The 173,874-nt window shown below is 58.7% G+C and carries 168 protein-coding genes and 5 pseudogenes (1 of these 173 only partly in view); 101 read left to right on the top strand and 72 right to left on the bottom strand.

Annotation, left to right across the window (positions count from 1 at the left end):
- From repC to CCGE525_RS34135, 4 genes are all read right to left on the bottom strand, one after another.
- On the bottom strand, positions 1-1,332 hold the full coding sequence (gene repC / locus CCGE525_RS34155) for a plasmid replication protein RepC (RefSeq protein WP_120708560.1): 1,332 nt from the start codon (positions 1,330-1,332) through the stop codon (positions 1-3).
- Between the two features lie 389 nt (positions 1,333-1,721).
- A complete protein-coding gene (repB, locus tag CCGE525_RS34145; RefSeq protein WP_120708558.1) occupies positions 1,722-2,753 on the bottom strand; it encodes a plasmid partitioning protein RepB in 1,032 nt (343 codons plus the stop codon).
- Complete coding sequence (gene repA / locus CCGE525_RS34140; protein WP_120708557.1) at positions 2,750-3,973, bottom strand: plasmid partitioning protein RepA; 1,224 nt, start codon at positions 3,971-3,973, stop codon at positions 2,750-2,752. Before repA ends, repB begins: the two co-directional genes overlap by 4 nt.
- A gap of 353 nt (positions 3,974-4,326) precedes the next feature.
- On the bottom strand, positions 4,327-4,689 hold the full coding sequence (locus CCGE525_RS34135) for a DUF488 domain-containing protein (RefSeq protein WP_120708556.1): 363 nt from the start codon (positions 4,687-4,689) through the stop codon (positions 4,327-4,329).
- Between the two features lie 233 nt (positions 4,690-4,922).
- Here CCGE525_RS34135 and ltnD point away from each other — a divergent pair, with 233 nt between their 5' ends.
- The gene (gene ltnD, locus CCGE525_RS34130) at positions 4,923-5,861 is read left to right on the top strand and encodes an L-threonate dehydrogenase (RefSeq protein WP_120708555.1); all 939 of its coding nucleotides are present in this window, start codon (positions 4,923-4,925) and stop codon (positions 5,859-5,861) included.
- 67 nt (positions 5,862-5,928) lie between these two features.
- Here the strand turns inward: ltnD and CCGE525_RS34125 are convergent, their stop codons facing one another.
- Positions 5,929-6,399, bottom strand: a complete 471-nt coding sequence (locus CCGE525_RS34125; protein ID WP_120708554.1) for a MarR family winged helix-turn-helix transcriptional regulator — start codon at positions 6,397-6,399, stop codon at positions 5,929-5,931.
- A gap of 151 nt (positions 6,400-6,550) precedes the next feature.
- Here CCGE525_RS34125 and CCGE525_RS34120 point away from each other — a divergent pair, with 151 nt between their 5' ends.
- From CCGE525_RS34120 to CCGE525_RS34110, 3 genes are all read left to right on the top strand, one after another.
- Positions 6,551-6,838 (top strand): hypothetical protein, encoded by a 288-nt coding sequence (locus CCGE525_RS34120; RefSeq protein WP_120708553.1) that lies wholly within the window; start codon positions 6,551-6,553, stop codon positions 6,836-6,838.
- 68 nt (positions 6,839-6,906) lie between these two features.
- On the top strand, positions 6,907-7,344 hold the full coding sequence (locus tag CCGE525_RS34115) for a hypothetical protein (protein ID WP_162950388.1): 438 nt from the start codon (positions 6,907-6,909) through the stop codon (positions 7,342-7,344).
- 123 nt (positions 7,345-7,467) lie between these two features.
- Positions 7,468-8,694 carry an SLC13 family permease gene (locus tag CCGE525_RS34110; RefSeq protein WP_120708551.1) on the top strand — a complete coding sequence of 409 codons (1,227 nt, stop codon included), beginning with the start codon at positions 7,468-7,470 and terminating at the stop codon, positions 8,692-8,694.
- A 163-nt stretch (positions 8,695-8,857) separates the two neighbouring features.
- On the opposite strand, the gene CCGE525_RS34105 is transcribed toward CCGE525_RS34110, so the two are convergent.
- Entirely contained in the window at positions 8,858-9,853 is a 996-nt protein-coding gene (locus CCGE525_RS34105) for a Tim44 domain-containing protein (RefSeq protein WP_120708550.1), read from the bottom strand.
- Positions 9,854-10,036: 183 nt separating this feature from the next.
- Positions 10,037-10,819 carry a GGDEF domain-containing protein gene (locus tag CCGE525_RS34100; RefSeq protein ID WP_162950387.1) on the bottom strand — a complete coding sequence of 261 codons (783 nt, stop codon included), beginning with the start codon at positions 10,817-10,819 and terminating at the stop codon, positions 10,037-10,039.
- A gap of 679 nt (positions 10,820-11,498) precedes the next feature.
- Between CCGE525_RS34100 and CCGE525_RS34095 the strand changes: the two genes are divergently transcribed.
- Together CCGE525_RS34095 and CCGE525_RS34090 are read left to right on the top strand one after the other, a co-directional pair.
- A complete protein-coding gene (locus CCGE525_RS34095; protein WP_120708548.1) occupies positions 11,499-12,824 on the top strand; it encodes an epoxide hydrolase family protein in 1,326 nt (441 codons plus the stop codon).
- Between the two features lie 177 nt (positions 12,825-13,001).
- On the top strand, positions 13,002-14,282 hold the full coding sequence (locus tag CCGE525_RS34090) for an IS4 family transposase (protein WP_245472257.1): 1,281 nt from the start codon (positions 13,002-13,004) through the stop codon (positions 14,280-14,282).
- A gap of 58 nt (positions 14,283-14,340) precedes the next feature.
- Here CCGE525_RS34090 and CCGE525_RS38580 read toward each other — a convergent pair whose 3' ends face one another.
- The gene (locus CCGE525_RS38580) at positions 14,341-14,553 is read right to left on the bottom strand and encodes a hypothetical protein (protein ID WP_162950386.1); all 213 of its coding nucleotides are present in this window, start codon (positions 14,551-14,553) and stop codon (positions 14,341-14,343) included.
- Between CCGE525_RS38580 and CCGE525_RS39940 the strand changes: the two are divergent.
- A pseudogene (locus tag CCGE525_RS39940) lies at positions 14,464-14,646 on the top strand (hypothetical protein); the annotation flags it as partial. The gene CCGE525_RS38580 and the pseudogene CCGE525_RS39940 overlap by 90 nt on opposite strands.
- Positions 14,647-14,742: 96 nt before the next feature.
- On the opposite strand, the gene CCGE525_RS34080 reads toward CCGE525_RS39940, so the two are convergent.
- The 6 genes and pseudogenes from CCGE525_RS34080 to CCGE525_RS34055 form a co-directional block, all read right to left on the bottom strand.
- The gene (locus tag CCGE525_RS34080; protein WP_120708547.1) at positions 14,743-15,159 is read right to left on the bottom strand and encodes a curlin; all 417 of its coding nucleotides are present in this window, start codon (positions 15,157-15,159) and stop codon (positions 14,743-14,745) included.
- 261 nt (positions 15,160-15,420) lie between these two features.
- Positions 15,421-15,825: a curli-like amyloid fiber formation chaperone CsgH gene (csgH, locus tag CCGE525_RS34075; RefSeq protein WP_120708546.1), complete on the bottom strand. Its 405-nt coding sequence runs from the start codon at positions 15,823-15,825 to the stop codon at positions 15,421-15,423.
- Positions 15,826-15,893: 68 nt separating this feature from the next.
- Positions 15,894-16,331 carry a curlin gene (locus tag CCGE525_RS34070; protein ID WP_120708545.1) on the bottom strand — a complete coding sequence of 146 codons (438 nt, stop codon included), beginning with the start codon at positions 16,329-16,331 and terminating at the stop codon, positions 15,894-15,896.
- Between the two features lie 142 nt (positions 16,332-16,473).
- Positions 16,474-16,773 (bottom strand): annotated as a pseudogene (locus tag CCGE525_RS34065) (hypothetical protein); the annotation flags it as partial.
- Positions 16,774-16,807: 34 nt separating this feature from the next.
- Complete coding sequence (locus CCGE525_RS34060) at positions 16,808-17,044, bottom strand: hypothetical protein (protein ID WP_120708544.1); 237 nt, start codon at positions 17,042-17,044, stop codon at positions 16,808-16,810.
- 162 nt (positions 17,045-17,206) lie between these two features.
- The gene (locus CCGE525_RS34055) at positions 17,207-17,977 is read right to left on the bottom strand and encodes a 2-keto-4-pentenoate hydratase (RefSeq protein ID WP_120708543.1); all 771 of its coding nucleotides are present in this window, start codon (positions 17,975-17,977) and stop codon (positions 17,207-17,209) included.
- Positions 17,978-18,191: 214 nt separating this feature from the next.
- On the opposite strand from CCGE525_RS34055, the gene CCGE525_RS34050 reads away from it, so the two are divergent.
- Complete coding sequence (locus CCGE525_RS34050) at positions 18,192-19,022, top strand: DUF4118 domain-containing protein (protein ID WP_120708542.1); 831 nt, start codon at positions 18,192-18,194, stop codon at positions 19,020-19,022.
- 42 nt (positions 19,023-19,064) lie between these two features.
- On the opposite strand, the gene CCGE525_RS34045 is transcribed toward CCGE525_RS34050, so the two are convergent.
- The 4 genes from CCGE525_RS34045 to CCGE525_RS34030 form a co-directional block, all read right to left on the bottom strand.
- Positions 19,065-19,340 carry a metal-sensing transcriptional repressor gene (locus CCGE525_RS34045; RefSeq protein WP_120708541.1) on the bottom strand — a complete coding sequence of 92 codons (276 nt, stop codon included), beginning with the start codon at positions 19,338-19,340 and terminating at the stop codon, positions 19,065-19,067.
- A 162-nt stretch (positions 19,341-19,502) separates the two neighbouring features.
- A complete protein-coding gene (locus tag CCGE525_RS34040) occupies positions 19,503-20,864 on the bottom strand; it encodes a cation diffusion facilitator family transporter (protein WP_120708540.1) in 1,362 nt (453 codons plus the stop codon).
- A 187-nt stretch (positions 20,865-21,051) separates the two neighbouring features.
- Complete coding sequence (locus CCGE525_RS34035; protein WP_120708539.1) at positions 21,052-22,392, bottom strand: ATP-binding protein; 1,341 nt, start codon at positions 22,390-22,392, stop codon at positions 21,052-21,054.
- Positions 22,389-23,246, bottom strand: a complete 858-nt coding sequence (locus tag CCGE525_RS34030; RefSeq protein ID WP_245472256.1) for a response regulator transcription factor — start codon at positions 23,244-23,246, stop codon at positions 22,389-22,391. The genes CCGE525_RS34035 and CCGE525_RS34030 overlap by 4 nt, the downstream gene beginning before the upstream one ends.
- Positions 23,247-23,462: 216 nt before the next feature.
- Here CCGE525_RS34030 and CCGE525_RS34025 point away from each other — a divergent pair, with 216 nt between their 5' ends.
- Both CCGE525_RS34025 and CCGE525_RS34020 read left to right on the top strand, forming a co-directional pair.
- Positions 23,463-24,386 carry a glycosyltransferase family 25 protein gene (locus CCGE525_RS34025; protein ID WP_425375926.1) on the top strand — a complete coding sequence of 308 codons (924 nt, stop codon included), beginning with the start codon at positions 23,463-23,465 and terminating at the stop codon, positions 24,384-24,386.
- Positions 24,383-25,123, top strand: a complete 741-nt coding sequence (locus CCGE525_RS34020) for a glycosyltransferase family 25 protein (RefSeq protein ID WP_120708536.1) — start codon at positions 24,383-24,385, stop codon at positions 25,121-25,123. The genes CCGE525_RS34025 and CCGE525_RS34020 overlap by 4 nt, the downstream gene beginning before the upstream one ends.
- Before the next feature lie 117 nt (positions 25,124-25,240).
- On the opposite strand, the gene CCGE525_RS34015 is transcribed toward CCGE525_RS34020, so the two are convergent.
- From CCGE525_RS34015 to CCGE525_RS34000, 4 genes are all read right to left on the bottom strand, one after another.
- Positions 25,241-25,789 (bottom strand): HdeD family acid-resistance protein, encoded by a 549-nt coding sequence (locus tag CCGE525_RS34015; protein ID WP_120708535.1) that lies wholly within the window; start codon positions 25,787-25,789, stop codon positions 25,241-25,243.
- 45 nt (positions 25,790-25,834) lie between these two features.
- Positions 25,835-27,091, bottom strand: coding sequence for an arginine deiminase (locus CCGE525_RS34010; RefSeq protein WP_120708534.1), 1,257 nt, complete (start codon positions 27,089-27,091; stop codon positions 25,835-25,837).
- 13 nt (positions 27,092-27,104) lie between these two features.
- A complete protein-coding gene (locus CCGE525_RS34005; RefSeq protein WP_120708533.1) occupies positions 27,105-28,538 on the bottom strand; it encodes a basic amino acid/polyamine antiporter in 1,434 nt (477 codons plus the stop codon).
- A 154-nt stretch (positions 28,539-28,692) separates the two neighbouring features.
- Positions 28,693-30,120, bottom strand: coding sequence for a basic amino acid/polyamine antiporter (locus CCGE525_RS34000; RefSeq protein WP_120708790.1), 1,428 nt, complete (start codon positions 30,118-30,120; stop codon positions 28,693-28,695).
- Between the two features lie 339 nt (positions 30,121-30,459).
- Here CCGE525_RS34000 and CCGE525_RS33995 point away from each other — a divergent pair, with 339 nt between their 5' ends.
- A complete protein-coding gene (locus tag CCGE525_RS33995; RefSeq protein WP_120708532.1) occupies positions 30,460-30,801 on the top strand; it encodes a YXWGXW repeat-containing protein in 342 nt (113 codons plus the stop codon).
- 256 nt (positions 30,802-31,057) lie between these two features.
- Positions 31,058-32,098, top strand: coding sequence for an AI-2E family transporter (locus tag CCGE525_RS33990; RefSeq protein WP_120708531.1), 1,041 nt, complete (start codon positions 31,058-31,060; stop codon positions 32,096-32,098).
- A 16-nt stretch (positions 32,099-32,114) separates the two neighbouring features.
- On the opposite strand, the gene CCGE525_RS33985 is transcribed toward CCGE525_RS33990, so the two are convergent.
- On the bottom strand, positions 32,115-33,860 hold the full coding sequence (locus CCGE525_RS33985) for a metallophosphoesterase family protein (RefSeq protein WP_120708530.1): 1,746 nt from the start codon (positions 33,858-33,860) through the stop codon (positions 32,115-32,117).
- 172 nt (positions 33,861-34,032) lie between these two features.
- Positions 34,033-34,551 carry a DUF1269 domain-containing protein gene (locus CCGE525_RS33980; protein ID WP_120708529.1) on the bottom strand — a complete coding sequence of 173 codons (519 nt, stop codon included), beginning with the start codon at positions 34,549-34,551 and terminating at the stop codon, positions 34,033-34,035.
- 604 nt (positions 34,552-35,155) lie between these two features.
- Here CCGE525_RS33980 and CCGE525_RS33975 point away from each other — a divergent pair.
- Entirely contained in the window at positions 35,156-35,929 is a 774-nt protein-coding gene (locus CCGE525_RS33975) for an SDR family oxidoreductase (RefSeq protein WP_245472255.1), read from the top strand.
- A 253-nt stretch (positions 35,930-36,182) separates the two neighbouring features.
- Positions 36,183-37,250, top strand: a complete 1,068-nt coding sequence (locus CCGE525_RS33970) for a helix-turn-helix transcriptional regulator (RefSeq protein WP_120708528.1) — start codon at positions 36,183-36,185, stop codon at positions 37,248-37,250.
- Positions 37,251-37,332: 82 nt separating this feature from the next.
- Here the strand turns inward: CCGE525_RS33970 and CCGE525_RS33965 are convergent, their stop codons facing one another.
- Positions 37,333-38,484: a helix-turn-helix transcriptional regulator gene (locus CCGE525_RS33965; protein ID WP_245472254.1), complete on the bottom strand. Its 1,152-nt coding sequence runs from the start codon at positions 38,482-38,484 to the stop codon at positions 37,333-37,335.
- Between the two features lie 616 nt (positions 38,485-39,100).
- Between CCGE525_RS33965 and CCGE525_RS39280 the strand changes: the two genes are divergently transcribed.
- On the top strand, positions 39,101-39,772 hold the full coding sequence (locus tag CCGE525_RS39280) for a helix-turn-helix domain-containing protein (RefSeq protein ID WP_245472253.1): 672 nt from the start codon (positions 39,101-39,103) through the stop codon (positions 39,770-39,772).
- 89 nt (positions 39,773-39,861) lie between these two features.
- Here CCGE525_RS39280 and CCGE525_RS33955 read toward each other — a convergent pair.
- Positions 39,862-40,310 (bottom strand): annotated as a pseudogene (locus CCGE525_RS33955) (molybdopterin cofactor-binding domain-containing protein); the annotation flags it as partial.
- 381 nt (positions 40,311-40,691) lie between these two features.
- Here CCGE525_RS33955 and CCGE525_RS33950 point away from each other — a divergent pair.
- Positions 40,692-41,954 (top strand): glycoside hydrolase family 5 protein, encoded by a 1,263-nt coding sequence (locus CCGE525_RS33950; protein WP_120708787.1) that lies wholly within the window; start codon positions 40,692-40,694, stop codon positions 41,952-41,954.
- An 82-nt stretch (positions 41,955-42,036) separates the two neighbouring features.
- Here the strand turns inward: CCGE525_RS33950 and CCGE525_RS33945 are convergent, their stop codons facing one another.
- Positions 42,037-43,830, bottom strand: a complete 1,794-nt coding sequence (locus tag CCGE525_RS33945) for a methyl-accepting chemotaxis protein (RefSeq protein ID WP_120708526.1) — start codon at positions 43,828-43,830, stop codon at positions 42,037-42,039.
- Positions 43,831-44,367: 537 nt separating this feature from the next.
- On the opposite strand from CCGE525_RS33945, the gene CCGE525_RS33940 reads away from it, so the two are divergent.
- On the top strand, positions 44,368-46,083 hold the full coding sequence (locus CCGE525_RS33940; protein WP_120708786.1) for a GMC oxidoreductase: 1,716 nt from the start codon (positions 44,368-44,370) through the stop codon (positions 46,081-46,083).
- 17 nt (positions 46,084-46,100) lie between these two features.
- Here CCGE525_RS33940 and CCGE525_RS33935 read toward each other — a convergent pair whose 3' ends face one another.
- Positions 46,101-46,805, bottom strand: coding sequence for a cyclic nucleotide-binding domain-containing protein (locus CCGE525_RS33935; protein ID WP_120708525.1), 705 nt, complete (start codon positions 46,803-46,805; stop codon positions 46,101-46,103).
- A 245-nt stretch (positions 46,806-47,050) separates the two neighbouring features.
- Here CCGE525_RS33935 and CCGE525_RS33930 point away from each other — a divergent pair, with 245 nt between their 5' ends.
- Genes CCGE525_RS33930 through mog form a run of 11 tightly spaced genes read left to right on the top strand, consistent with a single transcriptional unit; the run spans position 47,051 to position 60,660 of the window.
- Complete coding sequence (locus tag CCGE525_RS33930; protein WP_245472252.1) at positions 47,051-49,801, top strand: nitrate/nitrite transporter; 2,751 nt, start codon at positions 47,051-47,053, stop codon at positions 49,799-49,801.
- A 15-nt stretch (positions 49,802-49,816) separates the two neighbouring features.
- A complete protein-coding gene (locus tag CCGE525_RS33925) occupies positions 49,817-53,563 on the top strand; it encodes a nitrate reductase subunit alpha (protein WP_120708523.1) in 3,747 nt (1,248 codons plus the stop codon).
- Positions 53,560-55,086, top strand: a complete 1,527-nt coding sequence (gene narH / locus CCGE525_RS33920; protein ID WP_120708522.1) for a nitrate reductase subunit beta — start codon at positions 53,560-53,562, stop codon at positions 55,084-55,086. The genes CCGE525_RS33925 and narH overlap by 4 nt, the downstream gene beginning before the upstream one ends.
- Positions 55,086-55,796 (top strand): nitrate reductase molybdenum cofactor assembly chaperone, encoded by a 711-nt coding sequence (gene narJ / locus CCGE525_RS33915; protein ID WP_120708785.1) that lies wholly within the window; start codon positions 55,086-55,088, stop codon positions 55,794-55,796. The genes narH and narJ overlap by 1 nt, the downstream gene beginning before the upstream one ends.
- 13 nt (positions 55,797-55,809) lie before the next feature.
- Complete coding sequence (gene narI, locus CCGE525_RS33910) at positions 55,810-56,541, top strand: respiratory nitrate reductase subunit gamma (RefSeq protein ID WP_120708521.1); 732 nt, start codon at positions 55,810-55,812, stop codon at positions 56,539-56,541.
- Positions 56,542-56,546: 5 nt separating this feature from the next.
- The gene (locus tag CCGE525_RS33905; RefSeq protein WP_120708520.1) at positions 56,547-57,443 is read left to right on the top strand and encodes a peptidylprolyl isomerase; all 897 of its coding nucleotides are present in this window, start codon (positions 56,547-56,549) and stop codon (positions 57,441-57,443) included.
- Between the two features lie 9 nt (positions 57,444-57,452).
- Complete coding sequence (locus tag CCGE525_RS33900; protein ID WP_120708519.1) at positions 57,453-57,737, top strand: hypothetical protein; 285 nt, start codon at positions 57,453-57,455, stop codon at positions 57,735-57,737.
- Between the two features lie 44 nt (positions 57,738-57,781).
- On the top strand, positions 57,782-58,987 hold the full coding sequence (locus CCGE525_RS33895; RefSeq protein ID WP_162950385.1) for a molybdopterin molybdotransferase MoeA: 1,206 nt from the start codon (positions 57,782-57,784) through the stop codon (positions 58,985-58,987).
- Positions 58,988-59,043: 56 nt separating this feature from the next.
- Positions 59,044-59,613 (top strand): DUF2478 domain-containing protein, encoded by a 570-nt coding sequence (locus CCGE525_RS33890; RefSeq protein WP_120708517.1) that lies wholly within the window; start codon positions 59,044-59,046, stop codon positions 59,611-59,613.
- Between the two features lie 10 nt (positions 59,614-59,623).
- The gene (locus CCGE525_RS33885; protein WP_120708784.1) at positions 59,624-60,097 is read left to right on the top strand and encodes a hypothetical protein; all 474 of its coding nucleotides are present in this window, start codon (positions 59,624-59,626) and stop codon (positions 60,095-60,097) included.
- 41 nt (positions 60,098-60,138) lie between these two features.
- Complete coding sequence (gene mog, locus CCGE525_RS33880) at positions 60,139-60,660, top strand: molybdopterin adenylyltransferase (protein WP_120708516.1); 522 nt, start codon at positions 60,139-60,141, stop codon at positions 60,658-60,660.
- Positions 60,661-60,698: 38 nt separating this feature from the next.
- Here mog and CCGE525_RS33875 read toward each other — a convergent pair whose 3' ends face one another.
- The 5 genes from CCGE525_RS33875 to CCGE525_RS33855 all read right to left on the bottom strand — a co-directional run bounded on the left by CCGE525_RS33875 (position 60,699) and on the right by CCGE525_RS33855 (position 64,750).
- Complete coding sequence (locus CCGE525_RS33875; RefSeq protein WP_120708515.1) at positions 60,699-61,913, bottom strand: NnrS family protein; 1,215 nt, start codon at positions 61,911-61,913, stop codon at positions 60,699-60,701.
- 218 nt (positions 61,914-62,131) lie between these two features.
- Positions 62,132-62,923 carry a sulfite exporter TauE/SafE family protein gene (locus tag CCGE525_RS33870; protein ID WP_120708514.1) on the bottom strand — a complete coding sequence of 264 codons (792 nt, stop codon included), beginning with the start codon at positions 62,921-62,923 and terminating at the stop codon, positions 62,132-62,134.
- A 14-nt stretch (positions 62,924-62,937) separates the two neighbouring features.
- Complete coding sequence (locus CCGE525_RS33865; protein ID WP_120708513.1) at positions 62,938-63,378, bottom strand: YeeE/YedE family protein; 441 nt, start codon at positions 63,376-63,378, stop codon at positions 62,938-62,940.
- The gene (locus tag CCGE525_RS33860; protein WP_414131490.1) at positions 63,375-63,815 is read right to left on the bottom strand and encodes a YeeE/YedE family protein; all 441 of its coding nucleotides are present in this window, start codon (positions 63,813-63,815) and stop codon (positions 63,375-63,377) included. The genes CCGE525_RS33865 and CCGE525_RS33860 overlap by 4 nt, the downstream gene beginning before the upstream one ends.
- Positions 63,812-64,750, bottom strand: a complete 939-nt coding sequence (locus CCGE525_RS33855) for an MBL fold metallo-hydrolase (RefSeq protein WP_120708512.1) — start codon at positions 64,748-64,750, stop codon at positions 63,812-63,814. The genes CCGE525_RS33860 and CCGE525_RS33855 overlap by 4 nt, the downstream gene beginning before the upstream one ends.
- Before the next feature lie 127 nt (positions 64,751-64,877).
- Between CCGE525_RS33855 and CCGE525_RS33850 the strand changes: the two genes are divergently transcribed.
- From CCGE525_RS33850 to tnpA, 7 genes are all read left to right on the top strand, one after another.
- On the top strand, positions 64,878-65,525 hold the full coding sequence (locus CCGE525_RS33850) for a peroxiredoxin (protein WP_120708511.1): 648 nt from the start codon (positions 64,878-64,880) through the stop codon (positions 65,523-65,525).
- A complete protein-coding gene (locus CCGE525_RS33845) occupies positions 65,522-65,929 on the top strand; it encodes an ArsR/SmtB family transcription factor (RefSeq protein ID WP_120708510.1) in 408 nt (135 codons plus the stop codon). The genes CCGE525_RS33850 and CCGE525_RS33845 overlap by 4 nt, the downstream gene beginning before the upstream one ends.
- 161 nt (positions 65,930-66,090) lie before the next feature.
- Entirely contained in the window at positions 66,091-67,131 is a 1,041-nt protein-coding gene (locus CCGE525_RS33840; protein ID WP_120708509.1) for a patatin-like phospholipase family protein, read from the top strand.
- Between the two features lie 3 nt (positions 67,132-67,134).
- On the top strand, positions 67,135-68,589 hold the full coding sequence (locus CCGE525_RS33835; protein WP_120708508.1) for a GntP family permease: 1,455 nt from the start codon (positions 67,135-67,137) through the stop codon (positions 68,587-68,589).
- Positions 68,590-68,827: 238 nt separating this feature from the next.
- On the top strand, positions 68,828-69,340 hold the full coding sequence (locus CCGE525_RS33830) for a universal stress protein (RefSeq protein ID WP_120708507.1): 513 nt from the start codon (positions 68,828-68,830) through the stop codon (positions 69,338-69,340).
- An 850-nt stretch (positions 69,341-70,190) separates the two neighbouring features.
- Complete coding sequence (locus tag CCGE525_RS33825) at positions 70,191-71,867, top strand: FAD-dependent oxidoreductase (protein ID WP_120708506.1); 1,677 nt, start codon at positions 70,191-70,193, stop codon at positions 71,865-71,867.
- 197 nt (positions 71,868-72,064) lie between these two features.
- A complete protein-coding gene (gene tnpA / locus CCGE525_RS33820) occupies positions 72,065-72,499 on the top strand; it encodes an IS200/IS605 family transposase (RefSeq protein ID WP_120663694.1) in 435 nt (144 codons plus the stop codon).
- Positions 72,500-73,083: 584 nt separating this feature from the next.
- On the opposite strand, the pseudogene CCGE525_RS39275 reads toward tnpA, so the two are convergent.
- Positions 73,084-74,029 (bottom strand): annotated as a pseudogene (locus tag CCGE525_RS39275) (alpha/beta fold hydrolase); the annotation flags it as partial.
- Between the two features lie 195 nt (positions 74,030-74,224).
- On the opposite strand from CCGE525_RS39275, the gene CCGE525_RS33810 reads away from it, so the two are divergent.
- Complete coding sequence (locus CCGE525_RS33810) at positions 74,225-74,920, top strand: Crp/Fnr family transcriptional regulator (protein WP_120708782.1); 696 nt, start codon at positions 74,225-74,227, stop codon at positions 74,918-74,920.
- A gap of 75 nt (positions 74,921-74,995) precedes the next feature.
- On the opposite strand, the gene CCGE525_RS33805 is transcribed toward CCGE525_RS33810, so the two are convergent.
- The 4 genes from CCGE525_RS33805 to ubiT all read right to left on the bottom strand — a co-directional run bounded on the left by CCGE525_RS33805 (position 74,996) and on the right by ubiT (position 77,917).
- A complete protein-coding gene (locus tag CCGE525_RS33805) occupies positions 74,996-75,271 on the bottom strand; it encodes a hypothetical protein (RefSeq protein WP_120708505.1) in 276 nt (91 codons plus the stop codon).
- A gap of 231 nt (positions 75,272-75,502) precedes the next feature.
- A complete protein-coding gene (gene ubiV / locus CCGE525_RS33800) occupies positions 75,503-76,441 on the bottom strand; it encodes a ubiquinone anaerobic biosynthesis protein UbiV (protein WP_425375910.1) in 939 nt (312 codons plus the stop codon).
- A 1-nt stretch (position 76,442) separates the two neighbouring features.
- Entirely contained in the window at positions 76,443-77,420 is a 978-nt protein-coding gene (gene ubiU / locus CCGE525_RS33795) for a ubiquinone anaerobic biosynthesis protein UbiU (protein WP_120708504.1), read from the bottom strand.
- Positions 77,411-77,917, bottom strand: a complete 507-nt coding sequence (gene ubiT, locus CCGE525_RS33790) for a ubiquinone anaerobic biosynthesis accessory factor UbiT (protein WP_120708503.1) — start codon at positions 77,915-77,917, stop codon at positions 77,411-77,413. The genes ubiU and ubiT overlap by 10 nt, the downstream gene beginning before the upstream one ends.
- A gap of 103 nt (positions 77,918-78,020) precedes the next feature.
- On the opposite strand from ubiT, the gene CCGE525_RS33785 reads away from it, so the two are divergent.
- Positions 78,021-79,526, top strand: a complete 1,506-nt coding sequence (locus tag CCGE525_RS33785) for a UbiD family decarboxylase (protein ID WP_120708780.1) — start codon at positions 78,021-78,023, stop codon at positions 79,524-79,526.
- 39 nt (positions 79,527-79,565) lie between these two features.
- Here the strand turns inward: CCGE525_RS33785 and CCGE525_RS33780 are convergent, their stop codons facing one another.
- The 3 genes from CCGE525_RS33780 to CCGE525_RS33770 form a co-directional block, all read right to left on the bottom strand.
- Positions 79,566-80,243: an NnrU family protein gene (locus CCGE525_RS33780; protein ID WP_120708502.1), complete on the bottom strand. Its 678-nt coding sequence runs from the start codon at positions 80,241-80,243 to the stop codon at positions 79,566-79,568.
- Between the two features lie 159 nt (positions 80,244-80,402).
- A complete protein-coding gene (locus CCGE525_RS33775; RefSeq protein WP_120708779.1) occupies positions 80,403-80,927 on the bottom strand; it encodes a DUF2249 domain-containing protein in 525 nt (174 codons plus the stop codon).
- 144 nt (positions 80,928-81,071) lie between these two features.
- Positions 81,072-81,356 carry a DUF2249 domain-containing protein gene (locus tag CCGE525_RS33770; protein ID WP_120708501.1) on the bottom strand — a complete coding sequence of 95 codons (285 nt, stop codon included), beginning with the start codon at positions 81,354-81,356 and terminating at the stop codon, positions 81,072-81,074.
- A gap of 219 nt (positions 81,357-81,575) precedes the next feature.
- On the opposite strand from CCGE525_RS33770, the gene hemN reads away from it, so the two are divergent.
- Positions 81,576-82,928 carry an oxygen-independent coproporphyrinogen III oxidase gene (gene hemN / locus CCGE525_RS33765; RefSeq protein WP_120708500.1) on the top strand — a complete coding sequence of 451 codons (1,353 nt, stop codon included), beginning with the start codon at positions 81,576-81,578 and terminating at the stop codon, positions 82,926-82,928.
- A gap of 166 nt (positions 82,929-83,094) precedes the next feature.
- Here hemN and CCGE525_RS33760 read toward each other — a convergent pair whose 3' ends face one another.
- Entirely contained in the window at positions 83,095-83,538 is a 444-nt protein-coding gene (locus CCGE525_RS33760; RefSeq protein WP_120708499.1) for a pseudoazurin, read from the bottom strand.
- Positions 83,539-83,649: 111 nt separating this feature from the next.
- On the opposite strand from CCGE525_RS33760, the gene CCGE525_RS33755 reads away from it, so the two are divergent.
- From CCGE525_RS33755 to ccoS, 10 genes and pseudogenes are all read left to right on the top strand, one after another.
- Entirely contained in the window at positions 83,650-83,805 is a 156-nt protein-coding gene (locus tag CCGE525_RS33755; RefSeq protein WP_162950384.1) for a hypothetical protein, read from the top strand.
- A gap of 123 nt (positions 83,806-83,928) precedes the next feature.
- Positions 83,929-85,545 (top strand): cytochrome-c oxidase, cbb3-type subunit I, encoded by a 1,617-nt coding sequence (gene ccoN / locus CCGE525_RS33750; protein WP_120708497.1) that lies wholly within the window; start codon positions 83,929-83,931, stop codon positions 85,543-85,545.
- Between the two features lie 10 nt (positions 85,546-85,555).
- The gene (ccoO, locus tag CCGE525_RS33745) at positions 85,556-86,287 is read left to right on the top strand and encodes a cytochrome-c oxidase, cbb3-type subunit II (protein ID WP_120708496.1); all 732 of its coding nucleotides are present in this window, start codon (positions 85,556-85,558) and stop codon (positions 86,285-86,287) included.
- Between the two features lie 8 nt (positions 86,288-86,295).
- A complete protein-coding gene (locus CCGE525_RS33740) occupies positions 86,296-86,448 on the top strand; it encodes a cbb3-type cytochrome c oxidase subunit 3 (protein WP_120708495.1) in 153 nt (50 codons plus the stop codon).
- A gap of 1 nt (position 86,449) precedes the next feature.
- Positions 86,450-87,313 carry a cytochrome-c oxidase, cbb3-type subunit III gene (ccoP, locus tag CCGE525_RS33735; protein ID WP_120708494.1) on the top strand — a complete coding sequence of 288 codons (864 nt, stop codon included), beginning with the start codon at positions 86,450-86,452 and terminating at the stop codon, positions 87,311-87,313.
- Between the two features lie 10 nt (positions 87,314-87,323).
- A complete protein-coding gene (locus CCGE525_RS33730) occupies positions 87,324-87,509 on the top strand; it encodes a hypothetical protein (RefSeq protein ID WP_120708493.1) in 186 nt (61 codons plus the stop codon).
- A gap of 177 nt (positions 87,510-87,686) precedes the next feature.
- On the top strand, positions 87,687-89,264 hold the full coding sequence (gene ccoG / locus CCGE525_RS33725; protein WP_120708492.1) for a cytochrome c oxidase accessory protein CcoG: 1,578 nt from the start codon (positions 87,687-87,689) through the stop codon (positions 89,262-89,264).
- The gene (locus CCGE525_RS33720; protein WP_120708491.1) at positions 89,261-89,758 is read left to right on the top strand and encodes a FixH family protein; all 498 of its coding nucleotides are present in this window, start codon (positions 89,261-89,263) and stop codon (positions 89,756-89,758) included. The genes ccoG and CCGE525_RS33720 overlap by 4 nt, the downstream gene beginning before the upstream one ends.
- On the top strand, positions 89,755-92,040 hold the full coding sequence (locus tag CCGE525_RS33715) for a cation-translocating P-type ATPase (protein ID WP_120708490.1): 2,286 nt from the start codon (positions 89,755-89,757) through the stop codon (positions 92,038-92,040). The genes CCGE525_RS33720 and CCGE525_RS33715 overlap by 4 nt, the downstream gene beginning before the upstream one ends.
- A pseudogene (gene ccoS, locus CCGE525_RS33710) lies at positions 92,037-92,189 on the top strand (cbb3-type cytochrome oxidase assembly protein CcoS); the annotation flags it as partial. The gene CCGE525_RS33715 and the pseudogene ccoS, both read left to right, overlap by 4 nt.
- A 25-nt stretch (positions 92,190-92,214) precedes the next feature.
- Here ccoS and CCGE525_RS33705 read toward each other — a convergent pair.
- Positions 92,215-92,796 (bottom strand): Crp/Fnr family transcriptional regulator, encoded by a 582-nt coding sequence (locus CCGE525_RS33705; protein WP_162950383.1) that lies wholly within the window; start codon positions 92,794-92,796, stop codon positions 92,215-92,217.
- A 16-nt stretch (positions 92,797-92,812) separates the two neighbouring features.
- Here CCGE525_RS33705 and CCGE525_RS33700 point away from each other — a divergent pair, with 16 nt between their 5' ends.
- Positions 92,813-93,700 (top strand): tyrosine-type recombinase/integrase, encoded by an 888-nt coding sequence (locus CCGE525_RS33700; RefSeq protein ID WP_120703950.1) that lies wholly within the window; start codon positions 92,813-92,815, stop codon positions 93,698-93,700.
- 10 nt (positions 93,701-93,710) lie between these two features.
- Positions 93,711-94,904, top strand: coding sequence for an IS91 family transposase (locus tag CCGE525_RS33695; RefSeq protein ID WP_120703951.1), 1,194 nt, complete (start codon positions 93,711-93,713; stop codon positions 94,902-94,904).
- A gap of 310 nt (positions 94,905-95,214) precedes the next feature.
- Here CCGE525_RS33695 and CCGE525_RS33685 read toward each other — a convergent pair whose 3' ends face one another.
- Both CCGE525_RS33685 and CCGE525_RS33680 read right to left on the bottom strand, forming a co-directional pair.
- The gene (locus CCGE525_RS33685; RefSeq protein WP_120708487.1) at positions 95,215-95,445 is read right to left on the bottom strand and encodes a cyclic nucleotide-binding domain-containing protein; all 231 of its coding nucleotides are present in this window, start codon (positions 95,443-95,445) and stop codon (positions 95,215-95,217) included.
- Positions 95,446-95,594: 149 nt separating this feature from the next.
- The gene (locus tag CCGE525_RS33680; RefSeq protein ID WP_120708486.1) at positions 95,595-96,254 is read right to left on the bottom strand and encodes a CBS domain-containing protein; all 660 of its coding nucleotides are present in this window, start codon (positions 96,252-96,254) and stop codon (positions 95,595-95,597) included.
- 315 nt (positions 96,255-96,569) lie between these two features.
- Here CCGE525_RS33680 and CCGE525_RS33675 point away from each other — a divergent pair, with 315 nt between their 5' ends.
- Both CCGE525_RS33675 and CCGE525_RS33670 read left to right on the top strand, forming a co-directional pair.
- On the top strand, positions 96,570-97,403 hold the full coding sequence (locus CCGE525_RS33675) for a universal stress protein (RefSeq protein ID WP_120708485.1): 834 nt from the start codon (positions 96,570-96,572) through the stop codon (positions 97,401-97,403).
- Positions 97,404-97,497: 94 nt separating this feature from the next.
- The gene (locus CCGE525_RS33670) at positions 97,498-97,914 is read left to right on the top strand and encodes a hypothetical protein (RefSeq protein ID WP_162950382.1); all 417 of its coding nucleotides are present in this window, start codon (positions 97,498-97,500) and stop codon (positions 97,912-97,914) included.
- 25 nt (positions 97,915-97,939) lie between these two features.
- On the opposite strand, the gene CCGE525_RS33665 is transcribed toward CCGE525_RS33670, so the two are convergent.
- Positions 97,940-98,665, bottom strand: coding sequence for a response regulator (locus CCGE525_RS33665; RefSeq protein ID WP_120708778.1), 726 nt, complete (start codon positions 98,663-98,665; stop codon positions 97,940-97,942).
- A 146-nt stretch (positions 98,666-98,811) separates the two neighbouring features.
- Between CCGE525_RS33665 and CCGE525_RS33660 the strand changes: the two genes are divergently transcribed.
- Complete coding sequence (locus CCGE525_RS33660) at positions 98,812-99,567, top strand: Crp/Fnr family transcriptional regulator (protein WP_120708483.1); 756 nt, start codon at positions 98,812-98,814, stop codon at positions 99,565-99,567.
- A gap of 21 nt (positions 99,568-99,588) precedes the next feature.
- On the top strand, positions 99,589-101,511 hold the full coding sequence (locus tag CCGE525_RS33655) for a hybrid sensor histidine kinase/response regulator (RefSeq protein ID WP_120708482.1): 1,923 nt from the start codon (positions 99,589-99,591) through the stop codon (positions 101,509-101,511).
- A 42-nt stretch (positions 101,512-101,553) separates the two neighbouring features.
- Here the strand turns inward: CCGE525_RS33655 and CCGE525_RS33650 are convergent, their stop codons facing one another.
- Together CCGE525_RS33650 and CCGE525_RS33645 are read right to left on the bottom strand one after the other, a co-directional pair.
- Complete coding sequence (locus tag CCGE525_RS33650; RefSeq protein WP_120708481.1) at positions 101,554-101,871, bottom strand: ATPase inhibitor subunit zeta; 318 nt, start codon at positions 101,869-101,871, stop codon at positions 101,554-101,556.
- A gap of 165 nt (positions 101,872-102,036) precedes the next feature.
- Positions 102,037-102,858, bottom strand: a complete 822-nt coding sequence (locus CCGE525_RS33645) for a 3'(2'),5'-bisphosphate nucleotidase CysQ family protein (RefSeq protein WP_245472345.1) — start codon at positions 102,856-102,858, stop codon at positions 102,037-102,039.
- Positions 102,859-103,073: 215 nt separating this feature from the next.
- On the opposite strand from CCGE525_RS33645, the gene CCGE525_RS33640 reads away from it, so the two are divergent.
- The 4 genes from CCGE525_RS33640 to CCGE525_RS33625 all read left to right on the top strand — a co-directional run bounded on the left by CCGE525_RS33640 (position 103,074) and on the right by CCGE525_RS33625 (position 107,531).
- Positions 103,074-104,600, top strand: a complete 1,527-nt coding sequence (locus tag CCGE525_RS33640; protein WP_120708479.1) for a bifunctional aminoglycoside phosphotransferase/ATP-binding protein — start codon at positions 103,074-103,076, stop codon at positions 104,598-104,600.
- Positions 104,601-105,074: 474 nt separating this feature from the next.
- Positions 105,075-105,503: a universal stress protein gene (locus CCGE525_RS33630; protein WP_120708478.1), complete on the top strand. Its 429-nt coding sequence runs from the start codon at positions 105,075-105,077 to the stop codon at positions 105,501-105,503.
- Positions 105,500-105,670 carry a hypothetical protein gene (locus CCGE525_RS38575; protein WP_162950381.1) on the top strand — a complete coding sequence of 57 codons (171 nt, stop codon included), beginning with the start codon at positions 105,500-105,502 and terminating at the stop codon, positions 105,668-105,670. The genes CCGE525_RS33630 and CCGE525_RS38575 overlap by 4 nt, the downstream gene beginning before the upstream one ends.
- Positions 105,663-107,531 carry a heavy metal translocating P-type ATPase gene (locus CCGE525_RS33625; RefSeq protein WP_120708477.1) on the top strand — a complete coding sequence of 623 codons (1,869 nt, stop codon included), beginning with the start codon at positions 105,663-105,665 and terminating at the stop codon, positions 107,529-107,531. Before CCGE525_RS38575 ends, CCGE525_RS33625 begins: the two co-directional genes overlap by 8 nt.
- Position 107,532: 1 nt before the next feature.
- On the opposite strand, the gene CCGE525_RS33620 is transcribed toward CCGE525_RS33625, so the two are convergent.
- Positions 107,533-108,354, bottom strand: a complete 822-nt coding sequence (locus CCGE525_RS33620) for a universal stress protein (RefSeq protein ID WP_120708476.1) — start codon at positions 108,352-108,354, stop codon at positions 107,533-107,535.
- Here CCGE525_RS33620 and CCGE525_RS33615 point away from each other — a divergent pair.
- Positions 108,353-108,538, top strand: coding sequence for a hypothetical protein (locus tag CCGE525_RS33615; protein WP_120708475.1), 186 nt, complete (start codon positions 108,353-108,355; stop codon positions 108,536-108,538). The two genes, CCGE525_RS33620 and CCGE525_RS33615, sit on opposite strands and share 2 nt — an antisense overlap.
- Before the next feature lie 93 nt (positions 108,539-108,631).
- On the top strand, positions 108,632-109,138 hold the full coding sequence (locus CCGE525_RS33610; protein ID WP_120708474.1) for an Hsp20/alpha crystallin family protein: 507 nt from the start codon (positions 108,632-108,634) through the stop codon (positions 109,136-109,138).
- Between the two features lie 89 nt (positions 109,139-109,227).
- Here CCGE525_RS33610 and CCGE525_RS33605 read toward each other — a convergent pair whose 3' ends face one another.
- The gene (locus CCGE525_RS33605; protein WP_120708776.1) at positions 109,228-110,061 is read right to left on the bottom strand and encodes a universal stress protein; all 834 of its coding nucleotides are present in this window, start codon (positions 110,059-110,061) and stop codon (positions 109,228-109,230) included.
- A 207-nt stretch (positions 110,062-110,268) separates the two neighbouring features.
- Between CCGE525_RS33605 and CCGE525_RS33600 the strand changes: the two genes are divergently transcribed.
- Together CCGE525_RS33600 and CCGE525_RS33595 are read left to right on the top strand one after the other, a co-directional pair.
- The gene (locus CCGE525_RS33600; RefSeq protein WP_245472250.1) at positions 110,269-110,712 is read left to right on the top strand and encodes a hypothetical protein; all 444 of its coding nucleotides are present in this window, start codon (positions 110,269-110,271) and stop codon (positions 110,710-110,712) included.
- A 179-nt stretch (positions 110,713-110,891) separates the two neighbouring features.
- Complete coding sequence (locus tag CCGE525_RS33595) at positions 110,892-111,392, top strand: cytochrome b (RefSeq protein ID WP_120708473.1); 501 nt, start codon at positions 110,892-110,894, stop codon at positions 111,390-111,392.
- A gap of 129 nt (positions 111,393-111,521) precedes the next feature.
- Here the strand turns inward: CCGE525_RS33595 and CCGE525_RS33590 are convergent, their stop codons facing one another.
- From CCGE525_RS33590 to CCGE525_RS33570, 5 genes are all read right to left on the bottom strand, one after another.
- Entirely contained in the window at positions 111,522-111,890 is a 369-nt protein-coding gene (locus CCGE525_RS33590) for a DUF3775 domain-containing protein (RefSeq protein ID WP_120708774.1), read from the bottom strand.
- A 110-nt stretch (positions 111,891-112,000) separates the two neighbouring features.
- Complete coding sequence (locus CCGE525_RS39270; protein WP_245472249.1) at positions 112,001-112,717, bottom strand: host attachment protein; 717 nt, start codon at positions 112,715-112,717, stop codon at positions 112,001-112,003.
- A gap of 263 nt (positions 112,718-112,980) precedes the next feature.
- A complete protein-coding gene (gene atpA / locus CCGE525_RS33580) occupies positions 112,981-114,513 on the bottom strand; it encodes a F0F1 ATP synthase subunit alpha (RefSeq protein WP_120708471.1) in 1,533 nt (510 codons plus the stop codon).
- An 87-nt stretch (positions 114,514-114,600) separates the two neighbouring features.
- Positions 114,601-115,170, bottom strand: coding sequence for a TetR/AcrR family transcriptional regulator (locus CCGE525_RS33575; RefSeq protein ID WP_162950380.1), 570 nt, complete (start codon positions 115,168-115,170; stop codon positions 114,601-114,603).
- Between the two features lie 314 nt (positions 115,171-115,484).
- Positions 115,485-115,973 (bottom strand): NUDIX hydrolase, encoded by a 489-nt coding sequence (locus CCGE525_RS33570; protein WP_120708469.1) that lies wholly within the window; start codon positions 115,971-115,973, stop codon positions 115,485-115,487.
- A 323-nt stretch (positions 115,974-116,296) separates the two neighbouring features.
- Here CCGE525_RS33570 and CCGE525_RS33565 point away from each other — a divergent pair, with 323 nt between their 5' ends.
- The 16 genes from CCGE525_RS33565 (at position 116,297) to CCGE525_RS33490 (ending at position 133,560) form a co-directional block, all read left to right on the top strand.
- Positions 116,297-117,367 (top strand): IS110 family RNA-guided transposase, encoded by a 1,071-nt coding sequence (locus CCGE525_RS33565; protein WP_120705994.1) that lies wholly within the window; start codon positions 116,297-116,299, stop codon positions 117,365-117,367.
- Positions 117,368-117,646: 279 nt separating this feature from the next.
- A complete protein-coding gene (locus tag CCGE525_RS33560; protein ID WP_120708468.1) occupies positions 117,647-118,690 on the top strand; it encodes a zinc-dependent alcohol dehydrogenase family protein in 1,044 nt (347 codons plus the stop codon).
- Between the two features lie 281 nt (positions 118,691-118,971).
- Positions 118,972-120,006 carry an HlyD family secretion protein gene (locus CCGE525_RS33555; RefSeq protein WP_120708467.1) on the top strand — a complete coding sequence of 345 codons (1,035 nt, stop codon included), beginning with the start codon at positions 118,972-118,974 and terminating at the stop codon, positions 120,004-120,006.
- The gene (gene rbbA, locus CCGE525_RS33550; protein ID WP_120708466.1) at positions 120,003-122,720 is read left to right on the top strand and encodes a ribosome-associated ATPase/putative transporter RbbA; all 2,718 of its coding nucleotides are present in this window, start codon (positions 120,003-120,005) and stop codon (positions 122,718-122,720) included. Before CCGE525_RS33555 ends, rbbA begins: the two co-directional genes overlap by 4 nt.
- 1 nt (position 122,721) lies before the next feature.
- Positions 122,722-123,843, top strand: coding sequence for an ABC transporter permease (locus CCGE525_RS33545; RefSeq protein WP_120708465.1), 1,122 nt, complete (start codon positions 122,722-122,724; stop codon positions 123,841-123,843).
- Positions 123,844-123,909: 66 nt separating this feature from the next.
- Positions 123,910-125,175 (top strand): MgtC/SapB family protein, encoded by a 1,266-nt coding sequence (locus tag CCGE525_RS33540; RefSeq protein WP_120708464.1) that lies wholly within the window; start codon positions 123,910-123,912, stop codon positions 125,173-125,175.
- Positions 125,176-125,387: 212 nt separating this feature from the next.
- Positions 125,388-126,878 carry a succinyl-CoA:acetate CoA-transferase ScpC gene (gene scpC, locus CCGE525_RS33535; RefSeq protein ID WP_120708463.1) on the top strand — a complete coding sequence of 497 codons (1,491 nt, stop codon included), beginning with the start codon at positions 125,388-125,390 and terminating at the stop codon, positions 126,876-126,878.
- A 74-nt stretch (positions 126,879-126,952) separates the two neighbouring features.
- Positions 126,953-128,443 carry a F0F1 ATP synthase subunit beta gene (gene atpD / locus CCGE525_RS33530; protein WP_162950379.1) on the top strand — a complete coding sequence of 497 codons (1,491 nt, stop codon included), beginning with the start codon at positions 126,953-126,955 and terminating at the stop codon, positions 128,441-128,443.
- On the top strand, positions 128,440-128,892 hold the full coding sequence (locus CCGE525_RS33525; protein ID WP_120708461.1) for a F0F1 ATP synthase subunit epsilon: 453 nt from the start codon (positions 128,440-128,442) through the stop codon (positions 128,890-128,892). Before atpD ends, CCGE525_RS33525 begins: the two co-directional genes overlap by 4 nt.
- Positions 128,889-129,179: an AtpZ/AtpI family protein gene (locus tag CCGE525_RS33520; RefSeq protein ID WP_120708460.1), complete on the top strand. Its 291-nt coding sequence runs from the start codon at positions 128,889-128,891 to the stop codon at positions 129,177-129,179. The genes CCGE525_RS33525 and CCGE525_RS33520 overlap by 4 nt, the downstream gene beginning before the upstream one ends.
- Complete coding sequence (locus tag CCGE525_RS33515; protein ID WP_162950378.1) at positions 129,176-129,472, top strand: ATP synthase subunit I; 297 nt, start codon at positions 129,176-129,178, stop codon at positions 129,470-129,472. Before CCGE525_RS33520 ends, CCGE525_RS33515 begins: the two co-directional genes overlap by 4 nt.
- Entirely contained in the window at positions 129,469-130,173 is a 705-nt protein-coding gene (locus CCGE525_RS33510; protein WP_120708458.1) for a F0F1 ATP synthase subunit A, read from the top strand. Before CCGE525_RS33515 ends, CCGE525_RS33510 begins: the two co-directional genes overlap by 4 nt.
- Positions 130,170-130,415: a F0F1 ATP synthase subunit C gene (locus CCGE525_RS33505; RefSeq protein WP_120708457.1), complete on the top strand. Its 246-nt coding sequence runs from the start codon at positions 130,170-130,172 to the stop codon at positions 130,413-130,415. Before CCGE525_RS33510 ends, CCGE525_RS33505 begins: the two co-directional genes overlap by 4 nt.
- A 10-nt stretch (positions 130,416-130,425) precedes the next feature.
- Positions 130,426-131,166, top strand: a complete 741-nt coding sequence (locus CCGE525_RS33500) for a F0F1 ATP synthase subunit delta (protein WP_120708456.1) — start codon at positions 130,426-130,428, stop codon at positions 131,164-131,166.
- Positions 131,147-132,694 carry a F0F1 ATP synthase subunit alpha gene (locus CCGE525_RS33495; RefSeq protein ID WP_120708455.1) on the top strand — a complete coding sequence of 516 codons (1,548 nt, stop codon included), beginning with the start codon at positions 131,147-131,149 and terminating at the stop codon, positions 132,692-132,694. The genes CCGE525_RS33500 and CCGE525_RS33495 overlap by 20 nt, the downstream gene beginning before the upstream one ends.
- Positions 132,691-133,560, top strand: a complete 870-nt coding sequence (locus CCGE525_RS33490; protein WP_120708454.1) for a F0F1 ATP synthase subunit gamma — start codon at positions 132,691-132,693, stop codon at positions 133,558-133,560. The genes CCGE525_RS33495 and CCGE525_RS33490 overlap by 4 nt, the downstream gene beginning before the upstream one ends.
- A 49-nt stretch (positions 133,561-133,609) precedes the next feature.
- Here the strand turns inward: CCGE525_RS33490 and CCGE525_RS33485 are convergent, their stop codons facing one another.
- The 3 genes from CCGE525_RS33485 to CCGE525_RS33480 all read right to left on the bottom strand — a co-directional run bounded on the left by CCGE525_RS33485 (position 133,610) and on the right by CCGE525_RS33480 (position 135,784).
- On the bottom strand, positions 133,610-134,560 hold the full coding sequence (locus tag CCGE525_RS33485; RefSeq protein WP_425375925.1) for an ABC transporter transmembrane domain-containing protein: 951 nt from the start codon (positions 134,558-134,560) through the stop codon (positions 133,610-133,612).
- Positions 134,561-134,714: 154 nt separating this feature from the next.
- The gene (locus CCGE525_RS39635; protein ID WP_281024670.1) at positions 134,715-134,837 is read right to left on the bottom strand and encodes a hypothetical protein; all 123 of its coding nucleotides are present in this window, start codon (positions 134,835-134,837) and stop codon (positions 134,715-134,717) included.
- A gap of 224 nt (positions 134,838-135,061) precedes the next feature.
- Positions 135,062-135,784, bottom strand: a complete 723-nt coding sequence (locus tag CCGE525_RS33480; RefSeq protein WP_120708453.1) for a CBS domain-containing protein — start codon at positions 135,782-135,784, stop codon at positions 135,062-135,064.
- 327 nt (positions 135,785-136,111) lie between these two features.
- On the opposite strand from CCGE525_RS33480, the gene CCGE525_RS33475 reads away from it, so the two are divergent.
- Positions 136,112-137,104 (top strand): zinc-dependent alcohol dehydrogenase family protein, encoded by a 993-nt coding sequence (locus CCGE525_RS33475; RefSeq protein WP_120708772.1) that lies wholly within the window; start codon positions 136,112-136,114, stop codon positions 137,102-137,104.
- An 84-nt stretch (positions 137,105-137,188) separates the two neighbouring features.
- Here CCGE525_RS33475 and CCGE525_RS33470 read toward each other — a convergent pair whose 3' ends face one another.
- The 3 genes from CCGE525_RS33470 to CCGE525_RS33455 form a co-directional block, all read right to left on the bottom strand.
- Positions 137,189-137,401 (bottom strand): hypothetical protein, encoded by a 213-nt coding sequence (locus CCGE525_RS33470; RefSeq protein ID WP_120708452.1) that lies wholly within the window; start codon positions 137,399-137,401, stop codon positions 137,189-137,191.
- Between the two features lie 177 nt (positions 137,402-137,578).
- Positions 137,579-138,301, bottom strand: a complete 723-nt coding sequence (locus CCGE525_RS33465) for a Crp/Fnr family transcriptional regulator (RefSeq protein ID WP_245472248.1) — start codon at positions 138,299-138,301, stop codon at positions 137,579-137,581.
- 422 nt (positions 138,302-138,723) lie between these two features.
- The gene (locus tag CCGE525_RS33455) at positions 138,724-139,314 is read right to left on the bottom strand and encodes a TetR/AcrR family transcriptional regulator (RefSeq protein WP_120708449.1); all 591 of its coding nucleotides are present in this window, start codon (positions 139,312-139,314) and stop codon (positions 138,724-138,726) included.
- Between the two features lie 153 nt (positions 139,315-139,467).
- On the opposite strand from CCGE525_RS33455, the gene CCGE525_RS33450 reads away from it, so the two are divergent.
- Together CCGE525_RS33450 and CCGE525_RS33445 are read left to right on the top strand one after the other, a co-directional pair.
- Complete coding sequence (locus CCGE525_RS33450; protein WP_245472247.1) at positions 139,468-139,818, top strand: DoxX family protein; 351 nt, start codon at positions 139,468-139,470, stop codon at positions 139,816-139,818.
- Positions 139,819-140,006: 188 nt separating this feature from the next.
- Positions 140,007-140,585: a flavodoxin family protein gene (locus tag CCGE525_RS33445; protein WP_120708447.1), complete on the top strand. Its 579-nt coding sequence runs from the start codon at positions 140,007-140,009 to the stop codon at positions 140,583-140,585.
- A gap of 94 nt (positions 140,586-140,679) precedes the next feature.
- Here CCGE525_RS33445 and fhuB read toward each other — a convergent pair whose 3' ends face one another.
- Genes fhuB through CCGE525_RS33430 form a run of 3 tightly spaced genes read right to left on the bottom strand, consistent with a single transcriptional unit; the run spans position 140,680 to position 144,354 of the window.
- Positions 140,680-142,650: a Fe(3+)-hydroxamate ABC transporter permease FhuB gene (gene fhuB, locus CCGE525_RS33440; RefSeq protein WP_120708446.1), complete on the bottom strand. Its 1,971-nt coding sequence runs from the start codon at positions 142,648-142,650 to the stop codon at positions 140,680-140,682.
- Complete coding sequence (locus CCGE525_RS33435) at positions 142,647-143,522, bottom strand: iron-siderophore ABC transporter substrate-binding protein (RefSeq protein WP_245472246.1); 876 nt, start codon at positions 143,520-143,522, stop codon at positions 142,647-142,649. The genes fhuB and CCGE525_RS33435 overlap by 4 nt, the downstream gene beginning before the upstream one ends.
- Positions 143,523-143,541: 19 nt before the next feature.
- Positions 143,542-144,354 (bottom strand): ABC transporter ATP-binding protein, encoded by an 813-nt coding sequence (locus CCGE525_RS33430; RefSeq protein WP_120708444.1) that lies wholly within the window; start codon positions 144,352-144,354, stop codon positions 143,542-143,544.
- Between the two features lie 300 nt (positions 144,355-144,654).
- Between CCGE525_RS33430 and CCGE525_RS33425 the strand changes: the two genes are divergently transcribed.
- From CCGE525_RS33425 to yghU, 3 genes are all read left to right on the top strand, one after another.
- Entirely contained in the window at positions 144,655-146,814 is a 2,160-nt protein-coding gene (locus tag CCGE525_RS33425; protein ID WP_120708443.1) for a TonB-dependent siderophore receptor, read from the top strand.
- 2 nt (positions 146,815-146,816) lie between these two features.
- Positions 146,817-147,623: a siderophore-iron reductase FhuF gene (gene fhuF / locus CCGE525_RS33420; protein WP_162950377.1), complete on the top strand. Its 807-nt coding sequence runs from the start codon at positions 146,817-146,819 to the stop codon at positions 147,621-147,623.
- A 166-nt stretch (positions 147,624-147,789) separates the two neighbouring features.
- Positions 147,790-148,665 carry a glutathione-dependent disulfide-bond oxidoreductase gene (gene yghU, locus CCGE525_RS33415; RefSeq protein ID WP_120708441.1) on the top strand — a complete coding sequence of 292 codons (876 nt, stop codon included), beginning with the start codon at positions 147,790-147,792 and terminating at the stop codon, positions 148,663-148,665.
- Positions 148,666-148,718: 53 nt separating this feature from the next.
- On the opposite strand, the gene CCGE525_RS33410 is transcribed toward yghU, so the two are convergent.
- On the bottom strand, positions 148,719-149,048 hold the full coding sequence (locus CCGE525_RS33410) for a DUF6665 family protein (protein WP_120708440.1): 330 nt from the start codon (positions 149,046-149,048) through the stop codon (positions 148,719-148,721).
- A gap of 489 nt (positions 149,049-149,537) precedes the next feature.
- Between CCGE525_RS33410 and CCGE525_RS33405 the strand changes: the two genes are divergently transcribed.
- The gene (locus CCGE525_RS33405; RefSeq protein ID WP_120708771.1) at positions 149,538-149,684 is read left to right on the top strand and encodes a DUF1127 domain-containing protein; all 147 of its coding nucleotides are present in this window, start codon (positions 149,538-149,540) and stop codon (positions 149,682-149,684) included.
- A 422-nt stretch (positions 149,685-150,106) separates the two neighbouring features.
- Here CCGE525_RS33405 and CCGE525_RS33400 read toward each other — a convergent pair whose 3' ends face one another.
- The 6 genes from CCGE525_RS33400 to CCGE525_RS33375 all read right to left on the bottom strand — a co-directional run bounded on the left by CCGE525_RS33400 (position 150,107) and on the right by CCGE525_RS33375 (position 155,671).
- On the bottom strand, positions 150,107-150,856 hold the full coding sequence (locus tag CCGE525_RS33400) for a tyrosine-protein phosphatase (protein WP_120708439.1): 750 nt from the start codon (positions 150,854-150,856) through the stop codon (positions 150,107-150,109).
- Positions 150,856-151,710 (bottom strand): carbohydrate ABC transporter permease, encoded by an 855-nt coding sequence (locus CCGE525_RS33395; protein WP_205587499.1) that lies wholly within the window; start codon positions 151,708-151,710, stop codon positions 150,856-150,858. Before CCGE525_RS33395 ends, CCGE525_RS33400 begins: the two co-directional genes overlap by 1 nt.
- Positions 151,700-152,647 carry a carbohydrate ABC transporter permease gene (locus CCGE525_RS33390; RefSeq protein ID WP_120708438.1) on the bottom strand — a complete coding sequence of 316 codons (948 nt, stop codon included), beginning with the start codon at positions 152,645-152,647 and terminating at the stop codon, positions 151,700-151,702. The genes CCGE525_RS33395 and CCGE525_RS33390 overlap by 11 nt, the downstream gene beginning before the upstream one ends.
- 58 nt (positions 152,648-152,705) lie before the next feature.
- Entirely contained in the window at positions 152,706-154,004 is a 1,299-nt protein-coding gene (locus CCGE525_RS33385; RefSeq protein WP_120708437.1) for an ABC transporter substrate-binding protein, read from the bottom strand.
- A gap of 20 nt (positions 154,005-154,024) precedes the next feature.
- Complete coding sequence (locus tag CCGE525_RS33380; RefSeq protein WP_120708436.1) at positions 154,025-154,864, bottom strand: metallophosphoesterase family protein; 840 nt, start codon at positions 154,862-154,864, stop codon at positions 154,025-154,027.
- 204 nt (positions 154,865-155,068) lie between these two features.
- Entirely contained in the window at positions 155,069-155,671 is a 603-nt protein-coding gene (locus CCGE525_RS33375; protein ID WP_245472245.1) for a TetR family transcriptional regulator, read from the bottom strand.
- A 312-nt stretch (positions 155,672-155,983) separates the two neighbouring features.
- Here CCGE525_RS33375 and CCGE525_RS33370 point away from each other — a divergent pair, with 312 nt between their 5' ends.
- The 15 genes from CCGE525_RS33370 (at position 155,984) to CCGE525_RS33300 (ending at position 172,580) form a co-directional block, all read left to right on the top strand.
- The gene (locus tag CCGE525_RS33370) at positions 155,984-156,976 is read left to right on the top strand and encodes an LLM class flavin-dependent oxidoreductase (protein WP_120708434.1); all 993 of its coding nucleotides are present in this window, start codon (positions 155,984-155,986) and stop codon (positions 156,974-156,976) included.
- Between the two features lie 23 nt (positions 156,977-156,999).
- The gene (locus CCGE525_RS33365; RefSeq protein WP_120708433.1) at positions 157,000-158,349 is read left to right on the top strand and encodes an LLM class flavin-dependent oxidoreductase; all 1,350 of its coding nucleotides are present in this window, start codon (positions 157,000-157,002) and stop codon (positions 158,347-158,349) included.
- An 18-nt stretch (positions 158,350-158,367) separates the two neighbouring features.
- Positions 158,368-159,558, top strand: coding sequence for a M20 aminoacylase family protein (locus CCGE525_RS33360; protein ID WP_120708432.1), 1,191 nt, complete (start codon positions 158,368-158,370; stop codon positions 159,556-159,558).
- 22 nt (positions 159,559-159,580) lie between these two features.
- Complete coding sequence (locus CCGE525_RS33355) at positions 159,581-160,105, top strand: GNAT family N-acetyltransferase (protein WP_120708431.1); 525 nt, start codon at positions 159,581-159,583, stop codon at positions 160,103-160,105.
- 39 nt (positions 160,106-160,144) lie between these two features.
- Positions 160,145-161,923 carry an amino acid ABC transporter permease/ATP-binding protein gene (locus CCGE525_RS39630; RefSeq protein ID WP_120708430.1) on the top strand — a complete coding sequence of 593 codons (1,779 nt, stop codon included), beginning with the start codon at positions 160,145-160,147 and terminating at the stop codon, positions 161,921-161,923.
- A gap of 76 nt (positions 161,924-161,999) precedes the next feature.
- On the top strand, positions 162,000-162,944 hold the full coding sequence (locus CCGE525_RS33345) for an ABC transporter substrate-binding protein (protein ID WP_120708429.1): 945 nt from the start codon (positions 162,000-162,002) through the stop codon (positions 162,942-162,944).
- An 81-nt stretch (positions 162,945-163,025) separates the two neighbouring features.
- Positions 163,026-163,967 carry an ABC transporter substrate-binding protein gene (locus CCGE525_RS33340; protein WP_120708428.1) on the top strand — a complete coding sequence of 314 codons (942 nt, stop codon included), beginning with the start codon at positions 163,026-163,028 and terminating at the stop codon, positions 163,965-163,967.
- Positions 163,968-163,997: 30 nt separating this feature from the next.
- The gene (locus CCGE525_RS33335; RefSeq protein ID WP_120708427.1) at positions 163,998-165,047 is read left to right on the top strand and encodes an LLM class flavin-dependent oxidoreductase; all 1,050 of its coding nucleotides are present in this window, start codon (positions 163,998-164,000) and stop codon (positions 165,045-165,047) included.
- Positions 165,048-165,131: 84 nt separating this feature from the next.
- On the top strand, positions 165,132-166,322 hold the full coding sequence (locus CCGE525_RS33330) for a cystathionine beta-lyase (protein ID WP_120708426.1): 1,191 nt from the start codon (positions 165,132-165,134) through the stop codon (positions 166,320-166,322).
- A gap of 467 nt (positions 166,323-166,789) precedes the next feature.
- Entirely contained in the window at positions 166,790-167,530 is a 741-nt protein-coding gene (locus CCGE525_RS33325) for a FadR/GntR family transcriptional regulator (protein WP_120708425.1), read from the top strand.
- 71 nt (positions 167,531-167,601) lie between these two features.
- A complete protein-coding gene (kdgD, locus tag CCGE525_RS33320; protein WP_120708424.1) occupies positions 167,602-168,507 on the top strand; it encodes a 5-dehydro-4-deoxyglucarate dehydratase in 906 nt (301 codons plus the stop codon).
- A 4-nt stretch (positions 168,508-168,511) separates the two neighbouring features.
- Positions 168,512-169,396, top strand: coding sequence for an amidohydrolase family protein (locus CCGE525_RS33315; RefSeq protein ID WP_120708423.1), 885 nt, complete (start codon positions 168,512-168,514; stop codon positions 169,394-169,396).
- Between the two features lie 226 nt (positions 169,397-169,622).
- Positions 169,623-170,600, top strand: a complete 978-nt coding sequence (locus CCGE525_RS33310; protein ID WP_120708422.1) for a TRAP transporter substrate-binding protein — start codon at positions 169,623-169,625, stop codon at positions 170,598-170,600.
- Between the two features lie 130 nt (positions 170,601-170,730).
- Positions 170,731-171,309 carry a TRAP transporter small permease gene (locus CCGE525_RS33305; protein ID WP_120708421.1) on the top strand — a complete coding sequence of 193 codons (579 nt, stop codon included), beginning with the start codon at positions 170,731-170,733 and terminating at the stop codon, positions 171,307-171,309.
- Positions 171,300-172,580: a TRAP transporter large permease gene (locus CCGE525_RS33300; protein WP_120708420.1), complete on the top strand. Its 1,281-nt coding sequence runs from the start codon at positions 171,300-171,302 to the stop codon at positions 172,578-172,580. Before CCGE525_RS33305 ends, CCGE525_RS33300 begins: the two co-directional genes overlap by 10 nt.
- A 39-nt stretch (positions 172,581-172,619) precedes the next feature.
- Here CCGE525_RS33300 and CCGE525_RS33295 read toward each other — a convergent pair whose 3' ends face one another.
- Entirely contained in the window at positions 172,620-173,294 is a 675-nt protein-coding gene (locus tag CCGE525_RS33295; RefSeq protein WP_162950376.1) for a helix-turn-helix transcriptional regulator, read from the bottom strand.
- Positions 173,295-173,425: 131 nt separating this feature from the next.
- Here CCGE525_RS33295 and CCGE525_RS33290 point away from each other — a divergent pair, with 131 nt between their 5' ends.
- A protein-coding gene (locus CCGE525_RS33290; RefSeq protein ID WP_120708418.1) for an aminotransferase class I/II-fold pyridoxal phosphate-dependent enzyme crosses the window boundary here: on the top strand, positions 173,426-173,874 show its beginning. Its footprint extends 688 nt past the window's final position; 449 of the gene's 1,137 nt are visible here — the first part of the coding sequence; the start codon lies at positions 173,426-173,428; its stop codon lies off the right edge, out of view.

Here is a 173,874-nt window from a genome sequence, read left to right as displayed (position 1 = left end):
TTATGCCGCATGTCGCTCCGGTAGCCCGCGTGACCGCGCCAAAGCCATCAGCATCGGGCCAACCGCAAACTCGCCGCGGTGTGCCCTTCGCGTCAGATTGCGGAGATAACCTCCTGCCGATTTGATGTGTTGCGCTCTTTGCAGCATGCAGGCCATGACAGTCGCAGCATTTTCAGGGCCCATCACCTCGCACGCCTCTTGGTAAACCGACGGACTGATGGCCAACATGGAACGAATGACGATTGCCGCCGTCATGAAGTCACGCCAGCTTTCAATTTTGCCACCGGAACCGTACGACAGGATGTCGGGGCAGGCTTGGATGACCAGACCGAGCGGAAATGACTTCAGCGGCGCAAGTTTCGACGCTTGGAGGGGCGAAACTGGCAGTTGTTCGTGTTCGGATAGCACTGATCGAGCTGTATCGCTTGTGCTTGCGGTAACGTGTGATGAATGTTCACCGATGTGGCATTCAGCATTGGTGAGGCCCTGTGTCAGATCCCGAATTGAATTCGCGCTAGCGCCTGGTTCAGATTCAAAAATGTTTTTAAGATTTGTATTCTGTATATGGCGCTCAGTTTGGGATTCATTGGCGCTTTGTTTTTGTGTTTCTAGTCGTCTTTCCAATCGGATAAGCACTTCACTGCGCAGCATCTCAAGCTCCTCGAGAATTGCATTTAAATCGCTGATATGTGGGCTGCGCGGTATGGTTCCCGTAATCGACTGGAAGGTTGATTGGATCATCAGCCAATCACCGGGAGCTTGTTCTTCTAGCGCGATCTCGATCAGCTTCGCGATGTCTCGACGGCAGATGGAGAGACGTTCTTTGGTGATACGCAGGCGGTCGCGATCGGCAGCGAGTCGGGCGGCATGAGCGAAGATCTCATCGGCACGTGCAATGAGAGCTGCCACGCTGAAGCCGAAGGCCTCGTCGATTTCTCCTTTCCGATCCCGCCGGGCATATCGTTTTCCGTTTGGGCTGTCTTTTCGAATGAGCAGTCCTGCACTCACCAATGCGGCGAGGTGGCGCCTTAGCGTCGCGGGAGCAATTCCATGTGCCCGCAGCGATAATTGTGCATTGGAGGGAAAGACCACCAGGCCGTTTTCCTGCGACAAGGCATTCTCCGGGTAAAAGCTGAGCAGTGCGTTCAATACGGCAAGCGCCCGGTCGGAAATTCCAAATACGGTTCTGGCTTCGCAGAGCGCACGAAACAGTTTCCACTTGTCTATGGACTTTCCTGGCTCGATGTCGCTGGCGTCGTATTGATTCACCAACATGCCAAGCGTCATCGGCCGCCGCCCAAAAGGCGTCGTTACGAAATTCGTGTTGTGCATATCTTCGCCTCTGATCTCAGGCAAAGCGAATACGGCCACCGAAACGATTTCGATGCATTGACAACTGATTCGGGGGGAGCTATTGATATCTTCGCTACAAGAATGCAAAGGCTCTCGAATGGTTCGCCGTTTGGGGGCCTTTTCTTTTTGCCGTCGCTTACCTTTCTCTCTTCGTTTCAACCATGGTTTCTCGGTGAGATCACCGAGTTATTCCGCTTGTCAGCGGACACCAAACGGATCGAAGGTCGCGGCAAAAGAGCAATGATATCTTCGCTACAAGAATACAAAGGCTCTCGAATGGTTCGCCGTGGGGGCTTCTTCCGTTGATACGTCTATTCCAAAAATCCACGCAAAGCGCGGGGATGAAAACCCTGTCAGCTGACAGGGTTTTAAGGATCATCCTGTCCGTCGGTCGCGTCGAACTTCGCGATAAGTGCCGGCATTTCACCTTCGAGGAAGGTCGCAAACCGCGCACCGCGCTTAGATTCTGCCACCAGTCGCAGCTCTTTCTTCGAAATTTGGAGCCTTGCCAGGGATTCACCGCGCCGATCGAGAAGATCCCGACCGGGCAGACGCGCCGCCGCAGGGATCTTCAGCACACCCATAGCTTGACTGAACCGCTCATTGGACATCAGTTGCGAAACCCTGTCAGTTGACAGGGTTTTTCTGATATCGGCCAGTGCATCGGGTTTCGCTTTTAACGATCCGCCGAATTCGACCCAACGCGGGCGCCCGACTTTTGGTGCACGACCGATCGCCTGGATGACATCGATGGGAACGACCCGATAGACCGCGCGCATACGCGCAAGCTCGGCGTCGTCGACCCCAAGGGCGGCATAAATGTCTCTCGGCCGGATGCCGGCTTCGTCCATGCGCCATGCAAAAAGCGCTCGCTCGATCCAGCTCAAATCTTGACGTGCGGCATTCTCGATACCCTGCACAACAACAAGGTCCCGATCCGACATCTCCAAAATCAACGCCTTTACCGGGCGCTGAAGCTCACGTGCGGCACGCAGACGGCGATGCCCGTAGATCACCTGATATCGACCCGTCAGCGTTGGATGAAGGCGGACCTGTATCGGGATTTTTTGCCCTTCTTCTTCGATGCTCTTCTTGAACTCCGCAAAGGACGCGTCGTTGTCGTCAGGAAGCCGGTCGGGGAAAGGTGACGGGTCGATCAAACCGGCATCGATCTCCGTCGAGCCACCCGATCCCGCTTCCAGCATGGCAAGAAGGCGGTCCCGCTCGCCCCTAAGGTCGCTGATGGCCTTGTGAGTGGCACCAATTACGCCAGCGCCCACGCGCGCGGGCACTGGGGACGGCGCCGGTTGCTCAGGGTTCTTTTTGGTATCGGCATTGATGTCGGCTGCGAGCAGGCCAAAGCTTGCTGCGAGCGATGACCTTTTTGGGGGCTTCGTCATCCACGCCCCCAGCTGCTTTTTATCAAGTCGAGGATTGCATCATTTACCGCATCCATCGCATCACGGGCTCGGCGATGCGTGTCGCGGCCGACCTGGCCCATCTCCAATTCGTAAAGACTGCGCTTGGCGAGGCCGGCGGCCTCGATTGCAGTACTTTCGACGGCCGTCGGCAATATAACGTCATCGCCGAAAAGATGGCGAAGCATGGCCACGACCTGAGACTGCGGCTGGTCATTCGGATCATGACGGGTGATGAGGTAGCGGAAAAAATCCTGCCTCAACACGGCGCCGCTCTCGCTCAGAACCTGAATAAGATCCCCCATCATCAAGAGGAATTGGCTCATCGAGGATACATCCAGCATTGCCGGGTGAACGGTCACGATCATCCCCGTCGAGGCATGAATGGCGCTAAGCGTGAGAAAGCCGAGGGAAGGAGGAGTGTCCAGAATCACCACGTCGTAACGATCCTTGACCTCGTCCAGGGCAAGCTTCAGGCGCTCAAAAAACATCCCTTCGCGGCTGCCCAGTCTTTGAGCGAGGATACGAGGCGTCTCGTGCTCGTATTCCATAACCTCTAGATTGCCCGGAATAAGATCGATGCCATCGAAATAGGTTTGATGGATGATCTCTTGCATCGGTCGACGTTCGTCGTCATACCGTAAGGCGGCGTAGATAGTCTCGTTGGCTTGCACATCGAGCTCAGGTTGGAAACCGAACATCGCCGAAAGCGAGGCCTGTGGATCGAGATCGATCGCGAGAACACGGTACCCGTGGAGCGCGAGATATTGTGCAAGATGGACGCTGGTCGTCGTCTTGGCGCTGCCGCCCTTGAAGTTTGCAACCGCGAGCACCTGGAGATGTTCTTTGTCCTGCCGATAGGGAAGAAACCGCAACGCGTCCGAAGGCTTCTGCTCGGCAAACATGAGGCGCAGTTCATTAATCTGCTGCAGCGTATAGGCGCGATGATTGTTTTCAAGCCGGCTGGGGACTGGTCCGCGGCCCTCATTGGACAACAGCTTTAGGGTCGAATCGGGAATGGAGGTCAATTTGGAGACTTCATTCGTCATGAAGTGCCGTAGACTCTTTTTTGCCCTTGGCGGATACATGCGCGTCCGAAGCGCCTGGAGCTGGTTCGAAAGCATACCGGCGTGCCGGACGATTTTGGCCGCAGCATCCTCGGAAAAGGTATCTTCCTGCTCGATTTGTCTTGTTAGCGCCATCTGTCCCTCTTGGCGGTCTACAGTCGTTCTATCGACCACCGCCCGCTAACAAAGGACATGATTCTGTGTTTACGTCCAGCAAAATAAGGTTTGCACCGTCTTAACGCCATCCCTGGATAGAAAGAAGAACAACAATTTTCCTCATGTTTTCCGCAACTTAGCTACATTGCTGCCTGAAACGGATGCCTACATTAGAGCTCCAGCGTAGATAGAAGCGGTTGCATTCAAGCGGCAGAATTGTCCTTCGAGCCGTCAATAACATAATGAGTCGCGACTCGCTTTTTTGTGACGACAGCGGTGCATAACGCCAATCTCTTGACTATCCCGCGTCGCGCCCAAGAAATCGCTGGGGGCTATGAGCCGTGGGCTTCCAAGGTCTTGAGAAACTCCAAAAGCACGACTGCGTGGTTGTGCACCGGATCCTTTGCGCCGTACACCAGCGTCACGGGTCCATCTAAATGGAGCAGCGTCTGAACGGCCGGGTTCGATGCCAGCTCTTGCCGGTATCTTTCCCGAAAGTCCGCGAACCGTTCCGGCCTATGACCAAACCACTTCCTGAGTTCCGGGGATGGGGCCACATCCTTGATCCAGTCAGCGAGCTTCGCTTCGTTCTTGGATAGACCGCGTGGCCATAGCCGATCAACGAGCACTCTTCGCCCGTCTTCGTTTGCGGGTTCCTCATATACTCGTTTCAACTTCAAGTGTGTGGGAGCCATTCAAAAGCCCTGACCATCTCGGAACATGCTACCGGCCATGTAAGCCAAGCGTTTACAGCGGTAATCGGCGTTGAGTATATCCGACTGTCGCAAAAAGTGGACTGTTGTCGATGCAGCAAGGCCCCTCGCGCGACAATATTACCCTCGCCTCGTTCCGGGCAGATCGGTAACGTCGAGAGACTGAGCCGCGTTTAGTGCAGGTTCCGAAGTACCGCCAGTGAGGAGAATGATCGATGGCAGCCCATACAGACAATACTGACCGCCAGCCCAAAATAGCCGTGATAGGCCTCGGCTCCATGGGCATCGGCATGGCGCTGTCGCTTCGAAGGGCCGGGCTGGACGTGATCGGTTTCGATGTCTCCCCGGCATCGATGGATCGATTTCTAAGGGAGGGCGGTCGATGCGGCCAAACCCCGGCCGAGGCTGCCGAAGGAGCAGACATTGTCGTTTCCGTGGTCGTCAATGCTGCGCAAACCGAGGCGGTGCTTTTCGGTGAGGACGGTGTCGCTGCGGCAATGTCTCCCGCCGGCGTCTTCATATCCTCGGCGACAATGGATCCTGCCATCGCAAGGAAGCTGGCTGAACGGTTGGAAAAGGACGCCCGGCACTATCTCGATGCGCCTATATCGGGGGGGGCCGCAAGGGCAGGGACCGGCGAACTGACCGTCATGGCATCGGGTTCGAGCACAGCTTTCGAAAAGGCGCGGCCAGCTCTCGATGCCATGGCGTCGAAAGTCTACGAACTCGGGCCGACAGCTGGCACGGGGGCCGCATTCAAGATGATCAACCAGCTTCTAGCAGGAGTTCACATCGCTGCTGCCTGCGAAGCGATCAGCCTTGCGGCCAAGCAGGGCCTCGATCTGAATATGGTCTATGAGGTCATCACGGCATCGGCAGGCAATTCATGGATGTTTGAAAACCGCATTCCGCATGTGCTGTCGGGCGATTACAGCCCGCTCAGTGCCATCGAGATCTTCGTCAAGGATCTGGGGATCGTCCAGGATATGGCGCGAGCCGAACGATATCCGGCACCGATTGCGGCTGCGGCGCTGCAAATGTATCTGGCCGCCGCCGGTGCCGGCATGGGGCGGGATGACGATGCCTCCCTCGCCCGCGTCTATGCGCAACTTTCCGGGGCGACTCTGCCCGCAAAGCATGATGGCAAACCCTGACGCCTTTGGAGGTTTTGCCGGAATTCAATCGGCTTGGCGGGCCGAAACGGAACGCAAGAACGGGGCGTCAGCCCAACTTTGCCAGATGACGGAGCCTTTTCAGAGATTCGATGAGCAGTCGCTCGTTTGCCAGCATCCCTCGCAAGTGCGTTCTTGCCAAACGCTCGACCAATGCATCTCCTTGAGGAGTGAGGCCGACGAGCACGCTTCGTTTATCCTCGGATGAGGGAATCCGTAGTGCCAGTCCCGCCGTCGCGAGCCTGTCCACGAGCTGTACGGCGCCGTGATGCTGAATAAGCATTTGATCGGCCAGATCACGCAGCATGATCTGGCTCCCGGGCGCAACCTTGATGACCAATAACGCCTGGTATTGCTGAGACGTCACGCCTGCCTCAGAAACGGCCGCCTCGCTGAATGAGAGAAACCGCCGCATGACAAGGCGCATACCCGCGAGACCTTCGTAGACGCCAGGATCGAGCACCTCATCGGTCGACGGGTCATGTTTGTTCGGGCGCTTGAGCCGCTTTCCGGAAGGCATTCCAAAATTTCCTTTATTTATATCACGTCATGATATACTTTTTAATCATATCCGCCAGGGGAGGAGCGATGGCGGGCTCCGATGCCGGATGCCGGCAACCCCTGCGCTTGCAAAGCATATCTTAAATCCCATCGGTTGAAAGGGTCCGCGCATGGACGACCTCAATGCCAATATCGACGGATCAATCGTCTTGGATCGCGACGTGCGCTTCTTTGGGTCGGTTGCCGGCACGTTGACGGTTCCCGCCGGTCGCCGGTTCGAACTGCACGGAAGTGTTGGTAAGGATCTCATTGTCGAGAAAGGCGCAGCCGCAATCGTTGCCGGAATAGTTCACGGCACGCTCATCAATAAAGGCGGAGACGTCTTGTTGACCGGGGTTGCGGAGCGCTTAGAGGATCGTGATCCCGCCAGGCCCACAAGGAGGGAAGCTGTTTCCTAGACGTTTCTACCAGCTGACATCTTGCGATACACCTGCTTGTCGATTGTCACCGTTAGAGTTTGCAGAAAATGCGGAAGAACATCGGTAATGCGGGCAGCAACCGGCTCCCCATCGTATGGCGATGGGGGATAACAGTTATTTTAAGTCGATTGTATGAGATGATAAATGCGGCCAGTTTTCTTGGGCCGCTTGCCTGTCCCTTGCTGAAGTCTCCCAATCGCATGAATGCACTCAGAAATGCACTTCTCATATTTCCTATCCTGACGGTTTCGGCCTATGCTGAAACGCCGCGAGCAATTCCCGTTGCAGATCATGCGGCCGACCGCGCTGAGGTCGTGGAGAAAGTCCTGGCGAAGACAAAAGGCCGGCTCCTATCGTTTCATCCAGGCAAGAAAAAATGTACCGTCGTCATTCTCTTGCGAAAAGAAGGCAGGCGCCCGGAGAAGGTCGTCCTGCAAATCGATCGCGACCTGACTGCCGATGATGCGGAACAGCTCCTCAAATGATCCGTCGAAATATGCATGCGGAGCATCGTTGCCGGAATAAGAATTGTTCCTGACAACGCCCTGATGCTAAGCGTCTGAAACACAGACTGCCGCCCGCCTTGTTCCTCGGAGCCGTTTTTTTCAATGACTTATGTCGTTTCCATTCTATTTGGGCTTACCTATCTCGGGATGGCGCTGGGGCGTGTCCCCGGACTTCGGATCGATCGGGCCGGCATCGCACTGATCGTTGCCGTCGTGCTCGTTGCGGCTGGTGCGGTTCCGCGTGGCGCAATGAGCGAGGCCATTCACTTTCCGACGCTGCTGCTGCTCGGCGGGCTGATGATCCTGTCTGCGAGAGTTGGCGCCAGTGGCTTCTACGGCGAGATCGCCACGTGGATTGCGCGCCAGGCCGGACGGCCGCGCCTGCTGCTGGCTTTGACGATTGCCATTGGCGGCATCCTCTCCGCCTTTCTCGTCAATGACATCGTCGTCTTCGCAATGACCCCGCCACTCTGCGCTGGCCTTGCTGCCCGCGATCTTGATCCTCGCCCCTTCCTGCTCGGGCTCGCCGCGGCAAGCAATGCCGGCTCGGCGGCGACCTTGATCGGAAATCCCCAAAATATCCTCATTGGACAGGCAGGTGCGCTTAGTTTCTGGGGCTATTTCGCAGATGCGGCTATCCCGTCGCTTGCCGGGCTAGTTATCAGTTACGGATGCGTGGCTTACGTTTGGCGGGCAAGCCTCAAAGCGCCATCAACGGACGCTCCGTCCGAGGCAGTCTCCTTCGACCGTCTTCAGGTGGGCATAAGCGGTGCGGCGCTTGTTCTGTTGCTCGTCTTGTTTGCCTCCCCTCTGCCACGCGAGATCTCGGCTCTTCTCGTCGCCGCGTCACTGATTGTCAGCCGCACGCTCCCGAGCAGGCAGCTTCTCGATGAAATCGACGTGCCTTTGCTCATTCTGTTTGCGGCGCTGTTCGTCATCAACGATGCGTTTGCCCGAACCGGGATTCCGGAAGAGGCCGTGCGCACGCTGGCGAGCTATAACCTGCTACCTGATCGCATCTCTTCTCTGGTGCCGATCTCGCTGCTCCTCAGCAATACGATTGGCAATGTTCCCGCAGTTGTGATGATCCTGAAGGTCTGGCACGGAATTCCGGAAGGGATCTTGGTGGGACTTGCCCTCCTTTCCACACTTGCCGGCAACCTGCTCCTTGTCGGAAGCCTCGCCAACCTGATCGTCGCCGAACGGGCGGCTGTCCAAGGCGTACGGCTGACGTTTCGCGATCACGCCAAGGCCGGACTGCCTATGACGATCCTTTCCATGCTCGTCGCCGGCCTCTGGCTTTGGATCGGTGGCTATATGGCACTGTAGCCATCTGGAAGAGGCGGATAGGCGTCGGCACCGAGCTGGGTGGACGAGGGGCCTCGATTTCCGTGAGCGCCAGTCTTGAAGTCGCCCGCCGATAGCGGACGTACCAGCCCCTATTGTGGACAGCCGGGCAGGCTAGCAGTACACATCAAACGACAAGGCGGGATCAAGCGTGGTGAAGCTCCGTTCCCTGGATGGCAGAAAGCTTCCAGTCCGAGCCCGGCTTGCGCACGAAGGTCCAGATCTCGGTCGTTTCCGAGGCATTGCGATCGTCGCCGTCGACCAGCCGGCCGGTTGCGCGATCGACCAGCGCGTCGACGCTCGAATAGCGCATTGCCAGGGTGGCGTATTCGGCATTGTCCTCCCGCCAGGCCTCGGCGATGTCGCCCTGCAGCAAGCGAACATTGGTGACGCTGTTGCGGACGCCTTTGGTCGCGTTCTCGCCAAGCTCCTCGGCCAGATAGGACATCGCCTCGGGCGTCGTCAGCCGGCGCAGGGTGCCGTAATCCTCGGAACCATAAGCCGACTGGATTTCCGTCAGAAGCTGTTCGAAACGGTCGAGATCGGCTTGCGATAGCCCGATCTCGTCATTGGCCTGGCGCGTTCTTGGTGCCGCGGCGGCCGTTCCGCCACCGATTGTCGGAATGGAAAAAGAGGGACGCTGCGAAGCATTCATATTGTACGACGCGTTCGGTCCGGGTGCCGCGTAGGGGGTTCGTTGGCGGTTCGCAAAAAACTGTATGGCAAAGCGGATAGCCAAGAAGATCAGAACGACCTGCAGCAGCATGCCGAGGAAACCGAAGCCGCCGCCGAATCCGTGACCGATCAACATGCCCAGGATGCCGCCGGCGATCAGTCCGCCGATCATCGACCCGCCGAAACCGCCGAACAGGCCGGGACGCGGCTGCGCATTGATCGGCGGCTGCGTGGCGGTTTGGGGCTGCTGCGTTCGAGGCGCCATCGTCCGATCGATCGGCGCGGCTTGCGTCGGAGCTGTCCGCGTTGTGGCGGGAGCGTCGAAGGTTCGCGTTCCACGGCTGCCGAAGCCGCCGAAACTGCCGGCGCGACGCGCGTTGGCATCGTCAAAGCTCGTAAGGCACGAGGCCGTGGCAAGCACGACGATGGCTGCGATCTGAGCGAAACGCGGTACTGCACTGAACATTGGTTTTTCTGTCCTTGGGCAGAAAGATGATTTGCAAGGTATATAGGGACGCTATTTTGCGATTATAAGTCGGCGGGAAAGTGTCCGGCTGGAAGAGACAAGCCGGACCCTCAATTTGCGAGGAAGTTTGAAGCGTGCACTAGTGATATCTCGGTAGATCACCCGGGCTTCAATTTCCTATAGTCATGCGGCGATCGAGAACTTGCTAACCGTGTTTCGACCAGCGCGTTTAGATGTGTACAGAGCCTGATCCGCCTGGTTCAGCAACGTCACCAGGTTGGCCCGAGCGTTCGGTGCTGTTGAGATGCCAATGCTTAGCGTCGGCTCTATGTGATCATGGCGCAATTGTGCAGCTTCTTGGAACCGCGTTCTGATCCGCTCCGCCACGAGAAAAGCGGCCTCAAGATCTGCCTCCCGCAGAAGAACGACGAATTCATCTCCGCCCTGTCGAGAGATCAAGTCCGTCTTTCGGATCTCCGACCGAATGATCTCCGTCACAAGGCACAGGAGTGCGTCGCCCGCATCGTGGCCTTCGCTATCGTTGACTGCCTTGAATCGGTCCACGTCGATCAAGAGGACGCAGGCCGACAGCGAATTGGCTCTGGCAGCGTTTTGTGTGTGACGTTCCGTCATCTCCAAAAGGCCCGCCCGGTTCAGCGCGCCAGTCAGGGGATCGTGCAAGGCCAGCCGCTCCCAGTTTTGTTGGCGGCGTTCGCTGCCAACAAGCAGCATCGTCATCGGGCGCAGGCAAACCACGGTGACGGCAATGATGGCCAGGAAAATGTGGTCGGAAGGATTGGCGTTCAAAGCGCCGAAAAAAGCCAGGTATGTTCTTGCGAGGAAGACGAAGCCGGTTGTCGCGAAAACCGCCGCCAGCGCCCAGGCGGTCTTAAGGTGCTCCTTTCTCGCGATATGCACGCCGACATACGCCACGAAAAATTCACAAGCTGCAAACACCAGGGACATTATCCCGACCCGAACGCCATACCCGCTTTCAGCGTCTCCAAGCAGAAGCGCTCCGAAAAGTGCAGACAAGACAAGGCACGGCCAAACGAAAAACGGGGTTTGTCGTTCTGCGAGTGCCCGGGCGCTAATCACCGAAGTCAGGAAACCCGCGATAGTCAGACCGTTAGCGCAGGTTATGGTTACGAATTTCGGAGCCCACTCAAGCGAGGCGTTTGCGGCGAAACCAGAACCAAGCAGTAGATTGCTGACGCTGCACCACAAGACCCAAGCATCTCGCCTACGGACGAAAGCCTTCCCTAAAAGCAAGGCCCCAAGACACAAGCAGATGCAAGCGACGGTGAAATACAACGTACGAAGGTCAAGCATGATATCCTCAAAACGCTTCGTATGTATCATACCGAGACACGCTTAAGGTTCTGTGATCATCGACAGGTTCGACGCCCGCTATTGTCGATGGTGAGATCGCCGACACCGGCTTTCCCGTTCCGGATCAGGTTTCGGCTCCTCGTCCAGTCATTGGATAGTGATCGCAGGGGAATTGAATTCGCCTCATGGTGGGAGTGCCTCCGGTCGGATACATTTCATTACAAGAGGACCGTTTCCGGACACATCCCCGATACTTCCGATTCCTACCTGTTTGGTCGTGCCAACCTTCCTCGTCCATCAGGAGAATATCGATATGCCAGTAGCAAGATCCTCCCTCTATGTCCGCCTGCTTGCCACCTCCGCGGTGCTTGTGAGCATGGGCTTGCCCATTGCTGCGCGGGCCGAAACCGTCCAGCCCGCCGCCGCTACGACGCAGTCGCAGGACGCGCCTGGGCAAGCCGTTGATACGTCGATACGCCCGTTTCAATTCCATGCCTCTGACGAGGCGCTTGCGGACCTCCGCCGCCGGATCGCTGCGACGAAATGGCCAAGCCGGGAACTGGTGAAGGATGCGACCCAGGGCGTCCAATTGGAAACCATGAAGAAGCTCGCTGACTATTGGGCGAACGACTATGACTGGCGCCGAGTGGAAACGAAGCTGAATGCGTTGCCGCAGTTTGTGACGAATATTGACGGGGTCGACATCCATTTCATACATGTCCGTTCCAAGAACAAGAATGCCTTGCCGATCATCATCACCCACGGCTGGCCCGGTTCCATCATCGAGCAGATGAAGGTCATCGATCCGCTGACCAATCCGACTGCCCATGGCGGTGCCGCGGCGGATGCCTTTGATGTCGTGATCCCCTCATTGCCGGGATACGGTTTTTCCGGAAAGCCCACCGAGCTCGGCTGGGATCCTGCCCGTATCGCTCGGGCCTGGACCATTCTTATGAAGCGGCTTGGCTATACGCGGTTTGTCGCCCAAGGAGGCGATTGGGGCGACGCAGTCACCGAGCAGATGGCGGTGCAGGCTCCGCCGGAACTCCTCGGGATTCATACAAACATGCCCGGCGCCGTTCCCGACGACATTCAAAAGGCCCTGGATGCCCATGAGGCGGTGCCCGCCGGACTTTCGGCTGACGAGAAACGCGCCTACGACCAGCTCGATTTCTTCTACAGCCATGGGCTTGCCTATGCTCAGGAGATGCAGGCCCGGCCGCAGACTTTATATGGCATCGAGGACTCGCCGATTGGCCTTGCATCCTGGATGCTCGATCACGACGCACGCAGCTATGAACTGATCGCGCGTGTTTTCGACGATAAGAGTGAAGGCCTGACCAAGGATGATGTTCTCGACAACATCACGTTGTACTGGCTCACGAACACTGCGGTATCTTCCGCGCGCCTCTACTGGGAGAACAAATTCGCCTTTTTCGCTCCGAAGGGAATTAAGATCCCGGTCGCCGTCAGCGCGTTTCCCGATGAGCTTTATCAGGCTCCGAAGAGCTGGGTCGAGAAAGCATTTCCAAATCTGCTTTACTATAGCAGGCCGGAAAAAGGCGGGCACTTCGCCGCCTGGGAACAGCCTGAAACGCTGACAAACGATCTTCGTCAAGCCTTCAGGCCGCTGCGCTGACCGAAACGTCATTGGCAAAGCAAGACAAGCACCCCTCCCCTTGATGGGCTATGGCATTCACACATTTAGAATTGCCTATGGAGTGGAGTTCTGATTCTTCTGCAAAAAGCAGGAGAATTAAGCGATGGGTGATTTGAGCCTGGGACGGTTTGGCGACCGTCGCTTGGAAAAAGGGGGGTGTTCTTGCTGGAGCGCCTTGTTGAGACGGCTGGCCAGGGGATGCGGGTGCGCAAGCTCGGCGGCAATCGGGCTGGAGAGATCCGCTTGAGCCGGTTTTTGCGCAATGATGCGGTTGATCCGCAGGCGATGATCGATGCGGCGGCGTTGCGCACGGCCAGCCGTTGCGCGGATCGGCATATCTTGGCCATTCAGGATACGACGGTGGTGCGCTCCGGCGGCGGTGGCGGTCTTTACCTGCATGCGATGATCGGGGTCGATGCGGATGATGGCGCGATCATCGGCGCGATCCATGGGCAGTTTTTAAGCCGCGACAAAGGCAAGCGCGGCACGCAGCGCGCGCGTCCGATCGAGGAGAAGGAAAGCTATCGCTGGCTGGAGGGCGCCGACCGCGCCGCGCAGGTTTGCGCGGCCGCGCGCCACATCACCGTCATCGCCGACCGCGAAAGCGATATCTACGAGGCCTTCACCCGACGGCCCGCCAATGTCGATCTCGTCATCCGGATGGCTTGGGATCGCAGCTTCGGTAAGGACCAGCCGTCGCTGTTGGCCATGGCGGACGCCTTGCCGGTTGCGGCAAGCCTGGCCTTCACGCTGCCGGCCAAGCCGGGCCGCAAAGAGCGCGACGCGCAGTTGGCGATCCGCTTCAGTGCGGTGACATTGCCGCGCCCGAAGAATGGCATCTACAACAACGTCCCGGATGGTGTGCGCCTCTTTCTGGTGGATGTGCGCGAGGGCGCACCGCCGCCGGGCGAGACGCCGATCCATTGGCGGCTGCTGACAACCTACGAGGTGTCGGATGCAGGCCAGGCGGCGGCGGTCATCGCCCTTTATCGCCGCCGCTGGGCAATCGAGCAATTGTTCCGCACCCTGAAGACGCAGGGCTTTGATATCGAAGCCCTGCGCATCGAGGACGAGGTGCCGCTGAGCAATCTAGTGATGGCCGCCTTCGTCGCGGCCGTGATTGTGCAGCAACTGGTGCATTCGCGCGACGGCGCTCCTCCGGGCGGCGCCTTGCGCCCCATCGAAGACGCCTTCGAGCCGAGCGACCGGCCGCTTCTGGAAGCCTTCAGCGCCAAGCTGGAGGGCACGACCGCCAGACAGAAGAACCCTCATCCCAAAGGCTCGCTGGCCTATGCCGCCTGGGTCTGCGCCCGCCTCGGCGGTTGGACCGGCTACTACGGCAAGCCGGGCCCAATCGTCATGCTCGACGGCTGGCAACAGTTCCAAGCAGCCAAGCGCGGCGTATCCCTTCTCCTCTCCGCTTGCGACTATGTGTGAATCTAATAGCCTTGATGGGGGAGGGACCTCACATCGAGGTCGCGCCTCAATGAGGTCGTCAGGCTATCAGGCCGTTGAAAACCGGATCGATATGCGCTTTCAGATAAGTGGTCTTCTCCAGAATTCTTCGATCATCAAAGATAAGCTTGAAGACCAGAAAGGCGATCGCAGAAGCCACGACCGCAACTCGGTCATCCTCGTGGTCCAGATAGAACACCTTCGAAGCGAGGGCGTGCCGCCATGGCAGACTGTTATCGACGCAACCGAGCATCGAATGCGTCCAATCGTACTGACGGCGGCTGCGGCAACACTAGCACTCATCCCGATCGATGCCGAATCGGAGAAATGGCAACTCGCCCACGCTCCCGCACATGCTTAGGATCTGGGTGACCGTTTGCGGTCGCCCACTCTCAGCGCCTGACGATCGGAGGCGGATCGGATTGGAAGCGATAGTTGACATTTACCAGCCAAACAGCAGTGCCGCACCGCTTTGCCCATCGCCGCGCTGCACGACCTGCGTGTCAGTGTTCCTTCCGAATTGGAAGATGCCATAGGAGTTGTCGTTGCCGCTCTGCTGCAAGGTAGCGGAATGACCGACACCCTCCTGGCGAACGATACCGAGATTGTCCCGGCCATTCTGTCCGATGCCGGCAAGATTGTTTCGCCCGAGTTGGCGAATGTGGGCCCCATTGCGCCATCCGTTGTACAACGAATAGGCCCGCAAACCGAAGTCCATTGCTTCGGCATCTTGTGCGGTCTGCGGCGAAAGGTAAAATCTGATCGAGCCGCCAGCCATGGCAGGGCTTGCGAGCGTCGAAACGCCAAGCGATGCAGCAATGGTGGCAATTCCTAGAGCGTTGACGAACTTGCGGGTCATGGTTGCCTCTCCTTGTCCGGCCTTCACCAGCCGATGCCCGACCTTGACACAACCAAGCTGAACCCGATCGGAAGATGCCGTTCAGCCGCCATTCAACTGTCCGGAGAAGGGCTCGGGCCGCTTGGGTGGCCTTGTGCTCGATTGTCGCGAGCACGCAGCCTCGATCCGTCCAGCGTTTCACGGAATCGCTGGACGCTTCCATTTTGCTGTTTTGGCGCGATTTCGAACGGAGAGCCGCTCAGCACTTCCCTGGGATTGCTCCTAGAACGTGCCTGACACCTGCTTGGTGCAGCTGACGCTGGTTCCGGCCACCGTTACCTTGAGCTTCACATTGTAGGAAGCACCGCTGGCGCCGACGCTCATCCGGCCAAGCGAAGTCGAGCGACCGGCCGTCGCTGAAAATTCGCCACCCTGCCGGATGTTGGAGGCGCCTCCGTCACCTCCGCCGGACACGGTGACACTATAGGTGCCACTCACACCCTTGTCGGAATACACGACGGGTTCCAGGAACACGGTATCGCCTTGAATTTTATCCTGAATTTCGCAACGAACTGGCCCAGCGTCCGGGCTGTCCATATTGAAAACGGTGTTACTTGCGCCGGCGGCGACCAATCCGGCGAGCGTGATCGCTGCTGCGAGGGGAATACCTCTATGCGAGCTAACCATGGATCGTCTCCTTGTCATAGCGAGGGACGAGGCCGGGAGCCACGAGTCCCGGCCCAGTCACGCAAAGGTTAGGGGCATGTCTGGACGAAAGCGGCGACATTGCCGCTACCGCCTTGATTGACATCGGCAGTGCAACCGTGTCCGACCTGGACACCGGCCGCGATGTTGCCATTGCCGTCCTGCGTCAGAATAGCGGTGTGGTTCGAGCCGAATTGTCCGATACCAGCCACGTTGCGGCTACCGTACTGATATGTGGCGCCGTAGTTGTTGGTGCCTTCCTGGCCAACGGCCGACAGGTTGCGGTGGCCGTATTGTTGTCCGATGGCGGTGTTGTAGCGGCCGTCCTGGTAAAAGTGAACACGGTTCCTGTAGCCGTTCTGCGCGCCACCGGCAGAGTTCTGCCAGCCGTATTGTTCGATGCGCACGTCGTTTGCCATTGCGGGGGTGATGACAATGGCGCCGACGGCAGCGGCGAAAAGGGCGCTGATAATGGACTTGCGGATCATTTCGACCTCTCCTTCAGTGCGGATGTGACCGCGGTTGAACGGCTCCTTTGTAGGCTAGCCATCCAGAACGGATGCTGAAGGCGGTGTTCATCGGAAATTCACAGCCGTATCGTGCGCGCCGGCATATATGGCATCCGGCTTTCTAGGCGATCTGCGGGGCCGGGCGGCAAGATTTTTTGATATGGAGAAGTCGGGCGGCCGAGCCGGCGCTTTCCTTCAGGAACCGCGAGAGGCGCTTCAGTCCCTCGCGAAGGATTTCTTCGCCGCTTGCGTAGCCGATGCGCAGATATCCTTCCATGTCCATGACGCCCGTGCGCTCAAGGAGGCGGATACAGAATTCTTCAGACGAGATCGGCAAGTCGTACTTCAGAAGCGCCGTCGTTCCCGACTTCGGCTTGATCCACGATGTCAACGGCTCGGCGTCCACCCAGTCGGACTGGATAGGCCCCGCTCCCTCAAAGCTTGGGATCTAACAGCTAGGCCTCTTCGTAGATCAGGTCCGGTGCGACAATCCACTCGCCACGACGCAACGATATCACGTCGAGCCGCCCCCGACGATCCCGCACGGCCATTCCGACGAAATGGTAGCGGCTGCCGTTCCTGTCGATTACTGAACCGCGTATCGGGTTGCCGCGAACGTGACCCACGACCGGCCCGACGCCCCTGGTGCCGTTGAGGACGAAGTATTCATGCGGAATGCTGCGGCTGACCATTATGCGCGAACCTCGCGGTGGACGACCAGATTTGCAGGCCCTTTTGTCTCGGTTTCCACCTTTGCGGCTGAACGCTTCGGTCGCAGTGGCCTTTTCTTCTTGATCTCGACCACGAATGGCTTCCGTTGCGGCTGCATTTTATATCCTTTCGAATTCCGTATTTCAGATGAAGACACACTCGACCTGGCCAAGCTGGCCGAAGTCGACTGCCAGGTGCTGACCTGCCGAGACCTGATGAATTGTCGTGCAGGAACCGGTCGCGACGACGTCGTTGGGTTCAAGCTGACGGCCGTTCGCTGCAAGTTGCCTCGCGAGCCAGACAACGGCGTTCATGGGATTGCCCATGATCGATGCCGACTTCCCGGAAAAGACAGTCTGCTTGAACAAAAACGTCGTGACGTCGATCTCCGAGAGCTCGGCAGGTGAAACGCCCGGGACGTGATTGCCGCAGATCGTGGCAACATGCAGGCCGAAGTCTGCGATCGCAGCATTGTTACCCGTGAAAGCCTGGCGGGTCCTGCGACCGATAATTCCGATCGCCGGTCGGCAGTCCAGGATGGCGTCGTCCGCAGTTTCGATATCGATGGGCTCGCCGGCATCGGGATAGGCCCGGAGCATCGTGAACGCGAACTCGCACTGGACGCCCATCGTACCTGGGGGAAGCCGGAACTCCTGTACGCCGCAGAGAAGAGACAGAGGAGGTATCTCGGAATACACCGGTTTCGTCAGACCCAGCGCCCGGCGAGACGCGTCGCTCGTACCGATGATCGCAAAGCCCTTTCGCTCGAAACCCAGAACATCCTGCGCGGTCGCCTGGATGTCGTATGCCTCCCTTTCCGAACCGATCAGGTTCAGGGGAAGATCGCAGAGATCGTCATGGCGTCGGCTCCTGGCAAGGATGCCGGCGGTGGCGTCCTTAAGTTCGAAATACATCGCATGCTCCAATTCGCAAAATTGGCTGTGCAAGCGAAATTGGGCAGAAGCGCATTAGCATTCCATTCGAATGCGTGCTCGCAGAAATCAAAATCTCATAGTGATGCAGGCTCCGAACACCGCACATTTATGCGGCGTTTATAAATCTCGCCTTGTTTCCCTATGGAATTCAAATCCGCGCCGGGCCATTTCCATCTATTAGGAGGATTTGCTCATGTCCTTGGATAGAGATATCGACCAGCGCAAAGGTGGCGTCGCGGCAAATCCCACTGTTGGCCGCGACCTGAGTCTGTCAAACTTGCCATCAGTCGTCCAATATCTTGCTTCCCTGATCATGGCGGCACTGGTCACGGCGGTTGCCGCCGGCTTTGATCGCTACGAGACAATTCCCAACCTGTCACTCATCTATGTCCTGCCAGTCGTCATCAGCAGCGTGGCATTCGGCCTCGGCCCGGCATTGTTTTCCGCACTTCTCGGAGCCCTCGCATACAACTTCTTCTTCACCGAGCCCCGTTTGTCCCTTGCGGTAGCGGACACATCGAACATCTGGGCTATTGCGCTGCTCTTCATCGTCGGCTGCATAATCAGCACCATTGTGTGGACGAAACGGCGCGACAAGGAGGAACTTGATCGCGTTCATCTATACCAGGACAAACTGCAGACTTACGCGCGACAGATGATTGCCGCGACCTCGGCAGAGGAAGCAACAAGCCTTACTCGTTCCGTCCTGGCGTCTATCTTTCAGGCGCCGGTCGCCGTCATTTTTGCCCGGAACGACGACCTCGAGGTCGACAGCGGAACAAGGTTAGCTCAAGCGGAAATCGATGCGGCAAAAACGGCATCAGCGTCGAATGCGGTCGTAGCCGGCGGCGTTTATCCCTTTGACAAATCTCGATTCGATTTCTGGCCAGCTCGAACGACATCCGACCGGACAATTGTCATTGGCGTTGCATTCGATCCAGAGCGTCGTCCGGCCAATCCGGATGCGACCGTTGAGATCGTCGCCCTGATGCTTGCTGCAACGATCGACCGCCGCGAGGCGTGAGCCAGCGTCTCCAGGTCCGCCGCGTGGACTGCCCTCATCCGCTCAGAGATATTTCGTGATCGCCTTGAATTCGTCGATTGACTGCCGCTGGTCTCTGGGAAGCGCGCCGACCGTCTCCTCCAGGCAGTGGTCAAGATGGTCCTGGATCAGAGTACGCTTCGCGTTGATAATCGCCTTCTCGACGGCGGAGAGCTGTTGCGCGATGTCGAGGCATGGCTTGCCGCCCTCGATCATGGCGATGACGCTCTTCAGATGCCCTTCGGCTCGCTTGAGCCGCTTGACGATTTCCGGATGGGTCGCGTGCGTGTATTCTGTCATACCGCCTGTATCCTGCAGGAGGGGATTGGTGTCAACGGACGGCACCTTGGTGAGCCGAGGGTCGGGCGCTATTGCTGCGAATGTCGGAATTTCGTCCGACAGATCAGGAACTCGCGTTCGTCCGTTTTGAACTCCAAATCCGCTAAATCAGTCATGCGGCGCTCAATGGTGGTGCCCTTCCGGCTCTTCCATCCGGAAGGGAAGCTCGTCCTGGCGCTCGCCCGCGATGAGCTTGAGCACTGCGTCGAATTCATGCGGTTCAGCCGGTGCCTCGGCGCTTTGAAGGACATGATGGTCATTCGTCGACGAGGCGAGCGGAAGCGTCTCGATGACACCGCCCGGACGTCTGATCTCGACAATCGCCTGCAGGCCGTGCGCATGCGAGGAGATGGTGAGACGCATCCGTTCGCCGTCGGGCGTGTCGACGATTTCGAGGAGGCCCGTCGCGAGCGGTGACTCGACCCGGAACGGATCAGGCGCATGGTGGTGTCCATGATGATCATGTTCCGACGCGGCAGGCGATGCTCCGGCGGTGTCGAGCTGAATCGCGGCGGAACCGAGGGCCGGCAAGTGAGCCTGCAGTTCCCTTCTCAAGATCAGTAGGATTCCATTCGCCTCTTCAACCGACTTCGTACCGTCGACGGCGACCGTCACGTCCGTATGCAATTTGTGGCCCAGCCAGCGGGCCTTGACATCAGTCACACGCTGGATGCCGGAGACGTGTTCAGCGGCATGCCGTACTTCGTCGGCGACGCCCGGCTCGACGCCGTCGAGGCTGCGCGTGATGACGGCGCGGGCCGACTGCCAGACGATGCCGAAGATGGCGATGGTGATCAGCAGGCCGATGATCGGGTCGGCGAGCGGAAAGCCGAGCCAGACGCCTGCCGCACCGACAACAACCGCGAGACTTGTCAGACCGTCGGTCCTGGCATGATAACCGTCGGCGATCAGCGCGGCACTGTTCATCTCGCGGCCGACCCGGATACGGAAGACCGCGACCACTTCGTTGCCGATGAAGCCGATGATACCGGCCGCCGTCACCCATCCGAGCTGGGCAATCGGCTGCGGGTGGATCAGCCGATCGATAGCCTCGTATCCGGCTACGATGGCGCTGAACAGAATGATGAAGACGATCAACATGCCGGCAAAGTCCTCGACGCGGCCGAGACCGTAGTTGAACCTCGCAGTCGGCGGACGCCGGACCAAGGCGAAAGCGATCCAGAGCGGTATGGCCGTGGTGGCATCAGCGATATTGTGGATGGTGTCGGCCAGAAGCGCCACGGAGTCGGAGACAAAGACGACGATCAATTGCAGGATCGCCGTGATCGCGAGGATAACAAACGACCACTTGATCGCCCAGATGCCGCGCTCCGACGTCGTAATACTCGGATCGACGACACCGTGGGTGTGGCCGTGCCCTCCCGTCTCCGAATGGGAATGACCATGAGCGCCATGGCTGTGACCGTGACCGTGATGATGGTCGTGCGCGCCAAAACCGAACCATTCCTTGATCGTCGTGAACATATATCCTCGTCGCCTTTTTCGTGCGCTCACAAACAGATGTCGCGCGGATGGGAAGCCGGACTTTCCTATCCTCCTGGAGGGGATACGGTCAAGTACGCGCGGCAGGTCAACGAATGAAATCGATTGTTCCGGGACTGCGAATCTTCGAAACTATATCTCCGGCATGAACTCATGCCGGGGACACTGCTCAGATGCGTGACACAAGGATTGGGCGGTCAAACGCCATGGTTGCGACCGCTCCGCCAGTGGGAAGATTCGCTAATAGCAGCCGTCCATTATGCGCAGCCATGGTTTCGGCGACGATGGCAAGACCGAGGCCCAATCCGTCCTTGCGATCTGTCTCACCCAAAAGTTCGCTACCCCCGTTCAGGCGCCTTTGTGGGAACCCGGGACCCTGGTCCATGACTTTGATTCCACCGCTGAAGACGATGATGGTGATGACTCCGTTTTCGGGACTGTGATGCAGTGCGTTTTCGACGAGGTTGCGAAGGGCTCGAAAGATGAAATCCCTGGCACCGCTGACAAGGACTGGACTAGTTTCTGTCTTCAGCTCGATATTGCGGCCGGTCTCCACGACTGTGGGGGCGAGATAACGGGCGACATCTGCGGCGACCGCTCCCAGATCGACGACGTCAGTCGCTTCGTAATGAAGTGTCCTGACACGCACCTGGTCGACAAGTTGCGTTATGACGCGCTCAACGTCTTCAAAATCCTTCTCGACTACCCGTGCGATATGGTCCTGCGAAAGGGATAGGCGGGCTTTGGCAATGGCCAGCGGTGTGCGCAATTCATGCGCCAATTGTCCAGAGAACTGCTCCAACGATAGAAAGCCGCTCTGTAGCCGGTCGAGGGCCGCGTTTACCGATCGGATCAATGCAAGGACGTCGTTCGGCATGCCGCTTTCCGTCAGTCGTGTCGCAATGCTCGATGGGCCGATATGTGCGGCCTCCTGCGCTGCGACGCGCAACGGCCTCAACGCAAGGCCCAAGACAACAATGTTTGTTGCCAACAGTATCAGAACGAACGGAATCCAGATCCAGGCGATATCCGTGACAAATTCCTCAAGGACACTGTCGAAGAGGACGTGCTCTTTCGGGAAGGCCACCTGTATGACGCCCGCCAAGTCGCCCTGGGCAATTGGCAGGGAAACTCCAAACAGCGTCTTCTGTCCCTCATGGGCTGGAAGCTGAAAATACTTGGTATGATCACCGGCGTAGGGGATCAATGGTTCCTGGAGACCGGAAGAAACGATGATTCCGCCGCTCTTGCTCACCACTGCATATTGGCCTCGCAACTGGTGAATACGTGCCTTGAGCGCCTGCGCATAGGGGCTCGAAAGCTGCGGGTCCATGGCCAGTTCGTGGCGCAGATTCTCGGCAAAGGTTGACAGCGTCTCCTCGCGAAATGCTTCATTCGAGGCTTTGAAGCGGAAGTACAGGAACATCGCACTTGCACAGATCGCCACGAAGGCAACAATCGACATTGCCAGGATCAACCGCTGCAGAAGTGTGAGGCGCGGTCGTTTCAAGGGCGCTTTTCCATAAGCATATAGCCAATGCCGCGCATGTTGTGGATGTAGAGGACCGATCCCGCCGCTTGAAGCTTCTTGCGTAATCGATGCAGCAGAACTTCGATGGCATTGGAGCTCAGCTCGTCGTCGAAACCATAGATTGCTTCTTCGACCTCCGCTTTCGACAGGACATGATTGGGGCGGCGCAAGAAAAGATGCAGCGCGGCAAATTCGCGGCGGCTGAGAGATAGTGGCGTCTCGCCGACGGAGGCCGAATACTGACTTGGATCAAACGTGACGTCGCCGAGCTCCAAGATAGTGCCGTGACGTGGTTCGCCGCGACGCATGATCGCGCGCAGACGAGAAATCAGCACCCCCATCACAAATGGCTTGCAAAGATAGTCGTCGGCACCGCTGTCGAGCGCATCGATAATCGAACTCGAGGCATCGCGTGCGGTCAGGATCAAAAGTGGTGTCGACGGAGCAATCTTTCGCAACGGTTCGATCAGCGTCAGGCCGTCACGATCGGGCAAACCGAGATCCAATATGATGGAATCATATTCGACCGTCGCGACGGCTTCTTCGGCATCGTGTGCGTTAGAGACATGATCGACAGTGAAGCCATGGGCGCGCATCGCGTCATGCGTCACCGCGGCGAGCTTGCCATTGTCTTCGACCAATAACACGCGCATGGAACGTCCTATTTTTCTTGCAGCGCCGAAAGTTGAGTTGCGCGCGACACCACCAACCAAGATGAGCGGTTTACCGGATTTTATTGTCCTGAACCAGAAGTCGGACAGTCTTATGTCCGCAGGAACATAATGTTGCTCGCAGGCGTAGCTGCACGCAGGTGCAGGGCTGGCGCGGTTCAAAGGGAGACCTCGCGCAGCATCTGGCCAACACCGAGGGCGATAACTGGCTTGAAGTGCATGGAATGATCCGTGTTGCTCGGCATCCAGCATTGGTGGTGCAGAGATTGGACCAATGCGGCCAACCTGTCTGTTTGCTGTCCATCCCCGAGCGAAGGCACTGAATGAAGGCAGATTTCATCTTTTCGCCAGGATTTTGTAAGTGTGCCGTAAGCCGAGCTGAACATGTTCGCTCCCGATGTGGCGGTGACTCCGCCACTTTGGAGTGGATGTGGCATGATAAATGCGAAGCCTGGCGAAGCGTCGCTTAAGATTTATTTGATCAATCTGGATCGCGCGGCCGATCGGTTGGTTACCATGCAACAGAAGCTTGCATGCATCGGGCTGGCCGCCGAGCGGGTGCCGGCCGTAGAGGGTGCCTCAATCGAGTTTCCAATACCGGATTTCGATGAATTCGCCTTTCGCTTCAAACATGGCCGTCGGCGCAATCCCGCGGAAGTCGGCTGTTATCTGAGCCATATCGAGTGTGCGAGGCGCCTTCTTGCTTCGAGCGGCGAGTTTGCTCTTATTCTGGAGGATGATCTCGAGTTTCCGGATGATCTCGCGGAGCTCTTGGATGAGGCCCTCAAGCAGAACGAAAAATGGGATATCCTGCGCCTTTCGACGGTTAGCGCTGGCCGCAAATTCCGCTACTCCCGACTGACTGAAAGCCGCAGCCTGGCGGTCGCGTTGACTCGGGAAAAAGGTTCTGGCGCCTACATCATCAATCGCCGAGCGGCAGAGTGGTTTGTCCGGAAGCTCACGCCGATGCAGTTGCCTTTCGACTTGGCGTTCGATCTTGAGTTTTTCGCCGGCTTGAAGTCCGCTTTTGTCGTTCCTCTTCCCATAGATCAGCAATTGGGCCTGCCTTCGCAGATCCAAGGGAAACGTGGAGATTACCACAGATCAAAACTCCATTACGTGACGGTCATGCCATTCAGGATCTTCGTCGAGACCAGCCGGCTGTTTTTCCGGCTTGCGCGGCTGCTCGGTCTTCTCGCGATGGGGCGTGTGGCTGCGGTCATGCGCGGAAGCGGCAGGGCCGAAAAAAGTGTAATGCCTTTGCTTAACCGCACGGCCAAACAGGTCGGCGACCCACAATGAAGCTGGGCGTCTACATCATCAATCTCGACAGGTCGGCCGATCGATGGGCCGCCGTGCGCACCAAAGCAGAGGAATACCGCATAGACGTCATCAGGGTGGCCGCCACCGACGGGCACGAGCTGTCGCCAGAAGATTTTCGGGACGTGGATTGGAAAGGCTTCGCCCGGCATGGAGGGCGAACAATCCTCCCGGGCGAATATGGTTGCTATCGCAGCCACATCAAATGCCTCTCCGCCTTTCTTGAGAGCGATTTCGATGCGGCTCTCGTCATGGAGGACGACATCGAGATCACGGTCGATCTGACGAAAAGGACGATCGCCATTCTTGAGGCCACTCCGAATGCGGACGTCGTCAAACTCTTCAATCACCGAAGTCGCGGGTTTCTCAGCGTCGCAAAAAGCGCATTCGGCGACGAAATAGGCCGGTGTCTGCATGGACCGCAAGGTTCGGCCGCCTGTTACGTCATCACCAGGCGCGGCGCAGGCAAGGTTTTGCCGTTCCTGCGCGCCATGAGATTTCCCTTCGATGTCGCGCTCGAAAGAGGGTGGCATCACGGCTCGAAAGTGTTTAGCGTCAGGCGCAATATCGTGAGCCTGATGAGCCATAGCAGCAACAGCCAGATCGGGAATCGGGCGGACTATAGCCAGGTCAAATTCTTCGGCCCGAAACGCCTGCCCACCCACCTTTTGCGCGCCGCCGAATATTGCCGGCGCATTCGCTATGCGCTGGCGATCTGAAGGAGCTGGCGCTCGGGATTTCAGCTGTATTACCTCGTGCGTAGCAGCGTTCGGACAGAGTTTGCGCCATTGCCTTGCTCTCGGATCGTCGCGACCGACGAGAGCATATATGCGGCCTTAATGCGCTCTGCGCGACGATGCGGCCATTGCAATGTAGGCTCCTCCTGCCACGAGAAGGGAAATTCCCGTAATCGTCCCTGGAGTATAAATGCCGCTGAACGGCATTTTAAGCGCCAGCAAGGCGCCCGCGACAAGGGCAATGAGACCGGAAATTGCGAGCCAGCCCCAACCAGTATGGGGTCGCAGCCGCAATGCCAGCAGGATTTGCGCGATCCCCTGAACGATGAAAACCAGCGCGATCAGCAGGGTAAGGGCGATCGCTCCTGCGAGCGGGTTGAGGTAGATCAGGACGCCGCCGACGAGCTGAACAAAGCCGACCAGGAGTCCCCAGACGAAACCGGCCCAGGCCGTTACACGGAAGGCCTGGACGATCTGCAGGATGCCGACGACCGCCAGGACGAGCCCCAGGACAAGACCGGCGGCAATGCTCGATATTGCGGGTAGCATGATCGCGAGAATGCCGCCGACAACGAGCGCTATGCCGAGGCAGAGAAACCAGACCCATCGGGTCTGGTCGGTTCCGGCCCAGTGGTTCGCGTTTGCCATGATGGCACCTCCGGTTCTCGTTCACAGCCGCCTTCGCGTTGCGTCTCAGTAGTCGACCGGATCACGGGTGATCGGACACGTCATGCAATGGCCGCCTCCGCGCCCACGCCCGAGTTCAGCGCCGACGATGGTGATCACCTCGATGCCCTCTTTGCGCAGCAATGTGTTCACATAGGTATTGCGGTCATAGGCATAGACGACGCCCGGCGAGGCACAGACCAGGTTCGCGCCGCTGTCCCATTGCGTGCGCTCGCGTGTGTAGTCATTGCCGCCGGTTTCGACGACGCGCATCTTCTTCAGCCCGAGCGCGTCGCGCACGGTGTCGACGAAGCTGCCCTTATCCCGGTGGAACTCGAGGCCGCCCTTGCCGTCCGGGCGGTAGGAGAAAGCCTCGATGCTGTCGACAATATCCGGATAGAGCAAAACGCAGTCGCGGTCGGCGAAAGTGAATACCGTATCGAGATGCATGGCGGCGCGCAGTTTCGGCATAGCCGCCACGATGACACGCTCGGCCGCGCCCTTCTCGAAGAGCGCCGCAGCGACCTGACTGATGGCCTGGCGAGAGGTGCGTTCGCTCATGCCGATCAACACGTTACCCTTGCCGATCGGCATGACGTCCCCACCTTCAAATGTGGCGAGGCCCCAATCCTTGGTAGGATCGCCCCACCAGACATTCACTTTTCCCGCAAAGTCCGGATGGAACTTGTAGATGGAGGTCGTAAGGATGGTCTCCTCGTGGCGCGCCGGCCAGTAGAGTGCATTGAGCGTCACTCCACCATAGATCCAGCATGTGGTGTCGCGCGTGTAGAGCGTGTTCGGAAGCGGCGGCAGTAGATATTCATTGACACCAGCCGCATCGCGGATCAGCGCCAGTTGTTCGCCACCGATATTTTCCGGGAATTCGTAGGTCGATAACCCGCCGATCAGTGTTTCGGCCAGTTCGCGATCCGACAGCCCTTCGAGATAGGAGCGAACCTCGTTGATAAGACCGAGACCGATCTGGTTCGGCACGACCTGGTTGTCGAGAATCCACTTCTTGGCTTCGGGAACCGCTAGCGTTTGCGTAAGGAGATTATGCATTTCCAGGACTTCGACGCCGCGGTCGCGCATCTTGGTCATGAAATCGAAGTGGTCGCGTTTGGCATTGTCGACCCAGAGGACATCGTCGAAGAGAAGGGCGTCGCAATTGGTCGGTGTCAGACGCTGATGGGCGCGGCCGGGCGCGCAGACCATAACCTTGCGCAGTTGGCCGACCTCCGAATGAACCCCGAAAGCCTGTTGGGTGGAGCTTGCAGAAGACATCCTTACCTCCTCTTCAGATTGTCAGGTAGCCGGTGGACAATCCGGCGATGGCGGCAATGCAGCCAATGACTGCAGCGGCGAAGATCACCCAGTCGGCGGTCGTGTTGAATATCTGCTTGCCTTGCTCGCGGCGGGCCCAGAAGTAGAGTATCGTGCCGGGAGCGTAGAGAAGAGCCGACAGAAGAACGAACTTCAATCCGCCGGCGATGATCATGAAGATCGTATAGATCACGGCGATGCCGGCGATGATGAGGTCGCGTCGACGCTCCTGCGGCCTCACCTCATAGGTCTCCCCGCGCCGCGCGACGAGATAGCCGTATGCCGCGACGAACAGATAGGGGATCAGCGACATGGCGCTGGTCAGGTTCAACATCAGCGCGAATGCGTCCCGAGACCAATAGGTGCTGATCACAAAAAGCTGAACGATGACGTTTGTCAGCCAAAGCGCTGCAGCCGGAACCTTGTTCTGGTTCTCGGTGCCGAAGAGACGTGGCATGTCATCTGTGCGTGCGGCAACGTAGAGGACTTCCGCACACACCAGCGACCAGGCGAGATAGGCGCCCAAAACCGAAATGATGACCCCGGCGCTGATGAAGACTGCTCCCCATGGCCCGACGACGGCTGCCAGCACACCCGCCATTGAAGGCTGAGTCATGCCTGCGATTTCCGGGCGTTGCAGGGCGGCGTAGGGCAACAGCGTCACCAACACCATAAGCGCGGTAACGCCGACGAATCCGATAATTGTTGCCGTACCCACATCGGCACGGGTCTGCGCATAGCGTGAATAATTGCTCGCGCCCTCGATACCGATGAAAACGAAGACCGTCGCCAACATTGTCGCCCGGATTTGCTCCAGAAGCGAAGCTGCCGGCATCCCTTCACCACCCCAGAAATTGGCGCGAAACAGATCCAGCTTAAAGGCGACGGCAAGCAGCACGATGAAGGTAAGAATCGGGACGACCTTGGCGACTGTAACGACGGTGTTGATGAAGGCGGCCTGCTGTACGCCCCTGAGGATCATGAAGTGGAACAGCCAGATACCGATCGAAGCAACGACGATTGCGACGAGTGTGTTGCCATCACCGAAGACCGGGAAGAATCGGCCAAGCGTCGACTTGATCAAAACCCAGTAGGAGACGTTACCAATGCAGCTGCCGATCCAGTAGCCGAAGGCCGACAGGAAACCGGGATAGTCGCCGAAACCGGCTTTCGCATAGGCATAGACGCCGGCGTCGAGATCCGGCTTGCGTTCCGCTAGCGCCTGGAAGATGCGCGCGAGCATGTACATGCCGCCGCCGGCTATGCACCAGGCGATGATCGCGCCAAACGGACCGGTCGCGGCCCCGAAGGTACGGGGGAGCGAGAAGATACCCGCACCCACCATGGAGCCGACAACCATCGCTGTCAGCGCGAATAACGAAAACTTTTGCGTGGAGCCCGAAGCCATACGACACCAATCCGATTACTCGTAGGTTGCGTCTCGGGATTTTATGCCCCAATTTTGCCACCGGCGAATGAGCTGAAAGTCTCACCTTTGTGCCGGGCGTCCCTTTTTCTCGGAACGGGAAACGTTGCCGTTCCAAGTGTCTGCCAGCAACGGCTCAGATGGTGATGCGACCGGTAACGATCGCGTAGATCGCGACGACGGCGCCGATGGCTGCTACCGCGAACATGATCAGCTCGATCATGCTAAAGACGGCTTTGCGTTGCTCGAGGCGCGTCATGATGAACAGAATGCTGCCAGGAGCATAGATGGCGGCGGACAGCAGAAGATGCCCGGCTCCAGCCGCATAAATCAGCCAGATCGTATAAACGAGCGCAATGCCCGATCGCACGAGATCATCGCGATGACCGGCCGGGTCGCGATCGTAGGTTTCGCCTGTCCAGGCGAGCTTGACGCCGTAGGCTGCCACAAGGAGATAGGGGATGAGTATCATCGAACTTGTCAACTCGAGTGCAAGCCGGAAGGCATATTGGGTAAACAGCGTCAGGATCAGAAATATCTGGACGACGATATTGGTAAGCCACAGCGCATTGGAGGGAACACCGTTCCTGTTCTCGTGGGAGAGAAATCGGGGCATCGTGTCGTATTTGGAGGCTGAAAAAAGGATTTCGGCGGCGAGAAGAACCCAGGATAAGTAAGCGCCCGCCACAGAAATGATCAAGCCCGCACTGACGAACAGGGCGCCCCAGGGACCAACGACGGCCTCGAGAACGCCGGCCATCGACGGATTTCTAAGCTGAGCGAGATCCGCTTTCTGCATCACTCCGTACGACAACATCGTGACAAGAACGAGCAGGCAGAGCACTCCGAGGAATCCCAAGAGCGTCGCGATGCCGACGTCGGAGCGATTGCGGGCGTAGCGCGAATAGACGCTTGCCCCTTCGATGCCGACGAACACGAAGACCGTGACGAGCATTGTCGCGCGGACCTGAGCCGCCACGTCCCCTAACGTCGCTCCGCCACCCCAGAAATTGGCGCTGAAGACATCGGCCTTGAAACCGAAGAACACCAGAACGATGAACAGGAGTATGGGAATGATCTTGGCGAAGGTGACGATCGTGTTAAGTGCGGCTGCCTCCCTTATTCCGCGCAGGATGAGAGAGTGAACAATCCACAGCAGGACCGACGAGGTCGCGATCGCAGTGACGGTGTTGCCATCTCCGAAGATCGGGAAGAACAGACCGAGCGTCGACTTGATCAGCACGAAATAGGATACGTTGCCGAGAAGAGCCGCCGACCAGTAGCCTAGCGCCGACAGGAAGCCGAGATAATCGCCGAAGCCGGCCTTGGCGTAGGCGTAGATACCAGCATCGAGATCCGGCTTGCGTCGGGAGAGCGACTGGAACACGAAGGCCAGCATGAGCATGCCGACGCCGGCGATTGACCAGGCGATGACGGCTCCAAATGGTCCCGTCGCTCGACCGAAGGCTTGCGGCAGCGAGAAAATCCCTGCGCCAACCATCGAGCCGACGCACATGGCCATCAGCGTCCACAACGAGAATTTCTGTTCAGAAGCGGAAATCATGGACTGATGACTCGAAGCCTGACGATTGGAAATGCCGGGATGCTGACCCCATGTCGACATTCTAACCTTTTCCATGTGGCGCTGTGATCGGCAAGGAATCCTAAAGCTGTGCTTCGGGTCCCAATCCTTGCTAGGCGGCGGGCGTTCAGGCCCTTACGTGCTTGGTCATGGACGCCCTTTGCTTGATTCCCGCCATTCTGAAGGTTGTAGCAGTCTCGGAGCAATTGAGCCGTTCTGCATAAGGATGAGATTCTCTGCCCATCACGAACGGATCATCGTCGGCTAAGCTATATCCGTTCCTTCGGCAAAAGCTTGCCGGCAGCCAATAGGTGGGAAGCTATGTTTTCACGACGTTTCTTACTTAAGGCACTTCTGACTGGTGCCACCATCGCGCCATTAGTGGCGATCCTCCCCGTAGATGAAGCAGACGCCCAGCGATCCCAGAGACCGGAGAATCGGCCGAACCGTCCACCCCCACGCCCTCGCCATGAGCGAAGGCCGCCGCCACGGCGTGGTCAGGTCTGGGTACCAGGATACTGGGAATGGAGCGTCCGCAGGCGCGACTATGTGTGGGTGCCCGGCCGTTGGATTCCCGAGAGACGTGGCTTCCACTATCGGCAGCCGCGCTGGACCCATCGCAACGGCGAGTGGATGTTCATCCATGGCCAATGGGTGCGCTGACAGCACAGTCGTTCAAGTGAAGGGGTGAACGATGTTCTCCTGTACGTCGGGTGATATACCCGACGTACATACCGGCTGCCTCTGCCATCGCCCGGAGATCCAGTCCTTGACCCAACGAATCGATGGACGGGAGGATATACAAGGACCAGATCAACACGTAGGATCATGCCTTCAGCCGTCGTGAGACTTCGGTTTGATATCCATAATAGTTCCGACAGAGTCGACGATATCGTTTCTTACGTTCCGATGGCTATTCATGGTTAAAGATCGAACCATTCTCGTTCTCCTCGGTATAATCGCCGTAATAGCGGCCTTAACCACTCTCCATCTTTCGGCTGTCATATTTGCCCCGGTCGCTTGCGCCTTATTCATCATTGCCATCGTGTGGCCGATGCAAAGGACGCTTCAGTCCTTTCTGCCGAAGCTCCTTGCCCTGGCGCTCGTGGTCGGCGCCATCGTCATCGCGTTTGTTCTCTTCGCTTCCGTGGCTGCCTGGGGCTTCGGGCGTATCGCACGATCATTAATATCGGACGCCCCACGATTCCAGATGCTTTACGACCAGGCCGTCGCCTGGCTGGAGGAGCATGGTGTCGTCGTCGCCGGTATTTGGGGAGAGCATTTCAACATGCGTTGGGCCATGGGAATGCTGCAGGGGCTGACAGCACGTCTCAACACCCTGATTTCTTTCTGGCTCGTGGTACTCGTCTACGTGCTGCTCGGACTTCTCGAAATTGCACCGCTCAGCCGAAGGATTCGGACGGTGTTGGGCCCAGAAACGGCGCGCATCTTGATCGACGGCTGCAGCCTGACCGCCGCCAAGTTTCGCCGCTACATGCTGATCAGGACGATGATGAGCATCGTGACGGGCGCAATGATCTGGGTATTGGCGCTTGCGTTCGGCCTTCAATTCGCGGCCGAGTGGGGCGTCATCGCCTTCACGCTGAACTACATACCGTTCATCGGGTCTTTCATCGCCACGTTGTTGCCGACGCTCTATGCATTGGCCCAATTCGAATCCCTGCAAGCCGCGCTGATTGTCTTTGCATGCCTCAATGTCATCCAATTCGTGATCGGCAGCTATATCGAGCCAAGGGTGGCCGGAAACGCACTGGCTGTTTCATCGTTCGTGGTGCTGTTTTCTGTTTTCCTGTGGACGTTTCTCTGGGGGCTGTTCGGTGCTTTCATCGGAGTTCCGATCACGATCGCCATACTGACATTTTGCGAGCAATCGCCTGCGACACAGTGGCTGGCGGATTTGCAGAGCGCGAAGGATGATGGGACGGAAAAGCAGGGGTAGAACAGGTCGAGCCGCGCTAAGCGGAAAGAACGGAGCCTGGGACATCCACGCGTTCCGGCGGAAGCATAACCAATGCGCCGTCACGGTCGATCCCAAGCGTGTGGATATGAAAATGGGTGACGTCCTCGCCGGTGTTCCCCATGACGGGGGACGGAGCCGAGATGATTTTAAGCTTCCCGCAGTGTCCTATCCAGTCGATATGGCGATGACCATGCATGACGATGATGCTGTCGTTCAACTGCTGCAGTTGCCGCACAAACCAGGATCCATTGATCAAGGCAGTACCGATCCGTTCCGAAAACTTCTTGGAAAGGGTCGGATATTCGACCAGATGATGGTGCAGAGCCACGATCCAGGAAGCGCGCGGAAACCGTTGCACAGCTGCCTTGATCGCCCTCGACTGTTCGGACGATATCAATCCGAGAGCATTCGTGAAGGAGAAATGCGTTTGAGCGGTGGAATCCAGCAGGATGATCCCGAGACCATCCTCTCCGTCCGGCGGCAGGATCATTGGGAAGATCTCTGTCCAGACGGTGGCAAGGCTTGCAGCCAGCCGAAAGCCGCCGCTGTCAGCGAATGTTGCGATATCGGCGCCATATGGCGCCAGTGCGTGGGCGAGTGTCGCACCGAATTCCCAGGTCGAGTGATCCACCACATGAACCTTGTTGGCCTGCACAGCGGCCATCCCGGAAAGCGCTCGCATCTCCCGAAGCCGCCGGGCAGGACTGATCGGAAGGTCAAGCCGGGCGGGATTGGCTCGGTCCACGACATTGATATCGTGATTGCCGGGAAGAAGAAGCACTCGTTGGGCCAACTCCGGGTAAGGTGACAGCGCCGTCGAAAATTCTGCCCATTCGGGTGATCGACCGGCATCGGTTATATCGCCGGTGATCAGGATATGATCCAATCGATTTTCGCTATCGATCGCTGAGAGCTTCGTAAAAAGCTCAGCCAGTCGGTCGTTGCCACGCGGGCCTGATCGTCCGCTCTCGATGCGAAAGCCATATCGCTCTCCGACGACATGGATGTCAGACAGATGTGCGACCCGCCATTTTCGTGTCAGCTCCGATGGATGGCTGAAGTCCGTGATGCCCTGTGGCTGGTCCATCGTGGCGTCGGCAAGACCCCAGACCAGTGCTGCCCCTGCGCAATAGATACAGAGGATGATCACAGCGTTGGTAAGGGTGGGAACGACAAGTGAAAGAGGCGCCGTCAAGTCGGAGAGCTGGCCAGTCCAACGTGAATAAGGCCAGGCAACGGCAATCACCGCCAGGGAGGACAGACATAGAAGCAGGCCCGCAACGGCTGCGCTCACACCGCGCAGGCGGGCGCGACGTTTCTCGTTCAGCCGCCTCTCGAACATCGCTTCCAGAAAATGCCGCACTCCTTCGCGATACAACGCGTAACCCGGTTGTATCGCCAATGAATTCAGTGACCAGAAGCCCTGTTCCGCAGCCCGTTGGAGTGGTCTTCCGCCAAGCCAGCCTATCACCGCAACGATCACGAGAATGACGAATGGCCAAACGCCGCGGTAAGAACTTGCAAGGCGGCGCGAGAATTGTGCCAGCCAGGCCGTCCCGACAAGCGGCGCCAACCCGAGCAGCAAGGCCGGGACGGCGATTAGGACGAACCAGACCAGAATGAGCTTAGGAAGGCTGATTTCCGCAAGAAGGCTACCGGCCAGGGACAGAAGCGAGCGCCGCTTGGTGCTGGAGGCGTCCGCTTCCACATCGCCCATTCTCGGATCGATCAGCGTGGTCATCAAATAATGCCTGTCTGAACCGGTTACACCACGGAAAAGATCGGTGATCTCCCTTTCCTCGCTCAGAATGCATTATCGCTGCGCAAGAAGGAACCTGTGCGTCGAGCTCTCGAACGACGCACAGGATACATCCCGCATCCCTTTCGGCAGCTCATTCGGGTGTCGCGCGAAACTACTTTTGTGCGGCGTCCGCTTCAGCCGCCTTGGAAGCACTCTCAAGAGCGTTGCGAAGGGTCTGCTCCTTGGTTTCGTCGAGCGACGTCTTGAGCACGTGGCCGCCGAATCCCTGGATTTCTTTCAATACCTTGTCGGACGTGATCGACTGGACCAGCAGAAACAGGGCGCCGTTTCCTGGATGCAGGCTGGCGGCAAGATCCTTCATGAAGGCGTCGTTTATGCCGACGTCGGTCAAGGCGCCGCCAATGGCGCCCGAAGCAGCGCCGACAGCTACGCCGAGGATCGGGTTGAGGAACAGCACGCCTATGAGCAGGCCCCAGAAGCTGCCGGAGATCGCGCCGGTTGCCGTCGTGTTCATGAGCTGGTTGAGCTTGATCTTTCCAGACTCCGTCTTGGTGGCGATGACAGCGTCGCCAAGCTTGATCAAATATTCCTTCTGCAGCTCAAGGAGCCGCTGCCGGACTTCCTCGGCTTTGGATTCCGTGGGGTAAACAATGACGATGAGATCTGACATGTGAGCTCCCTCAACGACGCTAAGTTGGATCATGGTCATTGTATGTTTTCGGCTTTGCGAAGAAATCAGCTCAGAATCCCGCAACTGTGCGCATCGTCTCTTTCTGAAGCGGCAATCGGAGGCCGTTCGCTTCACCACTCACTGGCGGTCGTGTGCTGGCCTCTGTCGCGGTGATGCGTGCAATGCATCCGGATGGTGGGGATTTCGCGGTTTGCGGCACATTGGAAGGCACGTGCCGTGTTCGGCGTGTTTGATCCTCGGAGGAAGCGGCGATGCGGCCACCTTCTGAAGGGAAGCGACGGGGAAACGGCTCCGGCAAGGCAATATATGGGATTCTGTGATCAGAATTGAGATTTCACGCCATGTTAAGCCCCGCTCATCCAAGCTACAAAATTGGTGCTGGGATATTCCGAATTGTGTGGGCAGACAGGCAACGGTTGCATCGGCCTGTTTTCAAATCCGCTTCCACATCAAGAAGTTGGAGGGGATGTCAGCCGAAATCTTGCACAGTCTTTCGGCAGCTCGCTTTAGGACGTATGGCGCTGTAGCCCTCTCGGAACCGGAAGGAAGATCTTCTGCGGGTTTCAGGGAAGGAGATGTCATCTTGAAAGGGCGGGTGGCAGTCGTAACGGGTTCGACGAGCGGTATCGGCCTCGGAATTGCGTGCAAGCTAGCCGCAGGCGGCGCCGATCTCGTGATCAATGGGCCTGGAGACGTCCCGGCGAATGAAGCACTCTGCCGTGAAATCGCCAAAGTCTATGGCATTCGGGTGGCGTTCGGTGCAGCAGATCTCTCGAACGCGGAGGAGGCCATCGAGCTCATCGGCAATGCAACCGATGTCATGGGGCGTGTCGACATACTGGTCAACAATGCGGGCATTCAGCCGGCTGATTCCGCACTAACGTCTGCCGCCCAGCAATGGGACGCGACAATCGCAGTCAATCTGACGGCCGTCTGGCTGACAATACGGGCAGTTCTTCCACAGATGCTCGAGCGAGGCTGGGGAAGGATCATTAACGTAGCCCCCATGTGGGCCGATGCCGGAAACAAAAGCGCGGCCCAGGCGTCGAAATACGGCGTGATCGGTTTGACGAAGGATGTAGCGGTCGATCTCGTGGCCTGCGGTGTTACCTGCAATGTGATTTGTCCCGGCTGGGTGCCAATCCCGCCCGTCAACACGACCGGCAGCGATGCCGCACCTCGCAATGGCCGTCGTCCCAAGACTCGCCGGAGAACTCCTGTCGGAGAGCTGCAACTATCATATGAGCTGAAGGCGCCGGACCAGCTCGGTTCACTCGCCGCGTTTCTCTGTTCCGATGCCGCGGCTCAGGTGAACGGTGTGACGCTGCCCGTAGACGGAGGCTGGTTGGGGCAATGATTTTCGACTCTGCATGAGCAAACCTGCAACGCCATGGCCACGGCCATCGGCCAAGAGCAGCGGAACAATATGGAGAGTCCTCGACGTAAGGAAAGCTCCGGCTAAATGGCCAGGCTGCGCGCTCATTCCTATGACGCCGATCTTCACCCGACTATATCTAATTTTCACGAGCATGTTCAACGTGTAGCGACAATCAATAATCTTGCAGACGGAAGACGAGGGATGGGGCCCACGAATCATCGGGAGCGTTCATATGATCAATATGTCTCAGCTCTTGCATGCCATCGACGTTGCAGGTGTCGGCGACACACTGACCTCTTCGATCGACTTCACGACACTGGAATATCCGCCGCACGAGCAGTTCGATGCCTTTCGGTCCATGAGGGAAGGGGTCGAAGACGGTCGGCTTATCCGAAGCAAAGGGCTCACTTTTCCGGCACGGCAGGTGGTTTGGGGTCTCGGGAAGATGGTTTTCGCCTATACCCGACTTCCCGGCGACGGCTATATTTATGGATGGCAGCATCTGAGGAAGCCGATATTCGACCATTGGTACATCTTGCTACCCCTCCAGTCCTCCAGGTCCGGCGGTTGCGAGGAAATTCCGGCCGCTATGCCGACTTTGCACTGTCTTGCAAAGCCGTTTGAAACGCAGACAGCGGCATCGGGCAGTTTGGCCCTTTACGTGCCTCGGGATTTATTCATGCCGGGTTCGACGCCCGACCATATGGCAAACGTCCAGCTCGGTGGTGGGCTAGGCTCGTTGCTGGCGGATTACATGCTGCTCCTGCGCAGGTCGTTGCACGAGGTTCGATTGACAGAGACTTCTTATATCGTCGATGCCACTCGCGCACTCCTCGCTGCATGTGTGGCTCCATCCCGCGAGGGCATGGCAAAGGCACAAAATCCGATCGAGCGGACGATCATGGAACGGGCGCGACAGTTGATCGCGCGCAAGCTCCTGGATGCGGATTTGACCGTCGATAACCTTTGCAAGGATCTCGGCCTTTCCAGGGCACGTCTCTATCGGCTATTCGAAGCGGACGGTGGCATCCATGCCTACATTCGCCGGGAGCGGTTGCTTCAAACGCGCAAAGCACTTTCCAATCATGACGACCGACGGCCAATCTGTCAGATCGCCGAGCAATGGGGTTTTATCGATCCCTCCGCCTTCACTCGGGCCTTCAGACACGAGTTCGGCATCTCGCCACGAGATGTCCGCTCGGAAGCCGTTCGCGACAGTCCAGATGTCTTCGCCGAGACCGGCACCCGGCTGCCCTTGCACGGGCAGAGCCTTGGTAACATGCTATCCTTCGCCGGATAGACGACTTCCAGGCGCACAAGCTGTGTCACGAGCAATCACGAACGAAATTCGCGGGGGCGATGGAAACAGGCCTTGCCGCCGGTTACTTGTCGTCACGACCTTCCATAAGGGAGGGGGCATGGCCGTAATGCATATGGTAGGCCCGCGAAAAGCTTGAATAGCCTTCGTAGCCTACGCGCCGCGCGATCTCGCTGATCGACAGCTGCCCAGCGCTTAGCAGGTCCTTGGCCTGTTCCATTCTGACCATCTGCGCATATGCATGGGGCGTGGCACCGAATAGCTCGCGAAAGCCTATCGTCAGCTCATTGTGATTAAGTCCCACGCGAAGCGCCATCTGCTTGATTGTGGGTTGGTTGCAGATCTCTCTCCTGTAGATTGCCGCCGCGGTTTTGATCGCCTGGGCCTTGCTCTGCGCGGAGCGCAAGCGAGTTCCCGTCTGCAGGGAAAGGGCGTTGAGCTGTGCGACGACGTCACAGATTATCTCGAGGGTCTTCGCCTTTAGATAGATCGTCTTCAACGGGTCTTCGTACTTGCACGAAATGATCTGATCTGTGGTGGTGATGATGGAGGGTGTTGGCGGCAGCCTCAGAGCATCCACCATTCCCGTATCGGTCAGGAAGATTGGTTTGTACAGGGCTGGAATGTTGTCAGGCTTCAGGCCGAAATGATCGAGGAAATGTTGTCTGTCGCAAGCGATCATAATACCGCGGAATTTCGCCCCGACCGTGGTTTCCGAAACGGAGCGCGGGCAATTGGTGATCTGTATCTGTGTCGGGTTGACACGTTCGACGTGATCACCAACCAAGCGATGATAGGTGCCCTTGATGGTTATCTGAATGCAGATGAGGCCCCCGCGTGCCATCGCGACGCTATGGGATTGAAGGACTTCGAAATTCTGCACGTACAGGAAGATGAAATCGTCGATCCGACGATAATAGCCGTGTTCCCTGGTGCGGAAAATACCTTCGGTGGGGCCTAATGCATCGCTAATTCGCACGAACTCGCTATGGCGAAGTTCGCTTTGGATGCCCCTCAGATCGAGTTCCAGGGATTTATGCTCCAAGGATCTGTGCATGGCGACTAACCGTAATACACGCCTACAATAAGTAGGTGTTGATGTTGATGTCAGGTCCGAGCCTAAGCCCAACTCGCGGGCAAGCCTGCAAAAGCAAAAGCGGTATTTTTCAAGGGGGAAAATAATTCGCAATCGCTTAAATAACAAGTCTGAAATCATTGGTAGAGGTCGACGTTGACAACAATCGATGATGGACTACCTTGTCATTGTGGTTGCGTCGTTTTGGCATAAAATGCGCCGCATGGTTTTCCAGCTGAGCAGTGAAAGACCGGCAGAAATCCGTTTGCCACGCAGGCATTTCAAAGGGGTTCCTGACCAGAACAGGACTGTGGACGTGTGAGCAACTTCGTAGGCCTTAGCGCTTTGGAGTACGTCGATGACCAGTATGTCTCCGTTGAAAATCGATGATCGGAAACTGCTTCGAGATGACAGGCTGTTGTGTTTTATAGATTTCACGACGGCCGCTTTCCCTCCAAGAGATCAGTTCGAAGTTTTTCGCGCCGCTCATGAAGGCGTTTGGGATCTTTCTCTCGCCAAGAGCGAGGATGCGTCTTTTCCCGCACGTCAGATGGTTTGGGACCTCGGCAAGCTGGTTTTCACACGGACCAAGCTGCCGGGACACGGATATGCTCACCACTGGCGGCATATAAGAAAAACCAGGCTCGATCACTGGTACGTCGTAATGCCGTTCCAACCGTCCAGGCCCGGCGACGGCCATGCGAAAGGCAGGGCTTTTCCTGGTCTGCACTGCCTGTCAAAGCCTTTCGAAGCGCAGATGGAGGCGGATGGAGTCCTTACATTGTTCATGCCGCGCGATCTGTTCGCCTCGTCGCTCGAGCTCGACGACAGGCGGAACGCGGAGGCTCCTGGCCGGCTCGGGTCGCTGCTGGGAGACTACTTGCTTCTTCTCAATCGATCTTTGCCCGAGTTGCGGACAACGGAGCTCCCCTATATCGTCGAGGCGACCCGTTGCCTCATGGCCATGTGCCTGGCGCCGTCGCGCGACCGCGTTGCGGAGGCCAAAGGTCCGATCAATTCGATATTGATCGAGCGGGCGCGGCGGTTGATCGACCTCAGGCTTGCAGAAGCCGATCTAGGCCCGGATATGCTCTGCATCGAACTCGGTGTGTCGAGATCCCGACTATACAGACTGTTTGAGCCGCTTGGCGGCATATCCGCCCATATCAGACGCCAGCGTCTGCTTCGTACGCGGGACGCCTTGTCCGACAGTTCCGATATGCGTTCAATCGCGTCCATAGCGGAGCAGTGGGGTTTCTTCGACGCCTCGGCTTACAGCCGCACCTTTCGGCACGAGTTCGGCGTAACCCCCAAGGAAGCACGAGAGGCCGGATGGAATGGCTGCGGTTATCTCGTCGGACAATCCAGGCCGCAGGAATCCAATCACCTCTCAAGTCTCGAATACCTGTTGCGCGGTCTTTCTGCCTGACCCCACGTTATCAAGGCCGGACATTGGCTTCCAGACCGAACCCGCCACATTGCCGTTGCGGAGATCCGATCCGGAAGGCCACCTCGCGGCTATGCGCTCAGGATATCTTCGATCCGGATCGGCAGGGTCCGAACACGCTTGCCCGTTGCATGGAACACCGCATTCGCGATCGCCGGAGCGGTACCCACAAGTGCAATCTCGCCCAGACCTTTCACGCCGAGCGGGTTCACGTGTGGGTCGATTTCCTCAATGAAGTGCGCCTCCAGATCCGGGATATCGAGGTTCACGGCATTAGATAGTCGGCCATATGAGCATTGACCGGACGACCGTCTCGGGGGCCGAGTGCGGTCCGCTCCATGAGCACCATGCCCATGCCGCCGATCATGCCGCCGGTACATTGGCTGCGGGCGAGAAGAGGATTGATCACGCGGCCGATACCATATGCGCCAACGATGCGGCGGACGGCGATCGTCCCGACATTGGGATCGATGGCGACTTCCGCAAAGACAGCACCGAAGGAATGCATCGAATACTGCTCTGCCTGTAATCTCTGCCAGCTGCAGAAAGCGGGTAGAAAGAGTGCGAGGCTCCTCCAGTCCCACGAATCGACCGATGCTTCGCCCAAACTCATTCGCCATCATCTCGCCCCGCAATGTGAAAAACTGTCATGAGAATAGCGTTCCATAAGGTGAATTAAAGTGATCTTTTATAACTACAAGCTGCATAAGCAGAAGCGGTGACGTGATGAGATTCGAAAGGAGAGCCCTCCCAAGAGTCCCAAATCGGTCTGCCCGGCGGTCGTGTCGGTGCCTGGATACCTTGTCGACGGTAGGCGTCGGGTAGACAGGATCGCAATCAGGCGCATGGCCTTGCTTTGGCCCTGTCCGGCGCCAAACTCGTGAAAACACTGGATGCGCCGATGTCACACCGTCTGCTTGCCCTTGCCACGCTGTTGGCCGTGTCTTTAGGCTTCCTTTCGCCCGGAGCCCACGCACAGGGATTCGTTCATGCCGATCACCAGCGGATCGTCGACGGTGACGGCAAGCCTGTGATCCTGCGTGGCATGGGACTGGGCGGATGGATGGTCCAGGAAGGCTATATGCTGGACCTGCGCAATCTGGGCGCCCAGCATGTCATCCGCAGCCGCATTTCAGAGATCATCGGTGTGCGGAAGACCGAGCAGTTCTATCGGTCGTGGCGCGACAATGCCGTCACGAAAGCCGATATCGACGCCATGGCCGGTTGGGGCTTCAACAGCGTGCGTCTGCCGATGCATTGGAAGCTGTTCATCAAAGACATGCCACCTAAGGGTGGCCCCGGTAAAATCGTCTGGAATGAGGAAGGGTTTCGGCGCGTTGATGCGTTAATCACCTGGCTGAAGGCCAATCGCATGGTTCTGATCCTCGATTTGCACGCCGCGCCCGGCGGTCAGGGCAATGATCTTGCGATTTCCGACCGCGATCCCCGAAAGCCGTCCCTATGGGATAGCAGTGACAATCAGGCGAAGATGATCGCGCTGTGGACCGAAATCGCGCGGCGCTACAAGGATGAACCGACCATTGCCGGTTATGATCTGCTCAATGAACCAAACTGGGGTTTTCAGAACAAGGCCGATACCCACGGCTGCCTCGAAACCGGCAACAAGCCGCTGCGGGACCTTTACGAACGCACCATCCGGGCGATACGCGCCGTCGATACCAATCATATGCTGATCATCGAAGGCAATTGCTGGGGCAGCAACTATGCCGGCCTGCTACCCGTCGCCGACCGCAACATGACACTGAGTTATCACAAATACTGGACCGACACGACGCAGGAGACGATCGAGCCGTTCCTGAAGCTGCGTGCGCAATACGACATGCCGCTGTGGAACGGCGAGACCGGAGAGAACTCCAACGACTGGTATGCCCGCGCCATCGAACTGGCAGAGAAGAACGATATTGGCTGGTCCATGTGGCCGCTGAAGAAGATCGGTATCAACAGTCCGCTCGAAATTCCTACCAACAGGAAGTACCGCAGTCTTGCCAGCTACTTACGTGGTGAAGGCAAGAAGCCAAGGGCCGGCGAGGCCTTCGCCGGGCTGATACGGCTGGCGGCCGACAGCCGGTTTGCCAAGAATATCCGGCACGCGGATGTGATCGATGCACTGTTCCGCGCGCCGCATAGCCTTCGGAAGCCATAGGATCGCTCGAAAGAGCGGTACTATCGAAGCGGTCGGCTACGACATGGGCAGGGTTGGCGTCGCTTATGCGCTCCTGCCAAGGTCAAAACGCCTTCCAATGCTCTTCAACCGCAGTGGAGGCCCCCGTTTCACCAAATGCTTCTGCGACTTGAGCAGTAAGCGTACGCGCAGGGGACGGCACAGCTCGGTGCTTCTCGTGCGCGATAGCGGGACCGCTCCGTGTGGCGGCGGTACCAACCTGGAACTGTCCAATCAGAGAAAACAACTCTGCGGCCTCCTTTGCCAGACTATGGCTTGCGGCAGTCGACTCTTCGACCATCGCGGCATTTTGTTGCGTGCCCTGGTCCATCACATTGACAGCCGTGTTGATCTCCTTCAGCCCCGTCGCCTGCTCCTTGGCGGCTTCAACGATTGCTGACACATTGATGTCGATCTCGTGTACCTGCTTAACAATTTGCTCCAAAGCCTGCCCTGTCTGACCGACAAGCTGCACGCCCGTTTTCACCTGCTCACCGGACGTATTGATAAGTGCTTTGATTTCCTTGGCTGCCTTTGCAGATCGCTGCGCCAATTCCCGCACCTCTTGGGCAACAACCGCGAAGCCCTTTCCGGCCTCTCCGGCTCGCGCGGCCTCAACACCGGCGTTTAGCGCCAAAAGGTTGGTCTGGAATGCAATGTCATCGATCACGCCAATGATGTTGGAGATCTCCTTCGACGATCCCTCGATCTGTCCCATTGCTTCAATCGCCTTGCGGACGATCTGCCCGGACTGTTCAGCGTTTCCGCGTGCATCGGCCACCAGCTTGCCGGCATGATCGGCGCGCCGGCTGGAATTGGCAACGGTAGTGGTTATCTCCTCAAGCGCGGCGGCGGTTTCCTCAATAGAAGCTGCCTGCTGTTCAGTCCGCTTTGACAAATCGCCTGCGGCCGAACTGATTTGTTTTGAACCTGCAGAGATCGCTTCGGCGTTCGCACCGACGGCTTGTATCGCGAGACGCAATTTCGCGACGGCTTCGTTGAGATCGGCTCGAACCTGATCGAGAGACGGTATGAACGGCGCCGGCAATTGCAAGGTTAGATCGCCATCGGCCAGCTTGCCGAGCGCCCTCGCCAGTGTTTCGACGTTTTCCACGCGACCGGTGACATCAGTTGCAAACTTGACGACCTTGAACACTCTGCCGTTCATGTCGAAAATCGGGTTGTAGGACGCTTGTATGAAGACTCGCCGGCCGCCCTTTCCAATTCGAGTGAATTCCTCGGCAATAAATTCCCCCGCTCGAAGGCGCTCCCAAAATTTTTGGTATTCAGCACTTTGCGTGTAGGATTTTTCACAGAACATCGAGTGATGACGGCCTTCGATTTCCTTGGGCTCGTAGCCTAATGCCGATAGAAAATTCGCGTTCGCGGTCAGAATGTCTCCGCTCGGAGTGAACTCGATGACCGCTTGCGCCCGTGACAGAGCATCCAGCTTGCCCAAAGCTTCCGCGCTACGAAGCTTCTGCTCGGTGATATCCGTTGCGAATTTGACTACTTTGTAAGGCTTGCCTCGGCGGAACACAGGATTGTAGGTCCCTTCGATCCAGACTTCTTTTCCGCCTTTTCCCAGACGCTTATATTGACGCTGGTCGAACTCGCCGCGCCCGAGCTTGGCCCAGAACTCTCGGTAGCCAACCGAACCGGCTTCTGCCGGATCGACAAACATGCGGTGATGCTGACCAACAATTTCAGCAAGATTATATCCGAGAGCATGGCAGAAGTTTTCGTTCGCCGTGATGATCCGACCGTCGAGTTCGAATTCAATAATAGCCTGAGACTTATTTAGTGCGTCGAGAATATGGCTGGCGTCCGAGCCGAGTCCAAGAGAAATCATTTTCATTTTTTCCTCGATAGAAGCTGAACATGATTATATTGGATTTGTTATTTCCATGCGTATCATGGTGACGATATTGAAGTCATAATTTCTTATTTTCTTGAAATTATGACTTCAAATATATTTATAGATTATGAATGAGATATTTGTTGTAAGCCTATAGACGTCAGTCTTTTCCGCTAAATTGTCCTTTTATGGCCAGATTTGACTTCATGGTCTCGTCGATTTGAGGACGTTAAGCATATTGTACTTTCGTCATCCTACAGACGGCGAAGGCACTAACGCTGTGGAAGAAGCGGAGGCCAGGATAGCCAGCCTGACGTTACGGATTCTTGTTCCCGAGAGAAGATCCAGCTTCCGATTGGCAGGTTTTCATCGCCGCGCAAGATAGTCTTTAGTGTTAGGTCCCGACGCATTACGACATCGAATCTATACCGGTATTAACGCTTCCGACTTTTTGGTTACTTGTCGAAAATTTCATAGAAGCTAGTCTGCTCGTTGCTGGCATCGGAATATCTGTTTGCGTTGACGGAAATGACCCTGATGAAAATCGAGCGACTGTCCAACTATGACGACAATTCGATCATTGCGGCGGACCTTGTCATCGTAGGGGGCGGCCCCGCGGGGCTGACAATCGCAGCGCAATGCGCTGGGACGGGCAGAAAGGTGCTCGTTGTCGAGAGTGGCCTTGAACGCGAAAGTCCCGAACATTCGGCACTCAATGAGGTCGAGAACGTTGGCCAGCCGATGTCGGAAGCGCAGTACCGCAAGCGGGTCGCATTTCACAGCCCTCAAGCCGGTTTCTGGTCTCAGGAGGTGCAGCCCTTCGGTGTTCGCTGCCGGGCGCTCGGCGGGTCGACACATGCCTGGGCCGGGAAATCGGCACCTTTTGGTGCCATTGACTTCAAGCTTCGCTCCTGGGTCCCCAACTCGGGCTGGCCAGTCGAACGCGAACAGATCGATTCTTATCTCTTGCGCGCAATGGATGTGCTGAACCTTAGCCCTAAGGAGCCGCTAGGTCGTTTTGAAGAGGAGGGACTTCATTCCTTCTATTGGCAGTTCGCCCGCTCGCGCGTGGATCGGCTCGACGTCATGCGCTTCGGGAACGAATTTATGGCGCGACGGCCGGACAACACTCATATCCTTCTGGATGCGTCCGTGACGCATGTCGGCCTGAGCCCGGACGGATCGCGTTTCTCACATCTCAACGTCGCAAGCATGGAAGGCAAGCGCGCTCGGGTCGAGGCCAGATTATGCGTGTTGGCTGCAAGCGGGATTGAAAATGCCAGGCTGCTACTGGCATCTAACGATGTGTATTCGAACGGAATTGGCAACCATCACGATGTCGTCGGGCGATATCTCATGGATCATGCCGGAGCTCGCATCGGCAGCATTCCGGCCGAGCAAGTGGCCATGCTTGCCAAGCTGTTTGGCTTCTTCGGCGTGCATCATAATGGCCGCGCGCACATGTTCATGCATGGCTTGGCGCTGACCCCGGAGATGCAGGAGCGTGAGGAGCTACTGAACGCCGCTATCTACTTCGTCACGGCGCGGGCGCCGGACGATCCCTGGAGCGCGTTAAAACAGCTATTGCGCAGGCGCAGCACAAATGTCGGACGCGACCTGCTTTCGGTCGTGGCAGGCTCCGGACTTATTGCGAAGGGAATCGGAATGAAGGTCCTTTCCGACAACCGGACGCCCAAGGTCTTTAAGGATCTTGTGATCAACACGGCGATCCGGCTGTCTCCGAATGTGGTCGCCAATGAATTCCAGGATCAGGGTGTGCCGCACAAGCTGATCGGTTTGGGGATCGATGCGATCTCGGAGCAAATTCCGAACCCGGACAGCAGGATCAGTCTCAGCTCCCGAAAGGACCGGTTCGGCGTTCCGCTCGCCAAAGTCGATTGGCGGATCAACGATGTCGAACGCCGGACGCTGCTCAGGATCGCCGAACTCTCACGCGCAGCCCTTGTCAGCGCTGGCCTGCCTGCCCCCACGCTTGAAAACTGGGCGCTGGAACGGAGGCCACAGGATCTCGTCATCATCGACATGGCACATACGCTTGGCACGACGCGAATGTCAGCCGACGCGAAGACAGGCGTTGTCGACCAGAATTGCAGGGTCCACGGCTTGCCCAACCTCTATGTTGCCGGTGGATCGGTGTTCCCAACCAGCGGCCATGCAAATCCGACATTGATGATCCTGGCCTTTGCCATAAGGCTGGCCGATCATTTGAATTCGCAGCTGGCGAGGAACTGAGCCTAGTCGGAAGTCATTCAGAATATATTCTCAGGATCATCGATCAAGGGGTCTGGTTTCGCAAAAGCAAGAAGTGCTTCAGGCTGTTCGATTTCAACACGTGCGCCGTGCACTTTCACGCCGTAAGATCGCAGCGTGAGAAAAGCGCGCGATAAGTTTTCCGGCGTCATCCCCAGGTACGAAGCAAGGACACGTTTTTCCACGGGAATTTCCACCAGACTGTGGCGCCCTCGCTCCCTTTGCATGCGCAGGAGCCAGTTTGCCAGCCGCTCGGCGCCGCTCCGCATTTTTTGGCTCTTAAGATCCTTGACGGTTCGGCGATAGCTTGCCGCGAGTTCCATGACGATTGCACGCATGAAAGCCTGATCTGTCTCCATGGCGAGGCGCACTTTTTCTGCGGGAATCATCAGAATGCTGGATGGCTCCAAGGTTCTGGCGGACTGAAGATAGACCTGATCGTTGAGGACGGCGGCGAGGATGAAAGTGCCGACCGGAGGGATGATTTCCAAAGTCGTCTCTCGCATGTCCGTTGCTGCATACATTTCGACCAGCCCCTCCACGACCACATGGAGGAAATCCGCCGGCTCGTTTTCGCGAATAAGGGACACGCCTCGCGGGAATCGTTGAAGAAAACTCGTTTCGATTAACTCCCGGAACGTGTTATGATGCAGTTCCCTGAACAGTTGCAGCTGCCGAACCTTGGCGGCATTTTCTGGTCGCATCGCGTGTCTCCTTTGGGCGGCCTGTCTGCTTATAGTGCGTGATTGATATTTATCAAGCGACAAGTATAAAATAGTCAATCAATAAGCCTATATTAAACAACTTCTTTGGGCCGCTCACGATTAACTTGAGCGTTATTTGTGCTTTTGGTTGTGTTTGATCCAAATCAAAGTGCCTCAGTGTTTTAATCGCTATTTTTTCTCGGGACTGAAGAAAGATCATTCATCGTCACGAACGGAATATGCCCATGCCTGCTATCCAGAAGTTCGACAGCAGAGATCAACGTACGGCCCTTGGCGCGAGCACTGTCGCCTTCACCGTATGTTTTGCCGCTTGGACCATCTTTGCCATTATCGGCATTCGAATCCGGGAGGAACTCGGTCTTACCGAAACCGAATTCGGACTTCTGGTCGGGACACCGATCCTCATGGGGTCTCTGATCCGCGTCTTGCTTGGCATCTGGACTGACCGCTACGGAGGTCGCGTGGTGTTCGTGGCAACCATGCTTGCCGCGGCCGCGGCGACCTTCATCCTGACCTATGCGCATACCTATCCGCAGATGCTTCTGGCGGCGCTCGGCGTCGGTATCGCCGGTGGCTCGTTTGCCGTCGGCGTTGCTTACGTGTCGCGATGGTTCCCTCCGGAGAGGCAAGGCGTTGCGCTCGGCATCTTCGGCGCCGGCAATGTCGGGTCCGCGGTGACGAAATTGCTTGCGCCGCTGGTACTCGTTGCCTGGGGCTGGCAGGCCGTGGCCGAGATATGGGCTGCGGCACTCGTCGTCATGGCGGTCATCTTCTGGTTCACCACCAAGGATGATCCGGTTCTGGTCGAACGCCGCAGAACAGGGGTCAAGCCTCAAAGTGCCTGGTTGGAACTCGAACCTTTGAAGAACATTCAGGTTTGGCGTTTCTCGCTGTATTATTTCTTCGTCTTTGGTGCGTTCGTTGCGTTAGCGCTCTGGCTGCCGCAATATCTTGTCGGTGTCTATGGGCTGGACATCCGCACTGCCGGCGTGATCGCCGCTTGCTTCTCCATTCCTGCCAGCCTTTTCCGCGCCTATGGTGGCCATCTGTCCGATGTCTATGGCGCGCGACGCGTGCTTTATTGGACCTTCCTCGTCTCCGTCATCGCGACCTTCATCCTCGCCTATCCGCCGGCCGACTATGCCGTCCGCACCGTGGCTGGTCCGATTACCTTCCACATCGAGATGGGTCTTGTCGGCTTCACAGTGACGGTCTTCATCCTCGGCTTCTTCATGGCACTCGGAAAAGCTGCCGTGTACAAGCACATCCCTGTCTACTATCCGAATCATGTCGGCGCCGTCGGAGGACTGGTCGGCATGATCGGCGGCCTTGGCGGCTTCGTGCTGCCGATCCTCTTCGGTGTTCTGCTCGATCTCACCGGCTTGTGGACGAGCTGCTTCATGGCGCTCTTCCTTCTGGTCTCGGTTGCTCTTTTGTGGATGCACTTCGCCATTCGCCAAATGGAGCGCGGCGTTACAGGAAAGGCGCTCGAGGAGCTGCCTCCCTTCCCGGAAATGCAGGGCATGCCTCAGCCCGAGAAGGTCATCTCCGCTGACGAGACCGTGCTGACGGACTGGCGTCCGGAGGATCCATCCTTCTGGGCAACCAAAGGCCGCCGCATCGCACGCCGCAATCTGTGGCTTTCGATCCCGGCGCTGCTCCTTTCCTTTGCCATTTGGCAGGTCTGGTCGGTGGTGGTGGCAAAGCTGCCGCTCGTCGGCTTCACCTTTACGACGGATCAGCTCTTCTGGCTCGCCGCCCTGCCAGGTATCTCCGGCGCAACCTTCCGGATATTCTACTCCTTCATGGTGCCGATTTTCGGCGGACGCCTGTGGACCACGCTGACCACCTGGTCGCTGATCATCCCCGCGCTCGGCATCGGCTATGCGGTGCAGCACCCGGATACGCCCTATATCGTCTTCCTTCTTCTTGCCCTGCTTTGCGGTTTCGGCGGTGGTAACTTCGCCTCGTCGATGTCCAATATTTCCTTCTTCTTTCCGAGGTCGGAAAAGGGCAATGCACTGGCCCTCAATGCCGGTCTCGGCAATCTCGGCGTGAGTGTGGTCCAGTTCGTCGTCCCGCTCGTCATCACCGCCGGCATCTTCGGCTGGTTCGGTGGCGATCCGGTCATGACGAAAGGACCGGCCGGCGAAGCACCGCTCTGGCTACAGAATGCCGGCTTCTTCTTCGTCCCCTTCATCGCGATCTCGGCTTTCGCCTCCTGGTTCGGGATGAACGACATCGCTTCGGCCAAGGCTTCCTTCGCCGAGCAGGCGGTCATCTTCCAGCGCCGGCACAACTGGATCATGTGCTGGCTCTATACTGGGACCTTTGGCTCTTTCATCGGTTATTCGGCCGGCTTCCCGCTGCTTACCAAAACCCTGTTTCCCGATATCCACGCGCTTCAATTCGCCTTCCTTGGCCCGCTCGTTGGGGCACTCTCCCGCTCCGCAACGGGCTGGCTCGCCGATCGCTACGGCGGCGCACGCGTCACCTTCTGGGTTTTCGTTCTGATGATGGTCGGCGCCGGCGGTGTCCTCTGGTTCATTGCGACGAAAGACCAACCGGGCGCCTTCTGGGGCTTCTTCATCTCCTTCCTCGTGCTCTTCTTCGCGACAGGTGTGGGCAACGCGTCGACCTTCCAGATGATCCCGGCAATCATGGGAAGAGAAATGATCCGGCTGATGCCCGATGCCGCTCCTGAGGCCCGTCGCCTGCAGGCAGAGAAGGAATCGGCGGCGATTACTGGCTTCACTTCGGCAATCGCTGCCTTTGGCGCCTTTTTCATCCCGATGGGCTACGGCCTCTCGATCAAGTTCACCGGTGGGGCCGAAGCCGCCCTCTGGGCTTTCCTCATCTTCTATGTGAGCTGCCTTGTTCTCACCTGGGTTGCCTATACCCGCAAGGGCGGCCTGCTTCACGACATCGAGCGCGGCAAGCGCAACACCGCTGGCAAAGCGGCCGCTGCCGAATAAGACCAGGAGAAATACATGTCCCATTTCCTCGACCGGCTGACCTTCTTTCGGAAGAATGTCGATCAATTCTCAAACGGTCATGGCATCGTCACCAGCGAAGATCGCTCGTGGGAGGATGGCTACCGCAAGCGCTGGCAGCACGACAAGATCGTCCGCTCGACCCATGGGGTAAACTGCACGGGCTCCTGTTCGTGGAAGATCTACGTCAAGGGAGGCATCGTCACCTGGGAGACCCAGCAGACGGACTATCCGCGCACCCGGCCTGATCTGCCGAACCATGAACCGCGCGGCTGTTCGCGCGGCGCCTCCTACAGCTGGTATCTCTATTCCGGCGCACGCGTGAAATATCCGATGATCCGCGGGCGGCTGTTGAAGCTCTGGCGCAAGGCGAGGGCGTCCATGTCGCCGGTCGCCGCCTGGGCGTCGATCGTCGAGGATGCGGAAAAGCGCAAGTCCTATATCTCCATTCGCGGCCATGGCGGCTTCGTGCGCGCCACATGGGATGAGGTGAACGAGATCATCGCAGCGGCCAACGCCTATACGATCAAGGCGCATGGCCCTGACCGCATCATCGGCTTCTCGCCGATCCCGGCCATGTCGATGGTCTCCTATGCGGCAGGTTCGCGCTATCTCTCGCTGCTCGGCGGCGTGTGCATGTCGTTCTACGACTGGTACTGCGACCTGCCACCGGCAAGCCCCCAGACCTGGGGCGAGCAGACGGACGTGCCGGAGAGCGCCGACTGGTACAATGCCGGCTTCCTCATCCTCTGGGGTTCCAACGTGCCGCAGACACGCACGCCGGATGCGCATTTCTATACGGAGGTCCGCTACAAGGGCACCAAGAGCGCCGTCGTCAGCCCCGACTATGCCGAGGCAACGAAATTCGCCGACATCTGGCTCAATCCCAAGCAGGGGACGGACGCTGCGCTGGCGCTCGCCATGGGCCATGTCATTCTGCGGGAATATTATCTCGACCGCACGGTTCCCTATTTCGACGATTATACCCGTCGCTACACCGATATGCCATTCCTGGTGCGGCTTGCCGAACAAAATGGCAGGCTGGTTCCTGAACGCCAGTTGCGCGCCTCCGAGCTCGAGGGAGGGCTGGGCGAGACCAACAATCCGGATTGGAAGGCGGTCGCGATCGACGAAAAGACCGGCGAACTGGTCGCTCCCCTCGGCTCCGTCGGTTATCGCTGGGGCGAGCAGGCCAAATGGAATCTCGAACAAAAGGACGGGCGCGGGCGCGATATACGTCTCAAGCTATCACTCGCGGGCGAGGATGCCGCGACGATAGAACAGGTGGATTTTCCTTATTTCGGCGGCCGTGCAACCGAGCATTTCGTTGCGACGGAGCATGGCGAAATCCTGACTCGCAATGTCCCCGTGCGCACGCTCAAGGACGCTAATGGCAAGCCGGTCAAGGTTGCCACCGTCTACGACCTCATGATGGCAAACTATGGCCTCGATCGCGGCTTCGGCGGTGCGAATGTCGCCCGCGACTATGATGCGGACGTACCCTTCACACCCGCCTGGGCGGAACGTATTACCGGCGTCAAGCGTGACGCGATCATCACCGTCGCGCGCGAGTTTGCCACCAATGCCGAAAAGACCAATGGCCGGTCGATGATCATCATCGGTGCGGGCATGAACCATTGGTACAACATGGACATGAACTATCGTGGCGTGATCAACCTCCTCGTCTTCTGCGGGGCGATCGGTCAATCGGGCGGCGGTTGGTCCCACTATGTCGGTCAGGAGAAGCTGAGACCGCAGACCGGCTGGACGCCGCTCGCCTTCGCGCTCGATTGGGCACGTCCGCCACGTCACATGAACTCGACCTCCTTCTTCTATGCACATACGGATCAGTGGCGTTACGAGACGCTGACGGCCTCCGAAATTCTGTCCCCGACGGCTCCGGAAGGGGACTGGAACCAGAGCTTCATCGACTACAACGTTCGCGCCGAACGCATGGGTTGGCTGCCGTCCGCGCCGCAGTTGAAAGTAAATTCGCTTTCGATCGCCAAAAAGGCGAAGGAGGCGGGCCTCGAACCAAAAGACTATGTGGCGAAAGGGCTAAAATCCGGCGAGCTTGAGCTTGCCTGCCACGATCCGGACGATCCGGCCAACTGGCCGCGCAACATGTTTGTCTGGCGTTCCAACCTGCTCGGCTCTTCGGGCAAGGGGCACGAGTATTTCCTGAAGCACCTGCTGGGCACCGAGAACGGCGTGATGGGCAAGGATCTCGGCGAGGAAGGCGCAGTGCGCAACAAGGAGGTCGTCTGGCACGACGAGGCGCCGCGCGGCAAGCTCGATCTGCTGGTCACGCTCGACTTCCGCATGTCGACCACCTGCGTCTATTCCGACATCGTGCTCCCGACCGCCACCTGGTACGAGAAAAACGACCTCAACACCTCAGACATGCATCCCTTCATCCATCCGCTGTCTGCCGCTGTGGATCCGGCCTGGGAAGCCCGCTCCGACTGGGAAATATACAAGGGCATCGCAAAGGCCTTCTCGCGTGTCGCACCGGAGGTCCTCGGCGTCGAGCAGGATGTCGTCCTGACGCCGATCCAGCACGACAGCCCTGGCGAAATGGCACAGGCTTTCGACGTGAAGGACTGGAAGCGCGGCGAGATCGAGCCGATTGCCGGCCGCACCATGCCATCGGTCGCTGTCATCGAGCGCGACTATCCCAATATCCATGCCCGGTTCACGGCGCTCGGGCCGCTCATGACCTCTGTCGGCAACGGCGGCAAGGGCATCAGCTGGAAGACCGAGCATGAGGTCCAGGCACTGGGAGCGCTCAACGGCGTGCGTGAGCATGGCGCTGCAAAAGGCCTTCCGAAGATAGAAACCGACATCGATGCGGCCGAAGTCATCCTGATGCTCGCGCCAGAAACCAATGGTGAAGTGGCGGTGAAGGCCTGGGATGCCCTCTCGAAGGCGACAGGTCGAGAACACGCCCATCTTGCCGTGCCGAAAGAAGACGAGAAAATCCGTTATCGCGACATCCAGGCGCAGCCGCGCAAGATCATCTCTTCGCCCACTTGGTCGGGCATCGAGAGCGAGAAGGTCTGCTACAACGCCGGCTATACGAATGTCCATGAACTGATCCCCTGGCGTACACTCACCGGCCGTCAGCAGCTTTACCAGGATCATCTCTGGATGCGCGCCTTCGGCGAGGGGTTCGTCACCTGGAAACCACCGGTCGACCTGAAGACGATTGCCGTTGTCAAGGATCGGCGCCCGAATGGCAACAAGGAGATCGTTCTCAATTTCCTGACGCCGCACCAGAAATGGGGCATCCATTCCACCTATACGGACAACCTGCTGATGTTGACGCTGAACCGCGGCGGCCCGGTCGTCTGGATATCCGAAGTGGATGCCAAGTCGGCTGGTATCGTCGACAACGACTGGGTGGAAGTTTTCAACGCCAATGGCGCGTTGACCGCCCGAGCCGTGGTGTCCCAGCGCATCAAGCAGGGGATGATGCTGATGTACCATGCCCAGGAAAAGATCATAAACACTCCGGGCTCCGAGATGACAGGCAACCGCGGCGGCATCCATAATTCGGTGACGCGCACGGTCCTGAAGCCCACGCACATGATCGGCGGCTACGCCCAGCTCGCCTACGGTTTCAACTATTACGGAACGGTGGGCTCCAACCGCGACGAGTTCATCGTCGTCCGCAAGATGTCCAAGATCGATTGGCTTGAGGAGCCGCTCTCAACCAATGCGCCGAAGGAGGCCGCAGAATGAAGATTCGTGCCCAGATCGCAATGGTGTTGAACCTCGACAAATGCATCGGCTGTCACACCTGTTCCGTCACTTGCAAGAACGTGTGGACCAACCGCGAAGGCGTCGAATATGCCTGGTTCAACAATGTCGAGACGAAGCCCGGCGTCGGCTATCCCCGCGAATGGGAGAACCAGACCAAATGGAACGGCGGCTGGCGGCGCAAGCGGAACGGCAAAATCGAGCCGAAGATCGGCGCGAAGTGGCGCATCCTGGCCAATATCTTCGCCAATCCGGATCTCCCGGAAATCGACGATTATTACGAGCCCTTTACCTTCGACTACGAGCATCTGCACACGGCGAAGGAGTCGAAAGCCTTCCCGACCGCCCGGCCTCGATCGTTGGTGTCCGGTGAACGCATGGAGAAGATCGAATGGGGTCCGAACTGGGAGGAGATTCTCGGCGGCGAATTCGAAAAACGCTCGAAGGACGTCAATTTCGAAGGCATCGAGAAGGAAATCTACGGCCAGTTCGAAAACACCTTCATGATGTATCTGCCGCGGCTGTGCGAGCACTGCCTCAATCCGGCCTGCGCCGCCGTCTGCCCATCCGGTGCCATCTACAAGCGCGAGGAGGACGGCATCGTTCTGATCGACCAGGACAAGTGCCGCGGCTGGCGCATGTGCGTCTCCGGCTGCCCCTACAAGAAGATCTATTACAATTGGTCGTCCGGCAAATCGGAGAAATGCATCTTCTGCTATCCTCGTATCGAGGCCGGCCAGCCGACCGTCTGCTCCGAGACTTGCGTCGGGCGCATCCGTTATCTCGGCGTCCTGCTCTATGACGCCGACCGTATCGAGGCGGCGGCAAGTGTGCCCGATGAGAAAGACCTCTATCAGGCGCAGCTCGATCTCTTCCTCGATCCAAAGGATCCGAAAGTGATCGCACAGGCCCGCGCCGACGGCGTGCCGGAAGCCTGGATCGAGGCGGCCCTCACGTCGCCGATCTGGAAGATGGCGATGGATTGGAAGGTCGCGTTTCCGCTGCACCCGGAATACCGCACCCTGCCGATGGTCTGGTACGTGCCGCCGCTTTCGCCGATCCAGTCGGCCGCAGCCGCCGGCAGGATGGGACTGGACGGCGACATGCCGGATGTCCGCTCCCTGCGTATCCCGCTGCAATACCTTGCTAATCTGCTGACTGCAGGCAATGAGGATCCGGTCGCGCTGGCGCTTGAGCGCATGCTCGCCATGCGGGGTTACATGCGCGCCAAGTCCATCGACGGTCGTATCGATGAGCGCATTGCCGAAAAGGTCGGACTGACCGGCGCCGACATCGAGGACATGTACCGGATCATGGCGATTGCGAACTACGAGGATCGCTTTGTCATTCCGACCGCGCACCGCGAATGGAGCGAAGACGCCTACGATCTTCGCGGCTCCTGCGGTTTCTCGTTCGGCAATGGCTGCTCCGGCGGAGAGAGCGAGACCAATCTCTTCGGCGGGAAGCAGCCGAAGAAAGCCTCAAACCCGATGGAGATCGCATGATGCCCGAGAGACAGGAAAATCTCACTTTCCGGGCGCTGTCCGCGCTCCTGACCTATCCGACGGAAGAGCTTTGCAGCGCCGTGGCGGAGATCGAGAAGGTAATCACCTCGGAGGGGCTCGTGCCGGCCTCTGCCGCGAAGGCACTTCGGCCGCTCCTCGACGATCTTGCCTCGCTCGATCTTTTCGAGTTGCAGGAGCGTTATGTCGAGCTTTTCGACAGAACGCGGCGCCTTTCACTGCACCTCTTCGAGCATGTGCACGGCGAAAGCCGCGATCGCGGCCAGGCCATGGTCGATCTCGCCTCGCTTTATGAGAAGGGCGGGTTGGAACTTTCCGCCAACGAACTGCCGGATTACCTACCGCTGTTCCTCGAATATCTGTCGACCAGGCCACGGGATGAGGCGCTGCATCTCCTCGGCGAGACCGTGCATATCCTTGGAGCGCTTGAAGAACGCCTGGCACACCGGAATTCTCCATACGCAGCAGTTCTGACCGCGATCCGTGTCATGGCAGGCGTATCTCTCGAGGCCTCTGACGGACAGGAAATGGCCGAAGCACCCTTTGGCGATCTCGCCGCGCTTGACGCGGAATGGGAAGAGACAGCCGTGAATTTCGGCCCCGGAAGCAGTGGCATGGATGGCTGTTCCAACGAACGGCTTCAAACCCGTCTGCGCGCGGCACGCCGCGACGCGCGTACCAATGCCGGTTGAAGGAGGAACAACGATGTCAGAGACCATCAATTCCGCATTGTTCGGCTGGTATCCGTATTTTTGCCTCACTATCTTCCTGCTCGGGAGCCTCATTCGTTTCGACCGCGAGCAATACACCTGGAAAACAGGCTCCTCCCAGTTGCTTCGCCGCAGCCAGCTGCGCTGGGGATCGAACCTTTTTCATATCGGCATATTGGTGATCTTCATCGGCCATGCCGGCGGATTGCTGACGCCGATTGCCGTCTTCGATTGGCTCGGTATCCCGCATAGCTTCAAGCAGGGGCTCGCAATCGTCGTCGGCGGTCTCGCCGGCATTGCCTGCTTCATCGGAATATCCCTCCTTGCCCATCGTCGTTTCTTCGATCCGCGCATCCGCGCCACCTCGAGCTTCGGCGACATGGCGATCCTGCTTATTCTCTGGCTGCAGCTCACGCTCGGCCTGTCCACCATCTTCGTCTCCCTCAACCACATGGATGGCCACGAGATGGTGAAGTTCATGAACTGGGCGCAGGGCATTCTGACGTTGCAGCCGTCTGCTGCCGCTTACGTCGCGGACGCGCATCCGATCTTCAAGATGCATCTGGTTCTCGGCATGACGATCTTTCTGCTGTTTCCCTTCACACGGCTGGTCCATGTCTGGAGCGCACCGATTTGGTATCTCGGGCGACCAGGCTATCAGGTCGTGCGCAGCCGCTACACGCGCGAGCAGCATCCCGCCCGTTCCTACAAGCATCCGGCAGAGTGAAGAATATGGTTTCGATCATCATCGACCGCACGGCAGAGCGTGCCAATGAAGACCATGATCACCGGCATGAACATGCCCCGGTTCGGGCTGCATCGTCCGAGCCTGTCACCATGCCGCCGGTGAGCGTCAACGGCGTTCCGATTTCCCGCAAGGATATCGCCGCCGAGACGCAAAATTTTCCCGCCGTCAATCCAGGCGCGGCCTGGCACGCGGCAACGCGGGCGCTCGTCGTCCGTCAGTTGCTCCTGCAGGAAGCGCAACGCCTCGCCGTGACCGCCAACCCGCAAAAAGATACGGACGGGCGGGTGGAAACCGACGAAGATGCACTCCTGCGCGAACTCGTCGAACGCGAGGTGCATATCCCCGAGGCGGACGAAGAGATGCTGCGTCGCTTCTACGGGAACAACCGCAAGCGCTTTGTGACACCACCGCTCTTCGAGGCGGATCACATCCTGATTACCGCAAATAGGCAGGATGCCGCGGCATTTGCGGAAGCCCGAGATAGGGCCGTATCGCTTGCTGCCGTACTGGCGCAGGAACCGGAGCGCTTTGCAGCCCTTGCCAGGGACTGTTCCGACTGCCCGTCGAGGGAAGTCGGCGGCAGCCTCGGGCAGATCAGCCCGGGGGAAACCACTCCGGAATTCGAGGCTGCGCTCGCCGCTCTCACCCCCGGTGAAATATCCGCTCCGGTCGAAACCCGTTACGGTGTCCATCTCATCCGGCTGGTGCGGAAGATCGAAGGCGCGCTCCTGCCGTTCGAGGCGGTCAAGAACCGGATCGCCGACTATCTCGAAGACCATGTCCGCCGACAGGCGACAGCACAATATATCGCGCTGTTGATCGGTCGTGCCGAGATCCGGGGCATCGCTCTCGAGGGTGCCGCCACTCCTTTGGTGCAGTGAGGGTAAGACATGCTGGGATCTCTCATCGCCTCGCTCGACAACCCGCAAACAGCGGCTGCTGTCATCGGAGCAGTCGGAATGGAAGGCTTGGCGGAGCGGGTCGAAAAGGCGGCCGCCGCTGAAGCCATGGAACCGGCCGCCTATCTTGCCGCGGTCGTCCGGTCGTTCATGGAGACCGCCTCCGACGATCACTTCGTTCAACTGATCGGCATCATGAACCGCGCCGAGGATCCCAGCCTTGCCGCCGTGCGCGCCATCCTCCACAAGGTTCTGCCGGAAACGAGCGAGGCTTGACGATGCCTGCTGTCCTTCCCGACTGCTTCCACTCCGAAAGGGTGATGGTATCGTTCGAAGCGGCGCGCCAGGCCGCCATGGCGCTCGCCTGGCCGCGCAACCTGCAAGAGGACCTGCCGTTGGCCCTCGCGCGGGGACGCATCCTGGCTGCGCCGATCGAAGCGCCTCGTTCCCTCCCAGCATTCGATCAGGCCGCCATGGATGGATATGCCGTCTGCATCGCCGGCAAAGGCGGCGTGCCTTCCGTTCTTCCGGTGATCGGCTGCTCGAAGGCCGGCGATCCGCCGGGCGTACTCGCTCCGGGTGCCGCCCAACGCATCATGACGGGTGCCGCCCTTCCGAGCGGTGCCGATACCGTCGTGATGCAAGAGCATGTGACGCGCAGAGGCGATCTCGTGCAGCTTGGGCTGGATCTGAAGCCAGGCGTTCACATTCGAAGGGCCGGCGAGGACGTAGCGCAGGGAAGCGTCGTCCTCGGCCAGGGCCGTGTTATCGGCTGGAAGGAAATCGCGCTTCTCGGCGCCCTTGGGATCGACACCGTTGCTGTCGTCCGGCCTCTCAGGATTACGATTCTGACGACTGGCTCGGAACTTCATGCTGCCGGCGAACCGCTCCCGCCGGGTGCGATTTACGATTCCAACGGTCCCATGCTCGCCACCCTGCTGTCGGGGCCGAACGTAGATGTCGTATCGCTGACGGTTCCTGACGATCCGACGGCGATCACACGCGCACTCCAAGAGATCAAGGAAACGGCTGATATCGTGATCACGACAGCCGGGATGTCGGTCGGAGAGGGGGATCATGTGCGCGATGCCGTCGCGCGGGCCGGGGGAGAGCTGGATGTCGTGAAGGTGGCGATGAAGCCCGGCAAGCCCCTGGCGTTCGGCAAGCTCGGCGACGCATGTTTCGTCGGGCTTCCGGGCAATCCGCAAGCGGCAGCCTTCTCGGCACTCGCTTTCGTGCGCCCCATGACGAGGGCCCTGCTCGGTCAGGAGCCCGCTAACCGCATGACGGCGGAGATGGCCTTTACCTTCACCCACAAGCCGGATCGCACGGAATTACTCCCGGTTCGGCTGGTCGTCGAGCGAGGGCGTTTGACCGCCCATCGCTGCGGACCCGACGGCTCTCACCGAATAATGACGATGGCATGCGCCGATGCCATCGTCATTGTACCCAATGCTCAGACCGCTGTGGAAGCGGGGGCCGTCCTTGAGGTGCTTCCATTTGATCAATCGCATTTCGATGCGTGAACGCAATGGTGTTGTGCCTGCCAATCTGGCGCTGATTTCTATTTGAAGGAGACCGCATGCAAATCGCTCATCCAACCTTCCCGATCACCGCGATCGTCTATTCGAAGGGGTCGGAGTTCGAAGCCTTTCTGCAGGACGTTACCGCGACGATGGCTGATCAAGGCATGCGGCTGGCCGGGCTTGTTCAGTACAGTCAGGCGAAGCCGGGCCGCACGAAATGCGATATGTATCTCCGCGACCTCGTGACGGGCGAGGTCCGCGCGATATCCGATGATCGCGGCCCTCACGCCCGCGGCTGTGTCCTGAATACCGACCGGCTGCTGAGTGCGTGTGAGGCTGCGCAGGCCGGTTTATCTGAGCGGACCGACCTGCTGGTCCTCTGCAAGTTCGGTAAGACCGAGGTGGAAGGCGGCGGGTTCAGATCGCTGATCGCAAAGGCACTGGAACTTTCAGTTCCAGTCCTCATCGGGGTTCCTGCAATCAATCTCGCGTCATTTCGCGATTTCGCAGCCGGGTTTGTACAGGAAATCGAGCTGGCGGATATCGCGTCCGATCGGCTGGCGGCTGCTGAGTATCTGCATTCCATCTATCGGCCGGCGGACGATGCGCTGAAGGTGGTTGCGTGAAGGGTCGATGATGGATGACATCGTGGTGGCCCGCGCGCTGCACGTCCTCGCCGTGATCCATTGGATCGGCGGGCTGAGCTTCGTGACGTTGGTCGTGTTACCGGTGGCTAGATCGCGCCGGATAGCGGAAGAAGCGCTGATGCTGTTCGAAAGTATCGAGCGGCATTTTTCGCTACAGGTTCGCATCTCGGTCCCGCTCGCGGGCGCAACGGGTCTCTGGATGACCTACAGGATGGAGCTCTGGGATCGGTTCGCCGATCCGGGTTTCTGGTGGATGTCGGCGATGTTCGGCGTATGGCTCATCTTCATGCTCATGCTGTTTGTGATCGAACCGCTGCTGCACTTGAAATTCGCAAAGAGAGCGCGGCTGGACCCAAGGGCAACCATCCGCCGTCTCAGCCGTTTGCACGAATTTCTGCTGCTGCTCACGGCCGTCACTGCGTTCGGCGCCGTTGCCGGATCTCATGGCTTGTTTTTCTTCTGACGCCGCATGCCGGCATTTATCCGTACCGGGAGGCTGATCGAATGGTTCGCATTGGAATTCTCACAATATCCGATCGCGCGAGCCGCGGCGAATATGCCGATCTCGCGGGGCCGGCGATCCGACAATGGTTAGAGCGGTCCATTATCTCTCCCTGGACAGCTGTTCCGAGGATCATCCCCGATGGTTTTGAAAGCGTCCGCAGCGCGCTGATCGACTTCTGCGATCAGGACCGTGTCGATCTCGTGCTGACGACCGGCGGTACCGGGCCGGCGGCGCGCGACGAAACACCCGAAGCGATGCAGGCTGTGATCCTCAAGGAACTGCCGGGCTTCGGCGAGGCCATGCGACGGGCGAGCTTCGAGACCGTGCCGACGGCAATCCTCTCGCGCCAGTCGGCCGGCACGCGCGGCAAGACCTTGATTGTCAATCTGCCGGGCAAGCCGTCGTCGATCGATCTTTGCCTTGGCACCGTGTTTCCCGCGATCCCCTATTGCCTTGACTTGATCGGCGCCGGACGTATCGAGACCGATCCGGCCATTGTCGGCACTTATCGTCCATTGTGAAATCGACGTCAGGCCGCCGGCGCCTACACCTTGCTTGCCTACGAACGGCGGCGGGCAAGCACCAACATCGGCGCATATTCGAAACAGAAAAGGCCGAATGACGCCATCCACAGAAGACCGGCTATTGCGTAAATTGGGATGGCAAAGATCGGCAGGACCTCGGCAACCGGGCGCACGAGCGCGGCCATGATAAGCAGGGCGTAGGAAGCACTGGTCAACCGCGATGCGGTTAGTGCGCGTCCGGTGTGCCCGCGGCTCGCCCTTGTCATGACCGCGAGCATCATGCAGGCGATGGCTCCGATCGCCAGGACATGCAGCACGGAATATTCGTTGAGAATGCCTGCTGCTCCGAGAGCGATCGACACGAAGCCCAAAGGAACGAAACCATAGGCGACATGCAGGACGAGCAGCAGTTTTTCCTTCCGCACCGTCCAACCGCGCCACCGAACCAGACGAACGGCATGGAGCAGGGCCGCTGTGGCAGCGGGCAGGATGGTGACAGAGCTGTCAGGATGGACAACCCAAAAGGCCAGTGCCACGACGCCACAAAGAATGGCTGTCGTATCGAACCGATTGTAGGGCACCGGGAAATCGACCCTTCCAAATCGGTTCAGCCAGTTTCGGGTGAAGCTCGGGAGGATTCGTCCGCCGACGACGGTGACCAAAGCCACGTAGGCGCTGACGGCGAGCCGAACAGCGACGCTGTTGTCAGAGACGCCACCGATCACCGAAACGTGGAAGGCGATGTTGGCGATCGATAGAGCGAGCAGGCCGGCGATCACCTTCAGATCTTTCCATTTGCGTCCGGCGATAACCTCGCTGGCGCAGATGAATAATAGTGCCGGCAGGAACAGGCTCTCCAGCACGGCTGACGGGACAAGACCGGCGACATCGGGAAAGAGAAGAGCGACTCTTCCTACGCACCAAAGGGAAAAGAGCAGGACAAGCGGCCAGCCCGAGACCGGCAGGCGTCCTGTCCAGTTCGGCACGGCGGTGAGCAGGAAACCTGCGAAGACCGCCGAGGAGAAGCCGAACAGCATCTCGTGCGCATGCCAATATACAGCTCCATAACTGCCTCCTACCGTGGGCCCCGCCATCCCCATCAATGTCAGCATCCAAAGCGCCATGGCGGCAATGGCCCAAAGGCCAGCCCCAAGGAAGAAAGGCCTGAATCCATAAGAGAAGATCACAGGTCCGGTACTTGCGATCCCTCTCGGGACCGCCCGGCTTACCTTCTGTTCAATTTCGCTCATTTCGTCGCTCCGCAGTCCTGCTGTCGACGATCTTTTTACGGCATGGAGGGGCTTCCCTCTTTGTCGGGACGCAAGCAGCGAGAGGGTACCGTCAAGTTAGCGAGTTCGTATCGACAGGGGCGAGGGGGCGATTTTCAGGTGGCTTTGAGACAGGCCGCTTCACGCCATGTCCGCATGGCGGCTTGAATTTCACGAGTATGAAAGCAAGGTGCTCGCAGTCAGGTGTAAAGCATCTGTCCGCCGCTCCGATAAAGCATATAAGCAGCAACGACGAAGATAAGAGTGGCAAAGAGACTGTTCAGCACACCCTTGCGCGCGGAAAGATGCTTGGCCAGAAAGGCACCGAGCAGACCGCCCAGGATGCCGCCGCCTATGAAGATCGCGGCCAGGAGCCAGTCGACATATCCGGAGATGGCGTAGTTTACAGCGGTGGTCAGTCCGAAGGCCGTTACGGCAACGAGGGAAGAGCCGATCGCGTAGAGGATCGGCATACCCGTCGAGGCGATCAGTCCAGGGACGATGAGGAAACCGCCACCTATGCCGAAAAATCCGGAGAAGACGCCCGTCAGACCGCCGAAGCCGGCGACCTTCCGAACGTTCCCTCGCGAACATTGAGCGCCTGGATCGCCTTCCGCTCCACGCTTGCGGAACATCAGGGCCCCGACGACGAGCATCAAAAGCGCGAACAGGATGAGCAGCTTCTGTCCATCGACCATCTTGCCGATGCTCGATCCAATGAAGGCGCCGACAATGCCCGCGACGCTATAGACGCCGGCGCAGCGCCATTTGACATTGCCGAGCCTTGCATGACCGACGAGATTAGCGAAGGCATTGGCGGCAACCGCGAAGGCACTCGTGCCGATCGCCAGGTGAGCGCTGGGGACGCCGACGACGTAGACCATCAGGGGTACAGCCAGGATCGATCCGCCGCCGCCGAACAGGCCGAGCGTGAAGCCGACCAGTCCGCCGGAGAAGGCCCCGAGACCATATTGTATCGGATCGAGGATCATCAGACTTCTCTTCCTCAGCGGGCCTGAAGCGGCGCGTTTCGCCGGGACGTGGCGACGCGGTGCGCGAACATGCCTACGAGCATGGCCGCGGCGAACAGGATCGCCTCCCAGCGGCCGGTGACGAGCGATGCGACAGCCGGACCGGGACACAGTCCGACCAGCCCCCAACCGAGACCGAACAGAACCGCGCCAGAGACGAGCTTACCGTCGATCGTGCGGCTAGCCGGAACATGGAATTCAGCATCGAATGCCGGTCGAGTGCAGCGCCGCTTGATCGCGTAGGCGATGGACGATGGGATCAACGCTCCGCCCATGACAAAGGCAAGCGACGGGTCCCAGGCGCCTGCGACGTCGAGGAAGGCCAACACGCGTCCGGGATTGACCATATCAGACACGACCAGTCCGACGCCGAACAGGATTCCGCAGAAGATCGAAACAAGAATGCGCTGCGTCATGACAGGCCTCCGATCACATGGCGCGTAACGAAGACTGTGGCTGCTGCGACGGCCATGAAGGTGATCGTCGCGACGATCGAGCGGGGCGAAAGCCTTGCCAATCCGCAGACGCCGTGGCCGCTGGTGCAGCCGGAGCCAAGCCGTGTGCCGAAGCCCACCAGCAGACCGCCGATGACGAGAAGCAACGGCGAGGATGCGATTGCCAGCTCGGCGTGCCGGATATAGGCGAACGCGATCGCGGCGCCGCCGAGTATCCCGCCCAGAAACCCGACGCCAAGCGCGCTGATGCCGGCGCCCGTCCATCCAAAGGCCGAGGCGGTCAATCCAGATATGCCCGCGATGCGGCCGTTGAGCAGCAGGTAAAGGGCGGCCGAAAGGCCGATCAGAAGGCCGCCAGACAGCGGCCAGATGAAGTTGAGTTCGGGCAGGTTGGTCATAGGGCGTTCACCGGAATCTTCAGGTACTGGACACCATTGTCCTCAGCGGGAGGCAGCTTGCCCCCACGCATGTTGACCTGCACCGAGGGCAGTATCAGCCTCGGCATCGCCAGCGTGGCGTCCCGATCCCGGCGCATTTTTACGAACTCTTCCTCGGTCACGCCGTCATGCACATGGATATTGCCTGTGCGTTCGGCACCTACGGTCGTCTCCCAGGCGTAATCCTCCCGGCCCGGCGCCTTGTAGTCATGGCACATGAACATGCGTGCCGCGTCCGGAAGCTGGGTCAGGCGTTTAATGGATCGATAGAGCGTTCTCGCGTCGCCGCCCGGAAAGTCGCAGCGCGCGGTACCATAATCCGGCATGAACAATGTGTCGCCGGGGAAGACGGCATCGCCGACGACATACGCCAGGCAGGCAGGCGTATGTCCGGGCACATGAAGGACAACCGCATCCAGATTGCCGATCTTGAAGCGGTCGCCGTCCCTGAAGAGCTGGTCGAACTGACTGCCGTCCCTCTGGAACTCCGTACCTGCGTTGAAGATTTTGCCGAAGACTTCCTGCACGCGAATGATCTCGCGGCCGATCGCAAGCTGGCCGCCGAGCTCGGCCTGCAGGAATGGCGCCGCGGAAAGGTGGTCGGCATGGGCATGCGTCTCGAGCAGCCATTGCACTTCGAGATTTTCGGATTTCACGTAATCAATAAGTGCGCGAGCCGAGACGTTCATCGTGCGTCCGGACGCAGGATCGTAATCCAGGACGCTGTCGACGATGGCGCAGACCCTGGAGCTGGGATCGCGGACGACATGGCTGACCGTGAAGGTCGCAGGGTCAAAGAATGATTGGATTACAGGGCGTTGCGTCGGATTTTCGAGCGCGTTGCGGACGATTTCCGAAGCATGCGAAAGATGCGCATCGGTGATGGAGTCGGACATGGTTTCCTCCTGTCGATGCACTCAAAATACATATTTACATTAAATATGCAAGTGTGTATTTTCGATAATCATGAAACTGAGCGTCCGCTATAGCCATGCAGCGGATGTTCGACGGGAAGGATTGCCAATGGAAGCAGTGAATTCGAATAGGGATGAAATGCCGCAAGCCCTGCGGATCAACGACAAGGCGCCCGGCTTTACCGCCCGTTCCACGGCCGGCGAGATATCTCTGTTGGCTTACCGGGAGCGTTGGCTTTTATTTTTCTCCCACCCGGCCGATTTCACTTCTGTCTGCACCAGTGAATTCATTGCCCTTGCCCAAGCCCAGGAGAAATTCGCCAAGCTGAATTGCAACCTGTTAGGACTATCGGTCGACAGTCTCTATTCGCATGTCGCCTGGCTGCGTGACATCGAACGCAGCTTCGGCGTGAAGGTGAGGTTCCCGGTTATCGAGGATTCTGCGATGGTTATCGCCAGGGCATACGGGATGCTCGACAGCTCCTCGCAGAACAGCGGCACGGTCCGCGCCACCTATGTTATCGATCCGGAGGGCATGATCCGTGCCATCGTCTGGTATCCGATGAATGTCGGCCGCTCGGTGGATGAACTTCTGCGCCTTGTCGAGGCCCTGCAGACATCAGACCGGGAGTGTGCGCTGACGCCGGAAGGCTGGCGGCCAGGTCAAGCGCTGGTCGAGCCTGCGGCATCCTCTATGGACGACGCCGAGCAGGTGGCCGAAGGCCAGACTTGGTACTATCGGGAGCGTCTCGCATGACCGGCCTGTCCCCTTTTTCCGACGTGATGCAGGATAAGGCCGCGGAAGCCGCCGAATTCATGCGGCTGTTCAGCACGCCGAGCCGGCTGCTGCTCCTCTGTCATATTGCGCAAAAGGAACGCTCAGTCGGCGAGATACAGGACGAACTGGGCTTCAAACAGCCGGCGCTCTCCCAGCAATTGGGTGAACTCCGTCAAGCCGGTGTCGTCCAGACACGCCGCGAATCCCGGCAGATCTACTACTCGATTGCCGATGACCGCGTCGCCGTCGTCATGGAGATGCTGATGCAAATGTTTTGCGGAGAGGTTCCGGCTACCCTCGCTGAAGCTCCTAAGGGTAGGGGCGTCGGGGCCGTTTCATTGGGCGAGATGGCACGCTGGGCGCGGCTCGATAAAACAGATTGAAACTTCAATCCGGGAGGTGGGCGCTGGCCACATTCTCGGGCGGAGATGAGAACAACTTATCGCAGATCACAAAAGCGATGTCTTATGAAAGCAAAAGGTGATTAGCGTATAAATCTGCGATAGTGTTTGTGCGCCGCACAATCTACAAATAGGCAAGGCCGATGGTGGCAGCTGCGAAGGCAATGCAACGGAAGCCACTCCGCGTCGACCTAGCCCTTCAGGGCGGCGGCGCCCACGGTGCTTTTTCCTGGGGTGTCCTCGATCGCCTTTTGGAGGAGCCATGGCTGGAGATCGAGGGGATTTCAGGCACCTCGGCGGGAGCCATGAACGCGGCAGTCATGGCGCACGGCTATGTTGCCGACGGCGCCGCAGGCGCTCGCGAGGCGCTGGAGGCATTCTGGCGCAAGGTATCCGAGGCGGCGCGCTTCAGTCCCTTTCAACGCGGTCCCCTCGACTTCCTGCTCGGTCGCTGGACGCTCGACAACTCGCCCGTTTTTGTGGCGATGGACATGATGGCGCGTGTGTTCTCGCCCTACGATCTCAATCCTGCTGGCGCCAATCCGCTTCGCGCCATATTGGCGGAAACCGTCGATTTCGAGCGGCTCGCGGCCAGTCCGATCAAGCTGTTCGTGACGGCAACGAATGTCCGCACCGGCCGCGGCCGCGTTTTCCGCAACGGCGAGCTGACCCCGGATGTGCTGCTAGCTTCTGCATGCCTGCCGACGCTGTTTCAAGCCGTCGAGATCGATGGTGAAGCCTATTGGGACGGCGGTTACGCTGGCAACCCGACGATCACGCCACTGGCCCGCGAATGCACTTCGCAGGACACCATCCTCGTGCAAATCAATCCGGTTGAAAGGCCGGGCACACCTCGATCCGCGCGCGAGATCCTCAATCGTCTTAATGAAGTCTCTTTCAACGCAGTCCTTCTGAAGGAACTGAAGATGATCGCTCTGCTCCGGAAGGTCGCGCAGTTGGATGACGATGAGGGCGCGCGCTGGGCGTCGATGCGCATCCACCGGGTCGCAAGCGACGCCATGACCGACCTCGGCTACTCGTCAAAACTCAATGCGGAATGGGAGTTTTTGACCATGCTGCACAAGGAGGGGCGCAGGTCCGCCGATGCGTTTCTAGCCGCACATGGCGACGATCTTGGCCGTCGCTCGTCGCTTGATCTCGATGTCTTGCTGGAAGGGGTCTGACAAGTGGGGCTTCTCGGCATACTGATAGGGCTCGGGCTGCTAGTTTGGCTCGCCTTCCGGGGCTGGAGCGTGCTGTTGCTGGCGCCGCTTGGCGCCCTCGTCGCGGCGCTGTTTGCTGGCGAACCGGTGCTGGCGCACTGGACGCTGACCTTCATGAACAGTGCTGCACATTTCTTTGCTCAGTTCTTTCCGCTGTTCCTGCTCGGCGCACTCTTCGGCAAGCTGATGGAGGACAGCGGCTCAATAACCGCCATCGCCGATTTCATGATGCGGCGGCTCGGAAAGAACCACGCAATCCTCGCCGTCGTCATCGCCGGTGCACTGATCACCTATGGCGGCGTTAGCCTCTTTGTCGCCTTCTTCGTCCTCGCGCCGATGGCGCAGGAACTGTTCCGGTCGGCCGGCATTCCGCGGCGGCTGATGCCTGCGGCGATCGTGCTTGGAACATCGACTTTCACTATGTCGGCATTTCCGGGAACGCCATCGATACAGAATGCCATCCCAATGCCCTTCTTCGGTACGACGCCGTTTGCTGCGCCAGGACTCGGCATCATCGCTTCGGCGATCATGCTTTGCTTCGGCCTATGGTGGCTTCGTCGCATCGAGGCGACTACGCGCAAGTCCGGCGAAGGGTTCGGGGAGGGCGTGCCCGCGACATCAGACGATCTCGCTTCCGACGACCGGATGCGCGAACGCGCCTCGGTCGGCAGGGAATTCGACCCTGCCGAAATCGCTCGTGGCAAACGTGCTCAAGCTAAGCCACCCATCCTGGTCGCGTTGTTGCCGCTCGCCGTCGTTATCCTCGTCAATCTCAGCATGACGTTGTTAATCCTACCGTCGCTCGATCTTGGGTTTCTTTCGGAAGATCGATGGGGCGGAATTTCCCGCTCCGCAGTGAGCGGTGTATGGGCCGTCGCTACGGCGCTGGCAGCCGCTGTCGTGACCGTCGTCGTGCTGAATTTCCGCCGATTGCCGGCGTTGCGCGCGACGATGGATGCTGGTGCCAACGCATCCGTCCTTCCGGCGGTCTCCGTCGCCAGCCTGGTAGGCTTTGGGGCGGTCGTCGCGGCAATGCCGGCCTTTGCCATTGTACGCGACTGGGTGCTCGGTATCGGTGGAGGACCGCTTGTCTCGATTGCAGTGGCCACCAATATCCTGGCAGCTCTCACCGGCTCCGCCTCCGGCGGTCTCACGATCGCCCTCGACGCGCTTGGCAGCACCTACCTGATGCGCGCACAGGCAACAGGTCTCGACCCGGCGCTGTTGCACCGTGTCGCGGTCATTGGGGCAGGCACACTGGATAGCCTGCCTCACAACGGGGCAGTCGTGACCCTGCTTGCCGTTTGCGGGTCAACCCACGGAGAAAGCTATCGCGATATCGTTGTTGTCGGAATTATCGGCGCGATCCTGGCACTCATCGCAGTCATTGTTTTGGGAACCATGCTCGGATCATTCTGATACTTCCTCCGAAAGAGAAGCTTGCGCTCGGGTGGCGTTGGATTCAACGCTCAGCATGCGCTAACATTAGACACGGGCGATATCTTGGGTGCAGACCACGTCAGTCATACGGTTGGCGTCGGATCGGAAATATCGGTCAGCGTTGATCCGCCTCAATGCGGTTTGCACAGGAAGGCGTCACTCTAAGGGAGTCTGTACGGCTATTGTCCGCATTGAAACCGGCTCGGGAGGAGATGACATGTACAAGAAGATCCTAATTGCCACGGATGGGTCCGACCATGCACATAAGGCCGCCGAAATTGGAGCCGTTCTTGCAGCGGCATATGAGGCCGAGGTCCACTTAGTGCACGTGTTACTTTCCGGTGAAATCGACGAAAATCTGCGACGCATGGTGGAAACAGAGCATCTTGATGATTTATACTCAAAGGCGTCAGCCGGACTTGTGCCCGGCCTTCCAGCCACATTTTCGTCAAGGGATTCTGCAGGCAACTTTCGCATCTTGCAGGCGCTCGGCAGCGAAATTCTCAACAGGGCCAGCACCGACGTCAAGACGCGCGGTGTGAGGCAAGTTTCGACACATCTCATGGAGGGTGATGCCGCCGAACAGATCGCAAAAGTGATCGAGGAGGTGCATCCCGACCTCGTCGTCTGTGGAGCAAGGGGCCTTTCAAGCCTGTCGCAACTGGTGCTCGGCAGCGTATCCACCAAGGTTGCCCAGCTTAGCTCCGTCACCTGTGTGACGGTGCGGTAAGTTGCTTGCGTATTTCGGACTTCAGGTCGTAACCGCGGCGTAGTTCAAGAGTGAATCGACGAGGATATCGGTCGTTAAGTGGAGGTGTCTGTCCATCAATGTCACAGCCAGATTAGCATCGCGAGCGATGACGGCATCGAAATCGGGTATCCGAGAGCTTGCCGGTGAAGGAATGACAATGATCCTGCCGATACACGAAATACAATTTTAACGAGAAACATCCAACCTGGCGGTATTCCTGGAACAGGGCCCTTTTTGGAACAGGGCTCCCCGGAGCAAATTTTCGGCGCCACCCCAGCAGGAGCGCGCGGGTCTTCCTCAAGCAAGTCTTCGGAACAGCGCGAATATAGTCAATACGCTATCTATTGTGAAAATCAATGTAATGCAGAAGCAATCCTCGTTTTGATGAGATGCGCACCTTTTGCGACTCGATGCTGCGGCAAGTCTTTGGAGATATTCACGTTGCCAAAGAGATATTCTCTGTCGAGTGCAGTATTGTTTGCAGCTCCCGTAGGAGCGTTCACGAAAACGGAACCAACAATCGAGGCCGCGATGTTGGGACGATCAAATTGAACAGGATGTTTTCTTTAATGGCAAAGCCCATCTTGGGTTGCGTAAAGGATCTCCCTTGTTTCGGTGGAACGATGAACGGGATAGTAGAGCCCGCAAACTGCTCCTAATCCTTTCGGTAGAGGCGACGAGCAAATTTCATTCTACTTTAAGTGAAATTGTTCTGCGGATGGTGAGGCATTAGCGTGCTGCGCCAAGATCAATCCGCAATGCCGTCGGGGGAAGGACGGTGATTGCGGCCGCTGCCAGAAGGACATTAGCGCGAAAACAGGGGGCGAAGATGTTTGCGGGTCCAGAGGTGTTTCAACAGGGTTTTGACGTGTGTGTCGTCGGCGCAGGTCCGGTCGGCATTGCCGTTGCGCTGGAATTGAGCAGACGCGGCATGCGAGCGCTGCTTATCGAAGCTGGGCCTAAACAATCGAAACGACCCGAACGAAACGAAACTGGGTTCGACATAGGCGAGGATCTCCATCACGCTGCGGATCAGGTTACTTCGGCCACCGGACTTGGCGGCACCTCCGAACGATGGGGTGGGCAATGCGTTGAGCTGGATGACATAGATTTCGAAGCAAGAGATTATGTCACAGATTCCGGTTGGCCTATTTCTCACGACAAGATTTCGCCTTTCTATCAGCGGGCGCGAGCTCTTCTGAGCAGTAATGTCGCCAGCGAGCGATTGGAGCCGGAATCGGAGACTGATTTTCCAATATCCCGGGAAAGCTGGACACGAATACGCAACACAGCCAGAGCCAACAGGGCTGAGCTTGCTTCTTCGGAGAACCTCTTCGTCGCCTTGGACGCGAGGGTCAAAGCTCTGGCGTTCGACCCCGTGGAAGGACGGCTAAATTCCATCTCGGTTGCGTGCCGCGGTGGTGCGTACAAGGTCCGCGCCGACCACTATGTGCTGGCCTGTGGCGGCAGGGGTAATACCCGGCTGTTGCTGAACCTCCAGGTCGCGTTTCCGCAATTGTTCGGAGGAAGCGACGGGCCGCTCGGGCGCTTTTACATGGGGCACATCGCCGGGCAGATCGCGCAGATCGAATTCGCCACCAAGGAGTATGCCGAGCGGTATCTTTTTAAGCGCACATCCACCGGAACCTTCGTCTGTAATCGGTTTCAACCCGGCCCGAAGCTGCAACGGGCACTCGAACTGCCGAATATCGCTTTTTGGCCGACGAACCGAAGGGCCGCTTTCGGTGAAGCCGACGCGGCGCTCTCGCTGCTATATCTCTGGAACAGTCGGAAAGCCGTCGTCCACAAGGCGACATGGAGCGAAGCCGATCGATCCCGTTACCACAATGTGCTGCGTAATATACTGCGTAATCCCCTTGGCACGACCTTTTCCGCGTTGGATCTGCTTCGCCAAAAATATGGCGCAGCCGAACCGTATCTCGTGCTGCGCAGGCCCGACATGAGGTACGGCCTTCGCTATCATGGGGAGCAAATTCCAAGCAGCTCAAACCGCGCCTACCTCAAGCCCGAGCAAGATGCGGACGGCCAGTTCAAGCTGGAGGTCTCATTCCGATATTTGCCTCAGGATATTGGCGGCACGCTTCAGGCGCACCTCGCCCTCGATCGGTGGCTCAAGGAGCGCAAAATAGGCAAGCTGGTATTCGACACAGCACCCGAAAATCTTGAAGAGCATATCGATTCGCAAGCCAAGGACGGCTACCATCAGATCGGGTTGACCAAGATGGGCGTGGACCGCAAGCACGCCGTCGTCAATCACAACTGTCGCGTCATCGACATCGCTAACCTCTATATTGCGGGCAGCTCCGTTTTCCCTACGTCCGGACAAGCCAACCCCACGCTTCCCGCCGTTGCATTCGCCGTTAGGCTCGCCGAACATCTTGTCACTGAGATTCGCCGTCAAAGCACGCCAGCGGCTTTTTCGATGAGCAGCCGTTTGGAGCCCCAGATGGCATCGCCTCTAAGTGTCCCGCGAAGCATTTGCTGATACTTTGTCATTTTACTACCGCTACGCGCGAGTTTGGCGGTTTGACCACTTTGGAAGGCGCGCCCCTGCGGCGCGCCTTTTTATACCCATAAATAAACCTCCACCTATGGTGGAGGACTGGACGAGTTCTACACGGTAGTTGAGAGACCTCCTGCTTGAACCGCTGGCGCGGCCCAGACTTCGAACAAGGAGGTTCTATGGATGAGCAAACGCTCTCGCATGCGACGTGGGACTGCAAGTATCACGTTGTTTTTGGCAGCAAATACCGAACGAAAAGACTCTACGGGGACGTACGGCGTGAGTTGGGAGAACTCTTACGTCGGCTGGCACAGCAGAAAGGCTGCCAGATCGAAGAGGGTCATTTGATGCCCGACCATGTGCATATGTTGATATCGATCCCGCCGAAATACTCGGTTGCGCATATTGTCGGCTTTTTGAAGGGCAAGACAGCCCTTTACGTTGCCAACAAATATGCGCGCAAGCGCCGCTACAAGGGTTATCACTTTTGGGCGCGCGGGTATTTCGTATCGACGACGGGCTACAACGAGCAGGTCGTCAGACAATATATCCGTAATCAGGAAAAGGCCGACAAAGCTTCCGACTTTGCCGACCTCTTCAATCGTAGCTACTAAGCGCTAACAAAACCGCTTCTAGCGGTTCAAGCGCAGCGTTTCAAACCTCCACCTTTGGTGGAGGTTATGACTGTTGTACGGCAAGGCTGTCGTTGGCGGAGTGAACGGATCAGCCCTCCCTGACTTGCACATCATTTGAACGACGTGATCACGCGGCCCTATTTCTTCGAAGGATCGTCCGCCGCGCTCACATATTGGGTGTCGGAGGGACCCTGGCCGGTGATGTAGACAACCGATGGCACATCCCCCGTGAACGCAAAGTGGGCCACGCCGGCCGGTTCGGTGTAAAAGCCGCCAGGCCCAAGCGTGGTCGTCTCCTTCTCGGCGGCTTTCTCGCCATAACCAAAATGCCACTCGCCGGAAACGACCAATACCGTGCGATTGTCGCGATGAGTATGCGCGGCGATGCGCGCATGTGCCGGGACGCGGATTTCGATCGTGTAAGGGCCAGGCGCGTTGGGATCTCCAGAGAGAACCGTGGTCTGCACGCCATTTCGTCCTGATGTGCCGGCCCCGCCCTGCTTTTTAGCCAGCGCATCAACTTGCCCCAAGGTAAGGCGTGTCTCCGGCAGCGCCTTGGAAGCCGCCTTGCTCTGTAGGAATGCACGAATGGCCGCGATGGTAGGTGCCGGCTGCTCTTCTATGAGCCAGTGGCCCGAATTGGCAATTACGACCTGGTGCACATCGTCAGCGGCGAACCGCATAATGAATGCCATGGTATCCCCGAACGAATGATCGCCGCCAATTGCCAGAACCGGCATCTGCAGGCGCCCATTCGCAAGGAATGCGCGGTTGTCGATCGCGTCCTGATCAAAAGCGGCAAATTGCGAAAAGCCCGCATGCATGCGACCAGGTTTTGCATAGAGTTCAGCGTAGTGGTTGCGTGCGTCCTCCGAAAAATGCGCAGGGTCGGCTGAAAAATCGTTCCAGAAACGGTCGAGATAGATCCGCTCGCGGCCGGCCACGAGACGTTCCATGTCAGGACCACCGAAGTGGAAATGCCAGAGTATCGGGGTCTTCAAAATCTCGTCCCATGGGCCGACCCCAGGTACCGGCGCATCCATCATGACCAGACGCGTCGTGCGGTCAGGATGGGATTCAGCAAACGCGAAGGCGACCATATTGCCGATGTCGTGGCCAACCACGTCTGCCTGCCGGACATGCAGCGCTTCCACAACGCCAGCGACGTCCTCAGCCTCGTTCTTCTTGGTGAAACCTTCCGTTGCAACAGCCGACAGACCCATGCCTCGCAGGTCAGGTGCTATGACAGTGTGATCTTGCATCAACTCTGCTGCCAGCGGTGCCCACATGTCACCAGTTTCGCCATATCCATGCAAGAGAACAACCGCGGGGACCGGAGCCGCCGATACGGACATGGATCGTTGTGCCGTTGGCGGCGACTTCTTCGGTGCGAAATGTTGTCGGGTAAGCGAGGGCTTGCCGACATCGGAGAACTTTGGCGGGGGCGAATTGTCGTCGGCTACGATGGCGGTATTTGAGATCAACCGGATGCGGCAGTCGGCGCGTCATTTTGGATAGTGACGGGAGTATCTCAGAGGGATATAGCCTCAGATGAAATCTGCCGTGTTGCTGGAAGATTGCCCTTCGATGAAAAGCTCAATTGGCATCCTGCAGGGGCAGCAAAGCTGGCGGCTAGACGGCTCCTTTCTCGATTGGGCAGGCAGCGATAGAAGGCAGATGACGAGCGAGACGAAAGGGACCTTTGTGAAAATTGATCGGACTGTCGTCAGGTCGCTGGCCTTGTTCGACAAGATGACCGACGCCGATCTCGATCGGCTGTTGAGCCATGCGACGTCGCGACGTATCCCTCTGGGCGAAGCCGTGTTCGAACAGGGTCAGGAAGCCACAAGCTTTTTCCTTCTTCTGCACGGGCGGCTGAAAGTCACTCAGGTCACCGAGGACGGACAGCAGATCATCGTGCGCATCGTGCATCCCGGCGATCTGTTCGGTTTTGCGAAAGCGCTCCGCCGTTCGGACTATCCTGGAACGGCCATTGCCGCCGCCGAAAGCGTCGCCCTGTCCTGGCCGACGGAGATCTGGCCGGATTTTGTCGAGCAGAATCCGCGTCTTGCAGTCACCACCATGCAGACGATCGGCCAGAGGCTCGACGAGGCGCATACACGTATCCGGGAAATGTCCACTGAGGAGGTCGAACGTCGCGTCGCCCACGTCGTCTGGCGGCTTTGCCAGCAGGCCGGCAAGCGCGAGCCAAACGGCATTCGCATCGACTTTCAGATTTCACGCCAGGATATCGCCGAGATGACCGGAACCACGCTCTTTACAGTCTCCCGGATATTAAGCGCCTGGGAAGCAAGGGGACTGGTTGAAGGCGGCCGGCAAAAGCTTCTTGTCCGCGATCCGGAAGGCCTTTCGCTCCTTGCGGAAGGCGGTAAGGAGTAAGGGCTGCGGGCGCTGAGCAATAGTATCCATTGGATACTGGCTCAGCCCCATGATGTCATCCGGCACCAGCGCGGATCAATGCAGCTGTTTCCACTTTGCGATGTCATCCGAGGTGATCCAGACGCGACCGTCAGGTTTCACTTCGCCGCGGTCGTATTTGTCGCTGGCGATGTTGCTGAAGATCTGGATGTGCTGCTGTAGCCGGCTTTCATCGCAGCGGGGCGGAGACGCTACATCAAGAAGGGCCTGCTTCGTCACGAGAACGAATTGGTTCAACATGCCCGTGTCCATGATCAGCATGGCGTCGTTGCCGGACGACCTCAGCATTCCGCTAATTAATCTCAATGGCATTTGATCCTCCTGTCGACCCAGGGATGAGAGCTCGCTTTTATCCCTGCGAGGAATGGGGTGACGGTTTGACAGCTCTCAAGGATCATCATGCCGATCGTGGGAGATGATGACTTTGAGCCAAGTCAATCAAGCGCACGGAAATGAGGGCATGCTTGAGCGGACAGCGAGCCGCGATGTCTGCACTGCCCAAATGCCGATCGTCCCTGCGGATTGCGGTTTCGGTCAGATCCGTCATTGGGCGGAGCCCATCTCAGCGTTGCGGTTTCGGCCGATCCACGCCGCACCGGCTTGCTGGTGATGAAAGCCGTTCGAAAGCGGGACGTCAGGGTAAATTCGACGCAACGCCTCTGCCGCTTCGTCTCCTCCGATCTGTCCCGAGATCAAGCTCCGGAAAAGGCGCGCAACCGAAACCATGTCGCAAGTTTGTGGCGAAAGCCGCAGCGAATTTACACCAAGCGCCGCGAGCTGGTCGCGATCCGGCAGGATTGCCTGACATGTGAATGACATCGTTTGGACGCCATTCAAGGTGAGAAACGGCTTCTTGGCCAGGGTGCTGACCACCAGGCCGTCCGGGTCCTGGCCGCAGACGAATTGGCAATTGTCCTTTATCTTTCCCTTGGATCTTGCATGCGCGCACCGCGCCGACATCGCGAGCGGCAGTCGACCGAAGGCGAATAGTTCGTATTGGATATCCCTGCATTCCCGTGTGATGACCTGTACGGACGTAGCGGGCAGTTCCGGCGGCAGGCAGATCGTCGTCGCACCGTTTTTGGCAAGGAACTTGGCGGTTGATGCGTTGTAAACATTCACGAGTGGTCCGACCGCATGGGGTCGGCCGCGTAAAAGATGGAGGGCCGACAGGTCATTGGCTTCGACCATATGACTTGTGCTGCTCGCGACTTCCTTCTGGTACTGCAACTCCCGTTCCAGGGTCACCAGAGCCAGCGTCGACAATTGTACGAGTTTCCCCGACGCTTCGAGCCTTTCGATGACCTCTCCAATAGCTGCCTCTGTAAAGTGCAACCTTTTGGAACAGACGGTTTCACCCAGAACAACGACGTCCAGGGGCGCTTCGTCGGCGATGCGGAAGTAAAAGTCCCGCCAGCGCTCTTCCTCCCAAAGATAAGGCACGGGTCCGAGGGTCAGTCCTATTGCGGCGTTTGGCATCATCTCATCTCCACCGCTTCTCGTAGGCGCCGTGCGTGGTTTGCTGGCCCTCGCTGAGAACGCGCAACCGGGCGAGAAGGCGGAGACGTTCGGCCGGAGTCGCTTCCATGGCCGCTCTCAGGGTGGCAACCACTTCTGCGACATAGGCCTTTCCGCGCTGGCGCCCTTCGATCTTCAACGCCGAAACACCCGCGGCTTTTAGAACCTCCAACTGATCCATAACTTCGAGCGAGACAGGATCCTCGAAGGCATATCCCTCGGTGTCGCCGACGGCGAAACGGCCTTTGCAAAGTGTTGGATATCCAGTCGCCTCGCCGGCACTGAACCGGTTGATGGTAAACCCGCCAAGTTCAGACAACAGGTCCGTCCCCTCTTGACGATAGGTCACATGGCTGGCGGGAGAGCATACTCCATTCATGTTCGGGGATTTGCCCGTCGCATAGGATGAAAGTGAGCATCGGCCTTCGGCCATGACGCAAAGTCCTCCGAACACGAAAATTTCCACCTCGCAATTGATCTTCGGGGTAAGCCTGGCGATATCGGCGATCGTCAGCGTTCGCGGAAGCACGACGCGAGCCGCTCGAAATGTTTCCACCAGGAATGAAATTGCATCCGCATTGGAAGCGGATGCCTGCACCGAAACATGCAGCCGCTGTTCGGGATGCTTCTCGGCCGTATAGGCCATCAGACCGAAATCGGCGAGGATCAGCGCGTCGGCGCCAAGTCTCACGGCATCGTCGGTGGCAGTATGCCATAATTCCTCGCGACCAGCTGTCATGAAGGTATTCAGCGCGACGAAAGTTCGGACGTTTTTGGAGCGCGCATATCGGATTGCCTGGCTCAATTCCTCGCGTGTGAAATTCAGACCAGGAAAGTTGCGCGCATTGGTTTCGTCGCGAAATCCGCAATAGACAGCGTCGGCACCAGCGTCGACTGCCTCACGGAAAGCGGCAGGCGTGCCTGCGGGGCATATCAATTCCACGCCAGGCCCTCCGCGGTGAGAGCGTGCCTGCGCAGAAACACAATCGCTACTTTTACGGCAGATTGCAGTGGGCCGGCAGTGCTGGCGAGATCCTCCGCAAGATCGATATTATTGTCGTCGAGCGCGTTTCGGAGAGCCAGCACCGCCTCCATGTTCCCGGTAACCGTGAGTCTCCGTGAGAAAAAGAGCGCGTCGCCATCCACACGACCTTCGACAAGCGCGAGCAAGAGGAAGAACGGTCCCTCGATCGTGGCGTCGGCAGCCATGCGGGTGCCGCGCCTGAAGGTTTGGATCGCCTTTTTTGCTGGGCATATAAGAAAGGCGAACGGCAGATCGTTGGGTATGAAGGCAAAGCGGCTTGTTTCGAAACAACCCAGTCGATCGAAGAGAGCCGGGTGTTTGGTGAGAACTTGATCGAAAAGCAACGTCGCCACCCGCTGAGCGAGCGGCAGTGGAACAACCCTAATAGCTCCGGGTAGTTTTGGCTGGATGAGCATCTGTGCCTCGTTTGTCGTGAGGCACCATCGTAGGATGCGCGGAGTTCCCATTGTTTGCTTTGCAGCAAAGACAGACGCCTATTTTTTCCCGATTGCATCGCCGATGAAATCGGACAAACAGCGACAGCCCACATTTTTTGATCTCCAGAGTTTTATGCATGAACTCGAGCGTCGGCGGCTTCTCCTGCGGGTAAGAGAGCCCGTTTCACTCGTGCATGAAGTTGCGGCCCTGCATCAAAAAACCATCAAAGAACAAGGTCCGGCATTGCTGTTCGAAGCGCCGGTGAATGCTGAAGGCAAGACCCTTGACATGCCGGTGCTCGTCAATCTTTTCGGGACACGGGAAAGGATCGAACTCGGATTGGGTATCAATCCGGGCGAACTTCCTCTGCTCGCGTCGACGCTGGCGGAACTTCATCGTCCAGCCCCTCCGCGGTCGTTGCGCGAGGCTTGGAGCAAACTTCCTCTCATGAGGGCGGCGATGTCGGCACGTCCGAAACAGTGCGCAAAATCCCCAGCGCAGGCTATCGTCTTTCGCGGACGCGACGTGGATCTCTCGAAGCTGCCAATTCAATGGTGCTGGCCCGCAGAACCCGCTCCGTTGGTCACCTGGCCGCTGGTCATCACAAGGAGCCCGGACGATCCTTCTGATATCAACGTGGGGATCTACCGCATGCAGGTCCGCGATAATCAATCGCTCATCGTTCGCTGGCTTGCACACAGGGGAGGGGCAAAGCATCACCGCGAATGGCAAAGAAAGGGTCTGGACATGCCGATTGTCATTGCGATCGGCGCCGACCCTGCCACGTTGCTTGCCGGCGTGATGCCGCTGCCTGAGGGCGTGAGCGAACTAAATTTCGCCGGCTTGCTGCGATCGGCCAGGACGGAGATATCGCCTGCGGTGACGGTTCCCATGCCGGTGCCGGCGAATGCGGAAATCATACTTGAGGGCATGGTCTCAGCCGAAATGACACATCCCGAGGGACCTTACGGAGACCACACAGGCTACTACAACGCAGTCGAGCCATTTCCCGTCGTCCATCTGTCCGCCATCACGACACGCCGATCGCCCGTCTATCTGTCGACTTACACGGGTCGACCTCCGGACGAGCCTTCGTGCTTGGGCGAAGCGATGGCGGAGCTCTTCGTGCCGATTGTGAAAAAGCAGTTTCCGGAAATATGTGATCTATGGCTGCCGCCCGAGGCGTGTTCGTACAGAACGATCATCGTCTCGATCGAAAAAAGATATCCCGGCCAGGCCAAGCGAGTCATGATGGGGCTTTGGTCGATGTTGCCCCAGTTCAACTATACCAAGCTGATAATCGTGGTAGATCCGGACATCGATGTGCGCAATTGGCAGGATATCGCTTGGGCCATGTCGACGAGGTTCGATGCCGGTCGCGATCTCCTGATCATCGAAGATACCCCGATAGATTATTTGGACTTCGCTTCGCCGAAGTCGGGGCTCGGGGCCAAGATGGGATGCGATGCCACCAACAAGATCGGTTCCGAGACGGATCGTGAATGGGGAAGGCCTCTGTCGATGTCTGCGGAAGCTTCGGCTCGCACGGACGCGATATGGGAAAGGATAAAGCATGACCTTCGCTGACAGATCATTTCGTGGTCGGGCGAAGGCAGCTGACTTGCTTTACATCAAAGTGGCGATGGGGTCGGCGCCGAAAAGGAAGCTGTGTCCTCCCAGAAGCAGCCAGCCGGTAATGATCGCGGCTGCGACGGCGCCGAACAGGATGGGCATATCGATGCCAAGTCCATGTCCGCGCAAGAGGCCGGCGAAGGGAAAGACGGATGTGGAAGCGGCTACGTCAGTCCAAGACGTTCCCAGCCGATTTCGCGCCCGCTTTTCCGCCAGAGGGATGCTGCCGAGTGAAAAAAGCGCAAATCCGCCAAAGAGGAAAAGTGCGCGCAGGTCCCCATTCGCCACGAGATGACCGACGGCCCAAAAAGCAAAGCCCCAGAGGACAGGATGACGTGTGACGAGAACGATGGCCCCTCGCTGACCTGAGGTCCGCAGCGACACCGACAAAGGATTGCAACTCAGCAGTCCGGCAATCACGAGGAATATTCCGATAGGGGCCAAGAAAATCGTTATCGCGGCATGCCAAGGCTGGAAATCCCAAAGTGGAATATAGTCCAAAGCCAAGGCTGCACGAAATACCCAGATCAGCACCGCGGTCGACACCGTCGAATAGAGAATGAAATAGGCAGACCGCCCTGTCCGCCGGATGATCGCAGAGCGAATGGCCGGGATCGCCGGAACTGAGTGCAGCCCCAGAAAAAGCGCGAACGCAAGCGCGAACTCATTCACTTGAAATTCTCCAAATTTGCAGGCTGGTTCTATTCCATTTGGTCAGCCGTCTTCATTGCGCAATCTCAAAATGGCCTATCAAAATTCGGATGCCGATATCCCTGCCGCGCCTGTCGTTCCTCGTGATGCATTGTCACAGCGGTTCAGAAACGACGAATTTCATGCCGAGACCCCGGAAGGGTTCACGCGAACCATGATGCGGTAGACCGTTCCCGTGGAGTCGAAGTTGCCGACCCATTCATGGCCGCGAGCTTTCACCTCGTTCAGGAGGGAAATCGGCTCGCGGCTCAAGAGCGCAAATAGTACTTCGCCGGCTTTCATTGTCTGCAGGCGCGCAAGGATACGTTCCATCGGCTTCGGTGGTGCAAGGCCGGTCAGATCCAGATTCCATATCGGTTCGGGCCATAGGTCCGTTTCCAAAGTCGGCTCGCCTGTTTGTCCCCCTTCTGAGGCAGCTGACTCCGGTGCGAAGATGATTTCCCAATCGTCCTCCGCGATTTTCCTACTCACGTGGGAATAGCCGCGCTGCCTGAGCTGGTGGATCAGGGGCGTCGGTTCGAATATCGCGAGCAGCCGAAGACCTTCTCCCGGTTCGAGCGATGCGACCGTTTCCATTATCAGGTTGAAGGGCGCACCGCCGTTCTTGAGGAGCGGGCGGACGTCAAGTTCACGAAGTGGCATGATCATCGCTACCTCTCCAAATTCGGTCTGGCGACAAAAAAGCGCCGTTGGCGAATATGTTCTGATTTCGCTGCAGCGGCAAAATGCGACGTCGTCCATCGTGACAAGGTCGCGCCGGAAGCGATCATCATCGTTTATCCTGCGTGCTCAGTGGCCGCCGCAGCTGCAATCGCAACCCGCCTCAAGACGAGAAATCTCGACCCGCCAGATCTGGGGACCCTGCTCGAGATAGTCCCAGGAGAATTTTCCGGGATAGCCCGACTCCAATTGATAGTGCAGCGGGCGGGGATCGTGGTCGCTGGTGATGCGTAGGAGGCCGCCGGGGGCAAGGGCGTGGAGGGTACTGAAGATGAGATGGTGTCTCTCGGTGGGCGCGATGGTGCGCACGTCAATGAGAGGAATTTCCGCCTCGATGAGCGCTGCTTCGGTCATGAAATTTTGTCCTTCGGCCGCGCAATTCAGAGAGCCTGGCGGCTGCGGCCGCGGCCCACCAGATAAGCAAGCATAGTCTCGGGGCGGCCGGGTGACTTTGATTGCCAGCAAATAACCTCCATGCTCGTGCCGGTTTCAGCCGGCCGTCATTGATTTAGAGCAAGGACAGATCTCACTCCTGGCGCCAATGGTCCTTCAACCCCTTTGAAGGAACCAATCATGTCCAGTCATTTGGTCGCGAAATACGGCGAAGCCCGGTTGCCGCGCTACACAAGTTACCCCACGGCGCCTGCGTTCTCTTCGGCGATAGGGCCGGATGCTTATGCGCAAGCATTGGCGAACCTCGAACAAGATCAGCCGGTTTCGCTTTATCTTCATATTCCGTACTGTCGTTCCATGTGCTGGTATTGCGGTTGTCACACGACCATCTCGCGGCAGGATCGCCCGGTCCTCGAATATCTCGATGTTTTGCATCAGGAGATCGAGTTGGTCGCATTCGCTGCGCACAAGCCGATCATGGTCAAGAATGTGCACTTCGGCGGCGGGACGCCGACAATCGTCAGGCCGGACGAGTTTCGGGTTCTGATCAAGAAGCTCAGAGGCGCGTTCGATTTCCAATATGATTGCAGCGTTGCGATCGAGATCGATCCCCGCACGCTGTCGGAGGAAATGGTGGCAGCGCTCGGCGAAAGCGGCGTTGATCGCGCGAGCCTCGGCGTCCAGAGCTTCGACCCGGTGGTCCAAGCGGCCATCAACCGCAAGCAATCCGTCGAACAGACGAGTACAGCCGTATCGTTGTTGCGGGCCTCAGGCGTTTCCAGCATCAATTTCGACCTGATCTACGGACTACCGCATCAGACAGTCCAATCGTGCATCGATACGGTGAATGCCTCGATTGAGATGCGCCCCGAGCGATTTGCGGTCTTTGGATATGCGCATATCCCGGCCTTCAAGAAACATCAGCGGTTGATCGACGACGCGACGCTTCCGGGCGCCGACGAGAGAAACGCGCAGGCGGAAGCGATCGCTTCCGCACTCGTTGCGGCGGGCTATGTCCGGATAGGCCTCGACCATTTCGCTCTGCCTGGCGACACACTTTCGATCGCCGGTTCCAGGGGGGAGGTGCGACGAAATTTCCAGGGATATACGACGGACACCTGCGAGACGTTGATTGGGCTCGGAGCTTCGGCCATAGGCAAGTTGCCGATGGGATATGTCCAGAACGAGGTCGCAATCGGTACTTATGCCGATCGCGTGTCGTCCGGCGTTCTCGCGACCGGGAAGGGGTATCGCCTTACGGATGAAGACCGGCTTCGCGCCCGCATCATCGAACGCCTCATGTGCGATTTCTCGGCCGACCTAAATAGCATCACTGAAAATTCCGGCTTTGACGTCGACTATTTGCTGGCAGGCAATGACAGGCTTAGAGATCTCACTGCCGACGGCGTGATTGCGATCAATGACGGCAAGCTTACCGTGCGCCAGGAATCGCGTTTCATGATCAGAGCCGTTGCCGCGGCCTTCGACGCCTATTTCGGCATGTCAGGGCGAACACATAGCAAGGCGGCCTGACCCTAATGGAAAGGGCCTGACCAGGCCCCACTTCGGACATGTCCCGGGTAGGAAGTGAGAGCGCTCAACCACTCATCGCATCGGCGACCACAAGATGTCTCCGACATAAAGAAGGTGACCGGGCCTTCGGCCAAGTCACCCCGGGTCACCACTCGTTATTATCGCATTATTGGGTGACCTGTGCGAGGTCTGCGTCGAGACGCTTTCGCGCCAGGTTTGGAATCTTGGCGGTCTTGATGGCTTCGAGATTTGCCGGATGGTCTCCAACCTGGATCAGCGCAACCATGCCCATGCCAGCGTGTGGCGTGCATTTCACGACATAGGCGCCGGGCACATCGAACTTGACCTGATACTGCTCGCTTGCTTTGGACTTGAATTCCGGTGCGCCGGCAGGGATCAGTTCCTTGAACGTTTCGACATTGTGGGTCTTGTCGGTCGGAATGAAGGTGATCGTATCGCCGGGTGCGATCTTGACGAAGCCCGGTTCGAACACCATTGCGCCATCGGCACCCTTGTTGAGCATCTGAATCTGGTGATCTGCTGCCATGAGCGGCATTGCCGAAGCCATCAAAGCTGCGGTCGCAGCGATCAGACCGGTTTTGAAACGCATTCTCTTGTCTCCTGCTAGCGCTGGCCTGATTGGCCACAGGGGTGGTGGTACGTCGAAGCCGAACATTCTTCTTTGACGCTTATCAAATTGCCGACGGACGGAGTGACTCCGTTGCCGCAGTTGCGCGTCGCAGTTTCGAAGTACCGGCGGAGCCTCGACAAAGAGCAGCAAGGCGAGAATGACAAGACGGCCTTCTCCAAGGAAAGGCTGGAGGTCAGCCATATGCCTGAGCATGCGGAAAAGACAGGCCGTGACATCGCCGTTTGATGCCCAATGCCTCGCTCGTTGACATAGATCAAAGATTGACGGCCGCGGGCATGACAACTGTCGTCCAATAGGCGGGAAAGGCGGTCATCGCGACGTAGCCGTCTGCGCTGCGGGGACGATCACATGGATTATACCTTAGAAATCATGGTGCTGGCGGTTGGCGCGTTTTTCGCGCTTTTGGGGGCCGCTCTCGCCCACGACCAACTATTTGCCGCCCACATGTGGGTGTTATTTTTCTGTCTGCTCGCGGGAACGGTCCTGCTTTTGCGCAGGGTCGATTTTTCTCCGCGGCGTGCCGTCAAGGCTACAGAGACCTCGGCCTACTCCGACGGGGTCATCCGCTATGGACTGATTGCGACGGTCTTTTGGGGTGTCGTCGGCTTCCTTGTGGGTCTTGTAATTGCTCTCCAGCTGGCCTTCCCCGATCTGAACATCGCGCCCTATCTGAACTTTGGTCGTCTTCGTCCTGTCCACACGTCCGCCGTCATCTTTGCATTTGGCGGCAACGCGCTGATCATGACGTCCTTTTATGTGGTCCAGCGTACCTGCCGTGCTCGCCTGTTCGGCGGTAAGCTGGCTTGGTTCGTTTTCTGGGGCTACCAGCTCTTCATCGTGATGGCGGCCACCGGCTATATACTGGGCATCACCCAGGCGCGGGAATACGCGGAGCCGGAATGGTATGTCGATGTGTGGCTCACGATTGTCTGGGTCGCTTATCTTGCGGTGTTCCTCGGAACAATCCTGAAGCGGAAAGAGCCGCATATCTATGTGGCGAACTGGTTCTACCTCGGCTTCATTGTCACGATCGCCATGCTGCATGTCGTCAATAACCTGGCGGTGCCGGTCTCGTTCCTCGGCTCCAAGAGCTATTCTCTCTTTTCGGGCGTGCAGGATGCTCTCACTCAATGGTGGTACGGCCACAACGCCGTCGGCTTTTTCCTGACCGCAGGCTTCCTCGGCATGATGTACTACTTCGTGCCGAAACAGGCCAACCGGCCGATCTATTCCTACCGGCTGTCGATCATTCATTTCTGGGCCTTGATCTTCCTGTACATCTGGGCCGGTCCGCACCATCTGCACTATACGGCTCTACCCGACTGGGCGCAGACGCTCGGAATGGTTTTCTCGATCATGCTCTGGATGCCCTCCTGGGGCGGCATGATCAACGGACTCATGACGCTATCGGGCGCCTGGGACAAGATCCGCACCGACCCCATCATCCGCATGATGATAGTCGCCATCGCCTTCTACGGCATGTCGACATTCGAGGGGCCGATGATGTCCGTGAAGACCGTCAACTCCCTCAGCCACTACACCGAGTGGACAATCGGCCATGTTCATTCCGGCGCCCTCGGCTGGGTCGGCATGATTACTTTCGGTGCAATCTACTATCTGACGCCGAAGCTCTGGGGCCGTGAGCGGCTCTACAGCCTGCGCATGGTCAACTGGCATTTCTGGCTCGCCACCCTTGGCATCGTCATCTATGCGGCCGTCCTTTGGGTCGCCGGTATCCAGCAGGGCCTTATGTGGCGCGAATATAACGGCCAGGGCTTCTTGGTTTATTCGTTCGCGGAAACGGTTGCAGCAATGTTCCCCTACTACCTGCTGCGCGCAGTCGGTGGCGGCCTTTACCTGGCCGGCGGTGTGGTCATGGCCTTCAATGTCGCGATGACGATCCGTGGCCATCAGCGTGACGAAGCCGCGATCCCGGGAACGATCACGCTTCAAGCTGCACAGTGAGGAGAAGAAGATGTCGATCCTGGAAAAACACCAAATCCTCGAAAAGAACGCGACCCTTCTTCTGGTCGGATCCCTCCTGGTCGTCAGCATTGGCGGTATCGTCGAGATAGCTCCGCTTTTCTATCTCCAGAACACGATCGAGAAGGTGGAGGGCATGCGACCCTACACACCACTCGAGCTCGCTGGGCGAAACATCTACATCCGTGAAGGATGCTATCTGTGCCACAGCCAGATGATCCGCCCCTTCCGCGATGAAGTTGAACGCTACGGCCACTACTCGCTTGCGGCTGAATCGATGTTCGACCATCCGTTCCAATGGGGTTCGAAACGCACGGGACCGGATCTGGCCAGGGTGGGCGGCCGCTATTCGAATGAATGGCACGTGCAGCATCTGTCCAATCCGCGCGCGGTGGTCCCGGAATCGATTATGCCGACCTATGCCTTCCTCAAGGACAGGGATGTCACGGTCAAGGACATCGGCATGGATCTGAAGGCCAACGAGGACGTCGGCGTGCCCTATACGGCCGACATGCTGGCAAATGCCGAGGCCGACATGCGCGCGCAGGCCGACCCGAACGCCAACACAACCGCTCTGCTCGCACGCTACCCGAAAGCGAAGGTGGGTGACTTCGACGGCGATCCCACAAGGCTGACGGAGATGGATGCCCTGGTCTCATACCTCCAGATGCTCGGCACTCTGGTGGACTTTTCGACTTACGACGACGCAACCGGCTATCGATGAGGCTCACCATGGAAGTTTACAACGCAATGCGTCACTTCGCCGATAGTTGGGGTCTTCTGGCGATGGCCCTGTTCTTCATCGGCGCAATCTTCTTCACCCTCCGTCCCGGCAGCAAGAAGATAGCCGACGAAGCCGCGAACATTCCGCTGAAGGATGAATGAGATGTCGGAGAAACATATAGACGAGATCAGCGGCGTCGAGACGACTGGTCACGAGTGGGATGGAATCCGAGAGCTCAACAATCCCATGCCGCGTTGGTGGGTCTGGACATTTTGCGCCACCATCCTTTGGGCAGTGGGCTATGCAATCCTTTATCCGTCGATACCGATGATCAAGGACACGACAAAGGGCCTTCTCGGCTTTTCCAGCCGCGCGGAGCTGCAGCAGCAAGTTCAAGTCGCGAAAGCAGCTCAAACGCAGTTCGAGCAGCAGATCGCCGCAAAGACCGTATCCGAAATTGACGCAGATCCGTCCCTGCGTGAATTCGCCATCGCAGGTGGTGCGTCTGCCTTCAAGGTCAACTGTGCCCCTTGTCACGGTTCGGGCGCGACGGGCGGGCCGGGCTTTCCGAATCTGAACGATGACGATTGGCTCTGGGGCGGCGATCTGACTTCGATCCAGAAAACGATCTCCCACGGCATCCGCTTCGACGGCGATACCGATACGCACGTGTCGGAGATGCCGGCATTTGCCGAGATATTGCAGCCCGCGCAGATTCGGGCGGTTGCGGCTTATGTCTGGGGTCTGACCAACAAGCCGTCCGATCCGGCGCTCGCCGAGGCAGGACGTCAGGTTTTCGCCGACAACTGCGCTGCGTGTCATGGGCAGGACGCAAAGGGCAACATCGACATGGGCGCACCGAACCTTGCCGATGCGATCTGGCTCAAAGGCAGCGGCGAAGACGCAATTGTCCGCCAGGTCACGGCCCCCAAACATGGTGTCATGCCGGCGTGGTCGGCCCGCCTCGGCCAGTCAACCGTGAAAGAGCTGACGGTGTTCGTTCACTCGCTCGGCGGCGGAAAGTGAGGAACATTCCATGTCTACCCACAACAACAACCCGCTCCTCGGACTTTACGGCACACCGCGAGCGGTCGTCCACAAGAGGACATCCGTTCGGGCAAAGCCGCTGGGCTCCCCGGAAGAGCAAGATAATCCGGAAAAGCTGGGGCTTTCGATGATCAGTTTGACGTCGCTCAAAGATCACAACGAGTCAAATCACTAGAAAGACTGGCAGGAGGATGTCCCCTGCGTGGCCTTTCACGCAGATCCTCCGAGCCACGCCTTGAGGGAGGCGTGGCTTTTTTTCGTATGGTCGAAAACGAAATCTATTCTTGATCCACGTCAACGACGGCCGTGCGACGAGATGCGAAACGGTGGTTCATGAAGCCGGATTGAAGCAATGAACCTCTATACAGCACCCGATCCCCACTCAGAAAACGTTGTCGAACGGCTGGATGCCCAGCCAGTCAACGCAAGAGGCAAGCAGCAGCCCCTTTATGCCGCGCGCAAGAAGGTTTTCCCGAAGCGAGCCGTAGGCCGCTTCAGACGGTTCAAATGGATCGTCATGCTGGTAACGCTTGCCATCTACTATCTGGCTCCCTGGATCCATTGGGACCGGGGGCCATACGCCCCTGACCAGGCGATCCTGATCGATCTCAACACCAGGCGCTTCTTTTTCTTTTTCATCGAAATATGGCCACAGGAATTTTACTACGTCGCAGGCCTTCTGGTGATGGCAGGCTTCGGCCTGTTCCTGGTCACCTCGGCCGTCGGACGCGCGTGGTGCGGGTATGCCTGTCCGCAGACTGTCTGGGTGGATCTGTTCCTCGTCGTCGAACGAGCGATCGAAGGGGACCGCAATGCGCGAATGAAACTCGACGCAGGCCCTTGGACGCGAAACAAGATCGGCAAACGGGTCGTCAAGCATGCTCTATGGATCGCCATCGGAGCGATGACGGGCGGCGCGTGGATCTTTTATTTCGCCGACGCACCGACGCTTGCGGTGGACTTATTCCGCGGTCAGGCACCAATGGTGGCTTACGCGACCGTCGCCACCCTGACCGCGACGACTTACGTGCTCGGCGGCCTCATGAGAGAGCAGGTCTGCACCTACATGTGTCCGTGGCCGCGCATTCAGGGCGCAATGCTGGACGAGAATTCCCTGGTCGTCACCTACAACGACTGGCGTGGGGAGCCCCGTTCCCGCCACGCGAAGAAAGCGCAAGCGGCCGGCCAGCCGATAGGCGACTGCGTGGATTGCAACGCCTGCGTCGCCGTCTGTCCCATGGGGATCGACATTCGCGACGGGCAGCAGATGGAATGCATCACCTGCGCCCTCTGCATTGATGCCTGCGATGGTGTGATGGACAAGCTCGACAAGCCAAGGGGTCTCATCGCCTATGCCACACTCAGCGAATATGCCGGCAATATGAAGCTTGCGACGACCGGCGAAACCACGGGGGTCCAACCGAACCTCGTCCGAAATGCCGACGGCACCTTCGTAGCGGGCATACGTCACTTCAACTGGCGGGTGATCTTCAGGCCGCGCGTTGTCTTCTATGCCGCCATATGGGTGGCCATCGGAGTGGCGATGCTCGTCCATCTGGCAATGCGTGAGCGGCTCGAGCTGAACGTCCTTCACGACCGCAATCCGCAATATGTGCTCGAATCCGACGGGTCGATCCGCAACGGATATACCTTGCGCGTGCTCAACATGGTTCCGATGCCAAGGGCAATCGAAGTTCGTCTTGAAGGACTGGAAGGGGCCACCATGAAAATCCCCGCCATATCGAACAGCGAAGGCCGAACCTTCGTCATCACCGCCGAACCGGACGCTGCGACCACCCTGAAGGTGTTCGTAACCCACCGTCGCGATGCCGCCTCGCCAAACGAATTCCTGTTTGCCGTCGAGGACGACAAACACGTCGATCACGCGACCTATAAGGCAGCGTTCAATGCACCGGAGGCCTCGAAATGAGCAACGAGCGAATTGAATCGAACCGAGGGTTCACTGGCCGTCACATGCTCCTGGCGCTGATCACCTTTTTCGGCATCGTCATTGCCGTCAACGTGACCATGGCGGTCTTCGCCTCGACGAGCTGGAGCGGACTTGTCGCGCAGGATACCTATGTCGCGAGCCAGGAATTCAACGCCAGGGCCGCCGCCATGCGTGCCATGGCGGCGAGCGGAATCGCCGGCAAACTTTCGATAGATGGTGACACCGTTCATTATGCGATCGCCAATCGCGACGGCTCGGCCGCATCGGTCGATCAAGTCACTCTGCTCTTCAAAAGGCCCGTCGGCGATAGCGAGGATTTTCAGCTTGCCCTGTCGAAGATCAAAGACGGCGAGTTCGAAGCGACACATCATGTTCAATCCGGCGACTGGATCATCGAGGCCATATCGCGACGAAACGGGACCGTCGTGATGCATGAGGCGGTACGTATCGACACTGCGGAGTTCGGCGAATGACCTGCTGCACGATGGACGCGGAAAGCGTCATGACGATGAGCAACGAGGTCGGCGCTGCAGAGATCGCTCTGGCCAGTCATCGAGTGGGCGATGGGCTCCGGCAGCTCGACCTGAGCGTTCCGGATGTTCATTGTGGGGCATGCATTTCGTCCATTGAGCGAGCACTGCTCACGCTCCCCTATGTCAGAACCGCGCGCGTCAATCTCACCGCGCGGCGTGTCAGTTGCACCTATGCGGAAAAGACCGAAGGCAAAGAGACCGACCCGACCGGAATTCTGTCCGCGATAAAAGCGGCGGGGTACCGGGCACATCTTTTCACGGCTCCGAGCCTCCCGGACGACGGTCTTCGCAATCAGTTGCTTCTCGCTGTCGGCGTGTCGGGATTCGCCGCAGCCAATATCATGCTTCTTTCGGTGTCTATCTGGTCAGGGGCCGACGCAGCAACCCGCGATCTCTTCCATTGGATTTCCGCTATGATCGCGGCTCCGGCCCTGGTCTACGCCGGGCGCTTCTTCTTCACCTCCGCCTGGAACGCGTTGAAGCAAGGCCGGACCAACATGGATGTGCCGATCTCGCTGGCGATCAGCCTCTCCTATGCCATGTCTCTCTGGGAGACGATCCATCATGGAGAGCATGCCTGGTTCGACGCATCGGTGTCCCTGCTCTTCTTCCTGCTGATTGGGCGGACCTTGGATCACGTGATGCGGGAGAAGGCGCGCGCGGCCGTCAACGGCCTCGCCAGGCTCGCGCCGCGCGGCGCTTTCTTGATCATGCCGGACGGAATGCAGCGGTATGCGGCGCTTGAAGAGATCGCCGTCGGAGACCGCATCCTGGTGGCCGCCGGGAACTGCATCCCGGTGGACGGTGTTGTCGAGATGGGGGCAAGCGAGATCGATCTTTCGATCGTCACCGGTGAAAGCCTGCCGGTGGCTGTCGAAATCGGGGAAGAGGTCCGCTCCGGCGCGGTAAATCTTCTATCATCCCTGACTATACGCGCGACCCACACGGCACAGAATTCGCTGCTCTCTGAGATCATCACCTTGATGGAAGCGGCCGAAGGCGGGAGGGCAAGATACCGACGGATCGCTGACCGTGCGGCGAGCCTTTATTCTCCGGCTGTCCATCTATTGGCATTCGTGTCGTTTCTCGCGTGGGGAATCCTTGGTGGGGACTGGAAGCAGGCGATGCTCGTCGCTGTTGCCGTGCTCGTTATCACGTGTCCCTGCGCGCTTGGACTAGCGGTCCCGGTGGTGCAGGTCGTGGCGGCAGGGCGCCTTTTTCGTCGCGGCATCATGGTGAAGGATGGCTCTGCCTTGGAACGTCTGGCGGAGGTCGATATCGTCGCGTTCGACAAGACCGGCACGCTCACCCTTGGCCGGCCACGCCTCGTGCGGACTTCGAACGCCAGTCGGGAGGCTCTGGACATAGCGGGTGCCATGGCCGCACATTCACGTCATCCCCTGTCACAAGCCTTGTTCGAGGCAGTGAACGTTGACGGGGTGCGCATCGCTAGCGTCGCTGAAGTGCCCGGCGCCGGATTGCAAGCGGAAACCCCGGAGGGCGTGTATTGCCTTGGCAATATGCAGTTCGCTTGCCCAGGCCTGTCGAGGACCGACGAATACGACGGGTCGCTGTCCGAGGTCGTGCTCTCCAAAGACCACATCGAACTGGCTCGATTCTACTTTGAAGACAGCTTGCGCCCGCGAGCTATTGAAGCAATAGTTCAACTCAAAGCCGCCGGTATCGAGAGTTGCGTATTCTCCGGCGATCGAAGCGCAGTTGTGGAGGCGACCGCGCGCTCACTCAGTGTCGACAAGTGGTTCGCTCGATTGGCTCCCAAACAGAAGGTTGAGGCCTGCGCTAGCCTGAGCAGCCAAGGTCACCGGGTCATGATGGTCGGAGACGGCATCAATGATGCGCCGGCGCTGGCGGCAGCGCATGTTTCCATGGCGCCTGCAACCGCTTCCGACGTCGGTCGACAGGCAGCCGACCTGGTTTTCCTGCACGAAAGCCTGGACGCGGTTCCGGACGCGATTGCCGTCGCGCGACGCGCGGCCACGCTCATCCGCCAGAATTTCGCGCTGGCAATCGGATATAACGTGATTGCCGTTCCCATCGCCATCGCGGGTTACGCGACGCCGCTGATTGCCGCCATTGCCATGTCCACCTCTTCATTGATCGTGGTGACCAACGCATTGAGGCTCAATCGTTCGCCTGCGAAAGCAGACGGAAAGCTGCGTGGCTCAGATTTCGTGGCCACTGCGGAAGTTGTTGCCCGATGAATATGTTGCTGTATCTGATCCCGATCGCTCTTTTCATGGGAACACTTGGCTTGGGGGCATTCTTATGGTCCCTGAAGAGCGGGCAGTTCGATGATCTTGAGGGAGCCTCCTGGCGCATTTTGGCGGATGACGACACGCCGCGATCGGATCAGTCGGCTGCCGGTGCAGTCTCCGTCAAACCCGACGAAGTGCCGTGACGTCGTCGACGCGGATGGTTTTTCCGTGGACCGATACGCCCGCGCACCTAAGCGTGGCGAAGGCGCGCGAGAGCGCCTCCGGCGCAAGGCCGAGCTTTCCAGCCAAAAGCCGCTTCTGAAACGGGAGTTCAATGATCTGGCTCGTCGCCTGCAGCGTGCATCTGCTGAGCAGATAATTTGCGAGACGCTGTGATGCTGTCTGCGAGCGATCGCCGGCAATGCAATCCATGGCAGAAAGGAAATGTTCTGCCATCAATTGCATCACCGCGCGTTCGATGGTCCGGTCTGCGTCCGCAAGGCGCCTGACGTCCTCGAGATCGAAGCGGGCGACGACGGCGTCTCCGGCCGCCTGCGCACTATATCCATATAGCTTTCCTCCAGCGAGCATGCACTCGGCAAAGATGTCGTTCGGCTCGCAGACTGTTAGGTCTGTTTGTGTTCCAAGGACGAAGCCGCTCGCGCGGCATTGGCGCCCGTGGTGACGGTGCAGCAACGATCTGAACGCCGTGCATTTTGTGGGTTTGCCGTCCTGGCTGAGGATTGGGGTCTTCTCAATCACCAGACAGGAGGTTCCCATGACGGAGGAGAAGACGACCCCGCTGCGCGAACGGATGATCGAAGACATGCGCATCCGCGGGATGGGCGACAAAGTCCGGCAAGCCCATATTCGGGCGATCAAGGATTTCGCCGGGTTTCTGAAGCGATCTCCGGATACCGCGACACCCGACGACCTGCGCGCCTACCAATTGCACATGACCAATGCGGGCGTCACGCCGCCGACCTTCAACGCCCGCATCGTCGCGCTGAGGTTCTTTTTCGGCATCACCTGCGACCGCGAAGAGATGAAGCGGCATATGCAGTTCCGTCGGCAACCGCAGAAGTTGCCCGTTGTCTTGAGCGTTGAGGAGGTTTCCGACCTGCTTGTGGCGGCCCAGGGGCCGGGCCTGAAGTATCGAGCGGCGCTCAGCATCTCCTATGGCGCCGGACTGCGGGCCTCCGAAGTCTGCAACCTCAAGATCAGCGACATCGACAGCGATCGGATGCTGATCCATGTCGAACAGGGCAAGGGACAGAAGGACCGCAAGGTGATGCTGTCGCCCCTGCTGCTGGAACTCTTGCGCGACTATTGGCGCGAGTCACGGCCGCAGGGCTGGCTTTTTCCTGGCAAACCGAAGATCAACCCGATCTCGCCGCGGCAGCTCAACCGCGCCTTCACCGCCGCCAAAAAACTGGCCGGGATCGCCAAGCCAGCGACGCTGCACACCCTGCGGCACAGTTTTGCCACCCACCTGCTGGAAGCGAACACGGATGTGCGGGTGATCCAGGTCCTTCTGGGACACGCCAAGCTGACGACCACCGCCCGTTATATGCATGTCGCCACGAAGACGATCCGCGACACGATCAGCCCGTTCGAGACCCTGAAGAAGCTGCAGGACCAAACGCTCCGACGCGAACTGGAGTAGCGCCCGTCCGGTGATCCGGCCAAAACTGGAGATCGCCGACATCTTCCGTGCCTATGGCCCGGCGTGGCGGCGGGCCAATGCCGGGCATGTTAGCCTGACCCAGCTCAAGGTCATGGCGGCGATCGAGGCCTGCCGAACCGAGGCGCTCGGCGGGCATGTGGCAGCCTGTGCCAAATGCGGCCACCATCACATCGCCTACAATTCCTGCAAGAATCGGCACTGCCCGAAGTGCCAGGGACCCGCGGCGCGGGACTGGATGGCCGCCCGTGCCGAAGACCTGCTGCCGGTCGAGTATTTCCATGTTGTCTTCACCATCCCCGCCGAGATCGCGCAGATCGCCTATTGGAATAAGAAGACGGTCTATGATCTTCTATTCCGGGCATCGGCGGAGACGTTGACCACCATCGCCGCCGATCCCCGGCACCTTGGCGCAAACATCGGCATGACCAGCGTGCTGCACACCTGGGGGTCGGCGCTGACCCATCACCCGCATGTGCACATCGTCGTGCCCGGCGGTGGACTGTCGCCGGATGGCACGCGCTGGATTGGCTGTCGCCCGGGGTTCCTTCTGCCCATAAAGGTTCTGTCTCGTCTGTTTCGGCGGCTGTTTCTCGAAGGACTGATGGCACTCAGTCAATCCGGGGTGCTCTGCTTCTTCGGCGATCTAGCCCGGCTTGCAGAGGCGGATGCCTTCGCTGCCTGGCTTGCCCCCTTCCGCAAATCCGACTGGGTCGTCTACACCAAGCCCCCATTCGGCGGCCCCGAGGCCGTGCTGGCCTATCTCAGCCGCTACACGCACCGCGTGGCGATCTCGAACAGCCGCCTGATCAGCGCGAATGCCGAGGCGGTCACCTTCCGCTGGAAGGACTACCGCATCAAGACCGGTGACCGTCACAAGGTCATGCGGCTGGCCACCGACGAGTTCATCCGCCGCTTCCTAATCCACGTGCTGCCCGACGGATTCCACCGCATCCGCCACTACGGCCTGCTGGCCGGAGCAGGCCGCAAGGCCAATGTCGCAAAGATAAGGAAACTGCTCGGGACGGAAGCGCCATCACAGGACGACACGCCAAGCGCCGAGAGCATCCCGCTCACCCTGAGGCAGCCATGCCCAGATTGCGGCGGCCCGATGCGCATCGTCGAGATATTCCGCCGTGGCCAGCGACCCAAATCCCGTGCGCCACCCCGAAAGGACGCCGCATGACGAAACGCCTGTCACATCAGCCAAGGCCGGCCCGGATCTGCGATGCATTCCGGGGTGGCGCCGATTTGCGCCAGGCAACGCCGCACACTGCAAAACCGCCGATGCGAGGCCTACGAAAGAGGAGCACCCCAACCCCGATCGCGTCATTGCAAGCCTTCGGGGCAACCCGCTTGCACCCGACGCTCCCACCGATAGCCACCTCAGAAAACCGCAGCCGCACGCTTTCCCCATAGGCGCTCCACCCAGCCCCCGCAGGCCTCCTCCTTGGAAGGTTTTTCAACGCGGGCCGACACACGCCCAGCCGCCACCGTCACACCGCGGCCCGCATCGAAAAACCTTCACCAAACTCGTCCATCTTCAGCAGCCTGACGTAGCCATCGACGACGCTGAAGAATGCCTTGGCTTCCTCGGCCTCACGCAGAATGAATTCGCCCGCTTTAAATTGAAGGATCTCGCATTTTTCGTAGAGGCGCTCCGCGGCGCTTTTTCCGAGGCCGGCAAAAAGCTTCGAGCGTGCCAGCGATTTGAATTCGACGGACATGGGCTTACCTGCAAACGGAAAGGGCCAGTCCTACGCGGTTTCGCAGCCCCCGTATTTGATTTTGGTCAAGCTATGCGGGTCTCGACCGAAAGCGTCCGTTTTCCTGCGCGATAATTGCTACGGTGGCAGTCACCCCGACCGGCAAACGCTTATGCATGGCCACCGGTGACATGCATCCGATCGATAAACCCACCGATTCCGCGGATGTCTTCCACGAGGACCTTGATTGCCTTGCGTTCCAGTTCGGACCGAACCCCGCCGGTGATTGCTACCTGGGAATTTTCGACCGCGATATCGATCTTGTCACAGTCCAAACCGAGATCGGATCGCAACCGGGTCTTGATGGCCAGTCGAACCGCATCATCGCCTGCGGCGATAACGTCCCGGGCGCTGTTGACCACAGTCCGAAAAACATCGCGCCGGTTGACGATGCCAACCAATCGGTTTTCTCTGACGATGGGAATTTGCCTGACGTGATGCTGCTGCATGAGGCCGATGATCGAGGTAATTGGCGCGTCAGGCGCCGCTGTTACGACCTCGCATGTCATGGCATCACCGACGCACCAGCTACGACTATGGATATAATGGTTGAGATCCTTCACTGGTTCAGCCTTGCCCGGGAGAGTAGCGTCGACTTCCTTGCGAGTAAAAAGATCGTCTTCGGTCAATATACCGCAAAGACGATCGACATCCTCGACCACAGGCAGGCAACTGACGCCCGTATCCAGCATGAGGTTTAGTGCGTGGCGGATGCTGCAGGCCGGGTCGATCGATACGATCGTCGTCGTCATAATATCTTTCGCTTGCATGGTATTTCCCTCGGGTTGGAAACCGCCCTTGCGTGCATCCCGCCCGGCAATCGATCGCCGAACAGGGCTGAGCATGGAGAATTGCCGTCGGTTCTATGATTGACCGCCAAACCTCGCATTGACTCACATCAAGCCGTCCGCTGCTCGCGATGCCTAGCCAAGCCTGCCAGTACTGCGATCGCCCCAGCACCAACATGTCTGGTGCACAGGCATTATTTCCGATCGCCACGCAGGCTCTTGACCAGGATCAAGGCAGTGCGCCGACATGGGTCTAAATTTGCACCGAACGGACAATTCCAAATGTGAGGTGCGACCATGCAAGCCAAAACCATTCTGAGCATTATCGGCGTCAATCAAAACGACGAGGATCTGCGCGCGGCGATCGAGCTGTGCCGTGCGGCGGGGGCGCATCTTTCGGTGCTGCTAACAGCGCTCGCCATACCTCCCATCGGCGGATACGGCGAAGTCTCTTCGTCCGCATGGGCCGAAGAACGCGAACGCCAGTTGGAGAAGCTCGGCCAGCAGGTCGTGGCCGCAAAAACGCTGCTGCAATCGAGCGATATTTCGTTCGATGTCAACGATCTCTTCACGGAATACGGATGGGTCGACAACGAGATCGGCGAACGCGCCCGATATGCGGACCTGACGCTGATCGGTGGCGGTCTCTTGGCGGAGGATGACATGCGGTGGCGCATTCTCGATGGCGCCCTGTTTCAATCGCCGGCGCCGATTCTCGTTGTGCCGAAGGCATACGCCGCCTCTCTTCGGCCGCGCACAGTGCTCCTGGCCTGGAACTCCCGCAACGAGGCAAGTCACGCGGTCCGTGCTGCAATGGACCAATTGACGGGAGCGGACAATGTGCATGTCGTCATCGTCGATCCGCACGCATCGATCCGCAGCAATGGCGAGGAGCCGGGCGCAGATATTGCCGCATTTCTTGCACGGCATGGAGTTCGGGTCTCGGTCGATATCCTGGCAAGCGGTGGCCGCACCGTCGCTGAAGTTCTGCGGCAGCATGCCAGGGATACTGCAGCAGACTTGATCGTCATGGGCGCTTATGGGCATTCGCGCATGCGGGAGTGGATTTTCGGAGGAACCACGCGCTCGATGCTGGAAACCACACCCGTCCCATTAATGATGACGCGGTGAAACGAACTGGAGGGCGCCTTCGCGTCCTCCAGTTTTTATCATGACATCAACAGATGCATGGGAGGGGAAGATGGTGGGAACTTACGACGTCGCTTTGCTGCAATCCGATCAGATCGAGCGGGCCTACCCGCTCATCCAAGCGGCTGTCCCGGCTCTTGACCTGGCAAGCTGGCACCGGATGGCCTCCGATGCCTTCCGGCGCGAAGAAATCCTCGTAGCTGTCAACCCGCGCCGATATATACAGGGCCTCAGCATCTATAGGCACTTCAAGCATCCCATCCTAGGGGCGCTGCTCGACGTCATTTTTCTTTGTGCCACAAGTGCCGCCGATGAGTATGGCGTCGCCGAAGGTTTGTTTGCAAGCATCAACTCGCGGGCCAAAGAACTGAAATGCGCGGGGGTTCGCTTCTGGAATCAGGATTCGGACAATTGGCAGCGGATGCGGGACGAGACACAATTCAACCGCCTGGATCACGGCTTGATGGTTTGTGTCGCCGATCGGGCCCGTTGATCTTCGACGCCTTCAGGTGTGCCGGTTACACTTTGCCTGTAAACACGTAGCCGACGCCACGTATCGATTTGATCAATTGCGGATGTTTGGGATCGATTTCGATCTTCCTGCGCAACCGCGCGATCTGAGCATCGATCGTCCGGTCAAAAGCTTCGAGATTGCGACCGCGGGTGAGATCCATCAGCAGCTCCCGGCCGAGGACGCGTCCGGCATGCCGGACGAAAACGACGAGCATGTCGAATTCGCCAGTGGTCAATTCGACTTCGCCGCCATCCGCCGCCAGCAGCTGACGCTTCGCGACGTCCAGTTGCCAGCCTTCGAAGCGGATGATTTCGCCGGTGCTGCTCTCCGGAGCCTTGGCGACAGGCTGCCGCCGTCGAAGGATCGATTTCAGGCGTGCGTGCACTTCCCTGAGGTGGAAAGGCTTGGCGATATAGTCGTCAGCTCCGACCTCGATACCGACGATCCGGTCCACCACGTCGTCCCGGCCGGTGAGCATCATGATCGGAATGTCGGACTGCGTGCGAATTTCACGCGCGAGATCCAGCCCATCTTCCCCTCCGGGCAGGACCAGATCCAACAGGATGATGTCGAAACTCTCCTGCCGCAGGCGCACACGCATTTCGACGCCGCCTGACACGGCGCTGACGGCATATCCTTCGTCCTCGAAATATCGGGTCAGCATCTGCCGAATTCTCGGATCGTCATCTACTACAAGCACATGCTCACGCCGCAGCTGGTCGGAGGCCATCACGATAAATTCCAGATAAATGCAGGCCGCGCCGCCCTGTGACAATCCGTTACAAAATCGCGCCATTTCTAACACGCGCGGCATTCGGCTGTCACCCACGGACGATCAATTATCCAACATCGACAAAACATTTGAGAGGGATTGTCATGTTGCAGGCCGGCTATGCAGTACAGGCTCCGAACTATAGTGAAACGGTCGTTTTCGGCGAAGAACCGATTTGCCTGCAATCGCTGTTCAGGAAGCAGCCGGTGGAACAGTTGGACGCCGGTGAGTCGTTGTTTTTCGAGAGTGATCCGGCAAGACATCTCTTCGAGGTTGTCGAAGGTGTTCTACGTATTTTCAAGATCATGGCGGACGGCAGACGCGTCATCACAGGCTTTCTGTATTCCGGCGATCTCGTCGGTGTGTCGCTCAAGAATCACTATCTCTACAGTGCCGAAGCAGTGACCCCGGTCAAACTCCGCCGCTTTGCCCGCAAAGCCTTCGACGAGGCCGTCAGCGGTTCGCCGGAACTGAGGCCGCAGCTCTTTGCGCGGCTATGTGACGAGATGGCCGCGGCCCAGGATCAGATGGTGTTGCTGTCGTGCAAGAATGCCGAGGAGAGACTTTGCAGCTTTCTGCTGCAGCAGCTGCGGCGCAAGCGTGAGCAAGAGCGCTCGGCCAGCGTCATAGACCTACCGATGACCCGCCTCGATATTGCCGATTATCTTGGACTGACAATCGAGACCATCTCGAGGACGATGACGAAGCTGACGAATAAAGGCGTCGTCAGCTCGGCTGGCCGCCATTCCATTCGTATTGCAAAACCAGGGACGCTCGCACATCTTGCAGGCGACGGAGATGAATGCCACGACGGCAATTCGATCGTCGTGGCCTTTGACAGCACAGGACGGCGCCACTAAGCGAAGACAAGCGAAACCAAAATGAACGAGCAGTCGACATTGGCGCAGGCAAGAGAAGGCGGACTGGAGGAGATTGCTCGCGTACTCGATGGCGCGAACATCATCATTCATGGTTTCGATGGTGTCATCGGCCGATGGACGACCGGATGCGAACGGCTTTACGGCTGGAGCCGTGAAGAAGCGGTCGGCCGGGTTGTTCATGAGCTGCTTGCGACTGTCACGCCGGAACCTCTCGATCAGATACGCCAGACTGTCGCCCGGCATGGCGTCTGGCAAGGTGAGCTCGTTCATCGTCATAAGGACGGCCGGCCCATTGTGGTTGCCAGTCGGTGGGTGACGGCGTTCTCGATCGATCCAACCCGACAGCTCATCGTACAGACCAACAATGATATCAGCGACTTGAAGCGAATTCAGGCGGATCTCGCCGAGCGCGAGGCGCACCTGCGCTCGATTCTGGCAACCGTCCCGGAATCGATGATCGTTATCGATGAGGCCGGCATGATCACATCCTTCAGTGCGGCGGCGGAGAGCTTGTTCGGATATACGGCCGATGAGGTCGACGGAAAAAATGTCCGTATTCTGATGCCTTCACCGGACCGCGAGGCACATGACGGCTACATCAACCACTATCTGACCACTGGTGAGCGGCGCATTATCGGCTACGGCCGCGTTGTCAGAGGACAACGCAAGGACGGCACGATCTTTCCTATGGAGCTATCGGTCGGCGAAGCTGTTGCCAACGGGAAGCGCATCTTTACCGGTTTCGTGCGCGACCTGACCAGCCGGCACAAGATCGAGGAAGAGCTGCGACAGGCCCAAAAAATGGAAGCCGTGGGCCAATTGACCGGCGGGCTGGCGCATGACTTCAACAATCTGCTCACCGTCATCAGCGGCAATTTGGAAATGATCGAAGGAAAGCTTCAGGATCAGAAGCTGCTGTCGCTATTGTCGGAGGCGCAGGCGGCCGCCGAAGACGGGGCCAAGCTGACGGGCCAGCTCCTGGCATTTGGCCGTCGCCAGCCGCTCAATCCGAAGCTTGTCGATATCGGGCAGCTTGTCGCCGGTTTTTCCGATCTTCTACGACGATCGCTCGGCGAAAGCATCGAATTGCGAACCGTGGTTACGGGCGGCATGAACGAAGCGCTTGTCGACGCGTCGCAATTGCAGAACGCCCTTCTCAATCTTGCGCTCAATGCGCGCGACGCCATGCCGCGCGGCGGTCTTCTGTCGATCGAGATTTCCCGCTTGCGGCTCGATGCCGACTATGCCCAGATGTATCCGCAGGTCAGAACCGGCGAATTTGTGCTCATCTCCGTAACCGATACCGGTGTCGGGATGTCGAGCGAGGTCCGGGAGCATGCCTTCGAGCCATTCTTCACGACGAAAGGAATGGGGTCCGGGACCGGCCTTGGCCTCAGCATGGTTTACGGTTTTGCGAAGCAATCGGGTGGCCATATCCAGCTCTATAGCGAGATCGGGCAGGGAACGAGCGTTCGCATCTTCCTGCCGGCGGCGCAGAAAGTGCAATCCAGCCAGCCGGCGGAACCTTCGGAAATGGGTAGGCGACAGCATGTTCCTCGCGGCTCCGAGTGCATCCTCGTCGTCGAAGACGATGCTCGTGTTCGGCGCGTTGCCGTGTCGCGGCTGCTGGATGCTGGCTATACAGTCATAGAAGCGGCAAACGGCGCCGAGGCATTGAAGCTGTTCGAAGACAATCCCGACGTCGCGCTTCTCTTTACCGATGTCGTCATGCCGGGCGGCATGACGGGCGACGAATTGGCCCAGAAGGTTCGGGCATTGCGCCCGAGCATCAAGATATTGTTCACCTCCGGTTACGCCGAGCCGACGATAGCCGGCCGGGAACTTGCCGAGGCGGGAAGCTGGCTCAAGAAACCTTACACCGCCCACGAACTCGCCACTCGTCTGCGCGAACTGCTTGATTGACGCATCTAAGCGGAGCGAAATGAGACCAGTTGCAGCATTTTGTTAGCCGGAGCTGGCAACCTGTTCCGCTGCCTCGAACAGAAGTTGGCGCATCTTCTCGCGCAGGCCTTTTTCGTCGATTGAGGCGCCTGCCGATTGCAGATCCGACCGGAGTTTGGAAAACAGCCCCTCATCCCCGGGTTCGGCCAAATCGGCGGTGATGATTTCACCGAAATAGGCGTCGAAATCCTGCCGGCCGATCAGATCGGCGGCCCAGAGAGCCAGCATCCTGTCGCGCTTAGCCCTGATATGGAACGACTGCTCAAGCCTCATGACATATTCTCTTTCGGCCGCTTCTTCCCGTTCTTCAAAAATGTTCATGAAAAGCTCCTCCAGTGTGACCAGTTCACACTGACTCCAATTTAGACGAAACTCGAGATCATGTGTTGATGCCGGTCAATTTCGGTCTTAGTTGCGAGAGCGGGGAGGGGCTCTGGATCCTGATGTAGGAAAGCCACTTCCCAGCGACAGTTGACCAGTGGAACCTCAGCTGACCGCCGTCGATCCGACGATCTCGACCGCAGCAAGGGCGAGTTCCGCAGTTGCGCTGGGCACGAAGCCTTCGATCATTGTCCCATCCTCGAGATCACATTGAAGTTGTTTGCCATCCGGCCGCAATACCACACCCCCCACAGCGCCGATCAGGGCTTGGCCGGCTGCGCAGTCCCAGATCATTGTCGGCGACAAGCGTGGATAAAAATCTGCCTCACCCGCGGCAATGAGGGCGAACTTCAACGAAGATCCCATATGTCGGACTGACGACGGCTGAAGCTTGGTCAACAGCAAGCGCGTCCTTTCGTCCAGATGGGAACGGCTGATGACAATGCGCGGCGCTTCGTTGGCTTTGGCGAGCGGCGGAAGCTGTCGACGATGGCCCTTGCCATCCTCCTCGAAGGCTCGTCCCATGCCGTCGGAAAAGAAAAGGCGGCGATGAGCAGGAGCGTATAGGATTGCAGCAGTCGGGAGGTTTTTCTCGATCAAGGCGATGTTGATGGTGAAGTCTCTTCTGCCGGCAATGAATTCCTTGGTTCCGTCGATCGGATCAATAACGAACATTGGGCCATCAACTGCGAACAAGGAAGCAGAATTCTCTTCGCTTAGAACTGGAATATCTGCGTCGAGTTGTTTGCAGGCTTCACACAATAGCGTGCTACATTCGAGATCGGCCACGGTAACAGGTGACCCATCCGGCTTTGTCATCACCTGATTGACGGTCTTCCATCGCATCATCGCGAGGTCGCCGGCGCGGCGAACGGATGGCAATAAAGCCTGAATCAATTGTTCTCGGGACCGATGAGGCACTTGCATCTCCACGCATGAGCTTCGACGTGACATCCTAAGCGCAGTGTCAATGAGCACCTTGATCCTCATCAATGTGTCCGCAGTTGGATATGATTTGATAGGGGCGCCTCGGAGGTATTGTTCCAATGGGGTTGTCGGGCCGCCGCCCTACCGCCTTTCTGGGGGAAGTGGGAGGGCGGCGGTTCGATGCGCAGATGACCGGCCAGAGATGGGAAGCAGCAATGATTGTCGACGACCAGCGAGCGGCCATAGCCTTTCTAAGCGATCCGAAATCCTACGGCCTCGACTCGCCCGTAGAGGTGATCGAAACGCATATCTCGCGGATCTTCCTGGCGGGTGGACGCGCCTATAAAATGAAGAAGGCAGTGAAGCTTCCTTACGTCGACTTCTCAACCGCACCGCTTCGTTTGAACGCATGCCTAAAGGAGCTGGAATTAAACGGCGCAACCGCGCCGGGGCTCTATCTCGGCGTCAAGACGCTAGTTAAGGACAAGAGCGGAGCCATTGGATTCGCAGTGGACGGCGAGTGCGTCGACGCCGTCGTCGAGATGGTTCGGTTCGACCAGGATCTCCTATTCGACAGGCTTGCATCCGCGAACAAACTTACGGATGAGCTCATAACGTCGACTGCTCGTATGATCGTGCGATTCCATCAGGATGCCGTTGTCGCCCAAGGCGTGGACGGTGCTGCTCAGATGGAAGCGGTCTTGGATATTAACGATGCCGGATTCGCCACCAGCAGTCTATTTACCAAGCACGAGCTTTCTGCGTTCAGCCAGCTTTTTCGAGACACGTTCCGGCGGCACGCAGAACGATTGCGAGAGCGCAGCGCGGCGCGGAAGGTGAGACGTTGTCACGGCGATCTGCATCTGCGCAATATTTGCCTTCTCGACGGCCAGCCACGTCTATTTGACTGTATTGAGTTCAATGATGAGATCGCCACGGTCGACGTCCTCTATGATCTTGCCTTCCTCCTTATGGATCTCTGGTATGAAGGCCATCAACATCATGCCAATCTCGTTGCGAACCGCTATTTCGACGAGTCCGACAATGAGGACGGGTTTATCATTCTTCCCTTCTTCCTTGCCGTCCGCGCTTCGGTCAGGGCCCATGTCACCGCGACCCAAGCCGAAACCGCAACGGCGAATAAAGACGAATTGTGCGCCGAAGCGCGGCAGTATTTCGAGCTGGCGAAAGAACTGCTCGAAACAAAGGCGCCACGCCTTATCGCCCTTGGCGGACTGAGTGGGTCCGGCAAGACAACGGTTGCAGAAGCGCTTGCTCCCCACATTGGCGTGCCGCCCGGGGCGCGGATTGTCGAAAGTGATCGCGTTCGCAAAGCCATGCACGGTGTATCTGTCGAAACCCGCCTTCCGAAGGCTGCTTATCGGCCAGAAATATCCAAGAGGGTTTACGCGGAAATGGTCCTGCGCACCGATATTATTCTTGCGGACGGCGGATGCGTCGTTGCCGACGCAGTCTTTGATGATCCCGACCACAGAAATGCTATTGAAACACCGGCACGTCACCGAAACATTCAATTCGACGGGCTTTGGCTTGACGCCGATCCCGCATTGCTTTGGAAGCGCGTGAGCGGTCGTCGAGGCGGCCCTTCCGACGCTAATGTCGAAGTTTTGGAGATGCAGCTTGCGCGACGCTCCTCCGACATGACCTGGCACAAAATCGACGCTCGCCAGGACGTTAAGGACATCTGCCAGGAGATATTGGTGAGATCGGCTTCAAAATGACTGCCGCCAAGAATGCCTGGCCGCCGTTTCGATTAGCGCCAGAATATCTCTTCAGTTCATTGACCCCGATCAATGTTGCTTTTCCTGACCGGTCATATCGTTCTCCTGCTGAGAACCGCCGCCAGGAGCTGGCGCCCCCAACGGGCACGAGAAGGGATGCGAAAACCATGAATGCGACTTATACGCGGACAGGTGAAGCGCTCCTTGCCGGCGCCGGATATTCTGTCCCGCATCACCAGGGCTGTGACTTTCGCCTCGGCCATACAGCTAACAACGAGTGGCAAATTACCGTCTTGTCGCCTCGCGCCCAAGCGTGGGTTAGTAACGAATTGTGCAGTCCTCTCGGTCAATGCTTAAGCGACAGCTTCAAAGTCGATATATTGAGCGCGGACCAATTTCTGAAAGAAGCACGGGCGCTCGGATTCCGAACCGAATTTGTCGGCAGAAGTGGCAGGGATCTTTTCTAGGTGAAACATGTATAAGACGATTGTTTGCGCAGTAGGCCTTGGATCGCGGGAAAGAGCCGAGCATCTGGTGCGCACGGCTCAGACGCTTCTCGACACTGACGGAACCTTGCATGTCGTTCATGTCGTGGAACGTTTTCCTTCCCTTGTAAGACAAGGCCCGGATGATTGGGCTGTCTCCGTGATTGACGAGGCCGAAAAGAAGCTCTCGCTGCTCTGCAGGCAGCTTTCAGTTCCTGCACTTATCCATGTCCGCACGGGCCGTGCCGCCGACACGATCCTGGCAATTGCCGCTGAAACCAAAGCGGATCTGATCGTCGTCGCAGCTCACGTGCCAGACGTCCTCGATCGCGTTTTCGGATCCACGGTCGACCATGTCGCGCGCCATGCGAAATGCTGCGTGCACATCATTCGGACTTTTTCCGAGGCGAAACAATGAAGATTGAAAGTGGCCAACGCGGTTTTGGCAAGCGGCGGGATGCCACCGGACACGATCTCGGCGGAAAACTGACAGACGATAGCGCCGATCTGATCTTGAGCCTCGTTGTTCTCGATGGAGCATGGGCGCGCAGCCAGATCCGGCGACGCGAACAAGCTTATGTCTGAGATCGCCGACCCGTCGGACAAAGCCGACGTCAACCGGCGATCCAGTATTTATTCTTTGATCCTGCGAACCTGGCCTACGCTGCTCCTTGTCCTGGCGGCCACAGGACTTGCCGCCGGCGCACTGTTGCAGTGGTTTGCCTTCCCCTCCTGGTCGGTTTTGATCCTGGTTGGCGCAACGGTCGCAGTTTTGTCCGCACTTGTGCTCGAGGTTCTTTTCAGCCTGCGCAAAGGAGAATTCGGCCTGGATATCATCGCGGCTCTCTCCATGGGTGCTGCACTCTGGTTCGGCGAATATCTTGCAAGCGCAATCATCGCCGTCATGTATGCCGGTGGACAATTTCTCGAAAGCTATGCCCAAAAGCGTGCGGAGAGTGGAATGACTGAGCTTCTGGCGCGAGCGCCGCGCTTGGCTCTGCGGATCACTAATGCGGGTCTGTCGGATGTTCCCATCGCGCAGGTCGTTCCCGGTGATAAGCTTCTCGTCCGCAAGGGCGATGTGATCCCGGTCGACGGGCGGATCGACGGCGGGCTTGCCGTCTTGAATGAGGCAGCTCTAACCGGCGAATCCTTACCGGTGCGGCGGGATCCAGGTCAGATGATCATGAGCGGCGCATCCAATGTCGGCGATGCCTTCGAAATGACCGCGGTCTGTTCGGCCACCGAGAGTACCTATGCTGGCATTGTCCGCCTGATCGCGCAGGCGCGGAGTTCCAAGGCGCACATGTCGCGAATTGCCGATCGTTATGCGCTTGCCTTCCTTGCATTGACACTCACCATCGCGGGACTTGCCGCGTTCCTTTCTGCGGATCCAACACGCATTGTCGCTGTCCTTGTCGTCGCGACGCCTTGTCCCCTTATTCTGGCCGTTCCCGTCGCACTCGTAGCGGGAATGTCGAAATCTGCGCGAACCGGTGTCCTGATCAAAGGCGCGGGTGTTCTGGAAACATTGGCGGCAATCACGGTGGTCGTCTTTGACAAGACTGGTACCCTGACCACCGGAGAGCCGACCGTCACGCGGATTGAGACAGACCTGGATCCCGATGAGCTGCTGGCCCTTGCGGCATCCGTGGATCAGGCGTCCGCGCATACGGTCGGCCGTACCGTCGTCGAGGAGGCGAAGCGACGCGGCCTCAGGCTTTCCAAGCCCGTGATGGTCACGGAAGTGGCGGGAGAGGGCATTGAGGGATTTATCGGCGATCGCAAAGTGGCAGTCGGCGGTTGGAGTTTCGTCGCCGCCAGGGTCGGGCATATGGCGCAACCCCTGGGAGCCGCCAGACGTTCAGCCATGATCTATGTGGCAGTCGACGGAAATTGCGCCGGTATGATCCTGCTTGAGGATCCGATACGAAGCGATGCCCCAAGCGCCATCGAGAATCTTCGACAGTCTGGTGTCAAGCGCTTCACTCTCGCCACCGGCGACAGGAAGGAGGTCGCGAGCGCAGTCGGCGGTGCTCTTCGTCTCGATGCCGTGAAGGCGGAACTCACGCCGATGGAAAAGGTCGAAACAGTTAAAATGGAAGCCAAGTACGGCCGCGTGATGATGGTTGGCGATGGCGTCAACGATGGGCCTGCGCTGGCGGCGGCCGATGTCGGCGTCGCAGTCGGTCAGCGTAATCTCGCGGCGGCAGCGGAAGCCGCGGACGTGGTCTTGTTGCGCAATGACCTTCGCCATATCGCAACCTCGCTGGATATAGCCCGCCGATCCCGGACGATCGCCCTTCAGAGCGTCTATTCGGGAATCGGGCTTTCGGTCCTAGCGATGATTGTCGCGAGTTTCGGATATCTGACACCGGTGCAAGGTGCATTGCTGCAGGAAGTTATCGATATTGCGGTCATCTTTAACGCGCTGCGTGCACTTTAAGCTAATGGGAAAGCAAGGCCGGCATCTCAAGACTCGTCAGCAGTGACCGGGTGACGCCTCCGAGGATGAATTCGCGCAGTCTGGAGTGTCCAAATGCTCCCGCGACAAGCAGGTCCGCGTAATTTTCCTTGGCAACGGATTGAATGACATTGGCCGCCTGTTGCCCATGGGCTTTGACGGAGACAGTCTCGACATTCAGGCCGGCGTTTCGAAGCACGGTTGCGAACCGATCGCGGGCCGCCTCATCGATCGGCTTATCATCAGTGACGGAGATCAATACGACTCGCGACGCATTTTCCAGGAACAGCCGCGTGCCTGTCAGCGCCCGTGCAAGGGCCGCACTTCCATCCCAGGCGATCGCTGCCGTATCGATCCGGCCGCAGAAATTGTCGGGAGGAAGCAGGACAAGAGGACGGCCATTTTCAAACAAAATGCTCTCGACAATTGGTCTCGCTGACTCAGACGCTTCCATGAGCGAACAATCATAGGCGCGTGAAAGCCCGGCCAATGTGCCGGCGACGAGGGGCTCCTGCTCTTCGAACGGCTGGATCACGGCGCGTATTCCCGCCTTCTGTGCATAATCGCGAACGGTTTCGCACAGTGCCGTTCCACTGTCGCGGCTAAAACGCTCGGCCTCGGCACGCATCTTTTCCAAATCGATGACTGAGGGGAATGATTGCCGACCGGGGGGTATTTTCACCTGTAAAACGCTTGCGGTGAGGTCGGCCTTTTGATGGCGGGCGAAGTCGACGGCATTCTGGATGACCGCAAACGAACTGCTGTCCGGATAGGTGACCAATGGCAGATGGAATTGCGGTTTCATGCCAATCTCCTCTCACACGCTGCCAGAAGGATTGCGCGCTCTGTCCGCCTTCGCCTTGATGAAAGTCAAGATTACCAGCCTGTCGAGCGGTTATCTGCTCTGCCACGAAAGGATGGGCGGCAATCGCAGCTATCACAATCCGCAGCCGACCGCTGGCTTGCCGTCATTTGATGCGGGTCAATGAAGTGCCGGGCAACAAAGCTTTTAATCAAATTGCGTCTCACAAAGACGATTTGCAAAAAGACCGGATGGTCATTGTCACGAAGAGGAGAAAGATATGGCCGATATGGCAAAGAAGCTCCCTGTGAGCACGGAGAATAAACCTGCGCCCGCGATGGCACGCTGGTCGCCATTCGAGAGCCTCCGGTCGGAGATGGATCGTGTCTTCAACGAATTCACGCCCAACTTTTTTGACCGCCCATTCGCCCGCTTCCCCGCCACCTTTACGCGCGGTATGCCGGCTGTCGACTTTGTCGAGTCCGACAAGTCCTATGAGCTTACGGCGGAGCTTCCGGGCATTGAGGCTAAGGATCTGGACGTGACGCTCGCAAACGGCATTCTCACGGTCAAAGGCGAGAAGCAGGAAAGCAAGGAAGAGAAGGCGAAGGAATACTATCTTTCGGAACGCCGCTATGGCTCGTTCCAGCGCAGCTTCCAGCTTCCGGACAGTGTCGATACCGACAAGATCGATGCCTCTTTTGCGAACGGCGTCTTGAAGGTGGCTCTGCCGAAAAAGCCTGGCGCACAGGAGAGCGACCGGAAAATCTCGATCAAGACACCCTGAACATTGCCTCGGGTGATCGTCGCGGCTCGGCTGCAAAATCGCCAAAAATGAAAAGCGCCCGGGAAACTGCTCCGGGCGCGCTTTTTTTGTTAGCGGGCGAGAAATAGAGGTATCTCGGAGTCTTCCAGCATGGATCGCGTCACGCCTCCAAACAAGCGCTGCTGCAGCCGCGGGTGATTATAGGCACCCATGACAATCATGTCGGCAGAGATGTCGAGCGCATGCTGACGCAGCGCCTCGTCGACCCGTCGCCCACCGCTTGCGATCCGGTCAACATCGACATGAACGCCGTGCCGAGCAAGAAAGGCGGCAATATCCGCGCCGGGCTCTTCCCCGTTGGCAGAGCTCGAGGCAAACGGATCAACAAGCGTAACGTGGACTGCGTCGGCGGCCCGCAAGAAGTCGATGGACTGGCGGGCAGCACGCGCCGCTTCGTCGCTCGAATCCCAGGCCACCAAAATTGCTTTTGGCGCGGGCCCGATCGTTTTGCTGCCCGGGTTGACAAGCATCGGTGTCGGCGATTGAAACAATGCCCCGTCGATTACCCTTCGCCGAAGGTCCTCGTTGCTCGCGGCTTGAGCGCCGATGAGGACGAGATCGGCATAAAGTGCCCGTTCCGCAATATCCTGGTCTGCCCAGGCGGATTCGGTGTAAACTTCCTGCACATCATAGGATGTTTCGCTGCTGCCGAGTGACGCTCTGACACTGGCCGCCTTGTCGGCCAAGGCGTCGATCTCGCGTTGTCGGTCTTCAAGCCAGACGGCGGAAAGGACGTTATAGGCGCCGACGGGAGGAGCTGTGCACAATGAAACCACAAGTGCGGTCAGATGGGCGTCATGTGCTTGGCAAAAATCGACTGCGCTCTTCAGGTCATTGTCGAAGCGATTGACGTCAAGAACACTCAGGACAGTTTTGATGGTCATGGCCAGTTCGCCTTTCATGTTGGAGATAAGTAAAGCGTAATCTTCATTGCGTCCCCAATTCCTTGATCTCGCTCAAAGTGCACGAGGACGCGCGCGTATAAAGTCGAAGGATATCCGAGGAGACGCGATGACCGCCCAGGTTTACATTTCTTTGGTGCAGCCGGATCATCGTTCTCAATCTAAAGGAACGGTTAGGAAAGACTACCGATGGAAAGGGACGCCCCATCACTTTACGGCGGGTTAAAAGAGCCCTCGATGAGGAAGTCGCTGGAAACTAACCACGGGAGGAAAACCATGCTGATAACAGATCGGGAATGCCAAAGAGGTGGCGAGCGTTTTGCCATGCCGACGCTCGGTGAAATCGAGGGAAAACTCATTGTTTCGGAAGTCGTCGCCGCAAGTTGCCTGCGTCAGCTCCTCGTCGGAGCAGAGGCCGAACCATTGGCCTCAATAAGACGAAGGATCAAACAAGCACTTCAAAATCGATGCAGGAAAGCCAAACTTTGCGGCGAAGACACCGAGGCAGCGGTGGAATACGCTTTTCAGCTACTGGACGCGGCCGTGGAAGCTGTTGGCAACGAACCCGAACCGAATTCCACAGGCTGCGACACAGTCCATCGATTGAGGAATGCGGGAATATCACCGCGCTAGCAAATGTGGTGGATGAACATGTGCCGAACAGGCTCGGCATTATAATGGCAATATCAAAGGCGGACAGATTGTTCTGGCCGTGACGTTCATAGCGTGAACTGGCGTCAATTCATGTGAATGTCAGTTTAAATCAGCATCTTGTGACTCGACGGAACTAAACCTTTGAGCGAGCTCTTTTCATGGCGCAATCGATATCGACGAACTATAGCCCGACGCAACGCCTTCTTCATTGGACTATTGCGTTGCTGATTTTCTTCAATCTGCTGTTCCCCGACGGCATGAACGCATGGCATCGCATCGTGCGACAAGGCGGGACACCATCGGCGGATGACATCTCTTCCGCAAACATCCACGCCTATGTCGGCATAGTTATATTGGTTCTCGCAATACTCCGCCTGGGCGTGCGTTTTGTGCAGGGGGTGCCAGACGAGGCAGGCAACGAACCGGCGCTGTTCCGGGTCGCAGCGCGATTGGCGCATGTGGGTCTGTATCTGCTGATTTTTGCTATGCCTTTGTCCGGCATCGCCGCCTATTATCTTGGTATCGAGGTGTTGGGCTCGCTACATGCCGGCATAATGAAAGTCCTGCTGTGGGCTTTGGTTGTCGCTCACATCGCCGGTGCTCTGGCCCACCAGTTCTATTGGAAGACGGACGTCCTGCGGCGAATGACAATCGGCTAAATGGGAAGTCTCGATGCTCGCGCCGGTCGGGCTTGAGCATCGAGAACTTGCCGGTGGATTTTCGCATCGACGAGAAAAGAGCGAGACAGGATCAGAGCAACCCGGATCGTCTTGAGGGACAATTACGCTTTACTGGCGGCTTGCCTCGTAGTCGGTGGAGGTCTCGCCGAACTGATCCAGTGCATCTTCCAGATAGTCAGGCAGGAGCGGCAGGCCGAGAAGATAGGCTGCCGTCCGATTGTTATGAGCGTCCGCTGCTTGGGCGCGGAGGTCATCCCACTCGTCGATGCCGCCGTCTCCCCGCCCGAGCCATGCGAGTGCAACAAGATCGATTTGTTCGTCTTCGTTTAGCGCCCAGATCGCACTTGCAAGCTCCATCTCGACGGGATCATCGCCATGATCCTCCAAGACCTCGATCATGTTGTCGTCGGACGGATTTGATCCTGGATTGGGTTCGGTCACGACGTCCTTTACATCGAACTCCCTGGCCTTGAGCATGAAGTAGCGAACCTTCTCAGGCGAGATGGTTGGCTTCCAGGCCTCGCTCGTCGTTTCGCTCCGTATGGGAAAGGTCTTTACCCTCGAAGCTGTCTTCGTCTTCGGGCGGATCAACCTGCCAACCTTTCTTCAATTTCCGGAATGGGCAACATGGTGAAGTCCTTTGCAATTTCTCCCCTGATAGCGGCGTGCACGGCTGAGGAGGCTTGCTCGCGAAGGGCGCCCAGGGCTTTCGGCGCAGCGATGACAGTCAAATGCCGGATCTCGTGATCGCGCACCAGTTCATCAAGCCTGCGGGCGACATCGCCAACGAACGCCTCTTCTGCTCGCTGCTTCAAATCCAAATCATGGACCGAACGAGACCGACCCTGCGATTGATAAACCCTGCCTTGGCGATCCGAAGCGGATGCCTGAGAGGCTGTTTCATCACCGTAAACTTCGACCGGGATCAGGTTAAGGAGTTCGGCGTCTCCGTCATTGCGCAGAAACAGAGCCTTAACACCGTCACAGACCAGTACCCAACTTTCTCTCGGAATTCTCACCTTTTGCATTTTACCATTCCCGATTTCGATTTTGAAAGGTATTGCCGCGAGCGAGCCCGCGGCGGGAAACAACGTTGGTGGATCAGCGGCGCGACCGCACGCGTACCGGCTGCTGCTCACGCTGAGCGACGATCCATGCCGAGCAGCTGAATACCAGGACGCCGCATGCGATCGCATTGATTGAGGTGAGCGGAACCTTGCCGAAACCGAGCACCCCCAGGGGGATATCGCCAGCCAGGTTGCGACCAATGCTGCAATCCGCTCGTTAACAAATAGATGTGTCATGGCACTTTCCCAACGTCCAACGATGATGACCCATCGTAGACAACGGCGACCGCAGGACATTGAGCAGGATCAAATTTCGAAACGGTCACACGTTCGGCGGAACCCGACGCCGCCGATCACCGAGAAGACAAACGCGCGGAATTCGGCAGCAACTGCCACCAATCGTGGGCGTTCCTTCATGACACCTTCGCGCCAGAAGCGGTCACTCCGATCTGAGAGGGAAGGGACGCCGGAGGGTAACGCCAGTGATCATCAACCTGTACCTATACAAAGGTTTTCGAGAACGCTTCCACTCGGACTTTCAAATTTGCCAATGTTTCCTTAGACAAAGCTCTCTCGATGCGAATGGTCTCCAGCACTTCCTTTCCAGCGCTTCGCATGTGCGCCAATAGGCCTTGTTCAAACCTGCCCACGCGATCCTTCGTGAGTTTGTCGAGATAGCCGTTTGTTCCGGCGAAGACGATGGCGATCTGCTCCTCGGTACTTAGGGGAGAATATTGCGCTTGCTTGAACATTTCTGTCAGGCGTTCCCCGCGATTGATGAGGCGTTGCGTTGACGCGTCGAGATCGGAGCTAAACTGCGAGAACGCTTGAACTTCGCGATACTGTGCAAGCTCGCCCTTCACCGATCCAGCAACCTGCTTCATTCCTTTGGTCTGGGCTGCTGACCCGACGCGCGACACCGACAGACCAACGTTGAGGGCGGGCCGGATACCTTGGAAGAATAGGTCGGTTTCAAGATAAATCTGACCATCTGTGATCGAAATGACGTTGGTAGGGATGTAAGCGGCCCCGTCGCCAGCCTGTGTCTCGACCACAGGGAGAGCTGTGAGTGAACCGCCCCCGTGCGCATCATTGAGCTTTGCCGCACGTTCCAGCAATCGCGAATGGAGGTAGAATACGTCACCAGGGAAAGCCTCACGACCAGGAGGGCGGCGCAGAAGCAGCGACATCTGCCGGTGCGCGAACGCTTGTTTCGTCAGGTCGTCATATGCAATCAAGGCGTGCTTGCCATTGTCGCGGAACCACTCGCCCATTGCGCATCCTGAGAATGGAGCCAGGTATTGGAGCGGAGCTGCTTCCGAAGCTGTTGCAGCAACAATGATTGAATATGGCAAGGCACCACGATCTTCGAGAACTTTCACGAATTGAGCGAGAGTCGAACGCTTCTGGCCGATAGCTACATAGATGCAGTAGAGCTTGTCGTTCTCGGGGCCATTATCATGGATCGGCTTTTGATTGAGGAAGGTGTCTAAGATGATCGCGGTCTTGCCTGTCTGGCGATCGCCGATGATAAGCTGCCGCTGACCACGGCCAATTGGGACAAGTGAGTCAATGACCTTGATCCCAGTCTGCATCGGCTCATGGACTGACTTCCGTGGAATGATGCCAGGAGCCTTCACGTCCACGCGCCGCCGCTCGGCGGCTTCAATCGGTCCCTTGCCATCAATCGGATTGCCGAGGGCATCGACCACGCGGCCAAGGAGGTTGGGACCAACAGGGACATCCACAATCTTGCCTGTCCGCTTGACGATATCGCCTTCCATGATGTTGCGGTCGCCGCCAAAGATCACAACACCAACGTTATCGTCTTCAAGGTTGAGTGCCATACCCATAAGTTGGGCCTTGGGGAACTCGATCATCTCGCCCGCCATCACGTTGTCGAGACCGTGAACACGGACAACGCCGTCACCAACCGTCAGGACTTTACCGACTTCTGATACTTCTGCGGTTTGGCCAAAGTTTTTGATCTGCTCTTTAAGGACGGCAGATATTTCCGAGGCGCGGATGGTCATGATCGTAGCTTTCTATAGGCGCGTTGAAGGGTTCGATGGACACCGTTGCCCATCGAGCCGCTGAAGTTTTGGGGAATGTCGAGTGAGTTAGTCGGTTGTCAGCTTACCTGCGATCGGCGGATGGACGGGCTCGCGGATGCCAGTGTCCCTCTCGCAAAGAAGGTCGGTGATGTCCTTGATGATGTCTTTCCGCTGTTCGTCTGGCCACTGCAGCAGCACAAGGAACTCCAGGCTTTTCAGGCCCTCAAGCGCAAGGAAAGATAGCAGCGCCCTCTTCGGGTTGGGGGAGGCTTGAAGGATCGTTTCGATCTGGCTCAGATAGCTTTCCTGCAACGACATACGGAGTTGGTCATCCTGAACGAAAGCCGCGCAGAGGTAGGGGATAACACTCTTATCTTCCTCCGACGCATCCTCTCCAGCCACGGCAAGGCGGGCCATCATATGCGCGTTTTCGGTGTGCCCCACCTTCTCAAGGGCAGCTCTATGCTTGCCGTCCTCTTCCAGGGTTCTACGGCGCACAATCGCTTTGATGAGCGCTTCCTTGGTCTTGTAGTCGTAGATGACGCTGGCCTTGCTTACCCCTGCTTCCGCTGCGACAGCATCAAGCGTAAGACGAGTCGGCCCTGCCTTACGAACGACCGACTCCGCTGCATCCAAAATTACATTTTGATCGATCTTCCGAGGCCTCGCCATCTCACCACCAATTAATTAACATCCGGATGGTTTTTAATTGTAGCGATATTGAGTGTCAAGTCGTTCTGAAGACGGAAGGAGTTTGGTCAGGCACGCGCCGATTACCGCGTGGGGCCGAAAGTTGTCATTGGTGGCATTTGCTACATAAGACCGAAAACGCAATATCAATGGGAATGGCACTCCAGAGACCAACTATAGCTCACGCACTTCTGCCGTCGACGAGTTTTTCAAGGAGGTGGGCATCGGCTCGTTGCCGTCGCAGGGAGACAGCATGATCTTCAGTCTGCGGGGGTATTGGTGTCTTGTATGGTTGGAAGATAAAGAGTTTGGAGACGCTCCAAAAAGGGAAGTTGGCCGTCGATGATCTTCCGGCGGGCGTCGGAAAGGGCAAACCATTCGGCGCGGTCAACCTCGGGGAATGATTGAAGGCGCCCGCTCCTAGGCGGCCATTCGATTTCGAACAGATTGCTGGCGAGCGCAGACGTGTCGAATTCGCCTTCGAGGGCGAAGCCGGTCACGTGTTTTCCGCCCTTCTGACGCAGTTCGCCCAACGGCTGCAGCTTACCCTCGGGGACACTGCCCATCTCCTCGGCGAATTCGCGCAGGGCGGCCGTCTCGGCCGGTTCGTCCTCTTGATATTCGCCTTTGGGAATGGACCATGCTCCTTCGTCACGCTTGCGCCAGAAGGGACCGCCGGGATGAACGAGTAACACGAGGACCTCGCTCTCCACCCTTCTGTACATCAGGATGCCGGCGCTCTTCTTCATGAATGATCGCTCCTGCGGATGGAGGGGACTACTGCCTTTCTCGAGGCTTGGTCGTCCGGCCGCTCAAACAGCGATTGAATGCAGGGCGGAAGCAAACACGTCAAGATTAGCTTTGACTCACATCAATGATCCTCAGCCCGCCGCATCCTAACGTGCAACCAACATCGATAAAAGAGCGGCCATCACAGGAGGTGGCATGAAAGAGGCCGCTCCCATCGAGAGAACGGATTTCTGAGATGCAGATGATCTTAGGACAGTCACGCTTTGCGCCGTTTGGCTTACCTTTGGTGGGTTTTCGCGAACTCAGTGAAGGAGAGCAAAGCGTGACTGCACCTTATGATTATCACATTGGGGTGGATTACCACAAAAGCTACAGCCACCTGGTCGTGCAGGATGGGGCGGGGAAGACGTTGCGATCCGGTCGAGTGAAGAACGATCGTCAGTCGCTCGGCTCGTTCCTGGAGCGGTATCGGGAGAACAGCCATGCGGTGGTGGAAGCCACCCGTAACTGGATGGTGATGTATGACTGGCTCGACGATATCTGCGACGATGTTGTCCTGGCGCATCCGCTGAAGGTGAAGGCGATCGCCGATGCGAAGATCAAGACGGACAAGATCGACGCGACGGTGCTGGCGCACCTGCTGCGCGCCGACCTGGTGCCGGAAGCCTGGGCGCCGAGCGAGAAATCACGGGAGCTTCGCGTGGCGCTGCGTGAGCGGATGTTTTACGTGCGGTTGCGGACGATGACCAAGAACCGCATCGTCACGGTGTTCGACCGTTACCCGGAGCAGATAGCCCAGCTGAAGAAGCTGGGCGACCTGTTCGGCAAGGCCGGGCGTCAGCAACTTGCCGCGCTCAATGTGTCGGAGATCGACCGCATTCAGATCAACCGGGGGCTGGAGTTCATCGGCGACATCGACGGGCGGATCAAACAGTCTGAAGCGACGATCCGAGCGATGACGAAGACCAACAGCAATGTGAAGCTGCTCAAGACCATCCCCGGTATTGGGGAGTTCTTCGCCCGGCTGATCGACGCCGAGATCGACGACATCTCCCGCTTCCGCAACCCGAAGAAGCTTGCCGCCTATGCCGGCCTGGTGCCCTCGACCTATTCCTCCGGCGGCAAGACCTATCACGGTAAGATCATCAAGCAGGGCAACAAGTGGTTGCGCTGGGCTTTTGTCGAGGCGGTCGCGCCGGCCGTCGCCACCGACCCGCAGCTTCGGGCTCAGTACGAACATCTGAAGTTCCGAGGAACGAATAAAGCGCGCGTCGCGATGGCGCGCAAACTTTTGACGATCGCCTTCCAGATCCTGCGTGACCAGCGCCCCTACGAGCGGCGCGGCGCAAACAGTGAGGAAGGTGCATCGTCGACGACATCCCGGCTGTCCTGATGACGGTTTAGCGAGCCCGGCAAGGCTGGGCTGCGCTCTTTCAGGAGAATGGGAAGCCGGGAGCCGAACGCCACTCTGTGACCGAAGCCGAAAAGCCGATCGGCGTTAGGGTCACGAATTGGAGAATGGTTCAAGACCGCAGGGCGGCAAAGCCCCGTCCAGCGAACGCGGAAGATTTAGCCGATCGGCCAAAACACCGATCAAGTCATAACCGAACCCAGGGAAAGCCACGCAAAACAAGCGTTTTTTGTCCTTGTGTTCTTTCATTGGAGAACCATCATGAAAGCTCTCGTTTACTTGGGTCCGGGGCAAAAAGTGCTCGAGGAGCGCCCAATGCCTGAGATCAGCACGGCGACTGATGCCATCGTCAAAGTCACGCGCACGACCATTTGCGGCACTGACCTTCATATTCTCAAGGGCGACGTGCCCACTTGCACCCCGGGTCGAATTCTGGGGCATGAAGGCGTCGGCATCGTGGAGCAAACGGGCGATGCAGTCACGCAGTTCAAGAAGGGCGATCATGTACTGATTTCTTGCATTTCCTCATGTGGGAAATGTGAATATTGCCGGAAGGGTATGTATTCCCATTGCACCACCGGCGGTTGGATTCTCGGCAACACGATCGATGGAACGCAGGCCGAATACGTCCGCATCCCGCATGCCGATACCAGCCTCTATCCCATTCCGCAGGGCGCGGACGAGGAAGCGCTGGTGATGCTGAGCGATATCCTGCCGACAGGTTTCGAGTGCGGCGTTCTTAATGGCAAGGTTCAACCGGGCGGATCCGTCGCCATCGTCGGTGCCGGACCGGTGGGGTTGGCGGCACTTCTCACGGCACAGTTCTATTCACCGGCAGAGATAATCATGATCGATCTCGACGACCACCGGCTTGAGGTCGCCAAGCAATTCGGCGCCACCAAGACTGTCAGCGGCAGTGGTGAAGCGGCTGCGCAGCAGGTGATGGCATTGACGGAAGGGCGCGGTGTCGACGCCGCGATCGAGGCCGTCGGCATTCCGGCGACATTCCAGGTCTGCCAGGATATCGTCGCGCCGGGTGGGACGATCGCCAATGTCGGCGTGCACGGCGCAAAGGTCGATCTGCATCTGGAGCGGCTCTGGTCCCAGAACATCGCGATCACGACACGGCTGGTGGATACGGTCACAACGCCGATGCTCCTGAAGACGGTGCAATCGGGAAAGATCAACCCGAAGCAACTCATCACACACCGCTTTGGGCTGGATCAGATCCTGGAGGCCTATGAGACCTTCGGTAATGCCGCTGGTACGCAGGCCCTCAAGGTGATCATTGAAGCGCACGCATAAATAAAACGAGATCTGACAAATTGGCTGAAAGATTGGCCGAGGGACGTAAAAGCCCTCGGCTTTTCTGTCGTTTCCCGCCGACCGAAGTTTCCCCTCGGAGGGTGGAAAATCTCCATTTCATCCGTCGGATCGAATGATGCTTCGAGTGACGGCGAGGTTTGCGCTCTGCACATGACCTACATCAATGATGAGGAACCCCCACCTGCGAATAGTGAACGCAGCGCCGGAGTGGTTCGCCACGCCGGCAGCAGCCATTCAATTCGTTCTTCGGGAGCCGGTTCTTGTACAAATCCCATGTCCCTCTTCTTTTCGCCGCAGTTGCGATCCTGAGCCTAAATGCAGGAAGTCACGACGCCGTTGCGCGCGACGCAACGACGTTGAGCGATCACGTGCAAGAGCTCTGGAACAAGTTGCGCGGCAGCGAACAGCCGGCCGGCATTGCGGCGTCGAACGGCCGCATCGAGGCGCAGCAGATTCTGGTTTCCGCGAAATTCGCTGGTCGTGTCGCCGATGTTCTTGTCGAGGAGGGACAAATAGTCGATGCCGGCGCTGTCATTGCGCGCATGGACACGTCCGATCTCGACGCGCAGCTTTCGGGTGCGGAGGCGGAAGTTCGGCGTTCCGAAACCGGCGTGGCGAGCGCGGAGGCAACCATCGCACAGCGTGGGAGCGAACTCACGCTCGCGCATCAGGAACTCGACCGAGCCTCTGATCTCAGCGCCACCGGCAGCGGCACACGGCAACAACTCGACCTGCGTCGCAGCCAGCTCGCCGTTGCCGAGGCCGCCTCTCGTGCCGCGCTTGCAAGCCGCGACGAGGCTCAAGCTGCCCTTGATGCCGCCCGCGCCGACGTGGCGCGCATCCGCTCGCAGCTCGACGATGCAATCTTAAAGGCACCCAGGCGAGGGCGCGTCGAATACAAGCTGGTGCAGTCGGGCGAAGTGGTGGCAGCCGGGGCGCCGGTGGCGACGCTGCTTGATCTGTCTGATGTCTACATGACGGTTTTTCTGCCGGCACGGGTCGCTGGGCGCCTCGCTTTTGGCGATGAGGCACGCATTATTCTCGATCCAGCACCCGACTATGTCGTGCCCGCGACCATCTCCTTCGTCGCCGCGGAGGCGCAGTTCACGCCGAAAACGGTCGAGACCGAGGACGAACGCGAGAAACTGATGTTCCGTGTCAAACTTCGTATCGCCTCCGATTTGCTGAAACAGTACGAAACGCGGGTGAAGACGGGGGTTCGCGGCGTGGGTTACGTGCGCACCGATCCCGCCACAGCCTGGCCGCCGCAACTTGCCGTGAAGTTGCCCCAATGATGGGCGCCGTTGTCCGCCTCGCCGGCGTCACACATAGCTATGGAAAAAAACTGGCGCTCGACCGGGTCGACCTCGTTATTCCGGCCGGCTGCATGGCAGGCGTCATTGGCCCGGACGGCGTTGGAAAGTCGACGCTGCTCGCGCTCGCTGCCGGTGTAACAAGGCTGCAAGAGGGGAACATCCACGTCCTCGACGGCGACCTGTCCGATGTGCATCAGCGCCGTCTCGTCGGTGCCCGCATTGCCTATATGCCCCAGGGTCTCGGCCGCAATCTTTATCCAACGCTGAGCGTTGCGGAAAATCTCGATTTCTTCGGCCGCCTCTTTGCAATGGATCGCAATGAGCGCCGGGAACACATGGACGAACTGCTGAAAATCACCGGGCTTGCCCAGTTTCGGGATCGCCCCGCCGGCAAGCTGTCAGGCGGCATGAAGCAGAAGCTCGGTATTTGCGCTGCTCTTATTCATGATCCGGATATTCTTATTCTCGATGAGCCGACGACGGGCATCGACCCGCTGTCGCGTCGGCAATTCTGGGAGTTGATCGCACTCATGCGGGCCAGGCGGCCGGGAATGAGCGTCATCGTCGCCACCGCCTACATGGAAGAAGCCGAACGTTTCGATTGGCTTACTGCTATGTACGCCGGCCGGATCATCGCGACCGGGAGCCCCGCGGAGATCAAGCGGAGCACAGGACAATCCTCCCTGGAAGGCGCCTTTGTTGCACTCTTGCCGGAGGAGATGCGCAGAGCCGATGTGCCACCTGTCGCTATCCCGCGCCCTGTGGGAGATGGCGTACCCGCGATAGAGGCTGAGGGTCTTACCAGACGCTTTGGTGACTTCACGGCGGTCGATCACGTGAGTTTTCGTATCGGAAAGGGCGAGATCTTCGGTTTTCTCGGCTCGAATGGCAGTGGCAAAAGTACCACCATGAAGATGCTGACGGGTTTGCTTCCCGCGAGCGAAGGGGAGGCGCGTCTCTTCGGTCAGCTGCTCAAAGCCGGAGATTTGGAAACCCGCCGCCGTGTCGGCTACATGTCTCAAGCATTTTCTCTTTATGGCGAACTCTCGGTTCGCCAGAACCTGGTCCTGCATGCACAGTTGTTCGGCCTTTCGCCGGAGCGGGTGACAGCTCGAGTCGACGAAATGCTTGCCGACTTCGAACTTGCAGCCGTCGCCGATAGTCGCCCAGAGAGCCTGCCGCTCGGCATGCGACAGCGCCTGCAATTGGCGACGGCGGTCATCCATCGGCCAGAGATATTAATCCTGGACGAACCGACATCCGGGGTCGATCCGGTTGCTCGCGACAGTTTCTGGCGTTCGCTCCTGACCCTGTCACGCAAGGATGGTGTAACGATCTTCCTGTCCACGCATTTCATGAACGAAGCCGAGCGTTGCGATCGTATTTCCATGATGCATGAGGGCAAGGTGCTCGCCGTCGGCAGTCCTGCGGAGCTGAAGAAGCAGCGTGGTCGCGAGGCTCTGGAGGATGTGTTCATCGACGTGCTCACCGAGGCGGGGACGGGACGGGACGACACGCCGGCAATTGCAGCTGCGGCGAAGGCTGCCGACGTCTCAAGGCCCGGCATCTTCGATCTCCGCCGCTTGTGGGCCTATGCGTGGCGCGAGACCCTGGAAATACGCCGCGACCCCACGCGTCTGGCCTTCGCATTTCTAGGTCCCGCAATCCTCCTCCTGACCTTCGGTTACGGCATCTCCTTCGACGTGGAGCGTCTGCCCTTTGCGGTCTTTGATCAGGATCAGTCGGCTCAAAGCAGGCAACTTCTGGAGAGCTTCCAGGGTTCGCGCTATTTTGATGAGCAACCGCCAGTGTCTTCCATCGATGACCTCGAGACTCGTCTCAAAAGCGGCGAATTGAAGCTGGCGATTGAGATTCCGACCGATTTCGGCAAGGATCTCCTACGTCAGACCCGCCCGGAAGTTTCGGTCTGGCTGGACGGCGCCATGCCGTTCCGAGCAGAGACGGCGCGCGGCTATGTCTCGGGACTCGCCACGAGCTACGTGACGGATAATGCCGCCCGCCAAAGCGGTCGCGCGACATCGACCTATCCGATCGATATTGAAAGCCGCTTTCGTTACAATCAGGCCTTCAAAAGCGCCAATGCCATTGTGCCAAGTGTCATCGTGCTCATGCTGGTGCTCATTCCCGCCATCATGACGGCGCTTGGCGTCGTCAAGGAGAAAGAGACCGGATCTATCGCCAACTTCCAGTCGACGCCCGTCACGAAGGTGGAATTCCTGCTTGGCAAGCAGTTACCTTACGTCGCGATCGCCTTCCTGAGTTTCATTCTTCTGGCGCTGATGACTCGTTTCGTCTTCGGAGTGCCGATTAAAGGCTCCCTTCTGACCTTCGCTGTCGGGTCGCTGCTCTATGTTTTCGCTACGACCGGCTTCGGCCTGTTCATATCGAGCTTTGTCCGCAGTCAGGTCGCGGCGATTTTTGCAACCGCCATCATCGCCATTATTCCGGCAGTGAATTTTTCCGGGCTGCTCGTCCCGGTCTCCTCGCTTTCGGGGGGCGCGCGACTGATGGGGCTTGCCTTCCCGTCGGCATGGTATCAGCCGGTCAGCGTCGGCGTCGTTGCAAAGGGGCTCGGTTTTGCCGATCTCTGGCTCGATATGCTGGTGATCGGCCTCTTTGGACTTGGCTTTATCGCGGCTGCGATCATTTCGCTGCGAAAGAGGGGTGCGTGATATGATTGCCCGTCTTTCCCGGATCCTTCGCCTCGGCATCAAGGAGCTCTACAGCCTCAAGGCGGATCCCGTCCTGGTCGTGCTGATCGTCTACACGTTTACCTTCGCCATCTATGCTGTGGCATCGGGTGCGAAATTCGAGGTCGAGAACGCTGCGGTGGCGATCGTCGATGAGGACCGTTCGATGCTATCGGCACGATTGCGCGATGCTTTGCTGCAGCCCTTTTTCAAGACTCCGGAATTGATCGATGCCGACGAGATCGATGCTGTAATGGACGCTGGCCGCTTCGTTTTTGTTGTCGAGATACCGCCCAAATTCGAGCAGGACGTGATTGCCGGGCGCCATCCGTCGGTCCAGATCGATGTCGACGCGACCGCGATGTCGCAGGCCGGCAACGGAGCCTCCTATATCCAGAATATCATCCTGCAGGAGGTGCTGACTGCGGTGCCTGGTGCCGATCAGACACAACCGATCAATCTTGTCGTACGGGCGAAGTTCAACCCCAACCTCAAATCTGAATGGTTCACAGCCGTGATGCAGGTGATCAACAATATCACCATGCTCTCAATTATTCTGACGGGCGCGGCGCTGATCCGCGAGCGTGAACACGGAACGATCGAGCACCTGCTCGTCATGCCTGTCAGCCCGATCGAGATCATGCTCGCAAAAATATGGGCGAATGGTCTCGTCATCGTCGTCGCGGCGATCTTATCGCTCATCGTCGTCGTGGAGCGCCTGCTCGGTGTGCCTGTCGCGGGATCTATTGGCCTTTTTGTAGCCGCGGCCGTTGTCTATCAGTTTTCGGTGACGTCACTCGGCATCTTGATTGCCACCGTTTCGACCTCGATGGCGCAGTTCGGACTGATCGTGATGCCGGTTCTCATCATTATGAACCTTTTGTCCGGAAGCACGACACCCATGGAGAGCATGCCCGGCTGGTTGCAGAATGTGATGCAGCTTTCGCCATCGACACATTTCGTCGCTTTATCGCAGGCCGTGCTTTATCGGGGAGCCGGATTTGCGATCATGTGGCCGCAAATGCTGGCGCTTTTCGGTATCGGAGCGGCGTTCTTCGCCATGGCCACGTTACGTTTTCGCAAGTCACTTCTCAGCAGTCAATGAAGCATCTGACAGTGGAATCTGGCTGTCCAGATTGCTTGGGCGGTCACTCGTCATTATTGTCATAAAATGGATATCATCGAAGCGTTTCAGCGTCTCAGTCTCGCTCTTGCCATCGGCATCCTGGTCGGGGTCGAGCGCGGCTGGCAGGAGCGCGAGACGGCACCAGGTAAAAGAACGGCCGGTATTCGCACCTTCGGTCTGTCCGGCTTTCTCGGCGGCTTGGCGGGTTTCCTGCAGGTCAAGCTAGGACCGATCCTGCCGACCGCCGTGTTCGCTGTGTTCGGTATCGCATTTATCGTTTTCAGCAGATACGAGGCCGAGCGGGAGGAAGACTACAGCGTCACCAGCGTCATAGCGGCTCTTGCCGTCTTCGCCCTCGGGGTCGTTGCGACGGTTTCCGACATGACGATCGCTGCGGCTGGCGGCGTCGCGGTAACCGCCCTGCTGGCTGCTCGTCACAGCCTGCATGGATTCCTGCGAAACCTGACCTGGCTGGAACTAAGGGCTGCACTCGTGCTGCTTGCCATGACGCTCGTTGCGCTGCCGCTCCTGCCCGACAGAACGATCGACCCCTGGAATGCCATCAATCCGTTCCAGCTTTGGCTGCTGACGATCATGATTGCCGCCATCTCCTATGTCGGTTATCTGGCGATCCGCATTGCCGGACCAAAACATGGAATCCTTTTTAGCGGCGCCGCCGGCGGGTTCATTTCGTCAACCGCTGTCACCTTGTCTTTTGCACGTCTATCGTCCGATAACGCTCCGGCAACCCACAGCCTCGTTGCCGGCGCGTCGATCGCCGGAGCAATGTCCATCGGACGGGCCCTGGTCATCAGCGGCATATTGGCACCTGTGATCGTTCCCAAACTAGCTGTCGCGTTCGTTCCCGTTATTCTCGTCTTTCTTTCGGCGACCTTCCTGATGCTTAAGGGTGCGAAAGCTGACGACAAGGCAACGGACATCAATCCGGATAATCCGTTTGAATTGCTCACGGTCCTGCGCTTCGGAGCATTTCTCGGCGCCATAAGCTTTGTATCGAAATTCACGATCGACCAGATTGGGCTGTCGGCCATCTTTGTCGTGGCGCTGCTTTCGGGACTTGCCGATCTTGATGCCATCACTCTATCGACGGCGCGCATGGCGGGCTCGGCGCTGACGACGGAGGTTGCGACGATCGCGATCTCTCTGGCCGCAGCCGCCAATCTGACGATGAAGATGGTGCTGGCCATCCTGTTCGGAAGTCGCGCCTATGCTACAGCATTGAGCGTGACAACGGTGACGGCACTCGCATTCGCCGCTGCTGCCTATTTCGGGTTCAGCGCATTAGCCTGACCGTCCGCTGAGGGTGGATTCCGGAGCATCGCTCTCTCCCGCCGAAGCGCCGCTCATTTGACGGAAATCAATGCGGCGTCGTTTCTCTCGCTTAGGCTTAGAGATAGAATGCACGGGCTTCTTGTCGCATTTCACCCCAAGGGACCGAGATGCTGCGCATGTCGCAAAACTCGCTCCTGTTCTTGATATCCATGACCTAAGGAAGGATCGCCATGTTTCGCGAGCGCATAAGAAACAGGGAGCTGCTCGAGCGCATTGTCAGCGCGGACGATGCTGCCCGGCTGATCAAGGACCGAATGACCATCGGCATGAGCGGTTTTACGCGCGCGGGCGAGGCAAAGGCTGTGCCCATGGCACTTGCGAAACGCGCCAAGGACGAGCCGCTGCAGATCACACTGATGACCGGCGCGTCGCTGGGGAACAATCTCGACGGGGCCCTGGTCGAGGCGCATGTGCTTGCCCGTCGTCTGCCTTTTCAGTCCGATCCGGTTCTGCGAAACGCGATCAATGCCGGTGAAGTCATGTTCATCGATCAGCATCTGTCCGAGACGGTGGAACTTCTTCGCAGCCGTCAGATTGCGCCGGTCGATATTGCCGTGATCGAGGCGACGGCCATCACCGAAGAAGGCGGGATCATTCCGACAACATCGGTCGGCAATTCGGCAAGCTTCGCTATTCTGGCGGAAAAGGTGATCGTCGAAATCAATCAGTCGCAGCCACAGGAATTGGAAGGGCTGCACGACATCTATATCCCGACGCGCCGGCCAAGCCGCGAGGCAATTCCCGTCATGGCACCCGACAGCCGCATCGGCGTCCCTTTCATCCCGATTCTTCCAGAGAAGATCGCGGCGGTTGTTGTCACGCACAACAGTGACAGTTCTTCGACCATTCAGCCTCCGGACGCCGAAACGCAGGCGATTGCCGGGCATCTGGCGGAGTTCCTGATGCATGAGGTCAAACTCGGGCGCCTGAGCCGAAGCCTGTTGCCGCTTCAGGCCGGCATCGGCACGATCGCAAATGCCGTACTCCATGGTTTCATCGATACGCCGTTTCACGATCTGACAATGTATTCCGAGGTTCTTCAGGATTCGACCTTCGATCTGATTGACGCCGGAAAGCTCATATTTGCATCCGGTTCCTCAATGACCTTGTCGGCGGACAAGTATCGCAAGGTCATTCCGGATATCGTAGCGTATAAGTCGCGGCTGATCCTGCGCCCGCAGGAGATCAGCAATCATCCGGAAGTCATTCGTCGCCTCGGGATTATCGGTATCAACACCGCGCTGGAGTTCGACATCTACGGCAATGTCAATTCGACCCATGTCGGTGGAACCCACATGATGAACGGTATCGGCGGTTCCGGCGATTTTGCCCGCAATGCCTATATGTCCATCTTCGTCACGAAATCGACGGCAAAGAACGGCGCGATTTCAAGGGTCGTGCCCATGGTCAGCCATGTGGACCATACCGAACACGACGTCGACATACTGGTGACGGAAATCGGGCTGGCAGACCTTCGTGGTCTCGCGCCGCGTGAACGCGCCACCACAATCATCGCCAATTGTGTGCATCCAACCTACCGCGAAGCCTTGTCCGATTACTACAGAAGAGCCCTTGCACGGGGCGGACAGACGCCGCACCTCCTCGAGGAGGCTCTCAAATGGCATAGTTCATTGCGCGAAACGGGGCGGATGCTGGCTTAGCCGAACCTATCCAGGATCTTTTGCCGGTCGACGTACCTGCAAGTGACGAATGTCAAAGCGCGAATGCTTCACCGATGCTTTCTTGTCAAAAAGAAGTATCGAAGAGGCTGACAGCCATGGACATTGCAGAGCTTGCCAGCGGCAAAGTCGTCGCCATTCGCGGCGCGGTGATCGATATCGTCTTCAAAGAGGGTGACCTGCCGGCGATTGAGGAGGCACTTTTCGTCGAAGAGGACGGACGTGAGCCATTGCTGGCCGAGGTTCAGGCGCATGTCGATCCGCAGACGGTTCGCGCGATCGCGCTGCAGGCGACCGCGGGATTGAAACGTGGCAACAAGGTCAGGCGCGCCGACGGCGCCGTCAGTGTGCCGGTGGGCGACGCTGTGCTGGGCAGGCTGCTGGATGTTGCAGGTCGCATCGGAGATGGCGCCGGTGAGCTGGCGGCCGATGTCCCGCGCCGGAGTATCCATCGCGTGCCGCCGCCACTGTCGGTCCAGACCGGAACTTCGGATCTCTTTGCGACAGGTATCAAGGTCATCGATCTTCTGGCGCCCTTGGCACAAGGCGGCAAGGCGGCCATGTTCGGCGGGGCAGGGGTCGGCAAGACGGTTCTGGTCATGGAGCTCATCCATGCCATGGTGGAACGTTATCAGGGCATTTCCGTCTTCGCCGGTATCGGCGAGCGCTCGCGCGAAGGCCATGAAATGCTGCTCGACATGACAGGCTCGGGCGTTTTGGGGCGGACTGCCCTCGTCTATGGCCAGATGAACGAGCCGCCGGGCGCGCGCTGGCGCGTGCCGATGACCGCGCTGACGATTGCTGAATATTTCCGCGACGAGCGTCACCAGAACGTCCTGCTTTTGATGGACAATGTCTTTCGTTTCGTCCAGGCGGGGGCGGAAGTCTCTGGGCTCTTGGGACGGCTGCCCTCGCGGGTGGGCTATCAGCCGACGCTTGCGAGCGAGGTCGCGGCCCTGCAGGAAAGAATTGTCTCCGTCGGCGATGCCTCGATCACGGCGATCGAAGCGGTCTACGTGCCGGCCGACGATTTCACCGACCCGGCGGTGACGACGATTGCCGCGCATGTCGACAGCATGGTCGTTCTGTCGCGGTCGATGGCCGCCGAAGGCATGTACCCGGCCGTCGATCCGATTGCATCTTCGTCGATCCTGCTTGACCCGCTGGTCGTCGGCGAAGAGCACGCCCGGGTGGCGATGGAAGTTCGGCGCATCATCGAGCATTATCGTGAACTTCAGGATGTCATTTCGCTGCTCGGCGTCGAGGAGCTCGGCAGTGAAGACAGGCAAATTGTTGGACGCGCCCGGCGTCTGCAACGCTTTCTGACGCAGCCCTTTGTCGTGACGGAAGCATTCAGCGGGGTTCCCGGTCGCTCAGTAAAGGTCGCCGACACCATAGCCGGGTGCAAGACCATCCTGTCGGGCGGCTGCGACGATTGGCAGGAAAGCTCGCTATACATGATCGGAACGCTCGAAGAGGGGCGCGAAAAGGAGGAGATTGCACGCGCGGCCGACAAACCGGCGAGGACGGGAGGGGCCGCGTCATGAGCCCGGCTCTGCACCTGACGATCACGACGCCGTCGGCTGTTCTGGCTGACGTCGACGCTGTCCAATCTGTCCGCGCCGAAGATGAGGGCGGTAGTTTCGGCATCCTGCCCGGCCACACAGATTTCCTGACGGTGCTGCGGGCTTCCGTCGTCCGGTGGCGCGATGACAATGGCACAGCGCATTATTGCGCGCTGGGTGGCGGTGTTCTGACGCTTGTTGATGGTCGGCGTGTCAACATTGCCTGCCGGCAAGCCATTATTGGCGATGATCTGATGGTGCTGGATGCGGATGTCCGAGAGATGCGTGCGGCTCTTGCCGACGCAGACCGTGTCGCGCGCGTGGAGCAAACGCGCCTGCATGCCAATGCCGTGCGCCAGCTGATGCGCTACCTGCGTCCAGGTGGTGCGAAAGACATCGATGCCTTTCTGTCAAAAGGGGATGCGCCGTGACCCTCCCTCCCGACCCGAAAGCCGGTGACGGGCTGGCAAAGGCAGCCAGGCGTGCCGCCGAACGTGAAAAACAGGGCAATGCCAATCCCGAGCCGTCGCTTGGTGCGCGTCTTGGCCAGATCGGCATTCTCGGCTGGACGATCGTCGTTCCGACCTTGGTCGCGCTCGCCCTCGGCCGCTGGCTGGATCGCATTTTTGCCACCGGCATCTTCTTTACCGCGCCGTTGATCATGATTGGCGCGATCTTTGGTTTCTGGTCCGCGTGGAAATGGATGCATCGCTCATGATCGGGATTTTTACTTATATCGTTCATTTGGATTTGGCGGCAAAAATCCTTTTCGGGTTTGTGCTCGGCGCGCTGCTCGGCTTACTGCATTTCGGCGCGCTCTGGTGGAACGTCCAGGCTCTGACCGGCGGGGCCTCGGCAAAGGCTGTCATGCTGCATGTCCTGCGTTTCGCCGTTCTTCTCGTCGTTCTCTATGGTCTCGCTAAGCTTGGTGCGCCGGTCCTGTTTGCCGCGTCGGTTGGCGTCCTGGTCGGGCGCGGCCTTGTCTTGAGGCATGTCAGGATCATCAGATGAAATCGCCACTGACGCTTGAGCCGCTTTTTTCGTTGGGACCCTTGCCGGTCACCGAACCGGTCGTCGTCACCTGGGCGATCATGATCCTGCTTGCCGCGCTGTGTTTCGCAGCAACGCGGAACTTGACGCTCGTCCCGTCCAAAACCCAGGCCGTGTTGGAAATGATTGTCGAAGCGATCGACGGCCAGATCCGCGATACCATGCAGGTTGATCCGCGACCTTATCGCCCGTTGATCGGTTCGATCTTCATCTATGTGCTCATCGCGAACTGGTCGTCTTTGGTTCCCGGCATCGAGCCGCCAACCGCACATCTGGAAACCGACGCAGCCCTGGCGCTGATCGTCTTTGTGGCAACGATCGGCTACGGGGTGAACGCGCGGGGTCTTCGAGGCTATCTCAAGACCTTTGCCGAACCGAGCTGGGTGATGATCCCGCTCAATGTGGTGGAGCAGGTCACCCGCAGCTTTTCGCTGATCGTTCGGCTCTTCGGCAACGTCATGAGCGGCGTTTTTGTAATTGGCATCGTGCTGTCGCTCGCCGGTCTGCTGTTGCCGATTCCTTTGATGGCGCTCGATCTGCTGACCGGTGCCGTTCAGGCCTATATTTTCGCAGTGCTTGCGACCGTCTTCATCGGCGCTGCCGTTGGCGAACGTCCGCAACCCTCCCCCGATCCCCAGCCCAAGGAACAGGAAATCCCATGAATCTTATTGGCATTGTTAGCATTGTTGCAGCCGCCATCGCCGTTTCCTTCGGTGCAATTGGACCGGCATTGGCTGAAGGGCGGGCGGTCGCCGCCGCCATGGACGCCATCGCCCGTCAGCCGGAAGCGGCAGGTACACTGTCGCGAACGCTTTTCGTCGGTCTAGCCATGATCGAAACCATGGCGATCTATTGCCTGGTGATCGCGCTGCTTGTCCTCTTTGCGAATCCATTCATCGGATAGGTCCGCCGCCATGCACATCGACTGGTGGACACTTGGGCTGCAGACGGTCAACGTCCTCGTCCTCATCTGGCTGTTGAAGCGCTTTCTGTTGCAGCCTGTTACGGCGATGATCGAAACGCGGCAGCAGGCGATCAAACAGCTGCTTGACGAGGCTGATGCGGCAAAGCGGCGGGCAGTTGGTGAGCGCAATGAGGCGGCGGCGGAGGTTGCACGGCTCGCAGCCTCCCGCGGCGACGCCCTGAAGGCGGTTGCCGCTGAAGCGGAGACGGCAAAGGCGGCCTTGCTTGCCGACGCTCATGCCGAGGCAGAACGGCTTCGCGCCGAAGCTGCCGTGGCACGCGAACAGGCGCGGCAAAGTGCGGCGGCCGCCTATGCCGTCGAGGCTAATGGTCTCGCCATCGAGATCACCAGGAAATTGTTCGATCGTTTGCCCGATGAAGCGCGAATAACCGGGTTCATAGACGGAATAGCGGAAGCCGTCGCAGCTCTACCGGCAGAAAGCCGTGCAGCGCTCGGAACTGTCCTTCCGTTGAGGGCCGCGCGCGAGCTCAAGGCGGACGAGATACAACTATGCAGCAAGAAACTGAGCGAGACCTTGGGGCGAGCCGTCGAAGTCCACGTCGTCGTCGATCCAAACCTCATCGCCGGCCTGGAGATCGACACGCCCTACGCGCGCATCCGCAACAGCTTTCGGGCTGATCTCGACCGTATCGCCACGGAGTTGACCCGTCATGACAATGACCGACAGTGAAGCAACGAACTGGCTGGCGCGCAGCCGCGATGTCGTGGCGAAAACCAAACTCGCCCCCGAGGGACAGGCGATTGGTCGTGTCGAACAGATTGCGGACGGCATTGCGCGGATATCAGGTCTTCCCGATGCGCGGTTGAACGAGCTCCTGAATTTCGAGGGCGGCGGTACCGGTTTCGCACTGACGCTCGACGCCGATTCGATCGGTGCAGTCCTGCTTGATGAAAGCGTGGGCATCGAAGCCGGATCACGCGTCACCGGCACGGGCGGCGTGGTGCAAGTGCCGGTAGGCCCGAGTCTGCTCGGCCGGATTATTGATCCGCTTGGCCGTCCACTCGATGGCGGTGCGCCGGTCCTGGCCGAGGCATACCATCCGGTCGAGCGGCCGGCGCCGGCGATCATCGACCGCGACCTCGTCTCCCAGCCGGTCGAAACCGGTATCTTGGTGGTCGACGCTCTTTTTGCGCTCGGCCGCGGCCAGCGCGAACTGATTATCGGCGATCACGCGACCGGCAAGACGGCGATAGCTGTCGATACGATCATCAACCAAAGAAACTCTGACATCGTTTGCATCTACGTTGCCATCGGGCAGCGGACGACGGCGGTAGAGCGGGTCATCGAAGCGGTGCGGCAGCATGGCGCACCTGAACGATGCATTTTCATCGTCGCTTCCTCGGCTGCTCCGGCTGGGATGCAATGGATCGCGCCGTTTACTGCGATGACCGTCGCGGAATATTTTCGCGACCGCGGCGGCCACGCGCTGGTGGTGATCGACGACCTCAGCAAGCATGCTGCAACCCACCGCGAATTGGCGCTGTTGACGCGTGAGCCGCCGGGGCGCGAAGCCTATCCGGGCGATATTTTCTATCTCCATGCCCGCCTGCTCGAGCGCGCAGCCAAGCTCTCTCCAGCGTTCGGCGGCGGTTCATTGACCGTCCTGCCGATCGCGGAAACCGATGCTGGCAACATGTCCGCTTATATTCCGACCAATCTGATCTCGATCACCGACGGTCAGATCGTTCTGGATTCCCGGCTGTTTGCCGCAAATCAGCGACCGGCGGTGGATGTTGGCCTGAGTGTCAGCCGTATCGGCGGCAAGGCGCAGCATCCGGCATTGCGCGATGTTGCGGGACGGATACGCCTCGACTATTCGCAATTCCTCGAGCTTGAGATGTTCACTCGCTTCGGCGGTATGTCCGACGGGCGCATTAAGACGCAGATTGCGCGGGGCGAGCGTATTCGCGCGCTTCTGGCGCAGCCTCGTTTCGCCGCGCTGCGAACGGTCGATCAGATCGCGCTGCTTGCCGCCCTCGGCGCCGGCGTTCTCGATGCTTTACCGCTGGAAGACATTGCTGCCATGCGAGCTGGCATAACGCCATTTCTCGATACGAACGCCCGTGATTGCCTGGATGCCATCGCCAAAGGCGGGACTTCGGATGAAACACTCCGAAATCGCCTGGTTGCGGCCGTGCGGTCGCTGATGGAGACAATGTTGCGGGGAGCATCGCCGGACGCCGGAGGTGGATCATGACTGAGCGGCTGAGCGACGTCGAGGCACGTATCGGATCGGTACATCAGCTTGCGGCGGTCGTAACTGCCATGCGCGGTATCGCGGCCGCGCGTTCGCGCGAAGCACGTCACCATATCGATGGCATCCGCGCCTATTCGGCGGCGATCGCCACCGCCATCGGCGAAGCTCTCGCTCTGTTACCGGCGGCGTCTCCAGCGCCCATTGCGGAGACTGCGTCGAGCGGCCACGCCATTGTCGCGCTTTGCGCGGAACAAGGTTTCGCCGGCGCCTTCAACGAGCATGTTCTTGATGCGATTGCGCAGCTTGCGGGCGCGGAACCGGAGCACCGTGTGGAGCTGCTGCTTGTCGGCGATCGCGGCTTGATGATCGCTAATGCGCGCTCGGTGACGGTCGATTGGTCGGCCGCGATGATCATGCATGTGGCGCAGATGGAAGATCTCGCCAATCGTATCGTCGAAGCTCTCTACGACCGGCTCCAGTCGGGGCGGATCGGCTATGTGACCATTGTTCACGCCGCACCGGAAACATCAGACGGATTCCGGGTGTTTTCCAAAAGGCTCGTTCCTTTCGACTATGCCCGATTTCAGCTCGTCCGGAAGGACACGCCGCCCCTGATCACCCTGCCGCCGCAACTCCTCGTCACCAGGCTAACGGAAGAATATATCTTTGCTGAACTCTGCGAGGCGGTGATGCTGTCTTTTGCTGCGGAGAACGAGGCCCGCACGCGGGCGATGATCGCAGCGCGCACCAATGTCACCAACACTCTGGACGATTTGGTCGCGCGCTCCCGGCAACTGCGTCAGGAGGAAATTACCAATGAGATCGTCGAACTGGCGAGTGGGACGCAAAGCCAGTCGGGCCGCTGAACCGGCCCTCGTTCTCCCACTGCCTTTGTGGCTCTAATGGCCTGATGGACTAGCTGATGGCTTCGCGGCCACTGGTGGCAATGGCTCCGATTTCTGCGGATTTGTGAATCAGATCGTATTTTACCTGTGTCACTTTCAGATCACGATACCAATTGACGAGGTCGCCCCAGGGGTCGTTTATTTTGGACAAACCCGACACGAAGGCGACCACCGTTCCGATTTCGGTTTTCCCGGTGACCACATAGTAGCCGCCTAGGGCGAAGATGCCCACATAGCCCATCTGCGTCATCAGGTTCATCATAAAATTCATCGTGAACTTGATCTTGTATATGCTCATATTGATCCGGAAAACATCCTGGATGCGACCCGCCTGCGAGCCGTCTGCATCGACTGCGCGTCCCGACTGAACTATCTCCTCGCTGATGTTGCGCATAATGCCGATCCTTTTCTGGACGCGCCTATTGATCGCCGCCTGCATAGGGGGGACGAAGCCAGTTTGGGGGAGAAAGACCGTAGCCACGATAATGGCCATGAGCGGCTGTAGATAGACGAGATAGCCGCAAACTGCCGTCAATATACCTATTTGCAGCAACGGTTCCGATATGCTCGTTCCCACAAAGCCGCCCACTGGTTCGGCTTCGGCCAGGACGATGGAGAGCTGCACTCCTTCCGTTGTGGACGCATCGATCTCCGTCTGTTGCATGCGGGACGCTTCGAACACCTGCAGGCGCAGCCAGCGTACCGCGGCTTCCCCGATCCAACTGCGATAGATGTTGAGCACAAGCTTCAACATCCCCTCGGCAAGTGCCAATGCGATATATACCAGGACCAGAATGGCGATCGTGCGATAAGAGCCGCCCTCGGTCGCCGCATTCACAATCCGCCGCTGAATGTCCAGCGGGACTGTGCCGGCGAGGAAGAGCAATATCGATAAAACCGCGGTGCCCAGTTGGTGCCATCCCGAGGCCCGAAAGACGAAACTGTATAGTTTTTGCGGCAACATGCTTTCCTCGAGCCGGGCACTATGCGGATCAGAATCGCGGGCGGGAAGTTCTTTGAAGCGCGCCGATCGCTGGCCGCAGCTTACCATCCGTTTTATTCCCCTCGCTATCTAGAGTTTACTCCTCCTCACGCTCTTTTGCGCCTGGGCTGTTTTATCGAATTGTCGAGTTCTGGATTGTCGTCTGCTGTTGATCGTCGGCGACCGGCTTGATCCACAGAATGCCGAAGACGCTTGCGATCATGAGGATTAATAGGATCAGCAGTAGTTTTTGCACGAACACTCTCCTGAATAGCGGCGCAACCATCGCTACGACGTGGTCAGTTTTCCGTGCTCGTGCAGTGAATGCGTTGATACGCGTCAAGCCGTGAATGGGTCATCTGATGAGTGCCGACATTGCGCGGGCAAACAGAACCAAGGGGCGAGTGAAACCGGCCGGGTGAGACGGCAGCGCGATCGCCAACCATCCCACCCTCCCGGCCCCCCTTAAGCCGAAGGCGATTACTCCGGTTTAGACGATTCCGTCGGAGCCGGCATGGCGACGCCAAGATATGGGTCGATCCATGCGATCTGGTCGGAGACATATTTCACGCCGGGCACGTTTTCCGCTGCAACTTTGGCAGCAAGGCGTTCGCGCTCGTCGAAGATGGTTCCGGACAGTTCCGCCACGCCATTGATGACTTTAACCTTGATAAAGCCGTTTCTGCTCCAGCTTTGTCGCGCCAGTTCTGCAACGATCGCGTCCTGGATTTCCTCATCCTTCGCGAGTGTTGCCTGGGTTGGCAGGAAACGGGTCAAGGCCCGCAACAAATCCGATCGGCAGACGATCCCGGTGACCTTGCCTTCCGACACCACGGGCAGGCGCTTGATCCCGTATTCCTCCATCATGTCGACAGCTTCGTTGACCGAGCTGTCAGCCGAGATGGTGCGGACATCCGGCGTCATCACTTGATCGACGCTCCGGCCATGCGAACGAACATATTCATCGGCAATCTTGCCAGGGCTGGCGAAGAACTCGAGCAGCCACGACCGCTTGCGTTCGGTGCGCAATTCGCCGCGGCGAAGGAAATCGCCTTCACTGACAATGCCGACAAGCTTTCCCTTGGCATCGACGACGGGGAGACCGCTGATGCGATGATCGAGCATGATTTTCGCCGCCTCGGCGACGGGCGTTTTGGGGCCAACGGTGATAGCCGGTGCGGTCATGATCGCTTGAATGAGCATTGCTCGTCTCCTGGGTACTGATCTAGCGTGCGGTGTCTGAAAGGATTTGCGTCTTTTGATAAATGAGGCTTACCAAGCCCGGCACCGTCGTGCTTTGATCATCGTCAATTTGCGAGTGCTATTTGAGGTACGACAAAATAGCCCGGTCTTGATCCTAATCAAAGACCGGGCTTTACTCGCTTGAAAGAATAGGTATCGGCACACGAGGTTGTTGGAAGCAACAACAGATGGAATAGGCAACCGATATAGGGCAGCCGTTTCCGCAAGCGATAAACCTCCCTTTTCGATGTTGGATTCCGAGCATAGCAAACCTTGATCGGCCTCGTCATGAAAGCGATGATTCTTCGACAGATCGGGACGCCCTTGGCATTTGTCGAGCGCGATGATCCTGTGCTCGGCTTCGGTGAGCTGAGCATAAAGGTCGAAGCCTGCGCCGTCTGCCGCACCGACCTGCACGTCGTGGATGGCGATCTCAAGGACCCCAAACTTCCGCTCGTTCCAGGCCACGAGATCGTCGGTGTTGTCGATGCCGTCGGTGAAGGCGTTGATGCTGCGAGGCTTGGCAACCGCGTCGGCGTTCCGTGGCTTGGTCACACCTGCGGAACATGCTTCTATTGCCAGACGAAGGCGGAGAACCTGTGTGACCGGCCGCAATTCACCGGCTACAGCCGCGACGGTGGTTTTGCCACCCATGTCGTGGCGGACGCAGCCTTTGCCTTTGACCTCGATGAAAATGCCGATCCCGTATCCCTCGCACCGCTTCTATGCGCTGGATTGATTGGCTGGCGCTCGCTCAAAAAGGCCGGCGATGGCAAGCGGATCGGTCTCTTCGGCTTCGGCGCTGCAGCGCACATCCTGACCCAAATCTGCGTTTGGCAAGGCCGGGACGTTTATGCGTTCACGCGAGCCGGCGACCGCGCGGCGCAGCAATTCGCACGCGATCTCGGGGCGGTATGGGCCGGTAGTTCAGAAGAGAGCCCGCCGGTTCCACTCGATACAGCGATCATATTCGCACCTGTGGGCGACTTGGTGCCGACCGCGCTCAAAGCGGTTCGCAAGGGTGGCGTGGTCGTGTGCGGCGGAATTCACATGAGCGATATTCCCTCCATGCCCTATGCTGTTTTGTGGGGCGAACGCGAGCTTGTTTCGGTCGCTAATTTGACACGTGAGGACGCCGCGGAGTTTTTCCCGATAGCCAGCCGCGCCGCGGTGCGAACACATACGACAGTCTATCCGCTCCATCAGGCCAATGAGGCGATCGCCGATCTTCGTGCGGGACGTCTCATCGGAGCGGCGGTATTGGTGCCCGAGGCGAGCTAGAGCAGACGCCGAGCCATTCATCTGGAAGGTGATCCGACACCCCCGTCTTCGCTTTCAGGTAATGTACAGGACCGTCCTAGGAAGCTATTCGTCTTCTTCCAGCGCAGCGATAAAGTTCAGAAGCGTCTTCAGAGACTGTTTATAGCTCACGAGCTGGCGAGCTTGAGAGGCATAAGGATGATTACCCTCCGGGTTTGAAACAGCCAAACCAGGATGCGACCGCTCCAAAGCATCTATCAGTTCCTGATAGATTCTGGCTTGCTCCATTAGGAATTTATGACGCTCCGGGTCTTTCATCTCTTACCAAGCTCCAGCACACGAGCTGGTTTCAAAAACCGACAGCTCAAACTCATATGTATTGTTGCTCAAATTTATTGGAGCGACCTTGAACTATGTCAAATTCGACAAATGACAGAGCTCTGTTGGTTGGAATATGGGTCTGCGGCTGGATGACCGAGGCCTGCAGGTCAACGATCACTCCACATCGGCAAAAGCCTTCAAATCCGCTCTCTTGAGTTCGACCGCGCGTGCGGCCAACCGTTGAATGAGACCCTTGCTTTCAAGCGTATTCATCGCTCGCGTGACCGACTCGGCTGACGTTCCGATATAATCGGCGATGTCATATCTCGTCATCGGAATTGAAAGAATTTGGGTTGCAGGATCGAAGTAGAGCTCGTGACCAGAACAGTCGAGAAGGAAGATTGCTAGCCTTCTCGGGACATCAAACCTTCCCATGACGATAAGTTGACGTTGGGTGCTGCGGATGTCGTGAATGGCCTTGATGAAGAAGCTGTGCTGAATCTTCGGATGGGTGAGAAGGAATTGCTCGAGCTTGCGGATCGGAAACCGATAGACCCTGCATGATGTGACTGCCTCGGCAGAATTGACATAGGTTCCCGCTTGGGCAAGACCGAACAGATCTCCGGGCCAAAAGAAGGCCACCACCTGCCGATCACCGTGATTTAGAGTGTGGCTCGCCCGGACCACTCCATCGGCCAGCAGGTAAAGGAAACCTGCTGATTGCCCCTGTGGGGTGATCTGCGATCCTTCCGTCTCGAAGACGATGACCTCCGCGAGGCGTGCGAGCTCGGCCTGCTCCGCCGCCGACAAAACGATATGCGTCGGCTCTTGACCATGTTCGGGAGGCCAGGGATTAGCCGCCCGAATCCGGATATGAGTTTGTTCCTTCTGTGCCATTTGCTTCATTGCCGTACCAAGTGTTTCCCGTCATGCCGGTCGATAAGAAAGTTGCGAAAACTGACTTTCGTCAGTGCGGATGCACCGCTATCATTGCAATCATTAGTAGGACGCAGCGATGGTAACCTTGACTTGGCGCAAGGCACTCCCCGTCTGCAGCAGCCAAGCCGTCATCGGTTGAAATTCACAGTTGCGAGAAACGGGGCATGCAAGATTTCATAGCGCGCCAGAATATCGAGCGGTTTCGTAAGCTGCTGAATAAGGCATGCGACGAGGAGGAACGGCGAACACTTTGTCAGCTCTTGGAGGCCGAAGAAAAGAAGCTGGTGGATTGGCAGGCCGCTTCGGCCAGGAAAAAGCCTGGCGATCAAACTTGAGCTGGTGGGCAACGGCATTTTCCAAGCCATTTATGCGGGGTCAAACTAATCGCAAGACCCGCTCTCAGAGTTGCCCGACACCATCTGCACGATGAGCGTGATACGGTGAGCCCGGAAAGCGGGTCTTATCCTACCGTGACGTTCAAGCTCCGCCAGACCGTGAAGTGCCGCCCAGAAAGTTTCGGTCGCGGTATCCACATCCTGTGAGAACGGCGCGATCACTGTCGCCATGGCTCCGAAACCATCGCGAAGTTGGGCTGGCGTGTCGGATCTGGCGAAGCGGAGGCCGGTCGGCAGGACGAACATCGCCTCGTACATCGCAGGGCGGGCGAAAGCGAAATCGAGATAGGCGGCTGCCACACCTTCCACTCGCTCCTTTGGCGTGGACGATGGCCGGATCGCGGCGCGGAGCATCACCGCCAATTCGCCAAAGCCTTCGAGCGCGACCGCCCCGACGATCTGATCGCGATTTTCGAAATGTGAATAGAGAACTGGCTGACTATATTCTATCTCCTCGGCGAGACGACGGATCGTGACGGAAGCCCAGCCGTCGCGTTCCGCGATCGTCCTTGCCGCGACGACGATCCTACGCTCGCGTTCGGCCCGTTCTCGAGTCTTGCGTTCACTGATACCCACCCTGTGCCTCAATCTTCATGCGCGCTTTTCCTGATGTCGAAACTATCAAACGGAACGTCGATTGACAAACTAGCAATGCTAGATTAAGTTCTATCGCTATAGAAACTTCATTCGCCAGGTTCACAATCGAAGAGACTATCAATGAGTCTTCCAATGAGAATTTTCACAGGCACAACGTCACTCGATATCGTCCTCGTCTGGCTGGCCGCCGGGGCGTTTCTCGTCGGTGCTATCGTCAACGCGAGTGGACATCCAAAAATCCGCGCGGGCTTCGTGCGACTTGGATTTCCTTTCTGGTGGTGCTGGGTCACAGCCGCCTTTGAGCTCGCAACCGCGGTGCTTTTGGTCGCAGCCGGCACCCGGTATATCGGGATCGCGCTGGGCGCCTGCATCATGCTCGCCGCGATCGCGGCCATCGTCCGTATCCGGAACTATCGAGAGCTCCCGCCACCTTTCGTGTTTCTGTTGCTGCTAGCACTGGCGGGTGTCAGCGGCCAAGTCTGAATATCTCGCGGCAAACAGTGCCATCCAAATGAGAGCCTAGGTGTAATCGGCCGGACAAGGTCTCCATCGCCGGGGCGTCGGGGGTTATCCAACCCCCTGTCATCAACCCACCTGGAAGAAGACTTCAGTCGGAGCGAACTCGCTTCCGGACAGCGCAAAGCAATGGCCCGAAGGAGGCCAAATCCACAATGTCAAATCGCATAGCAAGCACAGTCGTCGTCTATCATTCCGGTTACGGCCACACCCGGCGGATGGCGGAAGCCGTAGCGGAGGGTGCGGGCGGAGTACTTTGCGCCATCGATGCGGATGGCAACCTTTCCGATGACGGATGGGTCGCGTTGGACGCCGCGGACGCCATCATCTTCGGATCGCCAACCTACATGGGTGGCCCGAGCTGGCAGTTTAAGAAGTTCGCCGACACGTCCTCGAAGGCTTGGTTCATCAACAAATGGCGGGACAAGGTTTTCGGGGGCTTCACCAACAGCGCCAGTTTGAACGGCGACAAGCTCAATACCCTCGAATATTTCGTTCTTCTGGCGGGACAGCACGGAGGTCTGTGGGTCAGTCTGGGGTTGAAGCCAGCGAACGTAAAGGCCTCGAAGCGCGACGATGCAAACAGGATGGGATCTTACATCGCGCCAATGGCGCAAAGCGATGCCGACGCAGCCCCGAGCGAAATGTCGATCGGCGATCTGGAAACTGCCCGCGCTTACGGCGATCGCGTAGCACAAGTTGCGCAGCGGATTGCATCGGCTCAAGGCGCCTGATGCCCTGTCTCAACTCCCAGCATGTGAAAGACATCAATCCGGCGGGCAGAGCAGTCGTTTACAGCGTGACCGACCGACCCGCGCGTGGCGTTGGTCAGCTCTTTCTTCGCAGCATCATCATCAGGAAAGGGGCGCCGACGAGGGCCGAGACGAGGCCGGCTGGTATCTGGTACGGCCAGACGATGGTGCGGCCGATGAAGTCGGCAAGGACCATTAGCGCGCCACCGATGGCGGCTGCTCCCGCCATTTGCGGCAAAGCGCGGACGAGCCCCGCTTCCCTTGCCAGATGTGGCCCCATCAGCCCGATGAACGTCAGCGGGCCGACGCTCAATGTTGCCGCCGCGCTCATCAGCCCTGCAAGGCCGAAGAGCAGGAAGCGTGACTTACGAACTGGAATGCCGACGGCGAGAGCCGGCGATGGACCGAGCGGCAAGATGTCCAGCCAGCGCCGGGCGAAGAAAGCTGCCGCGGTCAGAATTGCGGCCGCGATGGTAACGGTCGTGGCGGAGCGAGCGTCGACGCTGTAGGTCGAACCGCTCATCCAGCGCATCAGAAGGACAGCGCGCGGATCGCCGGTGGAACTCAGGACGCCAACAATGGCATCGACCATGGCGCTCAAAGAGATGCCGGCAAGCAGGACACGCTCCGGCGCCAGTCCCGAGCGCATGGAACTGAGCAGAATCATGGCGAGCACAAGAAGCGCGCCAATGGCGGCGAAGGTCAATTGTCCGGCAAGTCCCGGAACGAAGACAAAGACGGCAATGGTCACACCGAAGGTCGCGCCCGCGCTGATGCCCAGCACTTCGGGGCTTGCCATCTCGTTGCCAGTGATCCTCTGCAGAATGACGCCCGCGACGGCGAGCATCGCGCCGGAGGACAGGGCGGCAAAGACCTTAGGCAACCGCATCGGAATGATATCGCCAAAGAGCGCCGCATGCGGGAAGCCCCAGCTTCCATCGATGCCGCGCCCAACGAACGCAGCGACGACGAGCGCCACCAGCAAAACGGCCAGCGCGACGGCAAGCGTGTTCGTTCCGGCCGGCGCCCACGAATGCGCGCGCTCTTTTAGCTGCAATACCCGGTGCCGGACCTTCAGCCGGGGAAGTAGCAGTAGAAGCAGGGGTGAGCCGAAGATCGCCGTCACCGCACCTGTGGGCAAGAATTCTCCCAATTCACCAGCAAGCAATTGGATGGCGGCGTCAGCGATCAGCAACAACCCCGCGCCGATCAAGGGCGACCACAACAGCAATTGCTGCGGTCGCCGCGCCCCGGAAAGCCGGGCAATTGTCGGCGCAACCAGACCGATGAAGCCGATGACCCCGACAGCGCTCGTCACAACCGCGGCAAGCGCTACCGCACCGCCAACGACAATGAAACGCAGCCGGACAAGGCGGACCCCGAGCGCCGATGCGGTGCCTTCACCGAGATCGAGAAGAGAAAGCGGCCGCATGACGAGCGCGCAGAGGATTGCGATGACCGCCGTTTTCCAAAGGAGTGACACCGGAATGACCCAGCTCTGCTGCGCAAGCGATCCCGCGCCCCAGATGAAAAGGCTGACAAGATAACGCTCGTTCAAAAGGGTCAGGATTGCCGATAGGGCGCCGCACCACAGGCTGATGACCAGGCCTGACAACACCAGCGAAAAGGGCGAAAAGCCGCGCCGCGCCCCGAGGCTCATGACGAGGCAGGCGACCACTGCGCTTCCCCCGAGCGCGACCAGATCTCGGCCTAATTCCAGCAAGCCCGGGAAGAACAAGGTGGTGACGACCAGCGCCAGATTGGCACCGGCGGAAATGCCGAGCGTCGTCGGATCGGCAAGCGGGTTGCGTAGAACCTGCTGAAGGAGCGCGCCGGCCAGAGAAAGCGCCGCCCCTGCGAGCAGCGCCGTCGCAAGACGAGGGAGCGTCGAATAGAAAAGGACCATTCGAGGCACGTCATACCCAGCGTGGCTTTTCGCTTCGAGCGTATGGGCGATGAGGAACCACGACAGGAGGGCGCCGGCGCCGAGAAATGCCAGTGCGACGATCGCGGGACCGAGTGCGAACCTTCCAAAAATCCTGTTCATTCCTTGGGATCCAAAAGGTCGGTCAGAAGGCGGCCGAACCGCATTGCCTCATTGACCATGCCGAACATCAAGGCAGGCGGAAGGATTGAGAGATGTCCCGGCCGGGCGAATGGTAGGCTTTGCCACAGGGGGCTCTGCATGATTTTAGGCAGGACATCAGCGGGTACCGGCTCGAAGGCGATCAGACGTGCATCGGGATCGGCGACGCGGGAGAGGTTCTCAATGGCGATCGTTTGGAAGCCCCAGTAGTTCGATTCCTCGGTCCAGGCGTTCCGCACACCGATGCGCTCCAGAACGTTATGATAGAGGCCCGGGCTCGCATAGATTCTGGCGTGGCGTGCGTCCATGAAATTGACGAGTGCTACCAGAGGAGGGGATTTCGCGGCCAGACGGGCGCGACATTCGGCGAAGAAAGCATCCGCACGCGCGAGAAAACCTTCTGCCTCCGTTTCCCGGTCGATCGCTACCGCGAGTTTTCTTGTGGCCGCGATGGCCGCCGGCAATATGGGGCCGATACCGGGTGCGTAAATCTCGAGGCGGACGACTTTCGCGACCTGCTTTAGCTTCGGCAGCAGTTCGTCGAGATAGGGAGTCGTCAGGATGATATCCGGCTTGAGGGCAACGAGGAGTTCGAAATTGACCTCCCACGAACTGCCAAGGTTCACGACGGACGGGGGCATTACCGGCTCGACCACCCATTTATCCCAGTCGGCAAGATCGGATACCGCCAACGGAACGATGCCAAGCGACAGAAGCGTCGATGCGAGACCATAGTCGAGGCTGACGATCCGCGGTGCGGATTGGGCAAAAGCTGGGGTGTGGCCTGCGACCGCGGCGGCGGCCATTGTCCGCAGGAGGGCACGACGTGACATTGCGGAAAAAGGAACCGGATTAGCAGGCATAGGCGAGCGGATAGCCAGTTTTCGGCGCGGCAATGACATCCATGTCGATGCCGTAGATCTCCTGCAGTCGCTCGCGCATCAGGATCTCATTCGGTCTTCCACTGGCGACGACGCGACCACGTTTCAGTGCGCAGATACGATCGCAGAAGCGAGCAGCCATGTTGATGTCGTGAAGGACGATGATGACGCTCAGGCCTTTTTCATGGGAGAGCCTGCGCACCAAAGATAAGACCTCGATCTGATGCGCAATATCGAGGGCCGCGGTCGGCTCATCCAGCAGGAGGCACTCGGTATCTTGCGCGACCAGCATGGCGAGCCACGCTCGCTGCCGTTCGCCGCCGGAAAGCGTTGCCACGATGCGGTCGGCCAGAGGTTCCAGATGCGTTAAGGCAAGCGCTTGCTCCACCTTTTCTCCATCTGTCTTCGAGAAGCGCCCGAGAGGGCCATGCCAGGGATAGCGACCGCAGCGCACCAGCTCCCGAACCGTCATGTCGGCGCTGGCGCTCACATCCTGCGGTAAATAAGCGACCGAACGCGCAAAGGCGCGTTCCGGAAATGAACGGATATCCCGGCCGGCATAACTGGCCGTGCCCGCCGTCGGCAGGATCTGTCGGCCGAGGATTTTCAGCAGGCTGGATTTTCCCGAACCGTTATGCCCCACCAAGGCGACGAACTCACCTTTTGGAAACGACAGATCGACATCGCTCAGAATGTCGTTTCCGTCGATCGAAAGCCGAATGCGATGCGCTGCGAACGCTTTGGCCGTGGCGGTTGCGCCGCCTGTGTCTTTGCGATTTTCCACGTGTCGTCCCTCGCGGTAAGGTGCTTGTCGGTACTAAAGATGACTGTAATTATCAAGTATTATTTTTTCCTCTGGTGTGCCCGCGAAAGTCGCCGCCATCCTGTCCATCGCGGGCGCGAAAATACTTGCTCGTCATTGGCTTAAGTCGGCCGTGCCGGCTCTTTTGGTTATACATGAACATCGGATTTTTTTAAGTTGACTCTTTTGGTTATGTTTATATTTTGCACGCGACGCAGGCGGATCGCCGGGGACCGCTGCTCCGCTGCGTGACCAGAAAATGACAGACAGGAGTGGCTTTGCATGGTGATCAACCGGCAGGCAGGATTTCGCGCGTCCTTAAATTGCGCGGATCGACGTCGTGTGACGAGGCATCTCGTTGCCAGCAGTGCTCTGGCGGCTGTTTCCCTGGCCTTGGCGCCGGCGGCTTGGGCGCAGGATTCCGCGACAGAACTTCCGAAGATCGTCGTGGTCGGCAAGTCCGACCGCGCAATTGGCCCCGACGCCACCATCGTCGCCAAGGAAACGACGACCGGCACCAAGACGGATACGCCGATCATCGATATCCCGGCAGCCGTTTCGGTCGTGACGGAAAAGGAGCTTGAGGAACGTCATGTCGATAACCTGCAGCAAGCCGTGGCCTACACGGCAGGCGTCCTCACCGACGAGTTCGGCAATGACGACCGTTATGACTATATCCGTATTCGCGGCTTCGACCAGACGGCGCTAGGCACCTATCGCGACGGGCTTACGGCGCGCATTCCCGCCTGGTATACGGCAAGCCGCCTTGAGCCCTACGGGCTTCAGCGCGTGGAGGTCCTGAAGGGATCGACGTCGATGCTTTTCGGTCTCAACGCTCCGGGTGGTCTCATTAATGCGATCACGAAGCGGCCCCCGGAGGAAAGGCGGGGCGAGGTCTACACCTCCTTCGGCGATGGAACCAAGGAGGTCGGCACCGACTTCGGCGGCCCGCTCGATGCCGACGGCGTCTGGAGCTATCGGTTGACGGGGCTCGCCAAGGACGGCGACCTCGGCTGGGACTATTCCAAGGACGATCGCCTCTATATCGCACCGGCCCTGACCATCAAACCCGAAGAAGGAACGTCGCTTACCATTCTGACCGACTACTACAAGCGGAACGGCACCGGCGCGCGCGGGTTTCCGACCGGTGCTGATCTCAACATCGACACCTTCCTGGGCGAACCGGATTTCAATCGCTTCAACACCCGTGAGAGCGATATCGGCTATCAGTTCGAGCATGAAATCAGCGATGGCCTGACCTTCCGCTCCAATGCCCGATACACGCATCTCAGCCTCGATTATGCCGAGGTTTACGGAGCCTCCCTCGATCCGACCGCCGACCGTCAAGCCTTCTCGGTGGATGGCCTCTCGAACCGCTATGTGATCGACAATCAGCTTCAATACGATACGGGGTGGAAAGCCTTCGACAGCAAGGCGCTTGTCGGCATCGACTACGCCAACGACAACACTCGCGAAAACATCCAGTATGGTACGGCAGGCCCGATCGACATCTATAATCCCGTCTATTGCGGTCTCTCCTGCATCGATCTCAACCCTTACGTAAACTGGCGCGTCAAGCAGCAGGCCGTCGGGCTCTATGCGCAGGAGCAACTGACCTTCGACGATCGTTGGATCGCGACGCTTGGCGGCCGCTGGGACCACGTGCACACGACCGCGGACTATGTCGATCTGGGCACCAGGGACGACAACACCGAATCCGCATTCACCAAGCGGGTCGGGCTGACCTACAAGATCAACTCCAATCTTGCCGCCTATGCGAATTATTCGGAAAGCTTCCAGCCCCTCGTAACGCCGACGGCAAATGGCTATTCCTTAAACGGCTCCCTGAAGCCTCAAAAGGGCAGGCAATATGAAATCGGTCTGAAATATCAGCCCGACAGTTTTGATGGGCTATTCAGCGCGGCCCTATTCGACCTGACGCAGACAAACGTGCCAACCTACGTGACGCCGCTCATTCAGGAGCAGATCGGCAAAGTGGGCGTGCGCGGTATCGAGCTGGAGGGCAAGGCGGCACTGAACGATCGTGTCAATCTGACGCTGGCTTATTCCTACTGGGACGCCGAGATCCGCGAAGACGGGACGGGCGGAAATGTTGGCAACAGGCCGCAGCGCGTCCCGAGACATCTTGCCTCGGCCTGGCTCGACTACACGATCCCCGGGGAAGGGCAGCGCGGCGACCTGACCCTCGGCGGCGGGGTACGTTATATCGGGCAGACCTATGGCGACGACGCCAACACGGTTTCGGTCGGTGGATATATCGTGTTCGATGCGGCGGTCAGCTACGACGTGACCAAGAACGTCAAGCTTGCGGTCAATGCCACAAATCTCTTCGATCGCAAGTATGTCGCAAGCAGCTATTACGGGACCGAATATTACGGCGATCGACGCAAGGTCGTTGGAACGCTGAAATATACCTGGTGAGATTGGGTAAGCTGTTGGTTCAGACCCAAGCCTCGTCAAAGCAATCGATACCGCCCGCACCGCAGGATGCGGGCGGCGAACGGGATCTGGGCGCGCTGCTGGTTCGCCACGGCGGAGAGAAATACGGTTTCTGCCGTGGGAAACTCTTGCTGGATGCGCCGGCAGGCTGCGATGTCATCGCATGCTCCGCGCTTTGCGAGGCAGATTGCTTCAATAGCATCATCGACCGATACGGGACGGCGTTTTTGCCGGCCGATCGTCGCGCCATCGTATCCCTTTGGACCCTTTATTATTTCAGTACCTTGACCATCAACACGGCGCTCGCATGGCTCGAACTGCGACGTTATTTGCCGGTCTCGCTCGACGAGGTCTCGGTATGTCTCGACCGGCAAACGGCAACGCCGGTATCGTTTCTTCTGCCTGATTTCGGACAGGTTCGGGAGCTCGATATCCATGCAGCAATGACGCCACTCCTGCGGCAGCACATAGCACCTTTGACCGACGCGATTTCCCATCATGCACATCTGAGCGCCAAGCTGCTTTGGGGAAATGCGGCTGGTTATCTCGATTGGATCATCGATGAAACAGGTCGTCAAAGCGCTCCCGTATTGGCTGAGGAAGGGGCACCGCTGTTATCCGACCCTGCGTTTCCCGACGGCGAGAGAAACCCCTTGTGTGGAACCCTTCGCAGCATGAAAGACGAGAATGGTCTTCAATTCAAACGTCGTAAAGTATGTTGTTTGCGCTATTGCATGCCGGGTATCGGCGGATGCGGTCTTAGCTGCCCGCTGCCGCAAGGACGATGTTAGGCCGAAGGCAAAGCGGCCGCCTACACGGTTGCGACACATCCCCGTCGGTACCCAAACAATGTTACGTGAAGTGATGCTCTTGCCGCTGACAAGGCGTCGTTGCCTCTGCTAGGTGCGTAGCGGAACATCGATTGTACGTCCGTTGTCAAATATCAGGAGCTTGAGCATGACCGGTTCTTCCGAATATACGCCGCCGAAAATCTGGACCTGGAACAAGGCGAGCGGAGGCCAGTTTGCCAATATCAATCGTCCGATCGCAGGACCGACACACGACAAGGATCTGCCGGTCGGCCGCCATCCCCTCCAACTCTATTCGCTCGCAACGCCGAATGGCGTCAAGGTCACGATCATGCTCGAAGAGCTGCTGGCTCTCGGCCATAGCGGTGCGGAATATGACGCCTGGTTGATCAAGATTGGCGAAGGCGAGCAGTTTGGAAGCGGCTTCGTTGCGGTCAATCCAAACTCCAAAATACCTGCCCTGATGGACCGTAGCGGTCCGACGCCGATCCGGGTTTTCGAGTCCGGTTCGATCCTGACCTATCTTGCCGAAAAGTTCGGCGCCTTCCTGCCGACTGACCCCGCTGCGCGTGCCGAATGCTTTTCATGGCTGTTCTGGCAGATGGGAAGCGCACCTTATCTCGGGGGCGGGTTCGGCCATTTCTATGCTTATGCGCCGGAGAAGATCGAATATGCGATCGATCGCTTTGCTATGGAAGTAAAGCGGCAGCTCGACGTGCTCGATCGTCGCCTCGCTGAAAGCGAATATCTGGGCGGTAAGGATTACACGATTGCCGATATCGCCGTCTGGCCCTGGTACGGCGGCCTGGTCAAGGGCTGGCAATATGGAGCGGCCGAATTCCTTCAGGTTCAGGACTATAAGAACGTCCAGCGCTGGGCGGATGCTATCTTCGAACGACCGGCAGTGAAGCGCGGACGGATGGTCAATCGGGTATCCGGCGAGCCCTCAGGCCAGTTGCATGAGCGCCATGATGCCAGCGACTTCGAAACGAAGACGCAAGATAAGCTCGAAGCCGCGAGCTGAGCAAACGTATCGTTCGAGGCAAAGCTGGGCGTCGTTGACGGCGGCGCCCGGTTTCACCGACGCACAGCACCGACTCTTGCAAGCACCTCGCCGGGGATGGCGTAGCGTTGAATGACATCGCGACCGTTTCGCAGGCCGCAGGTTTCGCGCTGAATGAAGAAGGCCCAGACGGCGTCGGAAGCCTTGTCCACGAGGCTTTCGCGGTCGGCTTCGGTGTGGCGCGCGGCATCCCATCCCCGTAGTTCCGCAAGCGCGGACTCCACCTTCAGCCCGTGGCGTCCAAGGGAGCTGGCGCGCTCGGACATGAGTTCATATTCGAGAACATTGAACCCGCTGTCGGTCGAATGAAACTGCCTTAGGGATTGCGGCGGACGAACGCTCATGGATAAAAATCCTCTAGCTCTGCGATGATGTTAGCCGATCATGCGCGGCAGATCGATAGGCTAGGCACTGTTCCGATGCAGTTCGCGCCAGCTTCGACACGGTTGCTGCTGACGGCGCCTATCATCCGGGCGAAGGTGTACCGGGATGTCCACCAATCGGTCGCGGCAGATATGCGAATATAGCATATCGGTTACACCGCTCATCAAGAGCGACAGATAAAACTATGTTGCTGAAATTCTGGCGCGTCCCCGAGTTTGACGAATCTTGGCTTATTCTCCAGCAGCAGATCGCCCGAAATACAACTACTATCCTCAGCGCCAATCGTCTAAAAAATGTGCGATCAGCATTTAGCTATGCACTATGCGCAATAGTGCGTTGATGGATCGGCGCTGTTAACCGGGAAAGCCAAGCCTTATATTCCAACCATCGAAAGCACGGCGGCGCCCCAATGGCAGCCGCTCTTCCAAGCCCGAAGAAAGGGGATGAACATGAACGTAGCGCATTCCTTCAACAATTGGCGCAAGTATCGTCGGACCGTATCGGAACTCGGCCGTATGTCGAACCGCAGCCTGAACGATCTCGGCATAGAGCGCTCGGATATCCAGCGTATCGCCCGCGAATCCGTCGCTCGGTAATATTGAATTCTCTCGCATCGTGACGGTGCGATGTTTGGACGCCCGCTCTCATACAGCGGGCGTTTTATTTTATCGATTTCCTGCCCCGCCAACTTGATGTCCGCCGTTCGCGCGGCGTTCTGCCATCATGGCGCCGGCGAACCAAAGATCTGAAAATATCCCCAGGCGGCGGCGAAAACCGCAATTACGACAATGACCACAAGCAGCTTGCGTAACCCGGGTCGCGGTGTCCTGGGCGGCTTCGGCCTTCGGAATTTGATGACGTTGTCGTTCATTTGACCTCGGTTACCGGACACTATCGAGGTTTCATTTCGCCCCGAATCCATGAGGGGATAAATAAAACTGTCCGGCATCCGAGAGCAAGACGTTGTGGAACCGGCGGGGTTGCGGCGCGGGTGGCGGCGAGCGAAGCCCGTGAGATTTCAGCCAAGAATACGTTGGCGCAGTTTTTCAATCTCGTCGTCCGACAGGCCGATCCGCATGGCATAGGCGGGCGTGTTGCCATAGATCCGGGTGATATGCTGGAGTGTGGAGCGCATGGTCTCCGGTTCGCTGGCAAGAACGAGCTCGATGAGCGCCGGGTCGACGCCGCCCCGCAAGGACTTCTCCCGCAGGCGTTCGATCAACCTTCCGGCGACCCGGCCGGTAAGGGCATAGTCCTCGGTGATGGTATTGTCATCGACACCTGCGATTGCCAGCAGGATGGCGGCGATAATGCCGGTGCGGTCTTTGCCGGCGCTGCAATGGAACAGAACAATCCCCTCCGACGCTGTTGTAATCGCGCGCAGAACGCCCGCGATGGCCGGCTGGCAGTTTTCAATGGCGTCGCGATAGCGCGCTGCCATGTCGAAAGGGATCTGACCGGTCTTGGCGGTCGTCAGGATCGGCGCAAGAGCAGAAAAAAGCGGGAGGTTGTGATATTGCACGCGCCCGTCCGCAACAAACGGATTGATTTCCAGCGCGGTTTCTTCCACGCCGCGCAGATCGATCACGGTGGAAAGGCCCTCGTTCAGAAGGCTGTCGATATCGGCGGCGCTCAGCAAATGCAGCCCATCGCTTCTGAGAAGTGAGCGCCAACGCGTGGTGGCGCCGGCGGCTGTCGGATAACCGCCGAGATCTCGGACGTTGTGCGCACCGTCCAGCACAAGAAGACGTTCATAGGCTTTTGACATCAGCGGATTCCCGACTTCATGAAGGATTCGATCACCTGCCTCTGCAGGACGAGATAGATGAGGAGGATCGGCAGACTGGCGAGCGTTGCCGCCGCCATTAATGGCCCCCAGAGATTGCCTTCTTGCGTCATGAACATCTGCAGGCCGATCTGCACCACCGAATTTTCAATCTTGCGCGACAGCAGCAGCGGCCAGAAATATTCGTTCCAGGCGGAGATGAAGGCGAGGATGGCGAGCGAGGCGATCGGCGCACGCATGTTGGGCGCGACGATCTCCCACAGGATGCGCCAGTGTCCCGCCCCATCCATGCGCCCCGCCTCCAGCACCTCGGTCGGAAACGACCGCATGGAATGGTAAAGCAGAAGAACGGCGAAGGCGGCGACCGCATTCGGGATGATCAGCCCGCCGAGGCTGTCCAGCAGACCGAGCCTGGAGGCGAAAACATAGTTCGGGATCATCGTGACCTGAAACGGCACCAGCCACGAAAGCGCGATCAGCCCATTGACGAACCCGGCAAGGCGCATGCGCCAGCGGACCAGTGCATAGGCTGCGAGGAGGCCGGTGAGAACTTGCAGCGCAGCCGTCGTTACCGAGACGATGGTCGTGTTGGCAATGATGCGCAGGATCGGCATCTTGGCAAACACATAGGCATAGTTCTCAAGCGACGGATATGCCGGCCAGAGCGTGGTGGAGAAGATGTCATTTTCCGCCTTCAGCGAGCTGACGATCATCCAATAGATCGGGAAAACCGCGACGAAAGACAGGAGGATCATCAGCGCATGGAGGCAGATAGTTCGAAGTGTGAGGCGGCGACCGCCGGTTGCCTGACTTTGTGACAGGAGGTCAATTGTCATAGACGGCATATCTCTTCATAAGGCGCAGGCAGCAGAAGGCGATGACCGCAAAGCTCGCAAAGGTGATCATGCCGGCGGCCGCGCTCCAGCCGGCGGAGAGCGTTTCGAAGCCGTATTCCCAAAGCACGTAGAAGATGTTCGTCGTCGATTTCAGCGGGCCGCCATTGGTCAGCACGCTGATATAGGCGAAGCTCCACTGTGCGCCGAACAGGATCGTCATCATCGACAGGAGCATGATCGTCGGCGACAGTAACGGCAGTCGGATGTCGCGGACGATCTGCCAGCGGCTGGCGCCATCGATGCGCGCCGCCTCGACATAAGACCGATCGATGCCGGCATTGGCCGCAGAAAAGAGCAGCGTCGAAAAACCGATGAGCTTCCAGCCCGTGATCCAGGTGAGGGTCGCCAGGGCGCAGTGCGGATCGGTCAGGAAGCCGACGGTGCCTAAGCCTGCGAGCGCGAGGAGATTGTTGACCAGCCCATGATCGTCGCTCAAAAGCCAGCGCCACAGGATTGCTGCGACGACCGGAGGCACGATCATCGGCACGAAGATCAGGGTGCGATAGAGCATGCGCAGCCGGCCCTGCAGATCCTGCGTCAGAATGGCGACGAAAAGCGGAATAATCACCGACATCGGAAAGAGACCGATGATGTAGAAGAGCGTGTTCCAAAGCGCCGTGCGCATCTCGGACAGCGCGAAGATCCGCCGGTAATTGTCCAAGCCTACGAAGCGCTGTGGCGCGGTCGGCAGCATGTTCCACTGGTAGAAGGAGAGTTTGAAGGCTTCCACCAGCGGAACGTAGGTCCACATGAAGAGCAGGATCAGCGCCGGTGCGAGATAAAGCCACGGTGCTATGCCGGCGCCGCGCTGTCGGCTGGGCGCCGGGCGTATCGCGATGCTCATGGGTTGCGTCAGGTCGGCCTGGATATCGGTCATGAAAATCGTCCCAAAACGATACCGGCCGAAACTCAGGATTCGGCCGGTATCGTCCTGATTAAGGCATGAGGTCTTGCGCGGCCTGTTCCGCCGTCTTCAGCGTCGCGATCGGATCGCCGCTGCCGAAGACGGCCTGGCGAACCGAGTCCATCATCATGTTTTCCGCCTGCCGATAGTTGGGGCCTGGGAAGGCGATATTCGGGGTGAGGCGGTTCAACTGCTCGAGATTGGGCCGGATCATCGGATTCTGCTTGACCCATTCGCCGAGATATTTCGGATCGTCGACGATATCGAGGCGCAGCGGCAGATAGCCGATCTTGCTGGTGATGATCGTATAGGCTTCCTTGCTGGTCAGGAACTTCAGAAGCTCATAGGAGGCACGCTGCTTGACCGGATCCTTGCTGAAGACGAAGAGGGCGCTGCCCGAGTTCGTTGGCGCCGTCGGCTTGTCTCCGAAGGACGGCATGGCGGCAACGCGCAGGTCGAACTTGCCGGCGGCCGATTTCTTCAGGCTGGCGTAGAGGGCGCTGGTATAGAGGAACATGCCGAGATTGCCGCTTGCCATGGTATCGGCGGGGCTCGCCACATCGATGCGCGCATGCGCTCCGCTATCGACCATGTCGCGCAGCATCTTGACGGCGTCGGCGGCATCGCCGTCAGCAAAGGTCAATGTATTGCCTTGGCGCACCTTGCCGCCGTTCGACATCACGATCGCCTGATAGACGAAGGTGCCGTCGGCGGGACCGTAGGCGCCGGGGAAGAAGCCGTTCTTGCCAGTCTTCTGCTTGATCGCGTCGCCGGCCTTCTTGACGTCGTCCCAGGTTTTCGGCGGGGAGTCGGGATCAAGGCCGGCCTGCCGGAAGAGATCGGCATTGTAATAAAGGATCGGCGTTGAAAACGTATAGGCAAGCCCGTAGGTCTTGCCATCGACCTTGCCGAGTTCGAGGCCCTGCGGGATCATGCCGGAGAGGTGGTCTTTCAATTCCTGCGGGCTCACCATGTCCTCAAGGGCGTTGGCGCCGAGATCGCTCGCTATATAGATCAGGTCACGGAAGACGAGCTGGGCGACATCCGGCTGCTGGCCGGCAACGATATCGGCCTGGACGCGGCTCATGATCTCGTTCGAGGGAACGGCAATCGTCTCCACCGTAATGTTGGGGAATTTCTGCTTAAAGGCGGCGAGCAGTTCCTTGGTCGCATCGGCTCCGGCGCTCGCGGAGGCGAGATTGTAATTATAGAAGCTGATCGTCACCGGCCCGTCAACGGTTGCCGGCATATCCGCAAAGGCCGCCGAAAACGGCACCAGAGCGCCGACCACAAGCGTCGACATCAGCTTCAGATAGGTTCTGCGCAACATTTGAATTCTCTCCAGTCGGATTATTCGGCGGCAACGGGCGTGGCCCGTTCCAGCAGCATTTTCAAAGAATAGATGTTGAGTTCGGCGCGGTCGGACGGGAGCGGCACGAAAGCCATCGTCAGGCCGGAGGGCCGGATCGTACCGATGCCGAAGGAGGCGCCACGAACCATGCGCAGCACGTCCGTGCGCAGAATATCGGTTGCGGCATGATGGCCCATGCCGTCGACGACCGGGATGCCGTGCCAGACGGATACACGGTCATGGTGGATATGGCCGCTCAGAATGCCGACGATGTTGCGGCCTTTCAAAAGCTCGGCAAGACGTTGCGATTGCGGGAAGTGGATCGTCCGCCAGTGGGTGACATCAGGCTCCTCGCCCAGGGCAGGCGGGTGATGGACAACAATGAGCTTCGGCAGATCCGGATGGCTGTCGAGCGTGCGTTCGAGCCATTCGAACTGAGCCGGATCGATCGTTCCGCCGATCAGCCCGGGTGTGCTGGAATCGATGGTGACGATATGGATGTTGCCGACCACGCGATCGTGGTCATAGGGCGCATCGGGATCGTCGGCTGCGATCTCCATCCCTTCATAGAAGCCGGTGCGCGTGTCGTGATTGCCGAGGGCGTAAATCACCGGAACGTCGATATCGGCCATGATGTCCCGCAACTTGCGAAAGCTCTCGGCATCGCCGCGATTGGTGAGGTCGCCGCTCGCGACGACGAATTCCGGCTTCGGCGTCACGGTCGCAACAAGCGCCAATATCTGGCGTAGCGTTTCCGTCGTGTCGCTGTAGAGATGATCGTCATCGGGCGTGCCGACGTGCAAGTCGGTCAGATGGATAAATGTCGTTTCGCGTGACACTGCGGATCTCCAATCAAAAGACGGTTCGGGAACTGAAGTGGCAGGCAGCGGAAAACGGCTGATATCTTCTGCTCACAAAAGGATCGGGATTGTTCCGACACCCTTGCGGCCAACGTTCCATCACCGGCGTTCAGACTATGAACATGACCGATAGAGGAGCTCGTTATCGTTGACGTGACGAATTTCGAACGCTGTTCGAGAGGGCTAGCTTTGGCGTCTGAACATCGGCGCGATGACCTCGACCATGCGGGCGATCACGACATCGGGATTGTCGAGGTCGATAGCGTGATTGGTCAGGATTTCGGTGCGGGAACGGCTGCGGGTGACCTGTGAGCGAATCCCTAGCGCACAATTCAGCCGCCAGCCGATATCGACGTCATCGAGCCATGGAGCGATGCGCTTCAAGGGCGGGATGAACGCCCGATGGTGTTCGACATTATCGATGATCCGTCGATAGTGTTCGACGTCGCGATGGCGCTGGGCAAGCGACGTGACATGCGAAAGCACCGGATAGCTGGATGTCGGATCGAGGCTCCAGCGGATCGAGGGACCGACATGCGCGGCGATGACCTCATCAAGATCAGCCGGGTCGGGCGCCTTGCGGGCGATCGCCTTGTGTAGAAGGCTCAGACGCTCGGCATTCAGGCGCCGGTACACCCGCTCGGCGACGGCGATGATCAATGCTTCCTGCGAGCCGAAATGATAGCTGATCGCCGAGGGTGTGGCGTGCGCGGCGATGGCGATACGCCGCGCCGTCAGTTCCTCGAGCGTCGCCACATCGCAAAGAAGATGTTCACAGGCATCCATCAGCCTGAATGCGGTGGGATTTGTCCGGCCATGCATCGCTAATACCAACTTTCGTCAGCCCGAGTTTGGTTAGCATGGAATGGATGTCGTCGCGATGACGGCTCCGGTTGAAAGTCAAAAGGGCGTTTGCTGCCTGTCCGTCCACTAAAGCGGCTTAGGGTCGCTCGCTCCAGGCGTGCGTGCATGTTTTGCAACTTATTTCCCCACTTAGCCGCCGGAAGAGAAAGCCGTTTCTTATAATCATCTTAATCTACGTATTTTATAGACTATAGAAGCGGCACCACAGTGCCGACACGATAATCGGATGACGCTATGTCTTATCTTCTGAGCCTTCTCGATAAAAGTCCTATCGAAGCCGGTAAAAACGCAACGGATGCGCTGCGGACGACCGCCAGGCTGGCGGTTCGGGCCGAGGAACTTGGCTATCACCGCTTCTGGGTGGCCGAGCATCATAATATGGCGAACCTGGCGAGTTCCGCGCCGGAGGTGCTGATCGGTTATCTGCTGGCCAAAACATCGAAAATCCGTATCGGCTCCGGCGGCGTGATGCTGCAGCATTACAGCGCCTACAAAGTGGCCGAGACGTTCAATCTGCTTTCGTCGCTGGCGCCCGGCCGCGTCGATCTCGGCGTCGGCAAGGCACCGGGCGGATTTCCGCTGTCGACGCGGGCGCTGCAGGCAGCGGTCGATCCGGAGCGCAAGCCGAGCTTTGCCGATCAACTTGCCGACATAAACGCGTATCTTTCAGGTGAATCTTCGGCGGATACCGCCATCGCCACGCCGCTTCCTGCGACCGCTCCGGAGCGTTACCTACTCGGCGCCTCCGTCGAGAGCGCCAAGCTGGCAGCTGAGAAGGGCTGGGAGCTGGTCTTCGCCGGCCATCTGAACGGCGATCCCGAAAATCTCGGCAACACCTTTGAAGCCTATGAGGCGGCAAGCGGCGGCAAGACGCCAATCCTGGCGCTAGCGGCCTTTGCCGCCGAGAGCGAAGAGCAGGCGCGTGCGCGTGTGGGGGATCTCCGCATCGTCAAGATTTTCCTTCCCAATGGTCAAACGATCAATGTCGGCAGCGAGGAACAGGCAGCCGAATTCGCGCGCCAGGCCGGTGTCACCGACTACCGGACCGAAGAGAAGGTGCCGAGTGTGCTGCACGGCACGGCTGCACAGATCCGGCATGAACTGGATGAACTGCATCGCCGCTACGGCGTCAAGGAATTCATTCTGGATACCCCGGCGCTGACGGCCGCCGAGCGTCTTTCCTCCATCGAGCTGCTCGCCAAGGAGCGGCTCTCTCTCGTCGCCTGATATTGCTGAAGAGGATTGGTCCCATGGCTCAGAAACACATCACGTTCGGCATCATGCTGCAGGGCCCCGGCGGCCACATGAACGCCTGGAAACATCCGAGCGGTCCGGCCGATGCCAGCGTCAATTTCGGCTTCTTCGTCGATACGGCGCGCAAGGCGGAAGAGGCCGGCATCGCCTTCGCCTTCGTGGCAGATGGTCTCTATATCAATGAGCAGTCGATCCCGCATTTCCTCAACCGTTTCGAACCAATTTCGATCCTCTCGGCGCTTGCCGCCTCGACCTCGAAGATCGGCCTCGTCGGCACGGTTTCGACCTCCTACAGCGATCCCTTCACCATTGCGCGGCAATTCGGCTCGATCGATCTGATCAGCGGCGGCCGGGCAGGGTGGAACGCGGTGACCTCGCCGCTCGAAGGGTCGGGCCGCAACTATAGTCGCGAACATCCCGAACACGAGCTGCGCTACGAGATCGCCGATGAATATCTCGACGTCATCAAGGGCCTTTGGGATTCCTGGGATGATGACGCCTTCACCCGCAATCGCGAAACCGGCGTCTTCGTCGACAAAACCAAGCTGCGGCGACTGAACCATAACGGACGCTTCTTCCGCGTCGAGGGGCCGTTGAATATCGGCCGTTCCAAGCAGGGCCAGCCGGTCGTCTTCCAGGCCGGCGCGTCGGATTCGGGTATCCGGCTCGCCGGCAAGCATGCCGATGCCGTCTTCACCAATGGCGGGCCGATCGAAGAGGCGCAGGCCTTTTACCGCCAGCTCAAGGACAGCGTGATCGCGCACGGGCGACCGGCTGCGGAGGTCGGCATCTATCCCGGCATCGGCCCGATTGTCGGCGCGACCAAGGAGGAGGCGGAGGCGAAATATCAGGCGATCCGCAATCTCGTCACCATCGAAGAGGCGCTGCTCTATCTCGGCCGCTTCTTCGATCATCATGATTTCAGCGTCTACCCCCTGGACGAGCCTTTCCCCGACCTCGGCGATATCGGCCGCAACAATTTCCGCGCCACCACGGATCGTATCAAGAGGACGGCGCGCGAAAAGGGGCTGACGCTGCGCGAAGTTGCGCTCGATTCCGCAACGCCGCGCACCGCCTTCATCGGCACGGCGGACCATATCGCCGACGAGATCATCCGCTGGGTGGACCAGGGTGCTGCCGATGGCTTCATCCTCGGCTTCCCGGTGATCGCCGAAGGCTTCGTCGACTTCGCCAGATACGTCCTGCCGATCCTCACCGAGCGCGGCTATTTCGACCCCGTGCTGAAGGGCTCGACGCTGCGCGATCATCTGGGGCTGCCCTATCGCGAGAGCCGCTATGCGCCGGCCAAGGACGAAGCCGAACAAGGAAGGGCGATCCGTGCCTGAGGCACGATCGACGCTGCCATGAACGTCATCACCCAGCATCATCGACCGGCAGATGACATCGAGAAGGGAATAGCCTCCTTTATCGATGAGATCATTGCTCTCCGTCGTGATCTGCATCGCTATCCGGAGCTCGCTTTCCAGGAGCGGCGGACCAGCAAGATCGTCGCCTCGCTGCTTTCCTCCTGGGGCTATGAGGTGACGACCGGTGTTGGGGGCACCGGCGTCGTCGCTACCCTTCGGGGCGCTGACAGCGGCAAGCGTATCGGCATTAGGGCGGATATGGATGCGCTGCCGATTGAGGAGGCGACGGATCTTCCCTATGCCAGCGACAATCCAGGCGTCATGCATGCTTGCGGCCATGACGGGCACACGTCGATCCTGCTCGCCGCCGCGCGTTATCTCGCTGAATCCAGACGTTTTTCCGGTGTGCTGACGCTGATCTTCCAGCCGGCCGAAGAGATCGGTGCCGGCGCTCGTAAGATGATCTCCGACGGGCTTTTTGAACGGTTTCCGGTCGACGCCGTCTTTGGCCTGCACAATTGGCCGGGCGTACCATCAGGTCAGTTCGGTTTCGTTGCCGATGCAGCCATGGCCTCGGTCGATCAGGCCGTGATCCGCATTATCGGCAAGGGTGGACACGGGGCTGAGCCTCACAAGGCGGTCGATCCGGTCTTGGCATCCGCAGCCCTCATCACGGCTCTGCAGAGCGTCGTGGCGCGCAATGTCGATCCCCAGGACATGGCGGTCGTCACCGTCGGCTCGATCCATGGCGGCTCGGCCTCGAATGTGATCCCGGAAAGCGTGGAGCTGAAGCTGACCATGCGGGCCTTCAGCGAGGCAATCCGCCAGCAATTGCAGGAGCGCATTCCCGCACTTGCCCGCGCCCAGGCCGAGAGTTTCGGCGCGCAGGCGGATGTGAATTACCGCCTCGGCTTTCCGGCATTGATCAACCATCGCGAAGAGACGGCCTTCGCCCGGGCGGTAGCGCTGGAAACCTTCGGCGAAGGGCGGATCGTGCGGGATTTCCGGCCGCGCACCGCAAGCGAGGATTTTGCCTTCATGCTGCAGGCGCAGCCGGGCAGCTACCTCTTTGTCGGTAATGGCGACAGCGCGCCTCTCCACAGCGCCCATTACGATTTCAATGATGCGATCATTGCGCCCGCCGCCCACTACTGGGTGCGGCTGGTCGAGACCTTCCTTTCACAGTGACGATAACAGGACGGCTGATGAGATGAGTGACGGCTTTCTCTATACGACCCCTCTCGACCCACGCGCAAAGCCGCTGATCGATGAGCTGATCCATGAATATGACAGCCGCTACGGCACCTATTTTAATGCCGAGGGCGCGGCCGCCGAACTCAACCGCTATCCGCCAGAAGCTTTTGCGCCGCCAGATGGCAATTTCGTGCTTTTGATCCGTGATGGCGAAACCATCGGCGGCGGTGCCTTCAAGCGCTATGACGAGCGCACCGCCGAATTCAAGCGCATCTGGACGCGCCATGACCTGCGCCGGCAGGGGCTGGCGCGCAAGGTCCTGATCGAGCTGGAATCGCAGGCGGCCCGCCAGGGCTATTCCCGCATCTATCTGACGACGGGCTTCCGCCAGCCGGAAGCAGTCGGTCTCTATCTCAACTACGGCTACACCGCCCTGTTCGACCAAACCGTCGATCCAGAGATCCACCGGACGCTGCCGTTCGAGAAGGATGTCAGCCATCTGGCCGAACCGGAGCTGCGTGTGGCCGGCGGCAACAGGTGAAAACGGCGCGCAACAGATAATCCATAAAAGGGAAACGTCATGGCACTGACGACAGATTATGCGGGCATCGCTCCCGTCAACAGGATCGCCGATCAAAAGCAGGATTATTCTCGCTACCGCATCGTCCCGGCCCGTCACCCCGGCCGGTTGGTGGGGACCATTTTCGCCGCCTTCGTCATCGCTGCTGTGCTCTATTCCACCTTTACCAATCCGCGCTGGGGCTGGGGCGTCTTTGCGCAATGGTTCTTTGCCGAGCCCGTTCTCGTCGGTCTCGGCAGGACGTTGCTTCTGACGGCACTTGCCGCCATTTCCGGCTCTATCCTCGGCACGGCGCTGGCGCTTGCCCGCGTTTCCAAATCGCCGCTGCTATCAGGCCTTTCTTGGGGCTATATCTGGCTGCTGCGCTCGATCCCGATGATCGTGCTGCTGCTGGTGTTGAACAATCTCGGCTATCTCTATGAGACAATCAAAATCGGCATTCCCTTCACCGACACGGTCTTCGTCGACTATCCGACGGTGCAACTTCTGACGCCCTTTGCTGCCGCCTTCCTGGGGCTAACGCTCAACCAATCGGCCTTTTTCGCGGAGATCGTACGCGGGGGCATCTTCTCCGTAGATCAGGGACAACTTGAAGCGGCCTCGGCTCTGGGCCTGTCCCGTCGCCGGCAAGCCTTCCGCATCATCTTGCCTCAGGCCATGCGTTCCATCCTGCCGACCGGCTTCAACGAGATCATCGGATTGGCGAAAAGCACCTCTGTGGTCTATGTGCTCGCCCTGCCGGAACTCTTCTATACGGTCCAGGTCATCTACCGCCGCAACCTCGAAGTCATTCCGCTGCTGATGGTTGCGACCGTCTGGTATCTGGTCATCATGACGGTGCTGTCGGTCGCGCAGCATTATATCGAGCGTTATTTCTCGAAGGGTGCGGTGCGCAATCCGACGCCGCTTCCCTTTCAGACCTTCTTCGAACGTTTCCGCCGTCCGCTGCCCGCGCTCGACGTCCCGACGGACGCCGCGCTTAAGTCCGGCTTCACCGACGTGGCAAGCTTCAGGGCGGCCGGCGGTGCGGTGCGCATTCACGGTATTTCGAAGAGCTTCGGTGCGCTGAAAGTGCTCGACAATATCGAACTCAACCTTCCTCCCGGCAGCGTGACCGCCATCCTCGGCCCGTCCGGCTCCGGCAAGTCGACGCTCCTGCGCGCCATCAACCATCTGGAGCGGGTCGATAGCGGCTTCATCTCCATTGATGGCAATCTGATCGGCTATAGCCAGAAGGGCGACACACTCTACGAGCTCAAGGAGAAGGATATTCTCAAGAGCCGCGCCGATATCGGCATGGTGTTTCAGAGCTTCAATCTCTTTCCACATCTGACCGTGCTCGAAAATCTCGTCGAGGCACCGATCCAGGTGCGCGGCATCGGCCGTGAGGGCGCCGCGCAACTGGCGCAGGAGCTGCTTGCCCGCGTCGGCCTTAGCGACAAGATCAACGCCTATCCGCGCCAGCTTTCCGGCGGCCAGCAGCAGCGCGTTGCGATCGCTCGCGCGCTGGCGCTCCGCCCCAAGGTACTGCTCTTCGACGAGCCGACTTCCGCGCTCGATCCGGAACTGGTTGGCGAGGTGCTCGACGTCATCAAGGAGCTTGCCCGCACCGGCACGACGCTCGTCATCGTCACCCATGAAATCGGCTTTGCCCGCGAAGTCGCCGATACGGTGGTCTTCATGGAAGGTGGTCACATTCTTGAGGCCGGTCCGCCGGCCCGCGTTTTCAATGAAGCGGAACATCCGCGCACCCGCGAGTTCCTGGCAAAAGTTCTCTAGCGAAAACCCGGCCCCCTTCGCGAGAGGAAGAGAGTAAGCGCAACTACAACCCTAGAGTGAATAAGAGGTAAGTTACATGACTGTCTTCAGGAAAACGAAATCTCTGGTGGCCGGCATTGTCGCCGTGGCTGCCATCGGCGTCGGCTCAGCGCACGCGGCCGAAAAGTTCAACCTTAGCCCGGATACGTCGAACCGTGTCCGCGCGGAAAAGGACGATGCGGCGATCAAGGCCATCGCGTCCAGTTTCAAATTCGTCAATTCCGGCAAGTTCACCGTGGCAATCAACCCCTGGGATCCGCCGGTCGCGACCTATGCCACGGACGCCAAGACGGTGGTCGGCACCGATCCCGAGATCGCGCAGTTGCTTGCGGATTCGCTCGGCCTTGAGCTCGACCTCGTGCCGGTTGCCTGGGAGGACTGGCCGCTTGGCGTCTCCTCCGGCAAGTACGATGCCGTCATCAGCAACGTAACGGTCACCGAGGAACGCAAGGAGAAGTTCGATTTCTCCACCTATCGCAGGGATGTTCTCGGCTTCTACGTCAAGTCCGACAGCAAGATCACCGCGATCAAGGAGCCGAAGGATGTCGCCGGCCTGAAGGTCATCACCGGCGCCGGCACGAACCAGGAAAAAATCATCCTGGAATGGGATCGGGAGAACGTCGCCGCCGGGCTGAAGCCGATCGAGGTGCAATATTACGACGACCGCGCCGCAGCCGATCTGGCGATCCAGTCGGGCCGCGCCGATGTCGAGTTCAACCCGAACGCCACGCTGGCCTACAGCGCATCCATCAAGGGCACGACCAAACTGGTCGGCACCGTCAGCGGCGGCTGGCCCGTGTCGGCCGAAATCGCAGTGACGACACGCAAGGGCGCCGGTCTCGCCGATGCGGTCACTATAGCGCTCAACGACCTGATCAAGGACGGCAAATATGGCGAGGTGCTGAAGCGTTGGAGCCTTAACTCGGAGGCGGTCGACAAGTCGCAGACCAACCCGCCCGGCCTGCCGAAGAGCGGCTCGTAATCAGCCCTAACGCGATTGACGGCCGGCCCGCGCTTGCACGGAGCCGGCCATTGATGAAGATAGGAGATGGAGAAGACTCCCATGACAGGCATACCGGCCATCCGGGCATGTTCATTCGTTTTGATGATGACGGCGCTGACGTCTTTCAGCGCGGCCCGCGCCGATGATCTAACCTTCGACTTGAGCCCCGAACAGCCGGGCCGCATTCATGTCGGGCGGGATGAGACGGCAGTTGCCGCCATTCCCAAGGATTTCAAGTTCGTCACGCCGGGTACGTTCACGGTCGCCGTCGCACCCGGTGGGCCGCCGCTCGCCACCTATGCGACGGATGCCAAGACGGTAGTGGGTGCCGATCCGGATATCGCTTATGCCATCGCCGATAGCCTCGGGCTCAAACTGGAACTCGTGCCGGTCGCCTGGATCGATTGGCCGCTGGGCCTCACGTCGGGCAAATACGATGCCGTCATCTCCAATGTCGGCGTCACTGAGCAGCGCAAGGAGAAGTTCGATTTCTCCACCTATCGCCAGGGTCTGCACGGCATCTATGTCAAGTCGGACAGCAAGATCGGCTCGATCAAGGAGCCGAAGGACGCCGCCGGTCTCAGGTTCATCGTTGGCGCCGGCACCAATCAGGAGCGCATCCTGCTCGAATGGAGCAAGGAGAATGTGGCAGCCGGGCTGAAACCGCTGGAGCTGCAATATTATGACGACGATGCCGCAAGCTTGCTGGCCCTGGCGTCGGGTCGTGCCGATGTGATCGTGCAACCGCATGCGCAGCTCGTCTACATCGCCGCCCGCGACAAGAACATCAAGAGTGTCGGCACGCTGAGCGCCGGCTGGCCGGATCGCTCCGACGTGGCGGTGACGACGCGTAAGGGAAGTGGCCTGGCCAATGCACTGACCGTCGCTGCCAATGACCTGATCGCCAATGGCACCTACGGGAAGATTCTCGATCACTGGCATCTGGCGGAAGAAGCCCTGCCGAAGTCGGAAACCAATCCGCCCGGCCTGCCGAAATATTGAGCGGCTGACGGTATCGACAGGGGTAATGACATGAGCGATCGCAAGATATCCATTAACCATATCGGTTTCCTGACTCCCGGCAATTATCCCGACGACGATCCACTGTCGGGGCTGGAGCAGACCCTCCAGCAATTGCGATACGGGGAAGAGCTGGGCTTCGACAGCGCCTGGGTCCGCCAGCGGCACCTTGAGCCCGGCATTTCGTCGGGCAGCGCCTTCCTGGCCGCTGCAACCCAGCGCACCAGCCGGATTCAATTGGGAACGGCAGTGATTCCGATTGGCTATGAGAGCCCCTACCGGTTGGCGGAGGATCTTGCGACCGTCGACGTTCTGTCGCGGGGGCGGTTGAATATCGGCGTCAGCGCCGGGCGTCCGCTGCATGCCGATCTGATCGCGCCGCTGGTCTTCGACGGCGACTGGACGAGCAACGATTTCTCCCATGATCGCGTCCTGCGCTTTGCTGACAATCTGCGCGGTACGCATCTCGGCGACGAGCAGACCTTCATCAACACGCCCTTCGGCCCGATCCGGCCGCGTCTGCAGCCCCATGCCAAGGGGCTGATCGACCGGATCTGGTATGGCGGCGGGTCGCAACGGTCGGCCGAATGGGCCGGCCGCAACGGCTTCAACCTGCTGACCGGCAATGTGATCACGGGCGAGGGAACCGATGATTTCTTTGTCGCCCAATCGCGGTTGGTCGAAACCTATCGCGCTGCCGCCGGTCCTCAACGCCGCGTCGCGCTTGGGCGTGTCATCGTGCCTTTCGATAGCGCCGATGCATCAACCCGTCGCCGGTATCAGGACTATGCCGCCGGCCGCCACGAACGGACGTTGTCGCCACAGGGCGAGCGGCGTACCCTGTTTGCTCGCGATATCGTCGGCACCTCAGACGAAATATTGGAGCGGCTTTTCGCCGATCCGCTGCTGCCGAAGGTCAGCGAGTTGCGGCTGGAACTGCCTTACGAGTTCGAGCATGAGGAATACCGTCAGATCCTCCACGACTTCGTCACGCGGATCGCGCCGGAGCTGGGCTGGTCGGGCGCAAACCCGCCAGACGAAGAAGAAAGACGCTACGCCTGAGTTGCTGACACGCATGCGGTGGGAGTTCGTTGCGCTCATTTCACCCAACCAGGCGAGATCACAGTTCCACATCAAGGCAGACCCATGGCAGACAATGAAGACACGCCGACCACGTTCGGTCCCAACACGCAGCTAATCCGCGCCGGATACGATCCCTTCGATTATCACGGCTTCATCAATCCACCGGCAGTTCACGCCTCGACGGTTCTATTTCCAGATGCCGAGACGATGGAAAAGCATGAGCAGAAGTACACCTACGCGACGCGGGGTACGCCGACGACCGATGCGCTCTGCAACGCGATCAATGAACTGGAAGGTGCCGCCGGAACGATCCTTGTTCCATCCGGCCTTGCCGCCGTCACCCTCGCATTCCTGGCCTATCTTTCGCCTGGCGACCATGCGCTGATCGTCGATTCCGTCTACGGCAATGTCCGGCATTTCTGCGATACGATGCTGACCCGCTTTGGCGTTGAGGTCGAATATTACGACCCTTCGATTGGTGCTGCGATCGAGTCGCATTTCACGCCGAACACGAAACTTGTACATCTCGAAGCGCCCGGTTCGAACACGTTCGAGATACAGGACATTCCGGCGATCGTCGCGGCCGCCCACCGGTACGAGGCCATTGTGACCATGGACAATACCTGGGCAACGCCTTTGTATTTCCGGCCGCTGGATTTCGGCGTCGATGTCTCCATCCAGGCGTCAACCAAATACCCGGCCGGCCATGCCGATATCCTGATGGGAACCGTTTCGGCAAATGCCAAATATTGGAAGCGTCTCAAGCATGCCAACGGCGCACTCGGCATATGCGGTACACCGGATGACGCCTATCAGGTTCTTCGCGGACTGCGCACCATGGGTGTGCGGCTCGAACGTCATCAGGCGAATGCGCTTGCGATCGCCGAATGGCTAGAGGCGCGTGATGACGTGGCGCGTGTTCTCTATCCGGCTTTGCCAAGTTTTCCCGGCCACCACGTCTGGAAACGGGACTTCAAGGGCGCGAGCGGCGTCTTCTCCTTCGTTCTCTCCGTCGCCCGGCGGGAAGATTTCAAAATCAAAGCACAGGCTTTCCTTAACGGTCTTTCTCTATTCGGATTGGGCTATTCCTGGGGCGGTTTTCCGAGCCTGGCGCTCGAGGTCGATCTGGATGACCGCCGCATCCTGAAGGCGCCGGAGGAAGGGCCGGTGCTGCGCCTTCAGATCGGTCTTGAGGACATTGCCGATCTCAAGGCCGATCTTGAGAGGGGACTGGCGGCGGCTAGGGCGGCGTGAGCCGGCAGGTCCCGCCGCCTTACGGTCAGAACCAGGCCGCCGGCTACGCCCTTGCGTTCAGGGGTGAAAATCGCCATCCGGAATTGGCAAGCGCCCCCGTTATAGAGATTCTCGGATACGCTCCTGCTTTTCCGGGGAAGGCTTGCTTGTGTCGGTGCTGACGTAGGCGCCGACGGCAAGGCCGCGTGCCAGGTGGGTCCAATTTCATCCACCAGCGCTTGAATGCTTCAACATCTTTGATGTCTTGCCCATGGACTTCCAGAGGACTGCTGACGATGCCGACTATGGTCCGGAAGCGCAAATTCGCCCCTTGAATTAAAGGGGCTTACTTGTCAAACTAGACTCATCATACAAGTTGGCATTTTTCATTTACAAGTTCGCCTATTCGCATGTCTTGACATCAACTTGACATACGACTTCGCGCAGTGCTTTGCTCCCAACCCAAGCCTATCAAGAGAGGTATCTACGTGGCCGTTCAGCCAAAGTCGCAGACGGAAGCAAGGTCGCAGACGCTGGTTGTGCGTCTCAGCAATACGCTGCGCCGGGCCATCGCGAGCGGACAGTTTCCGCCGGGGAGCAAGTTGCCGAGCGAATCGCAGCTCACTGAGGCTCATGGCGTCAGCCGAACGGTCGTGCGCGAGGCGATCGCGGCGCTGAGAGCCGACCGCCTGGTCGAGGCTCAGCAGGGCGCCGGGGTCTTTGTGCTGGAGCAGCCGGCATCGCCCGTCCTATCTTTCGGAAATCTCGATCAGGCCCGAGTTTCGTCCGTTATCGAGCTTTTGGAGCTCAGAACTGCCGTGGAAGTCGAAGCGGCCGGGCTTGCCGCCTTGCGCCGGTCGCCGGCGCAGGAAGAGACGATCTTCGAACGGCATCATGCGCTGCGCGACTGTTTCAATGCGAGTGCTCCGACAAGCGAAGCCGATTTCGCCCTTCATCTCGCCATCGCCGAAGCGACGAACAATTCGCGTTTCAGGGAGTTTCTTGAGATGATCGGGCCGCGGATAATTCCGCGCGCAGCCATGCGCGAGGGAGAGCTCGAGGCCGATCAGGATGCCTACATCCTGTTGATCGACGAGGAGCATCGCCAGATCGTCGTTGCAATATCGAACGGCGATGAGGAAGGCGCCCGTGAGGCGATGCGCAGGCATCTGCGGGGCAGCCAGGAGCGCTATCGCGCGCTTTTGCGTGAACAGCGCAAACCTGTATGATGAATTGTTGACACGAGTACGTCATACATATATGACAACTTCTGCCTGAGGAGGCAGAAGAGGAATTCCTGATGACGCCGCAAGAAATCAAGGCTGCGCTGGGCGCTGGCCTGTTGTCCTTTCCTGTCACGCATTTCGATGCGGAGGAGAAATTCCGCTCCGATAGCTATCAGCGTCATATTCAGTGGCTCTCCGGCTATGATGCGCCGGTGCTGTTTGCTGCCGGGGGCACGGGTGAATTCTTCTCGCTGTCGCCGAATGAGATCCCGACCATTGTCAGGGCAGCCAAGGAGGCCGCGGGCAAGACAGCGATCGTTTCCGGCTGCGGCTTCGGCTCGCATGTGGGTGTCGAGCTGGCGCGGGCGGTCGAAAAAGCCGGTGCCGACGGCATCCTGCTTCTGCCGCACTATCTGATCGATGCGCCGCAAGAGGGGCTCTACAACCACGTCAAGCGTATCTGCCAGTCGGTCGATATCGGTGTCATGGTCTATAACCGTGACAACTCGGTGCTTTCGGTCGATACGCTGAAACGCCTCTGCGACGAATGCCCGAACCTGGTCGGTTTCAAGGACGGCACCGGCGACATCGGCGGGGTGCGTCAGATCACGGCCACTTTCGGCGATCGGCTGACCTATCTTGGCGGCATGCCGACGGCGGAACTCTTCGCTGAAGCCTATCTTGGAGCCGGTTTCACCACCTATTCCTCGGCCGTCTTCAATTTCGTGCCGGCACTTGCCGTCGAGTTCTACAAGGCGCTTCGCGCCGGCGAACGTGCGCGCTGTGAGACGATCCTGAAAGATTTCTTCTATCCCTTCATGGCCATCCGCAACCGCCGCAAGGGCTATGCGGTCGCTGCCATCAAGGCCGGGGTCAGGCTTCAGGGCTTTGAAGCCGGCGGGGTGCGGCCACCTCTGGACGATTTGACCGCCGAGGAGGAGGCCATGCTCGACAAGCTCATTTCGCCGTGGAAGCGGTGAGACAATGACGCTGGTGCGCGCGCTCTCTGGAACTCCGCCTCACATCGTTCTTCCCGAAGGGACAGTGGACACGCAGATGCACATGTATCTGCCCGGTTTCCCGGCGCAGCCCGGCGGTCCCGATCTGCCGGCTGGTAGTCTGCCGACACCTGACCAATATCGCCAGGTGATGAGCTGGCTGGGCATCGACCGCGTGGTCATCACGCAGGGCAATGCCCATCAGCGCGACAACGGCAATCTTTTGGCCTGCCTCTCTGAAATGGGCGACATCGCCCGCGGTGTTGCCGTCATCGATGCTGAAACGCCGGAGACGGAACTCGACAGGCTCGCAGAGGCCCGCGTCGTCGGCGCGCGCATCATGGACCTGCCGGGCGGCGCCGTCGGTCTCGACGCGCTCGAAGCTGTCGATGCCAGGGCAAGCGTACGTGGCTGGATGCTAGCCGTGCAGTTCGACGGCAGCCACATTCTCGAGCACGAAGCTCGGCTGGCGCGGCTGAAATCCCGCTGGGTGCTCGATCATCACGGCAAGTTCTTTTCCGGGGTGACACCTGAGAGCCCGCAGGTCGCCGCCGTGAAGCGGCTGATCGACAGGGGCAATTGCTGGTTCAAGTTCGCTGGCTGCTACGAATCCTCGAAAAGCGGCGGCCCCGCCTACGAGGATATTGCTGCCGTTGCGCGCGACGTGGCTGCTCATGCGCCGGAGCGGATCGTCTGGGGCACGAACTGGCCCCACAATCTGGCGCGACAAAACGCCGACTATCCCGACGATGCAGCCCTGACCGACACCGTGCTCGGCTGGCTGCCGGACGCGGCCGCGCGAAGGCTGGCCCTCGTCGACAATCCCGAGGCGCTGTTTGGTTTTGCGCCCGTCCGGGGCGCAATGCGGTGAGATTTCGGCCGGGACGAGGAGGTTCCGGCCTTCGTAGAGGAGGGGGAGATGATGAATATTGCCGGCATCTTGGGAGTCCAAGGACCAAACTCGGCGCAGACCGGAACGGTCGGGCCGTCGTTGCCATTCCGAAAATAACCAGTGTTTTCAGCCCCTGTCGTGACTTGGATCCCCAGGCACGAAGCGGGCAGCCGTTCTTGTTTTGTGATTAGGAAAGAGGGAAACAATGAAGCGCAGCACCAGAATTATCACGACCGCATTTGCCGGCCTTCTCGCGCTCGGCACGTTCACGACGGGACAGGCCCGTCAGTTCCGTTCGGCAGACGTGCAGCCGCCGGATTACCCGACCGTCAAAGCCGTGCAGTATATGAGCGATGAGCTCAGCAAGGCGACCGATGGCAAATATACGATCAAGGTGTTTCCGAACTCGCAGCTCGGCAGCGAGAAGGATACCATCGAGCAGGTCAAGCTTGGCGCTCTCGATTTCATCCGCGTCAATGCGGGAACGCTGAACACCATCTGCCCGGCGATGATGGTGCCCGTCCTGCCGTTCCTTTTCCATGACAAGGCCCAGATGCGCACGGTTCTCGACGGACCGATCGGCGATCAGATCCTGGCGGATTGCGATGCTCATGGTCTCGTCGGCCTCGCCTTCTACGATTCAGGTTCGCGGTCCTTCTACACCACCAAGCCGGTGCGGAAGATGGAAGACCTCAAGGGCATGAAAATCCGCGTACAACAGTCCGACATCTGGGTGGCGATGATGAAGGCGCTCGGCGCCAACGCCACGCCAATGCCGACAGGTGAGGTCTTCACCGGCCTGAAGACGGGGCTGATCGACGGCGCGGAGAACAACTGGCCGAGCTACTACAACTTCCATCACTACGAGCTCGCCAAGTATTATTCGCTGAGCGAACATTCGATGGCTCCCGATGTCCTGCTGATGTCGAAGCGCGTCTATGACAGCTTCACTCCGGAAGAGCAGGCGCTGGTGCGCAAGCTCGCCAAGCAGTCCGTCGGCTACATGCGTCAGCTTTGGGATGCGATGGAAACGACGTCGCAGGATAAGGTGAAGCAGTCCGGCGTCGAGGTCATCACGTTGGACAAGGCGCCGTTCGAAGCCGCCATGCAGCCGATCTACGACCAGTTCGTCACCGATCCGGCGCTCAAGGATATGATCACCAAGATCAAGGCAACGAAATAACGAGTTCTGCAGGGGGCGCCTGGTGCGCCCCCGGTACCGCCTGCGATCACCTTCACCCGACGTCCTTGAGACGCCGAAACGGCGGCGATCGATACATCAGCAGCAAACTATCCACCCGAGGAGACAAGCAATGGGCGCGCATTTGCATGCACTGCCGGCAGATCCTGCCGCGCGTTCGCAAGTGGTCCGTACCACCACCAATACCCCAGGCTTGCTCGGCGCCTATTTCGCCTTTCACGCGTGGCTCTCGCGCATCTGCCTCATGATTGCGGTCGTCGGGACAATTCTGATAGTTGCAGCCGTCCTCTATCAGATCTTCGGGCGCTACGTGCTCAACGACTCCCCGGCTTGGACCGAGATATTCGCGCTCGTCGTCATTCTTTACGTCACCTGCCTGGCTGCAGCGGTCGGTGTTCGCGACGGTCGCCACATCGGGATGGACTCGCTCCTGAATTTTGCGCCCGAGGGTGTTCGTCTGGCGGCCGAGGTCATCGTCTATCTCGGCATGATCGTCTTCGGCCTGTCGATGGCCTGGAGCGGCGGCGAACTTAGCATCGAGATGGCGCCTTACATCAACCCCGGCCTGCCGATTTCGCAGGCCTGGAGCTACGTGCCGCTTGCAGCCGGCGGCGTGCTCATCGCTCTCTTTGCCATCGAACGAATCGTCGCCGCCGTCCTGAAAATCAAGGTTATCCCCTCATGGCATTGATCATTCTCTGCGCAGTCTTCGTGGGCGGGCTGGTGCTCGGCATGCCGGTCATCTTCGCCATCGGCCTGTCGTCGATCGCCACGGTGCTCTACGAAGGGCTGCCGCTGGCTGTCGTCTTCCAGCGCATGGCGTCTGGCATGGGCACCTTCTCCTTCCTCACCATTCCGTTTTTCATCTTCACCGGCGAGCTGATGATGTATGGCGGCATAGCCGACCGGATCATCCGCAGCTCCAAGGCGATGGTCGGCCATGTGCGTGGCGGCCTCGGCATGACCAACGTCGTCGCCTGCACCATGTTCGGCGGCGTTTCCGGTTCGCCGGTCGCAGACGTTTCCGCGATGGGCTCGGCATTGATCCCCCTGATGAAAAGGGAAGGGATCGATGCGGATTATGCGGTCAACGTCACCACCTATTCCTCGCTTGTCGGCGCACTCATGCCGACCAGCCACAATATGATCATCTATTCGCTTGCCGCCGGCGGCCTCGTATCCATGAACGCCTTGATCATGGCCGGCGCTATTCCTGCGCTGCTCCTGACGATCGCCAACGTATTGACCGCCTATTTCGTGGCGCGGTCGCGCGGCTACAGCCGAGGGGAGTTTCCGGGCTGGACCGAGGTCTGGCGCAGTCTCGCCGCCGCGGTTCCCGGCCTCTTCATCATCGTCATCATCGTCGGCGGAATTCTGTCCGGCGTCTTCACTGCGGCCGAAGCCGGCGCTGTTGCCGTCCTCTACGCGCTGCTGCTGACGATCTTCGTCTATCGCAGCCTGTCCTTCGAAAACTTTCTGAAGGCGGTGGCGAAGGCGACCAAGACGACGGGCGTGGTGTTGCTGCTGATCGGCATCTCGACAATGTTCGGCTATCTGATGAGCATCTACGGCGTCGCCGACATAGTGGGCGAGGCGCTCAGCCATGTCAGCACGCAGCCATGGGTGATTTTCATCCTGGTCAACATCGCGCTGTTTATCTTCGGCATTTTCCTGGACATGGCCGCGCATATCCTTGTGTGCACGCCGATCTTCCTGCCGATCGTCACGCAATACGGCATGGATCCGGTGCAGTTCGGCATCATCGTGCTCTTGAATTCCACCATCGGCCTCAACACCCCGCCGGTCGGTGCCGCCTTCTATCTCGGCTGCGCTATCGGCGAGGTGCCGGTCAGCAAGGTGATCCGCTCGATCTGGCCGTTCATGGTCGCACTCTGGACCACGCTCATGATCGTTACCCTCATCCCGGAAACCTCCATGTTCATTCAGGATCTTTTCCGGTAACTCGATTAGACGCCTCAGGCGCCGATCATCAGGCCAGGGTCAAGTCGCCCTGGCCTGCACTTTTTTCTGTCTGGCTTCCCGCAAATGCTTGTAGACGGTCGCGCGCGAGATTCCGAGCAGCCGCGCCAGATAGGGAACGAGATTCCGGATCGCGAAATAGCCCTCCTGTTCCAACGCCTCCACCAGACCGGCGTGGTCCTCCTTCGCAAGAGCCGAGGCCGCCAGTCCGCGTTCGCCGAGAAAGCCCGCAATCGCGGCGTTTACGGTTTCCTGCCAGTCCGTTTGAAAAAGGGCGGACGGTTGTTTGCCGCTCCCCTGAAATGCGGTCAGCATGTTGAGCGCGTCGCGCGCCAACTCCATTGGCTCGATATCGAAATTGATGCACAGCAATCCGTAGGGCGGGCCGTTCCGTTCGCGCAGGACCGAGGTCACGGACTTGAGTTGTCGTCCGTCGAAATTGGTCTTTCGGTAGGGTCCGATCACATCAGTGTCGAGCGAGCCGATATCCTTGAGGTCGGTCAACGAGGAGTCACCGACCTGACGCCGGGAGATGTTGTTTGCGATGTAAGCGATCTTCGACGTCTTCAAATCATGGATGACGACCTCCACATGCGGCTTGAGCAGCATCGCGATCGCCTCCGCAACGGAGGCAAAACGCAGCACATCCTCTTCAGATGTCGGCTCCTTGGCGCTGACGGCTAGCTTCTTTGACATTGGCGGCATTCCTATCTCTTCAAGAGTTACAAAATCTCTGTATTTGACAAAATGTCAACGTACTCCTACCCTGATATCCAGACCGTCGCGCTGAGGCGCTCCTGTCACGATCCAGTCTGGAGAAACCCGTCATGCCGGCACTGCCCGATTTCAAGCTCGAGACCTATTTCTCGAAATGGGAGTTCACGGCGCGCTATCACATGACGGCGTCCGATGCGCAGAGCATGACGATGGACGAGCTTTTGGCGATGGGGACGCCGGAGCAGCGGGCGGCGTTCAAGAGCCAATGGCTGGGCTATACGGAAACCTTTGGCGATCTGGAGCTACGGGAGATCATTGCCGGCCTCTATGAGCAGATGGACAGCGCGGATATTCTCTGTTTCGCGGGCGCAGGCGAGGGGATCTACATCGCCATGCACGTGCTCCTCGAAAAGGGTGACCATGCGATCGTGGTGACGCCGAACTATCAGTCGGCCGAAACGGTGCCGCTGAGCATCTGTGAGGTTTCGGGGGTGGCGCTCGATCCGGCCGATGGCTGGTCGCTCGATATCGATGCTGTGCGGGCGGCGATCCGGCCGAA

Origin of the sequence: Rhizobium jaguaris, assembly GCF_003627755.1 — a bacterium.
Taxonomy (GTDB): domain Bacteria; phylum Pseudomonadota; class Alphaproteobacteria; order Rhizobiales; family Rhizobiaceae; genus Rhizobium; species Rhizobium jaguaris.
Note: the sequence above shows the minus strand (reverse complement) of the source record. Positions and strands in the feature narration are given on the sequence as shown.

Coding starts and splice junctions, on each gene's coding strand:
- CCGE525_RS34095 (WP_120708548.1), top strand. CDS start 11,499: ATGCCAGTAGCAAGATCCTCCCTCTATGTCCGCCTGCTTGCCACCTCC.
- hemN (WP_120708500.1), top strand. CDS start 81,576: ATGTCCAGTCATTTGGTCGCGAAATACGGCGAAGCCCGGTTGCCGCGC.
- CCGE525_RS33355 (WP_120708431.1), top strand. CDS start 159,581: ATGAGTGACGGCTTTCTCTATACGACCCCTCTCGACCCACGCGCAAAG.
- ccoO (WP_120708496.1), top strand. CDS start 85,556: ATGTCGATCCTGGAAAAACACCAAATCCTCGAAAAGAACGCGACCCTT.
- CCGE525_RS33305 (WP_120708421.1), top strand. CDS start 170,731: ATGGGCGCGCATTTGCATGCACTGCCGGCAGATCCTGCCGCGCGTTCG.
- CCGE525_RS33840 (WP_120708509.1), top strand. CDS start 66,091: ATGGTGGCAGCTGCGAAGGCAATGCAACGGAAGCCACTCCGCGTCGAC.
- CCGE525_RS33630 (WP_120708478.1), top strand. CDS start 105,075: ATGTATAAGACGATTGTTTGCGCAGTAGGCCTTGGATCGCGGGAAAGA.
- CCGE525_RS33625 (WP_120708477.1), top strand. CDS start 105,663: ATGTCTGAGATCGCCGACCCGTCGGACAAAGCCGACGTCAACCGGCGA.
- CCGE525_RS33700 (WP_120703950.1), top strand. CDS start 92,813: ATGACGGAGGAGAAGACGACCCCGCTGCGCGAACGGATGATCGAAGAC.
- CCGE525_RS33335 (WP_120708427.1), top strand. CDS start 163,998: ATGAGCGATCGCAAGATATCCATTAACCATATCGGTTTCCTGACTCCC.
- CCGE525_RS33610 (WP_120708474.1), top strand. CDS start 108,632: ATGGCCGATATGGCAAAGAAGCTCCCTGTGAGCACGGAGAATAAACCT.
- CCGE525_RS33365 (WP_120708433.1), top strand. CDS start 157,000: ATGGCTCAGAAACACATCACGTTCGGCATCATGCTGCAGGGCCCCGGC.
- CCGE525_RS33570 (WP_120708469.1), bottom strand. CDS start 115,973: ATGAAGAAGAGCGCCGGCATCCTGATGTACAGAAGGGTGGAGAGCGAG.
- ccoN (WP_120708497.1), top strand. CDS start 83,929: ATGGATTATACCTTAGAAATCATGGTGCTGGCGGTTGGCGCGTTTTTC.
- fhuB (WP_120708446.1), bottom strand. CDS start 142,650: ATGAACAGGATTTTTGGAAGGTTCGCACTCGGTCCCGCGATCGTCGCA.
- repA (WP_120708557.1), bottom strand. CDS start 3,973: ATGGCGCTAACAAGACAAATCGAGCAGGAAGATACCTTTTCCGAGGAT.
- CCGE525_RS34010 (WP_120708534.1), bottom strand. CDS start 27,091: ATGTCTTCTGCAAGCTCCACCCAACAGGCTTTCGGGGTTCATTCGGAG.
- CCGE525_RS33345 (WP_120708429.1), top strand. CDS start 162,000: ATGACTGTCTTCAGGAAAACGAAATCTCTGGTGGCCGGCATTGTCGCC.
- CCGE525_RS33890 (WP_120708517.1), top strand. CDS start 59,044: ATGCAAATCGCTCATCCAACCTTCCCGATCACCGCGATCGTCTATTCG.
- CCGE525_RS33605 (WP_120708776.1), bottom strand. CDS start 110,061: ATGACCATCAAAACTGTCCTGAGTGTTCTTGACGTCAATCGCTTCGAC.
- CCGE525_RS33310 (WP_120708422.1), top strand. CDS start 169,623: ATGAAGCGCAGCACCAGAATTATCACGACCGCATTTGCCGGCCTTCTC.
- CCGE525_RS33760 (WP_120708499.1), bottom strand. CDS start 83,538: ATGCGTTTCAAAACCGGTCTGATCGCTGCGACCGCAGCTTTGATGGCT.
- CCGE525_RS34070 (WP_120708545.1), bottom strand. CDS start 16,331: ATGATCCGCAAGTCCATTATCAGCGCCCTTTTCGCCGCTGCCGTCGGC.
- CCGE525_RS34045 (WP_120708541.1), bottom strand. CDS start 19,340: ATGACAGAATACACGCACGCGACCCATCCGGAAATCGTCAAGCGGCTC.
- CCGE525_RS38580 (WP_162950386.1), bottom strand. CDS start 14,553: ATGCTCGGTTGCGTCGATAACAGTCTGCCATGGCGGCACGCCCTCGCT.
- CCGE525_RS39270 (WP_245472249.1), bottom strand. CDS start 112,717: ATGACACATCTATTTGTTAACGAGCGGATTGCAGCATTGGTCGCAACC.
- CCGE525_RS33475 (WP_120708772.1), top strand. CDS start 136,112: ATGAAAGCGATGATTCTTCGACAGATCGGGACGCCCTTGGCATTTGTC.
- CCGE525_RS33980 (WP_120708529.1), bottom strand. CDS start 34,551: ATGTCAGATCTCATCGTCATTGTTTACCCCACGGAATCCAAAGCCGAG.
- CCGE525_RS33720 (WP_120708491.1), top strand. CDS start 89,261: ATGAGCAACGAGCGAATTGAATCGAACCGAGGGTTCACTGGCCGTCAC.
- CCGE525_RS33940 (WP_120708786.1), top strand. CDS start 44,368: ATGAAAATCGAGCGACTGTCCAACTATGACGACAATTCGATCATTGCG.
- narI (WP_120708521.1), top strand. CDS start 55,810: ATGTCAGAGACCATCAATTCCGCATTGTTCGGCTGGTATCCGTATTTT.
- CCGE525_RS33665 (WP_120708778.1), bottom strand. CDS start 98,665: ATGGCCTCCGACCAGCTGCGGCGTGAGCATGTGCTTGTAGTAGATGAC.
- CCGE525_RS33650 (WP_120708481.1), bottom strand. CDS start 101,871: ATGAACATTTTTGAAGAACGGGAAGAAGCGGCCGAAAGAGAATATGTC.
- CCGE525_RS33925 (WP_120708523.1), top strand. CDS start 49,817: ATGTCCCATTTCCTCGACCGGCTGACCTTCTTTCGGAAGAATGTCGAT.
- narJ (WP_120708785.1), top strand. CDS start 55,086: ATGCCCGAGAGACAGGAAAATCTCACTTTCCGGGCGCTGTCCGCGCTC.
- CCGE525_RS33895 (WP_162950385.1), top strand. CDS start 57,782: ATGGTATCGTTCGAAGCGGCGCGCCAGGCCGCCATGGCGCTCGCCTGG.
- CCGE525_RS33505 (WP_120708457.1), top strand. CDS start 130,170: ATGAATCTTATTGGCATTGTTAGCATTGTTGCAGCCGCCATCGCCGTT.
- yghU (WP_120708441.1), top strand. CDS start 147,790: ATGACCGGTTCTTCCGAATATACGCCGCCGAAAATCTGGACCTGGAAC.
- CCGE525_RS33645 (WP_245472345.1), bottom strand. CDS start 102,858: ATGCAAGTGCCTCATCGGTCCCGAGAACAATTGATTCAGGCTTTATTG.
- CCGE525_RS33770 (WP_120708501.1), bottom strand. CDS start 81,356: ATGACCGAAGCAGCGCTCATCGAGGCGGAAATTCCTCTCATTGACGTG.
- CCGE525_RS33785 (WP_120708780.1), top strand. CDS start 78,021: ATGAAATCGGACAAACAGCGACAGCCCACATTTTTTGATCTCCAGAGT.
- CCGE525_RS33885 (WP_120708784.1), top strand. CDS start 59,624: ATGGATGACATCGTGGTGGCCCGCGCGCTGCACGTCCTCGCCGTGATC.
- CCGE525_RS33740 (WP_120708495.1), top strand. CDS start 86,296: ATGGAAGTTTACAACGCAATGCGTCACTTCGCCGATAGTTGGGGTCTT.
- CCGE525_RS33825 (WP_120708506.1), top strand. CDS start 70,191: ATGTTTGCGGGTCCAGAGGTGTTTCAACAGGGTTTTGACGTGTGTGTC.
- ubiV (WP_425375910.1), bottom strand. CDS start 76,441: ATGATGCCAAACGCCGCAATAGGACTGACCCTCGGACCCGTGCCTTAT.
- CCGE525_RS33340 (WP_120708428.1), top strand. CDS start 163,026: ATGACAGGCATACCGGCCATCCGGGCATGTTCATTCGTTTTGATGATG.
- CCGE525_RS34015 (WP_120708535.1), bottom strand. CDS start 25,789: ATGGCAAACGCGAACCACTGGGCCGGAACCGACCAGACCCGATGGGTC.
- CCGE525_RS33490 (WP_120708454.1), top strand. CDS start 132,691: ATGACTGAGCGGCTGAGCGACGTCGAGGCACGTATCGGATCGGTACAT.
- narH (WP_120708522.1), top strand. CDS start 53,560: ATGAAGATTCGTGCCCAGATCGCAATGGTGTTGAACCTCGACAAATGC.
- CCGE525_RS33590 (WP_120708774.1), bottom strand. CDS start 111,890: ATGCTCAAGGCCAGGGAGTTCGATGTAAAGGACGTCGTGACCGAACCC.
- CCGE525_RS33680 (WP_120708486.1), bottom strand. CDS start 96,254: ATGCAAGCGAAAGATATTATGACGACGACGATCGTATCGATCGACCCG.
- CCGE525_RS33900 (WP_120708519.1), top strand. CDS start 57,453: ATGCTGGGATCTCTCATCGCCTCGCTCGACAACCCGCAAACAGCGGCT.
- CCGE525_RS33660 (WP_120708483.1), top strand. CDS start 98,812: ATGTTGCAGGCCGGCTATGCAGTACAGGCTCCGAACTATAGTGAAACG.
- CCGE525_RS33510 (WP_120708458.1), top strand. CDS start 129,469: ATGAAATCGCCACTGACGCTTGAGCCGCTTTTTTCGTTGGGACCCTTG.
- CCGE525_RS33300 (WP_120708420.1), top strand. CDS start 171,300: ATGGCATTGATCATTCTCTGCGCAGTCTTCGTGGGCGGGCTGGTGCTC.
- CCGE525_RS34120 (WP_120708553.1), top strand. CDS start 6,551: ATGGACGACCTCAATGCCAATATCGACGGATCAATCGTCTTGGATCGC.
- CCGE525_RS33860 (WP_414131490.1), bottom strand. CDS start 63,815: ATGACCAACCTGCCCGAACTCAACTTCATCTGGCCGCTGTCTGGCGGC.
- CCGE525_RS33950 (WP_120708787.1), top strand. CDS start 40,692: ATGTCACACCGTCTGCTTGCCCTTGCCACGCTGTTGGCCGTGTCTTTA.
- CCGE525_RS33560 (WP_120708468.1), top strand. CDS start 117,647: ATGAAAGCTCTCGTTTACTTGGGTCCGGGGCAAAAAGTGCTCGAGGAG.
- CCGE525_RS33480 (WP_120708453.1), bottom strand. CDS start 135,784: ATGCTCATTCAAGCGATCATGACCGCACCGGCTATCACCGTTGGCCCC.
- ccoP (WP_120708494.1), top strand. CDS start 86,450: ATGTCGGAGAAACATATAGACGAGATCAGCGGCGTCGAGACGACTGGT.
- CCGE525_RS33295 (WP_162950376.1), bottom strand. CDS start 173,294: ATGTCAAAGAAGCTAGCCGTCAGCGCCAAGGAGCCGACATCTGAAGAG.
- CCGE525_RS33525 (WP_120708461.1), top strand. CDS start 128,440: ATGAGCCCGGCTCTGCACCTGACGATCACGACGCCGTCGGCTGTTCTG.
- CCGE525_RS33830 (WP_120708507.1), top strand. CDS start 68,828: ATGTACAAGAAGATCCTAATTGCCACGGATGGGTCCGACCATGCACAT.
- ltnD (WP_120708555.1), top strand. CDS start 4,923: ATGGCAGCCCATACAGACAATACTGACCGCCAGCCCAAAATAGCCGTG.
- CCGE525_RS33515 (WP_162950378.1), top strand. CDS start 129,176: ATGATCGGGATTTTTACTTATATCGTTCATTTGGATTTGGCGGCAAAA.
- repC (WP_120708560.1), bottom strand. CDS start 1,332: ATGCACAACACGAATTTCGTAACGACGCCTTTTGGGCGGCGGCCGATG.
- CCGE525_RS33595 (WP_120708473.1), top strand. CDS start 110,892: ATGGCGCAATCGATATCGACGAACTATAGCCCGACGCAACGCCTTCTT.
- CCGE525_RS34040 (WP_120708540.1), bottom strand. CDS start 20,864: ATGTTCACGACGATCAAGGAATGGTTCGGTTTTGGCGCGCACGACCAT.
- CCGE525_RS33905 (WP_120708520.1), top strand. CDS start 56,547: ATGGTTTCGATCATCATCGACCGCACGGCAGAGCGTGCCAATGAAGAC.
- CCGE525_RS33675 (WP_120708485.1), top strand. CDS start 96,570: ATGCAAGCCAAAACCATTCTGAGCATTATCGGCGTCAATCAAAACGAC.
- CCGE525_RS33615 (WP_120708475.1), top strand. CDS start 108,353: ATGCCAATCTCCTCTCACACGCTGCCAGAAGGATTGCGCGCTCTGTCC.
- CCGE525_RS33410 (WP_120708440.1), bottom strand. CDS start 149,048: ATGAGCGTTCGTCCGCCGCAATCCCTAAGGCAGTTTCATTCGACCGAC.
- CCGE525_RS33640 (WP_120708479.1), top strand. CDS start 103,074: ATGATTGTCGACGACCAGCGAGCGGCCATAGCCTTTCTAAGCGATCCG.
- kdgD (WP_120708424.1), top strand. CDS start 167,602: ATGACGCCGCAAGAAATCAAGGCTGCGCTGGGCGCTGGCCTGTTGTCC.
- CCGE525_RS34000 (WP_120708790.1), bottom strand. CDS start 30,120: ATGATTTCCGCTTCTGAACAGAAATTCTCGTTGTGGACGCTGATGGCC.
- csgH (WP_120708546.1), bottom strand. CDS start 15,825: ATGGTTAGCTCGCATAGAGGTATTCCCCTCGCAGCAGCGATCACGCTC.
- CCGE525_RS34135 (WP_120708556.1), bottom strand. CDS start 4,689: ATGGCTCCCACACACTTGAAGTTGAAACGAGTATATGAGGAACCCGCA.
- CCGE525_RS33385 (WP_120708437.1), bottom strand. CDS start 154,004: ATGTTGCGCAGAACCTATCTGAAGCTGATGTCGACGCTTGTGGTCGGC.
- CCGE525_RS33390 (WP_120708438.1), bottom strand. CDS start 152,647: ATGACCGATATCCAGGCCGACCTGACGCAACCCATGAGCATCGCGATA.
- CCGE525_RS33985 (WP_120708530.1), bottom strand. CDS start 33,860: ATGACCACGCTGATCGATCCGAGAATGGGCGATGTGGAAGCGGACGCC.
- atpA (WP_120708471.1), bottom strand. CDS start 114,513: ATGACCATCCGCGCCTCGGAAATATCTGCCGTCCTTAAAGAGCAGATC.
- scpC (WP_120708463.1), top strand. CDS start 125,388: ATGTTTCGCGAGCGCATAAGAAACAGGGAGCTGCTCGAGCGCATTGTC.
- CCGE525_RS33425 (WP_120708443.1), top strand. CDS start 144,655: ATGGTGATCAACCGGCAGGCAGGATTTCGCGCGTCCTTAAATTGCGCG.
- ccoG (WP_120708492.1), top strand. CDS start 87,687: ATGAACCTCTATACAGCACCCGATCCCCACTCAGAAAACGTTGTCGAA.
- CCGE525_RS33620 (WP_120708476.1), bottom strand. CDS start 108,354: ATGAAACCGCAATTCCATCTGCCATTGGTCACCTATCCGGACAGCAGT.
- CCGE525_RS33470 (WP_120708452.1), bottom strand. CDS start 137,401: ATGAAAGACCCGGAGCGTCATAAATTCCTAATGGAGCAAGCCAGAATC.
- CCGE525_RS33435 (WP_245472246.1), bottom strand. CDS start 143,522: ATGTCACGTCGTGCCCTCCTGCGGACAATGGCCGCCGCCGCGGTCGCA.
- CCGE525_RS34115 (WP_162950388.1), top strand. CDS start 6,907: ATGCGGAAGAACATCGGTAATGCGGGCAGCAACCGGCTCCCCATCGTA.
- CCGE525_RS33730 (WP_120708493.1), top strand. CDS start 87,324: ATGTCTACCCACAACAACAACCCGCTCCTCGGACTTTACGGCACACCG.
- CCGE525_RS33450 (WP_245472247.1), top strand. CDS start 139,468: ATGAGAATTTTCACAGGCACAACGTCACTCGATATCGTCCTCGTCTGG.
- CCGE525_RS34125 (WP_120708554.1), bottom strand. CDS start 6,399: ATGCCTTCCGGAAAGCGGCTCAAGCGCCCGAACAAACATGACCCGTCG.
- CCGE525_RS33945 (WP_120708526.1), bottom strand. CDS start 43,830: ATGAAAATGATTTCTCTTGGACTCGGCTCGGACGCCAGCCATATTCTC.
- CCGE525_RS33315 (WP_120708423.1), top strand. CDS start 168,512: ATGACGCTGGTGCGCGCGCTCTCTGGAACTCCGCCTCACATCGTTCTT.
- CCGE525_RS33935 (WP_120708525.1), bottom strand. CDS start 46,805: ATGCGACCAGAAAATGCCGCCAAGGTTCGGCAGCTGCAACTGTTCAGG.
- CCGE525_RS34060 (WP_120708544.1), bottom strand. CDS start 17,044: ATGGTCAGCCGCAGCATTCCGCATGAATACTTCGTCCTCAACGGCACC.
- CCGE525_RS33715 (WP_120708490.1), top strand. CDS start 89,755: ATGACCTGCTGCACGATGGACGCGGAAAGCGTCATGACGATGAGCAAC.
- CCGE525_RS33995 (WP_120708532.1), top strand. CDS start 30,460: ATGTTTTCACGACGTTTCTTACTTAAGGCACTTCTGACTGGTGCCACC.
- CCGE525_RS33930 (WP_245472252.1), top strand. CDS start 47,051: ATGCCTGCTATCCAGAAGTTCGACAGCAGAGATCAACGTACGGCCCTT.
- CCGE525_RS33870 (WP_120708514.1), bottom strand. CDS start 62,923: ATGATCCTCGATCCGATACAATATGGTCTCGGGGCCTTCTCCGGCGGA.
- CCGE525_RS33655 (WP_120708482.1), top strand. CDS start 99,589: ATGAACGAGCAGTCGACATTGGCGCAGGCAAGAGAAGGCGGACTGGAG.
- CCGE525_RS34105 (WP_120708550.1), bottom strand. CDS start 9,853: ATGTTCAGTGCAGTACCGCGTTTCGCTCAGATCGCAGCCATCGTCGTG.
- CCGE525_RS33360 (WP_120708432.1), top strand. CDS start 158,368: ATGAACGTCATCACCCAGCATCATCGACCGGCAGATGACATCGAGAAG.
- rbbA (WP_120708466.1), top strand. CDS start 120,003: ATGATGGGCGCCGTTGTCCGCCTCGCCGGCGTCACACATAGCTATGGA.
- CCGE525_RS34055 (WP_120708543.1), bottom strand. CDS start 17,977: ATGTATTTCGAACTTAAGGACGCCACCGCCGGCATCCTTGCCAGGAGC.
- CCGE525_RS33465 (WP_245472248.1), bottom strand. CDS start 138,301: ATGGCACAGAAGGAACAAACTCATATCCGGATTCGGGCGGCTAATCCC.
- CCGE525_RS33370 (WP_120708434.1), top strand. CDS start 155,984: ATGTCTTATCTTCTGAGCCTTCTCGATAAAAGTCCTATCGAAGCCGGT.
- CCGE525_RS39630 (WP_120708430.1), top strand. CDS start 160,145: ATGGCACTGACGACAGATTATGCGGGCATCGCTCCCGTCAACAGGATC.
- CCGE525_RS33395 (WP_205587499.1), bottom strand. CDS start 151,710: ATGACAATTGACCTCCTGTCACAAAGTCAGGCAACCGGCGGTCGCCGC.
- CCGE525_RS33970 (WP_120708528.1), top strand. CDS start 36,183: ATGATCAATATGTCTCAGCTCTTGCATGCCATCGACGTTGCAGGTGTC.
- CCGE525_RS33845 (WP_120708510.1), top strand. CDS start 65,522: ATGACCGGCCTGTCCCCTTTTTCCGACGTGATGCAGGATAAGGCCGCG.
- CCGE525_RS38575 (WP_162950381.1), top strand. CDS start 105,500: ATGAAGATTGAAAGTGGCCAACGCGGTTTTGGCAAGCGGCGGGATGCC.
- CCGE525_RS34080 (WP_120708547.1), bottom strand. CDS start 15,159: ATGACCCGCAAGTTCGTCAACGCTCTAGGAATTGCCACCATTGCTGCA.
- CCGE525_RS33865 (WP_120708513.1), bottom strand. CDS start 63,378: ATGACGCAGCGCATTCTTGTTTCGATCTTCTGCGGAATCCTGTTCGGC.
- CCGE525_RS33500 (WP_120708456.1), top strand. CDS start 130,426: ATGCACATCGACTGGTGGACACTTGGGCTGCAGACGGTCAACGTCCTC.
- mog (WP_120708516.1), top strand. CDS start 60,139: ATGGTTCGCATTGGAATTCTCACAATATCCGATCGCGCGAGCCGCGGC.
- CCGE525_RS33495 (WP_120708455.1), top strand. CDS start 131,147: ATGACAATGACCGACAGTGAAGCAACGAACTGGCTGGCGCGCAGCCGC.
- CCGE525_RS34110 (WP_120708551.1), top strand. CDS start 7,468: ATGACTTATGTCGTTTCCATTCTATTTGGGCTTACCTATCTCGGGATG.
- CCGE525_RS33375 (WP_245472245.1), bottom strand. CDS start 155,671: ATGGATGCCTGTGAACATCTTCTTTGCGATGTGGCGACGCTCGAGGAA.
- CCGE525_RS33445 (WP_120708447.1), top strand. CDS start 140,007: ATGTCAAATCGCATAGCAAGCACAGTCGTCGTCTATCATTCCGGTTAC.
- CCGE525_RS33545 (WP_120708465.1), top strand. CDS start 122,722: ATGATTGCCCGTCTTTCCCGGATCCTTCGCCTCGGCATCAAGGAGCTC.
- CCGE525_RS33965 (WP_245472254.1), bottom strand. CDS start 38,484: ATGATTTCAGACTTGTTATTTAAGCGATTGCGAATTATTTTCCCCCTT.
- CCGE525_RS33405 (WP_120708771.1), top strand. CDS start 149,538: ATGAACGTAGCGCATTCCTTCAACAATTGGCGCAAGTATCGTCGGACC.
- CCGE525_RS33600 (WP_245472250.1), top strand. CDS start 110,269: ATGGAAAGGGACGCCCCATCACTTTACGGCGGGTTAAAAGAGCCCTCG.
- CCGE525_RS34005 (WP_120708533.1), bottom strand. CDS start 28,538: ATGGCTTCGGGCTCCACGCAAAAGTTTTCGTTATTCGCGCTGACAGCG.
- atpD (WP_162950379.1), top strand. CDS start 126,953: ATGCTTTCTTGTCAAAAAGAAGTATCGAAGAGGCTGACAGCCATGGAC.
- CCGE525_RS33850 (WP_120708511.1), top strand. CDS start 64,878: ATGGAAGCAGTGAATTCGAATAGGGATGAAATGCCGCAAGCCCTGCGG.
- CCGE525_RS34020 (WP_120708536.1), top strand. CDS start 24,383: ATGAAGCTGGGCGTCTACATCATCAATCTCGACAGGTCGGCCGATCGA.
- CCGE525_RS33990 (WP_120708531.1), top strand. CDS start 31,058: ATGGTTAAAGATCGAACCATTCTCGTTCTCCTCGGTATAATCGCCGTA.
- CCGE525_RS33330 (WP_120708426.1), top strand. CDS start 165,132: ATGGCAGACAATGAAGACACGCCGACCACGTTCGGTCCCAACACGCAG.
- CCGE525_RS33805 (WP_120708505.1), bottom strand. CDS start 75,271: ATGCCATTGAGATTAATTAGCGGAATGCTGAGGTCGTCCGGCAACGAC.
- CCGE525_RS34050 (WP_120708542.1), top strand. CDS start 18,192: ATGTCCTTGGATAGAGATATCGACCAGCGCAAAGGTGGCGTCGCGGCA.
- CCGE525_RS39280 (WP_245472253.1), top strand. CDS start 39,101: ATGGAGGCGGATGGAGTCCTTACATTGTTCATGCCGCGCGATCTGTTC.
- CCGE525_RS33855 (WP_120708512.1), bottom strand. CDS start 64,750: ATGTCCGACTCCATCACCGATGCGCATCTTTCGCATGCTTCGGAAATC.
- CCGE525_RS33400 (WP_120708439.1), bottom strand. CDS start 150,856: ATGTCAAAAGCCTATGAACGTCTTCTTGTGCTGGACGGTGCGCACAAC.
- CCGE525_RS34100 (WP_162950387.1), bottom strand. CDS start 10,819: ATGTCCCTGGTGTTTGCAGCTTGTGAATTTTTCGTGGCGTATGTCGGC.
- tnpA (WP_120663694.1), top strand. CDS start 72,065: ATGGATGAGCAAACGCTCTCGCATGCGACGTGGGACTGCAAGTATCAC.
- CCGE525_RS33685 (WP_120708487.1), bottom strand. CDS start 95,445: ATGTCCGTCGAATTCAAATCGCTGGCACGCTCGAAGCTTTTTGCCGGC.
- CCGE525_RS33540 (WP_120708464.1), top strand. CDS start 123,910: ATGGATATCATCGAAGCGTTTCAGCGTCTCAGTCTCGCTCTTGCCATC.
- repB (WP_120708558.1), bottom strand. CDS start 2,753: ATGACGAAGCCCCCAAAAAGGTCATCGCTCGCAGCAAGCTTTGGCCTG.
- ubiT (WP_120708503.1), bottom strand. CDS start 77,917: ATGCTCATCCAGCCAAAACTACCCGGAGCTATTAGGGTTGTTCCACTG.
- CCGE525_RS33875 (WP_120708515.1), bottom strand. CDS start 61,913: ATGAGCGAAATTGAACAGAAGGTAAGCCGGGCGGTCCCGAGAGGGATC.